This is a genomic window from Streptomyces sp. NPDC003456 (assembly GCF_042878735.1).
Lineage (GTDB): Bacteria > Actinomycetota > Actinomycetes > Streptomycetales > Streptomycetaceae > Streptomyces.
In genome coordinates, this window is record NZ_JBIAOK010000007.1 from 54,413 (window position 1) to 278,760 (window position 224,348).

Here is a 224,348-nt window from a genome sequence, read left to right on the forward strand (position 1 = left end):
GCTCCCTTCCGCCGGTGGACAGGGACCCGCATCCGTAGCGAGCTGTTCGGTTGTGGTGGTCGTGCGGTGGTGCTCTCCGGCCGTCCGGGACTCCCGGCTCCCCTCCGGAAGGGAGCCCCGCGGCGATGTCGCGCCGGCCAACCGTCTCAAGGTCCGACCAGGTCGCGGAAGTTGGCAGCCAACTTCACTGTACTTATCTCCGCCGGGAAGCGGCTCATAACCACCTTTACGCGAACTGCCGCAAGATGGCGGGAAGTTGTAGTGTGCAGCTGTGGACCCGGAACACGACTCCGCCACTGGGCGGAAGAGGTCGCAACGGCCACAGCGGACACACCACGAGGTGGCCGAGGAGCTGCGCGCCCGGATCAGGTCGGGCGCACTGCGGCCGGGTGCGCGCCTGCCCACCCAGGCCCGGCTGGCCCAGGAGTTCGGCGTCGAGCGCGGGGTGGTGCGCGAGGCGCTGCGCGTGCTGCGGTCCGAGCAGCTGCTCACCAACGTCTCCAAGGGCAGCCCGGCGACGGTGGCTCCCGACCCCGTCCGGGCCCTGACCGGCCCGGAAGCCCCGCCGCTGCCCACCACGGTCGCCCTCGCGCCCCGGATCGCGCGGGCCTTCGCCGCCGAGCACGTGGAGATCGACGCCGTCTGCCTGACCTCCGTCTCCCTGACGCTCGCCCTCGGTGAGCCGCTGCGGGAGATCCACGCCGGGCGGCTGAAACCGGCCAGGGTCGACGTCCGGGTGCTGCTGCCGAGCCGGGACATCGACCTCGCCTTCCCGGTCGCGGTCGGGCAGCACGGCGACGACCGGGTGCACGAGCGCTGGCTGGCCATGCGCAACGCCCAGGGCCAGGTCCTGCGGCACAACCTGCTGGCGCTGCGCTCCACCCACGGCATCGACGTCCGCGTCACCTTCCGGGCCCTGCCCTTCACGCCGCCGGTGAAGCTGTACCTGCTCAACGGCGCCGAGGCCCTGTTCGCCCACTACACACTGACGCGCCGGGAGGCCGAGATCGGCCAGGAGCACCTGGAGACGTACGACGCCCAGGGCACCCGGTCGATGCTGTTCCCGTTCCGGCAGGGGGCCGGGCGGCGGGACACGGCGTTCGTGCAGCAGTCCCACCAGTGGTTCGACGCACTGTGGGAGACGATCAGCTCGGAGCTGGTGCTCACGGGCTGACGTCTCCCACAGGGGTGTCGCGGGTCGTGCGCGGGGTGCTGGTTGCTCGGGTGGCTCGGGTCGTTCGGGTGACTCGGGTGGTGCGGGTCGTTCGGGTGGTGCGGTGGCTCACAGGGCGGGTCCCGTCATCAGCAGCGCGAGCACCACGGCTCCCGCGGAGCTGACCGCCGGGCTCTTGGCCTTGATGCCGACGGTGAGCAGGAGCAGGCCGACGATGCCCGCCGGCCCGTACTTCCACTGGACGAGCTGCTCGAAGGCGACGACGAGGACTGCGGAGAGGAGGGCGAGGGCAGGCATGTTCTTTTCCCCCTTCGGGCTTCCGGGGCGGGAGGGTGAGGGGCGAACTTCGGAAGCAAAACTTCCGCCAACTTGCAAAAGTTGGCAACCAACTATGGTGAAGTTGTCCCCACTTGGCGGGCGAGTATAAACAAGTTCCCGACAACTCCCGTCAGATGGATCAGGGTTGTAGCGTTTGGTCGTGACCCAGGAGAACGTCGCAGTGAACGGCAGCAGCAGGCGGGCCTCGTCGCAGGAGATCGCCGGCATCCTGCGGGAGCGCATCCGCGCCGGTGAGCTGAGGGCGGGCGACCGGCTGCCCACCCAGGCCGAACTGGCCGAGGAGTTCGGCGTGGAGCGCGGGACCGTGCGCCAGGCGCTGCGGGCGCTGCAGGAGGACGGGCTGCTCACCAACGTCAGCAAGGGCAGCCCTCCGAGGATCGCCGAACCGGCCCCCGTCCGGGGCGAACCCCAGCCGACCATGGTCGGGCTGGCCCCGCGCCTGACGGAGGCGTTCTCGGCGCGGACCGTCCGCGTCGACGTCGTCTGCCACACCGCGGAGACCCTGATGGTCGCCCTCGGTGAGCCGCTGCGCCTGATCCACGAGGGCCGCATCCGCCCCGAGTCGATCGACGTGCGCATCCTGGTCCCGTCCCGGGACATCGAACTGGCCTTCCCGGTCCCGGTCGACGCCCACGGCGAGGACGACTCCGTCCACCAGCGCTGGCTGGCCATGCGCAACGCCCAGGGGCAGGTCCTCCAGCACAACCTGCTGGCGCTGCGCTCCACCCACGGCATGGACGTCCGGGTCCGCTTCCGGGCCCTGCCCTTCACCCCGCCGGTGAAGCTGTACCTCCTCAACGAGGAGGAGGCCCTGATGGGCTACTACATGCTGACCAGGCGCGAGGAGGAGTGGGGGAGCCGGACACTGGACATGTACGACGCCCTCGGGTCGCGGTCCCTGCTGTTCTCCTTCACCCGGCGGGCCGGCCGGCGGGACGCGGCGTTCGTGGAGGAATCCCAGAAGTGGTTCGACGCCCTCTGGGAAACCATCACCACGGACCTGACACTCTCCTAGTGACTTCTGATACGCAACAGACCGGTTCGGTGACGATCGAGACCGAAAGCGATCCGGATGCACTCAGCGCACTGATCCGACGCGCCCGTGTGGTGCTGTGGGACTTCGACGGCCCCATCTGCCGCCTGTTCGCCGGGCATTCGGCGGAACGGGTCGCCGGTGACCTCGTCTCCTGGCTGGAGGAGCGCGGTCTGCACGGCCTGCTCACGGACGCCGAGCGGGAGTCCCTCGACGCCCAGGTCGTCCTGCGCGCCGTGGACCGCGGGCACCCCGGCAGCGAGCTCGTCGCACGGCTGGAGGAGCGCCTCACGCAGGAGGAACTGCGGGCGGCGGCCTCGGCCATGCCCACCGCGTACGCCGACCCGCTGATCCGGACCTGGACGGCGGTGGGGTCCCGGATGGCGATCACCACCAACAACTCGCCCCTGGCGGCCCGCGCGTACCTGGAGAGCCGCGGCCTGGCCGGCTGCTTCGGCCCGCACGTCTACGGCCGCAGCGGGGAGCTGCGGCACCTGAAGCCGGACCCGCACTGCCTGAACACGGCGCTGCACGCGACGGGGGCGGCCCCGGCGGACGCCCTCATGATCGGCGACACCCCCTCCGACCACCAGGCCGCGGAACGCGCGGGAGTGCCGTTCCTGGGCTACGCCCGCACCGAGGCCAAGGCCAAGCAACTGAGGGCGGCCGGCGCCGGCACGGTCGTCGGCTCCCTGGAGAGGCTGCTGCACCTCCTGCGCCACGAGGGGAGCCTGCGGGTCGGCGAGTGTTCGAACACGCAGAGGTGAAGAAGTCGACCCGGAGGTGACACGCCGTGAGTCGCCCCGGGGGGCGTACTACTCTGTGCGCCCATGTCGTCCCCTCTGCCCCGCAGAGCGTTCCGTGCCCTGGTTCGCCGACTCGCGGAGGCGCGGCGCCGCAGCCCCGACGGGGAGGTGGTTTCCGGCCATCACAACACGAACCTCGTGCTGCCCCTCGGTGCTCCGCTGGCCTTCGTGCTGCGGCAGGGTTCCGGGGACGTCCTCGCCAAGTTCCGGACCCCCCGCCCCGTGGTCCAGGTGGTGCCGCGTGCCTGGGAGAGGGAGTCCGAGCTGCTGCGGGCGCTCGAGGGCCGGGTGGCGCACGTGCCGCGCTGCCTGGCGGACTTCGGGTCCTGGTCCCTGCACGAGTACCTGCCGGGCCCCTCGCTCGCCGAGGTGGCTCCCGCGGGGCGGCCGGTCGGCCCGGGCCGCCTGGCCGCGCTGGCCGGGTTCTTCGCCGAGACGGCCGGAGTGACCGCGCGGGACCTGCCTCCCTTGCCGGCCGGCTGGCCGGAGGACGGTGACAGTGCGGGTTTCCTGCGGTGGCTGGCGCGGTTCGCCGACGAGCAGGTGTACCGGGCCAACCGGGCGCGTTTCGGCATGCTCTTCGACGCGGTGGGTGTGCCGGAGGACGCCGCAGGGCGTTTCCTGCACACCGTCCCGACGCCGGTCCCGCGCCCCTTCTCCCTGCTGCACACCGACGTCCACCGGGGGAACGTGCTCGTCCTGCCCGGGTCGGACGGTGAGCGCCTGGCGGTGATCGACTGGGAACTCGCCCTCTACGGCGATCCGGTGCACGACCTCGCCACGCATCTGGTCCGCATGGACCCGGACAAGGACGAGCGGGAGCTGATGGTCGACCTGTGGAGCGAGGCCATGCGCCGTGCAGGTCACCAGGAGATGACCGCCGGCCTCCACCGGGACCTGGGCACCTACGTCGGCTTCGAGTACGTCCAGTCCCTCTATCCGGACGTGATGCGTGCCGCCCTGAGCCTGCCCGGGCGTCCCGGTGACCGGGAGCTGTCCGAGGCGGCGGGCCGGATCTGCCGGGCCCTGAGCCGGGCCCGGCGGCCGCTGGGGCTGCCGGCCGAGCCTGCGGACGAGAGCGAGGTCCGTGCGGCACTGCGCCGGTGGCACGCCGCCGATCGGGAATGGCGGACCCGGCCGGCCGATCCGCGGGCGGTGGAAGGGAGGCCGGACGCGGACCGGGGCGGCGCGGGCGGGCGCGCACGTTCGCGGCACCCCGCCGGGCCGCCGGTCCGGGACGCAGCGCACGGCGACGACAGGGGTGTGGAGCTGAGACGGTGACGCGCGAGCAGGCGGACGCACAGGACGCGCCGGCCGGTGCCGACGCATTCGCCGAGGTGCGCAGGCGGCTGGCGAGGGCCCGCTGCGTGCTCTTCGACTTCGACGGGCCCATCTGCCGGCTCTTTCCCGACGGGGCGTCCAGGCGGGTCGCCGACGAGCTGCGGGACCTGGTCGACGCCTCCGGCGCCGGTCACCTGCTCGGGGCGGCGGAACGGGCCGGCAAGGACCCGCACCTGGTCCTGCGCGCGGTTCACCGGGCCCGCTGTGCGGAGGGCGGGCCAGGCTCGTCGCGCCTGGCCCGGCTGCTGCGCGTGCTGGAGGAGCGGGTCACGGCCGGGGAACTCGCCGCCGCCGAACGCGCCGCCGCGCACCCGCCGTGGCACACGCCGTCCGTGGACGCCCTCATCCGGACCCTGGCGGACCGCGGGGTCCGCATGGCCGTGGTCACCAACAACTCCCCCCTCGCCGCCGAGGCCCACCTCGGCCGGCGCGGACTGCTGGAGTACTTCGCCACCGTCCAGGGGCGCCGCGCGGACGACCCGGGGCTGATGAAGCCCGATCCGGACGTGCTCGTCCGCGCGCTCGACGCGGTCGGTGTCGTTCCCGAGGACGCGGTGATGATCGGCGACACGGATGCGGACGTGCTGGCGGCGGCGCGGGCGGGCGTGCCCTTCGTCGGCTACGGCCGCGACGCCCGCACGGTCCGCGCCCTGCGCCGGGCGCGGGCGGACCTGGTGGTCACCTCGTACGCACCGCTGGCCGACGGCGCGTGGGACCGGTGACCGCAGGCTCCTTCTCATGAGCGAGCCCGGTCTGCGTAGGCGCAGCAGGCCGCTGCCGTTCTGAGGCCGGCTCAGCCCCGCTGCGCGAACGCCCCTTCCGGCCCGAACACGGCTTCGGCGAAGCGCTCGCCGATGCGCCGGTGGGTGGCCGCGTCGGGGTGGACACGGTCCGGGAGCGGCAGTTCGGCCGCGTCGGACTCGCCGTAGAGGGTGAGGCCGTCGAGGTAGTGCAGACGGGGGTCCTCCGCGGCGCGCCGGGCGGCGATGCGGGACAGCTCCTCGCGGATCACCGTGAGGGTCAGCTTCCCCGTCGCCGTCTCGGCCGGGTCGCCCATGGCGGCGAACACCATGCGCCCCTTGCCCATCTCCGCCACGTCCGGGGCGGTGGGGCCGGGGGTGTCCTCGTGGATCGCGCAGTGGATGGGGGAGACCAGCAGCAGCGGGGTGTCCGGGTGGCCCTCGCGGATCGTGTCGAGGAACCCGTGCACGGCCGGGCCGAAGGCGCGCCGCCGCATCACGTCGTGGTTGACGACGTTGATGCCGATCTTGACGCTGATCAGGTCGGCCGGGGTGTCCCGCAGGGCGCGCGCGGTGAACGGGTCGAGCATCGCGCTGCCGCCCAGGCCGAGGTTGATCAGCTCCACGCCGCCGAGGGAGGCGGCGACCGCCGGCCAGATCGCGGTCGGGCCTGCCGCGTCGGAGCCGTGGCTGATCGAGCTGCCGTGGTGCAGCCACACCCGGCGGCCCCGGTCCGGCAGCGGCACCACGGGCGCGTCGGTGCGCAGGGCGACGAGTTCGGTGGTCTCGTTGTGCGGCAGCCAGATCTCGACGTTCTTGTCGCCCGCGCGCAGTCCGCTGAACCGGACCGTGCCGACCGGGCCGGGCGTGACCTCGCTCGTGAGGGTCTCCATGTCGACCAGGAGGCGGTTGCCGCCGGTGACGGAGGCCTGGCCGGCCGGGCGGCCGTCGACCAGCAGGTCGTAGCGTCCGTCCGGGCGGGTGGGGAAGCCGGTGTAGTCGCGCTTGGTGCGCAGCGTGTCCAGTTCCACGGCGGTCGCGGCCGTGCGGAACGCCAGCCGTACGCCGGAGGGCTGCGACTCGGCCATCGCCAGTTGCGGGTCGGTGTTCTGGGCGCGGGCCCGGGCGGGCAGCCGGTGGGGCAGCAGGCCGTGCTCGGTGCGCTCCAGGTCGAGGGCGCCGCGCAGCAGGGCCGCGGTGATCGGCGTGGTGATCCAGTCGTGCTCGGTGTGCATGGGGGTCAGCCTCGGGGATCGGTAGGGGGAGCGGGCGGCCAGTTGCGCAGCAGCGTGTCGAGGGCGTCGAGGATGCGGGCCCAGGTCGCGTCGGTGTCGGGGGCGCTGTGGCTGAACCCGCCGCCCAGCTCCAGGGTCACGTAGCCGTGGAAGACGCTGCCCAGGAGCCGGACCGCGTGGGTCTGGTCCGGTTCGGTCAGGTCGTAGCCGCGCAGCAGGGCGCGGGTCATCCGGGCGTGCCGGACGCCGGCGCTCGCGGCCGCCGTCTCCGGGTCGAGCCGGAGCTGGGCCGCCGCGTAGCGCCCGGGGTGCTCCCGGGCGTAGTCGCGGTAGACGTTCGCGAGGGCGGCCAGGGCGTCCTTGCCGGCCCGCCCGGCCAGGGCCTCGGCGGCCCGGTCGGCGAGTTCGGTCAGGGCGAGCAGGGCGATCCGGGTCCGGAGGTCCTGGGAGTTGCGCACGTGCGAGTACAGGCTCGCGACCTTCACGTCGAACCGCCGGGCCAGGGCCGAGACGGTGACCTGCTCGAACCCGACCTCGTCGGCCAGTTCGGCGCCCGCCTCGGTCAGCCGCTCGGGCGTCAGCCCCGCACGCACCATGGACACTCCCCTCTCTTCCTAAAGAGAGTGTGCAGCTGCCTAATACCTTTAGGCAAATCCGTGACCCCCTCTCCCCGAGGCCGCTGCGGCCCGCAGTCGCCTTCCCCGCTTGGTCGTCCCCCATGGCTTCAGGACCGAGATCACCGTCATGAAGACGTAGGCGGACAGGGACACGACGGGCCCGAACAGCACGTCCCCGGGGTCGGGCAGCGGCCGGCCCGCGCTGACCGAGGCGACCGCGGCGTCCACGCCCGGCCGCAGGGCGAACGCCGTGGCGGTGACGGTCGCGAGGGTCAGCCAGAACTTCACCCAGACCCACCGGTGCCGCGCCAGACCCCACGGGGTGCCCAGCGACAGCACCAGCCCGCTGAGCAGGGTGAGCAGCGCGGCGGGCAGCAGCAGCCAGTCCGCGAACAGCTTCATGGCCCGGACGGAGCCCTCCACGGTCGCGGCGGACCCGGTGGTGACCGCGGTGGCCCCGAGCGCGAGCAGCCCGAGCGTCAGCCCGAGCCAGCCGGCGGAGGTGACGACATGGACGCAGAGCAGGGCCCGCCGGGCGACCCGGGGCAGGCGCGCGGCCGGTTGCGCGGTCGGCTTCGCCGCTGGTCTCCCCGTCGGCATCGACGGCGGTTGCGGTGCGGGCCGGGGTTCGGGCGGGGGCGCGGACTTCGGGGCGCTATCCATAGGGGCCACGCTGCCCGGCGGTGACGCCGGGGGCGTCTGACGGCGGGAGTAACCGGGCGTACCGGGATCGGCGTACGCGGGGAGCGGGGCTCGGGCCGCCCGGGCTGTGCCGGTGTCGTCGCCTACGGTCGGATCATGACCGAGCCCTCCTACCTCGCCGCCGTCCGGCAGTCCTACGACACGGTCGCCACGGCCTACGCCGAGCGGGTGCCGGATCCGGTGGAACTGGACGCGGTGTCCCGCGCGATGCTGGCCGCGTTCGCCGAGGAGGTGCGCGCCGGTGGCCCGGTCGCCGACGTGGGCTGCGGCCCGGGCAAGGTGACGGCGTATCTGGCCGCCCTCGGCGTACCGGTGTTCGGCGTGGACGTGTCGCCGAGGATGGTCGAGCTGGCGCGGGCGGCCCACCCGGACGTCCGTTTCGAGGTCGGTTCGATGACGGCCCTGGACGTCGGCGACGGCGGGCTCGGCGGCGTCCTGGCGTACTACGCCACCCACCACACCCCGCCCCGGCACCTGCCGGCGGTGTTCGCCGAGTTCCGCCGCGTCCTCGCCCCCGGCGGCAGGCTCATGCTGGCGGGCCACCTCGGTGACGGCGAGCACCTGCGCCCGGCCCGGGCCTACGGCGATCTCCCGGTGACGTACGAGTCCCACCTGCTGCCACCCGACCGCATCGCCGCACTGCTCCAGGACGCGGGGCTGACGGTCACGACCCGGGTGCTCCAGGAACCGCAGGGCCCGTCGACGCGCCGGACGGGCACGTTCCTGGCGCACCGGCCGTAGGAGTACAGGCCGTCGTCCAGGGCCACATCCCCGAGCTGCACCTCGGCTTGCGCCCAACTGCCGGCGATTGACCGGGGCGTTGCCCTGGACCATGCTCCCCGCAGGACCCCGGCGGCAGTCCGCCCGGCGCTCGGCGCACCGGGTCCGGACCCGCAGGCGGACAGCCCGGGCGGGTGCCGAGCGGAACGCCGGGGTGTGCCCGCGCGGATGACCTGGAAGGACGTTGCCGGTGCGGATGCGGCTGAGCGCCATCACCCTGGACTGCCCGGACCCGCTCGCCCTTGCGGCGTTCTACCAGCGGGCCGCGGGTCTCGCGCTGCACCCGGGGTCCGGCCCGGACTTCGCCTCACTGACCGGCGAGCACGGCATCTTCCTCGCCTTCCAGTGTGCGGCGGCCCACCGCCCCCCGACCTGGCCGGACGACGACGTCCCGCAGCAACTCCACTGCGACTTCACGGTCCAGGACCTGGACGAGGCGGAGGCACGACTCCTGCATCTCGGCGCGACCCGCCCGGACCGGCAGCCCGAACCCGCCAGGTGGCGCGTCCTGATCGACCCGGCGGGGCATCCGTTCTGCATCACCGCGCCCACCGTGCAGCCCGGGCGGTGACCGGCGACGCGGTCGGGCCGGCACTGTCCCGGAAGCCTCGCCGGACAGTCGATGCCACGCGTGACCGCAGCCTTGCGGAGGCCCGGGCGTGGTGTGGCGCACTTTTGCAAGCAGGTGCTTGCAATAGTTAGCGTGGTGTTGCACTGTGGGGGCATGGCCTCGCTCAACGTCGGCAATCTCGGTGACTACCTGCGCGAGCAGCGGCGCAACGCGCAGCTCTCGCTGCGGCAGCTCGCCGATGCCGCCGGGGTGTCCAACCCGTACCTGAGCCAGATCGAGCGCGGCCTGCGCAAGCCGAGCGCGGAGGTGCTGCAGCAGGTCGCCAAGGCGCTGCGGATCTCCGCCGAGACGCTGTACGTCCGGGCCGGCATCCTCGACGCCGAGCGCGACCGGGACGAGGTGGAGACGCGTGCCGTCATCCTCGCCGACCCGACGCTGACCGAGCGGCAGAAGCAGGTGCTGCTCCAGATCTACGAGTCCTTCCGCAAGGAGAACGGGTTCACGGTCGGCGAAGGCGGCGACGGTGCCGCCGGCGTCACCGTGCCCGACGGCTCCGCGGTGCTCGGCGTCATGGACGGCGACGGCCCGGCGGAGGCCGCGACGGACAGCGACACGCCCCCCGCCGACGGCGACGGCGGCATACCGGTGGCCGGTGGCGCCCGCGCCACCGGGCGGCGCAGACGCGCCGACGACGGCGGTGCCCCCGCCCGCACGACCGGCGGCGCACGCGCCCGCCGCCCCCGCACGACCGACGGCGGTACGACCGCCGGCAGCGACACCGACCCGCAGCAGACGGCCGGCTGAGCCGGACCAGGGCACCGGCCGCCCGCTGCGGATCACCTCACCCTCAGCCGAACCCTCGAGCGACACAGAATCCGGGAGGACCATCACCATGGCCATCACCGACGACCTGCGCAAGACCTTCAGCGACCCGACCCCGCTCTACTTCGCCGCAGGCACCGCCGACCTCGCCTTCCAGCAGGCCAAGAAGGTGCCGGCCCTGGTGGAGCAGCTGCGCTCCGAGGCCCCCGCGCGGTTCGACGCCGTGCGCAACACCGACACCAAGGCCGTCCAGGAGAAGGCCTCCGCCCGGGCCCGGGAGGCCTCCGCCCGCGTCAAGGAGACGCAGGAGAGCCTGCAGAGCAAGGTCACGGGCTTCATCGGCTCCGTCGACATCAAGAAGCTCGGCAGCAACCTCGACGCCGACCTGAAGAAGCTCGGCGAGTCCGCCCAGGACTTCGCGCTGCGCGGCGTCGGCGTGGCCGCCGAGTACGCCGTCAAGGCCCGCGAGACCTACGAGAAGGTCGCCGAGCACGGCGAGCAGGCCGTGCGCACCTGGCGCGGCGAGGCCGCCGACAGCATCGAGGACGTCGCCGAGGGCGTCGAGGAGCTGGCGATCGCGGTCGAGCCGAAGCGCGAGCCGGTCGAGGTCAAGGAGGAGCCGGCCAAGCCCGCCCAGGTCATCGCCTCCGAGGCCAAGGCCGCAGCGGCCGCGAAGAAGGAGCCCGCCGCCAAGAAGGCCCCGGCGCGCAAGCCCGCCACCGCGAAGAAGACGACGCCGCCGGCGAAGTGAGCGGCGACCGCCGACGCGGGCCGGGCACCCCGGGGGTGTCCGGCCCGTTGTGCGGGTACGGTGACCGCGTAGGGACGAGCCGAGCCGGGTGGTGGATGTTGTGCTGATGCAAGGCTTCGCAGGGTTGATGTGGCTGCTGAGCATGGCCCTGATCGTGTTCAGCGCCTTCGCGCTGATCGACGCGGCGGTGCGCCGGGAGGACGCCTACCGCGCGGCCGACAAGAAGACCAAGCCCTTCTGGCTGATCATCCTCGGGCTCGCCCTCGTGGTGAACCTGCTCTTCCCGATCCTGTCGTTCCTGCCGATCATCGGCCTCATCGCGACGATCGTGTACATGGTCGACGTCCGTCCGGCGATCCGCGCGCTCCCCGGCGGCGGCCGCAGCCAGCGGGGCTCCAGCAGCGACGGCCCGTACGGCCCGTACAACGGCGGCCGGTAGACCCGTACGCCTGCTAGCGGCCCCGTGCGGCCTGCCGGTCCGTGCGGGTCCGTACGACTGCGGCGGCGGCGGGCGCCGCGGCCCGTGGCGAGCGCCCGGCCGTACGCCCTACGGCACCCGGTCCAGCAGGAGCACCGCCACGTCGTCCGTGAGTTCGCCGCCGTTGAGTTCGCGGACCTCGTTCACGGCCGCCTGGAGCAGCCGCTCGCCCCGCAGTCCCTCGGCGAACTGGCGGCGGACCATCTCCGTCATGCCCTCCTGGCCGAGCCGCTCGCGGCCCTCGCCGATGCGGCCCTCGATCAGGCCGTCCGTGTAGAGCATCAGGCTCCACTCGGCACCCAGCTCCACCTGCATGCGCGGCCAGCGGGCCTTCGGCAGCAGCCCGAGGGCCGGGCCGTTGTTGTCGTACGGCAGCAGCCGGGCCGGCCGGCCGGGGCCGGCGAGCAGCGGGGAGGGGTGGCCCGCCAGGCACAGTCCGGCGCGGCGGCCGTCGGGGGCGATGTCCACCGTGCACAGGGTCGCGAAGATCTCGTCGTCGGCCCGCTCGTGCTCCAGCACCTCCTGGAGCGTGCCCAGCAGCTGGTCGCCGCACAGGCCCGCCAGTGTCAGCGCGCGCCAGGCGATCCGCAGCTCGACCCCGAGGGCGGCCTCGTCCGGGCCGTGGCCGCAGACGTCGCCGATCATGGCGTGCACGGTGCCGTCGGGGGTGCGGACGACGTCGTAGAAGTCGCCGCCGAGCAGCGCGCGGGAGCGGCCCGGGCGGTAGCGGGCGGCGAAGCGCAGTGAGGAGCCCTCCAGCAGGGGCGTCGGCAGCAGGCCGCGCTCCAGCCGGCGGTTCTCCTGGGCCCGCAGCCGGCCCTCGGCGAGCCGGCGCTCCGCCGACTCCGAACGCTTGCGCTCCACGGCGTAGCGGATCGCCCGGCTGAGCAGCCTGCTGTCCAGCTCGTCGCGGAAGAGGTAGTCCTGGGCGCCCACCCGTACCGCCTCCGCGCCGCGCTCGGCGTCGCCGGAGGCGGTCAGCGCCAGCACGGCGTGCCGGGGCGCGAGCTCCAGCACGTGCTTGAGCACGGCGAGCTCGTCGTCGGAGTCGCTGCGGCCGGGCGCGGGCAGCGCGAGGTCCAGCAGGATGCAGTGGACGTCGTCGGTCAGCAGCCGCGCGGCCTCGGTGAGGTTGCGGGCCGTGCGGACGCGGATCGGCTTGCCGGTCTCGTCGAGCATGTCGGGCACGATCGGCGAACCGGCCGGATCGTCCTCGATCAGCAGCAGCGTCAGGTTGGTGTGGGCGGTGTGCTCCACCTTTTTCGTGGTGTTCCCGGCGGTGTCCGGCGTGCGGGCCGCGCCCGGGGCGTCCGTGACGGACGCCTCGGCGGATCCGCCGCGCGGGGACGCGGCCTGCGCCTGACCACTCTCCGCGGCCGGGATCGCTCTCTGCCGCGGTATGGGTACGGGCATCGTCTTGGGTTCCTTCCCTCCCCCCGAGGGCATGGTGGGGCGAGGGACCTCGACCCACCGACGGGGACCATAGCGGGTGTCGGCGCCGCATAGGAATGGTGCGAGCCGGGCCGCCGGGTGATCGGCCAGTGTCATATGCCGCGATATGTACCGCAGTTGGACAGCCCGGGGATGCTGCGGCAATGACGAACGTCACGTCGGCGCTTGTCGGGGTGGGGTGTTCGGCGTGCGGTGGGTCACGTGGGCCAGGTCACGGGCGGTGTGCCGGTGTCCGCTATCCGGTGCGCGAGGACCGGTCCGGCCCCTGCCCGGGCGGTGTCAGCCCGCGTCCGGGCGGACCACGCCGAGGATCGGCATGGTCCCGGCCCCCGCGACGGTGATGTCCCGCCCGGGCCGCGGGGCGTGCACGATCGACCCGTCGCCTATGTACATCCCGACGTGGCTCGCGTCACCGAAGTAGATGATGAGGTCGCCGGGGCGCATGTCCTCGATGTCGACGTGCCGCAGCCGCTTCCACTGCTCCTGCGAGGTGCGCGGGATGCCGCGGCCCGCGGAGATCCAGGCCTGGGACGTCAGCCCCGAACAGTCGTAGGCCTTCGGGCCCTCGGCGCCCCACCGGTACGGCTTGCCGATCTGGGCCGTGGCGTAGGCGACGGCCTTCCTGCCCTGCGCGGAGCCCTCGGCGCTCGTCCTGGACAGGACGCCGGAGTCCAGCCAGGCGGTCTGCGCCTTCTTCGCGGCCTCCTTCTCCAATTCCGCGAGGCGCTCCTGCTCCTCCTTCTGCAGCGCGGACTCGAGCTTCTCCGCCTGGGCGATCTGCTTCTCGATCCGCTTCTGCGCCGCGGCCTTCGCCTTGCGGCCCGCCTCCAGCTTCTTCCACTGGGCGGAGGCGTCCTTCGCGTACTGCTCCAGGTCCTGCTGGGTGCGCGCCAGTTCGCCGAGCAGCCCCTTGGTGGCGTGGTGGCCCTGGCGGACCCGGCCGGCACCGTCGAGGAAGTCCTGCGGGTCGTCGCTGAGCACGAGGTGCGCCTCGGGCGGCAGTCCGCCGCCGCGGTACTGGGCGGCGGCCGCCGCTCCGGCACGGGCCTCGAGCTCCCGGAGCCTCTCCTTGCCCTCGACGATCTTCCCGGCCAGTTCGACGACCGCCGCGGACTGCTTGTCGGCCTTCTCCTCGGCGGCGTTGTACTCGTCGGTGGCGCGTGCGGCGGCGCGGTAGAGCCGGTCGAGCTTCTCGCGCACGGCTTCGAGGTCCTGGCCGGGCGGGGGAGCGGGGACCGCGCTCGCGGTGGGCGCGGGGGGTTCCGGTGCGGCGAACGCCGTGCCCGGTGCCGCCAGCACGGTGACCGCGCAGACCACGGCCACGGCCGTCGCGATCAGGCCACGCCTGCCCGTACCCATACTCCAGCCCCCAAACTGATTAACCGTCAGTAACAACGGGTCCGCCTGGGATGCTGCCATGTCCTGGCGCGAAACGACAGAGGCAGTACTTCCCGCCGTCCACGCGCCGGTATGCCCCGGAGCGACGATCCCCCGGCCTGTGTGACGAACGACTCACCGAGTTCGTTCCACCGTCTTTCCGGCGTCGTTCGGCGGCGTGTCCGCCTCCGGTGCGGCCCCGCTCTGCGGTGTGTCCGCTTCCGGTGTGACCCCGCTCTGCCGTGTTTTCGCCGCCGGTGAGGCGGTGCTGAGCCGTGGTCCGCCTGGCCGGATCAGGTGCGCGGGGCCAACGCCTGCCACGCCAGGGTCACTTCGCCCTGCCGCCAGCGCGCCGGGCCGTCCGCCACGGGCCAGTCGGCCGCGAGGTCCCGGACCGTGAGGATCCAGCGCTGGCGGGCCCCGTAGGAGGCGTAGGGCGCGGCGGCGGCCCAGGCGCGGTCGAAGTCGCGCAGGAAGGCGTGCACCGGCTCGCCCGGGACGTTGCGGTGGATGAGCGCCTTCGGCAGGCGTTCCGCGAGGTCGGAGGGGCGTTCCAGCGAGCCGAGCCGGGTGGCGAAGGTGACCGTGCGCGGGCCCTCGGGGCCGAGCGCGACCCACACGTGCCGGCGTCCGATCTCGTCGCAGGTCCCCTCCACCAGCAGTCCGCCGCGCGAACCCGTCGCCGGGTCGGCGGGGGCGAGCCGCCCGCACAGCCGCTCCCACACGCCCGCCACCTCGGCCTCCTCGTACTGGCGCAGCACGTTCGCCGCGCGGACGAGCAGGGGCCGCTGCGGCAGGGGGATCTCGAACCCGCCGTGCCGGAAGACCAGCCCCGGACGCTCGTAGGGCAGGGCCGCGGCGACCCGGGCCGGCTCGATCTCCACGCCCACGACCCGGGTGCGCGGCGCGGCCGCGCGCAGCCGGTGCAGCAGTTCGACGGCCGTCCAGGGGGCGGCCCCGTACCCGAGGTCGACGGCCACCGGGTCGGCGGCACGCCGCAGCTCCGCGCCGTGCACGGCCGCGATCCAGCGGTCCATGCGGCGCAGCCGGTTGGGGTTGGTCGTCCCGCGCGTCACCGTTCCCACGGGGCGGGCGCCCGTACGGGCAGTCATGGCTACGAGGGTATGCGGCCCCCGGCCGGCCCGGCCCGGCCCCCGTCGGCCCGCCCCCTGGCGGCCCGGCCCCCGTCGGCCCGGTCGTCGAGGGCGCGGCCCCGGCGCCCCGGCGGTCCTGTGCGCCCCGCCCCGTCGTCGGTGACGCAGCAGCGGATCGAACGGTTGAGCGATGTCGGTAATGGATCGGCAAAAAGCGGCTCGGCAGGAATGGGAAGCACACGCTCCGGTGTTGCACCGGCTTGGAGGGCAGAGCGCACCCTCCGGCCGGTACGCCCGCAGCCAAGGAGGATCGCCACGTGAGCCAGTACATCGGCAGGCTCGGACGGCGCTCCGCGTCCGCGCCCGTGCGCCTGCGGCTGCACCGCAGGCCCCGCCGGGTCGCCATGCTCTCCGTGCACACCTCCCCGCTCCACCAGCCCGGCACCGGCGACGCCGGCGGCATGAACGTCTACATCGTCGAGCTCGCCCAGCGCCTGGCCGCACTGGGCATCGACGTCGAGATCTTCACGCGCGCCACCGCCGCCGCCCTTCCGCCCGCCGTCGAGCTGGCCCCCGGCGTCCTGGTCCGGCACATCGACGCGGGCCCCTACGAGGGCCTCAACAAGGAGGACCTGCCCGCCCAGCTGTGCGCCTTCACGCACGGCGTGATGCAGGCCTGGGCCGGCCACCGGCCGGGCCACTACGACCTGGTCCACTCCCATTACTGGCTCTCCGGCCACGTCGGCTGGCTCGCCGCCCAGCGCTGGGGCGTCCCGCTCGTGCACGCCATGCACACCATGGCCAAGGTCAAGAACGCCAACCTGGCCGACGGCGACAGCCCCGAGCCCGCCGCCCGCGTCATCGGCGAGACCCAGATCGTCGCGGCCGCCGACCGCCTCATCGCCAACACCGACGAGGAGGCCGGCGAACTCGTCCGGCACTACGACGCCGACCCCGCCAAGGTCGCCGTCGTCCACCCCGGGGTGAACCTCGGCCGCTTCGCCCCCGCCGACGGCCGCGCCGCCGCCCGGGCGCGGCTGGGCCTGCCCCAGGACGCCCTGATCCCGCTCTTCGCGGGCCGCATCCAGCCCCTCAAGGCCCCCGACGTGCTGCTGCGGGCCGTGGCCGTCCTCCTCGACGAGCGCCCCGATCTGCGCTCGCGCATCCTCGTGCCGATCGTCGGCGGCCCCAGCGGCAGCGGCCTCGCCAAGCCCGAGGGCCTGCAGAAGCTGGCCGCGCGCCTCGGCGTCGCGGACGTCGTACGGTTCCGGCCGCCGGTCGGCCAGGAGCAGCTCGCGGACTGGTTCCGGGCCGCGTCCGTGCTGGTCATGCCCTCCTACAGCGAGTCGTTCGGCCTGGTCGCCATAGAGGCCCAGGCGGCGGGCACCCCCGTGCTCGCGGCCGCGGTCGGCGGCCTGCCGGTCGCCGTGCGCGACGGCCACACCGGCTTCCTCGTGCAGGGCCACAACCCGGCCGACTACGCGCGCGTGCTGCGCGCCTTCGCCGACGACCCGCACCTGGCGTCCCGGCTCGGCGACCAGGCGGCCCGGCACGCCCAGTCGTTCGGCTGGGACACCGCGGCCGCCGCAACGGCCGACGTCTACACGGCCGCGATGCAGTCCCATCGCCGTCGCGTACGCTCGCTGCATGGGTGAATCCGATGCGCAACAGCGGGCGGCACAGGTCATCGAGGCAGTGTTCAAGGACGCCGAACTGGAGTGGGAGAGCCCCGAGCCCGGTACCTACGTCGCCCAGCTCCCCGGCAGCCGGAAGCTCAAGACGACGGTCTCCCTGATCGTCGGCCGCCACTCCCTGTCGCTGAACGCCTTCGTCATCCGCCACCCCGACGAGAACGAGCAGGGCGTCCACCGCTGGCTCCTGGAACGCAACCTCAAGCTGTACGGCGTGAGTTACGCCGTCGACCAGCACGGCGACGTCTACGTCACCGGCCGGCTCTCCCTGGCCGCCGTCACCCCCGACGAGATCGACCGCCTGCTCGGCCAGGTGCTGGAGGCCTCCGACGGCAGCTTCAACACCCTGCTGGAGCTGGGCTTCGCCTCGGCGATCCGCAAGGAGTACGCATGGCGGGTGTCCCGGGGCGAGTCCACGCGCAACCTGGACGCCTTCGCGCACCTGACCCAGCGCCCGCAGCGCTAGGTCGCGGACACCGCCTAGGAACTCCGGCGGTAACGACCGGGCGGTACGCCCACCAGCCTGCGGAAGTGCCGGGTGAGGTGCGACTGGTCGTAGAACCCGGCCGCCACCGCCACCTCGCCCGGTGAACGCCCCTCCAGCAGCAGCCGCCGCGCGCGTCCCACCCGCAGCGACGTCAGGTACTGGTGCGGTGCGATGCCGTACGCGGCGCTGAACGCCCGTACGAGATGGGCGGGATGGGCGCCGACCAGCCCGGCGGCTTCGCGCAGCCCGATGCCCTCGACGACCCGCTCGTCCAGCAGTTCCCGCAGCCGGCGGGCGAGAGCGGGGTCGGCCGGGCGCGGCCCCGCGGCCTCGCCCCGCAGGTGCTCCCGCAGCCGCTCCCCGACGAACAACAGCCTGCTCTCGGCCTCCAGTTCCTCACCGGGCCGCAGCAGCGCACCGTGCACCTGTCCCACGCGCCGCCGCAGCAGCGGGTCGCGCACATCGGGCCGGTCGACGGCCGCGCCGATCAACTCGTCGCCCAGGTACGTCCCGTCCAGGTACAGCACCCGCTTGCGGAAGCCCTCCGGGGTGACGGGGGAGCCGTTGTGCGGCACGTGCGGCGGCAGCAGCGACACCGTGTCGTGCGGGGTGCCGTGCTCGTGCCGGTCGAGGTCGTAACGCACGGCACCGGTGTCGACGATCAGCAGCGTCCACGCGTCATGGACGTGCATCGGATACGCGTACTCGGTGAAGCGGGCGTGGAAGACCTCGACGACACCGGTGACGGGTGGCCGCCAGGCGGAGACGATCCTGGAGGACTCGGAGGCCATGCAAAGAACGTACAAGACCGCGGCCGGACCCGCCGGGCACGCTCGGACCATGGACACCGCACCGATCCCGGCACCCGCCGCACCCACCGCGCCCGCCCCCGAGCCGGTCACCGCGCCCGCCCCCGAGCCGCTCACCGCGCCCGCCCCGGGGCCGATCCGCTTCGACACGAAGATCGCCGTGCTGCTGCGCGACGACCTGGAGCCCTGGCAGCGGCTGAACGTCACGTCCTTCCTGGTCAGCGGGCTGGGCACGCATCTGCCGGAAGTGATCGGCGAACCGTACGAGGACGCGGACGGCGTGCCCTACCTGCCCATGTTCCGCCAGCCCGTCCTGGTCTTCGAGGCGGCCGAGGAGACCCTGACCGCCGCCCACGCCCGGGCCCTGACCCGCGCCCTGCCCCGCGCGGTCTTCACCTCCGACCTCTTCGCCACGGGCAACGACCGGGACAACCGCGCGGCCGTCCGGGCGGTCCCCACGGCGGAACTCGACCTCGTCGGACTGGCGGTCCACGGTCCGAAGAACGCGGTCGACAAGGTCCTCAAGGGAGCGCGCATGCACCCGTGACCCGCCGGAGGGCCCGGGACCTACGGCGTGCAGGCCGCGGCGATCGAGACGCTGTTCTCGTAGAGGTGGTGCCGGGTGATCCGCCCGTCCTCCACGGTGAGCCGCAGGGCGAACGGCCCCGAGAACGACTTCCCCGTCGCCCGCACGGTCCCGGCCAGATGCCCTATCAGCACGGCGTCGGCCCCCTCCACGACGATCACGTCGACGGACACCCGGGCGTCCTCGGGCACGGTGTACCGGGCCAGATCCTCGTCCTGCGCGGCACATTCGGCCGCTGTCGACCGGGGCCGGATCCAGGGCACGGCGGGGTTCTCGGCGAGCACCCAGTCCACCTCCTCGGCGAACAGGGCGCTCAGCCCCGCGGTGTCCCCGCTCAGCCGCAGCGCGAGGAAGCGCTGCACGACGGCACGGGTGGCATCTGCGGTCGCGGTGGTGGCGGTGCTGCTCGTCATGCGGACAGCGTGCACCGGCTGGGGGCGAGTGGTCGATGACGCCGCGGGTAATGCCCCTTCCACGCCACACGTAAGGGTGCTTCTCCTGCCCGACAGGGTGTTTCTACTGCCCGACCCGGCCGTCGATGCGTTCGCGCAGGAGGTCGGCGTGGCCGCAGTGGCGGGCGTACTCGGCGATCTGAGCCACCAGGAGATCACGCAGCTGGTGCCGGCCCCCGGGTTCGGGGCCGAGGTCGGAGTGGCCGGCGTTGCAGGCGGAGAGGTCGGTGACACCGGCGAGACAGCGGTCGGTGCGGGCCACCTCCGTACGCCACTGCTCCCACGCGGCGTCGACGGTCCCCTGGTCGGGCGTGGCCCCGTCGAAGTCGGCGTCGCGGTCCTGGTCGGTGCGGTACAGCGGGGGCGCGTCCTCACCCGCCAGGACGCGCCGGAAGTGCCTTTCCCCGTCGGTGAGATGCCGCACCAGCCCGAGCAGGGACATGGTGGACGGCGGCGCGGAACGCCGGGCCATCTGCTCGGCGTCGAGCCCCGCGCACTTCATCTCCAGGGTCAGGCGGTAGCCCCGCAGGTAGTCGAGCAGGATTCCCCGCTCGTCGACCGGTTGCTCACCGCTCTCCCGCGGATCGTCGTCCGGATCGACCCACATGTCGGGGTAGACGGTCGCCCGAGTCCACCGCTCCGCCACCCCCTCACGCCCCTGCTCACCCGAGTCCATCCCGGCATGGTGAACCCCCTGCCGACGCTCCCGCCACCGAATATCGGGGCGGGACCGCCGGGGCTGCCCGACTGGACCGGACGCGGCAGAGCCGGAGGCCGACCGACGTCGACGTGGTGACGGCTGGTGCGCCGAGGGCGAGTTGGGGAGTATGGCCTGGCGACTGCGGACACCGCATGATCGAGGGAGGCGTGCCAGGTGGCATCGAGCGAACACCCGGGCGGTGCCGAGCCCACGGCACAAGAGGCCCGTGAGGCCTGGGCGCGGGAGGCGTACGCCGTTCTCGAGAGCACGGCGCGCAGCTATCACGCCGTCATCACCTACAAGGAACTCGGCACGGAGATCCAGCAGAGAACGGGCATCCACACCAAAGCCCTGCTCCACAACTGGATCGGCTCGGTCCTCGGCAGGGTGGTCCGGGAGGCGCATCGCCGCGGAGACCCGCCACTGACCGCGCTCGTCGTCCGCAGTGACGACGGCATGGTGGGTGACGGCTACCGAGAAGTCCTGGAGGTCGCCGGAGAGCCGCCTCCGAGCGACGTGGTGGAACGCGAACGGCACGCCGCCCGCGCCCGCCTGGACTGCTACCGCCACTTCGGTGCCACTCTGCCGCCGGGAGGCGGAGTACCGGCCCTCGCGCCCCGATACCAGGCAGCACTGGACCGGCGCCGCCAACGCACGGAGAAGCCCACCCGTGTTTGTGGCACCTGCTTCATGCAGCTGCCCGCCACGGGGATCTGCGACGCGTGCGGTTGAAGGGCCGCCGAACACCCGCTCCTTCGACGGTCAACCGGAAACGGCTCTCGGCCATGCACCACAGTGAGGAGCGTGGACATCTGGGTGAACGTCATCACCGCGGCGAGCGGACTGCTGGGTGCCGGTATGGGCATCGGCGGGACACTTCTGGGCGAACGGTGGCGCGTACGATCCTCAGCCGAGCAGGAGCGGCGAGCATCGGATCTGCGCCTCCGGGACGAACGCAAGGAGCTCCTGCTGCGCTTCTTCGCACTTGTCAGAGACCTCGAGAGGGTCGCGGAGCGGCGTCACGCGGGTGAAGAGGTCACAGCCGAGCAGGCGGCGGAACTGACCAGCCGCGCCTGGCTGCTCCACGTGGAGGTGCGCCTGCTCTGCTCGCAGCCCGTGGCCGACGCCGTCTACACCTTGACCGAGTGCATCACCGAGGCGGTCAGGCACCCCACCGACGAGCCCGTGCACCTCCGCCTCTCCGACGCACGTCTCGCCGCCATCTCCAGCGCCCGCACGGAACTCGGAATCCCGGCAGCAACCGGCCCGTGACACCGTCGCCATCCCCGCGCGGGCGCGACCCCGATGACACGCAAAGCCCCCTACCGGCGGACAAACCGCAGGCAGAGGGCTTTCCGGCCCTGCTTACTTCTTCTTGCCCTGGTTCTTGACCGCCTCGATGGCTGCCGCGGCCGCCTCCGGGTCCAGGTATGTGCCGCCCGGGTTGAGCGGCTTGAAGTCCGCGTCGAGTTCGTAGGACAGCGGGATGCCCGTCGGGATGTTCAGGCCCGCGATGTCCGCGTCGGAGATGCCGTCCAGGTGCTTGACCAGGGCCCGCAGCGAGTTGCCGTGGGCGGCGACCAGGACCGTGCGGCCGGTCAGGAGGTCGGGCACGATCGCGTCGAACCAGTACGGCAGCATCCGGACGACGACGTCCTTCAGGCACTCCGTGCGCGGGCGCAGCTCCGGCGGCAGCGTCGCGTAGCGCGGGTCGGCGAACTGGGAGTACTCGGCGTCGATGTCCAGGGGCGGCGGCGGGGTGTCGTACGAGCGGCGCCACAGCATGAACTGCTCCTCGCCGAACTCGGCGAGGGTCTGCGCCTTGTCCTTGCCCTGCAGGGCGCCGTAGTGCCGCTCGTTCAGGCGCCACGAGCGGTGGACCGGGATCCAGTGGCGGTCCGCGGCCTCCAGGGCCAGCTGGGCCGTGCGGATCGCGCGCTTCTGGAGGGACGTGTGGACCACGTCGGGCAGCAGGCCGGCGTCCTTGAGCAGCTCACCGCCGCGGACCGCCTCCTTCTCGCCCTTCTCGTTCAGGTTCACGTCCACCCAGCCGGTGAACAGGTTCTTCGCGTTCCACTCGCTCTCGCCGTGGCGGAGGAGGATCAGCTTGTACGGTGCGTCGGCCATGCCTCAGAGCGTAATCCACGGTTTCCCCCGTTCGCCGGGCTGCCCGGCAGGCGGACGCTTGACGGGATCTGCTAATTCAGTGGCCGCGGGAGATCGGCCGCTTGTAACGTGCCGACACCACGCGCGCCACTTACACCGGGGGAGTCCATGCCGTTCGCCTTGCGTGCCCGACGTGCCGTACGGGAGACGGTCTCGGGACTGCCCCGCGCCTTCTGGTGGCTGTGGACGGCCACGCTCGTCAACCGGCTCGGCGCGTTCGTCGCCACCTTCATGGCGCTGTACCTGACCCTCGACCGCGGCTACTCGGCGACGTACGCCGGTCTGGTCGTCGCCCTGCACGGGCTCGGCGGGGTCGTCTCCTCGCTGGGCGCCGGTGTGATGACCGACCGGCTGGGCCGGCGGCCCACCCTGCTGATCGCCCAGGCGTCGACCGCCCTGTCGGTCGCCCTGCTGGGGTTCGTGCGCGACCCGGCGGCGATCGCGGGCGTGGCGCTCCTGGTCGGCATGGCGAGCAACGCGTCCCGCCCGGCCGTGCAGGCGATGATGGCCGACATCGTCCGGCCCGAGGACCGCATCCGCGCCTTCTCCCTCAACTACTGGGCGGTCAACCTCGGTTTCGCGGTCTCCTCGATGGCCGCCGGGTTCATCGCGGAGGTCAGTTACCTGGCCGGCTTCCTGATCGAGGCGGGCATGACGATGGCCTGCGCGATCCTGGTCTTCCTGCGGCTGCCCGAGTCCCGGCCGGAGGAGACGGCGAAGACGGCCTCGGCCGGTCCCGACTCCTCCGTCAGCCTCGGGACCGTGCTGCGCGACGGGCGCTTCATGAGCGTCGTCGGGCTGTCGTTCCTGGTCGCGCTGGTCTTCCAGCAGGGATCGGTCGGGCTGCCGGTGGCGATGGGCCAGGCGGGCTTCACCCCGGCCGAGTACGGCACGGCCATCGCGGTCAACGGCCTGCTCATCGTCGTGCTGCAGATCCCGGTCACCCGGCTCATCGAGCACCGGGACCCGCGCCGGCTGCTCGTGGTCTCGTCGATCCTCGCCGGGTACGGCTTCGGGCTCACGGCCTTCGCGGGGTCGGTCGGCGTCATCGCGCTGACGGTGTGCGTGTGGACGCTCGCCGAGATCATCAACGCGCCGACCCAGACCGGCCTCGTCGTACGGCTCTCCCCGGCGCACGGCCGCGGGCGCTACCAGGGCATGTACACGATGTCCTGGTCCGTGGCGGCGCTCGTCGCCCCGCTGATGTCGGGCTACGTCATCGACCGCTTCGGGCCGGAGTGGCTGTGGGCGCTGTGCGCCCTGGTCGGCACGGTGGCCGGGGTGGGGTACGGCGTGCTGATGCGCCGTCTGCCGAGGGAGGACACGACGACGGTCGTCGAGCCCGCACCCGGGCTGCGCCCCCAGCCGGAGGTCGGCACCGGCTGAGCCGGGCGTCTCCTGCCCCAGCCTGAGCGTGGCCGGGCGTCCCCCGCCCTCGCCAGGGCCCCGCGAACCGCGAACTGCGAGCCGCGGCGCCGGCCGGTCTCACTCCACCGTCAACGGCACCGGAGGAATCCAGAGGGATCTCGTCCCTCCCGTGTACCGCCCGTCCGGCCCCACCGGTGACCCGCACGGCCGAGGGGCCCCGGCGCGTGTCCGGGGCCCCTCGGCCGGTCCGTCGTACACGCCGGAAGCCGGAAGCCGGGAGCCGGGAGCCGGGATCCGGGAGCCTGGATCCGGGCGCCGGTCCGTCATGAGCGGCGGTCACGCCTCGCGGCTCACCGGCCCCCCGGCGTCAGCCGCACTGGCAGGGGCTGCCCGACTGGCACCCGCAGCCGCAGCCCGAGCCGCAGCCGCACGCGGCGATCAGGGGCAGCTTCCTCAGCTCGGCGGGCTGCTCGGTCTCGCGCTGCTGCGTGGGGTCGGGCGTGGTGCCGGGGGTCTCGGCCATGGGTCCCTCCTCGAGGCTGGTGCCTGTGCCCATTGGATGCCCGCCCGGCTGGGCGCATCAACGGCGCACGGAGGCGCCCGCGCCCCCCGGCCGATCCCCTTCCGGCCCGTTCACGCCCCCCGCCCGGCCGGTCGGGGGAGCGGTACGGAAGCGCCTCAGGCGCTCTCCGCCGGCGGCACCGCCTGGATCTCCGGCTGCACGTCGGTCTGGATCTCGTCCGCGTGCTCACCCGTCACCAGGTACACCACCCGCTTCGCCACCGACACCGCGTGGTCGGCGAACCGCTCGTAGTACCGGCCGAGCAGCGTCACGTCCACGGCCGTCTCGATGCCGTGCTTCCAGCGGTCGTCCATCAGGTGCTGGAAGAGCGTGCGGTGCAGCAGGTCCATCGCGTCGTCGTCCTGCTCCAGCTGCAGCGCCAGGTCGACGTCCTTGGTGATGATGACCTCGGCCGCCTTCGCCATCAGGCGCTGGGCGAGCTGACCCATCTCCAGGATCGTGGCGTGCAGGTCGCTCGGGACCGCGCGGTCCGGGTAGCGCAGGCGTGCCAGCTTCGCCACGTGCTGGGCGAGGTCGCCCGAGCGCTCCAGGTCGGCCGACATGCGCAGCGACGTCACGACGATGCGCAGGTCCGTCGCCACCGGCTGCTGCCGGGCCAGCAGGGCGATGGCCCGGGCCTCGAGCTCGTGCTGGAGCTCGTCGACCCGCTGGTCGGCCTCGATGACGGCTTCGGCGAGCTTCAGGTCGCCGTCGAGCATGGCGGTCGTGGCGCGCCCGATCGCCGACCCGACCAGCCGGGCCATCTCCACCAGACTGTCGCTTATCGAGTCCAGTTCCTCGTGGTACGCGTCCCGCATCAGGTTCCCTCTCGTGCGTCTGTGTCGGGGGTCCAAGGGCCGGGGCCCCACCGGGCGGCCGGCGGTACGACCGTCGTACGACCGACGATCCGAACCCCACGCTCCCACGTTCCGTCCCGTACGCGTCCGTTTCCGTCATCCCGAATGAACCGGTACTGGCTCCAAGGTGAACTCTGGGCGACGAGTGTTCGAGCTCGCAGCCCGACGGCTGTGGAGGGCGCCCGACCCATGCCTAACCTGGGTGCATGGACGTGAACGCGGCGGTCGCCGCAGCGGCAGCGATCGCCGGTGTGCTCACCGGTGTCATCGCCATGCTGGCGTTCCGCTGGAGTGAGCGCGAGCAGAATCGCCCCACCCGTACCTCCCTGCACACGGACGCGGTGCTTCCGCCCGGCGTGGACACGGTCCTGTCGGTCCTCAGGTCCTCCGCCGTGGTGCTCGACGAGGCCGACGCCGTCGTCAAGGCCAGTTCGGCGGCGTACGCCCTCGGTCTGGTCCGCGGCGGCAGGCTCGCGGTGGAGCCGATGCTGCAGATGGCGCGGGACACCCGGCGGGACGGAGAGATACGCCAGGTGGAGCTGGACCTGCCCCGGCGCGGCACCGGCCGCGGAGAGGCCCTGGCCGTCTCCGCCCGGGTCGCGCCGCTCGGCTCCCGGCTGGTGCTGCTGCTCGTGGAGGACCTGACCGAGGCCCGCCGCATCGAGGCGGTCCGGCGCGACTTCGTCGCCAACGTCAGTCACGAGCTGAAGACCCCGGTGGGCGCCCTCTCCCTGCTGTCGGAGGCCGTCATGGACGCCTCCGACGACCCCGAGGCCGTCCAGCGGTTCGCCGGGCGCATGCAGATCGAGGCCACCCGGCTGACCAACCTGGTGCAGGAGCTCATCGACCTGTCCCGCGTGCAGAACGACGACCCGCTGGAGGACGCCGAGCCGGTCCGGGTCGAGGAACTGGTCGCGGAGGCCGTCGACCGCTGCCGGCACCAGGCGGGCACCAAGCAGATCACCATGGCCTCGAACGTCTGGACGTCCGACGGGTCCGCGGCCGACGGCCCCGACCTGCGCGTCTGGGGCAACCGCGGCCAGCTCGCCGCCGCCCTCGGCAACCTCGTCGAGAACGCGGTCAACTACTCGCCCGCCCGCACCCGCGTCGGCATAGCGGCCCGCAGGGTGCACGCGCCCGGCGGGGAGCAGATCGAGATCGCCGTGACCGACCAGGGCATCGGCATCTCCGACAAGGACAAGGAGCGCATCTTCGAGCGCTTCTACCGCGTCGACCCGGCCCGCTCCCGTGCCACCGGCGGCACCGGGCTCGGGCTGGCGATCGTGAAGCACGTGGCCGCCTCGCACGGCGGGGAGGTCACGGTGTGGAGCGCCGAAGGCCAGGGCTCCACCTTCACCCTGCGGCTGCCGGAGGCCGGTGCGGCCCGCGACCGCGCACATCATCAGCCCGCCCGGGACGAACGCGCAGGAAGCGCGGGCCTCTACGAGGAGGCCGGGCGGTCCACCCCCACATCTCCCGAATCAGCCGCGTACGAAACGCTTCCCGCCCCGGAGGTCCTTCCGTGACCCGTGTGCTCGTCGTCGAGGACGAGGAGTCCTTCTCCGACGCCCTGTCGTACATGCTCCGCAAGGAGGGCTTCGAGGTCGCCGTGGCGACCACCGGGCCCGACGGACTGGACGAGTTCGAGCGCAACGGCGCCGACCTCGTCCTGCTCGACCTGATGCTGCCCGGCCTGCCGGGCACCGAGGTCTGCCGCCAGCTGCGCGGCCGCTCCAACGTCCCCGTCATCATGGTGACCGCCAAGGACAGCGAGATCGACAAGGTGGTCGGGCTGGAGATAGGAGCCGACGACTACGTCACCAAGCCGTTCTCCTCGCGCGAGCTGGTCGCCCGTATCCGGGCCGTCCTGCGCCGCCGCGGCGAGCCGGAGGAGGTGACCCCGGCCGCCCTGGAGGCGGGCCCGGTGCGCATGGACGTCGACCGGCACGTGGTCACCGTCGGCGGCACCAAGATCGACCTGCCGCTGAAGGAGTTCGACCTGCTGGAGATGCTGCTGCGCAACGCCGGCCGGGTGCTGACCCGCATGCAGCTCATCGACCGCGTCTGGGGCGCCGACTACGTCGGTGACACCAAGACCCTGGACGTCCACGTCAAGCGGCTGCGCGCCAAGATCGAGCCGGACCCGGGCGCCCCGCGCTACCTGGTGACCGTGCGCGGCCTGGGCTACAAGTTCGAGCCGTAGACCGGCCCCGGCACCGACGCGAAGGGCGGGACCTCTCCTGGGAGAGGTCCCGCCCTTCGCGTGCTGCGGCTGCGCCGCCCTGCTCAGTTCCCGGCGCTGCTCGCGCTCGCGGAGGCCGCGTCGGTCGGGGTGCCGGAGGCGTCCTCGCCGCCCGGCTCGTCGCCGGCGGCCGGGCTCTCGGTGCCGGCCGGCGAGCCCGAGGCGCTCGCGGACGGCGAGTCCGAGGGGGCGGCCGAACCGGCCGGGCCGGCCGGGACCTCGGAGGGGCCCCACTCCTTGAAGTAGTGCTCGGCGGGCACGACGAAGGCGCTCAGGCTGACCTCGCCCGTCTTGCTGAAGGTGAAGGTGATCTTCTGCGCGTTGCCGTCCTGCACGGCCTCGCGGCTGCTCGGGAGGATGGCCGTGGCGTTGTCCTTGCCGCCCACGATCAGCGAGCCGCCCGGCGGGATGCTGAGGCTGCCGCCCTTGGCGGGCTTCAGCTCGGCGGTCTTGCCGGTGCCCGGCAGGGTGATGGACTCCAGCGTCTGGGCGGTGCTGCCCTCGTTGAAGAACGTCGCGGCGATCGCGGCCGGGCCGGTCGACTCGAGGTCGGGCTGCGTGATCACGACCGCGTTCTGGATCTTGATGTCGCCCACGCTCGTGGCCGCGTTGTCCGGCTTGATCTCCAGGGTCTGGGCGTTGTTGCCGGCTCCGCACGCGGCGAGCGAGGCGATCGAGAACGCGATGGCGGCAGCGGCGAGGGCGCCGCGTCGAAGGCTGCTGCTCACGGCGGCGGCAACTCCTTGATCTCGAGCGGAGCGGCCGATAAAGCCGCCCTAAGTGTCTGTCAGCGGGCCTTAGGTTACCGAGCCGTTCCCGTCAGGCCGCACCCGACCCCCCGGCGCCCGTGATCCCACCCGGTTGTCACATCTGTCTCGTGCGTCACAAGTGACTCGGCAGTCACATTGGGGAGGCGCTCGTCCTGCATTCACATAAGAGTCCCCGGGCGGCCGCACGGATTTTCCGTGAAGGAATGCGGAACCGCCCGGGAATTGATCACCCGGGGCCGGCCGGGTGACCCGGTGATCAATTGGGGAATCGGCCGGAACCCCGCGCGGGCCGCCGAACGGAGTAGCGGAAGTCGATCATGCGGAACCGGACATATGCGGATGTTCGGCCGTCTGGAGGGCGCTCCGGATGCGTGTAACGTACGCGTTTCGCTCACCCCGGACAGCGGCTCCCACCTGCGAATACCTTCTTCCGCTCCCTGTCCGAAGCACGTTCGTGTCTGAGTTGTCAAGCCCCGAGATATGCCCTGACCTGCGAAAACGCCATTCAGTAGACGCCGTATCCGTGTTACCCTGGATAGCCACGGAAGGGGTACCTGTCACATGACGTTCAAGGTTGGCGACACCGTGGTCTATCCCCATCACGGGGCCGCGCTGATCGAGGCTATCGAAACTCGCCAGATCAAAGGCGTGGACAAGACCTACTTGGTGCTGAAGGTCGCCCAGGGTGACCTGACGGTACGTGTGCCAGCGGACAATGCGGAGTTCGTCGGCGTGCGTGATGTGGTCGGTCAGGACGGGCTGGACCGGGTCTTCGAGGTGCTGCGCGCGCCGTACGCCGAGGAGCCCACGAACTGGTCCCGTCGCTACAAGGCAAACCTGGAGAAGCTCGCCTCGGGCGATGTCATCAAGGTCGCGGAAGTCGTGCGTGACCTGTGGCGTCGTGAGCGCGAGCGTGGACTGTCCGCCGGTGAGAAGCGCATGCTCGCCAAGGCCCGCCAGATCCTGGTGAGCGAACTCGCTCTCGCGGAGAACACCAACGAGGACAAGGCCGAGGCCCTGCTCGACGAGGTGCTCGCCTCCTGAGGCGAAGCCGTCGCTCAGCACCGAGCTGATCGAGGCTGCACATCGAAATGCCGCGGTGCCCGATGACGAATTTCCTGTCGCCGGGCGCTGCGGCATGTTCGTACCCCGGAGACGGCGATGCGCCGGGAGCCCGGAATGTGTTATCACTCACGCTCCGGCATGCGGTGTGCCGGGCCCGGGCAGCCGGCTCGGCCAGCGTCACGGAAGGGTCCGGTCGAGCGCGTCGCGCCCGGCACTGTTCCAGGCCATACCCACGCCGGGCCGGCACACAAACCTGACAGGAACCGATGTCTGACGATTCGCGACCCGCACCGCCCGCCGCCCCCGCCACGGGCCGCACGGCGGCCGTGATCCCGGCCGCCGGCCGCGGTGTACGGCTCGGCCCGGGCGCCCCCAAGGCGCTGCGCGCGCTGGGCGGAACGCCCATGCTGATCCACGCCGTCCGGGCGATGGCCGCCTCCCGCGCCGTCTCCCTGGTCGTCGTCGTGGCCCCGCCCGACGGCGCCGCCGAGGTCAAGTCGCTGCTCGACGCGCACGCGCTGCCCGAGCGGACGGACTTCCTCGTGGTGCCCGGCGGCGCGACCCGCCAGGAGTCGGTCAAGCTCGGCCTGGACGCCCTTCCCCCGGGCCTCGACATCGTCCTCGTGCACGACGCGGCCCGGCCGCTGGTGCCGGTGGACACCGTCGACGCCGTGATCGAGGCCGTACGCGACGGCGCCCCGGCCGTGGTGCCGGCGCTGCCCCTGGCCGACACCGTCAAGCAGGTCGAACCCGCCGCCGTGCCCGGCGAGCCCGAGCCGGTCGTCGCCACGCCGGAGCGCGCACGGCTGCGGGCGGTGCAGACCCCGCAGGGCTTCGACCGCGACACCCTGCTCCGGGCGCACGAGACGGTGACCGGCGAGGTCACCGACGACGCGGGCATGGTCGAGCAGCTCGGCCTCACCGTCGTCGCCGTGCCCGGGCACGAGGAGGCCTTCAAGGTCACCCGCCCCCTCGACCTGGTCCTCGCCGAGGCGGTCCTGGCCCGCAGGAGGCTCAACGATGGCTTCTGACGGCTTCCCCCTGCCGCAGGTCGGCATCGGCACCGACATCCACGCCTTCGAGGAGGGCCGCGAGCTGTGGTGCGCCGGACTGAGGTGGGAGGGCGAGGGCCCCGGGCTCGCGGGCCACTCCGACGCGGACGTCGTCGCCCACGCCGCCTGCAACGCCCTGTTCTCCGCGGCCGGACTCGGTGACCTCGGGCAGCACTTCGGCACGGGCCGCCCCGAGTGGTCCGGCGCCTCCGGCGTCACGCTGCTGACCGAGGCCGCCCGCATCGTCCGCGAGGCCGGCTTCCGCATCGGCAACATCGCCGTCCAGGTGGTGGGCCCCCGCCCGAAGATCGGCAAGCGCCGGGACGAGGCGCAGAAGCTGCTGTCCGAGGCGGCCGGGGCGCCGGTCTCGGTCTCGGGCGCCACCACGGACGGGCTCGGCTTCCCCGGGCGGGACGAGGGGCTGATGGCGGTGGCGACGGCCCTGGTCGTGCGCTCCGGCTGAGGCGGAGGAACCGGGCCCGGCCGGCCGGACGGTCGGGCCGGCCAGGGCGCGGGGCCGGGCGGGCCGGGCCGTATGGCCGGCGGACGATGCCGAGGGGCCGGGGGCACCCCGTTGCCAATGTCACGAATGCGTGCGCCCGGAGGTGAAGGTCCTGAGGCACACCGCCCGGCCCACTACCCTGGGAGACGTGACTATTCGCCTGTACGACACCAGCGCCCGGCAGATCCGTGACTTCACCCCGCTCACGCCGGGTTGTGTCTCGATCTACCTGTGTGGCGCCACGGTGCAGGCGGCCCCGCACATCGGGCACATCCGCTCCGGCCTGAACTTCGACATCATGCGCCGCTGGTTCGAGTACCGCGGCTACGACGTCACGTTCGTACGGAACGTGACCGACATCGACGACAAGATCATCGCCAAGTCGGCCGACCAGAACCGCCCCTGGTGGGCCATCGGCTACGAAAACGAGCGCGCGTTCAACGACGGCTACCGCGCCCTCGGCTGCCTGCCCCCGACCTACGAGCCGCGCGCCACCGGCCACATCACCGAGATGGTCGAGATGATGCGCGGCCTCATCGAGCGCGGGCACGCCTACGTCGCCGACGGCAGCGTCTACTTCGACGTCCGCTCCTTCCCCGAGTACCTGGCGCTGTCCAACCAGGACATCGACGACCTGCGCCAGCCCGACGAGGGCGTCTCCGGCAAGCGCGACCCGCGCGACTTCGCCATGTGGAAGGCGACCAAGCCGGGCGAGCCCGACTGGGAGACGCCCTGGGGCCGCGGCCGCCCCGGCTGGCACCTGGAGTGCTCGGCGATGGCCCACAAGTACCTGGGCTCCGCCTTCGACATCCACGGCGGCGGCCTCGACCTGGTCTTCCCGCACCACGAGAACGAGATCGCGCAGGCCAAGGCCTACGGCGACGACTTCGCCCAGTACTGGGTGCACAACGCCTGGGTCACCATGAGCGGCGAGAAGATGTCCAAGTCGCTCGGCAACTCGGTCCTGGTCAGCGAGATGGTCAAGCGCTGGCGCCCCATCGTGCTGCGCTACTACCTCGGCACCCCGCACTACCGCTCGATGATCGAGTACAGCGAGGAGGCACTGCGCGAGGCCGAGTCGGCGTTCGCGCGGATCGAGGGCTTCGTGCAGCGCGTGGTGGAGAAGGCCGGCGCCGTCGAGCCGGCGCGCGAGGTGCCGCTCGCCTTCGCCGAGGCCATGGACGACGACCTGGGCGTGCCGCAGGCCCTCGCCGTCGTGCACACCACGGTCCGGCAGGGCAACAGCGCCCTGGCCGCCGACGACAAGGAAGCCGCCGTGGCCCGGCTCGCCGAGGTCCGCGCGATGCTCGGCGTGCTCGGCCTCGACCCGCTGGATCCGCAGTGGGCCGGGGAGGGCGACCGCGGCGAGGACCTGCACGGCGTGGTGGACACGCTCGTGCGCATGGTCCTCGACCAGCGCGAGGCCGCCCGGGCCCGCAAGGACTGGCCGACCGCGGACGCCATCCGCGACCAGCTGGGCCAGTCCGGCCTGGTCATCGAGGACAGCCCGCAGGGCCCGCGCTGGAGCCTCGGCCCGCGCTAGCCCGGCCCCGGCCGGAAGATCGATTGTGCCGTCCGGGACTCCGGGCGGCACACTTCATAGACGTACGCAGTTCACCGCCTCACGGCGACAGCAGAGACAGGTAGGTCATGGCAGCCAACAACCGCCGCATGTCCGGCAAGAAGGGCGCGCAGGTCGGCAGTGGCGGCCAGCGGCGCAAGGGCCTGGAGGGCAAGGGCCCCACCCCGCCCGCCGAGATGCGCAAGGGGCACAAGAAGAACCGCATCGCCAACGCCAAGGCGCGCCAGACCTCGCGCCGCCCCGCGCCCCGCGGCCGCGGCGGCAAGTCGGCCTCCGAGCTGGTCGTCGGCCGCAACCCGGTCTACGAGGCCCTGCGCGAGGGCGTGCCCGCCTCGACGCTGTACGTGCAGCAGTTCATCGACAACGACGAGCGCGTGCGCGAGGCCCTGCAACTGGCCGCCGAGCGCGGCGGGATCAACCTCATGGAGGCCCCCCGCCCCGAGCTCGACCGGATGACCAACGGCCTCAACCACCAGGGCCTGGTGCTCCAGGTCCCGCCGTACGAGTACGCCCACCCCGAGGACCTGCTCGACGCCGCCGCCGACGAGGGCGCGGACCCGCTGATCGTCGCGCTCGACGGGGTGACCGACCCGCGCAACCTGGGCGCCGTCGTGCGGTCCGTCTCCGCGTTCGGCGGGCACGGCGTGGTGGTGCCCGAGCGCCGGGCCGCCGGGATGACGGCCGGTGCCTGGAAGACGTCCGCCGGTACGGCCGCCCGGACGCCCGTGGCCCGCGCCACCAACCTGACGCGCGCGCTGGAGGCGTACAAGAAGGCCGGTGTCGTGGTCGTCGGTCTCGCCGCCGACGGCGAGGTCGAACTGACGGAGCTGGAGGCCCTGGAAGGGCCCGTGGCCATCGTCGTCGGCAGCGAGGGCAAGGGGCTGTCCCGCCTGGTCGGGGAGACCTGCGATTTCCGGGTGCGGATCCCGATGCCGGGCGGCGCCGAGTCGCTCAACGCGGGTGTCGCGGCGGGCATCGTGCTGTACGAGGCGGCCCGCCGCCGCGCCTGAACAGGCGTCCGCCAGCTCACCCGTACGGGGTAATTTCCGGGTCATCGGGGCGACGAGGACAAGCTTGACGGGGTCCGGACAGATCCGGCGGGTCAAAGCAGTGTCCTAACCCGACGTCACTCGGTTAGATGAGTGTGGACACCAGAACACCCCGCACTCCCACGGGGGACCGCTCGTCGGGACTCGACGACGCTCCCGCGCTGAGCATGGTGAAGGTGCCGAGCGACCCGGCGCAGGTCATCGTCAATCACGCGAGTTTCCGCGTGCAGTTGGGCGTATCGACGCGTCGCGTCCAGTCCCCCCGGGTCGCACGGCACCTGAACGCCACCGAGGACATCGCCCGCGTCCCCGTCGCCACCGCCGGGGGCGCGGCGGACGGGGCCACCGCCCGCCGCCGGCCGGTCGTCTGGAGCGGCAGATCCGCGCCCGACGACACGGGCGCGCACCGGCTGCTGCAGGCGGTCCGGCACGGGAGCGTCCCCCACGCCGACGAGTCGGCGGCGGACACCGGGGCCACCCGGGTCATCGACCGCGTCGGCCCCGGCTACGGCACCCCCGGGTACCAGGGCGCCGGATACGCCGGCACCGGCTACCCGGGAGACGGCTACCAGGACGACCTCGTCCAGACCGTCGAGACCCCGGTCGTCGGCCCCCAGCGCACCCACGACCAGGCCGACGGCACACGGCTGCTGCCGGCCATGCGCACCGTCGGCAGCGCCTACGACGAACCGGGCTACGCCCAGCCCGGCTACGACGAGCCCGGCTACGACGAGCGCGGCTACGAACACGGGTACGAGGACGCCGAGTTCGAGGACGCCGCCGACGGCGGCCAGGAGACGGGCCGGCGCGGCAGGCGCCACGGCGACGACCCGGCGCGGCACGCCTACTACCCGGGCCGCCGGATGAACCTCGGCGTCGTCCTGCTCCCGCTGCGCGTCTTCCTCGGCTTCATCTCCATCTACGCCGGCATGGGCAAGCTGTGCGACCCCGTCTACTTCGACGGCGGCAAGCGCGGCTCCATGGTCAAGTGGCTCAACACCCTGCATCCCTGGGAAGTCGCCGAGCCGCTGCGCCAGTTCGCCCTGGAGCACCCGGTCGGCTCCGGCCTGGTGATCGCCTTCGCGCAGGTCATCGTCGGCGTCCTGACGGTGCTGGGCTGCTGGCAGCGCGTCGCCGCCTGCCTGGGCGCCCTGCTCTCCGCCGCGCTGCTGGTCACCGTCAGCTGGAAGAGCGTCCCGGCCTACGAGACGCCCGACATCATCTACCTCGCCGCCTGGTCGCCGCTGATCATCGCCGGCGCCCCCGTCTACTCCGTCGACGGCCGCCTGGCCGGCAGCGCCTGGCGGCGCCTCGGCCCCCGCGCCGACATCTGGGACCTGCGCCGCTACGTGCTGCGCCGCGGCGCCCTCGTCACCGCGGTCGCCACCGGCCTGACGCTGCTCGTCGGCTCGCTGCTCGGCGGTGCCGTCCGCGACGCCGACCGGGTCGTCGTCCCGGGCCCGGGCGAGGCCCCGCGCAACGAGCTGCCCGGCTCCCCGCTGCCCGGTGAGCCCGGCGCCAAGCGGCAGGAGAAGAAGCGGACCCCGTCGGCACCCGCCTCGCCCACGCAGGGCGCCACGACCGGCTCGGCCAGCCCCAGCGCGGGCACCACGACGCGACCGGGCGCCACGCGCGACACCGGCACGGTCACGGGCGGCTCGCCGAGCCAGACCCAGGGCACCGCGGGCCAGGCCCCGCCCCAGCAGTCCTCCCCGCAGAACCAGGCGCCGAGCACGACGTCGGGCCCCACGTCCGGCGGCGGCACGGCCACGGGCGGCTCCGGCTCGACCGGCGGCTCCGGCGACAACGGCGGCGCCTCCACGGGCCGCCCGGGCCTGGTGGGCGGCCTCCTCGGCTGACCCCCGCCCGGAACGGACCGCGCGAGAAGGCCCCGCACCGCAGGGTGCGGGGCCTTCTCGCGTTCAGCAGCCCGTGGGCGGCGGTCGGCGTGCCGGGGTGGAACGGAGTCCGGCGGGGGCAGTGGGGGTGGCAGTGGCAGTGGGCCCGAGTCAGCGGGTCAGCGGGTCAGGGCCGCCAGTTCCTTGGCCGCTTCCGTCAGGTCCTTCGCCGTGTCGATGGCCCGCCAGTACGAGCCCTGGGGGATCGTGAAGCCGGCCAGGCGCCGGTCACGGGCGAGGTGCGGGAACGTGGTCCGCTCGTGGTCCCCCCGGTGCGGCAGCAGCTCGGCGAACTCGGGGGAGAAGACGTAGACACCCGCGTTGATCTCGAAGGTCGACGGCGGTGCCTCGATGAAGTCGGTGATGCGGCCGAACCCGTCCGTCTGCACGGCTCCCCAGGGCAGCCGGGGCCGCGCGAGCGCCAGTGTGGCGACGGCGTCCCGCTCGGTGTGGAAGTCGGCCATGTCCCGCAGCGAGAACCGCGTCCAGATGTCCCCGTTCGTGGCGTACCACGGCTGGTCGGGGTGGGGCAGGTGCGCCGCGGCGTACTTGAGGCCGCCGCCGCGCCCGAGGGGCTCCGGCTCGACGACCGTCGTCACGGAGACGGGCAGCTCGGCCGTCTGCAGCCACTTCTGCAGCACCTCGGCGAGGTGGCCGCAGGAGACCACCACGTCCGTCACGCCCTCCTCGGCGAGCCAGGACAGCTGATGGCCGATGATCGGCGTCCCCGTCCCGGGGATCTCGACCATCGGCTTGGGCCGGTCGTCGGTGTACGGACGCAGCCGGGAGCCCTGGCCGCCGGCCAGAACGACGGCTTGAACGGGGCGGGACGCGGCGTTCGGATCGCTCATGGAACCGAACTGTACGTGGCGTCCCGCCCGGGAAAGCGGCTGACGGCCTTTCCGGTCAGCCGTGAGGGACCTCCCACCCGGTGGCAGGGCGGTGCGCTCAGCGGTGCGCGGCCGCGACGCCGGTGGCGAAGGCGGTGTCGCAGACCGGCCGTGCGTAGGACTGGGCGCGGGTCGGGCCGTAGACCCGCACGGCGGCCTGGCCGAGGGCGCGGGCGATGGAGGCGCAGTGCTTCGCCAGGGACGGGCGGCCGTTGACGGCCTGCTGGAGGTGGGTGAGCGCGACGCCCGGGTTCTCCTCCTGCAGCTCCGTCAGCAGCCGGTCGCGCAGGATGTCCTGCGGGGCGCGCTTGACGGTCCGCGGCGTGCCGACGGAGGTGTCCGCGGCGGTGAGCACCGGGTCGGTGGTGTTCCCCGACCAGTTGACTCGGGTGACCGCGAGGGTCCCGGAGAGAACCAGGACGACGGGCAGGACGAATGCGAGGGTGCGGCCGATCCGGCGGGCGGGGCCCCGGCCGCGTCGCGTCTGAGGGGTGCTGGAGTGCTTCACGCGTGTGAGGGTAGCGCCCGGTAATGGTTTGTAGACATTTAGTCACCGGTTCGGGGGATGAGGAAGTGCCCCTTCGTGGGTAGTGGGTTGACGCACAGCGCTCGAAACGTCCGGTTCGCCGGGGTATTTGTCGACAACGTGAGAGGGCCCCGCAGCGGTCTGCGGGGCCCTCTTCGTCAACCCGGGTGAATCACCCGGAGTCGTGCGTTCGCCAAGGGTCAGTCGGAGAGGCGCTCGCCCGTGGAGGTCGAGAACACGTGGGTCTCGCCCGAGCGCGGGACGATGTGCAGCTGGCTGCCCTTCTCCGGCACCTCACGGCCGCTGACGCGGACGACGAGGTCCTTGGACTCGTCGCCGACGTGGGCGGTGCCGTAGACGTAGGCGTCGGCGCCGAGCTCCTCGACGACGTTGACGGTGACGGCGAGGCCCAGCTCGGCGTCGGGGCCGGCCACGTCGAAGTGCTCCGGGCGGACGCCGACCGTGACGGTCTTGTCGGTGGTGGCGGAGATCGCGTCACGCTGGACCGGCACGACCGACTTGCCGAACTTCACGCCGCCGTCGGTGACCGGCACCTCGACCAGGTTCATCGCCGGGGACCCGATGAAGCCGGCCACGAAGAGGTTGGCGGGCTTGTCGTACATGTTGCGCGGGGTGTCGATCTGCTGGAGCAGACCGTCCTTGAGGACCGCCACGCGGTCGCCCATCGTCATGGCCTCGACCTGGTCGTGGGTGACGTAGACGGTGGTGATGCCCAGGCGGCGCTGGAGGGACGCGATCTGCGTACGGGTGGACACGCGGAGCTTGGCGTCCAGGTTGGACAGCGGCTCGTCCATGAGGAAGACCTGCGGCTCGCGCACGATGGCGCGGCCCATGGCGACACGCTGGCGCTGACCGCCGGAGAGCGCCTTCGGCTTGCGGTCCAGGTACTCGGTGAGGTCGAGGATCTTCGCGGCCTCCTCGACCTTCTGCCGGATCTCCGCCTTGTTGACGCCGGCGATCTTGAGCGCGAAGCCCATGTTGTCGGCGACGGTCATGTGCGGGTACAGCGCGTAGTTCTGGAACACCATGGCGATGTCCCGGTCCTTCGGCGGCAGGTGGGTGACGTCGCGGTCACCGATGCGGATGGCTCCGCCGTTGACGTCCTCGAGGCCCGCGAGCATGCGGAGCGAGGTGGACTTGCCGCAACCGGACGGGCCGACCAGGACGAGGAACTCGCCGTCCTCGATGTCGATGTCGAGCGCGTCGACGGCGGGCTTGGTGGAACCCGGGTAGATCCGGGTCGCCTTGTCGAACTGCACAGTGGCCATGGTGAATGGACCCCTTCTACCGGCAGGAACGTGCCGGACGATCCGAGTAGGAAGGTGGTGCCACGACGGTGTTCCGTTGTGGAGTAGTCCACGCGTGTGAACTGGCTCAGGACGGTACCTGCCGTTCACCTGGTCTGTCAGTACCCCAGGGCCTGTGAACTTCGCGGAAATTTTCGACGGGGGCCCCGACCGACCTGGGTACACTGCTCGGGCACGTACGGGGGCGCACCCCCGCACACGCCTCCTTAGCTCAGCTGGCCAGAGCAACGCACTTGTAATGCGTAGGTCGTCGGTTCGAATCCGACAGGGGGCTCTCGCCCGCCCGGGCCGGATCCGTCCGGCCCGGGCGTTTCGCTGTTCCCGGCCGGGTGCCGTCAGGTTCCATGGGCGCGCAGGCGACGGGCGATCTCCAGCTGGGCGGGGTCCAGGGGGCGGTCGTCCTCGATGTCCCACAGTGCGTTCTGCAGGAGGCGGCACAGGGTCCAGGCGCGGGCCCGGGCGCGGTCCAGGGCCAGGACGTCCGTCATCGCGTCGAAGCGCCAGAGGATCTCAGCGGGGTCGAAGCGATTGTCGAGGGCGGGCCAGAGCTCGAAGCCCGGGTCGCCCGCGAGAGGCTTGGGGTCGATCGCGAGCCAGGGGGCGCGACCGGAGGCCAGGACGTTCTCGTCGTGCAGGTCCCAGTGCAGCAGGCGGTCACCCGGTTCGTCGACGACCTCGCGCACCGCGGCCGCGCAGTCGGCGACAAGGCGGCGCGCCTGCGGTTCGGGGACCCGGGCGAGGGCACCGGGCGTGGCGTCGAGCATCGCGCGGGCGATGTCGCCGAGCCGGCGCATGCCGGGCGGGGCCGGGAAGGACGTCAGGTGGGCCAGCAGTTCGGCGATGGTGAGGACGGCCCGGCGGGTGTCCGGCTCGTGGGAGAGCATCCGGGTCTCGTCCAGGCGTTCCAGCAGCATGGTGCCGGTGGGTGCGTCGTGGCCGAGCAGCCGGACCGCCCCGTCGCCGTCCCAGATGCGCAGGGCGACGGGCTCGCCCTCGCTCTCCTCGTCCAGCAGCTGGAGCTTGAGGACGGCCGGGGTGCCGTCGCCCCGGCGCACCACCGGCAGGACCAGGGCGGAGACGCCGTGCATGGGTGCTCCGTCGGGTTCCAGGTCCCAGCGGGTGAGGAAGCGGGCCGCCAGGTCGGGCAGCGCGGCGATGAAGGCGCGACCGGCCTCGCCGTTGTACTCCGCCTGCGAGGCCGCCAGCCCCCGCGGGATCTCGATCGTCACGCTCGGCACGGTAGTGGGGGTGGGTGGGGTGGGTCATGCGGATATGCCGGAAGGGGAGCCGCCTCGGCTCCCCTTCCGGCCGGCACCGCGCCCTGGCGTCTCCCCTGAGGCGCGCCGTGGCCGCCGATCCCCGCGGCCCCGGCGTCTCGCCCCACGGCTCCGGTCCGCCTCACGGTCCCCGGCGTTCCTGCCCACGTCCCCCGGCGTTTCGACTCACGGCTCCAGGACCACCTTCCCCGTCGTGCCGCGGGTCTCCAGGGCGCGGTGGGCTGCCGCCGCCTCCGCGAGGGGGAAGCGCTGGACCGCCGGGACGAGGTGGCCGTGGGCGGCCTCCGCGAGGGCGCGCAGCTCCAGGGTGCGCAAAGGGTCGGGGCCGCCCGCCCGGGCCAGCATCGCGGGGCCGAGGACCTGCTCGGACACCCCCTCGACCAGGTAGGGACCGCCGCCGAGGATGCCCTCCCCGGACCAGCCGAAGACGATGTGGCGGCCGCCCGGGCCCAGCAGGGCGACGGCCTCGCGGGCGACGTCGCCGCCCACCCCGTCGAAGACGACGGTCGCGGCCCGGCCGCCCAGCTGGGCGCGTGCCTTCGCTGGCCAGTCGGGGTCCTTGTAGTCGACGGCCGCGTCGGCGCCGGCCGCCTGGACGCGGGCCGTCTTCTCCGGCCCGCCCGCGAGCCCGACCACGGTGGCCCCGGCGTTCTTGGCGTACTGCACGAGCAGGGTGCCGATGCCGCCGGCCGCGGCCGGGACGACGACGACCGACGCGGGGCCGAGGTCGGCGAACTGCAGGATGCCCATCGCCGTACGGCCCGTGCCGATCATGGCGACGGCCTCGGCGAAGTCCAGCCGCTCGGGGACCTCGTGCAGCCGTTCCGCCTCGGTGACGGCGAGCTCCGCGTACCCGCCGGGGACGAAGCCGAGGTGGGCGACGACCCGCTTGCCCAGCCACAGGCCGGCGACGCCCTCGCCGAGCGACTCGACGACCCCGGCGACCTCGCGCCCGGGGATCGTGGGCAGGGGCGACGGCTCGCCGGCCGGGCCGCCGCGCATGCCCTGGCGCAGGGCGGTGTCCAGCAGGTGGACCCCGGCCGCCCGTACGGCGATCCGGACCTGGCCGGGGCCGGGCCGGGGGTCCTCGACCTGCTCGTAGGTGAGGTTCTCGGCGGGTCCGAAGGCGTGCAGGCGTACGGCGTGCATAGGAGGCTCCTCGTGTCGTCGCGTGTCCGCGTCCCAGCTTTCGACCTCAAGCTCGCTTCAGGTCAAGCTCCTGGCGCCCGAGGGCCAGGGACACCGCCGTGAGGGCGCTGTTGAAGGAGACCTCCGAGAGCACGCCGGGGGCCGCGACCTGGTCGCCGGCGAGGTAGACACCGTCGCCCCGGTCCACGGCCGGCCGGTCGCGCCAGCTGGTGCCGGGCAGGTCGACCGCGCCCGTCCGGCCGTCGGCCACCGCGGTGCGCCGCCAGGTGACGCGGTCGCGCCAGCCCGGGAAGCCCAGGTCGAGCAGCTGCTCGGCGCGGGCGGTGCCGTCGGCCTTCGACTCGTGCGGGGCGAGCGGGATCTGCCCCTGGATCAGCTGCTCCCCGGCCGGGGCCAGGCTGCGGTCCTGGGCCGTGAAGCGCTCGATCCAGCCGGGGGCGTCGAGGTCGGACACGGCGAACGCGTCGCCGCGCCGCGTGCGTACGGCCAGGTCGACCAGGGCGGTGCGGCCGCTCGGCCAGGTCAGGGAGTCGTCGCCGAGCAGGCGCCGGGCGGCGGGCAGGGAGGTGGCGACCACGACGGGGGTGTCCGTCGGGAGCGTGTCGACGCGGGACAGGGTCTCCATCCGCACGCCCAGGTTCCAGGCGCGGGCGGCCATCCGGTCGATGACGCTCGCCCAGCCGCCGCGCGGATAGTGGGCCTCGGGCGGCAGTCTGGTGGCGCGTTGCAGCCGCTCCTGCACGAACGCCGCCGACAGGGAGCCGGGGTCGTGGTGGAACAGGGCGACCGCGGAGTAGTGGGCGGCGGCCCGGGCGCCCTCCTCGCCCGCGATGCCGGTCGCCCAGGTCCGGAAGTCGGCGTCGACGGGTGCCTCCCGGCCGGTCCGGCGCAGCAGTCTGAGCATCGAGAGGGGCGGGGTGCGGCGCAGTACGCCCCGGTGCCGCAGCCGGAGCCGGGCCGCTTCCAGGGGCGGGAGCGGGGCCAGCGGCCCGATGAGGTCGCGCTGTTCGAGCCAGGCCCAGTGCGGGCCGCCGTTGTACAGGGCGTGCGGCCCCTCGTTCGTGCGGTAGGGGCCCTCGGCGGTGCGGGCCCGGCCGCCGAGGGTGTGGTGGGCCTCGTGGACGGTGACCTCGGCGCCCGCCTCGGCGGCGGTGATGGCCGCGGTCAGTCCGGCGAAGCCGCCGCCGATGACGGTGATGCGGTGCATGGCTGGGGATCTCCCTCGGGTCGGTGCGGCCTTCCGGGCCGGGGTGGCCTCGGGGCCGGGTGGCCTTCGGAGGTACGACGGACCGGAGGCGGCGGGATGTGACACGACCGGGAAACGTGCAGGTCAGGAGGGCAGGGCGGGGCGGTTGTCAGTGGTGGCGTGCAGCATGGGGGCATGGTGAGGAGAGCGGCGGGCGGGGTGAAGGGCGCGCGGCGGCCGGAGGTGCGGCTGCCGTCGCTGGAGCCGTTCGGGGGCGCCGGGCTGGAGCCGGACGGGGACTACGACGGGCTGGAGTTCGACGCGGCGGAGCTCGGCGGGCAGGACGGGGCCGGGGCGCGGTTCATGGACTGTGCGCTGACGGGGTGCGCGCTGGACGAGACGCGGCTGCGGCACGCCCGTTTCCTGGACTCGGTCCTCAGCGTTGTGCGCGGGGTCGGCACGGACCTCGCGGAGGCGACCCTGCGGGACGTGGAGCTGACCGACGCCCGCCTCGGCGGGCCGCAGCTGCACGGGGCGGTGCTGGAGCGGGTGCTGATCCGCGGCGGCAAGATCGACTACCTGAATCTGCGCACGGCCCGGCTGAGGGACGTCGTCTTCGAGGGCTGCGTCCTGGTCGAGCCGGACTTCGGCGGGGCGCGTCTGGAGCGGGTGGAGTTCGTCGACTGCGCGCTGAAGGGGGCCGACCTGCATGCGGCCACCCTGGTCGACGTCGACCTGCGCGGGGCCGCCCCGGTGGAGATCAGCAGGGGCCTGGACCGCCTGTCGGGCGCGGTGATCAGCCCGGCCCAGCTGCTGGACCTGGCTCCGGCGCTGGCCGCCCAGTGGGGGATCAGGGTGGAGGGCTGACGAGGCAGGACCGGCCAGGGGGACGGCCGCCTCGCGCCGCCGTTCTCACGGAACCCGGGGGAAGCGGGACTGCAGGGTCCAGATCGCCGGGTTCTCGGCGAGGTCGTCGTGCAGGTCCGTGAGGTCGGCGATCAGGTCGTGCAGGAAGTCCCGGGCTTCGCGGCGCAGTTCGCGGTGGGAGACGGTGAGCGGGGGCTCCTCCGCGCGCATCCAGTCGGCCTCGATGTCCACCCAGCCGAAGCGCCGCTCGAAGAGCATCCGGTCGGTCGACTCGGTGAAGTCCAGCTCCGCGCGCTGCGGCCGGGCGGCCCGGGACCCGGCCGGGTCCCGGTCGATGCGTTCCACGATGTCGCACAGGGCCCACGCGAAGTCGAGCACCGGCACCCAGCCCCACGACGTGGACACCTCGTGGTCGGTCTTCGTGTCCGCCAGGTAGACGTCACCGCAGAACAGGTCGTGGCGCAGCGCGCGCACGTCCGCGCGGCGGTAGTCGGTCTGCGGCGGGTCGGGGAAGCGGTTGGAGAGGGCGTAGCCGATGTCGAGCACGCAGGTGATGGTGTCACGCCGCCATAGGATCGCGACCGTGGCCCGATCTGCACGTGGTGTCCCCGTCCTGCTCGCCTGCCTCCTCGCCCTCGGCGGATGCGGCGGCGGGGTGCACGGCACCCCGGGCGGCCCGGGCGTGCGCGACCCGTACTTCCCGAAGGCCGGGAACGGCGGCTACGACGTGCGCCACTACGGCCTGCGCCTCGCCTACGAGCCGGCCGCGCAGCGGCTGACCGGCACGGCCACCCTCACCGCCCGCGCCGGCGAGGACCTCTCCGCCTTCAACCTGGACCTGCTCGGCCTGGAGGTCGACGGGGTCACCGTCGGCGGCCGCGCCGCCCGCTTCAACCGGGCGGGCCAGGAACTGACCGTCCGGCCGCGCGAGGACATCCGCCGGGGCGAGACGTTCCGCGTCACCGTCCGCTACGCGGGCGTGCCGCGGACCGTCACCGACCCGGACGGCTCGCAGGAGGGCTGGGTGCGCACCGCCGACGGCGTGCTCGCCCTGGGGGAGCCGACCGGGTCGATGGCCTGGTTCCCCGGCAACCACCACCCCTCCGACAAGGCGGCGTACGACCTGACGGTGACCGTGCCGGAAGGGCTGCGCGCCGTGTCCAACGGGGAGTTGCGCAGCGAGCGCACCGCCCGGGGCCGTACGACGTCGGTGTGGCACATGGGCCGGCCGATGGCGAGCTACCTGGCCACGCTCGCGATCGGCCGCTTCGACGTGGAGCGCTCCCGCACCCCGTCGGGGCTGCCCGTGTACACGGCCGTGGACCCCGCGGAGGCGCGGGAGAGCCGGCCGGTGCTGCGGCGGATCCCGGAGGTGCTGGGCTGGGCGGAGCGGCGGTTCGGGCCCTACCCCTTCTCCTCCACGGGCGCGATCGTCGACCGGGCCCCCGAGCTCGGTTACGCCCTGGAGACGCAGACCCGGCCGGTCTTCCCGGGCGCGCCCGACATGACCCTGCTGGTCCACGAGCTGGCCCACCAGTGGTACGGCGACTCCGTCTCGCCGGAGAGCTGGCGGGACATGTGGCTCAACGAGGGGTTCGCGACGTACGCGGAATGGCTGTGGGAGGAGGAGCACGGCGGGAGGAGCGCGCAGGAGACGTTCGACGCGCTGTACTCCGGCAGCTACTTCGCCACCCCGGAGGAGGCCGAGGCGCTGTGGGCCTTCCCGCCCGCCGAGCCGCCGGACGCCGCGCGGATCTCCGACCCGCCGGTGTACTGGCGGGGCGCGATGGTGCTGCAGCAGGTCCGCCGGACCGTCGGCGACGAGACGTTCCGGCGGATCCTGCGCGGCTGGGCGGCCGCGTACCGCTACGGGAACGCCGGCACGGCCGACTTCACCGCCTACGTGGAGCGGCAGGCGCCCGGGAAGGACCTCGACCCCGTGTGGGAGGAGTGGCTGTACGGCGAGGGGAAGCCCGAGCGGGCCTGAAGCGCCGGGCTACGGGGTGGTGAGGACCTTGCGCAGGACGGCGCAGGGGCGGCCCAGCTGCCGGTCCTCGCGGTGGGCGATCGTCCGGTAGCCGAGGGAGGTCCAGAAGGCGAGCGCCCGGTCGTTGCCGGTGAGGGCGGCGAGGCGCACGGCGGTGCGGCCCGCCGCGCGGAAGCGGTCCTCCACGAGGGACGCCAGGTGACGGCCGTGGCCTTGGCCCTGCCGGGCCGCGTCCACCATGAGCAGGCCGATCCACGGGTCGGGATCGGCCGGGTCCGGGTGGTGGGCGAGGGTGACGGCGATGCCGAGGAGGCTGCCGGGGCCGCGGGCGAGCAGGATCTCGGTGCCGGGCTGTGCCCACTCCCCGGCCAGCGCCGCCTCGACCTGCTCGGGACGGATGTCGTACGGGTCGGGGAAGTCGCCGCTCAGGGCGTGGAAGGCGTGGTGGGAGGCGTACAGAGCCGTCAGCTCGGTGAGCAGACGCCGGTTCAGGGACGCCGGGAGCAGGGGTTCGAGGATCACGGTGCCCGGTGGCTCTCGTGCGGGGCCGGTGGCGGGAGGGTACGCGCGCGGAAGCCCCCGGGCCGGTGACCGGCCCGGGGGCTTCCGCACGTGGACGGGGCGGATCCGTCAGACGTTCACGCCGAAGTCCTGGGCGATGCCGACCAGGCCCGAGGCGTAGCCCTGGCCGACGGCGCGGAACTTCCACTCCGCGCCGTTGCGGTACAGCTCGCCGAAGACCATGGCCGTCTCGGTCGCCGCGTCCTCGGAGAGGTCGTAGCGCGCGATCTCGGCGCCGCCGGCCTGGTTGACGATGCGGATGTACGCGTTGCGGACCTGGCCGAAGTTCTGGCTGCGGTTCTCGGCGTCGTAGATCGAGACCGGGAAGACGATCTTGTCGATGTCGGCCGGGAGGGCGGCGAGGTTGACGTTGATCGCCTCGTCGTCGCCGGCGCCTTCGCCGGTGCGGTTGTCACCGGTGTGGACGATCGAGTTGTCCGGCGTCTGCTTGTTGTTGAAGAAGACGAAGTGGGCGTCCGAGTAGACCTTGCCCTGCGTGTTGACCGCGATCGCGGAGGCGTCGAGGTCGAAGTCCGTGCCGGTGGTGGTGCGGACGTCCCAGCCGAGGCCCACGGTGACGGCGGTCAGGCCCGGAGCCTCCTTGGTGAGCGAGACGTTGCCACCCTTGGACAGGCTTACAGCCATTGTTGGGAGTCCCTTCCCTCGTGTGCGTACGGCAAGAAGCTACAGCTACCTCCTTGAACGACGAGAGGGGTACGCGAGGTTCCAGGTCCTTTACTTTCTTTACCCGGGGTTATTCGGGTGACGTGGACCGGACAGAGGCGGGAACATGGACGGCATGTCCGGTCCCCATGTCATCCGCGGCTCCGTCTCCTTGCCCGAGGCCGAGCTGATGTGGCGTTTCTCGCGGTCGTCGGGGCCGGGCGGCCAGCACGTCAACACCAGCGACTCCCGGGTCGAGCTGAGCTTCGACCTCGCCCGGACCGAGGCGCTGCCGGAGGTGTGGAAGCGGCGGGCGCTGGAGCGGCTGGCCGGCCGCCTGGTCGACGGCGTCGTCACCGTGCGGGCCTCCGAGCACCGCTCGCAGTGGCGCAACCGCGAGGCCGCCGCCGTGCGCCTGGCCGCGCTGCTGGCCGAGGCCACCGCACCGCCGCCCAAGCCCCGCCGGCCGACCCGTGTCCCGCGCGGCATCAACGAACGACGGCTGCGCGAGAAGAAGCAGCGCTCCGACACCAAGCGCGGCCGCTCCGGGCAGAACTGGAGCTAGGGCCTGTCGTTCGGATCATGACGCAGACGCGGCGTTCACAGGTGCTGCCGATGCCCTGCGCCAAGATCCAAACGACAGGCCCCAGGGCCGGACCGGCCGCGGGGAAACGGTCTACCGGCCCAGCTGCCGGTAGCGGCCGCGGAAGTACGCCAGCGGGCCGCCGTCCGCGCTCGGGATCCGGGCCGTCAGGACCCGGCCGATCACCAGGGTGTGGTCGCCGGCTGGCACGCGCTGCTCGGTGCGGCACTCGAGGACCGCCAGGGCCCCGCCCACCAGAGGCGATCCGGTGTGCTCGCCGCGGGTGTACGGGATGTCGGCGAACAGCAGGCGGTCGCTGACCCGGCCCTTCATGGCGAACCGGCCCGCGATGTGCCGCTGGCTCTCGGAGAGGACGGAGACCGCCCACAGGTCCTGCTCCTCCAGCAGCTCGTCCATGCGGGAGCCCTCGCGCAGGCTCACCAGCACCAGGGGCGGGTCCAGGGACACCGACATGAAGGCCGTCGCGGTCATGCCCACGTCCTCGCCGCCCGGGGCCGCGGGGTCGTCCGGGTCCAGCGGCGGCTCCTGGGCGGTCACCAGGACCACGCCCGAGGCCAGCCGGGACATGGCGGCGCGGAACTCGTCGTTGCTCACCCCCTCAGGATGCCCGGCGGCGGGCGACGGCATGATCGGGGACGGGGCGGCGGGAGGGTTCGACACACCCGGAACGCTAATGTCCGTCCCGCGCGCCGCGCATCGGGCTCCCGCCCGATCGCGGTCCTAGGACTCCCGGCGGACGTCGCACCGGGTAAGCAACCCCGTCCGAGCGACGGCTTCATGAACAGATGTGGGCACCCGGACGAACTTTGCGTTCGGTGCCGCGCGTGAAAAACGCAGAAACTCCACTCAATTGTTCAGGTTTGCCTGTGACTTGAGTCACAAGGGGCAGGAATTGTTGACCCTGTGTACCGAGTGAGGAGCGCGCTGTGATTCAGTGGCGGGGAAGCTGCCAGGACCGTACGCCGATGAAGACCCTTGATTCTTGATTCGCTGCGAGGTACTCGGGGGGAGGGCGAGCATGGAGACCGAGTCGGAGCCCTATGTCCGTCTTGCGTCCCTGCGACAACTGCACCAGGTCATGGCCGACATGAACACGGCCCGCAGCCTGGCGGACACGCTGCAGACCGTCGCGGAGGGAGTCGTCGCCGCCCTCGGGTACGAGCTGGCGTGCGTGAACCTCGTCCGGCCCGACGGCGACCTCGTCGTCGCCGCCTTCGCCGGGAACCCGGCCGCCGAGGCCCTCATCACCGGCCGCGTCGGCTCGCGCGACTCCTGGGAGCGCCGCCTCGGCATGGGGGAGCACTGGGGCGACCTGGTGTTCATACCCCACAGCGAGGGCTGGGTCCTCGACGACGACGACGTCCCGCAGTGGTACACCGACGGCCCCGCCCCCCGCTTCGAGGACGAGTGGCACCCGGCCGACCGCCTCTTCGCCCCCATGTACGCGCCCGGCCCGCAGGGCAACGCGGCCTGCGGCGAGCTGATCGGGGTCCTGTCCGTGGACCGCCCGCGCAACGGCCGCCGGCCCGGCGCCTGGGGCCGCGAGGCCCTCCAGATGTACGCCTTCCAGGCCGCCATCGCCATCAGCAACGCGCGTCTACGTGCGAACATGCAGCGCGCCCTGGTCCGGCTGGAGCGCGAGCAGCAGGCGCTGCGGGCGAGCGAGGAGAGCTTCCGGCAGGCCTTCGAGTACGCCCCCTCCGGCATGGCCATCGCCGAGATGGGCGGCGACCAGCACGGCCGGATCCTGCGGACCAACGACGCCCTGTGCCGGCTGCTCGGCCGCCCCGCCTCCGCGATGCGCCGCTACTCCTTCTCCGACCTCGTCCACCCCGAGGACATAGGCACCCTGCTGCGGACCTCCGCGGAGGGCGGCCGCGCCGAGCTCCGCCTCGGCCGCCGGGACGGCACGTACGTCTGGGTCAGCCTGCGCAACAGCGTGGTCGCGGACGCCGCCGACGGGCCGCGCTTCCTGCTCACCCACGTCGAGGACATAGAGGAGCGCAAGCGCCGCGAGCTCCAGCTCGCCCACCGCGCCTCGCACGACTCCCTCACCGGCCTGCCGAACTCGGCCGAACTGCGCTCCCGGCTGTCGGCCCGCCTGTGCCGCCGGGCCACGCCGCCCCACTCCGCCGTCGCCGAGTCCCACGACGCCGCCTACAGCCACCCCGCCTTCGACGCGGTCGGCGCCGGCTTCGACTTCCCGGGGGGCGCCGAGCCGTACGACGCCTTCGACCACCACGTGCACACCGTCGCGCCGGACGGGGGCCACGACGACGGCACCAAGGGACTGGCCGTCCTCTTCTGCGACCTGGACGGCTTCAAGTCGATCAACGACCGGTTCGGGCACAACGCGGGTGACGCGGTCCTCATCGAGGTCGCGCGGCGGCTGAGCAACGGGGTGCGCGACGGGGACACCGTCGCCCGGCTCGGGGGTGACGAATTCGTCATCCTCGCCGACGGACTCGGCCGGGCCGACGCGCAGGACCTCGCGGTGCGGCTGCGCAACGAGATCATCCAACCCATCCGCGCCGAGGGCCGGGCCGTCCGCGTGGGCGCCAGTTTCGGCATCGGATGGGCACACTGTGGAATGACGGCGGACGAAGTGTTGAAATCCGCTGACGAGCGGATGTACGTCGAGAAACGATCTCGTCCCAAACAACACAGACGCGCTGGGTGATCCCCAGGTCAGCGAGTCGGTGCGGTCGGAGTCACCCGTTCGGGCCCCTGGGAGCGGGTAGGCTCGCTGTCTCACGACCGGAACGTACGCACCGCTTTTGACTGAGGAGACCAAGGGATGACGCCCGGCAACAACGGCGCGAGCACGCCCGAGGACGACGACCCGTTCGGCTATCTCTACGCCGACGGGCAGGCCAACGGAGCCCAGCCGCCGTCCGGGGGCTACGGCTACCCGAACTCGGTCAACCGGGTGCGGACGGTCGGCACCCGCCCCTACGGCCAGCAGCAGGCGCCGGCCCAGGCGCCCTACGGGCAGGCCCCGCAGCAGCAGGGCGCCTACGGTCAGCCGAACGCGCACTACGCCGCGCCGGAGACGCTGCCGGGTGGGGCCACCACCACGACGATGCACTCGGACGGTCACGGCGGCCGCGGCGGGCACGGCGGCCGGGGTGGCCGCGGGCCCAACACCAAGGGGCTGCTGATCGGCGCGATCGCGGTGGTCGCCGCGGTCGTCATCGGCATCGGCGTGGCCATGGTGGGCGGCGACGACGACAAGGGCGACGAAGGCAGCCGGGCGAACCCGGCGCCGACGCAGACGGAGGACTCCGAGCCGAGCCCGTCGGCGAGCAAGGGCGGCGACAGCGAGGCGGAACTCCCGACGATCGACGCGAAGGCCCTGCGGCTCGGTCCCGGCCTGTCGACGGCCTCGGAGTTCGAGGGCGCCAAGGCCGACGGCGGCACCTATGTGACGGGCTTCAACCAGGTCGGCGCCAAGGTCACCTGGTCCGTGGACGGCATCAAGAAGGCCGGCAACTACCGGCTGTACGTGCGGTACGGCACTCCGGGCACGGATGCCAACGCCACGCTCGTGGTCAACGGCCAGGCCGAGAGCAGGCCCCTCAACATGGAGAACTTCGGCGGGACGCCGAAGGGCGACTGGGAAAAGGGCTGGAAGGAAACCTGGTCCAACGTCCGCCTGACCAAGGGCACCAACACGATCGAGCTCGCCTGCAACGAGGGCAACCAGTGCGAGGCGGTGCTCGACCAGATGTGGCTCACCGGCGAGCAGGGCGCGTAGTTCAGGCCGCGCTGGCCTCCGTGGTCACCGAGATCGTCGTCAGCAGGGTCTCGTAGGTCCGGTGGTCGTACTCGCCGGCCACCGGTGAGGTGACCGCGGCCGCTGCCAGTGCCGCGGCCCGGGTGAGGCGGTCCGGCCACGGCAAGTGGTCCGTGAGGGCCGACAGCAGGCCCGCCACCGCCGCGTCGCCCGCGCCCGTCGGATTGCCGCGGATCGCGGACGGCGGCGTGGCGCGCCAGCGGCCCTCCGGGGTGACCGCGAGCAGGCCCGCCGGGCCGAGGGAGGCGACCACCGCGCCCGCGCCCCGGCGCCGGGCGTCCTGCGTGGCGCGCAACGGCTCGTGGGAGCCGGTCAGTTCGGCCAGTTCGTCGGCGTTCGGCTTGATGATGTCGGGACGGGCCGCGACCCCCCGCCGCAGCGGTTCACCGCTGGTGTCCAGCAGGACCGGGACTCCGGCGGCCCGGGCCGTGCGGACCAGGCCCGCGTACGCGCCCACCGGCACACCCGGCGGCAGGCTGCCGCACAGCGCCACCGCAGAGGCACCGGGCAGCAGGTCCTCGTAGGCCTCCTGGAAGGCCGACCACTCGGCGGGCAGGACGTGCGGGCCCGGTTCGTTCAGCTGGGTGGTGTCGCCGGTGCGCTCGTCGACCACGGCGATCGTGCGGCGGGTGGCGCCGGAGATCGGGACCAGCGCGTCCACCAGGCCCGGCACCGTCGTGAGCCCCTCCTGCACCACGCGGCCGGCCGGGCCGCCCGCGAAGCCGGTCACCGTCACCTCGTGGCCGAGGGCCGCGAGGACCCGGGCCACGTTGACGCCCTTGCCGCCGGGGCGTTCGGTCACCTCGGTGACACGGTGGGAGGTGTGCGGCCGGAGGGACCGCACGCGATAGGTGATGTCGAGAGCGGTGTTCAGCGTGACCGTGAGGATCACCTCGGCCGACCTCCCCCGGTAAACGCGCTTGTCGCCGTGGACATGGTGAAGCCTGATCATGCCAAAGAGACGGCGGCCGGCCCAGTCCGGGACCCGGCCACCGTCTCCGACTGCGGGACGGATCAGCCCAGTTGGGGACCGACCACCCATTCGCCCCGGCGCATCACGCCCTTGAGGTCGAAGGCGGAGTCCAGCAGCAGCAGGTCGGCGGACTTGCCGGGCTCCAGGGAGCCGATCGTGTCGTCCATGCCGAGCAGCCGGGCCGGGGTGGCCGACAGTGCCGTCACCGCGTCCTCGACGGACAGGCCGTCGACCGTGACGGCCCGCTTGAAGGCGCGGTCCAGGGTGAGGGTCGAACCGGCGATCGTGCCGTCCGCCACCAGCCGGGCCACGCCGTCCGAGACCTCCACCTCCAGCGGGCCGAGCCAGTAGCGGCCGTCGCCGAACCCGGCGGCGTCCATCGCGTCCGTGATGAACGCGACCCGGTCGGCGCCCGCGTGACGGAACGCCAGGCGGAGCGCGGCGGGGTGGAGGTGCGTGCCGTCGTTGATCAGCTCGACGGTGATCCGGTCGTCCTCCAGCAGCGCGGTGATCGGGCCGGGGGCGCGGTGGCCGAGCGGGGGCATGGCGTTGAAGAGGTGCGTGGCGACCGTGGCGCCGGCGTCGATGGCCTGGACGGTCTGCTCGTAGGAGGCGTCGGTGTGGCCGATCGCCGCGATGACGCCGCGCTCGGCCAGCAGGCGCACGGAGTCCAGGCCGCCGGGCAGCTCGGTGGCGAGGGTGACCATCGCGGCCCGGCCCCGGGCCGCGTCGATCAGCTTGCGGACCTCCGCCGGGTCCGGGTCGCGCAGCAGCTCCTCGGAGTGGGCGCCCTTGCGGCAGGGGGAGATGAACGGTCCCTCGAAGTGGATGCCGGCGATCTCGCCCTGCTCGGCGAGTTCGCTCAGCAGGCCCGCGCGCCGGGCGAGGACGTCCAGGTCGCCGGTGACGGTGGACGCGACCAGGGTGGTCGTGCCGTGCAGGCGGTGGGTGTGGATGCCCTTGAGGATGTCGTCGACCGAGCCGGAGGTGAAGGAGGCTCCGCCGCCGCCGTGGTTGTGGAGGTCGACGAAACCGGGGACCACGTAGTGGCCGGTCACGTCGATGACCTCTGCGTTCTCCGGCGGGGTGGCGGCGATGCGGGTGCCGTCGACGGTCAGTCGGCCGTTCTCGACGGTTCCTGTGGGGAGGACCACGGTCGCGCCGGTGAGGACCGTGGGGTGTCCGGCCGTGGCGGGGTGCGGGTGCGTCGTGGCTGGTCGCGCAGTTCCCCGCGCCCCTGGGGCAATGGCCATCAGGGAGTTACCTCCGTGCGGTCGGTTCGGTCGAGGAGATCCCAGGCCAGGAGCCCGGCGCCCAGGCAACCGGCGGCGTCGCCCAGGGCGGCGGGGACGACGGACGGTTCTTTCTGGAAGGTGATGCGGCTGCGGATCGCCTCCCGCAGGGGCGTGAACAGGGTTTTCCCCGCCTCCGCCAGGCCGCCGCCGACGATCAGCACGCGGGGGTCCAGCAGGGTCAGGGCCGTGACCAGTCCGTCGGCCAGGGCGTCCACGGCCTCCTGCCAGACCCTGGACGCCCCGGGGTCACCGGACTCCACCGCCTTCGCGCAGTCCGCCGCGTCCGCACCCGGGGTGCCCGAGGCCGCTGCCCAGGCCTCGCTGACGGCCGCCGCCGAGGCGAACCGCTCCAGGCAGCCGCGCTGGCCGCACGGGCAGGGAGCACCGCCGGGGCGTACGACGACGTGGCCGATCTCGCCCGCGAAGCCGTGCGCGCCCGCCTCGACCCGGCCGTCGACGCCGATGGCGCCCGCGATGCCGGTGCCGAGCGCCACGAACAGGAACCGGTCCGCGCCCAGGCCCGCGCCGACCCGGCCCTCGGCGAGGCCGCCGGTGCGCACGTCGTGGCCGAGGGCGACCGGGACGCCCAGCCGCTCGGTGAGCAGGTCGCGCAGCGGGACGTCGCGCCAGCCGAGGTTCGCCGCGTAGGCGGCGACGCCCCGGGTCTCGTCGACGATGCCGGGGACGGCCACGCCCGCGGCGCGGGCGGGTGTCCCGAACTGCTCGGCGCCGTACGCGAAAAGCTCGGCGGCGAAGTCGAGGATCCCCGCGACGACGGCCTCCGGGCCCTGCGCGCGGGCGGTCGCCCGGCGGGCCCGATGCAGTACCTCGCCCTCGGGTCCGGCCAGGGCGGCCTTCATCCCGGTGCCGCCCACGTCGAGGGCGATGACATGTCTCACGGGAACAGTGTGACCCGGGGACCCGCAAGAGGTCTAGTCCACTCACGTGGTGTAGACCTTATTCCGGATATCGAAAAGTTTTCGGACGGCGGCGACGCCGGGACGGGGGACGACAGCGGTGCTGCGGCGGCGGATGACAGGAGCGATCGCGGTGGCGTCCGCTCTGGGCATGACGGCGGTCCTCGGCGGCTGCGGAGTCACGGGCGGCTCGGCCGACGTCACGCTGGAGCTGGTCGCCGCCGACTACGGCGACAGCGCCGCCAACAGCTCGAAGAAGTACTGGGAGGAGCTGGCGGAGGAGTACGAGGCCGACCACCCCGACGTGGACATCGACGTCAGCGTCTACTCCTGGAAGGACGTCGACCGCGAGGTCAAGGAGAGGGTCGAGGCCGGCGACCCGCCGGACCTGGCGCAGATCGGCGCGTACGCCGACCACGCGGCGCGCGGCCGGCTCTACAAGGCCGACGAACTGCTCTCCATACCCGTGCAGGCCGACTTCCTGGGGCAGTTGGCCACCGCCGGGCAGGTGAACGGCATCCAGTACGGCATGCCGTTCGCCTCCTCCACACGGGTCCTCTTCTACAACAAGTCCCTCTTCGCCAAGGCCGGCATCACCCCGCCCGAGACCTGGGACGAGCTGGCCGGGGACGCGGCGAAGCTCAAGGCGAAGGGCGTGAAGTACCCCTACGCGCTGCCCCTCGGGCCGGAGGAGGCGCAGGCCGAGACCATGCAGTGGATGCTCGGCGGCGGGGGCGGCTACACCGACACCGCCGGCAGCTACGGCATCGACTCCCCGGACAACATCGGCACCTTCACCTGGCTGAAGGACGAGCTGGTCGGCAAGGGCCTGACCGGGCCGGTCCCGCCGGGCAAGCTCAACCGGGCCGCCGCGTTCGCCGCGTTCGCCGAGGGCGAGGTCGGGATGCTGACCGGCCACCCCTCGCTGATGAAGATCGCGGAGAAGAAGGGCGTCGACTACGGGATGGTTCCGCTGCCGGGCAAGGACGGCAGGAGCCGCTCCACGCTCGGCGTCGCCGACTGGATGATGGCCTTCCGCGAGAACGGCCACCGCGACCAGGCCGGGGACTTCCTCAACTTCGTGTACAGCGAGAAGAACGTGCTGAAGTTCTCCCGCGAGTACGACCTGCTTCCGGTGACGAGCTCGGCGTCCGCGACCATGGCCGACGCCGGCCGGGACAAGCACCTCAGGCCGTTCCTGGAGGAGCTGCCCGCCTCCGAGCTCTACCCGGTCGGCAAGACCTCGTGGGCCGAGGTCAGTGCGCAGGTCAAGCAGCAGATCGGCAAGGCCGTGGCCCCCGGCGGCAGCGTCTCGGGCGTCCTGGGCCACCTCCAGGCGTCGGCGAGCCGGGCGGAGAGCGCGGAGTAGCGCCGCTGTCGGTGGCAGGGGTTACGGTGCCGGGCATGGACGAGGAGAGCGGCGGGACGGGGCTCGGGCGCAGGGAGCGGGACATCCTGGCGCTGGAGGGGCGCGGCTTTCCCGGCCCGGGCGCGAAGGAGCGGGCCATACGTGAGGAGCTGGGCCTCGCGCCGGTCCGCTACTACCAGCTCCTCAACGCGCTGCTGGACGACCCCCGGGCCCTGGCCCACGCGCCGGTCACGGTCAACCGGCTGCGGCGGATACGGGAGCGGCGGCGGGGGGAACGCTGACGTCCCGGTCGTCGGCGGTCGGCTTCGGGGCCCGGTGATGTCCGCCGGTTGTCGGGTGCGGGTGGTCGGTGGCTGTTCGCGCAGTTCCCCGCGCCCCTGAGGTTTCGGGGGTGGTCGGTCGTTGTCGGGTGCGGGCCGGTGGTGGGTGTTCGCGCAGTTCCCCGCGCCCCTGGGGTGGCGGCGGTTGTGCGTCGTGCGCCCCGGTGAGGGCTCGGGTCTTCAGGCGATGTGGTGTGCCAAGGCGTGCAGGAGGTGGACCACGCCCTGCGGGCCGTCGACCACCAGGTCCGCGCGGTCGCGCAGTTCCGTCACCTCGTCGCTGCCGCTGCACACCAGCAGGCCCGGGGTGCCCTCCGCGCGCAGGGCGTCCACGGCGGCGTAGGCGGGCAGGTCGCCGAGGTCGTCCCCGGCGTACAGGACGCAGCCCGCGCCGATCTCGCGGGCGAAGGCGGTCAGGGCGACCCCCTTGTCGATGCCGGGCGGGCGCAGCTCCAGGACCATGCGGCCGGGCTCGACGATCAGGCCGTGGCGGGCCGCCAGCCCGGTGAGCGGTTCGCGCAGGGCCTCGAAGACGCCCTGCGGGTCGGCTGCCCGCCGGGTGTGCACGGCCACGGCCCGGCCCTTGTCCTCGACGTAGGTCCCGGTGCCCGCCAGCAGCCCCGGCAGTTCGGCGCGCACGGCGTCGACCCCGGGAGGCGCCGGCGGGGCGGTGACCGCACCGGTGCGGGCGTCCCAGCGCTCGGCGCCGTAGTGCCCGAGGACGACCAGGTGCTCCAGGCCGGGCGCGTCGGCGAAGGCGCCGTTGCGCACGGCGACCTCGGCCGGCCGGCCGGTGACCACCGCGACGGCGGCCACCTTCGGCGCGAGCGCGGCCAGCGCGGACAGCGCCTCCGGGTGGGCCCGGGCCCGGTCGGGGTCGGCCACGATCGGCGCGAGCGTCCCGTCGAAGTCGAGGCCGATCAGCGCCTTGCCGGGCCCGGCGAGCAAGGCGTCCAGGCCCTGGCGCCCGGCCTCGGTGACGGGGGCGGGCAGGGGCTCGGGGGCGGGGGCGGTGCTCATCGGCCGCTCAGCCCCTCAGTGCGTCGAGCTGCTCGACGAACCAGCGCGCGGGCGGCAGGGCCGTGGCCGCGGCAGCCAGGCGCTTGCTGCGCTCGGCCCGCTCCTCCGGACGCATCGACAGGGCCTCGTGCAGGGCCTCGGCCGTGCCCGTGACGTCGTAGGGGTTGACCGTGATCGCGTCCTCGCCCAGCTCCTCGTGCGCCCCGGCCTCCCGGGACAGCACCAGCGCGCAGCCCCTCTCCGAGATGACCGGGACCTCCTTGGCCACCAGGTTCATCCCGTCGCGGATGGGGTTGACCAGGGCCACGTCGGCCAGCCGGTACGCGGCCAGGGAGCGGGCGAAGTCGTCCTTGACGTGCAGCACGACCGGCGTCCAGCCCGGCGTGCCGAACTCGGCGTTGATCTCGTCGGCCAGGCGCTGCACCTCGGCCGTGTAGTCCCGGTAGACCGCGAGGTCCTGCCGCGAGGGGTAGGCGAAGGCGACGTGGCACACGCGCTCGCGCCACTCGCCGTGGGCCTCGAGCAGCCGCCGGTAGGCCAGCAGGCCGCGCACGATGTTCTTCGACAGCTCCGTGCGGTCGACCCGGACGACGGTGCGGCGGCCCTCGCCGATCTCCTCGCGCAGCGCCGCCATGCGCTCCTCGACGTCCTGCTCGTGCGCCCGCTTGCGCAGGAAGTCCGCGTCCGCGCCGAGGCCGTGCACGCCGATCCGCGTGCCGCCGAGCCCGCCCGCGAACCGCTCGGCGCACGCGGTGAACGCGTCCGCCCAGCGCTGGGTGAGGAAGCCGAGCCGGTCCGCGCCGAGCATGCCGCGCAGCACCTGCCCCGCCACGTCGTCCGGCAGCATCCGGAAGTACTCCGGCGGCGCCCACGGCGTGTGCGAGAAGTGGCCGATCCTGAGGTCCGGGCGCAGCTCGCGCAGCATGCCCGGCACCAGCGTCAGGTGGTAGTCCTGCACCACGACCGCCGCGCCCTGCGCCGCCTCCTCGGCCAGCGCCTCGGCGAACGCCCGGTTGTACGTCTCGTACGACGCCCACCGGCGGCGGAACTCCGCGTCGAAGACCGGTTCCAGGGGGGTCTGGTAGAGCATGTGGTGGACGAACCACAGCACCGAGTTGGCGATGCCGTTGTAGGCGTCGGCGTGCACGTCGGCCGGGATGTCGAGCATCCGCACGCCGTCCTCGCCGACCCCCCGCCGGACCGCCTCGCGGTCGCCGTCGGACAGCGCCGAGCAGACCCACAGGGCGTCCGCGTCCGAGCCGATCGCCGAGAGCCCCGAGACCAGACCGCCGCCGCCCCGTTTGGCGTCCAGCGAACCGTCCTCGCCGACCGTGTAGGAGACCGGGCCGCGGTTGGAGGCCACCAATACCCGTGCAGAACCGTACGTCGAACCCATAGGCCTCAACCTAGCCCGGCCTGTAAACGCTCAAACGTACGGACCTGCCGCGCGCGGCCGAAAAACAGCCCGGGTCAGGCGGCCCGCCGCGCCTGGTACTCGGCGATCTCCACCATCGGCGGGCGTTCCTCGGTGTCCACCGAGTACGTGCGCGGTTCGAAGCCGTCCCCGTTCCGCTCGAACTGGGTCAGGGACGGCCGGATCAGGTGCCCCCGGGCCAGCCGCAGCTGGGCCGTGCGGTAGATCTCGGCGGCCATCCGGCCCAGCGCCTGCCCGTCCTGGTGGCGGTGCTTGCGGACGCCGACGTCCACCTGCGCGAGCGCGTCGAGGCCGGCCAGGTGCAGGGCGTCGACGAGCACGCCCAGCTCGACGCCGTACCCGACGGGGAAGGGCAGCTGCTCCAGCAGGGAGCGGCGGGCCGCGTACTCACCGCCCAGCGGCTGCACGAACCCGGCGAGCCGCGGCCAGTGCATGTTGAGCAGCGGGCGCGCCATCAGCTCGGTGACCCGGCCGCCCTGCCCGGCGGCCCCGCCGAGGGGACGGTCGTACATGCCCTTGACCAGCTCGACCTCCGGGTCGGTCAGCAGCGGGCCCACGATGCCGGAGACGAAGTCGGACGAGAAGTCCCGCAGGTCCGCGTCGACGAAGCAGACGATGTCGCCGCGGGTGACCAGCAGCGAGCGCCACAGCACCTCGCCCTTGCCCGGCAGGGCGGGCAGCCGGGGGAGGATCGCGTCCCGGTGCACCACCGTCGCGCCCGCGGCGGCGGCCACCTCGGAGGTGCGGTCGGTCGACCCGGAGTCGATCACCACCAGCTCGTCGACGAGCGGCACCTGCAGCATCAGGTCGTGGCGGATGGCGGCGGAGATGTCGCCGACCGTCTCCTCCTCGTTCAGAGCCGGCAGCACCACGCTCACCGTGCGGCCCGTGCGCTGCTTGGCCGCCAGGATGCTGTGGAGCGGGCGGTCGTACACGGACCAGGAACGGGCGCTCAGCCAGCGCTCGACTTCTTCCAGCACCGTGGCTGCTCCTTGCGTTCTCTCGGCGGGACGGATGTGACGCGTCTCGCGGTGCGGACGGCTATCTCAACTGTCCTGGTCGTCGGTTACAGTCTTGAACAACGCGGATGACCATCGCATGTCCGGGGTCGCCCGCCGCCTACAACCACATACAGCTCATCCAGAGGGGCAGAGGGAAACGGCCCGATGAAGCCCCGGCAACCCTCCAGTCGGTTCTCGTAGGTCACCGCTGACCACTTCGCGAGGCTCCCGGCTAGGGAAGGTGCCAAATCCGTCTCACGGCGAGATGCGTCGTGAGGAAGATGAGGAGAAAGGGCCTCGCCTCACATGGCTGTGCAGACTGTTGCAAGCACCACGAACTCCACCGTAGACCTCGGCCCGGCCGCCGCGCTGAGCTGCCGCGAGTGCGGTCACCGCGTGCCCCTCGGCCCGGTCTTCGCCTGCGAGGAGTGTTTCGGCCCGCTGGAGATCGCTTACGACTTCTCGTCCTACGACGCCGAGGAGCTGCGCAAGCGGATCGAGGCGGGACCCGCGAACATCTGGCGCTACGCCCCGCTGCTGCCGGTCCCGGCCGACGTCGCGGACAAGCCGAACATCAACCCGGGCTGGACCAAGCTCGTCCGGGCCGACAACCTCGCCCGCGAGCTGGGCGTCGACGCCGGCAAGCTGTTCGTCAAGGACGACTCGGGCAACCCGACGCACTCCTTCAAGGACCGGGTCGTCGCGCAGGCCCTGGAGGCCGCCCGCGCCTTCGGCTTCACCACCCTGTCCTGCTCCTCCACCGGCAACCTGGCCGGCGCGGTGGGCGCCGCCGCGGCCCGGGCCGGCTTCCGCTCCTGCGTGTTCATCCCGCACGACCTGGAGCAGGGCAAGGTCGTCATGGCCGCCGTCTACGGCGGCGAGCTGGTCGGCATCGAGGGCAACTACGACGACGTCAACCGCTTCTGCTCCGAGCTCATCGGCGACCCGGCGGGCGAGGGCTGGGGCTTCGTCAACGTCAACCTGCGGCCCTACTACGCGGAGGGCTCCAAGACCCTCGCCTACGAGATCTGCGAACAGCTCGGCTGGCGGCTGCCCGACCAGCTCGTGGTGCCGATCGCCTCCGGCTCGCAGCTCACGAAGATCGACAAGGGCCTGCAGGAGCTGATCAAGCTCGGTCTCGTCGAGGACAAGCCGTACAAGATCTTCGGTGCGCAGGCCGAGGGCTGCTCGCCGGTGTCGACGGCCTTCAAGGCCGGCCACGACGTGGTGCGTCCGCAGAAGCCCGACACGATCGCCAAGTCCCTGGCGATCGGCAACCCGGCGGATGGGCCGTACGTGCTGGACATCGCGCGGCGGACGGGCGGTGCGGTGGAGGACGTGACGGACGAGCAGGTCGTCGACGCGATCAAGGTCCTGGCACGGACCGAGGGCATCTTCGCGGAGACCGCCGGCGGGGTGACCGTGGGTGTGACGCGAAAGTTGATCGAGAACGGGGTTCTCGACCCGGCGAAGACCACCGTGGTGCTCAACACCGGGGACGGTCTGAAGACGCTGGACGCGGTGGCCGGGACCGGGCTGACCGCGACCATCCGGCCCAACCTGGACGCGTTCCGTGAGGCCGGGCTGGTCTGATCGTTGTTCGCTGCGGGCCGGTGGGGGCTGGTCGCGCAGTTCCCCGCGCCCCTGAGGGCGCGCCCCAGCCGTAGCTCAAGAAGAACCGGAGGACATGTCCGATGAGCGTCACCGTTCGCATCCCCACCATCCTGCGCACCTACACCGGCGGGCAGGCCGAGGTCGCCGCCGAGGGCGCGAACCTCGGGGAGGTCATCGCCGACCTGGAGAAGAACCACACCGGGATCGCCGCCCGCGTGCTGGACGACCAGGGCAAGCTGCGGCGGTTCGTCAACGTGTACGTCAACGACGACGACGTGCGGTTCGAGCAGGGGCTGGAGACGGCCACGCCGGACGGTGCCGGAGTGTCGATCATCCCGGCGGTCGCCGGCGGATGAATCCGGCCGACCGGCTTGATTGTTACCTGGAGTAATGCCGGTCACCGAGCGTGCATCGAATTGCCCCCACCGTGAGAGAAGCGGAGGGGGCAATTCTGTGTGATTGAGCGCGGTACAGTTGGGGAACGCGTTCCGGATCCACCGACCGGAACCCTGAATTCCTGCCGCGAGCCCGACAAGATGTAGCCAAAGTGTGCACGTCTTTCGCGGCTTTTGTTCTTTTTGTGCGGCCCGACTTGCCCCGAATTCGGGCGAATTCTCCCTACATTCCGGACCCTGTGCGTCCAGAATTCTCGTCCGATTGACCTGTTGCAGACGGCAGTTGGACAGATACATTCAGCCGCGGTCGACGCGTTCCGGCGCACGCCCCCAACCGTGGGGGGTGAGGTCTGACCCGGATCCGCGAAGTGTGGATCTGTGCAAGGGCCAGTAATAGGGGAGTTAGGCATGGCTCAGGGCACCGTCAAGTGGTTCAACGCGGAGAAGGGGTACGGCTTCATCGCGGTCGACGGTGGTGCGGATGTTTTCGTCCACTACAGCGCGATCCAGATGGACGGCTACCGCACCCTGGAAGAGGGCCAGCGGGTCGAGTTCGAGATCTCGCAGGGCCAGAAGGGGCCGCAGGCCGACATGGTTCGCGTCTCTGCCTGAACGCGCACCACGACCATCAGCTCACGCGACCGGTCTTCGCTGAAGGGTCCGCACCCCCCGGGGTGCGGGCCCTTCCGCTTGTCCGGGTGCCGTGCGCGGCCGTGTTCGCGGGCGGCTGAGCGCCCCGCCTCATCCCCGGAGGCGCTTGCACTCGCAGGGGTCGAGTGCTAATCATTGGCGTTAGCACTCTGAAGGTGAGAGTGACAACGTAAGGACCGGGTCGGTGAGGCCCGCAGGCCGAAGTGGGAAGGAACCACGAGGCCGGCGAGCCGTCCGTCGCGGGCGCGGGCGCGGTCCGGAGTCATCACCCCCAGTCCTGGAGGGACCACTTCACATGGCCAAGATCATCGCGTTCGACGAGGAGGCGCGGCGCGGCCTCGAGCGCGGCATGAACCAGCTCGCGGACGCCGTGAAGGTGACGCTCGGCCCCAAGGGCCGCAACGTCGTCCTCGAGAAGAAGTGGGGCGCGCCCACGATCACCAACGACGGCGTCTCCATCGCCAAGGAGATCGAGCTCGAGGACCCGTACGAGAAGATCGGCGCCGAGCTGGTCAAGGAAGTCGCCAAGAAGACGGACGACGTCGCCGGTGACGGTACGACCACGGCGACCGTCCTCGCCCAGGCCCTGGTGCGCGAGGGTCTGCGCAACGTGGCCGCCGGTGCCAACCCGATGGCGCTCAAGCGCGGTATCGAGAAGGCCGTCGAGGCTGTCTCCGCCGCCCTGCTCGAGCAGGCCAAGGACGTGGAGACCAAGGAGCAGATCGCCTCCACGGCCTCCATCTCCGCCGCCGACACCCAGATCGGCGAGCTCATCGCCGAGGCGATGGACAAGGTCGGCAAGGAAGGCGTCATCACCGTCGAGGAGTCCCAGACCTTCGGTCTGGAGCTGGAGCTCACCGAGGGTATGCGCTTCGACAAGGGCTACATCTCGGCGTACTTCGCCACCGACATGGAGCGTATGGAGGCCGTCCTCGACGACCCGTACATCCTGATCGCCAACTCGAAGATCTCGAACGTCAAGGACCTGCTCCCGCTCCTGGAGAAGGTCATGCAGTCGGGCAAGCCGCTGCTGATCATCGCCGAGGACGTCGAGGGCGAGGCCCTGTCGACCCTGGTCGTCAACAAGATCCGCGGCACCTTCAAGTCCGTCGCCGTCAAGGCCCCGGGCTTCGGCGACCGCCGCAAGGCGATGCTGCAGGACATCGGCATCCTCACCGGCGGCGAGGTGATCTCCGAGGAGGTCGGCCTCAAGCTGGAGAACGCCACGCTCGACCTGCTGGGCCGCGCCCGCAAGGTCGTCATCACCAAGGACGAGACCACCATCGTCGACGGTGCCGGCTCGGCCGACCAGGTCCAGGGCCGCGTGAACCAGATCCGCGCCGAGATCGAGAACAGCGACTCGGACTACGACCGCGAGAAGTTGCAGGAGCGCCTGGCGAAGCTCGCCGGCGGTGTCGCGGTCATCAAGGCCGGTGCCGCCACCGAGGTGGAGCTCAAGGAGCGCAAGCACCGCATCGAGGACGCCGTGCGCAACGCCAAGGCGGCCGTCGAGGAGGGCATCGTCGCCGGTGGTGGCGTGGCCCTGCTGCAGGCCTCCCAGGTCTTCGAGAAGCTGGAGCTCGACGGTGACGAGGCGACCGGCGCCAACGCCGTGAAGCTCGCGCTGGAGGCCCCGCTGAAGCAGATCGCCGTCAACGGTGGTCTCGAGGGCGGCGTCGTCGTGGAGAAGGTCCGCAACCTCACCGTCGGCCACGGCCTGAACGCCGCGACCGGTGAGTACGTCGACATGATCGCCGAGGGCATCATCGACCCGGCGAAGGTGACCCGTTCCGCGCTGCAGAACGCCGCCTCCATCGCCGCGCTGTTCCTCACCACCGAGGCCGTCATCGCCGACAAGCCGGAGAAGGCCGCCGCGCCGGCCGGCGGCGGCATGCCGGGCGGTGACATGGACTTCTGATCGACCCCGTCGATCGACGTCCTTTCCGAGGGCGGCACCTCCTGTTCCGGCAGGGGGTGCCGCCCTCGGGCGTGTGCGGGATCACACCGGGGCGCGGGATGGGGCGCCGGGGCCGGACCGTTGAACCCAACGTCCTATGCGCATGCACATACTGACCGGTATACGCATACTGTCCGGTATCCGAAGGAGCCCCACGTGACCGACGCCGCCACCCGCGCAGCCGACCTCCTGTCCCGGCCCGTCACGCTGAACGGCCTGACCGTCCCGAACCGGATCGCGATGGCCCCGATGACCCGCATGTTCTCCCCGGGCGGCGTGCCCGGCGAGGACGTCGTCTCCTACTACGCGCGCCGCGCCGCCGCCGGGGTCGGCCTGATCGTCACCGAGGGCACCTACGTCGGGCACGAGTCGGCCGGGCAGAGCGACCGCGTCCCGCGCTTCCACGGCGAGGAGCAGCTCGCGGGCTGGGCGAAGGTCGCCGAGGCGGTGCACGCCGCGGGCGGCACGATCGTGCCGCAGCTGTGGCACATCGGCATGGTCCGCAACCAGGGCGAGCCGCCCGTCGCCGACGCCCCCGCCGTCGGCCCCTCCGGGCTGCGCATCGGCGCCGACGAGCCCACCGGCAAGGCCATGACCCAGGCCGACATCGACGCCGTCATCGGGGCCTTCGCCGAGGCCGCCGCGGCCGCCGAGCGCATCGGCTTCGACGGCGTGGAGCTGCACGGCGCCCACGGCTACCTGCTCGACCAGTTCCTGTGGGAGGGCACCAACCGCCGCACCGACGCCTACGGCGGCGACCGGGTCGCGCGCGCCGCGTTCGCCGCGGAGATCGTCGCGGCCGTCCGCGAGAGCGTCTCGGCCGACTTCCCCGTCATCTTCCGCTACTCGCAGTGGAAGCAGGAGGCCTACCGCGCCCGCCTCGCCGAGACGCCCGAGGAGCTGGAGTCGATCCTGACCCCGCTCGCGGCCGCCGGCGTCGACGCCTTCCACGCCTCCACCCGCCGCTACTGGGTCCCCGAGTTCGACGACTCCGACCTGAACCTCGCCGGCTGGACCAAGAAGATCACCGGCAAGCCCGCCATCACCGTCGGCTCGGTCGGCCTGAACGGCGCCGACTTCCTCAAGTCGTTCCAGGGCGAGGGCGCCGAGGTCGGCGACCTCGACAACCTCCTCGATCGCTTGGAGCGCGACGAGTTCGACATGGTCGCCGTCGGCCGCGCGCTGCTCCAGGACCCCGAGTGGGCCCGCAAGGTGCTCTCCGGCCGCTTCGACGCCCTCGCCCCCTACGACCCGTCCGCCCTGAAGACCCTCGGCTGAGGCGGTCGGGCGCAGGGCGCCCGCAGCCCCTCGCGACGGCCCAGGGACACTGAACGCGCGCCTGTCCGACGGCACTTCGTGAGGAGACCCAGATGACGACGTCCGAGCCCCGCCCCACGACGGACCGCCCCGGGCCGGTGGTGCGCACCACCGCCGGCGCGGTCCGCGGCCGCACGGAGGAGGGGCTCGCCGTCTTCCGCGGCGTCCCCTTCGCCGCGCCCCCGGTCGGCGAGGCCCGCTTCCAGGCGCCCCGGCCCGCCCTGCCCTGGGACGGCGTGCGGGAGGCCCGCGCCTTCGGCCCGCCGCCCCCGCAGGACCTCGGCCTGATGGCCGGCCCGGGCCTGATCGACGTGCCCGGGGGCGACGAGTGGCTCACGGTCAACGTCTGGACGCCCGACCCGGACCCGGCCGCCCGCCGCCCGGTCATGGTGTGGATCTACGGCGGCGCCTACAAGCTCGGTCACGCCGGCAGCCCCGGCTACGACGCCCGGCACATCGCGGCCGACGGCGACGTCGTGGTCGTCACCTTCAACTACCGCGTCGGGATGGAGGGTTTCGCCGCCGTCGAGGGTGCTCCCGCCAACCGGGGCCTGCTCGACCAGGTCGCGGCCCTGGAGTGGGTGCGGGACAACATCGGGGCGTTCGGCGGCGATCCGGGGCTGGTCACGCTCTTCGGCGAGTCCGCCGGCGCGGGCTCGATCGCCTCGCTGCTCGCCATGGAGCGGGCCGCCGGACTGTTCCACCGCGCCATCGCGCAGAGCGTGCCGGGCACGTTCTTCTCCGCCGAGCTCGCCGCCGACATGGGCCGCGCCCTCGCCGCGGAGCTGGGCCTGCGCCCCACCGTCGCGGAGCTGTCGGCGGTGGACCCGCGCCGGCTGCCCACGGCGGGCGAGACGCTGAGCACCAAGATGACCCAGTACGTGGACCGCTGGGGCCAGGCGGCGCCCACCGTCACGCCGTTCGCCCCGGTCGTCGACGGCGACATCCTGCCGCAGACCCCCTGGCGGGCCCTGGCCGCCGGAGCCGCCCGGGACGTGGGTCTGGTCGTCGGGCACAACCGCGAGGAGTACCGCCTCTTCCTCGCCATGGCCGGGCACCTGGGCGGGGTGGACGAGGAGCGGGCGGCCTCGGCCCTGCGCCTGTTCGCGCCCGGCGGCGAGCAGTCCTACCGCGCTGCCTTCCCCGGCGCCCGCGCGCGGGAGCTGTACGAACGCGTGCAGACGGAATGGCTGTTCTCCATGCCGTCCCTGCACCTGGCCGAGGCCCAGCACGCGGGCGGCGGCACCGCGCACGTCTACGAACTGACCTGGCCCGCACCCGCCGACGGCGGCGCGCTCGGCGCCTGCCACGCCCTGGACATCCCGCTGCTGTTCGGCACCTACGACGCGGACCTGGGAGCCCTGTTCTTCGCGGGCGCCGAGCCGTCCGCCGAGGCCCTGGCGCTGTCCGCCCGCTTCCGCTCCTCCTGGTCGGCGTTCGCCCGCACGGGCGACCCGGGCTGGCCGGCCTACGACGGGCAGCGGCTGGTGCAGGTGCTGGACGCGCAGCCGGTGGTCGCGCCGTACCCCGAGGAGACCGCCCGGCGCCTGTGGGAGAACCACGAGTTCCGGCCGCTGCCGCTGCTATGAGCGGCCACGACCTCTAAAGGTTGCCCATCGGCTCGATGTCGACGCGTACGGGCGTGCCCCACACGCGCAGCACCTCGTAGTCGGTGAACTCGTGGACCAGGCGGTAGGCCATGGCGGCCCGGGGCGCGCGGCGCTGGGCCGCGATGTACAGCTCGGCCTCGCGGCGGTCCCGGCGCGGGGTGCCGCACAGCTGCCAGGTCTGGCCGTTCCACAGCTCCGGCAGCCAGCGCTGCTGGGGCTGGGGGCGGTCGGCGCGCACCCCGTAGCGGGACTGGGCCGGCTCGGTCTGCGGCTGGTACGGGGCGGGTCCGTTGTACTCCGCCCGGCGGGCGGCCCTGCGCCGGGTCTCGCACAGCAGGCACAGGTCGGGGGCGCCCTCGTCGACCGGCCCGTTCGGGTGCTCCGGGCAGCGGGTGCTGGGAGCGGCGTGGGAGACGCTCTCCTCCAGCAGGTCCAGGGCCCGCCGCAGATCCGCCTTGACCTCGTGCAGCTTGGCGTCCGGGGTGTCGGCGGTCAGGGCCTCCCCGTGCTCCCCGAGCAGGCGGAGGGCACGGCCGAGTGCGGTCAGCTGGGCGTGGTTCATGCGCCCATTGTCCTCCGCCGGCCGGTGCGGCTCCCGGCGGCGCCGGGAGGGGGCGGCACGGATCCCGGCCGCGCCGTCGTGGACGGCCGGTGCGGGCGGAACGCGTGCGCCGCGCGGCAGGTCGACCCGGAGATGTCGTCATGGTGGCCTTGGGGTGGCGTACGAATGATCGACACGTGTACAACCAATCGCCCCTGATCACCGTCTAACAGGCGTATCGCGCATACACCCCGGCGTCCGCCCCACCGCACGCCGCCCCGGAATCCACGTCTGCCTGAGAGAAAGCCTGTCGATGACGTTCCGTTGGCTGTGCGGTGTCCTGCGTGTGCGCGGGAAGACCGACCTTCTGCTTGTGTCCCTGTTCGCCGCCGGTTTCGCCGCACTGCCCGTCTTCGCGCTGCTGCCGTCGCTGTGGGGCTTCGCCGTCGCCTCGCTCGTGACCTACGCGGCCGACGAGGTGCTGCACGCCCGCGCCCCCGCCTTCGTGCGGCGGCTGGCCGCGCTCCAGCTGACCCGCACCCTGCGCTTCGCCGTGCGGACGGTGATGCTGCTCGCGCTGGCCGAGCGCATGGACGCCCCGGACTCCGTCCTGGTCGCCGCGCTGGCCGTGTTCAGCGTGCACTTCACCCTGGTGATCCTCTACTCGGCCGTGCACCACGCGATCCGGCGGCGGCGCTCGCTGCCCGTGGTGGTGCGCAACCTCGACATGAGCGAGGCGGGCATCCCGCAGGCCCCGCCCGCCTTCCTGTACCGCCGCTTCCTGCGCAAGCTGCTGCACCTGGACCTGCCCGCCCACGCGGGGCTGCTCGCCGCGCTCGCGGCGGGCGCGTGGCAGGCCGCCGGGGCCGGTTTCGCGCTGACGGCCGGGCTGACGGCGGCGGCCGTGGTGGCGCTGCTCGGGCAGCTGCGCCGGGCCCGCAGGATGCCCGGCCGGGACGAGGTCATCGGCGAGGTGAACCGGCAACTGGCCGCCTACCGGCCGGAGGTGGCGCTCTACTTCAGCTTCGCGTCCGTCTCCAGGGACTTCATGTACCAGGTCAACATGTGGATCGAGACGCTGGAGCAGCTCGACCGCCGGCCGCTGATCATCCTGCGCGAGCGCGCCTCGTTCCGCTTCCTGAGCCGGACCCGGATCCCCGTCGTGTGCGTGCCGAAGGCGGACGACGTGGCGCTGCTGGAGCTGCCCGAGCTGCGGGTCGTCCTCTACCCGGGCAACGCGGGCAAGAACGTGCACATGCTGCGCGTCGCCGAGGCCAAGCACGTGTTCATCGGGCACGGCGACAGCGACAAGCTCGCCAGCAGCAACCGCGTGAGCAAGGTCTACGACGAGATCTGGGTGGCCGGCCGGGCCGGGCGCGACCGCTACCAGCGGGTGCGGCACGCCATCAGCGACTCCGCGATCGTCGAGGTGGGCCGCCCCCAGCTGTCGTCGATCCGGCTGCACGCCGACCACGTGCCCGGGCCGCTGCCGACCGTGCTGTACGCGCCGACCTGGGAGGGCTGGAGCGACGACGACTGCCACACGTCCCTGATCCCGATGGGCGTGACACTGGTCGAGAAGCTCGTCGCCGAGAACGTCCGGGTCCTCTACAAGCCCCATCCCCTCACCGGCAAGCGCTCGCCCGCGGCGGCCGAGGCGGACCGGGCCGTCCGGGAGCTGCTGCGCGCCGACAACGAGCGGCGGGACGCCGAGCGGGCCCAGGCCGCGATCGCCGGGGCCCGGCCGCGCATGGACGAGATCACGGCCCGGCTCGCCGAACTGTCCGGGCGGCTGCGCGGCGACGACGCCCAGCAGACGCGCGAGGCCCGGGTCCCGGGGCCGGACGGCGAGGCCGAGTGGCACGAGCTGCGCGCCGAGTGGCACCGCCTGTTCTGGGCGAGCCGGGGGCCGGTGAGGCACGAGGTGGTCACCGGTCAGCTGCCGACGCTGTACGAGTGCTTCGACCAGGCCGACATGCTCGTCAGCGACGTGTCGTCCGTCGTCGCGGACTTCGTGGCCAGCCTGAAGCCGTACGTCCTGACCAACGCGCACGACCTGCCCGACGCGGACTTCCGGGCGGCCTACACCACGGCCGGGGGCGCGTACCTCCTGGACCGGGACTGCACCCGGCTGCCGGAGATCCTCCGCTCGGTCCGCGAGCCCCGGCACGACCCGATGGCCTCCGAGCGCCGCGTCCTCAAGGAGTACGTCCTGGGCCCGGACCACCCGACGTCGATGCAGCGGTTCGACGCGGCGGTCGAGGCCCTCGCGGCGAAGGCGGAGGCCGAGCGGGCCCAGCCGCAGCAGGAGGAGGAGCGGCGGGTCGCCGTGGTGGTCTCGGGCCCGACGGTGCTGCTCACGTGAGCTCCCGACGCTGACGGCCCGGCGCGCGGCCGGGCCGTCAGGAGGGCCGGGGCGGCGCCCTCAGAGGCGGCCGTCCTCCGGCCGGCCCGGGGAGTGCGCTCCCAGGGCCGCCCGCAGGTGGCCGTCGGCCTCGCGCAGCAGACGGGCCGCCGTCGGGGCGTCCACACCGGCCAGGATCGTGAGGATCGCGTTCTTCACCTCGCCGTCCGTGGCGGTGAGGGCCTCCTCGATCTCCTTGTCCTCGGCGCCCGTCGCGAGGGCGACGATGCGGTGGGAGCGGGCGCGGAGCTTGTCGTTGGAGGCGCGGACGTCGACCATCAGGTTCCCGTAGGTCTTGCCCAGGCGGATCATCGTGATCGTCGACAGCATGTTCAGGACGAGCTTCTGCGCGGTGCCGGCTTTCAGGCGGGTGGAGCCGGTAAGCAGTTCCGGGCCGACGACGACCTCGATGCCGTGGTCGGCGGCGGCCGCCAGGGGACTGCCCGCGTTGCAGGACAGGCCGACGGTGAGAGCGCCCCGGCGCCGGGCGTGCTCGACCGCGCCGATCGCGTACGGGGTGCGGCCGGAGGCCGAGACGCCGACCACCGTGTCGTCCGCGGTCAGGTTCAGCGGCTCCAGATCGGCCCGGGCCAGTTCCGGTGAGTCCTCCGCGCCCTCGACCGAGGTCACCAGGGCCTGCGGACCGCCCGCGATCAGACCGACCACGCGGGAGGGGTCGGTGTTGAACGTCGGCGGGCACTCCGAGGCGTCCAGGACGCCCAGCCGGCCCGCGGTGCCCGCGCCGGCGTAGACGAGCCGGCCGCCGCGGGCCATGCGCCCGGCGACGGCGTCGATCGCGGCGGCGATCTCGGGCAGCCGCGCCGCGACCGCCGCGGCCACGGTCGCGTCCTCGCCGTTCATCAGGCGCGCGAGGTCGAGTGTGGGCAGCCGGTCGATCCCGGCCAGCTCCGGCCGGAAGGCCTCGGTGGTCAGGTCCGCCAACTCGGCTCGGACGTCACGGGATGCGGAGGCGGAGGTCATGGACGGCTCTTTCCGTGTGCTTCCGGTGCTGGGCGGGGCGGCCGGCTCAGGAACGGTGCCGGTGGGCCAGCGCCTCGTACGACGCCGAGAGCGCCGGCGCCGCCGACTCGTACGTCCGCTGCGCCACCCCCACGAACAGGCAGTCCACCACGAGGAGCTGGCCGGTCCGCGACGACATGGCCGCCGGACGCAGCTCGCTCTCCCGGGCGGTGGAGGTGGTCAGGACGTGATCGGCGTACTGCGTGACGGGGCCGTCGGGGCGGCCGGTGACGGCCACCGTCGTCGCGCCGCGCTCGAAGGCGACCCGCAGCGGCTCGATGACGTCCCCCGTCGACCCGGAGTGCGTGACGGCGATCGCGACGTCGCCCGCGCGCAGTTGGACGGCGTTGGTGACGGCCAGGTGCGGATCGCTGTGCGCGTGCGCCATCAGCCCTATGCGCAGCAGCTTCTGCGTGAGGTCCTGGGCCACCAGGCCGGACGCCCCGACGCCGTAGACGTCGGTGCGCCGGGCCGCGGCGAGCGCGGTGACGGCCGCTTGGAGCTGGACCGTGTCGAGGCCGGCCGCGGTGTCGGCGAGGGTCTGCTGCTCGTCGTAGGCGAGCTTGGCGACGACGTCGGCGATCGGGTCGTCGACGGCGATGTCCGTGGTGATGGCCGGGGCCCGGCCCGACTGCTGCTGCGCGGCGAGCCCCGCCAGGGCCAGCCGCAGGTCCCGGTAACCCGGATAGCCCAGCAGCCGGGCGGTGCGTACGACGGTCGCCTCGCTGGTGCCCGTGAGCTCGGCGAGGCCGGTGACCGTGAGCGCCGCGCAGCCGGCGGGATCACCCGCGACGGCCTCGGCGACGCGCTGCATGGAGCGCGTCATCGACGGGCCCAGCGTGCGGACCTTGGCCGCCAGGGCCGCGGGGGCGGGCGGGGCACCGGCCGTGCCGCCGGGGCCGCCGCGGTCCCGGGCGAAAATTTCCTTCACGTCACGGGTCACCCCTGAAAGATATTTTCGGCGCGGCGTCCCGGTCAAGAGTGCGCACAATGGGTGCATGGAACCCATCAGCCCCCTGGAGCAGGCGCTGCACGCCGCGCGCGCCCTCGTGCTGGCCGACCTCGTCGCGGGACGCGTCGCCGAGGCCGACGTCGTGTCGCTGGTCGAGGAGTCCGTCGTGCAACGGCGCTGGTGGGTCGAGCAGTGGCCGGAGGGCGCGCGGTACGTGGCCGGGCTGGTCGCGCAGGACGTGCAGGACGCCCTGCTGGAGCGGTACGGGCGCTGGCCCCTGTGCCCGGTGTGCGGCACCGGCCAGCCCCACGCGCTGGACGTGGAGCCGGAGTTGGGGCCCGACCCGCACTGGGTGTGCAGCGAGGCCGGGGTGAAGGTCGCCGCCGTCGGGTCGCTGGGCGAGGCCCTCGGCGGTCCGGCGTCCTCGTGAGGTCCGGGTGACGATCTACATCGACCCGCCGGCCTGGCCGGGCCACGGCCGCCTGTGGTCCCACCTGATCAGCGACGTCTCCTACGACGAACTCCACGCCTTCGCCGAGCGCCTGGGCGTGCCCCGCCGCGCCTTCGAGCGCGACCACTACGACATCCCCGCCCAGCGGTACGCGGACGCGGTGGCCGCCGGTGCGGTGGAGGTGCGCAGCCGCGAGGTGGTGCGGCTGCTGCACGCGGCGGGGCTGCGCCGGCCCAAGGGCCGCTACCCGTCGCCGGGTTCGCGCAGCTCGTAGGCCAGGTGCTCGGGGTCCTCGGCGACCTGGGTGAAGCCGGCGCGCGCGAGCACGTTCTGCGACGGCGTGTTGCCCCGCTCGACGTTCGCGACGACGGTCCGCACCTCCGGCCGGCCCAGTGCCCACCGCGACAGCGCGCGCAGCGCCTCGGTCGCGTAGCCGTGGCCGCGGGCGGCCCCGGCCAGGTCGTAGCCGACCTCGACCCGGCCCGACCCGTCCGGCACGCCGTGGAATCCCATGGCGCCCAGCGCCCGGCCGTCCGCCCGGCGGACCAGCACGTACATGCCCCACTCGGGCAGGTGGAGCCCCTCCTCGTACTGCTTGTGCACCAGCCCGGCGCCCACCCGGGTGCCGTCCATCGGGCCGCCCTCGATCCACGCGAAACCGCCGTCGCCCACCGCGGCCAGGTCGGCGGCCGCCGCCGGGGTGACGCCCTCGAGGGTGAGGCGCTCGGTGCCGATGACCGCGTTGTTGCTCCAGCGCCAGCCGGTGACCGGAGCCCGGCCGGGCAGCTCCCCGCGTCCCGTGGCCCACAGCAGCGTCCGCCAGGGTGTCTCGCCCGGCCCGACGTGCGGGAAGATCCGGGTGAGCACGAACGCGCACAGCTCCGGGGCCGGTTCGTACGCCAGCTCCAGGCCCTCGGCGATGTCGTGCGTGTGCAGCAGCACCTCGGCCACGCCCATGGCGGCGAAGCCCTCGCGGTTCGCGCTGCGGAACGGGTAGGGGTGGAAGGCCCGCACCTCGCGCGGCGCGGTGCGGATCGCGGCGGCCAGCAGCGCCCCCGTCGTGCCGATCACCCGCAGGGCGTCCGCGTTCCCGGCGCCCTCCTCCAGCACGAGGTCGAACGGCGTGTACGACTCCTGCTCCCGCCCGGCCAACTGCCCGGCGTACGCGATGAGGTCCTCCGCGATGTGCACCGCGGTCCGCCGGCAGCTCCACTCCAGCCGCCCGGCCCGCACGCCCTCCCAGTCCCGGCCGGTGACCGTCCCCAGCAGCGCCACGCACTCGGCGACGGCCTGCTCCACCTGTTCCGCACCCGTTGTCCACATGGCGGGCAGGCTACGAGGGATCCACGTCCGGCAGCGACAGCATTTCCAGCTCGGAGGCCAGGTTGTACCGGGCCGTGGCCTCCCACTCGGCCGCGCCGTGCGGGGTGCGGAACAGCCTGGGCAGGTCCAGGAGTTGACCCAGGATCGCGGCGCGGCCCGCGCGGAAGGCCGCGTTCGGCACGAAGTGGTACTCCTCGCGGACGGCGGCGGTGTACGCGGCGTACGCCGAGGGCGGCGAGGCGAGGACGGCCAGGTCGGCGTCGCACAGCACCTGCCCGTCGGGGTCGTCGCCGGCCGGGTCGTGGGTGACGGTGAGCCGGACCAGGCGGGCCACCTCGGCCACCTTGCGGTCCGGGACACCCGCCTCTCGCAGGGCCCGCTCGGCCAGCCGGGCCGAACGCTCCTCGTTCTCGGAGCGGTCGGGCAGGTACACCGCGTCGTGGAACCAGGCGGCCAGCCGCACCACGTCCGGGTCCCGGGCGTACCGCTCCAGCTCGTCGACGCGGTCCAGGACCGCCGTCAGGTGTTCCGCCGTGTGGTAGCGGCGCGCGGGCTCCTGCCAGCGGGCGAGCAGGTTGTCGGCGTAGGGCGCCGGGTCCGGCCCGCCCGCCGGGCCCCGGGCCGCCTCCAGGGCACGGACGAAGCGGACGCGCAGGATCTCGGGATCGGCCATGGGGGCATTCTCCCGCCCGGGCGGCCCGGGCACCTACCGCCCCCTCCGCCTTGCAGCTGCACGCACCAGGCCCCGCTCACCGGCGTTCACAGGTGCCGCCGATGCCCTGCGCCAAGATTCATACGACAGGCCCTGGCGTGGGGTTCATGACGACTCCTGCCGATGTGCACGACGTACGGGACCCCGAGCAGCCCGGGCGGCTGCTCGCCACGGAACGCGACGCGCTGATCCCGCTGCTGCGGGGCCGGGCCGCCGAGGACTTCGCCCGGCCGGTCGCCGCGTGCCCGGGCTGGACGGTGCGGGACGTACTGGCCCACTGCTCGGCCGCGTTGACCCGGGCGGCGGAGGGCCGGCTGGAAACGGGCGTGTTCTCGCCCGAGTCCAACGACCGGGACATCGCCGCCCGGTCCGGCTGGAGCGACGCCGAGGTCGTGGACGAACTGGAGCGCGGGATGACCGCGGCCGGGCCGGTGATCGCCCGGGCCGGCGGGAAGCTGGACGGCCTCGCGCTGGGGGAGTGGGTGCACGCCGGGGACGTGCGCGAGGCGCTGGGCGAACCGGGGGCGTACGGCGGGCCCGGGCTGACCGACGCGCTGGAACTGCTCGCCCGCCTCACCCGCGAGCGCGGCCATGTGCCGCTGCACGCCGACCTCGACGACCTGGACGAGCCGCTGCGGCTGGGCGGGAGCGGCGGGGAGCGGCCCCCGGGCCGGTTCATCGGCGACGGGCCGGCCCTCGTCAGGCTGTACACGGGACGGCCGGCCGGCGGCGCGGGGTTCGAACTCGCCGGGGTGGAGGCCGAGGAGCTGAACCTCTACGGGTGAGGCGGGCCCCGGGGCGTGGGAGGCGGCGGGAGTGGGCAGCGTAGTCTTTGATTGGACTAGACCTGTCATCGAACGCCGACGCCATGCCGACGAAGGGGCCCCATGAGCAAGCGTGCAGTCCTGGAGGTGATCGCCCTCGGGGTCGAGGACGCGGTCGCCGCCCAGGAGGGAGGCGCGGACCGCCTCGAGCTGGTCACCGACATGGCGGCCGACGGACTCACCCCGTCGCCCGCCACCGTCGCCGCGATCCGGCGTGCGGTCGACATCTCCCTGCGGGTGATGGTCCGTCTCGCGGACGGGTTCGCCGCGGGGGACGTCGACCGGCTGGCCGGGACCGCCGCGGAGCTGCGGCAGGCCGGGGCGCAGGAGTTCGTTCTGGGCTTCCTCGACGCGGGGGGCGCGGTGGACCTGCCGGCCGTGGAGCGGGTGGTCGCCGCGCTGGACGGTTGCCCCTGGACCTTCCACCGGGCCATCGACCGGGCCGCCGACCGGGACGCCCTGCGCAAGCAGCTGGACGGGCTGCCCGGTCTGGACACCTATCTGACGGCCGGGTCGGCGGACGGCGTCGACGGCGGGCTGCCCGTGCTGCTGGCGGAGGCCGGACGGGCCGGTGAGCCTGGCTACGAGCAGCAGTTGCTGGTGGGCGGCGGGCTGCGGCTCGACCACGTGCCGGTGCTGCGCGAGGCCGGGGTCGACGGCTTCCACATCGGTGGCGCGGCCCGCCCGGGCGGCTGGGACGAGCCGGTGTCGGCGCGGGCGGTGGCCGCGTGGCGGGCCGCGGTGGACGGCACCCGTCAGGCGGCCCCCGCCCCACCCGCGGCCCCCGCCCCACCCGCGGCCCCCGCCCCGCCCGCGGCCCCCGCTCCGCTGGCGGCGCCCGCGCCCTAGGCCAGCTGCGGGGGCAGGGGTGCCGTGTGCGTGACCGTCAGGCCCGACACCGCTCGGGTGAGGGCCACGTACAGCCGGCGCAGGCCCGTCCGCTCGTCCGGTTCGCCGTCGATCACCGCGCGCGGCTCGTCCAGGACGACGTGGTCGTACTCCAGGCCCTTGGCGAGGGACGCCGGGACCAGGGTGAGGCGGGTCTCCCGGGTGGTCTCCTCGCCGGGGCCGAGGCAGGCGATCCCGGCCTGCTCCAGGGCCTCGGCGAGTTCCGGGATCCGGGCGTCCGCCGCGATCAGGCCCGTCGAGCCCTCGTGCCGCAGCGCGTCCCGGCAGGCGTCGACCACGTCCGCCGCGCCGGACACCGGCCGGATCTCGAAGTGGCCGGGGTTCTCACGGATCGACACCACCGGGGTGAGGCCGGGGGCGATGTCCGGCAGCAGCCGGGAGGCGTAGGTGATGACGTCCGTCGGCACGCGGAAACCGGCCGTCAGCTCCTCGATCACCGCGTCGGGCTTGCCGAGGTGGGCCAGCGCCTCCTGCCAGCTGCGGGTCGCCCAGGGCGTGGTGCCCTGCGCCAGGTCCCCGAGGACGGTGGCGCTGCCGGTGGTGCAGCGGCGGCCGACCGCCCGGTACTGCATGGGGGAGAGATCCTGCGCCTCGTCCAGGACGACGTGCCCGAGGGAGTGCGTGCGCTGGATCAGGTCGGTCGCCTCGTCGACCAGGACGGCGTCGGCGGCCGACCACCGGGCCGACTTCACACCGCGCGCGGGCCGGGCCCACAGGACCGCCTTCTGCTCGTCCCCGTCCAGGACGCCCTGCGCGTGCGCGGCGAGGAACTCCGCGTCCGACAGCAGCCGCAGCACCAGTTTCGCCGGGTCGACGGCCGGCCAGATCGCCTTCACGGCCGCCTTCACCGCGCTGTTGCGGGCCACCGCGTCCTGCACCCGGTCGTCCGGGGCCTCGCCCGCGCGCTCCATCTGCACCAGCACGGCGTGCGCGATGCGCTGCGGCAGGGCCTCCCGGGCGGCGCCGTACCGGATGTCCCGGGCGAGCAACTCGCCGACGGTCTCCTGCAGTTCGTACGCCGGTACCCGCCAGCGGCGGGAGCCGCGCACCACCACGACCGGCTCGGTGGGCATCGTGACGTGGGAGTACAGGGCCCGGCGCAGCACCTCGGCCATACGGGCGTCGCCCTTGACGAGCGCGGCCGCCGCCTCGTCCGTGCCCGTGATCTCGACGTGGGCCACCAGGTCCTCGACCGTGGCCTGCCGCACGGTCAGCTCGCCGAGGGCGGGCAGCACCTGCTCGATGTAGTGCAGGAAGGACCGGTTGGGCCCGATGACCAGCGTGCCGGTGCGGGCCAGGCGCTCGCGGTGCGCGTACAGCAGGTAGGCGACCCGGTGCAGGCCCACGGCGGTCTTCCCGGTGCCCGGGCCGCCCTGCACGCACACCGAGCCGGCGAGCCCGGACCGGACGATCTCGTCCTGCTCGGGCTGGATCGTCGCGACGATGTCCCGCATCGGGCCGACGCGCGGCCGCTCGATCTCCTGCTGGAGCAGCTTGCTGGTCCGGGCCGCCTCGGCCGGGTCGGAGAGGTGCTCGTCCTCGTACGCCGTGATGTCGCCGCGGGTGTAGCCGAAGCGGCGGCGCAGCGCGACGTCCATCGGGTCCTTCTTGGACGCCCGGTAGAACGGCTGCGAGACGGGTGCGCGCCAGTCGATGACCATGGGGTCGCCGTCGTGGTCGTGCACGTGCCGCCGCCCGATGTAGAAGCGCTCGCCCTCGGCCCCCTCGGCCCGGTCGCCGCCCGGGGCGTGCAGGTAGTCGAGCCGGCCGAAGAACAGCGGGGTGTCGCTGAGGTCGGCCAGGGACTTGATGCGCTCCTCGATCTGGCGGGCCAGCACCTCGGCGTTGACCCAGTTCGCGGTGACGTCGGTGATGTCGAGGGCCTCGACGTCCTCGCGCATGGCGCGCAGGGCGGAACGGGACGCGGCGAGGTGCGAGCGCTCGCGGGAGAGCGGGTCGTCGACGGGCGTGGACAAGGGGGTGCCTCCGGAGGGACCTGCGGGGAGAAGGGCGGTGAGATGCCGGCCGGTTTCCGTCCGGGCGGCGGCGCTCCGTGGGGGAGGCGGGCAAGAGCGGAGATCCTAGAGGAGCGGGCCTGCCGTCCGCGAACGGTTTTCTCCGTCCCCTAGGGGACGGGCCCGGGGTGGGCCCCTCCTCCTCGGGGGACGGGTCGGTCCACGGGTGGACGCGGACGGCCGGGAGGTTCCGTCCCGAGACCGACGCGGGCCTTATGGGTCGAAACGCACCATGGAGACATGAGCGCAGCAACCATCCACCCCGCCCCGGCACCGGGCCGTCCGCCCGGCGCCACCGCCGTGACGGGCAGCCACCGCCACCGTCTCGGCGACGCCCTGCGCGCCGTGAAGGTCTTCGCGGGCGCCGCCTTCGACGTGATCGTCCTCGGCCAGTACGGAGAGGAGGTCGGCGTGGTCCGCCGCCACCGGTGAGCGGACCCGGGCCTCAGCTCTCCGTCAGCAGCTCGTCCGCGTCCATGATCCGGTACGCGTAGCCCTGCTCCGCCAGGAAGCGCTGGCGGTGGGCCGCGAAGTCCTGGTCGATGGTGTCGCGGGCGACCACGGAGTAGAAGTGCGCCTGGTGGCCGTCCGACTTGGGCCGCAGCACCCGGCCGAGGCGCTGGGCCTCCTCCTGCCGGGAGCCGAAGGTGCCCGACACCTGGATCGCGACCGTCGCCTCCGGCAGGTCGATCGAGAAGTTCGCGACCTTGGACACCACGAGCACGCTGATCTCGCCCTCACGGAAGGCGTCGAAGAGCTTCTCCCGCTGCGCGTTGGACGTCTCGCCCTTGATCACGGGCGCCCCGAGGTGCTCGCCCAGTTCGTCGAGCTGGTCGATGTACTGTCCGATGACCAGGATCTGCTGCCCGGCGAAGCGGCGGACGATCGCCTCCGTGACCTTCCGCTTGGTCGCGGTCGTCGCACAGAAGCGGTACTTCTCCTCGGCCTCGGCCGTGGCGTACGCGAGCCGCTCGGAGTCGGTGAGATTGACGCGGACCTCGACGCAGTCGGCGGGCGCGATGTAGCCCTGCGCCTCGATCTCCTTCCACGGCGCGTCGAACCGCTTGGGACCGATCAGGGAGAACACGTCCGACTCCCGGCCGTCCTCGCGGACCAGGGTCGCGGTCAGCCCGAGCCGGCGGCGGGCCTGGAGGTCGGCGGTGAACTTGAAGACCGGCGCGGGCAGCAGGTGCACCTCGTCGTAGACGATCAGCCCCCAGTCCCGGGAGTCGAACAGCTCCAGGTGCGGGTAGACGCCCTTCCGCCGGGTCGTCAGCACCTGGTAGGTGGCGATCGTGACGGGCCGGATCTCCTTCCGGGTCCCGCTGTACTCGCCGATCTCCTCCTCGGTCAGCGAGGTCCGCTTCACCAGCTCGTGCTTCCACTGCCGCGCGGAGACGGTGTTGGTGACGAGGATCAGCGTGGTCGACTTCGCCTCGGCCATGGCACCCGCGCCGACCAGCGTCTTCCCGGCGCCGCAGGGCAGGACGACGACGCCCGAACCGCCGTGCCAGAAGTTCTCCACGGCCTGCTTCTGGTAGGGGCGCAGCGCCCAGCCGTCCTCGGCCAGCCCGATCGGGTGCGCCTCGCCGTCGACGTACCCGGCGAGGTCCTCCGCCGGCCAGCCCAGCTTCAGCAGCGTCTGCTTGATCTGCCCGCGCTCGGAGGGGTGCACCGCGACCGTGTCCGGGTCGATCCGGGCCCCGACCAGCGGGGTGATCCGCTTGGACTTCAGGACCTCCTCCAGCACCGGACGGTCGGTGGTCGTCAGGACCAGTCCGTGCGCCGGGTGCTTGGAGAGGGTGAGGCGGCCGTAGCGGTCCATCGTCTCGGCGATGTCCACCAGCAGCGCGTGCGGCACCGGGTAGCGGCTGTACTGCACCAGCGCGTCCACGACCTGCTCGGCGTCGTGGCCGGCCGCGCGCGCGTTCCACAGACCCAGCGGGGTCACCCGGTAGGTGTGGATGTGCTCGGGCGCCCGTTCCAGTTCGGCGAACGGGGCGATGGCCCGACGGCAGTCGTCGGCCTGCTCGTGGTCGACTTCCAGGAGCAGGGTCTTGTCGGACTGGACGATCAGCGGACCATTCACGCGCGGCACCCTTTCTGCGGCCGGAGGACTCGGACGGCTCGACAGCTCGACGCCTCGGCCAAACGTCCAGTGTGCCTGATCCACCGCGTCACGTGCTGTGATCCGTGCGACCGGTCGTACAGGATGCCTTTTCATCCCGACGTGTGATGTGAATTCAGTTTTTCCTCCCCGGCCCCCAAGAATGCGGACCGTGCAGAATCCGCCGACCACCACGCTCGGATACGCCCTGTTCGCCACGCGCTGGCTCCAGGCCCCGCTCTACTTCGGGCTCGTGGCGGCCCAGGGCGTCTACGTCTACAAGTTCTTCAAGGAGCTGTGGACCTTGATCCGCATGTGCCTGGGCGGGCACGCGTCGGAGACGTTCGTCATGCTGGCCGTGCTCAAGCTGGTCGACGTGGTCATGATCGCCAACCTGCTGATCATGGTGATCGTCGGCGGCTACGAGACGTTCGTCTCGCGCATCGGCCTGCAGGGCCACCGCGACCAGCCGGAATGGCTCTCGCACGTCAACTCCAACGTCCTCAAGGTCAAGCTCGCCACGGCGATCGTCGGGATCTCCTCGGTCCACCTCCTGCAGATGTTCGTGGACGTCCACCACACCTCCCGCCACGCCCTGCTGTGGGGCACGGTGATCCACATGGCGTTCATCGTCTCGGCGGCGATCCTCGCGTACATGTCGGGACCGATGGCCGCGCACGCCGACCGCGCCCACCCCGCCCGCCCCCACGGCGAACCGGCCGGGGCGCCCGGACCCACACCGGCGGAGCGGCCCGCCGGGCACCGCCCGCAGCAGCGGGCCGACGACCTCGCGGCGCACGCCGGGCAGCGGACGCCCGGCGGTCCGGCCGCCCCGCTGCCGGCCCCACGCCGGGCCGGACCGGTGGAGTACGCGCACGACGGTCCCGGCTTCGACGCCGAGGAGCTGGTCCGGGCCGCCGGGTTCCCCGCCCGGAAACTGCTGGAGGACTTCGACGAACGGCACCCCCGCGGCCTGGACCGGGACACCCTCGCCCGGCTCGGCAAGGCCGACTTCGTCGCCGCCCGGCGCAACGTGGTCTTCGTCGGGCCACCCGGCACGGGCAAGACCCACCTCGCCATCGCCCTCGGCGTGCGGGCCTGCCGGGCCGGGCACTCCGTGCGGTTCGCGACCGCCGCCGACTGGGCCGCCCGGCTGGCGGCGGCCCGGGCCGCCGGCCGGCTCGACGCGGAGCTGACCGCCCTCGACGATCACCCCCTCCTGATCGTCGACGAGGTCGGCTACGCACCGCTCGACGCGGCGGCCGCGGCCCTGCTGTTCCGGCTGGTCGCCCACCGCTACGAACGCGCCTCGCTGATCGTCACCGGCGACCGCCCCCTCGGCCGCTGGGACGAGGTCCTCGGCCCGTGCGCCCCGGCGCTGGCCGACCGGCTCGCCCACCACGCCGAGATCGTGCGCCTCGACGGCGACAGCTACCGGACGCGGGGCGCTACTTCAGCGTGGGCAGACTGACGTTGTTCACCAGCGGGCCCTCGACACTCACCCCCTCGGTGATCAGGGACTCCACCCCGGCGACCGGCAGGGGCAGCGGCAGCCCGGGCCCCGCGGCGGCGGCGGGCCCGGCAGCGCCCAGCAGGGCGGCGCCGGACAGGACGACGGCGGCGAACTTCCCGCACAAGGCGAACTTCCCACACAGGGCGAACTTCTCGCGCAGGGCGAACTTCTCACGCATGGCGACGACGGGACCTTTCCCTGCCGGTGGTCGGGAACGGCGCGCCCGCGGCCCGGCCCGGGGACACCGCGGCCGGCCCGGCGGTGCGCCGGGACGGATCAGATCTGCGGCGTCTCCAGGACGAGGCCGGCGATGTCGATGCTCACCGCGGCGGCCGGAGTGGCCAGCGAGCCGAACGTCATCAGCACGGCGGTGGCCAGGACGGCGGCGATCCGGCGGGCAGCACGCATGGGGACTTCCTTTCGAGTGGCACCGGTCCGGACCCCTCCGGGGACCGGACCGCATCAGGACACCCGGTGGCTGCCCCCGGGCCCGGCGCCTGATGCGGCACGCCCGGCAAGGTCGCCCGAGGGTGGGACACCCCCGGCGTGGCGTGCATGGACGCCGGTGTGCACCCGAAGGGGTGAAGAAGGGGGCGGCGCCTCAGCCGGCGTCGTCGGCGAGCTCCGCGACCCCGGTGATCCGGTGCAGCGGATAGGTGCGGACCTCGTCGGCGGTGTGGTCGTAGGCCGTGACGAAACCGCCCTCCACCCGGATCGGGGCGATCAGGCGCTGGCTGGCGGCCCCCTCGGCGTTGACGTAACCGATCCACAGCGCCTCACCGGTGAGGACGGCGGCCTGCATGGTGGCCAGGGTCTCGGCGGAGTCGGTGCGCGGCAGCGCGCCGTCGGCCGCCGGGGCCGTGCCCGGCTTGCGCGGAGCGGTGGAGGCGAGGTCACCGGCCCGGATCGCGCGCAACGCGGCCGACAGGAGGGTGTCGTCGGGCACCGGCGGACCGTCGGGGACCGGGTCCGGGGCGCTGCGGGGCGGGGTGCGGTGGGCGAGCGCGCGGGTGATCAGCACATCGCCCTCGGCGGACTCCGCGGCCGGCGCGAAGCCCATCGACCGCAGCCCCTCCAGCAGCCCCGCCGGGTCGGCCTGCGCGGCCAGCACGGTCGGGGCGAGCCGGCGCAGTCCGAGAGCGGTCGCCCGCTTGTCGGCCAGGATCTCGTTGAGCACCGCCTCGTCGTCGCAGCGCACGTACGACGACGCCGCGCCGACGCGCAGGTGCCCGTGTCTGCGGGCCACGTCGTCGATCAGGTAGGCGAGCGGCTGCGGCACCGGCGTGCGCGCGTGCGCGGCGAGGAAGGCGTGCAGGTCGGAGGCGCTCTGCCCGGCGTCCAGGGCCCGGCGCACCGAGCCGGGGGTGAACCGGTAGACGGTGGCCCCGCCCTTGGACTCGACGTCCGCGAGCACCCCGAGCATGTCGGCCAGCGGCCGTTCCAGGGGCCCGGGCGCGACCGCCGTCAGGTCCGCCTGCAGCAGGACGTGGTCCAGCGGCTCCGGCAGCAGCGGGGCCAGCAGCCGGGCCGCGGCGGCGGAGGCGACGGCCTGCTCGGCCGGGGGCAAGGGGGTGGGCGGAGCGGGCCGGTGGTGATGGTGGACGGGCAGCTTGTCGCCGGGTCCGGAGGGCTCCGCCCCGGTCTGCCGCGCCGGGGCGGGCGGCAGGCCGAGCAGGGCCCGGCCGTGTCCCGACAGGGCGCCCCGGCCCGTGACACCCAGCAGCTCCGCCTCGGACAGCGTCCACTCGGCGAGCCGCCCGCGCAGATCGCCCTCGTGCCGGTCGCCGCGCAGGGGCCGCTCCCAGCGCAGCCGGGCGAGCACCGACGCGGCGGCCGACGCGGCCCCCTCGGGCAGCCCGGCCAGCAGCGCCAGCACCCGGTGCCGCACCTCGGGCGCGGCCGAACGGTCCAGCCCCGGCCCGAGCGCGGACAGCGTCCGGTCCTTGGCGTCGCGCCCGCCCACCAGCCCCGGCGTGCGGGTCGCCGCGAGCCAGGCCGTGACCAGCCGCGCCCAGCGCTCGGCGGCGGGCTGCTCGCGCCACTCGTCCCAGGCGGGGGTCGCCGCGTACCGCTCGTCGGCCTCCCCGTCGGAGGCGATCAGGCCCGCGGCGTACGCCAGTTCCACCCAGAACGCGGCGACCGGCTCGGGCACGTCCAGCGCGACCGCGGTCCGCTTCAGGTCGCGCACGCTCAGGCCGCCGGCCCGCAGCACCGCGGGGCCGCCCTCGTCCCAGTCCTTCAGCAGCTCCTCGACGGTGGCGAGAGCGGTGTACGCCTGCCCGGCCGCGGTGCTGTCCACAACCTGTGGACGGTGCGCGGCGGCGGCCTCGACGGGCGGCGGCACCGGCTCGGGCGTGCGGTGCGCGCGCCCGCGCCGCAGGTGCAGGGCGACCTCGCGCGGCAGGACGACCGTGCCGGGCGCGGTCGGCAGCAGCAGCCCGCGGTCCAGCAGCCAGCGCAGCCGCGGCGCCGGATCAGCCGTGACCTGCCCGTACGGCGGCCCCCACACCAGCCGCTCCAGCACCTCCAGCGACTCGGCCGGGGCCCCGTCGAGCAGCGCGGCCATCCGCTCGCGGTCCCCGAACAACGCCGCCAGCGCGGTCACGGCGGAGACCGCGTCGTGGGTGGAGGGCAGTCCGGCGGCCGTGACGATCTCCTGGATCCGCCCGGGGGACATCCCGGAGGTGGCCTCCCGCACCGTCGGGCCCAGTCCGGTCGGCGAGGGGTGCTGCGGCGAGGGCGACAGCAGTTCACGCGCGGTGCGGACCAGCCGCAGCCGGTCGTCGCCGCCCCACACCAGGGCCTGCTCGCGCAGTACGTCCAGGGCGTGCGGCAGGGCCGCGACGACGGCCGGGTCGGCGTCGTCCCCGGCCATGAGCCCGAGCAGTTCTCCGTACTCCGCCGGGTCCGCCGCCACCGCCAGCGCCTCCGCCGTCTGCAGCGCGAACCGGTCCAGCCGCTCCAGGGCCCGTACGACCGAGGCGCGCGTGCCCGCCCGCGTCACGAGCTGCGTCAGGTCGGTGGGGACGGGCGTGATGAGGTCCGGGCGGCTGCGCAGGAGCGCGCCGAGCGAAGCGTCGTCCCGCGCGCGGAGCGCTTCGGCGAGGGAGCGGGGGGCCGAAGGCGTGTCCTCGGTGCTCATCCGGTCCACGGTAGCGGGTCGCCCGCGGCGCCCGGGCCGACCGTGCGCGGCCCCGCTCCCGGACGGCGGACGGGCTTTTGGCCGCCCCGCCGCCCCGCGCGGTACCGTCGTCCGACGGCGTCAGGCAACGGATGCGCCCCGGAGGGGACTTCGTGGGGATTGAGAGCGACCAGGTCGTTTACGAGTATCTGAGCCGCGTCGGCGACGTGGCCCAGCAGCAGCAGTTGTCCTCGGCCACCCGGATGCGCCTGGTCGCGGATCTGCGCAACGAGATCGACCGGCGCCGCGCGAAGGCCACCGTCGACTCACCCGCCGCCGTGCGCCGGATCCTGACCCGGCTGGGCAGCCCCGACGAGGTCGTGGCGGCGGCGTCCGACGGCAGCGGCGCCGGACCGGCCGGGGCCGCGCCGGACACCGCACCCGCCGCCGTGCCTGTGCAGCGCGAACGCGAGCCGCAGGGGCGGGGCGAGCGGCCCAGGGGGGTCCGGCGCGTCGTGCCGCGTCCCCGCCAGGCCCGGGCCGGCGAGGAGGACCGCCCGGCCGCCGCCGAGGGAGCGGCCCCGCCGCACCTGGCCGCGGCGCACGAACTCGGCGACACCGCGGTCGAGCCGGACTGGTGGCGCGTGGACGGCAGCCCCTTCGGCGTCGGCGACGAGGTGCCGGGGTTCGTGGGTGGGGTGGAACTGCCCGACCTGCTCAAGCCGCCGCCGCCGCGCAAGCCGGAGAAGCCGGAGAAGCCGGAGCAGGGGGCGCCGGGCGGGCCGGCGGGCGCGGAGGCCGCCCCGGCGGTCGAGACGGCTCCGGCGGCCGGGGAGACCGGCGGCCGCCGCCGCTTCCCGAGCCTGCCCTCCGCAGGGTGGAACAACCCGTTCCTGCTGGTCGCGGCCGGACTGCTGGTGGCGGGCGCGGTGCTCGGCAACTGGTTCGTCCTGCTGCTCGGCTGGCTCCTGGCGTACGCCTCGCGCCGGCTCACCCCGGCGGAGACCAAGTGGACGGTCGCCGTCCTGCCGGGCCTGTGCGTGGCCGGCGGACTGGTCTGGCTCTGGGGCCGGATGAACGGCCGCTGGGGCGACCCCGTCGCCGAGGGACACCTGAACGACGCGGTGGCCGAGACCTGGCCGTGGGTGGTCCGGGCGGCGGCCGTCACCTCGGCCCTGTTCCTGGTCTGGCGCTCGCAGCGCCGCCGATGACGGACCGCGGCGCACCCGCCGCCCGTTTCCGGACGTTCGGCCCCGGCCCCAGGGTGGCGGCCGGTGTCCACAGGGTGGCGGTCGGTGTCCACAGGGCGGCGGCCGGTGTCCGCAGCGCCCGGGCACAATGGCCCATATGGCTTCCTCCACCGCGCCCGCACTCACCGTCGGCTTCGACCTCGACATGACCCTCATCGACTCCCGCCCCGGCATCCGCGCCTGCTACCTGGCGCTGTCGGAGCGGACGGGCGTGCACATCGACGCCGACCTGGCGGTCACCCGGCTCGGACCGCCCCTGGCCGAGGAGCTGATCAACTGGTTCCCGGCCGAGGAGGTGCCGGCGGTGGCGGACCTGTACCGGGAGATGTACCCGGCGTACGCCGTCGAGGCGACCCCCGCGCTGCCCGGCGCCCGCGAGGCCATGGCCGCCGTGCGCGAGGCCGGGGGACGGGCGATCGTCGTGACCGCCAAGTACGAGCCCAACGCCAAGCTGCACCTCGCCCACCTGGGCATCGAGCCCGACGCGGTCATCGGCGACCTGTGGGCCGAGCAGAAGGCGCTGGCCCTGCGCGAGCACGGGGCGGGTGTCTACGTCGGCGACCACGTCGGGGACGTCCGCGGGGCCCGCACGGCCGGCGCGCTCTCGGTCGCGGTGGCCACCGGCCCCTGCTCCCCGGAGGAACTGCGCGCCGCGGGCGCGGACGTGGTGCTCGGCGACCTGACCGCGTTCCCGCGGTGGATCTCGGACTACCGCCCCGAACGCGCCTGACGCCGTCCGGCCGCCACGGAACGCAGCACTCCCGCCCCGGCCAGCAGGAAACCGACGGCCATGAGCATGCTCAATCCGAACATGTACGTCGGAAAGGGCGTCGTCCCGAGGAACAACGGGGCGACGGTGACCAGAGTGGCCAGGGCACCGAGGAAGAAGACGACGGCTCCGGCACGGACCAGGCGGTCACCGGGAGCGGCGGAATTCGTTTGGGTTTTGTCACGCACCCGACCAGGGTAGTTCCCAGCGCGAGGGAACAGCCGGGTGACGTCTTGTCACCGGCTGCAAGAGCATTAGCCTTGGTACCGGCGGGTCGTACGACCCGCCCGAGTGCTATCCAGAGCCGTTTCAGAAGCAGTTTTCCGACGAGTACGAGGACGAGGACAGACGTGCCCACCGGCAAGGTCAAGTGGTTCAACAGTGAGAAGGGCTTCGGCTTTCTCTCCCGCGACGACGGCGGTGACGTCTTCGTCCATTCCTCGGTCCTCCCCGCCGGAGTCGAGACGCTCAAGCCGGGCCAGCGCGTGGAGTTCGGCGTCGTGGCCGGACAGCGCGGCGACCAGGCGCTGTCGCTGACGATCCTGGACCCGACCCCGTCCGTCGCGGCGGCGACCCGCAAGAAGCCCGACGAGCTGGCCTCCATCGTCCAGGACCTGACCACGCTCCTGGAGAACATCACCCCCATGCTGGAGCGGGGCCGCTACCCCGAGAAGACCGCCGGCAAGAAGATCGCCGGCCTGCTGCGGGCGGTCGCCGACCAGCTGGACGTCTGAGCCCCGCCTGACCGGAGCCGGAGAGCCGGGCCCGGCAGCCCGGGCTCAGGGAAACCGCAGCGCGTCCGGGCCGAGGGGCGGGACGAGCCCCTCGGCCGCCGCGCGGGTCAGCAGCCCGCGCACGGCCGCGTAGCCGTCCTCGCCGAGGTCGGCGGTGAACTCGTTGACGTACAGCCCGATGTGCTGGTCGGCCACGGCCGGGTCCATCTCCTGGGCGTGCTCCATGACGTACGGCCGGGACGCCTCGGGGTCGTCCCAGGCGGCCCGCACGGACGCCCGGACCGCGTCCGCGAGCCGGCGCAGCCTCTCCTCGCCCAGCGACCGCCTGGCGATGATCGCGCCGAGCGGGATCGGCAGCCCGGTGGTCCGCTCCCAGTGCTCGCCCATGTCGGCGAGCTTGTGCAGCCCGTAGGTGCGGTAGGTGAAGCGCGCCTCGTGGATCACGAGCCCCGCGTCGACCTTCCCGTCCCGCACGGCCGGCATGATCTCGTGGAACGGCATGACGACGATCTCGCCGACCCCGCCCTCCAGCGTCTCCGCCGCCCACAGCCGGAACAGCAGGTACGCGGTGGACGTCTCACTCGGCACGGCGACGGTCCGCCCGGTGAGGTCGACGTCCGCCTCCCGCGTCAGCACCAGCGGCCCGCAGCCCCGTCCCAGCGCGCCCCCGCAGGGCAGCAGGGCGTAGTCGTCCAGCACGTAGGGCAGCACGGCGTACGACACCTTCAGCACGTCGTACTCGCCGCGCTCGGCCATGCCGTTGGTGAGGTCGATGTCGGCGAAGGTCACGTCCAGGGCGGGGGCGCCGGGGACGCGGCCGTGGGCCAGGGCGTCGAAGACGAAGGTGTCGTTCGGGCAGGGGGAGTACGCGATGTGCAGCTGCTCAGCGGTCATGCCGGTTCCAACTCTCCAGTACGGGCGCGAGCTTCCCGAACGCCTCGGTGAGGGCCGCCAGGGCGTCGGGGATCCGCCAGGCGGCGCGGTCGCGCGGTCCGACGGGATTGGAGACCGCCCGGACCTCCAGCACGGCCACGTCCTGCGTGGCGGCGGCCTCGGCGACGCCGAAGCCCTCCATCGCCTCGGCGAGGGCGGTGGGGTGCCGCTCCTTCAGAGCGGCGGCCCGGGCGGCGGTGCCGGTCACGGTCGACACGGTCAGTACGGCCCCGGCCGGGGCGCCGGTGGCCTCGGCGGCCCGGCGCACGAGAGGGGCGGGCGGCTCGTGCCGGACGGTGCCGAAGCCGAGCTCGGTGACCGACAGGAACCCGTCCTCGGTCTGCGCCCCCAGGTCGGCCGCGACGATCTCGTCGGCGATCACGAGCGAGCCGACCGGTGCCGCGGGCAGGAAGCCACCGCCGATCCCGGCGGAGACGACCAGGCCGTAGGGCGTGCCGCGCAGGGCGGCCGCGGTGAGGGCCGAGGCGGTGGAGGCCGCGGCGAGCGCGGGCCCGACCCCGGCGGCGATCACGTCCGTGCCGGTGGCGCCGCGAAGGCCCGCGGCCACCGCGTCCCGCTCCACGGGGACGGCGGTGGCGACCAGCACCCGGCGGGGCTCACCGGCAGCGATCAGGCGTCCTTCTTGAGCTTGAAGTTCCAGAGGCCCTGGGTGTCCTTCTCGCCGGCCTTGATGGACACGAGCGTCGAGTTGCCCTGCGCGCCGTACTGGGCGTTGAAGAACACGCTGCCCGGGATCGTGCGGTAGGTCTTCTTGCTGGCCTCGGTCAGCGGCTGACCGTTCATCAGGATCGTCCAGCCCTCGTCGGCGATCTCCGGGTCGACGCCGAAGCGGACCGTCTCGTCCGGGTCGACGGAGATGCTCTTGATGCCCTTGTCCTTCAGGCACTGGGTGAGCGCGGAGGTCTTCAGGGCCTCGCCCTCACCGCCGCAGGTGGCCTCGGAGCTCACCGAGTCGCTGCCCACGGTCAGCGTGGCCATCGACGTCGGCTTGTCACAGGCCGACAGGACGAGCAGTCCGGCGGATACGACGCCGGCGGCGGCGACGGCGCGGCGGCGTCGCACAGCGGATTGCAACGTGTTCATGGGCGAAGGCTATCGGGCCCGCCGCCCGCACCACCCACGCGGGGTCCGGCGCGCCCGGCACCGCGCCGTCCGGGACCGGCCGGGTCACCCGCGCCGCACGTACGGACCGCGCGCCCACCGGATCGGCTGCTAGGCCACCCGGGCCCGGCCCGTGCCGCCGCGTCGGGCCGAGTCGATCAGGCCCCGGACGGTCGCCAGCCAGCCGATGCCGACGATCGCGGCGCCCACCGCCAGGCCCGCCGTGCCGTTGAGCGGCATGACGATGCCGATCGCCCCGCCCAGCACCCAGGACATCTGCAGCAGCGTCTCGGAGCGGGCGAAGGCCGAGGTGCGGACCAGTTCGGGGACGTCCCGCTGGATCAGCGCGTCCAGCGACAGCTTGGCCAGCGCCTGAGCGAACCCCGCGATCGCGGCCAGCACGGCGACGAGGATCGCCCCGAAGAACACCGCGGCCGTGATCACCGCGCCCAGCACGCACGCCACGACCGTCACGATGATGATCTCCGGCGCCCGGGAGCGCAGCCACGCCCCGACGGCCGTGCCGAGCGCGTTCCCCACGCCCGCGGCGACGCCCACGGTCGCCAGGGACACCGCGGCGCTCTGGCCGGAGATCGGGTGCTCGCGCAGCAGGAACGCGAGGAAGAAGATCAGGAACCCGGTGAGGCAGCGGATGGAGGCGTTCATGGCCAGGGCGTGGGTGACGGCCGGGCCGACCGTGCGCAGTCCGGGACGCTTGACCGGCCGGCGGTGCGGCCCGTGCAGGTGCTCTTCGTCCGCCGCCAGCAGGGCGCGGTCCTCGCCCTTGGCGGAGTCGACCTTCGACGGCAGCGTGAACGACAGGAACGTTCCGGCGATGAAGATCAGGAAGGCGCCGTACAGGGGCCAGCGCGGGCCGATCTGCTGGAGCCCCGCGCCGATGGGGGCGGCGATGCCGGTGGCGAGCAGGCCGCCCAGGGTGACCCGCGAGTTCGCCTTCACCAGGGAGAAGCGCGGCGGCAGCAGCCGGGGCACCACGGCGCTTCTGACCACGCCGTACGCCTTCGAGGCGACGAGGACGCCGAGCGCCGCCGGGTACAGCTCCAGGCTGCCGCTGACCACGGCGCCGGACAGCACGATCGCCAGCAGCGCCCGGGCGAACATCGCACCGGCCATCGCGGCGCGGCGGCCGTGCGGGATGCGGTCCAGGAGGGGGCCGATGACCGGGGCGAGCAGCGTGAAGGGCGCCATGGTGATGGCGAGGTAGAGCGCGACGCGCCCGCGGGCCTCGTCGGTCGGCACCGAGAAGAACACGGTCGAGGCGAGCGCGACGGTGATCATGACGTCGCCGGCGCCGTTCACCCCGTGCAGCTCGATCAGCTTGCCGAGGCCGGACTCGCCGGCGCCGTGCGCGTGGGTGGCCTTGCGGATACCGCGGGCGGTCCCGGTCACGGGGAAGCGCAAGGCGCGCCCGAACGCGCGGAAGGGGCCGCCCCGACGGCCCGGTGCGTACGGTCGGCTGGTTCCCTTGACCCCTTTCGACCCACCGGTCCCGGTGGCGCCCTGGGGCGTCTTCGCGGCTGCCACGTCGTCATAGTGCCCCGATAAGGCTGTGGCTAGTGCCATTACCGCTTGTATAGGGCCTCTGGGGTGACTGTCCGGGGGCGATCGCCGATGACCGGTCCGACGGGGAACAGGACCGTCGGTGTACGCGAAGTGGGGCGGAAGGGTAGCGTGCGTATCTCAGCCATCCCGCAAAATGGATGAAGGACGTCGACGCGGTCCCCCGGTCCGCTCCGTCCGTCCCCGCGCCGGGAGTGGCGCACTCGTGAGACGGCGTATGGAGAGAAGCGATACCTGTGAGCGCAGCGACAACGCGAAGCCGCACCCCTGACCGTCTGTGCGCCGAGGCCGTCGACCTCGCCCGCGCCGCCGCCGAGGAGGCCGCCGCGCCGGGCGTCGTCGGCGAACACGCGGGGACGGTCTCCGAGGGGGACCGCGTTGTCACGCACTTCTTCGAGTGCCGTGAACTGGGCTACCGGGGCTGGCGCTGGGCCGTGACGGTGGCCCGGGCCTCCCGCGCCAAGATCGTCACCGTGGACGAGGCGGTCCTGCTGCCCGGACCGGACGCGGTGCTGGCCCCCGAGTGGGTGCCGTGGAGCGAGCGGCTCAGGCCGGGCGACATGGGCCCGGGCGACCTGCTCCCCACGGACGCCGACGACCTGCGCCTGGAGCCCGGCTACTCGGGCGAGGACGAGCCGCCGCCCAACTCCGCGGTCTCCCACGAGATGGCCGACCTGGTGGAGGCGGAGGACGCCGACGTCACCGGGGACGCACCCGCCCGCCTCCCGCTCACCCCCTCGCGCGGTTCCATCGCGGCCGTCGCGGAGGAACTGGGCATGCGACGCGCCCGGGTGCTGTCCCGCTACGGGCTGCACACCGCGGCCGACCGCTGGGAGGAGGCGTTCGGCGCCAAGACCCCCATGGCCCAGTCGGCCCCGGCCTCCTGTGTCAGCTGCGGCTTCCTGGTGCCGATCGGCGGCTCCCTCGGCCAGGCCTTCGGCGTCTGCGCCAACGAGTTCTCCCCGGCCGACGGGCGGCTGGTCTCCCTCGCCTACGGCTGCGGCGGCCACTCCGAGGCCGCCGTCATGCCGCGTCCGCCGCAGCCGGCCGCGCCGGTCGTCGACGAGACCCGCGTCGACCCCTTCCCGCTCCGCCCGGCCCCGGACTCCGGTTCGGTGCCGGTCACGGAGGACGAGACCTCGGCCGACCTCGGACACTCCTAGCGAGCCCGGGAGGCCGGCGGTGGTGCCGCCGGCCTCCTCACGTGGGTGCGTGCGTCCGGCAGTCGCGGCAGTGGCTCTCGGTCGCCGGGGCGCGGAAGGCGCGGTCGCAGCTCTCGCAGCAGCGCAGCGGGTGACGCGGCGCGGGCGGGGAGACCGGGACGCCGTACGGGGGCGGGGCGGGCAGCCCGGCCGTGAGGCGGTGCGCGAGGAGGGCCGCGGGGCGGCGCAGCGGACCGTCGGGGAGACCGGTGGTCAGGGCGTGGCGTACGGCCGCGGGTGCGACGTCGCGCTCCAGCCAGGCGGCGACGCCGGGGGCCAGATGGGCGGTGTCCGTCGCGGAGAGCAGGAGGCGCGGGTCGTACCGGCGCAGGCCGGTGAGGAGCTCGGCGGCCTGCTGGTGGAGCGCGGTGGCCGCGGCTCGGGTCGGCCGGGGGACGCCGGGCAGGGCCTTGCGGGGGCGGGGCCCGCGCGCCGGTTCCGGCCGGGGGCGCGGGTCGGGGCAGTCCGAGTCGGCCGGCTCCCGCCGGTGGCCCGGCTGGTTGCAGGAGACGGTGCGGGTGACGATGCGGCCGGTGGGGGTGCGGACGCGTTCGCGGCGGAGGTAGCCGTGGGCTTCCAGTTCGCGCAGGGCCGCGGCGATCCGGGTGGTGCCCTCCGTGAACCGGGCGGCCAGGCTCTTGATGTCCACGGGCGTGCCGGCGGGCAGCGACTGGATGTGGCAGCCCAGCCCGATCGCCAGGAGCGACAACTCCTCGTGCTGGGTGAGGTGGTTGCCGATCACCACGAAGCGGGTGGTGTGGCGGGTGTTCTCGTGGACGACGCCGCCCGTGCGGTGACGCGAACGGGTCGAATTGCGGTCGGCGGCTGACCGGGCGCGCGAGGGCGCGCTAGGGTTTTGGGTATCCATCGGGAAGGGTCTTTCTTCCTTGGTGGTCAGGCCCTCGCACTGGGATTGCCGTCCCGGCGGGGGCCGAAGTCTTTTTCGGTTGTGTGCGCTGAGCGTAGAGGTGCCGGGGGACCGAAAATCCAGCTCAGCCGGTGATGTTCACCCGCCCGAGTGAGCGTGCGCCCCGGGAGGGAAAGGGCGGGGCTCGGTGGGGTGCTTTCTCCCCGCGTTCTTTCCCTGGAAGGCGCCGACGGCACCGGAGCCCTGGAACGCGGGTTCCGGAGAGGGGTGATCCGCGAACCGCGCGAGGTCACCCCGCGTGCCTCTATGGTCACTGTCCGGTGTTCGTCCGAGGGAGAGGTGCGGCATGACGGCGGTCGAGGCGGGGGCGGGTCGGCTCAAGAGCGAGGCGGACGAGCCGGGTTGGGAGGTGGACCCGGACGACGAGTGGGGCGTCGCGGTCATCACCACCGTCGGGCGGCAGCTGAAGCTGCGGCGTGAGGCGGCGGGGATGCGGGCCGCCGAGTTCGGCCGGGTGGTCGGCTACGGCGAGGACATGGTCTACAAGATCGAGGGCGGCAAGCGGATCCCCCGCCAGGAGTTCCTGGACAAGGCGGACGAGATCCTGGGCGCGGGCGGACTCATCGCGGCGGCCTGGGAGGACGTGAAGAAGGTTCGGTATCCCAAGAAGGTGCGCGAGCTGGGGAAGTTGGAGGCGCTTGCGGTCGAGATCGGGTTGTACGAGTGCAACATCGTCGCCGGGTTGCTGCAGACACCGGAGCACGCGCGAGCGGTGATCGGAGCCGCACAGCCTCCGTACTCGCCGGACGACGTGGAACGCATGGTGGCCGCCCGCCTGGCGCGGCAGGCGGTGTTCGAGCGTGACCCGGCCCCCGCCCTCAGCTTCGTCCTGGAAGAGGGGGTTCTGCGCCGCCCCATCGGGGGGAGGATGGCCTGGCGTCGGCAGCTCGAACGCTTGTTGGAGGTGGGGCGGTTGCACAACGCCGTGCTTCAAGTGATGCCGATGAACTGTGACACCCACTCCGGGCTGGACGGCAGGATCGAACTGATGAAGTTCGCGGACGGCACGGCGGTGGGGCGCTCCGACGGAGCCTTCAACGGGCGGCCCACCTCCGATCCGAGGCAGCTGCGCATCCTGGAACTGAGGTATGGCACGATCCGGGCTCAGGCACTCTCTCCACGCGAGTCAACGGCCTTCATCGAAGAACTGCTGGGAGAAACATGATGCGCAAGACCATCGCCGGGGACGCTTCCGAGCTGGCATGGTTCAAGAGCAGTCACAGCGGTGGCAACGACGGCAACTCCTGCGTCGAACTCGCCCTCACCCCCGGCACCGTCCACGTCCGCGACTCCAAGAACACCGAGGGCCCCCGCATCACCGTCGCCCCGGACACGTGGGCGGCGTTCGTGCCGTACGCCTCCGGGTCCTGACCACCCGACGCACCGGGCCCGCCCCGCTCACCGCCGTCTCGCCGCCCCCTCGGGGAGCGGTACCTTCGACCTCACGCCGATCAGGGCCGATGAGGAGAGTCAACGTGAGCAGCAAGTTCGTGCGCCCCGCCGCCGAGGGTGCCGACCCCTTCGGCACGGCCCGGCTGCGTCGCGGGGTCCTCGACGCCTGGGCCACCAGCCCGGCCCGGTTCCGCGAGGACGCCAACGCCGAGGAGGACCTGGTCCTGGGCGGCTACCGGGACCGGCTCGTCGTCGAACTCGCCCAGAACGCCGCCGACGCCGCGGCCCGTTCGGGAGCCGCCGGGCGGCTGCGGCTGACGCTGCGCGACGGGGTGCTCGTCGCCGCCAACACCGGCGCTCCGCTGGACGCGGCCGGTGTGGAGTCGCTGTCCACGCTGCGGGCGTCCGCCAAGCGCGACACGCCCTCGGTCGGACGCTTCGGCGTGGGGTTCGCGGCCGTGCTGTCCGTCACCGACGAGCCCGCCGTCGTCGGCCGGCACGGCGGGGTGCGCTGGTCGCTCGCCGAGGCCAGGGACCTGGCCGCCGACACCGCCCGGCACAGCCCCGGCCTGGGGGACGAGGTCCGCCGGCGTGACGGCCACGTCCCGCTGCTGCGGCTGCCGTTCGCCGCCGAGGGCACCGCCCCCGCCCCGTACGACACGGCCGTCATCCTGCCGCTGCGCGACGCGGCCGCCGCCGATCTCGCCGAGCGGCTGCTGCGGTCCGTCGACGACGCGCTGCTCCTCGCCCTGCCCGGGCTCGAGGAGGTCGTCGTCGAGATCGGCGACGAGGCCCCGCGCACCCTCGTCCGCCGCACCGACGGGCCCTTCACCGTCGTCGACGACTCCCGCGACGGCGTCACCCACTGGCGCATCGCCGCCGCCCACGGCCCCCTCGACCCGGGCCTGCTCGCCGACCGGCCCGTGGAAGAACGGCTGCGCCCGCACTGGTCGGTCACCTGGGCCGTGCCCGTCGACCGCGAGGGCGGCCCCGCCCGGCCGCGCACCAGCCCCGTGGTGCACGCCCCCACGCCCAGCGACGAGCCGCTCGGGGTCCCGGCCCTGCTCATCGCCTCGTTCCCGCTGGACTCCACGCGCCGCCACGCAGCCCCCGGCCCGCTGACCGACTTCCTGGTCGAGCGCGCCGCCGACGCCTACGCCGAGCTCCTCGCCGCCTGGCGGCCGGTCACCACCGGCATCATCGACCTGGTGCCCGGCCCGCTCGGCAAGGGGGAACTGGACGGCGCCCTGCGCCACGCCGTGCTCCGGCGGCTGCCGCGCACCGCGTTCCTCCCGCCCGCGCTGCCTCCCCGGGAGGGCGACGACCTGCCGGAGTCGCTGCGGCCGCGGGACGCCGAGGTCGTCGAGGGGGCGGGCGCCGAGGCCGTACGCGTCCTCGCCGAGGTGCTGCCCACCCTGCTGCCCGCCGGGCTCGAACGCCGGGCCGAGCTGCGCACCCTCGGTGTCGCCCGGATCCCGCTGACCGACGCGATCGACCGGCTGGCCGGGCTGGAGAAGGAGCCGGGCTGGTGGCGGCGGCTGTACGACAGCCTCGCCGGGGTCGACCCGGACCGGTTGTCCGGGCTGCCGGTGCCGCTGGCCGGGGGCGACCCCGAGGCGTCCGGTGCCCGGGCGGGGCGGACGACGATCGGGCCGCGGCAGGTGCTGCTGCCCGGGCCGGAGACCGCCCGGATCGACCCGGAGGTCCTGGCCCGGCTGGGGCTGAAGGTCGCCCACCCGGACGCCGTCCATCCGATCCTGGAGAAGCTGGGCGCCCTGCCCGCCACCCCGCGGGCCGTGCTCACCACCCCGCAGGTGAGGGCCGCCGTCGCCGCCTCCCTGGACGACGAGGGCGGGATGAACTGGGAGGACGACGCCCTCGACGCCGAGGAACTGGCCGACACCGTGCTCGGCCTGGTCCGGGACGCCGGCCTGGAGCCCGGGGAGGAGCCCTGGCTCGGCGCGCTCGCCCTGCCCGACGAGGACGGCGAACCGGCCCCGGCCTGCGAGCTGGTCCACCCCGGCGGGCCGTTCGCCCAGGTCATGCGGGCGGGGGAACTGGCCTTCGTGGACGCGGAGCTGGCGTCCCGCTGGGGCGAGCAGCCGCTGGCCGCGTGCGGGGTGCTGGTGGACTTCGCGCTGGTACGGGCCACCGACGTCGTCCTGGACCCGGACGAACTGGAACCCCGCGAGGGCGACTACGCGGAGCCGGACGACCCGGGACTGCTGGACGCCGTCGACGTGTGGTGCGAGGACGTCCTCGACCGGTTCCCCGACAGCCCCGTGCCGCCGGTCGCGACCGAGATCGTCGCCGTACGGGACCTGGACCTGGTCGACGAGGACAAGTGGCCGCAGGCGCTGGCCCTGCTGTCCCGGCCGCCGCTGCGGGACGCCCTCGTGCAGCCGGTGCGGATCCTGCTGCACGACGGGACGCACGAGGTCGTCCGGCCGTACACCGCCTGGTGGCTGCGCGGGAACCCGGTGCTGGACGGCCGGCGCCCGGCCGGCCTGCGCTCCGCCGGCGGCGACCCGCTGCTGCGCGGCCTGTACGACGAGGCCGACGCCACCGGTTTTGAAGACGAGCAGGTGCTGCGGGCGCTGGGCGTGCGGACGTCCGTCGCCGCGCTGCTGGACGAGCCCGGCGGCGCCGCCGAACTGCTCGACCGGCTGGCCGACCCCGACCGGGAGGTGACGGCCGCGCAACTGCACGCCCTGTACGGCGCGCTGGCCGACCTGGATCCGGACCAGGTGACCCTCCCGGACGATCTGCGCGCGGTCGTCGACGGCCGGGTGGAGGTCGTGGACGCGGCCGACGCGGTGGTGTGCGACTCGCCCGACCTGCTGCCGTTCACCGAGGGCGTGCCCCTGCTGCCCGTGCGTCCGGCCCGGGCCGCGGAGCTGGCGGAACTGTTCCAGGTGCGCAGGCTCAGCGAGTCCGTCACCGGGGAGATCACCTCCGAGGGCACCGGGCACGAGGTGCCCGAGCCGGTGCGGACGCTGCTCGGGGCGCGGACCCCGGGCTCCTACGTCGAGCACGAGGAGCTCGTCGTGGACGGTGTGGAGATCGACTGGCGGCTGACCGACGACGGTGTGCTGCACGCGGCCACGTTGGAGGGCGTCGCCGCGGGCCTCGCCTGGGCGGCGGGCCAGTGGCCGCGCCGCTTCGAGGTGGCGGCCCTCCTGGAGGACCCGTCCCGCACCCGGGAACTGGCCCGTGACCGGTGGTTCGACTGAGGCGGACCGGCCGGTGAAAACTCCCGCACAAATTTTTCACCAGCCGTACAACCAAGCGCGCTGCTGGCGAATCTGATCACGTGAGTCAACAGACTCCATGATCACTTGGGCCCCGAGAGCCGACGACGAGCACCGGGGCCCCTCTCCACCTGGAGAACGCATGCGCATCCGAGCCACCGTGGCCGCCGTCACCGGCGCCCTGGCCCTCTCCGCCCTCGCCGTCCCGGCCGCCCAGGCCGACGACCAGATCCCGAACCTGGCTTCGCTGGTCCCGTCGACGTCGAAGGCCACGCCGTTCACCGCTGCCGCCCCGGCCGACGAGGTCTACGGCGACACCAAGATCACCAGCGTCACCGTCAACGGCGGCAAGAACATCGTGGTCGGCACGACCGTCCAGAAGGCGTTCACCGTCTCGGTGACGGCCACCGACCCCGAGGGCATCTACGACGCCTACCCGGTCCTGTGGCACGGTGCCGACGTCGACAACCCGGACGGGGTCATCCTCCCGGAGAGCCTGGAGGACGAGCAGGTCGGTTCCTGCACGCACTCCAGCGCCACCACCGCGACCTGCAAGGTGACGCTGATCGCCGACCCGCAGACCAACATCTACGGCAACATCCTCGCCGGCACCTGGAAGGTGTGGGTCGGCGCCATCGGCAACGACGGTGACTACATCATCCGCGACGCCTACAAGACCACCAAGGTGCAGCGCTACTCGAAGCTGACCGTCAACGCCTCGCCCGAGCCGGTGCAGAAGGGGAAGACGATCACCGTCACCGGCAAGCTCTCCCGGGCCAACTGGGACGACAACCAGTACCACGGCTACACCAACCAGTCCGTGAAGCTGCAGTTCCGGAAGGCGGGGTCCAGCACGTACACCACGCTGAAGACCATCACCTCGAACAGCACCGGTGAGCTGAAGACCACCGTCACGGCCTCCACCGACGGCTACTTCCGGTACTCGTTCGCCGGCACGACGACCACCCCGGCCGTCAACGCCACGGGCGACTTCGTCGACGTGCAGTAGCACCGGCTACGCGGGGAAGCGGCGGTCCACCCACCTCCACAGGAGTTCCAGGGCGGCCGCCGCCACCGCCGCGATGCCGACGGCGGTCCACGGCATCGTCATCCCCACCAGCTTCAGCGCGAAGAAGTCCTGCAGCCACGGCACCACCAGCACCAGCAGGAACGCCCCGCCCATCGCGGCGACCAGCGCGACCCGCCACCAGGTGTAGGGCCGGGCGATGATCGCCAGCACCCACATCGAGACGAGGAACAGCGTCAGCGTCGCCGCGCTGGTCTCCGCGTCCAGCGCCCCCGGCCCCGCGTAGTGCCCCCGGGCGAGGAGGTACGTGGCGAAGGTGGCCACCGCCGCGACGACCCCGCCGGGGATCGCGTACCGCATGACCCGCCGGACGAAGTTCGGCTTCGCGCGCTCCTTGTTGGGCGCGAGCGCCAGGAAGAACGCCGGGACGCCGATCGTCAGCGTCGACAGCAGGGTCAGGTGCCGGGGCAGGAACGGGTACTCCACCTGCCAGCACACCACCAGGACGGCCAGCAGCACCGAGTAGACCGTCTTGACGAGGAACAGCGTCGCCACGCGCGTGATGTTGCCGATCACCCGACGGCCCTCGGCGACCACCGACGGCAGGGTCGCGAAGCTGTTGTTCAGCAGCACGATCTGCGCGACCGCCCGGGTCGCCTCCGACCCGGAGCCCATCGCCACGCCGATGTCGGCGTCCTTGAGGGCGAGCACGTCGTTGACGCCGTCGCCGGTCATCGCGACCGTGTGCCCGCGCGCCTGCAGCGCCCCGACCATGTTCCGCTTCTGCTGCGGGGTGACCCGGCCGAACACCGTGCCCTCGTCCAGCGCGTCCGCCATGCCGTCCTGGTCGGCGGGCAGCCGCCGCGCGTCCACCGTGGTCCCGGACAGCCCCAGCTTGGCGGCGACCGCGCCGACCGAGACCGCGTTGTCGCCCGAGATGACCTTGGCCCGCACGTTCTGGTCGGCGAAGTAGCGCAGGGTGTCGGCCGCGTCCGGCCGCAGCCGCTGCTCCAGCACCACCAGGGCGGCCGGCTCGGCGCCCTCGGTCACCCGGGCGTCGTCGAAGGCCCGGCCGACCCGGACGAGCAGCAGCACCCGCAGGCCCTGCTCGTTGAGCCGGCCGGTCTCCGCGAGCGCCGGGTCGTCGTCCGCCAGCAGCACGTCCGGCGCGCCCAGCAGCCACCGCCCGGTGCGTCCGCCGCCCTCCTCGAAGGCGGCGCCGCTGTACTTGCGGGCCGAGGAGAACGGCAGCGCCTCGGTGCAGTGCCAGTCCTCCACGGCCGGGTAGGCGTCGATGATCGCCTTCAGGGAGGCGTTGGGCCGCGGGTCCGACGCGCCGAGGGCGCCGAGCACCTTGCGTACGTAGCTCTCGTCCGCGCCCTGGAGCACGCGCAGTTCGGTGACGTCCATGCCGCCCTCGGTGAGGGTGCCGGTCTTGTCCAGGCAGACGGTGTCGACCCGGGCCAGGCCCTCGATCGCGGGCAGTTCCTGGACCAGGCACTGCTTGCGGCCCAGCCGGACCACGCCGATGGCGAAGGCGACCGAGGTGAGCAGGACCAGGCCCTCGGGGACCATCGGGACGATGCCGCCGACGGTGCGGGCGACGGAGTCGTCGAAGGCGTTCTCCTTCACCACCAGCTGGCTGACGATCAGGCCGATCGCGGTCGGGACCATCATCCAGGTCACGTACTTGAGGATCGTGGAGATGCCCGACCGCAGCTCGGACTGGACGAGCGTGAACCGGGAGGCCTCCTCGGCGAGCTGCGCCGCGTACGCCTCCCGGCCCACCTTGGTGGCCTGGAACGCCCCGCCGCCCGCGACGACGAAGCTGCCGGACATCACCGTGTCGCCGGGGTGCTTGACGACCGGGTCGGCCTCGCCGGTGAGCAGCGACTCGTCGATCTCCAGCCCGTCGGCCTCGACGCACACCCCGTCCACCACGACCTTGTCGCCCGGGCCGATCTCGATCAGGTCGTCCAGGACGATCCCGGAGGTGTGGACCTGGACGGCGGCCCCGTCCCGGCGCACCGTCGGGCGCACCTCGCCGATCAGCGCGAGCGAGTCCAGGGTCTTCTTCGCCCGCCATTCCTGGACGATGCCGATGCCGGTGTTGGCGAGGATCACGAACCCGAACAGGCTGTCCTGGATCGGCGCGACGACCAGCATGATCAGCCACAGCACGCCGATGATCGCGTTGAAGCGGGTGAAGACGTTCGCCCGGACGATGTCCGCGACCGACCGGCTGGAGCGCACCGGCACGTCGTTGACCTGCCCGCGCCGCACGCGTTCGGCGACCTGGGCCGCGGTCAGCCCCGTCTCGCGTGAGGTGATCGTCCCCGGCCGTGCGGAGTCGGCCCGGGCACCCGCGTCGAGATGCGTCATGACTTCGACGGTACGTGCGGTCGTGCCGGTCCACCCGCCGAATGCGGCGAAGATCCGACCTGGGAAGGACCGGCTTCGTACCGTGGTCGTACGGCAGTTGCCCGCCGCCCGCCGGTCCTTCCGCCGCCCGGTCTCAGCCCTGCCGGCGGGCGGTGAACAGCAGGTACTCCCACTCCAGCACCGTCCCGTCCCGCCCGGCCGCCAGGTCGCCGTCGCGGGCCAGGGCCACCAGGTCCCGGTCGAGGGCGGCGGCGCGGTCGGGCTCGCCGGCGATGTTCTTGTAGACGGAGATGGTCGGGCCGTAGCGCTCCTTGAAGTAGTCGCGGAACGCCTCGGGCGTGGGGAAGCGGTCCACCCGGACCGTCCGGCGCTCGGCGCGCACGTCGGTGACCCGGTCGCCGAGCAGCGCGCGCACGTGGTCCTCGTCGCCCCACAGCGGGGGCGGCTGGGCGCCCGGCGGGGGCGGCGGGGCGTAGGGCTTCATCGCGGCGAACATCCGCCCGATGAACCCCTGGGGCGTCCAGCTCAGCAGGCCGAGGGTGCCGCCGGGGCGGCAGACCCGGACCAGTTCGCCGGCGGCCCGCTCGTGGTGCGGGGCGAACATCACGCCGACGCAGGACAGCACGGTGTCGAACTCGGCGTCGCCGAACGGCAGGGCCTCGGCGTCGGCCTCCTGCCAGGTGAGCCGCGCGCCCTGCTTCTCCGCCGCGAGCCGTCCGGCCTCGAACAGCTCGGGGGTCAGGTCGGAGGCGACGACGTCCGCGCCGGCCAGGGCCGCCGGGATCGCGGCGTTGCCGGCTCCGGCCCCGACGTCCAGGACCCTGTGGCCGGGGCCCACCCCGCACGCCTCGACGAGGATCGCCCCCAGCTCGGGGATGACCTCGGCGGCCAGGGACGGGTAGTCGCCCTGGGCCCACATGGCGCGGTGCTTGGCCTTCAGCGCACGGTCGACGTCGGCCGCGCTGTTCTGCGTCGTCATGACTGCGCTCCTCACCGGTCGGGGCGGCGGTGTCGCACCGACGGTCCCCGGCACGCCCGCCGCCTTCCCTCGAGCCTAGGGACGAGCCCGGGGGGTGTCTTCCCGGCGGGCCGAGCAAGAGGGCCTGTTCGGCCGGGAGGCGGCAGGGGCGCGTATCCGGCCGGGGACTGAAGGTGCCTGTTCGGCCGGAGGAGCAGGGGAGTGAAGGTGCCTATTCGGCCGGGGGCGCCGGGGCTGCCGTCCCGTCGGTCGCCGACCGCTTGAGGGCGGCGTCGCGCCTGCGGACGTACCAGATGCCGATGAGGCCCAGCCCGCCGCCGGCCAGGCAGGTCCACACCCACCAGGTGTGGCCGTGGTCGTCGAACCAGCCGTAGAAGGGCAGCTGGACGAGGAAGAGGACGAACCACAGGATCGTGCCGCCGGTGATGGTGGCGACCACGGGGCCCTCCAGGGGCTCCGGCGCCTCGTGTCGGGGGGTCCACTTCGCCATGGGGGACAGCTTACGAGGCGATCACATCTACGCGCGGAGATGGCCGACCCGGGCCTCATATGTTCATACTGAAACGGTTTGTGTCTGACCACTTCTCTTCGTAGGAAAATCCAAACTGATGTCCTCCTCGGCCCCCGCCAAGGTCCCCGCCCCTGATCAGCCGGGAGCCGGGCCCACGTACGGCGCACTCGACCGCTTCTTCCGGATCTCCGAGCGGGGCAGCACCCTGTCCCGCGAGGTCCGCGGCGGTCTCGCCACCTTCTTCGCGATGGCCTACATCATCGTGCTGAACCCGATCATCCTCGGCAGCGCGAAGGACATGTACGGCCACCAGCTCGACAACGGGCAGCTGGTCACCGCCACGGCCCTGACCGCGGCGTTCACCACGCTGCTCATGGGCGTGATCGGCAACGTCCCGATCGCGCTCGCCGCCGGTCTCGGGGTCAACTCGGTCGTCGCCCTGCAGCTCGCCCCGCGCATGTCCTGGCCGGACGCGATGGGCATGGTGGTGCTGGCCGGCTTCGTCGTGATGCTGCTGGTCGCCACGGGTCTGCGCGAGCGCGTGATGAACGCCGTCCCCTACAGCCTGCGCAAGGCGATCTCCATCGGCATCGGCCTGTTCATCATGCTCATCGGCCTGGTGGACGCCGGTTTCGTCTCCCGGATCCCGGACGCCGCGCAGACCACCGTCCCGCTGCAGCTCGGCGCCGTCGGGCACCTCGACGGCTGGCCCGTGCTGGTCTTCGTCCTGGGCGTCCTGCTGACCCTGGCGCTGATCGTCCGCAAGGTCGCGGGCGCGATCCTCATCTCGATCGTCGCCATGACGGTCGTCGCGGTGGTCATCAACGCGGTGGCGAAGGTGCCGAGCTGGGGCCTGACCACGCCCAAGTGGCCCGGCAACCCGGTCGCCAGCCCCGACTTCGGGCTGATCGGCGAGGTCAGCCTGTTCGGCGGGTTCGGCAAGGTCGGTGTGCTGACCGGGGTGCTGTTCGTCTTCACCGTGCTGCTGTCGTGCTTCTTCGACGCGATGGGCACGATCATGGGCGTCTCCGACGAGGCGAAGCTGACCGACGGCGAGGGGCAGATGCCCGGTATCAACAAGGTGCTGTTCGTCGACGGCCTGGCGGTCGCCGCGGGCGGTGCCAGCTCCTCCTCGGCGACGACCGCCTTCGTCGAGTCCACGGCCGGGGTCGGCGAGGGCGCCCGGACGGGCCTGGCCAACGTCGTCACCGGCTCTCTGTTCGCCGTCGCGCTGTTCCTCACGCCGGTCGCCACGATGGTCCCGTCCCAGGCGGCCACCCCCGCCCTGGTCGCGGTGGGCTTCCTGATCCTCGCCGGATCGGTGAAGGAGATCGACTGGGCGGACTACACGATCGCCGTGCCGGCCTTCGTGACGATGCTGATGATGCCGTTCACCTACTCGATCACCAACGGCATCGGCATGGGCTTCATCACCTTCGCGGTGCTGCGGCTCGCGGCGGGCCGGGGCCGCGAGGTGCCGCCCGCCATGTACGTGGTGGCGGCGGTGTTCGCCTTCTACTACCTGATGCCGGCGCTGGGTCTGACCTGATCGCCGTCCTCGGAGCCGGGTGAACCGTAGAACCGCTCCGTCTCCTCGACCGCGGTCCGGAACCGCTGGTCGAAGTCATCCCGAATGAGCGTCCGGACGACATAGTCCTGGACGCTCATTCCTCTTTTCGCGGCATGGTGCCGCAGCCGTTCGAGCAGGTCGCCGTCTATTCGCAGGCTGAGCACGCTGGTCCCCATGCCCATGAGGGTCGCGGCACCGTTCGGGGCGGTGTGTGGCGTTCCGCCACTGGATCACCCGAATGAGTGATCTCGGGGCGTAGTGGCGGGGGTCACGGCCGGAGGGGTGTGTTACCGGTGGTCCTTAGCGAGAGTAATGAGTTAGGCTAAGGAACATGCCGGACCTCAGCCATGGCGACGACGTGGCCGCCGTGAACGCCCTCCGCTCCGCCGTGATGCGGCTCTCCCGCCGTCTCAAGCACCAGCGGGTCGACGAGTCGCTCAGCCCCACCGAGATGTCGGTGCTGGGCACCCTGTCGCTGTGCGGCCGGGCCACCCCGGGCGAGCTCGCCCGCAAGGAACACGTCCAGCCGCCGTCGATGACCCGCATCGTGGCGCTGCTGGAGGCCAAGGGCCTGGTCCGGCTGGAGCCGCACCCCGAGGACCGGCGCCAGAAGGTCGTCACCCGCACCGAGCAGGCCGAGGCGATGCTCCAGGAGAGCCGCGCCAAGCGCAACGCGTTCCTGGCCTCGCTCGCGGAGAACCTCGACGAGGACGAGTGGGCCAGACTGCGCGCCGCCGCCCCCGTGCTGGAGAAGCTCGCGCACCTGTAAGCCGTATGCACCAAGGAGGCGAACCCTTTGAGTTCGGGACCCGGAACAGCTTCCGCCCCCGCACCTGAACCCCACGACTCCCCGCCCGCACCCGAAGCCCCCGTCTCCCGGCCCGCCCGCACGTCCTCGATGTTCTCCTCCCTCAAGGTGCGCAACTACCGCCTGTTCTTCCTGGGGCAGGTCGTCTCCAACATCGGCACCTGGATGCAGCGCATCGCCCAGGACTGGCTGGTGCTCAGCCTCACCGGCTCCTCCGCCGCGGTCGGCATCACGACCGCCCTGCAGTTCCTGCCGATGCTGCTCTTCGGCCTGTACGGCGGTGTCCTCGTCGACCGGCTGCGCAAGCGGCCCACCCTGCTCGTCACCCAGACGGCGATGGGACTCACGGCGATCGTCCTGGCCGTCCTCACGCTCAGCGGCCACGTCCAGGTGTGGCACGTGTACGTCGCCGCCTTCGCGGTCGGCCTCGCCACGGTCGTCGACAACCCCGCCCGGCAGTCCTTCGTCTCCGAGCTGGTCGGCCCCGGCCAGCTGCAGAACGCCGTCAGCCTGAACTCGGCGAACTTCCAGTCCGCCCGCCTGGTCGGCCCGGCCGTCGCGGGCCTGCTGATCACCGGCGTCGGCACCGGGTACGCCTTCCTCTTCAACGGCCTGTCCTTCGTCGCGCCCCTCGCCGGACTGCTGCTGATGCGCGCCCGCGACCTGCACGTCGTCGAGCGCGCCCCGCGCGGCAAGGGGCAGCTGCGGGAGGGCGTCCGCTACGTCACCGCCCGCCCGGAGCTGATCTGGCCGATCGTCCTGGTCGGGTTCGTCGGGACGTTCGCCTTCAACTTCCCCGTGTACCTCTCCGCCTTCGCGGACGACGTCTTCCACGCCGGTGCGGGCGCCTACAGCATGTTCAACACGCTGATGGCCGTCGGCTCCGTCGCCGGCGCGCTGCTCGCGGCGCGGCGGGGCACCGCCCGGCTGCGGCTGCTGATCGTGGCGGCGATGGCCTTCGGCGCCCTGGAGATGCTCGCGGCGACGACCCCCGCGCTGTGGATGTTCGCCCTGCTCATGATCCCGCTGGGGCTGTTCGGCATGACGGTCAACGTCACGACGAACACCGCCATCCAGATGTCCACCGACCCGGCCATGCGCGGCCGGGTCATGGCCCTCTACATGATGATCTTCCTCGGCGGCTCCCCGGTCGGCGCCCCGATCGTCGGCTGGGTCACCGACACCTACGGCGCGCGGGTCGGCCTGGCCGCGGGCGGCGCGGTGGCGGTCCTCGCCGCGGCCGTCATCGGGCTGATCCTGGCCCGCGTCGGCAACCTCCGCCTGTCCGTCGGCTGGCAGCGCGGCCACCCGACGGTCCGCTTCGTCCCCCGGGAGCGCCGGGAGGAGCTGGCCCCGGCGGCGTAGACCCGGTCGGTCCCGGGGGAACGCGCGGGTCTCCCGTACCGGCCCGAGCGCGGTGTGCGCCAGGTCGAGCTCGTCGCCGAAGCCGAGACCCGGCTCGCCCCGGTACGCGCCGCTCTTGACCGGAAGCGCTGGGGCGCGGTGGGCCCGTGGTGCCAGGGTGGGATCATGAGACTCTTCGCGGCCGTGCTGCCCCCCGATGACGTGGTGCGTGAACTCGGTGCCGTGGTCGACGCGTTGCGGCGGCTTCCCGGTGCCGACCGGATGCGCTGGACCGGCCGCCCCGGCTGGCACTTCACCCTCGCCTTCTACGGCGAGGTCGACGACGCCCTCGTGCCGGAGCTGTCGGCGCGGCTGGAGCGGGCCGCGCACCGGACCGCCCCCTTTCCGCTGGCCGTGCGGGGCGGCGGGCAGTTCGGGCACGGCAGGGCCCTGTGGGCCGGGGCCGGGGAGGACGTGGCCGCCCTGCGGCTGCTGGCCGAGCGGGCCGAGGCGGCGGCGCGCAAGGCGGGGGTGCCGATGGGGGAGCACCGGCGGTACAAGGCCCACCTGACCGTGGCGCGCAGCCGTGAGGCGAGGGACGTGCGGCCGTACGTGGACGCCCTCGGGGAGTTCAGCGGCCGGTCCTGGACCGTGGGCGAGCTGGCGCTGGTGCGCAGCCGGCTGCCCGTGTCCGGGGTGCCGGGGGAGCAGCCCCGCTACGAGGCGGTCGGGCGCTGGGCGCTCGGCGGCGCCGGTTAGGCTCGGTGGCGTGGACCCGAAGACCCGCAACCGGATCATGGCCGGTGTGCTCGTGCTGATGTTCCTCGTCGTCGCCCTGACCTCGCTGCTCGGGAGGTAGGCCGGCGGGGAACCGCGGACGCCTGCCCACCGGCGCCGGACCGGTGGACGGCGTCCCGCACGGTTCCCCCGGCGTCCTGCCCCGCGGTCCTGCCGCGCGCCCTGCCGGGCGGCGTCGCCCGGTACCCCGCCCGGTACCCCGCCCGGGGGAGGGACCGCGTGGCCTGCCGGGTGGGGAGGGGCCGCTCGGCTGCCGGGCCGGCTACCAGGCGAAGGCCTCCGGGGAGGGACCCGGACCCGGGAAGATCTCGTCCAGCCCGGCCAGCAGCTCCTCCGACAGCTCCAGCTCGACCGCGCGGACGGCGGACGCGAGCTGCTCGGCGGTGCGCGGGCCGACGATCGGGCCGGTCATGCCGGGACGCGTGAGCAGCCAGGCCAGGGCGGCCTCGCCGGGCTCCACGCCGTGCTTGTCGAGCAGGTCCTCGTAGGCCTGGATCCGGGCGCGCTGCGCGGGGTCGGCGAGCGCGTCGGCCGCCCGGCCGGAGGCCCGGCGCCCGCCCTCGACCTCCTTCTTGAGGACACCCCCGAGCAGGCCGCCGTGCAGCGGTGACCAGGGGATGACCCCGAGACTGTAGTCCCGCGCGGCCGGAACGACCTCCATCTCGGCACGCCGCTCGGCCAGGTTGTACAGGCACTGCTCGCTGACCAGGCCGATGGTCCCGCCGCGCCGGGCGGCGATCTCGTTGGCCTGGGCGATCTTGTAGCCCGGGAAGTTGGACGAACCGGCGTAGAGGTACGGCCCTTGTTCTCGCCCCAGCCGTACACGTTTGCGGTGTTCGAAGATCGATTTCCAAGCCATGATCCGAACCGCATACCGTCACCCCGTGTGCGCGTTGCGTGACGCAGGGGAGAGGGAGAACGAGCATGGCGAGAGTTCTGGGTGTGATCCGTCTGTCGAGGGCGTCGGACGAGACCACATCGCCGGAGCGTCAGCGTCGGTCCATCCAGCGATGGGCCGATCAGGAGGGGCACGTCGTTGTGGGATGGGTCGAGGACATCCACGTGTCCGGCGGGGTAGAGCCGTGGAAGCGTCCGGAGTTCAGCAAGTGGCTTCCCTCGACCATCGGGAAGGAGGTCAGCGCGATCGAGCACCGGATCGCGGTGGAGGAGTCGCGCGTCGACGAGTACGACATCATCTGCGCGCTGAAAATCGACCGTCTCTCGCGACGCGTGCTCCACGTGCACGCCCTCCTGGAGTGGTGCGAGAAGAACGGCAAGAAGGTCGCCACCGTCGAGGACGGGATCGACCTCAACACGCAGATGGGGAAGCTCCTCCTCAGCCTGATCGCGTCCTTCGCGGAAGGGGAGCTCGAAGCCATCAAGGCGCGGGCCAAGTCCTCGTACAACCACCTGGTGAAGGAGGGGCGCTGGCGCGGCGGCCGCACTCCGTACGGATACCGGGAGGCGAAACAGGGGACCGGCGATGGATGGAAGCTCGTGCCGGACGACTACGGGACCGACACGGCCGGGACGCTCCGTGAGATCGTCCGCCGTCTCATCGCGGGCGAGTCGGCGAACAGCATCGCGCAGTGGCTCAACGAGGACGTGTCGAAGACCCCGACGTCACTCGACGCCCAGATGATCCGTAACGGTAAGACCCCGAAGGGAAGCCGCTGGACCGCCGCGAACACGGCCAAGGTCGTACGATCCCGCTGCATCTTGGGGCAGATGGAGGTGTCCGAGGAGGTGATGGTCGACGGGGCGAAGACGACACGACGCCGGGTCGTCCGGGACGTGGACGGCCAGCCCCTCCAGCGCGCGGAGCCTCTGATCACGCACGAGGAGTGGGAGCTGGCCAACAAGAAGCTGGACGAGAACACCAGCAAGCGCAACGGCAACCGCAAAGGTGGGTCGCCCTTGCTCCAGGTCGCGTTCTGCACATGTGGCGAGCCGGCGTATCTCGCCCCCGGCCGTAACTGGCCGTACTACCGCTGCGCCTCCCGTACCACGCACAAGCCGTGTCGCACCGGAAGTAGGGGCATCGCGGCGCACACGCTGGAGGACGCCGTGGGAAAGGCGTTCCTCCTCGCTGCCGGGGACGTCGAGATCGTCCGGAAGGTCTTCCGGCCAGGCGTGGACTACACGCGCGACATCGAGGAGGTGAACCGCGCCCTGTCGGACCTGAGGGAGGACCGCGAGGCGGGCCTCTACTCCAGTGAGCTGGGCAAGCAGGAGTACCGGGAGGCGTACAAGCGGTTGGACGCGCGACGTGAACAGCTCATCGCGCAGCCCACGCGCCCGGACACCTGGGAGGAGATCCCGACAGGGGAGACCTACCGGGAACGGTGGAGCACGCTGTCGACCCAGCACGAAAAGGGCAGGGAGCTACGCGCCGCAGGGGTCAAGGCCGTCATTCATGCCGAGCCGATTCCCGGGATGACTGCCGCGCAGCTCATGGCTCCCGATGGCCATGACGGGATGTGGCATCACCCAGTCGGGAGGGTTCGGGTTCTGATCCCCATGCACTTCAAGCAGCGGCTGCGTAATTTGGCGGCGGTCCACAGCGAAGGCTGACCGACAACCGCATGCGACGAGGAGGACCCTCTGGCCCTCCTGCGCATATGGAGGATGCCCGGCAGGTTGCCGCCGTCGCTCCCGACCGCAAGAGACCGAGTCCACGCCCGGTGCCTTGGGCGACACCAACCTGTGAAGCGCCGTGCCTTCCGCACGGCACCTCCGCGAAGAAGGGAGACACATGTCCCGCCGTCCGGCGGGGTCGCCGGCACACCCTCCTGCGCCTCACAGGGAGGAGCCGCGAACCAGTGGCCATCGGCTTCGATCATGGCCTCCTTGGGGCGGAGTCTCACAGCGCGAACACCAGCGCAAGGCGCCTTGAACACCCGCTGGCCTGAGGTGTGGTTGGCTCTCGACTTGTTCTTGGTTCTCACCTTTTCCAGAAGGGGAAGGGCGCTCTGGTGCCGTGCCGTGCCGTGCCGTGTCCTCAAGACCGTCAACCAGACACCGCTCGTGCAGCTCTGGGCGTCTCCCGGGCCACGCTGTACCGGCACCTCGGAGACGTGCCCTTGCCTGGAGAGGACTCGAAGCAGTTGGCTTGTGGTCCATGAAGTACACCCAGCTCGGACGCACCGGACTCAAGGTCAGCCGACTCGTTCTCGGCACGATGAACTTCGGTCCGCAGACAGACGAATCAACCAGCCACGACATCATGGACGCCGCTCTCGACGCGGGTCTGAACTTTCTGGACACGGCCAACGTCTATGGGTGGGGCGAGAACAAGGGCCGCACCGAGGAGATCATCGGTACCTGGTTCGCCCAGGGTGGCGGGCGGCGCGACAAGGTCGTCCTCGCCACCAAGGTGTACGGGAACATGGCGGGCGACGGGGACGTCTGGCCCAACCACGACAAGCTCTCCGCGGTGAACATCCGACGGGCCGTCGACGCCTCCCTCAGGCGGCTGCAGACCGACTACATCGACCTCTACCAGTTCCACCACATCGACCGGTCGACGCCGTTCGAGGAGATCTGGCAGGCGATCGACGTCCTGGTCCAGCAGGGCAAGATCCTCTACGCGGGGTCGTCCAACTTCCCGGGCTACAAGATCGCCCAAGCCAACGAGACCGCCGCCCGGCACGGCCGCATGGGCCTGGTCAGCGAGCAGTGCCTCTACAACCTTGCTGAGCGCCGCGCCGAGATGGAGGTCATCCCGGCCGCGCAGGACTATGGCCTCGGGGTCATCCCCTGGTCTCCGCTGCACGGAGGACTGCTCGGCGGCGTCCTCAAGAAGGAGGCGACACAGGGGCGCCGGGCGAGCGGCCGTGCTGCTGACGCGCTCAAGGACACCAAGACACGCGAGCAGATCCAGGCGTACGAGAACCTCCTCGACAAGCACGGCCTGGAGCCCGGTGAAGCGGCGCTCGCCTGGCTGCTGACTCGCCCCGGCGTCACCGGCCCGATCGTCGGCCCTCGCACGCAGGAGCAGCTGGAGTCGGCGCTGCGCGCCCTCCAGCTGGAGCTGGGCGAGGAACTGCTGACGTCTCTGGACGAGATCTTCCCCGGTCCCGGACCGTCTCCCGAAGCCTTCGCGTGGTGAGGTAGCGGGTCGGTGTCGGAGCCGTTGCCTTCTGCTTGCGTTCGGGGTGAGTCGGAGGCGGCGGCTTCGTCGTGTCCACTCGGGGTCCGCAGGAACGGTGAGCGTCAGCGATGCGCTGCTGTGGAACCCGGCGTCCACATGCACAGTTGGCGCGGACCGAAGTTCATGGTGCCGAGGACGAGTCGGCTGACCTTGAGTCCCGTGCGTCCGAGCTGCGTGTACTCCATGGTGCCCCAGCCAACGTCCTGGAGTGCGCTCCAGGCAAGCACGCGCCCGGGGGCGGGGCCGGACGCGCCGGCCCCGGGTCGGCCGCGAGGCGCTACGGCGCGTAGGGCCCGCCCAGGTCCCAGCCCTGGTGCATGGCCTCCGCGAAGGCCGCCGCGATCTTGTGCTCGCCGCTCGCGTTGGGGTGGGTGCCGTCGTAGGTGTCGGCGGAGACGTCGTACGAGGGCGGGGAGGAGGCCAGCAGGACGGGGGAGCCGGGCTCGTCGAGGTCGGCCGCCGTCTTGGCGAGCAGTTCGTTGAAGCGGGCGACCTCGGTGGCGAAGGCCGCGTCCGTCCGGGCCCGGACGTTCGGCGTGACCGGCAGCCACACCATCCGCACCCGGCGGTTGGCGGCCCGTGCCGCGCGGGCGAAGGCCCGGACGTTCTCGGTGGTCTGCTCGGCGTTGGTGTAGAAGCCCAGGTCGATGAGGCCGAGGGAGACCAGCAGGACGTCCGCGCGGCCGGCCCGCACCGCCTCGCCGATCAAGGGCGCCATGTGCAGCCAGCCCTCGCCCCAGCCGGCCAGGTGGGCGCGCGGGAAACCGGGGTCGGCGTAGGCGTGCGAGGTCGGGGCGTCGGCGAGCTTGTCGTAGAGCGTCTCGCGGGGGCCGACGAGGGTGAAGGGGCCGTCGTGGGTGCGGCACAGGTGCTGCCACATCCGGTAGCGCCACGTGTGTTCGCCCGCGCTCCCGATCGTCATGGAGTCACCGACGGGCATGAACCTGAGCATCCGCTCATCATGGACGATCACCGCGCCCCGCGGGATGTGAGTCGGGCCACGCACCGGCCCGCCCCCACCCCGCGCGGCCCCGGCTTGCCGTCCCGGGCCGCTGAACGGGCGGGCGGGATGGCAGGCTTGGGGCATGCGCAGATCCTTCGCCCTCGTCGCCGCGGCCCTCGTCACGGGCGCGCTCGCCGTGCCCGCCTCCGCCGCCGACGGGGACGGGAAGTTCACGATCAAGGACCCGCGCATCACCGAGTCCAGCGGCCTGGCGGCCTCCCGGCAGCACCCGGGCGTCTACTGGACGCACAACGACAGCGACGACGGCGCCTACCTGTACGCCGTGGACGGTTCCACCGGCGAGACGGTGGCGACGATCACGATGTCCGGCGTGGGCAGCCCGCGGGACGTGGAGGCCGTCTCCATCGGACCGGACGACCAGCTCTACGTGGGCGACATCGGCGACAACCTCGGCGGCAGCTGGCCGTACGTCTGGATCTACCGGCTGCCCGAGCCGAAGGAGCTGAAGGACCGGACGATCCGGGCCACGCAGTACGTCGTGAAGTACTCCGACGGTCCCCGCGACGCCGAGTCCCTGGTCGTGCACCCGAAGACCGGGCGGGTCTACCTCGTCGACAAGAACGAGAAGGGTGGCCACCTCTACGAGGGCCCGGCACGGCTCTCCGCGTCCGGGTCCAACACCTTCCGCCCGGTCGCGGCCGTGCCCGACCTGGAGGCCACCGACGCCACGCTCTCCCCGGACGGCGAACACCTCGTCGTGCGCAGCTACTTCGGGTCGATCGCGTACGACTGGAACGGCGGGCGGATCAAGCGCGCGGAGCGGCTGGGGGTGCCGTTCCTCGGGCAGGGCGAGTCGGTCACCTACACCGCCGACGGAACGAAGCTGATGTACGGGGCGGAGGGCGCCGACAGCCCGGTGGAACCGCAGGACGCGCCGGGCGGCGGGGGCTCCGACTCGCCCTCGGGCAAGGGAGGTTCGGCCGCGTCCGACGGCGGCGAGGGGCTGGACGGCAAGCTGAGGACGGGGGCGATCGCCGCGGGTGCGGCCCTGGTCGTGCTCTTCGCCCTGCGGAAGCTGAGGCGCCGCTCCTAGGGCCGGCCGTTCGCATCATGACGCAGACGCGGGGCTCACCGGCGTTCACAGGTGCTGCCGATGCCCTGCGCCATGATCCGAACGACAGACCCTAGGAGTTGTGCCGGGCGGCTGCCGCCTCGCGGGTCGCCACCAGGACCTCCAGGCCGTCCAGGATGCGCTGGAGGCCGAACTCGAAGTGGTCGAAGCCGGTGCCGAACGCGTCCTCCGAGAGGGACGCCATGACCGGGTAGCGGCCCGAGGACATCACCTTCTCCAGGACCGGTACCTGCGCCTGCCAGAACTCGGCGTCGGTCAGGCCCGTGCGGTGCTCGGCCTCCTGCTGGTACAGCTGGGTGCGGGCCGCCCCGACGACGTATCCGTCGATCATGATGACGGCGGAGACCAGCTCCGGGTCGCTGAGGCGCATGGGGCGGATCCGGGTGAGGATCTTCTCCATGCCGTCCATGGCGCTCGGGCCGAGGATGGGGCGGGTCTGGTTGACCCTGAGCAGCCAGGGGTGGCGGCGGTAGAGGGCCAGGGTCGCCCGGGCCAGGGCCTCCAGGGCCGCTCGCCAGCCGCCGTCCGTGTCGGGCAGGTCGGCGGGGCGCTGGACGCGGTCCAGCATGAGGTCGAGCAGTTCGCCCTTGCCGGGCACGTACCGGTAGAGGGACATCGTGCCCGTGCCCAGATCGGCGGCGACCCGTCGCATCGACAGCCCGTCGAGCCCCTCGGCGTCCGCGACCCGGACGGCCGCCTCCACGATGCGGTCCAGGGTCAGGGCTGGTTTGGGGCCGCGGCTGGGGCGCCGCCCGGTGTCCCACAGCAGTTCCAGGGTGCGGGCGATGTCGCCGCTGCCGCTGGTGTCCGCGCTGCCCGCGCCGCTCGTCCCGCTCGTCCCGCTCGTCATGGGGCCCAGCTTAGGACCCGGCCAGAAAACTGGGTACGGCGTACGCGTAATCGGGTACGGTGTACTCAGTTCGCGTCGGCGGGACGCGGACGCCGACGGGAGGGGGACGCATGGACGGCTGTGCGGTGCGGGCCGAGGCGCTGGAGAAGCGGTACGGCGAGAAGCGCGCGCTCGACGGCTTCGACCTGGCGGTCCGCGAGGGCACGGTGCACGGCCTGCTCGGGCCGAACGGCGCGGGCAAGACCACCGCCGTGCGCATCCTCTCCACGCTGGTCGGGCTGGACGGGGGACGCGCCACGGTCGCCGGGCTGGACGTGGCGCGCCGGCCGCGCGAGGTCCGGGCCCGCATCGGCCTCACCGGGCAGTACGCGGCGGTCGACGAGGTGCTCACCGGCCGGCAGAACCTGGAGATGTTCGGCCGGCTCTTCCACCTCGGCGGCAGGCGGGCCGCACTCCGGGCGGCCGCACTGCTGGAGCAGTTCGACCTGAGCGACGCGGCCGACCGCGGCGTCGGCAAGTACAGCGGCGGCATGCGGCGCCGCCTCGACCTGGCCGCGTCGATGATCCTCGCCCCGGCCGTCCTCTTCCTGGACGAGCCGACGACCGGTCTGGACCCGCGCAGTCGCGGCGAAGTGTGGGACTCCGTGCGGGCGTTGGTCGCGGGCGGCACGACCGTGCTGCTGACCACGCAGTACCTGGAGGAGGCCGACCGGCTCGCCTCGCACATCACCGTCATCGATCAGGGGCGGGCCATCGCCGACGACACCCCGGACGGGCTGAAGAACCGGGTCGGCGGCGACCGCATCGAGGTCGTGGTCGCGGAACGGTCCGACATCCCCCGGGTGGTGAAGGTGGTCGCCCGGGTCGCCGACGGCGAACCCGAGACGGACGAGCCCGGGTCGCGGGTGCACGCCCCGGTCGCCGACCGCGTCGCGGCCCTCACCGACGTGGCGCGCACCCTCCAGGACGAGGGCGTGCGCGTCGAGGACATCGGGCTGCGCAGGCCCAGCCTCGACGACGTGTTCCTGCGCCTGACCGGACACCGGACCGAGAAGGAGGCCGCAGCGTGAGCGCCGTCGACCTGAGCGCACCGAGCACGCACGGCGGTGTCCGCCGGCTGCTCGCCGACTGCTGGAACATCGTGCGCCGCGGACTGACCCACTACCGGCGCCAGCCGGTCAACATCGCCTGGCAGCTCGGCTTCCCGATCCTGTCCGTGCTGCTGTACGGCTATGTCTTCGGAAGCGCGATGAAGGTGCCGGGCGGCGGCGACTACCAGGACTTCCTGATGCCGGGCATGTTCGTGATGACCATGGCGTTCGGCTTCATCAACACGGCCACCGTCATGGTCTACGACTCCACCAAGGGGGTCATCGACCGGTTCCGGTCCATGCCGATGGCCTCCTCGGCCGTGGTGGCCGGGCGGGGGGTCACCGATCTGATCGTGGCCTGCGCCGAGTTGGCCATCATGATGCTCACCGGGCTGGCGATGGGCTGGCGCCCGGACGGCGGCCTCGCCTTCCTGGCCGCGTTCGGACTGCTGCTGTGGCTGAGGTTCGCGCTGATCTGGATCGGGGTGTGGCTCGGTCTGCTGGTGCCCGACCCGGAGGCGGCGGGCGGGCTGTTCGCGGTCGCGTTTCCGCTGACGATGATCTCCAGCATCTTCGTCGCACCGCAGTTGATGCCCGACTGGCTGGGCTGGGTGGCGGCCTGGAACCCGATCTCGTCCACGGCGGCGGCGACCCGTGAGCTGTTCGGCGTCCCGGTCGGCGGCGGCGACTCGTGGGTGGAGCAGCACGCGCTGCTGATGGCCGGGGTGTGGCCGGTGATCCTCACGGCCGTCTTCCTGCCGCTGGCGGTCCGGCGGTTCCGGAGGCTGAGCCGGTGACGCACGAGGGCGCCCCGCACGAGCGGGGCGCCCTCGTCGACGCACGCTGGGCGCGTGTGTCAGAGCTTGTCGATCACGTAGTCGACGCACTGGGTGAGCGCCTCGACGTCCGCCGGGTCGATCGCCGGGAACATCGCGACCCGCAGCTGGTTGCGGCCGAGCTTGCGGTACGGCTCGGTGTCGACGATGCCGTTGGCGCGCAGCACCTTGGCGACGGCGGCGGCGTCGACCTCGTCCGTGAAGTCGATCGTGCCGATGACCTGCGAGCGCTTGGCCGGATCGGTGACGAACGGGTTGGCGAACTTCACGTCCTCGGCCCAGCCGTACAGCGTCCGCGCGGAGGTGGCCGTGCGGCGCACCGCCCAGTCCAGGCCGCCCTGGCCGTTGATCCACTCCAGCTGCTGGTTCAGCAGGAAGAGGGTGGCCAGCGCCGGGGTGTTGTACGTCTGGTTCTTGCGGGAGTTGTCGATCGCCGTGGGGAGGCTGAAGAACTCCGGGACGTGCCGGCCCGAGGCGTGGACGCGCTCGGCGCGCTCGATGGCGGCCGGGGAGAACACGCCGATCCACAGGCCGCCGTCGGAGGCGAAGGACTTCTGCGGGGCGAAGTAGTAGACGTCCGTCTCGCTGATGTCGACGGGCAGGCCGCCGGCGCCGGAGGTGGCGTCCACGAGGACCAGGGCGCCCTCGTCGGCGCCCGCCACGCGCTTGATCGGCATGGCGACACCGGTGGAGGTCTCGTTGTGGGTGAACGCGTAGACGTCCACGCCCGCCGCGGCGACCGCCTCGGGGTGCGTGCCCGGGTCGGCGGAGATGACGTCCGGCTCGGCCAGCCAGGGGGCGAGCTTGGCGGCCTTGGCGAACTTGGAGGAGAACTCGCCGAAGCTGAGGTGCTGCGACTTGTTCTCGATCAGGCCGTGCGTCGCGATGTCCCAGAACGCGGTGGAGCCGCCGTTGCCGAGGACCACCTCGTAGCCGTCGGGGAGCTGGAAGAGCTCGCGGATGCCCTCGCGGACCTGGCCGACCAGGTTCTTGACGGGGGCTTGGCGGTGGGAGGTGCCCAGCAGGGAGGTGCCGGTGGCGGCGAGGGCGTCCAGCGCCTCCGTCCGCACCTTGGAGGGTCCCGCGCCGAAACGTCCGTCCGCGGGCTTGATGTCAGAGGGAATCCGGATCTCAGCCACGGAGGGGAGCGTAGCCGTTTCACCAAACGCGGGCGAAACATCGTCCGTCGGATGAGACGGCGGGCGGACGGCGTCTTCCCGACCGCTGCCGCCCACCCGGCACCTCCGGCGCCGTCCCGCCACGCGCCGGACGGGGACGCGTGCATGCTGGAGGGATGACGGATCTTCTGCGCGGCGCGGATCCGGCGGCCGTGGAGGGCGCGTTGCGGGCGGCCGTCCGGGGCGAGGTCGCCTTCGGGGCCGGGGCCCGGGCGCTGGTGACCATGGACGCGTCCAACTACCGGCGGGTGCCGCTGGGGGTCGTGGCCCCGGTGGACGCCGGCGACGTGGCCGCCGTGCTGGCGGTGTGCCGGGAGCACGGGGTGCCGGTCGTCGCCCGGGGCGGGGGGACGTCCATCGCCGGGCAAGCCACCGGGACCGGTGTCGTCCTGGACTTCACCCGGCACATGAACCGGCTGGTCGCCCTGGACCCCGGGGAGCGCACGGCCGTCGTGCAGCCGGGGCTGGTCCTGGACCGGCTCCAGGAGGCCGCCGCCCCGCACGGACTGCGCTTCGGCCCCGACCCCTCCACCCACAGCCGCTGCACCCTCGGCGGCATGATCGGCAACAACTCGTGCGGCTCCCACTCGGTGGCGTGGGGGACGACCGCCGACAGCGTCCGGCAGTTGGACGTCCTCACCGCGCGCGGCGAGCGGCTGCGGCTCGGGCGGGAGTGGGCCGGGGCGCCGGACGGTCTGCGGGCGCTGGTGGAGGCGGACCTGGCCCGGCTGCGCACGGGCTTCCCGGACCTGCCCCGCCGCATCTCCGGATACGCGCTGGACGCCCTGCTGCCCGAGAAGGGAGCCGACGTGGCCCGCTCCTTCTGCGGCAGCGAGGGCACCCTCGGCGTCCTCACCAAGGCGGTCGTGAGCCTGGTCGAGGCGCCCCGCGCGCATGCGCTGGCCGTGCTGGCGTACGCCGACGAGGGCGCGGCGGCCGAGGCCGCCGCGGGGCTGCTGCCCTACCGCCCGCTGACGGTGGAGGGCATGGCGGCGGACCTGGTGCCGTCGGCCGTCGAGCTGCCGCGGGGCGGGGCCTGGCTGTTCGTGGAGACCGGCGGGCCGACGCAGGCAGAGGCACGCGCGCGTGCGGAGAGGATCGTGCGGGCGGCGGACGTCCTGGACGCGCTGATCGTCACGGACCCGGCCGGGCAGCGGGCCCTGTGGCGGATCCGGGAGGACGCCAGCGGCACGGCGACCCGGATGCCGGACGGCACCGAGGCCTGGCCGGGCTGGGAGGACTGCGCGGTGCCGCCGGAACGGCTGGGCGCCTACCTGCGGGACTTCCGGGCGCTGCTCGCCTCGCACAGCCTGCGCGGCGCGCCCTACGGGCACTTCGGGGACGGCTGCATCCACGTCCGCATCGACTTCGACCTGCTCACCGGGCCCGGCGTCGCCCGCTTCCGCCGCTTCTCCGAGGAACTCGCGGACCTGGTGGTCGCGCACGGCGGCTCGCTGTCCGGGGAGCACGGCGACGGGCAGGCCCGCGCCGAGCTGCTGCCGAGGATGTACGGGCCCGGCCTGGTCGGCCTGTTCGAGCGGGTGAAGGGCGTCTGGGACCCGGACGACCTGCTCAACCCCGGCATGCTGGTCCGGCCCGCGCCCCTGGACTCCGGCCTGCGCTTCGCCGTCCTGCCCCGCGAGCCCGTCGACGTCGCCTTCGGCTACCCGGCCGACGGCGGTGACTTCACGGCCGCGGTCCGCCGCTGCGTGGGCGTCGCCAAGTGCCGTACGGAATCGGTGTCCGGCCCGGCCGTGATGTGCCCGTCCTTCCGGGTGACCGGCGCGGAGGAGCACTCCACGCGCGGGCGGGCCCGGCTGCTGCACGAGATGCTCGCGGGCGAGGTGGTCACCGGCGGCTGGCGCTCGCCCGAGGTGCGGGACGCGCTGGACCTGTGCCTGTCCTGCAAGGGCTGCCGCTCCGACTGCCCGGTCGGCGTCGACATGGCCATGTACAAGGCGGAGTTCCTGCACCACCACTACGCCGGGCGCCGGCGCCCCGCCGCCCACCACGCGCTGGGCCGGCTGCCGCTGTGGCTGCGGGCGGTCTCGCGCACCCGCACCGCCCGCCTGGTCAACGCGCTGTCCGGGATCCGCCCGCTCGCGTGGGCGGCCCGGCGGCTGGGCGGCATCGCACCCGAGCGGCCGCTCCCGCGGCTGGCGCGGCGGACGTTCACCGGCTGGTGGGAGCGGCGGCGCCCGCACCGCCCCGCCACCGGCGGGGACCTCGTGGTGCTGTGGCCCGACACCTTCACCGAGCACCTCTCGCCCGCCGTCGGGCAGGCCGCCGTGCGGGTGCTGGAGGCGGCCGGGCTGCGGGTGGCGCTGCCGCCGACCGTGCACCTGGCCGGGCCGCCGGTGGGCGACGGCCGGACGGTCGCCCTGGACCCGCTGTCGCTGCTGCGCGGGCGGGGCCGGGTGTGCTGCGGACTGACGTACGTCTCGACGGGGCAGCTCGACCGCGCCCGTACTGTCATGCGGCGCACGCTCGACCTGATGGAACCGGTCCTGGAGACCGCGGCGCCGGTCGTGGTGCTGGAACCGAGCTGCGCCGCCGCCCTGCGCACCGACCTGCCCGAACTGCTGCACGACGACCCGCGGGCGGCCCGCCTCGCCGCCAGGGTCCTCACCTTCGCGGAGACACTGCAACGGCACGCGCCCGGCTGGACGCCGCCGCGCGTGGACCGGCCCGTCGCGGGCCAGACCCACTGCCACCAGCACGCGGTCCTGGGTGACGCCGCCGACCGGCGGCTGCGCCGGGCGGCCGGGCTCACCGGCGACCTGAGCGGCGGCTGCTGCGGGCTCGCGGGCGACTTCGGCTTCACACGCGGGCACTACGAGATCTCCGCGGCCGTCGCGGAGGAACAGCTCCTGCCCGCGGTGCGCGGCGCCCCGGACGGCGCGGTGGTCCTGGCGGACGGCTTCTCCTGCCGCACCCAGCTGGAGCACCTGGCCGGCGTGCGGGGCAGGCACCTGGCGGAGGTGCTGGCCCAGGCGCTGGACGAGGCCGGGCCGCGCGCCGGGGAGGACGACGGCAAAGGCGCGGAGTGACTCGGCAGGCCGGAAGTGAGGCTGCCGGAGCCGGCGCGTGCGGCGCCGGTGGTGCCGGGTGGGGCAGCCGCGGCAGGGAGCGAGGCGGCCGCGGCAGTGAGCGAGCCGGCGGGGGCGGGGGTGAGGCAGCGGGGAGGGGGTTGAGGCAGCGGGTGAGGCAGCGGGGAGGGGGTTGAGGCAGCGGGTGGGGAACGGGGCCGGTTCCGGGCCTGTGGGGCGTTCGGGCCACTGGTGGGCGGAGTCGAGTGTCTGAGCCGGGGGAGCGCCCGGGCCGCTCCTACGCTCGCGGGACCAGTCACTGCCCGTCGAGGGCCGCTGCTCGAAGGAGCCCGCGCATGAGCGTCCGCGTCCAGCCGATCACCCGCGAAGAGCACCTCGCGTTCGTCGCGGCCCGTCCCTCCGCCAGTCACACCCAGGTGCCGGCCTGGGGCGAGGTGAAGCCCGACTGGCAGGCCGAGAGCCTCGGCTGGTTCGACCGGTCCGGACAGCTCGTCGGCGCGGGCCTGGTGCTGCTGCGCCCCCTGCCCGGACCGCGGCTGCCCGGCCTGCCGCGCCACTTCGCCTACCTCCCCGAGGGCCCCCTCCTCGACTGGCACGAACCGGGCCTCGAACGCCTGCTGCAGCCGATGCTCACGTACCTGAAGCAGCGGGGCGCCTTCGCCGTGCGCATGGGCCCGCCCGTCGTGGTGCGCCGCTGGAGCGCCGAGACGGTCAAGGCGGCCATCGCCGACCCGGCCGCCCGGCGGCTGCGCGACGTGCGGGCCACCTCGTACGAGACCCGGGCCGGGCGGGTCGCGGACGTCCTGCGGCACATGGGCTGGCGGCAGACCCCGTCCGGCGAGAACGGCTTCGCCGCCGGCCAGCCCCGCCACGTCTTCCAGGTGCCGCTGGCCGGACGGTCGCTGCTGGAGATCCACGACGGCCTCAACCAGCAGTGGCGGCGCAACATCAAGAAGGCCGACAACGCCGGGGTGAAGGTCGTCCGCGGCGACCTGGCCGACCTGCCGGTGTTCCACGGGCTGTACACCGAGACCGCCGAACGGGACGGGTTCCTGCCGCGCCCGCTGCCCTACTTCCAGCGCATGTGGAACGCGCTGACCGCCGAGCACCCCGACCGCATGCGGCTCTACCTCGCCCACCACGACGGGGAGGTGCTCGCCGCCGCCACCATGCTGACGGTCGGCGACCACGTCTGGTACTCCTACGGCGCCTCCACCGCCCGCCGCCGCGAGGTCCAGCCCAGCAGCGCGGTCCAGTGGCGCATGCTGTCCGACGCGCACGAACTCGGCGCCTCCGTCTACGACCTGCGGGGCATCACCGACACCCTGGAGGAGTCCAGCCCCCTGCTGGGCCTGCTCCGGTTCAAGGTGGGCACGGGCGGCGAGGCCGTCGAGTACCTCGGCGAGTGGGACCACCCCCTCAACTCCCTGCTCTACAAGGCGTTCAGCCTGTACCTCGCCCGCCGCTGACGTCTCACAGCCCGAGACAGAGGCAAAAGGGGTTCACGCACCTGACGAAGTCCATTACCCTGGACTGTGCAGTGCACCTGGTTGCACGTTGAGTGCATCAGGGTGTACGCACCGCACACGCGCACCTCCCGGACCCCGACCCTCGAGCACAGGACCCGCCCGTGACCACGCCGGAGACCACCGCCCCACCCCAGTCCGCGACCGGTGCCGCCGGCTCCCCGCCGGCCGGCCCCGGCCGCTTCGGCTCGCTCGGGCCCGTGGGCCTGGTGCTGGCGGGCGGGGTCTCCGTGCAGTTCGGCGCCGCGGTCGCGGTGACGCTGATGCCGAGGGCCGGAGCCCTCGGGGTCGTGGCGCTGCGCCTGCTGGTGGCGGCGGTCGTCCTGCTGCTGGTCTGCCGGCCGCGGCTGCGGGGCCACTCCCGTGCCGACTGGGGCACCGTGGTCGCCTTCGGCGTCACCATGGCCGCCATGAACGGCCTCTTCTACCAGGCCGTCGCGCGCATCCCGCTGGGCCCCGCCGTCACCCTGGAGGTCCTCGGCCCCCTCGCCCTGTCGGTCGTGGCCTCCCGGCGGGCGATCAACGTCGTCTGGGCGGCCCTCGCGCTCGCCGGTGTCTTCCTCCTCGGCGGCGGCGGCTTCAGCGGCCTCGACCCCACGGGAGCGGCCTTCGCCCTGGGGGCCGGAGCCATGTGGGCCGCCTACATCGTCTTCAGCGCCCGTACGGGCCGCCGTTTCCCCCAGGCCGACGGTCTCGCCCTGGCGATGGCGGTCGGGGCGGTGCTCTTCCTGCCCCTGGGCCTCGCCGAGTCCGGTGCGAAGCTGTTCGACCCGGTGACCCTGGGCCTGGGCGCGGCCGTCGCCCTGCTCTCCTCCGTCCTGCCGTACACCCTCGAACTGCTCGCCCTGCGCCGCCTGCCCGCCTCGACCTTCGCGATCCTGATGAGCCTCGAACCGGCGCTCGCCGCGGCGGCGGGCTTCCTCGTCCTCGACCAGGCCCTCAGTGCGCCCGAGGCCGCCGCGATCGCCCTCGTCATCGCGGCGAGCATGGGCGCGGTCCGCACCCAGGTGGGCCGCGGCCGCAAGAAGAGGGCGGCGCTGGAGAGCACGGCGCTGGAGGGCTAGGACCCGCCCCCCCTCCGACGCCCCGCCCGGCCGCCGCCGTGCCGCCGGGCGTCGCGGCCGTGGGGCGTTCGGGCCCTGGGGCGCTCGGGCCGTGGGGCCTGCGGGCCGCCTCGCCGTCCGGGCCGGTTTTGGGTCGGTGACCAGGACGTGGTGCGGCGTGATCCGGCACCGCTCGGGCGGCCACCAGGGACGCGTCCGGGGGCGTCCAGTGGCAGGTCCGCGATCGTGGCGTCGGCGTGCTCCCGGGCCCGGCGGTGGAGCGCGAGCCCGGGAAGAATTTCATGCAAGCACGCTTGATTGTTTCTCGGGCCGCTGCCATGCTCCTCAGCACGCCGCACCACCCCGCACACCGCCGTGTCCCGAGGGAGCGCCCGTGTCCGATCCGACGTCGGTGATCGACGACCTGCGCGAGGAGAGCGAGGAACTGGACGCGCTCGTCGCCGGGCTGACCCCGCTGCGCTGGGCGCTCGCGACGCCCGCCCCCGGCTGGACCGTGGCCCACCAGATCGCCCACCTCGCCTGGACCGACCACTCGGCCCTGCTCGCCGTCACGGACCCCGGCGCCTTCCACGCCCTGGTCGAGAAGGCGCTCGCGGCCCCCGGCTCCTTCGTCGACGAGGGCGCCGAGCAGGGCGCCGCGCTCCCGCCGGCCGAGCTGCTCACCCGCTGGCGCGAGGGGCGCACGGACCTGGAACGGGCCCTGCGGGCCGCCCCGGCCAAGGCGCGCTTCCCCTGGTACGGGCCGCCCATGTCGGCCGCCTCCATGGCGACGGCCCGGCTCATGGAGACCTGGGCCCACGGGCAGGACGTGGCCGACGCCCTGGGTGTGGCGCGCCCACCCACCGACCGGCTGCGGCATGTGGCCTGGCTCGGGGTGCGGACCCGCGACTTCGCCTACGGCGCCCACGGACTGACCCCGCCCGCCGCACCCTTCCGCGTCGAACTCCTCGCGCCCTCCGGCGACCTGTGGGCGTACGGCCCCGAGGACGCCCCGCAGCGCGTCACCGGGCCCGCCGTCGACTTCTGCCTGCTGGTCACCCAGCGCGCCCACCGCGGCGACCTGGCCCTGCGGGCCGACGGCCCGGACGCCGACCGCTGGCTGGACATCGCGCAGGCGTTCGCGGGACCACCGGGCGGCGGGCGCCCGCCGAAGGGGGCCGGATCGTGACGGGCCGGGAGCCTGGAACCGCCCCGGGCGCCGGTGAGGGGGCCGCACCGTGACGGTCCTGCGCATCGGCAACGCCTCCGGCTTCTATGGCGACCGCTTCGACGCCATGCGCGAGATGCTCACCGGCGGCGAACTGGACGTCCTCACCGGCGACTACCTCGCCGAGCTGACCATGCTGATCCTCGGCCGCGACCGGCTGAAGGACCCGGCCGCGGGATACGCCCGCACCTTCCTGCGGCAGCTGGAGGAGTGCCTGGGGCTCGCCCACGAGCGGGGCGTGCGGATCGTTGCCAACGCGGGCGGCCTCAACCCGGCCGGACTCGCCGACGCCGTACGGACGCTGGCCGCGCGGCTGGGACTGCCCGTGCGGGTCGCCCATGTCGAGGGCGACGACCTGACCGCGGCCCACCCGAGGAGCCTCGCCGCCCACGCCTACCTCGGCGGCTTCGGCATCGCGGCCTGCCTGCGGGAGGGCGCCGACGTCGTCGTCACCGGGCGGGTCACGGACGCGGCCCTGGTCACCGGGCCCGCCGCCGCCCACTTCGGCTGGCAGCCCGGCCAGTACGACCGGCTGGCCGGGGCCGTGGTCGCCGGGCACGTGCTGGAGTGCGGCACCCAGGCCACCGGCGGCAACTACGCCTTCTTCCGCGACGGCGACGTCCGCCGCCCCGGCTTCCCGCTCGCCGAGCTGCACGAGGACGGCGGCTGCGTCGTCACCAAGCACCCCGGCACCGGCGGCTTCGTCGACGTCGGCACGGTCACGGCCCAGCTGCTGTACGAGACGGCGGGCGCCCGGTACGCGGGGCCCGACGTCACCGCCCGGCTGGACACGGTCCGGCTCAGCCCCGACGGGCCCGACCGGGTGCGGATCGAGGGCGTGCGCGGGGAGGCACCGCCGCCCACCCTCAAGGTCGGGCGCAACCGGCTCGGCGGCTTCCGCAACGAGGTCGTCTTCGTGCTCACCGGGCTGGACGTCGAGGCCAAGGCGGCCCTGGTCCGGGAGCAGCTGGAACCCGCCCTGGGCAAGGTCGCCGAGGCCCGCTGGGAACTCGCGCGCACCGACCATCCCGACGCCGGCACGGAGGAGACCGCCAGCGCCCTGCTGCGGCTCGTCGTCCGGGACCCCGACCAGCAGGCCGTGGGGCGGGCCCTGAGCGGGGCCGCGGTGGAGCTGGCCCTGGCGAGCTACCCCGGCTTCCATGTGCTGGCGCCCCCCTCGAAGGGGTCGCCCTATGGGGTGTTCGAGGATGTGTACGTCCCCCATGGGGCCGTCGACCATGTGGGCGTCCTCCATGACGGGCGCCGGATCAGCGTGCCGCCCCCGCAGGACACCCGGGCCCTCGAACCCGTACCGGAGCCCGCGCTGCCCGAGCCGCTGCCGCCCGGGCCGTGCCGCCGGGCCCCGCTGGGGCTGGTCGCCGGGGCCCGCAGCGGCGACAAAGGGGGCGACGCCAACGTCGGCGTGTGGGTCCGCAGCGACGAGGCGTGGCGCTGGCTCGCCCACGAACTGACCGCCGACCGCTTCCGGGAGCTGATCCCCGAGAGCCGCGCACTGACCGTCCGACGGCACGTGCTGCCGGCCCTGCGCGCCGTGAACTTCGTCGTCGAGGGGATCCTCGGCGCCGGCGTCGCCGCGCAGCACCGCTTCGACCCGCAGGCCAAGGCCCTCGGCGAATGGCTGCGCTCCCGCCACCTGGAGATACCGGAGGCCCTGCTGTGACCGTCCTGACCTCCGCGCTCGACCCCGGCAGCCCCGAGTTCAAAGCCGCCCGCGAGGCGATGCTCGACAAGCTCGCCGCGCTCGACGCCGAACACGCCAAGGCCCTCGCGGGCGGCGGCGAGAAGTACGTCGCACGGCACCGCGGGCGCGGCAAACTCCTCGCCCGCGAACGCGTCGAACTGCTCCTCGACCCCGACACGCCCTTCCTGGAACTGTCCCCGCTGGCCGCCTGGGGCAGCGACCACACCGTCGGCGCGTCCCTCGTCACCGGCATCGGCGTCGTCGAGGGCGTCGAGTGCCTGATCACCGCCAACGACCCGACCGTGCGCGGCGGTGCGAGCAACCCCTGGTCGCTGAAGAAGGCCCTGCGCGCCAACGACATCGCCCTCGCCAACCGGCTGCCCGTGATCAGCCTGGTGGAGTCCGGCGGCGCCGACCTGCCGTCCCAGAAGGAGATCTTCATCCCCGGCGGCGCCATCTTCCGCGACCTGACCCGGCTGTCCGCCGCCGGCATCCCCACCGTCGCGGTCGTCTTCGGCAACTCCACCGCGGGCGGCGCCTACGTCCCCGGCATGTCCGACCACGTCATCATGGTCGAGAAGCGCGCGAAGGTGTTCCTCGGCGGCCCGCCGCTGGTGAAGATGGCGACCGGCGAGGAGAGCGACGACGAGTCCCTCGGCGGCGCCGCCATGCACGCGCGCGTGTCGGGCCTGGCCGACTACTTCGCCGTCGACGAGCCCGACGCCCTGCGGCAGGCCCGGCGCGTGGTCGCCCGCCTCAACCACCGCAAGGCGTACGGGGATCCGGGCCCGGCCGAACCGCCCGCCCACGACGCCGAGGAACTCCTCGGCATCGTCCCCGGCGACCTGAAGACCCCCTTCGACCCGCGCGAGGTCATCGCCCGCATCGTCGACGCCTCCGACTTCGACGAGTTCAAGCCGCTGTACGGCACCAGCCTGACCACCGGCTGGGCCGCCCTGCACGGCTATCCGGTCGGCATCCTCGCCAACGCCCGAGGCGTGCTGTTCAGCGAGGAGTCGCAGAAGGCCGCCCAGTTCATCCAGCTCGCCAACCAGCGCGACATCCCGCTGCTCTTCCTGCACAACACCACCGGCTACATGGTCGGCAAGGAGTACGAGCAGGGCGGCATCATCAAGCACGGCGCCATGATGATCAACGCCGTCAGCAACTCGAAGGTCCCCCACCTGTCGGTCCTGATGGGCGCCTCCTACGGCGCCGGGCACTACGGCATGTGCGGCCGCGCCTACGACCCGCGCTTCCTGTTCGCCTGGCCCAGCGCCAAGTCGGCCGTCATGGGCCCGCAGCAGCTCGCGGGCGTCCTGTCGATCGTCGCCCGCCAGTCGGCCGCCGCCAAGGGCCGGCCCTACGACGAGGAGGCCGACGCGGCGCTGCGCGCCATGGTGGAGCAGCAGATCGAGTCCGAGTCGCTGCCGATGTTCCTGTCGGGGCGGCTCTACGACGACGGCGTCATCGACCCCCGCGACACCCGCACCGTCCTCGGCCTGTGCCTGTCCGCGATCCACACCGCCCCCTACGAGGGCGCGCGCGGCGGCTTCGGCGTCTTCCGGATGTGAGGAACCCCCAGTGATCACTTCTGTGCTCGTCGCCAACCGGGGCGAGATCGCCTGCCGCGTCTTCCGCACCTGCCGCGACCTGGGCATCCGCACCGTCGCCGTGCACTCGGACGCCGACGCGCGGGCCCTGCACACGCGCACGGCCGACACGAGCGTACGGCTGCCGGGGGACACGCCCGCCGACACCTATCTGCGCGGCGAGCTGATCGTGAAGGCCGCCCTCGCGGCCGGCGCCGACGCCGTGCACCCCGGCTACGGCTTCCTCTCCGAGAACGCCGCCTTCGCCCGGGCCGTGCGGGAGGCGGGCCTGGTGTGGATCGGGCCGCCCCCCGAGGCCATCGAGGCCATGGCGTCCAAGACCCGCGCCAAGCAGCTCATGGGCATCGCGCCCCTCACCGAGGTCACCGAGGCCGACCTGCCGGTGCTGGTGAAGGCCGCCGCGGGCGGCGGAGGCCGCGGCATGCGCGTCGTGCGGCACCTCGCGGACCTGGACGCCGAACTCGCCGCCGCCCGCGCCGAAGCGGCCGCCGCCTTCGGCGACGGCGAGGTGTTCGTGGAGCCGTACCTGGAGAACGGCCGCCACGTCGAGGTGCAGATCCTCGCCGACACCCACGGCACCGTCCACGCGCTCGGCACCCGCGACTGCTCCCTGCAGCGCCGCCACCAGAAGGTCGTCGAGGAGGCCCCCGCGCCCGGCCTGACCGGCGAACTGCGCCGGGAACTCGCCGACCTCGCCGTACGGGCCGCCCGTGCCGTCGACTACGTGGGCGCCGGCACCGTCGAGTTCCTCGTCGCCGGCACACGCGCCCACTTCCTGGAGATGAACACCCGCCTCCAGGTCGAACACCCTGTCACCGAGGCGGTGTTCGGCATCGACCTGGTCGCCGAGCAGATCCGCGTCGCCGAGGGCCACCGTCTGGCGGCCGAACCGCCCACCGCCCGCGGCCACGCCGTCGAGGCCCGCCTGTACGCCGAGGACCCCGCCCGCGACTGGTCCCCGCAGACGGGCCGCCTGCACCGCCTCGCCGTCCCGCAGGGCGTCCGCCTGGACACGGGCTACACCGACGGCGACGACATCGGCGTCCACTACGACCCCATGATCGCCAAGGTCGTGGCGCACGCCCCCAGCCGACCCGAGGCCCTGCGCCGGCTCGCCTCCGCTCTGGAACGCGCCGTGATCCACGGCCCCGCCACCAACCGCGACCTCCTGGTCCGCTCCCTGCGCCACCCGGAGTTCACCGCCGCCCGCATGGACACCGGCTTCTACGACCGCCACCTCGCGGCCCTGGCCGAACCGTCCCCGGACCCGCTCGCCCCCCTGGCCGCCGCCCTCGCCGACGCCCACGGCCGCTCCCGCTTCGGCGGCTGGCGCAACGTCCCCTCCCAGCCGCAGACCAAGCGCTACCTGATGGCCGGCGAGGAGCACGAGGCGCACTACCGGCACGGCAGGCACGGCATGGAGGCCGACGGCGTGCGGGTCGTGCACGCCGACGCCCACGTCGTCGTCCTCGACGTGGACGGCGTGCAGCGCACCTACGACGTCGCCCGCCACGGCGACCAGGTCTACGTCAACACCACCACCCTCACCGCCCTGCCCCGCTTCCCCGACCCCACCGCCCGCCACGCCCCCGGCTCCCTCCTGGCGCCCATGCCGGGCACGGTCGTCCGCGTCGCCGACGGCCTCACGGCAGGAACACCGGTGAAGGCCGGCGAGCCCCTGCTCTGGCTGGAGGCGATGAAGATGCAGCACAAGATCACCGCCCCGGTGACAGGGACACTGACCGACCTGTGCGTCGCACCGGGGCAACAGGTCGAGCCGGGCGCGCTGCTGGCCGTGGTGAAGGAAGCCCCTTAGAGCTCGGGGAACTGCGCGACAAGCCCGTCCGGCCCGCACCGAAAGGACCCCCATGGACACCGAAGACCGCAAGGCGCTCCGAGAAGCCGTCGCCGCCCTCGGCAAGCGCCACGGCCCCGGAAGCGACCCCACCCACCTCTGGTCGGAGGCAGGCAAACTCGGCTACCTGGGCGTCAACCTGCCCGAGGCGCACGGCGGTGGCGGCGGCGGCATCTCCGAACTCTCCATCGTCCTCGAAGAACTCGGCGCCGCCGGCTGCCCCCTGCTCATGCTGGTGGTCTCACCGGCCATCTGCGGCACGGTCATCGCCCGCTTCGGCACCGACGCCCAGCGGCAGGAGTGGCTCCCCGGCCTGTCCGACGGCACCCGCCGCATGGCCTTCGGCATCACCGAACCCGACGCCGGTTCCAACAGCCACCGCATCACCACCACCGCCCGCCGCGACCGGGACACCGGCGGCTGGATCCTCACCGGCCGCAAGGTCTACATCTCCGGCGTCGACATCGCCGACGCCACCCTGATCGTCGGCCGCACCGAGGACGCCCGCACCGGACGCCTCAAGCCCTGCCTGTTCATCGTCCCGCGCGACACCCCCGGCTTCACCCGCCGCCCCATCGACATGGAACTCCACGCCGCGGAGAAGCAGTTCGAACTCGTCCTGGACGACGTGCGCCTGCCCGCCGACGCCCTCGTCGGCGACGAGGACGCCGGCCTGCTCCAGCTGTTCGCCGGCCTCAACCCCGAACGCATCATGACCGCCGCCTTCGCCATCGGCATGGGCCGCCACGCCCTCGCCAAGGCCGTCGACTACGCCCGCGACCGCACCGTCTGGAACGCCCCCATCGGCGCCCACCAGGCCATCGCCCACCCCCTCGCCCAGGCGCACATCGACCTCGAACTGGCCCGCCTGATGATGCAGAAGGCCGCCCACCTCTACGACACCGGCGACGACGCCGGCGCCGGAGAAGCCGCCAACATGGCCAAGTACGCCGCCGCGGAAGCCTGCGTCAAAGCCGTCGACCAGGCCGTCCACACCCTCGGCGGCGCCGGCCTCACCCGCGAGTACGGACTGGCGCGGCTGATCACGGCCGCGCGCGTGGCCCGTATCGCCCCGGTCAGCCGGGAGATGATCCTCAACTACGTCTCCCACCAGACCCTCGGCCTGCCCAAGTCGTACTGAGACGGTTCGCGCCGCCAGGAGGAACCCGCCATGTTCCGCAGCGAGTACGCAGACGTCCCACCCGTCGACCTGCCCATCCACGACGCCGTCCTGGCCCGGGCCGCCGAGTTCGGCGCCACCCCCGCCCTCATCGACGGCACCGACGGCACCACCCTCACGTACGAGCAGGTCGACCGCTTCCACCGGCGCGTCGCCGCCGCCCTCGCCGAGGCCGGCGTCCGCAAGGGCGACGTCCTCGCCCTGCACAGCCCCAACACCGTCGCCTTCCCGACCGCCTTCTACGCCGCCACCCGCGCGGGCGCCACCGTCACCACCGCGCACCCGCTCGCCACCGCCGAGGAGTTCGCCACACAGCTCACGGACTGCGCGGCCCGCTGGATCATCACCGTCTCACCACTGCTCGGCACCGCCCGGCGCGCCGCCGAACTCGCGGGCGGCGTACGGGAGATCTTCGTCTGCGACAGCGCCACCGGCCACCGCTCCCTGATCGACATGCTGGCCTCCACGGCCCCCGAGCCCCTGGTCGCCATCGACCCCGCCGAGGACGTCGCCGCCCTGCCCTACTCCTCCGGCACCACCGGCACGCCCAAGGGCGTCATGCTCACCCACCGCCAGATCGCCACCAACCTCGCCCAGCTCCACCCCGCGATCCCCGCCGGCCCCGGCGAACGCGTCCTCGCGGTCCTGCCGTTCTTCCACATCTACGGCCTCACCGCCCTGATGAACGCCCCCCTGCGGCAAGGCGCCACGGTCGTCGTCCTGCCCCGCTTCGACCTCGAGCAGTTCCTCGCGGCCATCCAGAACCACCGCATCACCGCGCTCTACGTCGCCCCGCCCATCGTCCTCGCCCTGGCCAAGCACCCGGCCGTCGCGCAGTACGACCTGTCGTCGCTGCGCTACCTCATCAGCGCCGCCGCGCCCCTGGACGCCCGTCTCGCCGCCGCCTGCTCCGCCCGCCTCGGCCTGCCGCCCGTCGGCCAGGCCTACGGCATGACCGAACTCTCGCCCGGCACGCACGTCGTCCCCCTCGACGCCATGCGCGACGCCCCGCCCGGCACCGTCGGCAAGCTCATCGCCGGCACCGAGATGCGCATCGTCTCCCTCGACGACCCCGCCGAGGACCTCCCCGCCGGCGCGTCCGGCGAGATCCTCATCCGCGGACCGCAGATCATGAAGGGCTACCTCGGCCGCCCCGACGCCACCGCCGCCATGATCGACCCCGACGGCTGGCTGCACACCGGCGACGTCGGCCACGTCGACGAGGAGGGCTGGCTGTTCGTCGTCGACCGCGTCAAGGAACTCATCAAGTACAAGGGCTTCCAGGTGGCCCCCGCCGAACTCGAAGCCCTCCTCCTCACCCACCCCGGCATCGCCGACGCCGCCGTCATCGGCACCTACGACGACGACGGCAACGAGACCCCGCACGCCCACGTCGTCCGCCAGCCGTCCGCCGCCCTCACCGAAGCGGACGTCATGATGTACGTCGCCGAACGCGTCGCCCCCTACAAACGGATACGCCGCGTCACCTTCACCGCCGGCATCCCCCGCGCCGCCTCCGGCAAGATCCTGCGACGCCGCCTCAGGGAGCGCACATGACCCTCGTGACCCGCACCCGCACCCGCGCCGTGGACACCCTGACCCTCGACTCACCGGCCAACCGCAACGCCCTGTCCGCGGCCCTCGTCACCGAACTCGCCGACGCCCTCACCGCCGCCGGAAAGGACAGCGCCGTCCGCGCGGTCGTCCTCACCCACACCGGCAACACCTTCAGCGCCGGCGCCGACCTCAAGGACCCCCCGCGCCCGGAGACCCTCGTCGCCCTCCTGCGCCAGATCGTCGCACTGCCCAAACCCGTCGTCGCCCGCGTCACCGGACACGTCCGCGCGGGCGGCCTCGGCCTCCTGGCCGCCTGCGACATCGCCGTCGCCGCCACCACCGCCACCTTCGCCTTCACCGAGGTCCGCATCGGCGTCGCCCCCGCCGTCATCTCCCTGCCGCTCCTGCCCCGCGCCGACCCGCGCGCCCTGTCCCGCCACTACCTCACCGGCGAACGCTTCGACGCCGCCCAAGCGACCGCGGCCGGCCTGCTCACCACCCACGCCGACGACGTCGACACGGCCCTCACCCCCCTGCTCGACGGCCTGCGCAAGGCCGCCCCCGACGCCCTGGCCGAGACGAAACGGCTGCTCACGGCTAGGGTGCTGGAAGCCTTCGACCGGGACGCGGAACACCTCACCGCGCTCTCGGCCCGGCTGTTCTCCTCCGCACAGGCACGCGAGGGGATGACGGCCTTCCTCGAACGACGGGATCCGGCATGGGTGGTGTGAGCGCGGTCGACCGTGCGGAGAGAGTCCCCAAGCAGGACCGCAGCCGGGCCACCCGGCAGCGGCTCCTGGAGGCCGCCGTGGCCTGCCTCGCCGAACACGGCTGGGCGGGCTCCACCGTCTCCGTGGTCGCCGAACGCGCCGGCGTCTCCCGCGGCGCCGCCCAGCACCACTTCCCGACCCGCGAGGACCTCTTCACCGCAGCCGTCGAGTACGTCGCCGAGGAACGCTCCACCGCCCTGCGCGCCCTCTTCCCCGAGGGCGCCGCCGGCGACCGCCGCGCCGTCGTCGCCGCCCTGGTCGACCTCTACACCGGGCCCCTCTTCCGCGCGGCGCTCCACCTGTGGGTCGCCGCCTCCGACGAGGACCAGCTGCGCCCCCGCGTCACCGAACTCGAATCCCGCGTCGGCCGCGAGACCCACCGCATAGCCGTCGAACTCCTCGCCGCGGACGAGTCCGCCCCCGGCGTCCGCGAAACGGTCCAGGGCTTGCTGGACATGGCCCGGGGCCTGGGCCTCGCCAACCTCCTCACGGACGACACGGCCCGCCGCGAACGGGTGGTCACCCAATGGGCCGCCCTCCTGGACCGCGCCCTGAGCTGAGAGCCCGACCACCGGCCTGAAAGCCTCTACCACCGGCCGCGGACACCCGGGCCTGCCGCCGGGCCCCGCCGCCGGACGCGATGGCCACCGCCCTCAGGGGCTCAGGCGCTCCACCCGCCAGCTGCCGTCCGGCTGCTCCACGTACCGCAGGCGGTCGTGCAGGCGGTTCTCCCGCCCCTGCCAGAACTCCACCGACTGCGGCGCCACCCGGAAACCGCCCCAGTGCGGCGGCACCGGCACCTGCTCGCCCTCCGGATAGCGCGCCGCCAGCTCCGCGTACGCCGCGTCGATGTCCGCCCGGGTCGACACCACCGACGACTGGGCACTCGCCCACGCCCCCAGCTGGGAACCGTGCGGCCGGCTCCGGAAGTACGCCGCCGTCTCGTCCCGCCCGGTCCGCCGCGCCACCCCGGACACGATCACCTGCCGCGCCATCGGATGCCAGGGGAACAGCAGCGAGACGTACGGGTTCCCCGCCAGGTCACGCGCCTTGCGGGAGTCGTAGTTCGTGTAGAAGACGAACCCCTGCTCGTCGAAGTGCTTCAGCAGCACCGTCCGGGAACTGGGCCGCCCCTGCGCATCGGCCGTCGAGACCACCATCGCGTTCGGCTCGAACAGCCCGCCGTCGGTCGCGGCCTGCTGGAACCACCGCGCGAACTGCTCCACGGGGCTCGCGGCCAGCTCGCTCTCGGCAAGCCCGTCGGCCCGGTAGTGCTTGCGCATCGAGGCCAGATCGAAGGGGACGGCATCGCGGTCGGTCACCCGGTCATCTTGCCGTACGGACGGTGTCCTTCGTCACTGCATGGCACTCAGTGCCGCGACCCCTCCCCAATCGTGACACCCGGGGATATCGTTTCCGTGCCGTTGCTGTGGGATGACCGCCGACCGCACGGGGCATCACAGAAAAACCAACCGGCCAGGACCGCGAGTCGCCGCAGACGACCGCGGATCCGTCGGACGGCCAGCCGCTCGCCGGCCGACCGACACGATGCGTTCGGCCCACCCCGCAACGCACCAGCTGTCACTCACACCACGAGGAGCCGCCTGATGTCCGACTTCGTACCCGGACTCGAAGGAGTCGTCGCGTTCGAGACGGAGATCGCCGAGCCGGACAAGGAGGGCGGCGCCCTCCGCTACCGGGGCGTCGACATCGAGGACCTCGTCGGCCACGTCTCCTTCGGCAACGTCTGGGGCCTGCTCGTCGACGGCGCCTTCAACCCCGGCCTGCCGCCCGCCGAACCCTTCCCCATCCCCGTCCACTCCGGCGACATCCGCGTCGACGTCCAGTCCGCGCTGGCCATGCTCGCGCCCGTCTGGGGCCTCAAACCCCTCCTCGACATCGACGCCGAACAGGCCCGCGAGGACCTCGCCCGCGCCGCCGTCATGGCCCTGTCCTACGTCGCCCAGTCCGCCCGCGGCCAGGGCCTGCCCATGGTCCCGCAGAGCGAGATCGACAAGGCCCAGTCCGTCGTCGAACGCTTCATGATCCGCTGGCGCGGCGAGCCCGACCCCAAGCACGTCGCGGCCGTCGACGCCTACTGGACCAGCGCCGCCGAGCACGGCATGAACGCCTCCACCTTCACCGCCCGCGTCATCGCCTCCACCGGCGCCGACGTGGCGGCCGCCCTGTCCGGCGCCGTGGGCGCCATGTCCGGCCCCCTCCACGGCGGCGCCCCCTCCCGCGTCCTCGGCATGATCGAGGAGATCGAACGCACCGGCGACGCCGAGGCCTACGTGAAGAACGCGCTCGACAAGGGCGAACGCCTCATGGGCTTCGGCCACCGCGTCTACCGCGCCGAGGACCCCCGCGCCCGCGTCCTGCGCCGCACCGCCCGCGAACTGGGCGCCCCCCGCTTCGAGGTCGCCGAAGCCCTGGAGAAAGCGGCCCTGGCCGAACTCCACGCCCGCCGCCCCGACCGCGTCCTCGCCACCAACGTCGAGTTCTGGGCCGCCATCGTCCTGGACTTCGCCGAGGTCCCCGCGCACATGTTCACCTCCATGTTCACCTGCGCCCGCACGGCCGGCTGGTCCGCCCACATCCTGGAGCAGAAGCGCACCGGCCGCCTGGTCCGCCCCTCGGCCCGGTACGTCGGCCCCGGCAGCCGCAACCCGCGCGAGATCGAGGGCTACGGCGACATCGCCCACTGACCCCGGCCCCGCTCCCCCCTCACGGCCCCATCCGCTCCCCGGGTGGGGCCGCACCCCTGCCCCGCCCCGACAGCACGTCCAGCTCCTCACCGACAGCGGCCCGCAGCGCCCCGTGCCGCTCCCCGAGCGCGTAACCCTCCTCGCGCCACATCCGCCGCGGATACAGCCACACGGGCCGCCGTACCAGATCCGCCGGCTCCCAGTCGTAGCGCGGCCACACATGCGCGTGCAGGAACGGGTCGGTGTTCCCCAGGATCTCCAGATTGACCCGCCGGAACCCCGGCTCCAGCCGCCGGCAGGCCCGCTCGACGGCCTCCCCGAGCCGGTCCATGCCCTCCAGGAACTCCAGACGCCTGCCGCGCGGCAGCTCCGACAGCCGCTGCACCGCCGGATCGTCGGTCAGCAGCACCGAGTAGCCCGGCAGGAACTGCACGTCCCCGATCACCGCGAACCCGGCCTCCAGCCTGCGCAGCACCGTGGGATTCTCCCCCCGCAGCGCACTGCCGACCCGATCGGAACGCCACGCACCGGTCACGATCACCCCCCCGCGAACCCCGCGAACACCTAGAACTCTGCGCACACCGCCGACTGCGAGAACGCAGACGACCCGCGAGTCTGGTTCCTCCAGTGGAGGAGCCGGCCGGACGTACCGGCGACTCGCGGGTCGGGTGACTGCCTGAGATTGGGCCGGCTGCGCGCTTCGCTCACGCGCTGGTCCGGCACCGCACTGAGTGTGGTGACGAGCCGCTAGCCCGCAGCCACCTCACGCGTCCGGGATTCATACATTCTCCGGATCACCTCCTTTCGGTGTGAGCCACACATTAGGAACCGCTCGGCGACCGATCAACCCATTTTCCGAGAGATTGACCCGACGGCTTCGCACCGCAGTCCCCAGGCGTATCCGTCACCCCGCTGAAGCAGGAGAAGGTGCAGGTGGGAGACGTCGACCGGTCCCGTGGGCGTACTGACCCTGTGCTGTCCCCTGGCCCGGACCGAGACCCGCCCGGTCCAGGTCCCGGCCCGGGCGCCGGCTGGCAGGACGGCCCGCACGAGGTCACCGGTGACGTATCCGAAGTGCTGTTTGGTGCGGGTCCGCAGCAGACGCGGGAAGCCGTACCTGTCCGGTGTCGTCCGGGCGTAGGAGCCGCGGCCGGTCGACGAAGCCGTCAGCACCTGCCGGGGGAACCTCACGACCCGCTCCCCGGAAGCGGGATCCAGAGGCCCCACGCACAGCGCGTCCCACGTGTGCGTCTTGTCCAGCCCCATGGCGACGCGGTTGCGGCTGGTGAGCCTGCCGGTCCACGTCTTCACGGGTCTGCCCAGGGAGGACAGGGCCGCGACGAGCTGTCGCTGCGTGGCGTTCATGACGGCGGCATGCTCGGTCGGTGCACCGGGCCGGAGCGGGAGCAGCGCGAGACGCTCGGGACGGTGCGCCAGGAAGCGCCGCACCGGTGAAGCGCCCTTGGCCTTGTTGCACGGAACGCAGGCGAGGACGAGGTTGGACCGCCGGTGGGAACCCCCTCGGCTGCGGGGCCGGACGTGCTCGACGTTGAGGGGGACCCCTGTCCTGCCGCAGTAGGCGCATGCACCGTCCCACGCTGCCCGCAGCCGGGTCCGCACCGTGGTTCCGGTCGGGGCTCCGTGCTCGGGCTCCGGGCCGATCGGCTCTCCGCCCGCACCGGGCGAACGGGTGTCGAATACGGCGCGCTCCATGTGGATCTCCGTGACGGGCGCCCATGCGCACAGCCGGTGGGCCAGCGAGAAGGTCGTCTCCACCCGGTGGCGCAGGGAGGGCGGCAAGAGGCCCGCCCGCCGAACGCGGTTGTGCGGCCGCGGCGCGCGGTACCGGAGGTTCGCCCTGCGTCTGCGACGCCGGTAGGCCGCGCGTTGCCTCATCGCTGCGCGGATGCGGTCGCCCCGATGCCGCAACTCGACGGCCACCAGTCCCCGCCGGACCGTGACCGTGCCGCCGTGATCTCCCCGCTCGCTCTTCCCGTCGGTGAGCACGAGACCCGTGCCCTTCGAGCCGGGGTCGATGCGCAACTGCACTCCCTCGACCACCGAGCCGGCGTGACGGCGGTCCGTCAGCCGGATCACAAAGGGGACATGACGCACCACGACGGCCCGTCCCCTGCGCAGCAGTTCCCGCGCGCGGGCGGGATGGCAGGGCATGAGCGGCAGGCCCTCCCGGGACAGGACGAGGACCCTGCCCGCACCGGCGCCGCCCGAGTACGGCCGCGTGCCGAGGTCCGAAGGGGGAGCGTCACCGCTCCCGGTCTCTGCCGTACGCGCCGTGGGAACGGCGCTTCCGGCGTGACGCCGACGGGCTGCGGTGCCGCGCCCGCCGGTCTCCCCTCGCCCAGGTTCCCTGCCGGTGCCCCGCACACCGGCGGGGTGTCCGTGAGCCGTTTCGTCCCTGCTCCCAGGGGTGTCTGCTCTCACGGATTCCAGAGCAGGCTGCTGAGGAAGCACAGCCTGGTGGGTCGGCTCGCCCACAGGAAACGTAGTCATCGGTTGCACCTGCCTGATCCACCGGATCGTGATGACCGGGGCTGGTCACCCGTCGGCCTCACGGCCGGGGAGCGAGTGACCTCCCTTCTCGAGTACGCCGCCGAAACTAGCCCCCTGCCCGCCCGATCGGGCCCGTGAGGCTCCGAGAACACCCGTTCGTGCGAAGTGAACCCCTGTCGTCGAACCTTCGCTCGGTCGTCTGTCACCCGTACGTGCTGGAACCCGGCGGCTTCACCGGGCTGCCGTGCCCCGTGGACGCCCTGACGATCGCCGCCTTAGCGTTCGGGCATGACGCAGCGGTGGGCGATCAGCAGTGGGTCCTTGTTCGAGGAGCGGATCGGGTATGCCCGGGCCGTGGTGGACGGGGACTGGGTGCACGTGTCCGGGACGACCGGGTTCGACTACGCGACCATGACCATCCCGGACGGCGTCGTCGAGCAGGCGGAGCAGTGCCTGCGGAACATCGGGGCGGCTCTGGAGGAGGCCGGGGCCTGCTTCGCGGACGTCGTGCGGGTGCGGTACATGCTGCCCGTGCGGGAGGACTTCGAGCCCTGCTGGCCGGTGCTGCGCGCCTGCTTCGGCGAGGTGCGGCCGGCCGCGACGATGCTCGTGTGCGGGCTCGCCGATCCGCGGATGCGGATCGAGATCGAGGTGTACGCCCGGCGCGGCAGCGGTGGCGGTGCCGCGCCGTTGATCGACTGACGGCGGCGGGCGGCCGGGAACGCCCGGCGCCGGGGCCGTCACCGGGGCGTTGACGTGGGGATTGCCGCCGTACAACGATTCCCTCAATGTTGTGGGAACTCGGTGTGCGCCCGGTCACGTTCCAGTTGAATGATTGCAAGGAGCGAACCGACGTGCCGTGCGTGCGGACGCAGCCTGCAGGGGGTCCAGGTGAGTGCTTCCCGGCGTAGTGGGACCACCGACGAGCTGGGGCCCGACGAGCCCGGGCGGGACGGTTCGGACGGTGCCGGTTCCGATCTGCTCGCCGCGCTGCTGGACGGGATGGACGCGGCGCTGTGCGCGTTCGACGCCGACGGGGTCGTGACGCACTGGAACCGCGAGGCCGAACGGATCCTCGGCTGGAGCGCGGAGGAGGCCGTCGGGCGGCGAGGGCTGGCCGGCTGGGCGGTGCGCAGCGCGGACGCCGAGGAGGTCGAGAGCCGGCTGCTGTCGGCGATGCACGCCCCGGGGCGGCAGGTGCACGAGTTCGCGCTGCTGACGAAGGACGGCGGCCGGGTGCTGGTGCGGACGCAGTCGGCGGCGGTGCGGGGGCCGGACGGGAAGCCGGCGGGGGTGTACTGCGCGTTCAGCGAGGTGCACACCCAGATCGACCTGGAGCGGTCGATCGCGTTGAGCGAGGCGCTGTTCGAGGACGCGGGCTGGGGCGTCGTCCTGGTCGACGCCGATCTGCGGCCCGCCGTGGTGAACGCGCACGCGGCCCGGGCGCTGGGCACGGGCCGTACGTCGGTGCTGGGGCGGCCGCTGGGGGAGCTGCTCGCGCAGGGCGTGGAGGAGCTGGAGAGCGCGCTGCAGCACGTGCTGGCCCAGGGTGCGCCGCCGGAGCCGGCCGAGGTGTGGGTGAGTGTGCGGTCGCCGGAGGGCGAGCGGCGGCGGTGCTGGCGCAGCGGTTTCCTGCGGCTGGCGTCGCCGTTGGCGGAGGAGCCGGTGCCGTTGGGGGTGGGCTGGCTGTTCCAGGACGTGACGGAATCCAAGCAGGCGGAGCAGGAGGCCTCGCTGCTGCGGTTCCGTGCGCAGCAGCTGCACCGGGCGTCGCGGGCGGCGGCGGAGTGCGAGGACCCGGGGGAGGCGGCCACGGTGCACCTGGACTTCGCGCTGGCCGGGTTCGCCGATCACGCCCTGATCGACCGGGTCGCGGAGGGGTCGCCGGCCGGTGCGGACGACGAGGGGCCGGTGCGGCTGGTGCGGGTGGCGGCCACGCCGTCCGGGGCGCCCGGCCCGAGCAGGCTGTCCGGCCGCGCGGGTCTGCCCGTGCGGTACGCCGAGGGGCATCCGGCGCTGCAGTGCGTGGAGCGGTCGGGTGCGCTGCGGGCGACTGCGGGGTCGGCGTCGCCGGAGGAGGCGCGGGCCTGGGCGGTGTCCCGGCAGTGGCCGCCGGACGCGGTGCACGCGCTGTGCGCGGTGCTGCGCAGCCGGGGGCGGACGCTGGGCGTGGTGACGTTCCTGCGGGGCGCGGGCCGCAGCGCCTTCGAGCGCGCGGACGCGATGTACGCGGAGGATGTGGCGGTCCGCATCGCCACGGCCCTGGACCTGGCGGAACTGACGGGCCGGGCCTGAGCCGTCCCGCCGGCCTCCGTTCCGCCCGACCCCGTCCCGACCGACTCCGTCCCGCCCGACTCCGTACGCCGCCGGCCCTCGGCTCGGGCTCCGGCCCGCTTCGCGGGAGGGCTCAGTGGCGGTAGAAGATGCGGTCGGCGTACTGCTCCATGACCCGGGTGTTCCAGTCGTGGCCGCCGTCGACGTTGCCGGAGCGGAGCAGCGGGGGTTCGATGCCGCGGTCGGCGAGCGCCGTGGCGGTGGTGGCCATGACGGCCTGGAGGAGGGCCGAGGTGACGACCGTGGAGGCGGGGGCGAAGGGGGCGGGGATGGCGTCGTGGGTGAGTTCGGCGTCCCCGACCGCGATCCGGGAGTCGAGCACGAGGTCGCAGTGGTCCTTGAGGAACGTGCCCGAGCTGTGCCGGGACGTGGTCTGGGAGGCGTAGGCCACCGAGGTCACACCGATGACCTTCACGCCGAGGGCGCGGGCGTGCAGGGCCATCTCGACGGGGAGGGCGTTGCGCCCGGACAGGGAGATGATCAGCAGCGCGTCGCCCGCGCGGAGCGGAGAGCTGTCGAGGACGGCGGAGGCCAGGCCGTCGACGCGTTCCAGGGCGGAGCCGAGGGGCGCGGGCATGACGTCGACGCCGACGACACCCGGAACGACCAGCAGGTTCATCAGGGCGAGGCCGCCGGCGCGGTAGACGAGGTCCTGCGCGGCGAGGGAGGAGTGCCCGGCGCCGAAGGCGAAGAGCTGGCCGCCGCCCGCGACGGTGTCGGCGAGGAGGTTCCCGGCGGCGGTGATGCTGTCGGCCTCCTCGTCGCGGATCGTGCGCAGCAGGTCGATCGCGGCGTCGAGGAACTGATCGGCCGGCGCGCGGTCGCTCATGGAGGGTCCCTTCATGCTGGCCTCGTCGTTGTGTCGCGCATCACGGTGCGGTCTGGACCAGTGCGGTGTCAATACGGCCGGGGGCCGGGGCGCGGGCCGGGTCGTGGCGGGCTGTCGAGCGGCGTGAATCGGGGCCGTACCCTCCCACGAGGGTGTGTAACCCCCTGCTTTCCCGCCCGCGACACGGTTGTCGGTGGTATCCGGCAGAATTGATGGCAGGGCCAGCGCACACGCCGGTGAGCTGTCCAGCCTCCGGCAGATCTCATTCGAGGGGCACGTATGTCCGGACTGATCGACACCACGGAGATGTATCTCCGCACCATCCTCGAGCTGGAGGAAGAGGGTGTGGTCCCCATGCGCGCCCGTATCGCCGAGCGGCTCGACCAGAGCGGGCCTACGGTGAGCCAGACGGTGGCGCGGATGGAGCGGGACGGTCTGGTCTCCGTGGCGAGCGACCGGCATCTGGAGCTGACGGACGAGGGACGCCGGCTGGCCACGCGCGTGATGCGCAAGCACCGCCTGGCCGAGTGTCTGCTCGTGGACGTGATCGGCCTGGAGTGGGAGCAGGTCCACGCGGAGGCGTGCCGCTGGGAGCACGTCATGAGCGAGGCGGTGGAGCGCCGCGTGCTGGAGCTGCTGCGGCACCCGACGGAGTCGCCGTACGGCAACCCGATCCCGGGGCTGGAGGAGCTGGGCGAGAAGGACGGCGCGGACCCGTTCCTGGACGAGGGCATGGTGTCGCTGGCCAGCCTGGACCCGGGTGCGGAGGGCAAGACGGTCGTGGTGCGCCGGATCGGTGAGCCGATCCAGACGGACGCGCAGCTGATGTACACGCTGCGGCGTGCGGGGGTGCAGCCCGGCTCGGTGGTGAGTGTGACGGAGTCGGCGGGCGGGGTGCTGGTCGGCAGCGGCGGTGAGGCGGCCGAGCTGGAGTCGGACGTGGCCTCGCACGTGTTCGTGGCGAAGCCCTGAGCTGTCGCGGGTCCGGCCGCGGCGGCCCGGCCGGGCCGGTGCCGCCGGAGCGGGGCCGCCGGGCTCGGCCGCGGCGGCGGGCCGTTGGTGGCGGTGTCGCCGGTTCGGCTTCCGGCGGACGGTGAGGTGGCTCCCGCGCACGACGCCCCGGCTTCCCGGGCAGGGCAGGCACTGGTGCGGCCCGCCGCGCAGGAGCCTCGCTCTGCGTCCGAGCGGTGCCTCGGCTTGCGATGCCGGTCGTGGTGCCGTCGCGTTGGCGCGATCTTTGTGGGTTCTCGCGCGCAGTACGCCGAAGGGCAGCGCTCGTCCGCTTCCCGTGCGACGCTGGGGCGCGAGGCATATGACCTGAGGGGCTCTGGGCCGTGGCCTGACAGCGATGTCGCCCGGTCGGGGAGGGGGCGGGAGGATGTGCCGTCGGAACGTGGAGAGCCCCGGCGCCGTGCGGCGCCGGGGCTTGTCCTCCCCTGGACCGACCCGGAGCCCCGAGCTCTCAGGGTCGTGCCCTCGGACCGTTTTTCCCCGAGCGGTCCGCCCCCCGCTGGAAATCTCCCCTCGCAGACAGCGATCAATCCCCGGGGCCGGTCACTCGATTGAGGGGTGTTGGCCGCCGGACGGCCATCCTCGAAAGCGCATTCGATAGTCTGCGGACGGCGCACGGCCGGTCGCACCGGCGGCGGGGTGCCGCGACTCGCAGGGCAGAAGGCACAGCAGGCAGAACACGGTTCACAGGACCGGACCGGCCGATCGGGCCGCGGTCCGCGCGAAGCTTGGGGGGTGCCAGGACATGGCGCGACGCATCGACGTGATCGGGACGGGCGGCGTACGCCTGGCGGCCTGGGAGTTCGGCGACCCGCCCAAGCCGGATCCGGCCGCCGCGGCCCCGGACGCGGAGGGCGCGCATCCCGCCTCCGGCGGGACTCCGGGCGTGCTGTTACTGCACGGCCTGATGGGCCGGGCCTCGCACTGGGCGCCCACCGCCCGCTGGCTCTCCGAGCGCCACCGCGCGGTCGCCCTCGACCAGCGCGGCCACGGCCGCAGCGACAAACCGCCGCAGGGGTCGTTCGCCCGTGACGCCTACGTCGACGACGCCGAGGCCGCCCTGGAGCAGCTCGGGCTCGCCCGCGTCGTCCTGATCGGCCACGCCATGGGCGCGCTGACCGCCTGGCAGCTGGCCGCCCGGCGCCCCGACCTGGTCCGCGGCCTGATCATCTGCGACATGCGGGCCTCCGCGCTCGGTGCCGCCTCCCAGCGCGAGTGGGACCAGTGGTTCAAGTCCTGGCCGCTGCCGTTCGCCACCCTCGCCGACGTGCGCAAGTGGTTCGGTGAGGACGACCCCTGGGTGGAGCGGCCCAATCCGGCCCGGGGCGAGTTCTACGCCGAGGTGATGGCCGAGTCCCCGGACGGCTGGCGCCCGGTCTTCGAGCCCGAGCAGATGCTCCGCTCCCGGGAGACGTGGGTGTACGACGCGCACTGGGAGGAGCTGGCGCAGGTGCGGTGCCCGGCGCTGGTGGTACGCGGTCTGGACGGCGAGCTGGGCCGCGCGGAGGCCCAGGAGATGGTCCGGGTCCTGCCCCGCGGCCAGTACGCGGAGGTCGCCGACGCCGGCCACCTGGTCCACTACGACCAGCCGGAGGCCTGGCGCGCGGCGATCGAGCCGTTCCTGGACGCGCTGGGCGACCACTGACGCACCCTCTCCCCGGCCCCGGTCGGTCCGGGGGGCCTCACCCCTTGCTGACCGCCGTGAGGATCTCCGGCAGGCGCCGGGCCGTGCGCGGTGCGGCCAGGCGCAGGCCCGCCACCGCGAGCGCGGCGCCGTAGGCGGTGCCGGCCGGCAGCAGCAGCCACGTCCAGTCGTCGCCGTCGGCGCTGACGTTCAGCCAGATCGTCAGCGCGATGACGGGGGCGCACAGCAGGGCGGCGGCCATCATCCCGCCGAAGATGGAGATCCAGGCGAGCCCGGTCTGTCCGGGGGCGACGTTCTTGTGGCCCTCCTGCGGGATGGAGTAGGGGAAGCGGGCGGAGGTCCACGCCCCGGTCGCGAGCATCGCGCCGAGCAGGGCGAAGGACAGCCCGAGCGCCTCGGGCAGCCGCCGCCAGTCGCCCAGCACGGCCGTGGTCAGGACCGTCACCAGCGTCGCGTACGGCAGGGTGATCAGCAGCAGGGCGCAGGCGCGGGCGCGCAGTTCGACGTAGGCGTCGCGGGTCGTGGAGATCGTCATGGCGACGATCCAGAACGCGGAGGTGTCCTGCCCGAACTGGTTGTACATCTGGATGCCGAGCATCCCGGCGGCGAAGCACGCGAAGTACACCGAGCCGGTGCCCTGCCAGGCGTTGAACACCGGCACGATCAGGCCGATGGCCAGCGAGGTCACCCAGGCCGCCTTGGTCTTCGGGTCGCGCCACACGTACCGCAGGCTGCGCTCCATGACCGTGCCGGTACGGCCCGGGGGCAGCAGCCGGGCGAGGCCGGTGGAGGTCCGCTCCCGGGCGGCGGAGTCGGCGGCCGGCAGGGTCGATCCGTCCGGTGAGGTCATCAGCCGTGTCAGGTGCCGCGACCAGACGGCGAGCAGTGCGGCCAGCGCGCCGGCGGTCAGCACCAGTTGTGCGCCGGCGCGCCCGTACGCCCCCTCGCTCACGGCGTGCACGGCGCCGATCGCCGAGGCGGGTGGCACCCACTCCAGCACGTCCGCCGCCGGGGCGAGTTCGCCCAGCCCGGAGGCGCCGATGCGCTGCGCGCCGAAGTTGACCACCTGCGCGCCGACGGCGATGACGAGGCCGCTGAGCACCGCCAGGTCGCGTCCCTTGCGGCTGGTCAGCAGCCGGACGTTGGCGGCGGCGACGGCCCGGGCCAGCGCCACGCACAGCAGCAGCGCCAGGGCGACGGCCACCGCACCGGTCACGAACGCCGCCGCGCCCCGGGCCACCGCGACCACGGAGCCGATCAGCAGGCACAGGGTGAACAGCGGGCCGATGCCCACCAGCGAGGAGGTGAGCAGGGCCCCCATCAGGGGCCGGGGCCGCAGCGGCAGCATCACCAGCCGGGTCGGGTCGAGGGTCTCGTCACCGCTGGGGAAGAACAGCGGCATCACCGCCCAGCCGAGTCCCAGCACCGCCACCGCCAGCACGACCACGGCGTCGGCGTGCGCGTGGCCGCGCAGCGCGATCAGGCCGATCAACTGCAGGGCGGCGAAAACCAGCGCGACGACGGCCGAGGTGATGTAGGCGGCCTTGCGCCCGCCGGACCGGCGCAGTCCGTTGCGCAGCAGGGACAGCTTCAGCCGGACGAAGACGGGCGTGATCGCGGGCGTGCTCACCGGGACCCGCCGCCCAGCCAGTCGAGGTCGGAGCCGGCGTCCCGGCCCCCGGCGCCGACGAGTTCGAGGAAGGCCCGCTGCAACGACGGTGCCTCGCCGCGCACCTCGGAGAGTGTGCCGGTGGCGCGGATCCGCCCGGCGGCCATCACCGCGACCCAGTCGCACAGCGACTCGACGAGCTCCATGACGTGGGAGGAGAACACCACGGTGGCGCCGGAGGCCGTGTAGCGCTCCAGGACGCCGCGGATGGTCTGGGCGGAGACGGGGTCGACGCCCTCGAACGGCTCGTCCAGGAACAGCACTTCGGGGTTGTGGAGGAGAGCGCCGGCGAGCCCGATCTTCTTGCGCATGCCGGTCGAGTAGTCGACGACCAGCTTGTGCTGCGCCCCGGCCAGGTCGAGGACGTCCAGGAGCTGGGTGGCCCGCTTGTCGACCTCCGCCCCGGGCAGGCCCCGCAACCGCCCGGTGTAGGCGAGCAGTTCCCGTCCGGACAGCCGCTCGAAGAGCCGCAGGCCCTCCGGCAGCACCCCGATGCGGGCCTTGACCTCGACGGGGTCGCGCCACACGTCGTGCCCGACGACCTCGACGGTCCCCTGGTCGGGCCGGAGCAGCCCGGTGACCATCGACAACGTGGTGGTCTTCCCGGCCCCGTTCGGCCCGACGAGCCCGATGAACTTGCCCGCGGGCAGCTCCAGATCGATCCCGGCGACAGCGATCTGCTGCCCGAACCGCTTCCACAGCCCCCGCACACGCACAGCGCTGGATGCCACCGCGCCTCCCTCCGTCACCGTGCACCCTACGGCGGGGCAACGCCCTTCTCTCCGGGGCGCGGGGAACTGCCCGATCGACCACGACGAGGCCGCAGCCGCCGAGGAAACCGGACCAGGCGGGACAGAAGGCGCCCTCAGCGATCCCTGCCGCACGCATAGGCCAACGGCGAGATCAACTCCTCGGCATCGGGCAGCCACCGGTTCGCGGGCGTCGGCCGGCAGGCCCACTGCACGGCCCCCCGCGACCCGAACCGGGTGGGCGGGGCGGCCACGTACGCGCCCTCGCCCAGCACGGTCAGATCCAGCGACGACACCGACCACCCGAGCGTGCGCACCAGGTCGGGCACCTTCGCGGCGGCCCCCGGAAGGACGAAGAACTCCATGCGCCGGTCCGGCGTGAGCGTCACCGGCCCCAGCGTCAGCTCCATCCGCTCCATCCGCGCCAGCGCCAGGAACCCGGCCGTCTCCGGCACGGAGATCGCGTCGAACGTCCGGCCCGTCGGCAGCAGGATCGACGCGGCCGGCTGCTTCTGCCACATCCGCCGCGCCACGGTCGCGCTGCCCGTCGCCTGCGTCGCCCAGTCGGGGCGCGCCGGGTGCGACCCGGGTGCCGGGCACGCCGCGTCACCGCAGGAGCAGCGCTGGCTTCCCTCGACCGCTTCCAGCCAGGTGCCGGGGAACACGTCCCAGTGGCGCTCCTCGGCGTAGCGGACAGCGGTCTCCAGCAGCGATTCCCCGCGCTGCTTCGGGATCTGGGCGGCTTCGGTGCCGGCGATCGTCTCTTCCACGATGAACACAACTCCGGTTGTCACCGGGGGTTACGCCCGCCCGCGTGCGCGGGGAGGGGCATCGCGCCCGTGGCCGGGGCGCATGGGTGCATGTCCGGGGGCGCGCATGAGGATCGGCGGCCCGAGGTGGGTAGCCACGTGTGGGGCCGGCGCCAGCCGTAACCCCGGCAATCCTCACATGCCTCGCATTTTCGCCTGGTCGGCGGGGCATTGATCTTCACGGCCGGATCCCTCTCGCCGGGACGCGAGGGGGTCCGGCCGGGGAAGACACGTCAACTCGGTGCGAGGGCAGGGCACCGCAGCCAAGGGGGTACGCCATGGCCGCAAGGCCGCTCGTCGCCCGGCAGCCGAACGAACGGCTCCAGGCGCTCATCCAGGAAGCCGGCTGCTCCAACGCCGGCCTCGCCCGCCGGGTCAACATGTGCGGCGCCGAGCACGGTCTCGACCTGCGCTACGACAAGACGTCGGTGGCGCGCTGGCTGCGCGGGCAGCAACCGCGGGGCCGGGCACCGGCGATCATCGCCGAGGCGCTGGGCCGCAAACTCGGCCGTACGGTCACGATCGACGAGATCGGCATGGCCAACGGCAAGAACCTCGCCTCGGGGGTGGGCCTGCAGTTCTCACCGACCGTGCTGGGGGCCGTGGAGCAGGTCTGCGAGCTGTGGCGCAGCGACGTGGGGCGGCGGGACTTCCTGGCCGGTTCCTCCGTCGCCGCGTCCGCGCTGGTCGAGCCCAGCCGCGACTGGCTGATCTCGGCGCCGGACGCGCAGGTGTCGCGTGCGGCGGGGCCGCGCGTGGGGCAGTCCGACGTGCAGGCCGTCCGCGCGATGACGCAGGCGCTGGTGGACCTCGACCACCAGTACGGCAGCGGACACGTGCGGCCGGTCGTCGTGCACTACCTCAACAGCGTGGTCTCCGGGCTGCTCGCCGGGTCGTACCGGGAGGCCGTGGGCCGCGAGTTGTTCGCCGCGGTGGCCCGGCTGACCGAACTCGCCGGGTACATGGCCGTCGACACGGGCCAGCCGGGCCTGGCCCAGCGCTACTACATCCAGGCGCTGCGGCTCGCGCAGGCCGCCGGGGACCGCGGTTACGGCGGTTACGTCCTGGCCGCCTCCATGAGCCACCTCGCCGCGCAGCTCGGGAACCCGCGGGAGATCGCGCAGTTGGCGCGGGCGGCGCAGGAGGGGGCGCGGGGGCGCGTGACCCCGCGGGCGGAGTCGATGTTCCACGCCGCGGAGGCGCGCGGGCACGCCCTCATGGGCGACGCGCGCGCCGCCCACTCCTGCGCGGGGCGCGCGGTGAGCGCCCTGGAGGCGGCCGACCCCGGAACCGGCGACGACCCGGTGTGGATCGCGCACTTCGACGAGGCGTACCTCGCCGACGAGTTGGCGCACTGCCACCGGGACCTGGGCCAGGCGGAGGCGGCGGCCCGCTGCGCGCAGGAGTCGCTGGCCGGGCATCCGCAGACGCGCGCCCGCCGCCGGGCCATCGGCTACGTGCTGCTCGCCACGGCGCAGGTGCAGCAGCGCGAGATCGAGGAGGCGTGCAGCACGGGCACGAAGGCCGTGGAACTGCTGGAGGACCTGCGGTCCAACCGGGGCGCCGAATACCTGGAGGACTTCCAGCAGCGGCTGGAGCCGTACCGGGACGAGGCGGTGGTACGGGAGTTCGGGGCGCGGCTCGATCTGCAGGCGGCCGCGTGAACACACGCTCCACCGGAGCGTGAACGTACGGGGAACGGCCGCTTGACGCGGGGGAGGTGGGATGCAAGGCGTGCCGTGACCCGTGCTGTCACCGTGCTCACAGGGCGGGAGGCCGTGTCCTGTGCTGCGTGGCACGGGGCTCAGGGGACCCGGTAGCGTGACCCGACGATTCACAAGGTCCCCCATTGGTAGGAGTCCCGGTGACGCAGAGTGGACAGGGCGAGGAGCCCTCGGCGCGCCCCGCGCGCGAAGGCATCGTGCTGCCCTCGGACGGTGGCGAACCACTGCTGCCGGGCATGACGGGTGGACCGGCCGGCTCCCCGTCCGGCCACTCCGACGCCTCGTCGGGCGCCCCGGCGGGCGGACAGATGTGGGGACAGCCCTGGGGCCCCGGCGAGCAGGCGCCGCCGGACCAGGGCTGGCAGTCCCCGCACCCGGCTCAGGGCGGGCAGTGGACGGACCCGGAGCAGCAGCAGGCGTGGAACGGCGGGCAGCCGTCCGGCGCGCAGGGGCCGGGAGCGCTCCCGCCGGAGAACGCACCGCACCCGTACGGCGCCGGACAGCCCGGCGGCCCGTACGGCACCGACCCGTACGGGATGCCCGGCGGCGGTGCCCCGCTGCCCGCGCAGGACACCGGCCACGCCGAGGGGTACGGCCCGCTGCCCCCCGCCGCCGACGCCTACGGCAACCCGGCGGGGGCCGGCGGTCAGGCGTACGGGTCCGCGGGCGGTTACGGCGGCGCCGGGGCGCCGCTGCCGCCCGCCGGCGCGGGCGGCCACCAGGGCCCGGTGCCCGACGAGGGCGCGACGCAGTACCTGCCGCCCGTCCCGGCCGACGGGTCCGCCGCGGCGACGCAGTACCTGCCGCCCGTGCCTCCGGCCGCCGGCGAGGCCGCGACCCAGTACATACCCCCGGTCACCTCGGGGGCGCTGCCGCCCGAGCGGCCCGGGGCGCAGGACCCCGAGGCGACCCGCTACCTGGGCACCGGGCCGCAGGCCGCGGGGATGCCGCCGGCTCCCGGCCCGGACGCCGAGGCCACGCAGTACATCCCGCCGGTGCCCGGCGGCGGGGAGAAGCAGCCGCCCGCCGACTTCGGCCACCTCTTCCGCGGGGACGGCGGCCAGGAGCCGTCCGGGGCCACGCAGCAGATGCCCCGGATCGAGGCGTCCACGCCGCCGCCCCCGCGCGGCGGGCAGCCCTCCCGCGCGGCGGCGGCCCCCGGCCGCTCCCGCAGCGGCCGCACCGGTTCGCGCGTGCCCCTCATCGCCGCCGTCGGCGTCGGCATCGCCGTCCTCGGCATCGGCGCGGGCGCGCTGCTCGCCGGCGGCGGGGGCGGTGACGACGACGGCAGCGACGGCAAGACCGTGGCCGCCTCCGCGCCCGCCGAGGACAAGGAGTCCGCCTCGCCGTCCGCCGACCCGGCCCGGGCGCAGGCGGTCGAGCTGGACAAGCTGCTCGCCGACAGCGGTGACAGCCGCAGCACCGTGATCAACGCGGTCGCCGACGTCAAGCGCTGCGACAACCTGGCGCAGGCCGCCAGGGACCTGCGCGAGGCCGCCAAGCAGCGCAACCAGCTCGTCACCCGGCTCGGCGGCATCGAGGTCGGCCGGCTGCCCGAGCACGCCGCGCTGACCGACGCCCTGACCAAGGCCTGGCGGGCCTCCGCCTCGGCCGACGACCACTACGCGGCCTGGGCCGACCAGACCGCCGGCAAGAAGGGCTGCAAGAAGGGCCAGGCCAGGGTGACCGGCCAGACCGCGGCCGGGAACCGGGCCAGCGGCGTCGCGAGCGCCCAGAAGACCAAGGCGGCCGAGCTGTGGAACGCCATCGCCCGCGAGTACGGCCTGACCCAGCGCGGTCCGACCCAGCTGTGAGCGGCGCCGCTCAGTAGGCCACGTCGGCGTCCTGCAGGGTCCGCGTGGTGTCGACGAAGCCCTTGCGCGCCGACACCAGCCGCCCCTCCCGCACGACCTGGAGGGTCACGTTCGCGTTGACCAGGCGGGGGAAGCCGACACCGGCGAGCTCGTCCTGGAACTGCCACCGCAGCGTGGGCGTGAGCCCGCCCGTGTCGATCTTCAGCCCGTCGTCGAGGGCCTCGCTGAGGGTGTCGGCGCTGACCTGGCCGCCGCCCAGCGACTCGACCGCCTTCCGGAACACGGTGTAGGCGATGTAGGTGGTCTGCACCCCGGCGTCCGCCGGGTCGACGCGGTTGTCGCCGAAGGCCTCCTCCCGGATCACCCGCTTCATCCCGTCCCAGCGGGCGTCGGTCACCACCGGGTACCAGCCCGTGATGTACGACCCCTCGTAGGGGCCGGACGCCCCGCCGGTCGCGTCGATCACGGTCTGGTCCACGCTGCCGAGCACCGTGGCCGTGCGGACGTCCGGATAGTCCTCGCGGGCGCGGCGGAAGGAGTCCATGAAGGTGCCGTTGCGGTCCCCGAGCGCCGGGACGACGCACCCCCGCTCCTCCGGGTCGGCGGTCGTGGTGCGCAGCGCCTGCGCTGCCTGGCCGTCGTACTCGGTGGCGTCCTCCGGGGCCCGCTGGTCCCGCAGGCCCTTGTGGCCGCCGGTCTTCAGGCCGGAGTCGAGCAGCGGGGGCAGCTGGTCGCCCGCGATCGTGTCGGGCCGGACCAGCGCGACCGGCCCGCAGTCGGCGAGCTCCCGGCCGAGACCGGCGAGCAGCGTGGGCTGGCCGCCGTTGACGGGGTAGGACAGGGGGCTGGTGAACTCGGCGTTGGTGATGCCGTAGCCGCCGATGTAGGGGATGCCGGCGCCCTCCAGGGACGGGAAGAAGGAGTCGGCGTACTGGCTGTAGGATCCGACGACCGCGACCGCGCTCTCCTTGACGGCTCGGCGCGCGCACTTGGCGGCGGCCACGCTGTCGTTGTGGTCGTTGCAGGTCAGGACGTTGAGCTTGCGGCCGTTGATCCCGCCCCGGGCGTTGACCCAGCGGGCGTAGGCCTGGGCGAAGGCGGGCATGCCGGGCTTGTTGGTGGCCTCGGTGTCCTGCGGCGCCCAGGTCATGACGGTGATGGTGTCGTCCCCGGCTCCCCCCGTGGTGCCGGGGACGACACCGCAGCCGGCGAGGAGCGACGCGCACACGGCCGCCGTTCCCGCGGTGACGAGGCCTTTTCTGGCGTGACGGGAGAGGAGGCCGGGGAGGAATGTGCTGCGGGTGCGTCGCCTGCCGGTCATGAGTCCGCACGATTCCGTCACACGGATAACCCGTGAGTGATCCGCGGTCAACGGATGGTGACGCAGAGGTGAATTACGGGGGTTGATGTGACCGATGTGGAGGGGAACGTACGATCGATGACCGTGCAAGCTTCGGAGAACTCTTCCCGTCGTGGCCGCCGCTCCTCCACCATGGGCGGCATGCCTGTCAACGACATGCCGTGGTGGCGCTGGCGCAGCAACGTGCGCTCGGCGCTCCACATGCTCTCCGATCCCGCCTTCCAGCGGGACGTCTGGCTGGCCGGCGTGGAGGGCTACGGCGACGTGACCGACGCGGTGTACCGGCTGGTGGAGGACACCTGGCTGGACCACTGGTCGGCGGAGAAATACGTCGGCACGATCTTCCGGGACCCGCAGGAGGCGGCGCTCGTCGACACGGCCGTCCTTCGGGTGCTGCGGATCATGCACCAGGTCGGGCCGGACGCCCCGGTCGCCGCGTACCTGGAGCACGAGGCGTGGCCGGAGGCGGTCCGGGCGGCCCGGGAGGCCCATGTGCGGCTCGCCGCGAGTGACGGCGAGGAGCCCGACTTCCCGCCGCGCAGCCTGGAGGTGCTGCACCTCATGACGCGGGCCGCCTAGCCCGGCCGGGCGGGGGCGGGCCGGGCTGGGCGTCGCGCTTGCCGTCGTCGCTGGTCCGAGGATCGGGACGATTGCCGGTGCCGCCATCGCTTGTGGGAACCTGTTCCGCATGAGCGAGCAGTCCTCCAGCGCCCCGGTCCCGCCCGACCAGTACGTCCTCACCCTCTCCTGCCCGGACAGGAAGGGCATCGTGCACGCCGTGTCGAGCTACCTGTTCATGACCGGGTGCAACATCGAGGACAGCCAGCAGTTCGGCGACCACGACACGGGACTGTTCTTCATGCGCGTCCACTTCTCGGCGGACGCGCCCGTCACCGTGGACAAGCTGCGCGCCAGCTTCGCCGCGATCGGCGACTCCTTCCAGATGGACTGGCAGATCCACCGGGCCGAGGACCGGATGCGGGTCGTGCTGATGGTCAGCAAGTTCGGGCACTGCCTGAACGACCTGCTGTTCCGGGCGCGGATCGGGGCGCTGCCCGTCGACATCGCGGGCGTGGTGTCCAACCACACCGACTTCGCCGAGCTGGTGGCCTCGTACAACGTCCCCTTCCACCACATCCCGGTGACCAGGGACACCAAGTCCGAGGCCGAGGCGCGGTTGCTGGAGATCGTGCGCGCGGAGGGCGTGGAGCTGGTCGTGCTGGCCCGCTACATGCAGGTCCTCTCGGACGACCTGTGCAAGCAGCTCAGCGGCCGGATCATCAACATCCACCACTCGTTCCTGCCGAGCTTCAAGGGCGCGAAGCCGTACCACCAGGCGCACGCCCGGGGCGTGAAGCTGATCGGGGCGACGGCGCACTACGTGACGGCCGACCTCGACGAGGGGCCGATCATCGAGCAGGAGGTCGAGCGGGTCGGGCACGACGTCACGCCGGACCAGCTCGTGGCGATCGGGCGGGACGTGGAGTGCCAGGCGCTGGCGCGGGCCGTGAAGTGGCACGCCGAGCGCAGGATCCTGCTCAACGGGCGCCGGACCGTCGTCTTCGCCTAGCGGTCCCGGACGCTCCGGCGCACGGGCCGGAACGCGTCCGGACGCCCGGCCGGGGTCTACATCCTGCTGAGGGACGCCGCCGCGAACAGGACGTCCCTGATCGCCTCCCGGTCCCCGACCTGGCCGGCTGCCGCCTCCTGCGGCGGGACGTGGCCCGCGGCCAGGCGGCAGAACTCGACGCCGTCCAGGGCCACGTGGGCCACCTCGTGCTCCGCCGAGCCCTTGGCCGCCGGGGAGTCCAGGGGGATCAGCCACTCACCGCCCCCCGAACCCTCGATCTCCAGGCGGAGACTGCGGCCCGGCTCGCCCGCCGCGACCAGGTGCCGGTGCGCGGCCGGCGCGGCCAGACCGGTACGGCGGCGCTGCGCGAGGGCCGTCGGCAGCATGCGCGCCGCCAGGTCGATCATGCGGTGCAGATGGCGTGGCGAGGGCGGGTCGTAGGGGTAGTCCACCGCGTCCGCGATGTCCTCGGCGTGCACCCAGCACTCGAAGGCCCGGTCCAGCATGGCGTCGTGCAGGGGCAGCTCGAACTCCCCGTAGGAGATCGGCATGCGGCCGGTGCCGCCGCCCGTGAAGGACACCGTGCGGACCAGGTTGTGGCTCTGCTCGCGCCAGGGGCCGCGCACCGCCCGCGTGGGCGGGAAGTGGGAGGCGCGCCAGTACGCCTCGGTGCGGGCCGACGGGGTGGGGTCCTGCGCGGGGACCTCGCCCAGCGGGTCGTCCAGGCCGAGCGCGGCCGCCACCATGCCGTCGACGGTGAGCAGGTGCGCGATCACCCCGGCGACGGTGGTGCGGCGGCTGGTCGACTCGTCGGAACGGAACCAGCGCAGCCGCACCGGGGCGTGCCACTCGGCGTCGCCGAAGTCCTGCAGCAGGGCGTCCAGGCGCGCGGTCTCGGCGTCGTACGCGGCGGCCCAGTCGGGCACCGGGATGCGCGGCGGGCGGCGCTCCAGGCAGGTCTCCAGGACGCGGGTGCGCAGGCCCGGGTCGAGGTCGAGACTGTCGGGGCGCTGCAGCAGCCCGACCGCCTCGCGCAGCCGCCGGGCCTCGTCGGCGCACCCGCCGCAGGTGCCGAGGTGCTCCTCGACGGCCGTCGCCTCCTCGGCCGAGCACGCGGCCAGCGCCCACGCGCCCAGCAGGGACTTCAGCACGGCGTGCGCCGGCACGGGCCCGGGCGGCGGCGGTACGTCCCCGCCGGGGTCCGCCGGTGCGGGCAGGGGCTGACCGCCGTCCTCGACGGAGGCCCGGGGCAGCGGTATCCGCGGCTGCCGCGCCGGGTCCTGCTCGTCCCCGGGTCCGTCAGCCCTTTGTCCAGGGGCCGTCGCGCCGGTTCCGGCAGCCCCATTCCCGGGGTCCGTCCCGCCGGGTCCGTCCTCCGCGCGGTCCCCGTGGCCGTCCTCGCCGTCATGGCCGTCGTACGCCTCGAATCGGTCCGGGCCGTTCACACCCCACCCCCGTATCCGGGCGGTGCGCCCGGCGCCTGTGTGTCGTGGGCCGTGGACAGCAGTTGCAGGCCCAGGCGCAGGCGGCGGCGGGCCTCGTCCTCGGTGATGCCGAGGTCGGCCGCGGTCTGGCGGTAGTCCCGGCGCTGGAAGTAGGCCCGTTCCAGGGCCGAGCGCAGCGGGACCGGCATGGACTGGACGATGTAGTCGGCGCGGGCGGCGACCGAGGCGCTGCGCACCCTGAGCTCCAGCTCCTCCGTACTGCCGGCGCCGTCCCGCGCCAGGGCCGCGGTCTCGGTGGCGCGCAGCCGCTGCAGCGCGAGCCGGTGGGCCAGGGTCGCGACCCAGGTGCGCAGCGGGCCCTTGCGGGGGTCGTAGGTGTCCGGGTGCTCCCAGACGTGGACGAAGACCTCGCGGGTGATGCCGTCGGCTGCGTGTTCGTCGCCGAGGACGCGGTGGGCCAGCCCGTGCACGAGGGAGGCGAACCGGTCGTAGAGCTCACCCAGGGCGGCGGCCTCCCCGCGGGCCAGCCGCTGCTGCATCTTGCGGTCCCAACGGGGCGGTACGTCTTTTCCGGCCATGCGGCTCCGTCACCCCCTGCTCGTCCTTCGCACCGGTTCGCCGTCCAGCCTGTGCCCGGCGCCTCCTCGAATGTAGTCGGCACGGCCGGTGGTGCACGCCCCTTTGTGCCAATGTGCGCCCCCCGGTGAGCCGCAGGTGGTAGAGGACCACCGGCGTGCGCACCGCGTGCTGCCCGGTTCGCGCCTACCCTCCGCCTTCCGATCAGACCTGTCCGAAGGGGATCGAACAGGATCGAAGTCGACTAAAACCAGCCGCTTCTTTCAGAGTTCAGTTTTACGGCGCGCGTTTCAGGGAACGGCCGCTGGGCAGCCGCGCAGCAAGGAAGCGTAGGGACTGCTTCCGTTCGGGCGAGCGAGGGGCGTGGTGGTGACCTTCAAAGTGACCGACGGCGAGCAGGGCGACTGGTCCGTGCTCCGGGTGTCGGGCGAACTGGACCTGGTGACGTCACCGGTGCTGCGCCAGCGCGTGCACGACGTGGTGGCCGAAGGGCACCACTGTCTCGTCCTCGACCTGTCCCAGGTGTTCTTCTGCGACTCCAGCGGTGTCGGCGTGCTGATCGCCGCCCGCCGGCTGATCCGCTCCTGCCAGGGCCAGCTGCGCCTCGTGCTGCCCGCCCGCGGCGCGGCGGACGGCTCCCACGTCAACCGCGTCCTCGGGGCACTGGGCGTGCGCAGGCTCTTCGACGTCTACGGCGACCTGGACGCGGCCCTCGGCGACGAGGGCGAACCCCTCTCCGCGTGAGGACGCGGTGACACGCGGTGGACCGTGTGTCGCCGTTCGGCCACGCCGCCGTCCCGGAATCCCCCCGGTCCCGGCACAAGTGCCGCTTTCCCGCGCCCGGACGGTCCCCTCCGTCGTACGCTCCGACCCAGACGCACCCCACCCGACGTAAGGCGGCCAGGAACAGACATGGTCAGCAGCGAGTACGAGCGCAGGATCGCCGACCGGTTCGCCGGCTTCGACCAGGACGGCAACGGCTACATCGACCGCGAGGACTTCTACGGGGCGGCCAAGGCGCTCCTCGGGGAGTTCACCGTGGCGGCCCGCTCCGACAAGGGGCAGGCGCTGTACGGCGGTGCCGAGGCCTTCTGGCAGGGCATGGCCGGGATCGCGGACCGCGACGGCGACCAGCGCATCACGCGCGAGGAGTTCGTCAACGGCGCGGTCAAGCGCCTGCGCGACAACCCCGACCGGTTCGCCGAGATCGCCCGGCCGTTCCTGCACGCGGCCCTGGCCGTCGCCGACACCGACGGCGATGGCGCGGCGACGGTCGAGGAGGCCGCCCGCGTCCTGAAGTGTTTCGGCGTTCCCGGGGACCTGGCCGGCCGCGCGGCCGGTGCGCTGGACACGGACGGCGACGGCAAGGTCGGCGAGGCCGAGGTCGTGCCCGCCTTCGCCCGCTACTTCACCGTGCCCGAATAGGCCGGTACCAGGTCCCGGCGCCCCCCGCGGAGGTACGTCCCGCGGGGGTCCGCCCCGTGGGAGGTGCCCCCGCGGGCAAGACGCCCTCGCGTCCTCCAACAGGCCGGGCCGGACGCCCGGCAGACGGCGGTCACCGCCCCGCCCGCCAGAACTGGCGGTGTGTGAAGCCCTGTTCGAGGCCGCCCGCGCAACACGCCCGGCCGCGCGAGCAGTTCGGCCGTCCCGTCGACGCCCTCCCCGCCCCGGCGCACTCCTGCGCCGTTCCGCCCGCGCCGTTCCGTGACGCCTCGTGCCACGGCCGCGACATCCGCCGCGGCCGCCGTCACGGCCGGTCCGGCGAGCCGCACCGCCGCCCGCCTCCTCGCCGGCGCACCCGCGCCGCGCGGCACGGACCGCCCGCGCCGGTCGCCCGGCGGCAGGGTCCTCACCTGGCAGTCCGAGCCGCGGGACCCGCACCGGCGGACACCGGTCCGAACGTCCCGCACCGGCATGGTGACGCACAGTGAGGGCGTGTGCGCGATCGTCTCCTTCGGCGCGCCGGCGCCGCAGGGCGTCCTGCTGCACCGTCGCCGCGCGGACCTGTGCACGTGTCGCGGATCGTGGCACTGAGTGATCACGGAGCGTTGATACCGCTCTGTGTCAGCCGCCTTGTTCCGTCACCCCCCGGAGTCGGCGGACCCTCCGGTACCTTGGGTGAGATGCGAGTGGCTCAGAGCGCGGTGGGACCCGGTGGCGCCGCATGTTCGACTGCCCCTGGGGAGCGTCGCACAGTATGCCGCAGGGGTACTCCTTCGCGCTGGAATATGCCCGAAGCGCTTGTTGGGGTGACTGTACGTCAACCATGCTGTCCCACAACGGATTCACATTCCGTGATCCATGTCCCGGCCGTTGTTCTGGCCATGCAGAAAATGGCTACGATCGTGGCCCTCGTGAGGCGCGAGCCTAAGTGTCCGCCGGTTCGGATGGTGTGAGCGGTGCAGGTGCTTCAAGTGCAGCTGGAGATCCGGCCCGACCCCGCAGAAGTGGGGCGGGCGCGGCGATGGGCCCGCTCACGCCTGGCCGGGTCGGGCATACAGGCCGATGAACCGCTCGCCGAGACGCTCATCCTGCTGGTCTCCGAACTCGTCACCAACGCCGTGGTCCACACCGGCCGTCCCGCCCTGCTGCGGCTGTGCCTGCCGCCGGCGGTGACGGACGAGGCCACCGTCCGGCTCGAGGTGGCCGACCGCAGCGGCCGGGCCCCCGTGCCCCGGTGCGCCGGCGACGAGGCGACCGGCGGCCGGGGTCTCGCCCTCGTCGACGGGCTCGCGGACCGGTGGGGCTGGAGCGTCGAGGCCGGCGGCAAGCGCATCTGGTGCGAGATCGACCGGTGTGCCGCCGCCCGCGACGTGGCGAGGTCGTGTCCGGCCGGCGCGGTGGTGTACGGCGCCCCGGACGAGTCCGCCCTCGAAGGGCTGGCGGCGTACGAAGCCGTGTAGCGCGCGGTTCACGGCCCCCCGTCCTCCGGCGGAGCAGGGGCACGGGTGCATGGTGAGTCGGCCGGTTTCCCCTGGGTGCGGGGCGGTGCGCCGGGCCGTGCTTCCGTGCGCGCCTGCGGTGAATGCCGCACAACGGGACATATCGCGGATCGGCTGTTGACTGGTGGTGACGGGCTGATCACGCTGGTGGCAGCGATTCGCCGTGAGGGGACGGCGAGGGCCCCCGTGGTGGCGGTCCTCGGCGAGTGCGGGTCGTGCATTCGGCGTCGGCTTGCCGGCAGTGCCCGGAAGCCAGGGGGTGGAGCGCCGGAGTCGGGGGTGGCGCGCGCTGCCGTGCTCGGGGCGAGCAGCGCGGCGCCGCCGCCGTCCGCTGGTGCGGCAGTCGGCCCGCATGGTTGTCCACAGGCTGTGGACAGCGAAGGGGGAACTGTCCGCGACGGCGGCGAGGCCCCCGTGCTTCCGGCGCCGAGCCGGTCGACCGCCCCCGCTGCTCATCCGCCCTGTTGCTCACCCGCCCCCGTTGCTCATCCGCCCTGTTGCTCACCCGCCCCCGTTGCTCATCCGCCTGAGGCGGTCGGTGCCGGGTTCTGGGCGCGGAAGGTGCGGCGGTAGGCGATCGGGGTGACGCCGAGCGCCGCCTGGAGGTGCTGGCGCATCGACTGGGCCGTGCCGAAACCGGCGTCCCGGGCCACCCGGTCCATGGAGCGGTCGGTGGACTCCAGCAGGTGGCGGGCCCGTTCCACCCGCTGCTGGGTGAGCCACTGGCCGGGGCTGACGCCGGTCTCCTCGCGGAAGCGCCGGGTGAAGGTCCGCACCGACATGGACTCCTGCGCGGCCATGTCGCGCAGCTGGATCGGCTCGTGGAGACGGCCCAGGGCCCAGGCGCGGGCGGTGGTGGTGGACGCCTGCTGCAGATCGGGCACCGGCCGCTCGATGTACTGCGCCTGCCCGCCGTCGCGGTGCGGCGGCACCACCGTACGGCGGGCCACCTCGTTGGCGACGGCGGCGCCGTGGTCGCGGCGCACCATGTGCAGGCACAGGTCGATGCCGGCCGCGACGCCCGCCGAGGTCAGCACGTCGCCGTCGTCGATGAACAGCACGTCCGGATCCACCTCCACCCGCGGGAACAGCCGCTGGAGGTGGTCGGCGTCGGCCCAGTGGGTGGTGGCACGGCGCCCGTCCAGGTAGCCGGCGGCGGCCAGCACGTGGGCGCCGTTGCAGATCGAGGCCAGCCGGGTGCCCGGCCGGATCCGGGCCAGCGCGGCCGCGAGTTCCCCGGTCAGCACGCCCTCGTCGTAGACCGGGCCCAGCGCGTACGACGCCGGCACGATCACCGTGTCGGCCGTGGCCAGGGCCTCCGGGCCGTGCGGGACGTGGACGGCGAAGTCGGCGTCCGTCTCGACCGGGCCGGGCGGCCGGACCGAGCAGGTCACGACCTCGTACAGGTGCCGTCCGCGGTCGTCCCGGGGGCGGCCGAAGATGCGGTGCGGGATGCCCAGTTCGAAGGGGAGCAGCCCGTCGAGCGCGAGGACGACGACGCGGTGCGGGCGGAAACCGGTGTCCGCCCCGGGCCCGGGTGCTTCACTGGCCGGAGTCATGGCCCGATCCTAACGAATGCTGTCCTTCGGGCCACTCGCTGCGCGGGCGGTCCGGACCCGAAGCTCTATGACGTGAGCCAGACAACCGAAGCAGCGGCCGTCGAGCAGCCGCCGAAGCCCCGCCGTCGTCCCCGCGTGCACCGCGCCTGGTTCGTCGCCGCCGTCACCTTCGTGACGATCATCGGCGCCGCCGCCTTCCGTTCCGTGCCGGGGCTGCTGATCGACCCGCTGCACGCGGAGTTCGACTGGTCGCGCGGCACGATCGGCGCCGCCGTCTCCGTCAACCTCGCGCTCTACGGCCTGACGGCCCCGTTCGCCGCCGCCCTGATGGACCGCTTCGGCATCCGCCGGGTCGTCGCGGTCGCCCTGACCCTGATCGCGCTCGGCTCCGGTCTGACGGTGTGGATGACGGCGGCCTGGCAGCTGATGCTGTGCTGGGGGCTGCTGGTCGGCCTGGGGTCCGGCTCCATGGCGCTGGCCTTCGCGGCGACCGTCACCAACCGCTGGTTCACCACGCGGCGCGGTCTGGTCAGCGGCATCCTCACCGCCGCGTCCGCCTCCGGGCAGCTGATCTTCCTGCCGCTGCTGTCCTGGATCATCGAGCGGTACGACTGGCGGCCGGCGGCCGTGACGGTCGCCCTGGCCGCACTCGCGGTCGTCCCGTTCGTCTGGCTCCTGCTGCACGACCACCCGGCCGACGTGGACCACAAGCCGTACGGGGCGACGGAGTTCGTCCCCAAGCCGGCGCCCGTGACCGGTGCGGCCCGGCGGGCCGTCACCGTGCTGTTCTCGGCCGCGCGCACCGGCCCGTTCTGGCTGCTCGCCGGCACCTTCGCGATCTGCGGGGCCTCCACGAACGGCCTGATCCAGACGCACTTCATCCCCGCCGCCCACGACCACCACATGCCCGTGACGGCCGCCGCCTCCCTGCTCGCGGTCATCGGCGTCTTCGACGTCGTCGGCACGATCGCCTCCGGCTGGTTCACGGACCGCTTCGAGCCGCGCCGCCTGCTGGCCGTCTACTACGCCCTGCGCGGCGTGTCGCTGCTCTTCCTGCCGATCCTGCTGGGCCCGAGCGTCCACCCGCCGATGATCTTCTTCATCGTCTTCTACGGCCTCGACTGGGTCGCCACCGTCCCGCCCACCCTGGCCCTGTGCCGCGAGCAGTACGGCGAGGACAGCGCCATCGTCTTCGGCTGGGTCCTCGCCTCCCACCAGGTCGGTGCGGCCCTGGTCGCCTTCCTGGGCGGGGTCGCCCGCGACACGTTCGGCTCGTACGACGTGGTCTGGTACGCCTCGGGAGCCCTGTGCGCGGCGGCGGCACTGATGGCCCTGGTGATCCGCCGCCGCACCACGCCGACACCCGCCCTGGCGACCCCCTGAGAACCCCGCGGTCCGCTCCACGGAGCCCCGGTCCGGGGTGACGGCTCACCCCCGGACCACCACCTCACCGCCGGACCACCTCACCGCCCGGACCGGCTCGACCGCGCGCAGTGCGGCTGCCGGTGGCGCGGATCCTCTTCGTCCGGCCGTGCGCGGCGAGGACGCGGCACGCCCCGACGCTGCCGGACTCGGCCGCGGTCCTGAGCTGGAGCCGGTCCAAGGAGGCGAGCAGCCGGTCCGCCTCCCCGGGCAGCCAGGTTCCCGGCGGCGGGTCAGGACGGGAGGCGGGCTGCGGCGCGGGCCTCGTTCTTCGCGACGGCCTTCGCGATGCGGACCGCGTCGATCGCCAGCTCGCGCAGGTTGCCGCTGATCGGGTTGGTGAAGCCGGTGAAGTACAGGCCGGGGGCGGTCCTCGGGGTGCGGGGGCCGTGGGTGACGGGCCTGCCGCGGGCGTCCAGGACGTCGAGGTGCCCGACCAGGGGCTCCAGGGAGCGGACGTACCCGGTGGCGGCGATGACCGTGTCCGGGGAGATCCGGGAGCCGTCGGCCAGCAGCACCGAGCCGTCCTCCTCGAAGCCCTCCACCGCGGCGACGACCTCGACGCTGCCCTTGCGCACCGCGTCGATCAGCCCGACGTCCTGCACCGGGATGGCTCCCTGCTGCACGCGGCTGTACAGGCCGGTGTCGGGGCGCGGCAGGCCGTGGGCCGACAGGTCGGGCACGGCCACCTTCGCCTGCACCCGGCTGATGCGGTCGACGAGGCCCACCGGCAGGCGGCGGACCAGGACGCCGCTGTACTGGGCGGCCCACCCGGCGGTCGACCGCCGCACGATGTGCGGGACGGTGCGCACGGCCAGCCGGACCCGGGCGGCACCGCTCTCCACCAGGTCCACGGCGATCTCGGCGCCGGTGTTGCCGACGCCGACCACGAGGACGTCCCGGCCGGCGTACGGCGTGCCGTTGCGGTACTCGGCGGCGTGCAGGAACTCCCCGGGCCAGGACGCGCGGCCGGGCCACGAGGGCACCCGCGGGGTGTGGTTGAAGCCGGTCGCGACGACCACCGCGGCACCGGTCAGCTCACGGCCGCCGGTGGCGTGCAGCAGCCAGCCCGCGCCGTCGGGGGCGCGTTCGATGCGGGAGACCTCGACACCCGTGACGATCTCCAGCCGGTGGTGCTCGGCGTACTTCTCCAGGTAGCGCACCACGTCGTCGCGGGACACCCAGCGCCCGAACCGGCGGGGCATCGGCAGACCGGGCAGGGCGGACAGCCGGCGGGTGGTGTGCAGGTGCAGCCGGTCGTAGTGGCGGCGCCAGGACGCTCCGACCCGGTCGGACTTCTCCAGGACGACGGCCCGTACGCCCCGGGCCCGCAGCGCGTACGCGGCGGCGAGCCCGCCGGGGCCGCCTCCGACGACGTAGACGGGGCGGTCGGGAGCGGGCTGCGCGGAGGAGGGGGTGGGGGGTGTGGAGTCGGCCATGAGCGCGAGCGTAATCACGGACCAGCTTGATGGGTCTCGGTCAAGACCGGAATTGGTTTCGGATTGATCACGCCTGTGGCGGGAGCGGATGGGGGCCGTGGCACATCCGGCCCGGTTGTGGCGGCCGGGTGACGGATCCGGGGCCGCGGGCGAGCCGACGGGGCGGCGGGCCCCGGTGCTCCGCGCCGCGGTCGGCCGGTGCGCGCGGGACCGCACGCGCTTGAATGGCCCCATGGCCCCCACACGTGACCACTCACTCCCCGAACTGAACGGACACGGCCTGCAGTTGCGCCCCTGGAACCCGGGTCTGGGCTCCGACGTGGACACCTGGCTGCGCGGCCTGCGGGACCCGGAGTTCCGCAGGTGGAACACCCCCCTGCGGCCGGTCACGGACCGCAGGAGCGCCCGTGAGTCGCTGCTGGCGCGCGAGCACAGCGCGACGGAGGGCACCTCGCTGTCGTTCCGCATCGCGGACGCGCGCAGCGGCACCGTGCTGGGCCACATCGGCGTCAACGAGATCAAGTACCACCTCAGGGTGGCCCGGGTCGGCTACTGGGTCCTGCCCGAGGCCCGCGGCCGGGGCGTCGCCACCCGCGCCCTGCTGCTCGCGGCACGCTGGGCCTTCACGGAGATGCGCCTGCACCGGCTGGAGCTGGACCACGCGGTCGGCCACGCGGTGTCGTGCCGGATCGCCGAGCGCTGCGGCTTCGCCTACGAGGGAACCCTGCGCGGGGCCGTCTTCGAGGAGGACCGGCACGACACCTTCCGGGACGCCCACCTGCACGCCCGGCTGGCCACGGACCCGGAGCCGGCCGGTGTCCGGGTGCCGGGGGACGAGCCGTGACAGGTGACGCGGGTCACCGGCGGCGGGCCGATGAGTCCCGGGCGTCGCGAAGGTCGTATCCGGTGACCACGCAGAAGGGACACCCGAGATGACCGCACCCGTGAAGGGCCCGGCGAGCTACTTCCCCGCCATCGAGAAGAAGTACGGTCGGCCGATCGCCGCATGGCAGCAGCTCATCCGCGCCTCGCCGCTGACCCGGCACATGGAGCTGGTCGCCTGGCTCAAGACCGAGCACGGCCTGGGGCACGGCCACGCCAACGCGCTCGTGGCGCACACCCTCGCCGAGGACAAGGACAAGGACAAGAACACCGGCAAGCAGGGCTGAGCCGTGCGGAATTGAGGAGCGCCGCGAACCGGCGGGGCGGCACCATGGGGCATGGACACCCACACGGACACCGACACCGCCGCCACCGGGGCCGGCACCTGGCACCTCACCCCGGACCCGGAGGACTTCCTCGCCCGCGCCGGGGCGTTCCTGCGCTCCGAACCCGCTCTGCACACCGTCCCGCTGACGGTCACGGAGACGCTGCGCACGCAGGGACCGCACGCGTACGGGGAGGGCGCCCCGGAGTTCGGGATGCTGGAGCGCGGCGGGCAGGTCCGGGCGGCCTTCTTCCGCACCCCACCGCACTGGCTGAACGTCACCGGCCTCACTCCCGAGGACAGCGAGGCCCTCGCCGCCCGGCTGGCCCGCCTCGGGCAGCGCCTGCCCGGAGTGAACGCCGACCGCGACACCGCCGAGGCCTTCGCCGCGGCGTGGCAGCGCCACACGGGCGCCGCCGTCCGGCTGCGCCAGCGGCAGCGGCTCTACCGCCTGGGCACCCTGGCCGTGCCGGAGCCCGCGCCGCCCGGTGCGCCCCGGGTCGCCGGCGAGGCCGACCGCGCGCTGCTGATGCGCTGGCACGACGAGTTCGGCGCGGCCGTCGGGCTGGGCACCGTCCGGGGAGCCGCCGAGTGGGCGGACGCCCGGATCCGCAGCGGCGGCGTCACCTTCTGGGAGACCCCGGACGGCACGCCCGTCGCGATGGCCGGCGTCACGCCCCGGGTCGCCGGGCAGGTGCGCGTCGCCTCCGTCTACACCCCCGCCCCCCGGCGCGGCCGGGGCTACGCCGGTGCGGTGACCGCCGAGGTCAGCCGGGCCGCCCTGGCCTCGGGCGCGGACGAGGTGGTGCTCTTCACGGACCTGGCCAACCCGACCAGCAACGGGCTGTACCAGCGCATCGGCTACCGGGCGGTCGCGGACTTCGCGGTGTACGACTTCGCGTGAGGCGGGGCGGCCCGGCCTTTCCGGGGGACACTCGGGGCCCGCGTCCGTCGTGCCGACGGCCCGCGCGTCAGGGCCAGAGCAGCTCGCGTGCCCAGGACTCCTGCCGCCCGCCGGGGTCCTCGCGCCGGTAGCGGAGGCGGACGTGCCGCCGCCGCTCGTCGCCCTGGAAGAACTCGACCTCCTCGGGGCGCAGCCGGTACAGGGTCCAGGACGGGACGGGGGCCGCCGGGTCCTCGGCGGCCCGCTCCCACGCCGACTCCGAGGCCCTCGCCAGCTCGTCGAGCGAGGGCAGGACCTCGCTCTGGTGCCCGGTCAGCGCCGCCGCCAGCGCACCGGTGGACCGGGCGTGGAGGTCGCCCTGGGACTCCTCGGACGGGGCGGCCGTCACCGGCCCGCGCACCCGGACCTGGCGGCCCAGCACCGGCCAGTAGAAGCCGAGCGCGGCGTACGGCCGGGCGGCGAGCTGGCGGCCCTTGCGGCTGCCGTCGTGCGAGGCGAAGGACCAGCCGTCGGCGTCCGCGCCGTGCAGCACCACGATCCGCACGTCGGGCAGGCCCGAGGCGTCCGAGGTGGCCAGGGACACGGTGTGCGGCTCGGTCTGCCCGGCCGACACCGCCGCCGCGAACCACTCGGCGAACAGCGGCAGCGGGGCGGCGGGCGCGGTGGCGGGGTCGAAGGGCGGGAGCGCGGTGAGCTGCGGGTCCCAGATCCGCAGGGACCGCAGCAGCTCGTGGAGATCGGATGCCATGCCCCGATTCTCGCCCCGCGGACACCGACGGACCCGCCGGGACGCGGCGGCCGCTCCCGGAGCCGGTGTCAGACCTGGCCGAGGTCCGAGGAGACCCACCGCTGCGGGCGCATCCGCAGGACCACCTGCTCGCCGTGGTTCTCCCAGGCGAAGTCCACGTAGCCGTCGACCTTGTCGGCCGGCAGGTAGCGCGCCGTGATCTCCCGGAGCTGTTCGCGGGTCGCCGGGGCCGTGCCGACCACCGGCCCCTCCACCGACACGTACCGGATCGTCGGCTCCAGCCGGTCCACCATCAGCGTGAACCGGCCCGCCGCGCCGATCAGTTCGTTCTTGCGGGAGTCCAGGCCGGTCATGACCCAGACCTCTCCGCCGGGCTCGTACTGGTACCAGATCGGCACCGTGAGCGGGGCCCGGCCCGGGCCCGCGTCGACCGCCAGCGCGGCGACGTGGGGCTCGGCCAGGAACTGTTCGCGCTCTTCGCGGGTCAGGGCCATCGCGGTCTCCTTCGGCCTTGGGCCTTCGGCGGGAAGCTCGGTACCGGGGCAACACGCGTACGTGCGGCGGCTGTTCCCCCGGCGCCACCCGGACCGGGCCGGGCGGGAAAGGCGACGGGCGGCGGTCCACCGGAGTGAACCGCCGCCCGCCAGACAGGACTTGGTAAGCAGTGCGAGCCGCCGCCGGCTACTTCGTCGGCTTGCGGCCCGTGACCCCCAGGTGGACCAGCAGCGCCAGGTTCGGCTTGAGGTCGGCCTGCTTCACGCCGGGGGAGAAGCCCTTCTGGTGGGAGGCCACGGCCGCGAGCATCGCGACCAGCGAACCCGCGACGGCCGCCGGGTTCACGTCCTTGTCGACCCGCCCCTTCGCCTGCAGCTCCGCGACGGCGTCCGCGAGGGAGCTGTTGACCGAGTTCAGGATCTTCGCGCGGAGTTTGGCGAAGCGCTTGTCGCCCTCGGCGGCACCCAGGTCCACCACCCGCAGGATCGCGTCGTTCTGCCGCCAGAACTCGAGGAAGCCGTCGACGAGTTCCTGCGCCGTCTGCCAGCCGGCCTTCCCGGCCCAGGAGCGGCCCTCCAGCAGCTCGGTCAACGAGGCGCCCTCGGTGGCCATTTGCTCGGCGATCTCCAGGACAGCGCCCTCGACGTCCGGGAAGTACTGGTAGAACGTCGCGGGCGAAGTGCCCGCCTTCCGTGCGACATCGATGACTTTGACGTCCCGGTAGGGGGAGGAGCTGAGCATCTCGCCGAGGCAGTCGAGCAGCTTCTGCCGGGTCGCCTGCCCACGTCGACCGGCCACGCGGCCGTCGACGGTACGCACTTGTCCTGTCATGCCGTCAGCTTACCGAGGCGCGATCGGGGCGCTATTCGGCCGACTGCAAATGGGGTGCGCGGGGGTGCGGAGGCTGCTGTGCCTGGTCTGCGGGCTGCGGCCGACGCGGTTACGTTGGCGACATGGCCGAAAACAGTGCATCGGTGTACGCGGAGGGCGTCCCCTGCTGGGTGGACGCGCAGCTCCCCGACGTCGAGGCGGGCAAGCGGTTCTACGGGGACCTCTTCGGGTGGACCTTCGAGGACTGGTTCGGCCCGTTCACGCGGGCGCTGAAGGGCGGCGAGCCGGTGGCCGGGCTGGTCCGCAAGATGGACGGCAGGCTGCCCTCCGTCTGGACGGTGTACTTCGCCACCCCCGACGCGGCCGCCCTGGCCCGGCGCGTGCGGGACGCGGGCGGGCAGGTCGTCTCGGCGCCGGTGCCGGCCGGCGGACTCGGCGTCGCGGCGCTGGTCACCGACCCCGAGGGTGCCGTCTTCGCCCTGTGGCAGCCCGGGGAGCACCCCGGCTTCGGCACGCGGCACGAGCCGGGCACCTTCGCCTGGACCGAGCTGTACACCCGGGACACCGAGGCGGCCAACACCTTCTACGGCGACCTCTTCCACGAGGCCCTGTTCGGGCCGGACGCCGAACCGGACTTCGGCCGCGCGCCCGTCTCCGACGTCTTCCCGGCGGAGATGCCGCCCCACTTCCTCGTCCACTTCGCCGTCGAGGACGTACCGGCCGCGCTGGAGGACGTGACGCGGCTCGGCGGACGCGTCCAGGCCCCGCCCTTCCGCACCTCCTACGGCACCGTGGCCGTCGTCACCGACGACCAGGGGGCGTCGTTCGCGCTGCTGGACCGCTGACCGGGCAGAATTTGGTCTGTTTTTGGTGGCCTGTGTGCGGACACATCCGAATTGTCACCGGGTTCGCCACCACGGCTCGGGCCAGGAAGAATCAGGGTGCGTGCCGCCATGGCGGTGCGGTGGTGAGACGCTGCACGGGGTCGCGTGGAAGATGTGGCTTGGCGCGGCTCGTACGGGGAGGTGGCAGGCAGAGTGGTGGATCAGCTGACGCAGCACGATCCGCGGCGGATCGGGCCGTTCGAGGTGCTGGGACGGCTGGGTGCCGGCGGCATGGGGCTGGTCTATCTCGCGCGCTCGGCGTCCGGCCGGCGCGTGGCGATCAAGACCGTCCGGACGGAGCTGGCCGAGGACCAGCTGTTCCGGGTCCGCTTCACGCGCGAGGTGGAGGCGGCCCGGGCCGTCTCCGGCTTCTACACGGCCGCCGTCGTGGACGCCGACCCGCGTGCGGCCGTGCCCTGGCTGGCCACCGCCTACGTCCCGGCGCCCTCCCTCGAGGAAATAGTGAACGACTGCGGGCCGCTGCCGGCCCAGGCCGTGCGCTGGCTGGCCGCGGGGGTGGCCGAGGCGCTGCAGTCGATCCACGGGGCCGGGCTGGTGCACCGCGACCTCAAGCCCTCGAACGTCCTCGTCGTCGAGGACGGACCCCGCGTGATCGACTTCGGTATCGCCTCCGGTGTGTCGAACACCCGGCTGACGATGACGAACGTCGCCGTCGGCACCCCGGCCTACATGTCACCCGAGCAGGCCAAGGACTCCCGCAGCGTCACCGGCGCCAGCGACGTGTTCTCGCTCGGCTCGATGCTGGTCTTCGCCGCCACCGGGCACCCGCCCTTCCACGGGGCCAACCCGGTCGAGACGGTCTTCATGCTGCTGCGCGAGGGGCCGGACCTCGAAGGGCTCCCCGACGAGCTGCGTCCGCTCATCGAGTCCTGCATGCAGATGGACCCCACGGCCCGCCCCAACCCCGCCGACCTCCAGGCCCAGCTCGCGCCGCACCTGTTCGGCTCCGGCTCCGACGACAGCGGCACGGCCTCCGCGTGGCTGCCCGAGCGGGCCGTCGGCCTGATCGAGTCCCGCCGCAACGGCCGCCCGGCCGGCAAGCCCGCCGGTGCCGGACGGGGCCCGCGCCCCGCCCCCGGCCCCGCGCCCATCCCGCCCCCGCCCGCGCACGACCCGGTCGTCCCGGCCCCCGCGCCGGTGCCCGCCCCGGTCGGCGCACCGGACACCGGCCCCGTCCGGCTCGCCGGCGCCCAGGTGCCCATCGGTCCGGGCCCGCGCGTCGCCGACGTCCGCGCCGCCGCCGTCAAGGCGCCGCCTCCGGAGGCCGCGCTCGCCGCCTCCTGGTCCAAGCCCCGCCCCGGTGTCAACGGCACGGACCCCGCCGTGGGCCCCGCCGTCGCCGCGCCCCCGGCCCCGGCGGCACCGCCCGAGCAGGCCGGCGGCTGGCGTCCCTGGCGCTTCCGCATGTCCAACGACGTCTGGGGCACCCCGGCCGTCGCCGGCGACCTCGTCTACGTCACCTCCTTCGAGGTGCACGCCCTGGACGTGGCCACCGGCCGCCGCCGCTTCAAGACCCGCGACGTCGCCTGGTCCATGGCGGTCGCCGACCAGCGCATCCACGCCTCGGACGGGCCCACCCTGTTCGCCCTCGACGCCCGCGAGGGCGCCGACCTGTGGCGCCTGCAGACCGACGCGTGGGTCTACTCCCTCAAGGCGGAGCGCGGCACGGTCGTCACCGGCACCCGCGGCGGCGGCGTCCAGGGCTGGGAGGCGTCCACCGGGCAGAAGCTGTGGGAGATCACCGGCTGCCAGAGCGACTTCGAGTCCCCCGAGGCCGGACCCGCCCTGCACGACGGCACGGTCTACGTGTGGCAGGACGCCCGCCTGCGCGCCCTGGACGCCCGCACCGGCGACGAGCGCTGGTCCTACCCGATCGGCGACGCGGCCTCCTGCGGCGGCGTCCCGGTCCGGATCGCCCCCGGGACCGACGGGTACGTGTACGTCAGCGCCGGGACCCGCGTCCTCGCCCTCGACGTGGCGGCCGGGCGCGTGAAGTGGCACTTCGAGGCACCGGCCGTCTTCCTCTGCCCGCCCGCCTTCGTCCCCGGCCCGGCCGTCACCGGCGGCGGTGTCTACCTGGCCGACTACCTCGGCACGGTCTACGCCCTCGACGCCACCGACGGCCGCGACCGCTGGCGCATCGCCACCGAGTCCCGTGCCTCGGTCGAGCCGGTCCTGGTCGCCGCGGGCCACGTCCACGTGGGCAGCGGCAAGGGCCTGTACACCCTCGACGCGGTCACCGGGACGCCCAAGTGGCGCTTCCAGGCGGGCGGCGACATCGTCGGCGCCCCCTCGGTCGCCGAGGGCCGCATCCACTTCGGCTCCACCGACCACCTGCTCTACACGCTCAAGGCCGACGACGGCCGGCTGCGCTGGAAGCTCGCCACCGGCGGCGAGATCACCGGCTCCCCGGTGGTGCGGGACGGGGTGGTGTACGCGTGCAGCAAGGACCGCTGCGTGTACGCGCTGGACGCGGAGAAGGGCACCGGGACCGCCCGGACGGCCTGACCCGGGCGCGTGCACCGGCCGTACGCCCGGCGCCACGCCGGGTACGCACCGGTCGACCTACGGTGACATGACCGTGACAGACGATCACTAGGCTGTCCGGCATGCGAATTCGGGGGCGTGCGCTCAGGTACACGGCGGTCTCGGCTCTGGTGGTGCTGGCACTGACCGGCTTCTCCACGGGCCGGGGCGGAGGCGGTGGTCACGGCGGTGACGGAGGCGGGGGCGGATGCAGCAGCTCCAGCCAGGACCACGACAGTTCGAGCTCGTCCGGCTCGGGCGGAGCCTACGGCTCCGACGACACCTACGACGATGACGACGACCAGGGCACCGGCGGCGCCACGTACACCCGCCGGCCGGACCACGGCTCCGCGCCGACCTCCTCGCCCGGCTCGGGCAGCGGCAGGGCCCTGGAGGACGGCACGGCGCGGCTGGTGAGCTGCGCGACCCCGTCCGCCCCGTACGCGACCGTCGAGGTGAGCAACCCCAACGGCCGCACGGCCACGTTCTCCGTCTCGGTCACCTTCGTCGACGGCAGCGGCATCACCGTCGTGGACCGGCGCGCGGACGTCACGGTCCCCGGCCAGGACAAGGCGCTCGTCCGGGTCGAGGTGGGGGCGGGCCTGGTGGACTCCGTCGACGACTGCCGGGCCGACCGCCAGGCCCTCGTCGAGGGCTGAGCGCCCACGGCCCACCGGGGTGAACACCCGGGACCGGGACGGGAGTCGGCACCGCGGCGGCGGGCCCGGTCCGCCGCTGCCACCGGCCGGTTCCCGCCGCACCGGCGCGAACCGCGCGCCGACCGCGCCGCCGCGTGCGGAGAGAGGGTGCAGACCTCGTGGACTCCCGTACGCCGCCCTGTGATCGGTGTCTCCCACGGCTGACGTATCCACCGCGCACAAGGCAAACTGGCGTGGTTGCTCAGGAAGTCGAGGGGGACTGCATGGACGGTGTACCGGTCGGTGTGCCGCGCGTACCGGAGCAGCGGCGTTCCGACTCCTGGCCGGAGTCACCACGGCCGGTGGAGCCGGTACCGCCCGCCCCGCCCGGGGAACCTGCCCGGCCCGAGGGGCCCGCGGCGCTGCGCTTCAGCGTGCTCGGCCCCGTGCGCGCCTGGCGCGGCGAGGAGCCGATCACCACCGGGTCGCCCCAGCAACGCGCCCTGCTCGCCGCCCTCCTGCTGCGCGAGGGCCGTACGGCCACGGCCGCCGAGCTGATCGACGCCCTGTGGGGCGAGGAGCCGCCCTCGCAGGCCCTGGCCGCGCTGCGGACCTACGCCTCCCGGCTGCGCAAGGTCCTCGACCCGGGCGTCCTGGTCAGCGAGTCGGGCGGCTACGCGGTACGGGACCTCGGCGAGGGCGCCCTGGACCTGGCCGCCGCCCAGGACCTGGCGACCGAGGCCGACAAGGCCCGCTCCGCCGGCGACCTGTGCCACGCGCGCGCCACCCTGCGCCGCGCCCTGGCCCTGTGGGACGGGGAGACCCTGGCCGGCGTGCCGGGCCCGTACGCCGAGGCGCAGCGGGTGCGCCTGGAGGAGTGGCGGCTCCAACTCCTGGAGGCGCGGCTCGACATGGACCTGGAGCAGGGCTGCCACGCCGAGGCCGTCTCCGAGCTGACCGCCCTCACCGCCGCCCACCCGCTGCGCGAGCGGCTGCGCGAACTGCTGATGCTGGCGCTGTACCGCAGCGGCCGCCAGGCCGAGGCCCTGGCCGTGTACGCCGACACCCGGCGCCTGCTCGCCGACGAACTGGGCGTGGACCCCCGCCCCGGCCTGAGCGAGCTCCAGCAGCGGATCCTGCGCGCCGACCCGGGTCTCGCGGAGCCGTCCTCACCGGCCCCGGAACCGGCCGCCGTCCCCCTCCGGCCCGCCCAACTGCCCGCCACGGTCCCCGACTTCACCGGCCGCACGGCCTTCGTGCGGGAACTGGGCGACATCCTCGCCTCCGCCGACGGCCGCGTCATGGCGGTGTCGGCCCTGGCGGGCATCGGAGGCGTCGGCAAGACGACCCTCGCCGTGCACGTGGCCCACCAGGCGCGCTCGGCGTTCCCCGACGGGCAGCTGTACGTCGACCTCCAGGGCGCCGGCGCCCGGGCCGCGGAACCGGAGACGGTCCTGGCCTCCTTCCTGCGGGCCCTCGGCACGGCCGGCTCGGCGATCCCCGACTCCCTGGAGGAGCGCGCGGCGCTGTACCGCTCGATGCTGGCCGGCCGCCGCGTCCTGGTCCTGCTGGACAACGCCCGCGACGCCGCGCAGGTGCGCCCGCTGCTGCCCGGCACGGACGGCTGCGCCGCGCTGGTCACCTCCCGGGTGCGGATGGTGGACCTGGCGGGCGCCCACCTGGTCGACCTGGACGTGATGGCCCCGGACGAGGCGCTGGCGCTGTTCACCAGGATCGTGGGCGAGGAGCGGGTCGCCTCCGAGCGCAAGGCCGCCCTGGACGTGGTCGCCGCCTGCGGATTCCTGCCGCTGGCCATCCGCATCGCGGCGTCCCGGCTGGCGGCGCGCCGCACCTGGACCGTCTCCGTCCTCGCGGCGAAACTCGCCGACGAGCGGCGCCGCCTGGACGAGCTGCAGGCCGGGGACCTGGCGGTCAAGGCCACGTTCGAGCTGGGCTACGGCCAGCTGGAGCCCGCCCAGGCCCGCGCCTTCCGCCTGCTGGGCCTGGCCGACGGGCCCGACATCTCCCTCGCCGCGGCGGCCGCCGTCCTGGACCTGCCGGTGGAGGACACCGAGGACCTGCTGGAGTCGCTGGTCGACACGTCCCTCCTCGAGTCGGCGGCCCCCGGCCGCTACCGCTTCCACGACCTGGTCCGGCTCTACGCGCGTGCGTGCGCCGAGCGCGACGAGCAGCCCCCGAGCGAACGCGAGGCGGCCCTGTCCCGGCTGCTGGACTTCTACCTGGCGTCGGCGGCCGGCGTCTACGCGATCGAACGCCCGGGGGACCGCCTCGTCGACCACCTGGAGACCGCGTCGTACCCGGGCCTGCGCTTCGCGGACCGGCACGCCGCGCAGGACTGGCTGTACGCCGAGGCCATCTGCCTCCTGGCGCACGTACGGCAGTCGGCGGGCCTGCCGCGGACCCTCCCGCGCGCCATCGACCTGCTGTGGGCCGCGCACGACCTGTCCGAGTCGGGGGCCAACTCCAAGGAGTACGAGGCGACGGCCACGGCGCTGCTCGGCGCGGCCCGCGCGCACGGACTGAAGAGGGCGGAGGCGCGGGCGCTGATGACGCTCGTCAACGTCCACCATGTGAGCGGCCGTTTCGAACGGGCCGACGAGGAGGCGGAGCGGGCCATCCAGCTCGCCCGGGAGGCCGACGACCTGCTGCCCGTGTGCTGGGCGCGCAACGCGCGCGGCATCATCGCGCTCTACCAGAACCGCCACGAGGACGGCGAGGAGCACCTGTCCCGGGCCATCGAGCACTTCCGGGCCCTCGGCGACCGCCCCGGCGAGGCCGCCGCCCTGTGCAACCTCTCCCGGATCCGCCTGGCGACCGGGCGGACCCAGAGCGCGGTGGCGCTGGCCCAGGAGGGCATCGGCATCTACGACGCCATGGGCAACTCCATGCGCGGCGCCAACGCCCGCTACGCCCTCGGACTTGCCCTCACCCAGAGCGGGGAGCTGGGCGACGCGGCCGGACGGCTCCAGGAGGCGCTGGAGGTGTTCCGCGACAGCAGGCAGCGCCTGTGGGAGGGCATGAGCCTGTTCCGGCTGGCCGAGGTGGACCTGGCCGCCCGGCGCCCCGCCCAGGCGGCGGCCAACGCCGAGATGGCCCTGACCGTGCTGCGCGGGATCGGCGGCGAGTGGCGGCGGGGCAACGTGCTCACCGTCCTCGGCCGCGCCCTCAGCGGCATCAACCAGACGGGACGGGCCCAGGTCTGCTGGCAGGAGGCGGCCGGCATCTACGAGGAGCTGGGCTCACCGGAGGCCGCCGAGGTGAGGGCGCTGCTGACGCCGGTGCGGGCGGCCTGAGGCCCGATCCGGGGCGTTCATCGTTCGTTTATCGCCCTCCGTCATGATTCATCTCAGTCGATCCGTCGCGTCGGGGGGCAGACGGGTCGACGCACCGGGCCTCGCACCGCATCCGGGCGAGCCGCCCGGGCGGGCCCGTCCGGTCGTCCTCGGGGGAGTGACCGGCCGGGCCCGCCGACCCACTGCCCCATCCACGCCGAAGGGAAGTCGACGACCATGGGCGACGAACTCAAGCCGCAGGACCTGCACGCGACCGGCGAGCCGCTGGAGACCAAGGACCTGCACGCCACGAACGAACCGCTGAAGCCGCAGGACCTGCACGCGACCGGCGAGCCGCTGGAGACCAAGGACCTGCACGCCACGTCGGAGCCGTTCAAGCCGACGAAGTAGGCCACCGCACGGGGGAATCGGGGGAATCGGGGAACACGGGGGAGACCGGTCGCGACGGCGCGGAGGGGAGGCCGTCGCGGCCGGTCCGTGTGTGCGCCACCCTCACCGGCCGCCGGACACCGCGGAGTTGCCGTGCGGTCACCCGCTCCGGCGGCCCAGGAAGACGGGGTTGGTGAACGCCGCCAGCGGACCGGGCAGCGGCCCCGCCGCCGCCTCGTGCCGCAACTCCGCCCGCACGTACGCCGCGTACGACGGCGTCGTGCGCCACTCGACCGTGCCCGCGCCGGACACCGGCAGCGGGTCACTGGTGTGCAGCACCCCCTGGTCGGTGACGAACCGGACCGTGCAGCGCGGGGCGCCGGTGACCTCCAGCCGGACGGTGACGGGGGTGTCGCGGCCGACGCCGAGCCGCTCGCCGATGCCCGCGTGCTCGCCCCGCCCGCCGGACACCCGGAACGACAGGGAGACCCGGGCCGACTCCGCCACGTAGGACCGGCCCGCGCGGATGCCCTCCTGGACGGCCTCCCGGGTCAGGTCGTCGGCTAGCACCACCGTCTGGGGACTGCCCACGGAGTCGGGGGCGCGGTGGGCGTCGCTGCTGCCCATGGCCGGGATCCAGTCGCGCCCGTCCCGCACGGACGCCACCAGCATGCTGTCCCAGTCGGCCAGGGCGACCTCGTCGTCGGGCGTCCAGGGGCCGTTCCACACCTCGATGGCGTCGGCCTCGGCGAAGCCGAACTTCCAGTTGCAGCCGATGCAGGTGGCGTGCGGATGCGCCGGGACGACCAGGCCGCCCGCCCGCCTCACCTGGCGCGCGAACCGGCCGAAGCGGTTGTCGCGGGCCCGGTAGCGCCAGTCGACGAAGGTCCCGGGGTCCGTGCCGAGCGCGACGACGTGCCCGTTGCGGGTGGTGATCTCCTCGCCCAGCATCACCAGCAGGTCGTCCCCGGCCACGTCGGCCCAGTGGGCGTGCGCGCTGTGGGTGTTGTGCTCCGAGGAGTTGATGAAGTCGAGACCGGCCGCGCGGGCCAGCTCCCCGATCTCGGCCGGGGTGCGGCGGCCGTCGGAGTGCCAGGAGTGCAGGTGGCAGTCGCCCCGGTACCAGGCCCGGCCCCGCCCCGCGGCCCGCTCGGGCGGATACACGGGTTCGACGCTCTCCCCAGGCTCCCCGTACGCCAGCGTGACCGTGATCTCGTAGGACAGTCCCTGCGGGGCGATGGTGTAGGGGCCGAGCGCGATGTGCCAGGTGCCCTCGCGCACCGGGCCCGGCAGGTAGCCCGGCGTGGCCTCGTCCGCCCGGATGAAGAACTCGGTGCGCGCCCCGCCCGACCAGCCGCGGAAGCCCCGGCCGCCGAGCTCGGTGCCGCGCTCGTCGAAGACGCCGATGTCCAGGGCGTTGCCCGGGGTGCCGGCCGGGACGGAGGGCCGGTCGTAGGTGTAGGCGACCCTCAGCTCCCGCACCCCGGCCGGGACCTCGACCGGCACGTACACGAAGTCCGGGGAGCCGGGCGGCAGCGTGCCGCGCACCGTCCTGCTCTCCGGCCGCCCACCGGCCCCTGACGCGAAGCTCACGCCTCCCAAACTAAGCGCGGCGGCCGCTCCCGTCACGAACAGGGCCCGCCGGCCGAGTCCGCCGTGCTGGTCCTCGCACATGCTGCTGCTCCCGGGTGTCGTCGGCGACAAGGGCGTGGAGGGTGCGGGGGTGGCGCGTGGAACCTCGTGCCCAGCCTTGCAGCGGGCCGTGAACCCCGGTGCACGGCAGGGGGACGCGCGGATTTCGGCCGCAGGGCGGGCGGTGAATGCCGACCGGTCGGTATGGACAGGTCCCCCTCCCTCGGGTACAGATGGGTCATGCGCATCGCCGTGACGATCTTCCTCACCGACGAGACGATCACTCCGACCCGGCTGGCCCGGGAGCTGGAGGAGCGCGGTTTCGCCGGTCTGTATCTGCCCGAGCACACGCACATCCCCGTCGAGCGGGCCACGCCCTACCCGGTGGGCGGTGAGCTGCCGCGGGAGTACGGGCGCACCCTCGACGCGTTCGTGGCGCTCGGCCAGGCCGCCGCCGTCACCGAGCGGCTCGGGCTCGGCACGGGCATCACGCTCGTCGCCCAGCACGACCCGATCGACCTGGCCAAGCGGATCGCGACCCTGGACCACCTGTCCGGGGGCCGGTTCACCCTCGGGCTCGGCTTCGGCTGGAACGTCGAGGAGGCCGCCGACCACGGCGTGCGGTGGAGCACCCGGCGGGCGCTGGTCCGGGACCGGATGGCCCTGATGCGGGCCCTGTGGTCCGAGGAACCGACGGGTCACGACGGGGAGTTCGGCAGTGTCCGGCCGAGCTTCGCCCACCCCAAGCCCGTGCAGCGGCCGCGCGGCCCGGTCGTCGGCCCGCGCACCCTCGTCGGCGGCGGCGCCGGGCCCAAGCTGTTCGCCCACATCTGCGAGTACGCCGACGGCTGGCTGCCCATCGGCGGACGCGGCCTGTCCGAGTCGCTGCCCCTGCTGCGCGCGGCCTGGGCCGAGGCGGGCCGCGACCCCGACGCCCTCCAGGTCGTCCCCTACGCCGTCCGTCCCGCCCCCGGCAAGCTCGCCCACTACGCCGACCTCGGTATCGGGGAGACCGTGGTCCAGCTGCCCCCGGGCGGGGAGGCGGAGGTGCTGAAGGCGCTGGACGGGCTCGCGGAGTACCTCTGACGGCCGCCGCCGGCCGGCCGGCCCGCCCTCCTAGAATGCGGTGGTCTTCAGCCGGGCGCGCACCTCGGCGCGGCCGACCACCGCGCGGCAGGGGGTGCGGGACCGGCGCACGGTCACGACGGGGGAGTGCGCGGTGAGATTCGCCTGGTTTTCCTGGCTGGTGCGGCATTTCGGCGAGTACGGCTACAGCCAGGGCCTGCTGCGCGGCGCGATCGGCACGCTCGCGGTGCTGGTGACCGCCGCGCTGCTGTGGTTCGCCCTGCACCGCAACCGGCCGGCCGCCGCGGCCGCCGCCGGGGCGGTGTCCGCCCTGGGCATCGGATGGCTGGCCTTCCACTGACCGTCCCCCGGTCCTGATCAGCACACTCGTATGCTCGGAGGATGACGACTGCCGCGAGCTCCGGAACCGGACCCACCGAGAACTCCCTGCGTCGCGCCCTGAAACGGGCCAGGGACGGCGTCTCGCTCGACGTCGCCGAGGCGGCGGTCCTGCTCCAGGCGCGCGGTGAGCACCTGCGGGACCTGTCCGCCTCGGCGGCCCGGGTGCGCGACGCGGGTCTGGAGGCGGCCGGCCGGCCCGGCGTCATCACGTACTCCAAGAGCGTCTTCATCCCCCTGACGCGGCTGTGCCGGGACAAGTGCCACTACTGCACGTTCGTCACCGTCCCCGGCAAGCTGCGCCGCGCCGGGCACGGGATGTTCATGTCCCCGGACGAGGTGCTGGACATCGCCCGCAAGGGCGCCGCCCTCGGCTGCAAGGAAGCGCTCATCACCCTCGGCGACAAGCCCGAGGACCGCTGGCCGGAGGCGCGCGAGTGGCTCGACGCGCACGGCTACGACGACACCCTCGCCTACGTCCGCGCCGTCTCCGTCCGGATCCTGGAGGAGACGGGCCTGCTGCCGCACCTCAACCCGGGCGTGATGAGCTGGTCCGACTTCCAGCGGCTCAAGCCCGTCGCGCCCAGCATGGGCATGATGCTGGAGACCACCGCGACCCGCCTGTGGTCGGAGCCGGGCGGCCCCCACCACGGCTCGCCCGACAAGGAGCCCGCCGTCCGCCTGCGCGTCCTGGAGGACGCGGGGCGTTCCTCCGTCCCCTTCACCTCCGGGCTGCTCATAGGCATCGGCGAGACCTTCGAGGAGCGCGCCGAGTCGCTGTTCGCGCTGCGCAAGGTCTCCCGGGCCTACCACGGGATCCAGGAGCTGATCATCCAGAACTTCCGCGCCAAGCCGGACACCGCGATGCGCGGCATGCCCGACGCGGAACTCGACGAACTGGTCGCCACGGTGGCCGTCGCCCGGCTCCTCATGGGGCCGAGCGGCAACATCCAGGCCCCGCCCAACCTCGTCGACGGCGAGTACGAGCGGCTGATCGCCGCCGGCATCGACGACTGGGGCGGCGTCTCCCCGCTCACCATCGACCACGTCAACCCCGAGCGGCCCTGGCCGCAGATCGAGCAGCTCGCCGAGAAGTCCCGCGCGGCCGGGTTCGAACTGCGCGAACGGCTGTGCGTGTACCCGGAGTTCGTCCGGCGCGGCGAGCCCTGGCTGGACCCGCGGCTGCGCCCGCACGTGGCGGCCCTGGCCGACCCGGAGACCGGCCTCGCCCGCCCGGAGGCCCTGCCGCGGGGCCTGCCCTGGCAGGAGCCGGAGGAGGTCTTCACCGCCTCGGGCCGCACGGACCTGCACTCCTCGATCGACACCGAGGGCCGCACGTCGGACCGCCGGGACGACTTCGACGAGGTGTACGGCGACTGGGGCGCCCTGCGCGAGGCCGCCGCCCCGGGCATGGCACCCGAGCGCATCGACACCGACGTACGGCAGGCCCTGCGCACGGCCGCCGACGATCCGACGAAGCTCACCGACGACGAGGCGCTGGCCCTGCTGCACGCGGACGGCCCGGCGCTGGACGCGCTCGCCCGGGTCGCCGACGACGTGCGCAAGTCGGCCGTGGGCGACGACGTCACCTACATCGTCACGCGCAACATCAACTTCACCAACGTCTGCTACACCGGCTGCCGCTTCTGCGCCTTCGCCCAGCGCCGCACCGACGCCGACGCCTACACCCTCTCCCTGGACCAGGTCGCCGACCGGGCCCGGCAGGCGTGGGACGTGGGCGCGGTGGAGGTCTGCATGCAGGGCGGCATCCACCCGGACCTGCCCGGCACGGCCTACTTCGACATCGCCCGGGCCGTGAAGGAACGCGTCCCCGGGATGCACGTCCACGCGTTCTCGCCGATGGAGGTCGTCAACGGCGCTACCCGCACGGGGATGTCGGTCCGCGAGTGGCTGACCGCCGCCCAGGAGGCGGGCCTGGACACCATCCCGGGCACGGCCGCCGAGATCCTCGACGACGAGGTCCGCTGGATCCTCACCAAGGGCAAACTGCCCGCGGCCGACTGGATCGACGTCGTGACGACGGCCCACGAGCTGGGCATCCGCTCGTCCTCGACGATGATGTACGGGCACGTCGACCAGCCGCGCCACTGGCTCGGGCACCTGCGCACCCTGGCGGGCATCCAGCAGCGCACGGGCGGCTTCACCGAGTTCGTGACGCTGCCGTTCGTGCACACCAACGCGCCGGTCTACCTCGCGGGCATCGCCCGCCCGGGGCCGACCGTGCGGGACAACCGCGCGGTCACGGCCATGGCCCGGCTCCTGCTGCACCCGTGGATTCCGAACATCCAGACGAGCTGGGTCAAGCTCGGGACCGAGGGGGCGGCCGAGATGCTGCGCTCCGGCGCGAACGACCTCGGCGGGACCCTCATGGAGGAGACCATCTCCCGCATGGCCGGCTCCTCGTACGGCTCGTACAAGTCGGTCAAGGACCTGATCGCGGTGGCGGACGCGGCCGGGCGCCCCGCGCGACCCCGCACGACCCTGTACGGGGAGGTGCCCGAGGAGCGGCAGCGGGCGGCGGCGGCGTCCGACGGGCATCTGCCGGAGCTGCTCCCGGTGCTGGACTGAGGGGCGGGGCCGGCGACGGCCCTACTGGCCTGCGGCGTCCGCCGGCTGGTGCTCCGTCACGGGGCGGCCGGTCGCGGCGCCGCGTGCCGCCGGGCGCGGGGGCGGGGCGCCCCGGCCCGCCCACAGCAGCAGCAGGCCGAGGGTGCCGGCGACGGCGGGCCAGTAGACGTAGCGGTAGTCCGTCGCGGGCATGATCGGCAGGTAGCCGAGGATGTAGGCCGCGGCGCTGACGCCCAGGGCCCGGACCGGTGCGGCGAAGGCGCCCCGGCCGGGCCGGACGGCCAGGACGAGCGCGACGGCCAGCCAGAACCAGCCGCGGAACAGCCAGGGCAGGTCGGCGACCATGCCCTTGACGTACGAGCCGAGCATGTCCTCCAGGCGGGGGTGCGCCACCTCGATGCCCAGGTCGTTGCGGGTGATGCCCGCCTTGTAGGGGTAGCCGGTCTCGAACAGCAGCGTCGCGAACAGCCGCAGCCGGTACTGGACGTACTGCGGCAGGTGTCCGCCCATCTCCCGCAGCCACAGGGAGGTGATCTCGCCCGCGTCGCCGCGCAGCCCGTCCGCCGGCCGTGCGTAGCAGGCCCAGTAGGCGTCCGACAGGGCTCCGATGCGCTCGCACTCGCGCGCGGAGGCCACGAGCCGGTCCCGCAGGGCGGGGGAGACGTCCGCCGAGCGCAGTTCGTCCACCCGCAGCACGTGCACGAGGTCGTCGAGCATGATCTGGGCGCCCTGCTCGGTCTGCAGCGGCCGGGCGAACAGGGAGATGGCGGCGGCCGGCACGACCAGCGCGGCGGCGAGCGCGGCGCTGCACCGCACCCACGTGCCGCGGCCGGGGCCGCGCCACAGCGTGAGGACGAGCAGGACGAAGACGGGCAGCGCGGCGACGAAGGCGTTCTTGCGCACGAGCATGGCGTAGGCGAGGAACAGCACGCCCAGCCAGAGCAGCCCCCACCGCACGGCGGGGCGGACGTCCCGGTCCCGGATCCGCAGGCCCGTGAGGGCGACGGCGCACGCGGCGAGCAGCGCCTGGGCGGCGTGGACGTCCTTCCAGACCACTCCGGCGAACGTGAGCACGTACGGGGCCAGGCCGATGCCGAGCACGGCGAGCGAGGCGCCGCGCCGGCCGGTCAGGTCCGCCACGCACCGGGCCAGCACCCACAACGCGCCCCACAGCACGAGCGCCTGCACGACGAGCATCGCGGTGAGGGTGCCGGTCACCGCGATCAGGGCCCGCCACACCAGGCTCAGCACGGGCGGATGCCAGTCCGTCAGCGGCTTCTTCCCCTCGGCCTGCCGGAGCTGGTCGAGGCTGTCGGGACTGAGGAAGCCGGGGGCGAAGACGAGGATCGTGGCCAGGCAGCACACGGCGGCGGCGCCGGCCAGGACCCGGTTCCAGTGCCGCGTCCGAGACATCCATCCCATTTGTCCCATGTGCCGGATGCTAACGGCTCAGGGTGCGACGAAGACGTAGCGCCGGTAGGCGTAGAAGCGGAACAGGGTCGCGAGCGCCCAGCCGAGGATGCGGGCCGTGTTGTCGCTGAGCGCGGAGTCGAGGCCGAGCAGGTGCCGGGAGGCGAAGACGGTCCCGGCGGTGATGGCGAGCCCCACGCCGTTGGCGACGAGGAACAGGACGAGTTCGCGGGTCACCTGGTCGCGGTGCCGGTCGCGGTAGGTCCAGTAGCGGTTCCCGGCCCAGCTGAACAGCGCGGCGGCGCAGGTCGCCACGACCGACGCCTGGACCGGGGAGGCGCTCATCGGCCCGCCGCGCGCACCGCCGGGCAGCCCGAAGACGAGCAGGTTGTAGCCGCCGTTGTCGACGACGAACGCCAGCGCGCCCACGACGCCGAACTTGGCGGCTTCGCGCCAGATGCCCCGCACGGCGTGGCGCACGGAGCTGGTCACAGAGGGAGGAACCGGCACGAAAGGGAGGGTAGCCACCCGGCGTGGCCTCACTCCGAGGGCACGCGCATATCGCATCATTTCCTACTATCCGACAGCGCTGCGGGCGAGGAGTGGCGAGGAGTGGGAGTGGCAGTGGAACCGACGATCGCGTGTGTCGTGCCGTGTCACAACGAGGAGGCGGCCGTCGCCAAGGTGGTCCGCGACCTGCGCGCCGCCCTGCCCGAGGCCGTGGTCTACGTGTACGACAACGCCTCCACCGACCGCACGGTCGAGGTCGCCCGGGCGGCGGGCGCGGTCGTCCGCGAGGAGCCCCGCAAGGGCAAGGGCAACGTCATCCGCCGCGCCTTCGCCGACGTCGACGCGGACGCGCTGCTCCTCATCGACGGCGACGACACCTACGACGCCTCCCGCGCCCGGGACCTGGTCGACCTGCTCTTCGAGGGCCCCTACGACCAGGTCGTCGGCGCCCGCCGGGTGACGGTGGACGGGGCGTACCGGGCCGGGCACGCCGTGGGCAACAAGGTGCTCACCGGGGCCGTGCGCTCGCTGTTCGGCAACGACGTGACCGACATGCTCAGCGGCTACCGGGTGTTCTCGCGGCGGTTCGTGAAGTCCTTCCCGGCGCTGGCCCGGGAGTTCGAGACCGAGACCGAGATGACCATCCACGCGCTGCACCTGCGGCTGCCCACCGCCGAGGTGTCCGTGGACTACCGGGTCCGGCCCGCCGGCGGCGAGAGCAAGCTGCGCACCTACCGCGACGGCTGGCGCATCCTGCGGGTCATCCTCGACCTCGCGCGCCGCGAACGCCCCTCGCTGGTCCACACCCTCATCGCGGGCGTGCTGGCCCTGGTCTCGCTGATCCTGGGCATCCCGGTCATCGCCGACTTCGTCGAGACGGGCACCGTGCCCCGGGTCCCGACCGCGATCCTCGCCGCCGCGATCATGACGATCGCGGCGCTGGTGCTGCTGTCCGGCTACATCCTCGAGTCGCTCACGCACATGCGCCAGGAGCAGACCCGGCTGGTGCACCTCGCCTACCCGGCCCCCGTCCGCGCCCCGCGCTACACGGCCCGGGGCGCCGGCACCGGCCCGGTCCCGGTGCGCAAGACGGCCGACGGCCCCTGAGGCCGCAGGGGAGCCACCCGCGCGCAGTACGATGATCGGAACCCCGATGCTGTGCGGGGTCCCGTGACTGAGGAGATGCGTGCCGGTGCCTGCCCGAATCCCTTCGTGGGCCTGGGTGACCGGGCTGACCGTGGGAGCGATAGCCGCGGTGACGGTCCTGGGCGTGCAGGCGGACCGCGGCCCGCACCCCACCGCCTCCGCGGCGAAGCCGAGCACCCCGGCGACCGCGCGGCCCACGCCCACGCCCACCGCGAAGGAACCGGCGAAGGTGCCCGACGGCTCCGGTACCGGCCGCCGCATCGTGTACTCCCTCGGCGACAAGCGGGTCTGGCTGGTCGACGCGAGCGACGCCACCCGGCGCACGTTCACCGTCTGGCCGGGGACGGTCGACCCCGACCCCGGCACCTACACGATCTCCTCCCGCAACCGCGCGACGACCGGCTCGGACGGCGTGGAGATCGAGCACATCCTGTACTTCACGGCCAAGTCCGGCGTGTCCCTCGCCTTCTCCAACGCGGTCGACGGGGCGTCGCCGCCGCCGCCCGCCTCCGGCACGCAGACGGGCGGCGTGCGGATGAGGAAGGCGGACGGCACGGCGCTGTGGGCGTTCGGCACGGTCGGCACGACCGTGGCCGTGGTCAGGTAGCGGACGGCTCCGCCCGCGGGGCCGACAGCTGGTTGACGATCAGCGCGACCCCGCTGAAGAGGAAGATCCGGGTCGCGGCGTCCAGCCCGTTCCAGGTCTTCGACTGCCACATCGAGAACCACTCACCGCCGATGGCGATGAACCCGACCCCGAACAGCAGCATCACCATCAGCAGCCCGTACGTCGACATCCGCCGGGCCGCCGCGGCGTCCCGCCGGGCCCACAGCCACGTGCCGTACACGAGCACGAGCGCGGCGACGGTCTCCCAGGCGATGATCAGCACGTAGGCCGTGTCCTGCAGCGCGGTGCTGGTGACGGCCCGCCACATCAGGTCCTCGTCCTTGAACGTGGTGTCCATGGCCAGCACATGACGGACGAACTGCTGGTTGGTCCCGAAGTCGGTGATGTTCCCGAAGGCGACGAGAGCCATGTAGAGGGCGACGGTGGCGGTGAGCAGCATGGCGGCAAGTGACAGTCCGCTGCGGTGAGTTGATGAGGTGGCCATGACGATCATTCTCCCCGCACCCGTCCCGCCGCAGTCTCCGTGGGTTCAGTGTCCGGAGGCGAACGTGAGGAAGGCGGACCAGGCGTCGTCCGTGAACGCCAGCCGGGCGCCGTCCACGTCCTTGGAGTCCCGCACGTGCACGGCCGCGTGGGCCAGGGCTATCTCCACGCAGTCGGGGCCGTCGTTGCTGCTGTAGCTGCTCTTGAACCAGTGCAGTTCGGTGGTCACGTCGCATCTCCCAGAACTTTTCCGATGAAGGCCAGGGACTCCTGAGGCGAGAGGGCCTGGGCCCGGATCATTCCATAGCGCATGTCGAGGATCTGGGCGTCCTTCGGATCGCTGATCACGCGATGGTGCAGCTGGGCCTCGAAGTGACCCAGCGTCTTGCCCTCCGGAAGCTTCAGCACCCGGAACGGGCCCGCCATGCCCGCGTGGTCCTCCTGATCCGTCCGCATGACCTGGATCGACACATGCCGCAACGCGGCGACCTCCAACAGGTGTTCGAGCTGCCGCCGAAGCACCATTCTGCCGCCGACGGGCCGCCGCAACGTCGTCTCTTCCTGGACAAAGGTGATGAGGGGGCGCGGGACGCGGTCGAACACCACCTTGCGTGCCATGCGCGCCGCGACGTGCCGCTCGATCTCGTCCTCCGTCAAGGCCGGTCGGCGCATGGCGTACAGGGCCTGCGCGTACTCGGGGGTCTGGAGAAGTCCGTGAATCTGGTGGTTGTCGTACGCACCCAGCTCGACCGCCTCGTCCTCCAGCTTCGCCAGGTCGCGGACCTTCTTGGGATACCGGGCCCTCTCGACGTCCTCCTTCATCGCCGAGAGCTTGCCGCCCGCGGCGAGGACCTCGTCCGCCTTGTCGAGGAAATCCGGCTTCGGCACGCGCCGGGCCCGCTCGACGGACGAGACCATCTCCTCGCCGTAGCCGATGGCCGCGCCCAGCTCCGCCTGCTTCAGCCCGGCGGTCTCGCGCCACATCCTGATCTGCCGCCCGACCGCCCTGAGCACGGCCGCCGCCTCCTCGTCCTCCATGCCTTCCCTTCCTGACGTACGAGCCGTACGACCCCGGGAAGCGCCCGGACAGTCACGCTCCGTACCGACGTCGTAGCTGTTCAGCGTAGGGACCGTGCGACCACTCTGGGTGACATGAGCGAGAGATTCACCGTGGAAGTTCCCACCCCCACCCGGCAGTTCGCGGTGCGGCTGTCCGCCACCCGCAGGGGCGCGCGCCTGGCCCGCCTGCTCACCGAACGCCGACTCGGCGACTGGGGTGAGCCGTACGAGGCCGCGGCCCAGGTGGTGGCGGAACTGGCGTCGAACGCCGTGCTGCACGGGCGCGTGCCGGGCAGGGACTTCCAGCTGCTGCTGGAACTGCGGCCCGGCCGCACCCTCCGCATCGAGGTCACCGACGCCCGGGGCGACCGGATCCCGCGCCTCCCCGAGCCGGTGGAGGAGGACGCGGAAGGGGGACGCGGCATGGCCATCGTGCAGGCGTACGCGGACCGTTGGGGTGTGAGCGGGGCGCCGGCCGGAGCGAAGACCGTGTGGGCCGAACTCGCGCTCCGAGGTGCTTAGGGTGTTCGCATGGACGTGGGGGCGGTTCTGATAGCCGTGGCCGGTGTGGCCGGGACGCTCGGGGGAGCGCTGCTCACCCAGCGGGGTGCCGACAGGGCCAAGCGGCGCGAGCTGGAGATGAGCCAGGCACTGCAGGAGGAGCGCGAGGAACGGGAGCTGCGGCGCCGCTGCTACACGGAACTGCACCGTGACGCACGGCAGTTCTGCACGGCGATCAGCCGGCACCTGTACGTCATGCGGGACCGTGAGGTCGGCGGCGAGGACGTCCAGGCCCTGGAGGCCGCCAAGGACACCTACCGCGACCGCTGGTCCGAGGCGCTGATGATCGCGCCGGACGCGGTGATCGACCCGGCGCGTGCGGTGAACGGAGCGCTGAACGGGGTCTACGGGCAGGTCAAACGGCTGGAGCAGGGCAACCCGCGGCCCGGCGAGACGCTGCGGTCGGCCGCCGAGGCGCAGCACGCCGTGTGGACGCTGATCGCCGCGGCACGGGAGGCGATGCGCCGCGACCTGGGCATCACGACCGAGTCGGACGATCCACCGCCCTACTCCACCGACGCCAACACCTTCTTCCACGACTTCTCGAACCCGGGTCGCGGCCCGGCGTGACCCGGCCGTGCGCGACACCAAAGACCAAGAAACGAGGGAAAGAACCAACCCGCCCCCACCGCCCCCGCGGCTCACTCGCAGGGGTGAACATCACCAACTCGGCTGGCGCGGCGGGGAGTCGATGGTGCAGCGTCGGCGCAGACACCTTCGAAAACGAATACGGCCCTCGCCGGGACGGGCAATCCCGATGCGAGGGCCTGATCACCAAGGAAGCAGAGACCTTCCCGATGACTGAACAGCACCCTAGCGCGCCCGTGCGCGCGCAGTCCGGCACTTCCGGTGTCCAGCACGTGACGGAACGCCACGACGACCACTTCACCGTCGTCGGCAACCATCTCGCCCAGCACCCGGACCTGTCCCTGACCGCCATCGGCCTGGCGGTGCACATCCAGTCGCTGCCCGCCGGGACGCCGGTCGGGATCAAGGCGCTGGCGGCGAAGTTCCCCGAGGGCGAGATCCGTGTCGCGGCGGCCCTGCGGGAGCTGGAGGCGCACGGCTACCTCGCCCGCCCCAAGGAGCGTCTTCCATCGGGGCGAGTCGTGACCCGCACGGTGTCGTACAACAAGCCCCACCGGCGCCCCACCGCCCCGCCGCCCCGGGTGACCGCCGAGCCCGCCCGACCACGCCGCTCCGCCGCCGACCTGCTGACCGCGCTGCGGGCGGTCGACTCCCGCCTGCTGCTCAGCGAACGCGACGTCGACCGGCTGGCCCCCGCGGTGTCGGCCTGGCTGGAGCGCGGCATTCCCGCCGCGGCCGTGACGCGGACCCTGACCACCGGCCTGCCCCAGGAGCCGATCAAGCACCCGGCTGCGTTCCTCTCCCACCGCCTGACCGCCCTGCTGCCCCCACCCCTCCCGGTGGCGCCACCCGGCCCGCCCCCCGCCGCCCGCCCGGCGCCGCTCCAGACCTGCGACGGCTGCGAGCGCGCCTTCCGCGCCCCCACCCCGGGCCACTGTCGTGACTGCCGCCCCACGGCCGGGAAGGCGGCCTGACCGAAACCCGGCCACACCGGTCCCTCCCGGCACTTCTCCCATACCGCTGCGGGCCCCGGCCCGCCGTCGCCGTTCGATTACAGTGCTCAGCGTCGTACGTGTGGACGGTGCCCGGGGAGGTCGAGGTGGGTGCGACTGCCGGTGCCGTCTGGGGCCGTACGGAGCAGCAGGACTTCCGCAGCAGGGTGCGCGGCACCCTGCTCGGCGTGGCCGTCGGGGACGCCCTCGGGGCACCGGTCGACGCCCTGGGCATCGAGCAGATCCGGCAGGCGCACGGCGCGGAAGGGCTGCTGGACCTCGCCCCCGCCTACGGCAGACGCGGAGCCGTCACGCACCTGACGCAGCTCACCCTGTTCTCCGTCGACGGCCTGATCCGCGCCCAGGTGCGGCGGGACACCGGTGCCTGGCACCCGCCGACCGACGTGCACCGGGCGTACCTGCGCTGGGCCGCCACCCAGCGGGACTGGGGCCCCGACGAGCGCCGCAAGGACGACGGGTGGCTGGCCCGCGAGGAGTGGCTGTACGCCCGGCGCAACCCCGGGCGGGCCCTGCTGCTGGGACTCGCGGACGCGACGATGGGCACCCTGGAGGCGCCCAAGAACCCCGGGGAGGCCGGGCCGGAGGCAGCCGCGCGGTCCGCCCCCTTCGGGCTGCTCGTCGGCTGGGAGCCGCAGCTCGTCGCCCAGCTCGCCCTGGAGTGCGCCGTGCAGACCCACGGCGCCCCGGCGGCCTGCCTGGCGGCGGGCGCGTACGCCCTGCTCGTGCACGCGCTCGCCCGCGGCGAGAGCCTCGACGCGGCGGTGCAGCGCACCTTCGCCCTGCTGGCCGCACGCCCCGGGCACGAGCCGGTGTCCGGCGCGCTGCAGCTGGCGCTCGGCGCCGTCCGCCAGGGCATGCCCGGGCCGGAACGCGTGGCCGAACTGAGCACGCCCGGGACGGCGGAGGGGCTCGTCGGCGCCGCCGTGTACTGCGCGCTCGTCGCCGCCGACGTCCGGCACGGGCTGTGCCTGGCCGTGAACCACGACGGCCCGTCCGCCGCCACCGCCGCCCTGACCGGCGGCCTGCTCGGCGCCCTGCACGGGGAGACGGCCCTCCCCCCGGCCTGGCTGGCCGAACTGGAGGGCCGCCCCACGATCCTGGAACTGGCCGACGACTTCGCCATGGAGATGACCCAGGGGCCGGCACTGCACGGACCCGCGGGCTCCTCCCCGGGGTGGCTCGCCCGCTATCCGCGGGCCTGAGCGGCCCCCGGCGGCGGGTGACGGCCCTCGCCCGTCAGCGCCACGTGCCAGCCCCCCGCCCGGTCGTCCGCGAACCGTCAGTCGCGGGCCGTCGTGCGCACCGCCTCGTCCGCCGGCCCGGCCGGGGCCGGCACCGCTGCCGCCGCCGCTCCGTCCCCGTCCGTGTTGATCCTCTCGATGAGGGCGAGGCGCTCGGGGGTGTCCTCCGGCTTGATGTAGCCGACCAGGACGTACAGCACCAGGGAGACCGCCAGCGGGATCGACACCTGGTACTGGAGCGGCACACCGCCTTCGACGTTCCAGCTGATCGGGTAGTTCACCAGCCAGAAGGCGAACAGGCCCGTCGACCAGCTGACCAGCGCCGCGGTGGGGCCGGAGCGGCGGAACGCGCGCAGCAGGCCCAGCATCATCGGGATCGCCATCGGGCCCATCAGGCCGGCCACCCACTTGATGACGACGGTGATGATGTCCTGGAACGCGGGGGAGTCGACCTGGGTGGCCGCCGCCATCGACAGGCCGAGGAAGACGACCGTGGCGACCCGGGCGACCCGCAGCCCCTGGCTCCGGTTCCACGCCCGGGCCCGGGCCCAGATCACCGGCGCGCAGTCCCGGGTGAACACGGCCGCGATGGCGTTGGCGTCCGAGGAGCACATGGCCATCGTGTGGGAGAAGAACCCGACGACGACCAGGCCCAGCAGGCCGTGCGGCAGGAGCTGTCCGGTCATCAGCGCGTAGGAGTCGGAGCCGTCCGCCTTCTGCGACTCGACCAGCAGCGGGGACATCCACATGGGGAAGAACAGCACCAGCGGCCAGACCAGCCACAGGATCGCCGACAGCCGGGCCGACCGCTCGGCCTCCTCGGCGTTCGGGGTGGCCATGTAGCGCTGGGCCTGGTTGAGCATGCCGCCGTTGTACTCGAACAGCTTGATGAAGAGGAACGCCAGCAGGAACACCGTGCCGTACGGGCCGACCAGCGGCTTCCCGTGGCCCTGGAGCTCAGGGGAGTCCCAGACGCCGAAGAAGCCGCCGTGGTCGTCGAGCCGGACGAACACCGCGACGAACATCGCCACGCCGGCCAGCAGCTGGATGACGAACTGGCCGAGCTCGGTCAGCGCGTCCGCCCACAGGCCGCCGATCGTGCAGTAGATCGCGGTGATGCCGCCGGTGATGAGGATGCCCTGGTTGAGCGAGATGCCGGTGAAGACGGACAGCAGCGTCGCGATGGCCGCCCACTTCGCGCCCACGTCCACGATCTTCAGCAGCATGCCGGACCAGGCCAGCGCCTGCTGCGTCCTCAGGTCGTAGCGGTTCTTCAGGTACTCCAGCGGGGAGGCCACGTGGAGCCGGGAGCGCAGCCGGTTGATGCGCGGCGCGAACAGCTTCGAGCCGATGGCGATGCCGAGCGCGATCGGAAAGGACCAGGTGACGAACGACGTGACGCCGTAGGTGTAGGCGATGCCCGCGTACCCGGTGAACATCACCGCGCTGTAGCCCGACATGTGGTGCGAGATGCCGGACAGCCACCACGGCATCTTGCCGCCGGCCGTGAAGAAGTCGCCGACGTCGTCCACGCGCCGGTGCGACCATCACGGCGAAGTAGCCGATGAGCACGGCCCAGTCGAGACCGTTCATGAGTCCCCTTCCACGGTGCTGGAGCCACAGTCAGGCATGTGAACTCTGGGTTCGGTGACGTGTGCACGGCAAGCAAGGGGAAGGTCAAGAGCAGGCAAAGATGTTCGTCAAGATGATTCGCGTTCACTTACATGAACGCCAGGCCGATGTCAGGGCCCCCCTGCACAACACCCCCGGCCTGCGTCGGGCAGGCCGGGGGTGCCGGTGGTCGAACGGGATCAGCAGCGGTCAGCGCAGTTCCTCCGGGCAGGGCGTCCCGCGCGGGAACTGGTACGGCGCCGCCAGCCGGTAGGTACCCGCCTTCGGCGCGAGCAGCTCCGTCCACTTGTCGCCCTGCGCGTCCTCCTCCGTCTCCGCCAGGCAGCCGTTGACGTTGACGTACGACTTCGGCTCGCCCTCGGGGCGCTCCTTGGAGGCCTCCGTCTCCTGCGGCGGCTTCAGGCTCTTGCCCTCCGCGTCGACGATGCTCAGCCACGGGGAGTACGGCACGCGCACCAGGATGCGGCCCGGCTTCTTCACCTGGAGCACCATCTCGCCCTGCTCCGCCCGGTCGACCACCGCGTTCGGCTCGGCCAGCGGCGTGGGCGCCGTCACCTTGAACAGCTGCCAGTTGGCGTCGCCCCAGATCTGGTTCAGATAGGGCAGGCCGCGCTGCACCAGGGCGCGCTCGCGCTCCCCGCCGTCGCCGTCCGGCTCGTCCTTCGGCAGCACCACGTAGTGGACCGCCCAGCGCTTGAGCCACTCGTGGTAGTTCGCCGAGTTGAGGGTGTCGTCGTAGAAGAGGGGGTTGCGCTCCATGTCGGCCTGGCGGTTCCAGCCGCGGGCCAGGTTGACGTACGGGGCCAGGGCGGAGGCCTCGCGGTGGGAACGGGCGGGCACGACCTCGACCCGGCCCTTCTCCGCACCGACCTCCTGCAACTCGTTCACCAGCGGCGCCAGCTCACGCGACCAGGAGGCCGCCGGGGCCGTGTGCACGATGTCGTCGACCGTCTTGAAGCCGATCCACACGCCGAAGCCGACGAGGGCGACCACCGCCGCGTACCACCTGCGGCTGCGCGGCACCGTGAACGGCAGCGCGGCCACCAGCGCCACCCCGGCGAACAGCATGGCCAGCCGCGTGATGTTGGAGCCGATCTGGGAGCTGATCAGCCACACGAGCACGACCCCCAGGCCGTACACCGCCGCCGTCAGCCGGACCGTCTTCCAGTCGCGCGGCACCAGCACGACGACCAGGACGGAGAACGCCAGCGGCAGCACCACGGAGCCGAAGATCATCGGCTGCGTCCCCGAGAACGGGAACAGCCACGCGGACAGCGCCACCACCACGCTGGGCGCCAGCCCCAGCGCCCAGGCCCCGGGCCGCCGCTTCTGCAGGAACAGCGCCACCGCCACCAGACCCACGAACAGGCCCGCCACCGGGGACGCCATCGTCGCCAGCGCCGCCAGGGGCGCCGCGCACAGGGCCTTCGCCCAGCGCTTGTACCGCCACCGGTACGGCCAGCAGAACACCACCGCGACCGCGGCCAGCGCGAACATCATGCCCAGGCCGAAGGTCACCCGGCCCGACACGGCGTTGCAGAACAGCCCGAACACACCCGCGAGCGACGCCCACAGCGGATTGCGGACCGCACGGGAACGCAGCAGCAGCAGCGTCAGCAGACCGGCCGACACCGTCCCCGCGATCATCATCGTCGTCCGGACGCCGAGCACCGACATCAGGTACGGCGACACCACGCTGTACGAGACCGGGTGCATGCCGCCGTACCAGGCGAGGTTGTACGCCGAGTCCGGGTGCCGGCCGACGAACTCCGCCCAGGCGTCCTGCGCGGCCAGATCGCCACCGCTGTTCGCGAAGCTGAAGAACCAGACGACGTGGAGCACCGCGGCCAGGCCCGTGATCGACAGGACCGGGTGGCGCAGCATGCGCGCGCGCACGGTCCGCACCGCGGGGTGCAGGCCGTCACCGCCGTCACCGCCGTCCGCGGTCGTGTCACCGTCGCCGGGGCTCGCGGTCTCCCGCGGCGCGCCCTCCGGTTCTGCGGGCAGGCCTATTCGCGGGCCTGATACCGGGCCCGGATCGGCGTCGTCTGCGCGTGTCGGCTCCGCAGTGGCCACTCGAAGGCACTCCCCGTGTCCCGTCTTCTGTTCTCGCCCGTGTTCCCCGGCCGTGAACCGTTCGTCCCCCCGGTCCCCCGGCGCGCCGCCGCGCACGGCGACCTGCCCCGTTTCGTGACGCTAGCACGCACCCCGCCGGGCAGGGCCCGGACGGGCCGTCCACCGACGGGGTGCGGGTGCGCGGGCCGCGGCCCGCGCTCAGCCGATGCGCGTCAGCTTGTCCGCGAAGCCCGGCTCCACCAGGTCCTCCTTGAGGGCCACCGGGACCTTCACGGCACCGCTGGACCCGTCGCCGACGGTGAGCGTGCCCACCTTCGTGCCGGCCTTCGCCTGGTGCGGCAGCTCGTCCGCGGCGAACGTCAGCTCGACCGACAGCCCCGCCCAGCCGACGGCCGTGACGTCCTTCGTGACGACGACCGGCGTACGCCCGCCGAGACCGTCGTCGGCGTACCCGACGACCGCGCCCTTCTTCAGGATCGTCGCCGACTCCAGCGCGCCCTGCGCGGCCCGGATCAGCTTGTCGCCCTCGTGCAGGGCGGCTCCGAGGATGGTGTTGTCCGGGCCGCCGGCCGGCTGGCGCACGACCGCGCCGATGATCCGCCGCGTCTCGCCGTTCACGTCCTTCTTGGCGGAGAAGACGAGGTTGCCGAGCGCGGAGGTGGTGGTGCCGGTCTTGATGCCGGTGACGTCGTTGTAGCCGACCAGGCGGTTCCAGTTGTCGTGCTTGACGCCCTTGTAGTCGACGTACGACATCATCGCCGCGACCTCGCGGAACGCGGGCTGCTGCATGGCCGCCTTGGCGAGCTTCACCTGGTCCACGGCCGTGGAGACGGTGGTGTTGTTCAGCCCCGACGGGTCGGTGTACGTCGAGTTCTTCATGCCGAGGTCCTCGGCGGCGTCGTTCATCTTCTGCACGAACGCCTTCTCCGACCCCGCGTCCCAGCGGGCCAGCAGGCGCGCCACGTTGTTCGCGGACGCGATCAGGATGCCCTCCAGGGCCTCCCGCTGACTGATCTTGTCGCCCTTGGTGACGTCGACGGTGGACTCCTGGCCGGCGTCGGACTGGTCCTCGGCGGCCTGGTCGATACCGATCTTCGGACCGTCCTCGCCGCTCTTGAGCGGGTGGTCGCGCAGGATCACGTAGGCGGTCATGACCTTGGCGACACTGGCGATCGGCACGGGCCGCTGTTCGCCGGAGGAGCCGAAGGTGCCGATGCCCTGGACGTCCAGTGCGGCCTGGCCGTCGGCCGGCCAGGGGATGTCGGCCTTGCCGCCCTCGAACGTGTAGCTGTCCTTCGCGGTGAGGTCCAGAGTGGGCGCCGGAAGCGGGCGCAGGCTCTGCGCGACCGCGAAGACGATCAGCAGGAGCAGCGCGATCGGCGTCCAGATCTTCACCCGGCGCACGGCGGTGCGCAGCGGGGTCTCCGGGGGCGGCGGTGTGTTCGTCAGCTCGGCCAGCAGGTCCAGCGGCGGCTTCGGCGGCAGCGGCTGCTGCGTGGTCCGCTCCGGCCCGACCACGGGGACGGCGGCGGTGGCTTCGGCAGGCGACGCCTTGCGCCCGGCCGCGTCCTTCGCCGGCCCGGCCGGCGCCTTCCGCTCCGGGGTGGCCGGTGCCTTCTGACCGGGAGCGGTCGTCGCGCCCGCGGCTGCCGCCGCGCCCGCCTTCGGCGCCGACGGGGGCTTCCGCGTCGCCGGGTCGTCCAGCGGCTTGAGCGCGACGAACGTGCTGGTGCGCTCGGCGTCCTTCTCGGGCGCGGTGCCGGCCGCACCCTCGGGGGCGTCCTCGGGGGCGTCCTTCCGGTTGTCCTCGGGGGTGGCGTCGGCGGTGTCCTTCCGGGCGTCCCCGGGGCCGGCCTTGCGGTCGCTCCTCGGGGCGTCCTTGGCCGCGTCGCCGAGCTTCAGCATCGTGGTGGCCTGGTCGACCGGCGGCCGTACGGCCTTGAACACGGCGGTGGGCTGATCGACGTACGGCGCGGCGGACTTGCCGTCGCCACCGCTCTTGCCGGGTCCGCCCGCGTCCTCGCCGGTGTCCTCGCGGGCCGCCTTGCCGGGGCCCTCGGCGGAGCGCTTGGCGTCGGTCCGGAAGACGGCGGTGGGCTGGTCGGTGTAGCGGGCGGCGGGCTTGCCGGCGTCGCCTGGGGCGGTGTCACGAGCGTCGGCGGCGTCCGTACCCGGGGTCGCGTCGGTCTCGGCGGCGGGACCTGAGGGCCCGTCGGCGGTGTCTTCCTCGGCGTCGGCGGCGTCGGTGGCGTCCGTGCCCGGCGCTTCGTCCGTCTTGGCGGCGGGTCCCTCGGACGGGCCGGCGGCGACCGCGGGGCCGGGTGCGCCGGAACGGTCCGCCTCCGGCGCACCGTCCTCGTCCCGAGCCGCTGCGGCGTCGCTGCCGGCCTTGGTGGACTCGTCCGCGTCCCCGTCGCCCCGGGAGGCCGCGGAACGCGTGGCGGCGGCACCGCCCTCGGTGGCCTCGCCCTCGGCGGGCTTCTTGTCCTGGTCGGCCGTGGCGACCCACGCGGCGACGGCGTCCCGGAGCCGCCCCTCACCGGTGGACGCGGCCGCGCCCCGCCCACGGGACCGGGCGTCGTCGTCCGGCTCGCCGGAGCCCTCGGCGTCGGCCGCCTCGTCGTCGCTCGCGGCCTCCGTGCGCGTGCCCGAGTCAGGCTCGGCGTCGCGCGCACCGGAGTCGCCCTCGGCCCGCTCGGCGTCCCCCGCGGCGTCGGACGCCTCGGCCCCGTCGGCCGGATCGGTCACGTCGGTCGCGGCGCTGGTGTCCGTCGCAGCAGTCGCGTCGGACCCGCCCGAGTCGGCCTCCGCACGCTCCGCACGCTCCGCACGCTCCGCACGCTCCGCTCCGGCCGGTGCGGCCTTCGCGTCCGTGTCAGCGTCCGCGTCCGTGTGAGCGTCCGCGTCCGCGTCCGGGGCAGCGTCCGCGTCCGCCCGGACGGACAGCACGCGCGTCGCCGTGTCGACGCCGCCGCCCCGGGCCGCGGAGGAAGTCCTCGCACTCTTCGTGTCCCGGGCCACCGCGAGCCGCGGATCGGCGGACTCGCTCCTGGCCCCGGGAACCGGACCCGCGCTCCCCGACGTCGGTTCTGCCGACGACTCGCGCTGCTTCGACCTGTCGGGGGACTCGCCCGCCACCGATGCCTCCTCCTCGCGCCGCACCACCCGCGTACGCGTACCGAACCGTCTACCGCCGCCCTGCCACCGCACACCGGGCGCTGTCCGAAACCATGTACCAGTGTCCTGTGCGCGGACCAGATCCATCCGGTAGACGAGAACGACATACCTACTGGTTCCACTACGAACCGGTCACGCACTCTCGACAGACCAATGTGAGAGGGGTCACCCTGTCATTCATCCACGCGGGGAGGCATGGATGGGCAGGAGCCGCAGAACACTTCCGGAGGAGCTTCTGCTGCTGGCGTTGGACCCGGCCACGGGTACCACTGCACAGCCGCAGTCGCTCGACCTGGGTCTGGCCGGAGCACAGCTAGTGGAGCTGGCGCTGGCCGGACGGATAGCCCCGGACGGGGATCGTATCGCCGTGGTCGTACCACGGCCGACCGGAGATCCGACTCTGGACTGCGCGTTGGAGTTGCTGCGAAGGCGCGGCGCTCCGGTACGGGCCGTCCACTGGATCGGCGGACCCCGACTGGGGCTCCGTCAGACCTACCTCTCGCACCTGGAGCGGTGCGGCATGGTGCATGCCGTGGCGGGCCAGATGTGCGGGGTGCTGCCGACGACGCGCTACCAGGCGACGGACACCGAGATCAGCCGGGAGATCAGGGCCCGGCTGGACTCCGCGATCCGCACCGGCGTACCGCCGGACCCGCGGACCGCGGCGCTCGCCGCCCTGGCCCACGCGGTCGGCCTCGGCAAGCACCTGTACCCGGGCAACGAGGGACGTTCCTCGCGCTCCCGGCTCAGGGACCTGATCAGGCACGACCCCATGGGCGGCCTCGTCGCGCACGCCGTGATGGACGTCCAGAACGGCGTCGGTGCTCAGCCGCGCCGCAACCCCGCCCCGCCGGGCCGCCAGGCCGCGGGCGGACCCAGGCCCGTGCCCGAACCGGCCCGGGGCGTTCCGATGCAGCCGCGCCACGGAAGCATGGCGCGCGCCGCGGTCCACTGACGGACCGCACCGACCGCACCACCCACGACCGGTACGCCTCACGGGACCCCACGAGCCCGGTCACGGGAGCCGCTGTCCGAGCGGGGCGGCGAGAGCACCGGCTCTCGCCGCCCCGCTCGGGCGTGTCGCCGAACTGGCGTGTACCCGTCGGATATCCACCGTTTCCCAGCGGTAGGAAGCACCTTGGTGGCAGTCTGCTCAACAGCAGATACGCAAAGTAGAGGCACGCAGCCGGAGGTGCACGTCCCGTGGCGTCCAATGTCAATCCCACCGTCCGGAGGCGCCGGCTCGGCCAGGAGCTCCGCAGGCTCCGGGAGCTCAAGGGCATGACGGCCGAAGAGGTCGCCGAGCGGCTGCTGGTGTCCCAGTCGAAGATCAGCCGGCTGGAGAACGGGCGGCGCAGCATCAGCCAGCGCGACGTGCGCGACCTGTGCGGGGTCTACGAGGTCGAGGACCAGCGGATCGTCGAGTCGCTGATGCAGATGGCCAAGGACTCGCGCCAGCAGGGCTGGTGGCACGCGTTCGGCGACATCCCGTACAGCGTCTACATCGGCCTGGAGACGGACGCCGAGTCGCTGCGCGTCTACGAACCCCAGATCATCACGGGCCTGTTGCAGACCCGCGCCTACGCCGAGGCCATCATCAGGGGCGGTTCGCCCGAGGCGTCGGAGGCGGACAACGACAAGCGCGTCGAGGTCCGGCTGCGCCGGCAGGGACGCATCACCGCCGAGACGGAGCCGCTGCGGCTGTGGGTGGTGCTGGACGAGGCGTCCCTGCACCGGGTCGTGGGCAGCCGCCCGGTGATGCGCGAACAGCTGGAGCACCTCATCGAGATGTCGCAGCTGCCCCACATCACCGTGCAGGTCCTGCCGTTCGAGGTCGGCGCGCACGCGGGCATCAACGGCCAGTACTCCATCCTGGAGTTCGCCGACGCGGCCGACTCCAGCGTCGTCTACATCGAGGGCGTCACCAGCGACCTGTACCTGGAGAAGCCGCTCGACGTGCAGAAGTACACGGTGATGTACGAGCACCTGCGCGCCCAGGCGCTGAACGTGGACCAGTCCCGGCAGCTCATCGAGCGTCTGGCCAAGGACTACGCACGCTGACGGGCACCGGAGGATGACCTTCCGACTGGCGAGTCGCGGGATGCTACACCTCTGACAGGGCCGACTGGAAGTCTCCTCTGGAATATGCCATCCGGTCGAGTGAATGACTGCTCCGAACGATGAGGCGGGCGAGTAGCGTCGATCACGCCAACCACCAGCACGGGTTGGCGTAAACGCAACTGGCTACGGAGCGATCATGGCTATTCGTCTGGGCGCCACGGAAACGTGGACGACGTCCTCCTACACCAACAACAACGGCGCCTGTGTGATGGTCAGGTCGACCGTCGAAGAGGCCCTGGAGCTCGGGGACACCAAGATCCCCGAGGGCCCCAAGCTGGCGTTCCCCGCCGACGCGTGGAGCGCCTTCGTGGCCTCGGTCAAGGTCTGAGCCGCGGCACCACGACAGCACAAGCACCAACCGACCGAGCCCTCTCGACCAGCATCGCCGTCCTAGCCGAGGGGGCTCCGCTTGTGCAGGGGGGGCGGCGAGGGGCTTCCGGACACCGGATGCTTCAGCACACCGGGAACGCCACGTCGCACACCGGGTCCTCGGGCCGCGCCGCCGCCCAGTCCGCGAAGTACACCTCCCGGCAGGGACCGGCCGGGGTGAGTCCCCGTGCGGCGATCCACTCCTCCACCGCCTCGAACGCGGCCAGGATCTGCGGGTGCGCCACCTGCGCCTTGGTGATCCTGGTGTACGCCAGCCGTCCGGCCGGCTCCACCCGTACCGCCGTCTCCCACGTCCGCCCGTGCCGCTCCGCCCACCGGCGGGCGGCCGCCTCGTCGGCGACCGGCACGCACGCCTCGGCCGGGCCGTCGCTCTCCATGGACACCTCGGCGTGGTAGGCGACGTAGGGCACACCGGCCACGCCCCCGCACTCCCGGGCCGCCTCCTCCAGGCGGCCCAGCGCCGCGCCGATCCACGCCGGCAGCTCGTCCGCCAGCGTGTGCCGCTTCTCGGTGACCACCACCTGAGCCGGCACGTCCACCGTCTCCACCGCGAACTTCCCGTACATCTCGGAGCTCCTCCCCGACAGCCGTCCACGGAGGTAGGCGGCGAGCGTGCGCCGGCCGGCCAGCGCCGCCTCGACGTCCGCCCAGTACGCGCCGATCAGGTCCGCCGCCGCGGGGCCGTCGCCCGCCGCCAGTACCTCGGCGATCCGGGCGAGCGGCATGTCCAGCTGCCGCAGCAGCGCCACGAGCCGGGCCCGTTCGATCTGCCCGGCCCGGTAGTAGCGGTAGCCGGTGGCCTCGTCCACGCGCGCCGGGGCCAGCAGGCCCAGCCGGTCGTACAGCCGCAGGGCCTTGGGCGACAGCCGGGCCCGCGCGGCGAACGCGCCGATGGTCAGCAGCTCCCCGTCCGGTACGTCCACAGCCGCATCCTCCGTCATCGGGCGGCCGTTCCGCCCGACGAGGAGAACGCTGCGGCCTGCCCCAGGGGCAAGGTCAAGCCACCCCGCAGGGGCGGGGCCGGCCCCGAGGGCGAGGCGCAGCCACGAGGAAGAGCCCGGCGGCAGGGGCCGGTGCGGGCGTCAGGCCAGCTGGGCCTCGATCGCCGCGACGACCTCCGGCGACTCCGGCTCGGTCTGCGGGGAGAAGCGGGCCACGATGTGCCCGTCCCGGCCGACGAGGAACTTCTCGAAGTTCCAGCGGATGTCCCCGCTGTGCCCCTCGGCGTCGGCGAACCCGGTCAGGCGCTCGTACAGCGGGTGCCGGCCCTCGCCGTTCACGTCGACCTTCTCGGTCATCGGGAAGGTCACGCCGTACGTGGCCGAGCAGAACTCGGCGATCTCCTCGGAGCTGCCGGGCTCCTGCCCGAGGAACTGGTTGCAGGGCACGCCGAGGACGGTGAAGCCGCGCCCGGCGTACTGCTCCTGCAGCCGCTCCAGTCCCGCGTACTGCGGGGTCAGGCCGCACTTGGAGGCCACGTTCACCACGAGCACCGCACGGCCCGCGTACTGGGACAGGTCGGCGGAACCGCCCTGGAGGGCGCCGATCTCGACGTCGAGGGGAGAGGACACGTTGGAAGTCGTCATGGGCAGACCCTAGCTCCGGCCGGTGCCGGGCCGGTGCTGGGCCTCCACCAGGGCCTGCCCGGCCGCCGTCCGCGCGTACAGCACCGAACGGCCCGCCCGCGTCCGCGCCACCAGCCCCGCGTCGAGCAGCACCCGCAGATGCCGGCCCACCGAGCCGAGCCCCTGCCCCGTCACCGCCACCAGCTGGCTCGTGCTCAGGGGCGAGGCCAGCCGGACCAGCACCCCGGCGCGGGCCGTGCCCAGCAGCGCGCCGAGACTCGCGGGCACCGGTGCGCCGCCCGGATCGGCGAGCGCCCCGGCGCACGGGTAGACCAGCGCGTAGCGGTCCCTGCCCTCCCACGACACCCAGCCGATGCGCTGGGTGGTGATCGGCACGAACACCAGCTCCGCGCCCGAGAGCTCACGCGGCGGGTACTCGTGCGCGTTGACCTGCAACCGGTTCTCCCCCAGCCAGCGCGTCCCCGGCCGCAGGGTGTCCAGCGCGGACGCCCACCCGCCCCTGCTGACCTGGGCGGTCCGGGCGACCACATCGGCCTGGAGGATCCGCCGGCGGTGCGGCCAGTACGGCCGTACCGCCGCCTCCCAGACGAACGTCAGCAGGTCCGCGGCCCGCTCGGGCAGGTCGTCCCGCCGCAGGATCGCGGGGACCGGACCGCGCAGGGAGACGGTCAGATCGGCCCGGGCCTGCCGCGGGCAGGCCGCCCGCACCCGGGCCACCCCCTGCTCGAAGGTCTCGCCGTCGCAGGGCGCGGGGGCGAGGAAGTCGGCCGTCCACTCCGTCCCGATCCCGGCCTCCACGAGCCGTGCGGTCACCGGGTCCCGCGCCAGGCGCGCCCGGTAGGCGGGGAGGTGGGCATCGAGCCAGCTCCGCTCGCCGGGGTGCGCGGCCCGGGCCCCCTTCAGCAGGCGCAGGCACCCGAAGACCTCGGCGAACGGCGAGATCACGAACCGGCTCCCGGCCAGGGTGTCGGCGTTGATCTGCCACCAGCCCACGGGCACCCTCCCGGCCGTGTCCTCGTCGTTTCGCGTGTGCGCGAAACATTAACCCCGCCCCGCGGGCCGCCCGGAGACTCCGGGCATGCGCAGTTACCGCGAACTGTTCCGCACGCCCGAGTTCACCCCCTTCTTCGTCGCCGCGTCCGCGCAGACCGTCGCGCAGACCATGGGCGGGCTCGCCCTGGGCACCCTGGTGTACCGGGCGACCGGCTCGCCGCTGCTGTCCGCGGTGAGCATGTTCGGCTCGTCGCTGGTGCAGGTGCTGGGCGCCTCGCTCCTGCTCTCCGCCGCCGACCGCCTGCCCCCGCGCGCCGCCCTGACCGCCCTGGCCCTGCTGTTCGCCGCGGCCACGGCGGCCCTGGCCCTGCCGGGCCTGTCCGTCGGGGCGCTGTTCGCGATCGTCCTGGCCCGAGGGCTGGTGGAGTCCGTCGGCGGGGGAGTGCGCTGGGGCCTGCTGAACGAGATCCTCACCAAGGACGGCTACCTGCTCGGCCGGTCCGTGTTCAACATGATGAGCGGCCTCATGCAGATCGCCGGGTACGCCACCGGCGGCGCCCTCGTCGCCCTGCTCTCCCCGCGGACGTCCCTGCTGGTGGCCGCCGCCCTGTACCTCGCGGCGGCGGTGATCCTCCGCCTCGGCCTGACCGTCCGGCCGCCCCGGGCCACGGGCCGCCCCTCGGTACGGGCGACCTGGCACGCCAACGCCCTGCTCTGGTCGTCCCCGCCCCGCCGCCAGGTCTATCTGGCCGTGTGGATCCCCAACGGCCTGGTCGTCGGCTGCGAATCCCTGTACGTCTCCTACGCCCCGGAGTCCGCCGGCACGCTGTTCGCCTGCGCCGCGCTGGGCATGCTGGCCGGTGACGTCCTGGTGGGCCGGCTGCTGCCGCCGGGCCTGCGCAGGCGCCTCGGCTTCCCGCTCCTGCTGCTCCTGGCCCTCCCGTACGTGCCGTTCCTGCTGCTGCCGCCCCTGCCGCTGGCGGCCGCCGCAGTGACGCTGGCCTCGGTCGGCTTCGGCGCGAGCCTGGTCCAGCAGGAACGCCTGGTGGAACTGACCCCCGACACCCTGACGGGCCACGCGCTCGGGCTGCACTCGGCCGGCATGCTCACCATGCAGGGCGTGGCGGCGGCCCTGGCCGGCTCGATCGCCCAACTGACCTCCCCGGCAGCGGCGATGACGGCGATGGCCGCGGCCTCGGCGGTCGTGACGCTGCTGCTGATGACGGCGGACGGACGGACCCTCAGGCGGCCGGCGACGGTGCCGGGCTGAGGGAGGAGGGGGCACCCTCAACCCCGGTCCGCGGAACCTCCGCCGGAAGGACGGTCCTCTTCGACGCCGTCTCGTGGAGGGCTGTCGCGTGCAGCACCGTTCTCTGCGGCACCGTCTCCTCCTGCCCCGTCGGTCAGGGAACCGTCCTGCTCGGCGCCGTCCTCGGGGGCCTCGCCCTCGATGAGGCGCTCGGCGATGTCGTCGGCCCACTCCTGGGCCCAGCGGCGCAGCCCGGCGACGGCCTCGGGCTCGGCACCCTCCGCGACGAAGGCCCGGTCGTCGAGCCAGTCGGTGCCGGTGAGCCGGGCCTGGAGGTCGGTCAGATCAAACGTGTCCGGGGCGTGCCGGCGGGCGAGTTCCTCCAGTTCCGGACGGCTCCAGCGGGAGGACACGGCGTGGACGTGCACCACGTCCCGGGCGAGGCCCTGATCGGCCAGGTCGCGCACCCGGATGCCGGCGAGGTCCTCCAGCGACAGCGCAGGTCCGAGCCCGGTCCGCACCGGCGGACGCCACAGCACTTCCTTGCGGAGGGAGACCCCGCACGCGTGCCCGGTCGCCGCGTCCGTCACGAGGAAACCGGCGGACAGCGGATCGCTCTCCAGCGTCCGCACCAGCCAGCCGCGCGCCACGAGCCCGGTCCGTACGGCACCGGCGATGTCGTCCATCGCGGCGGGATGCTCGGTGGCGACGTCCACCTGCCCGCCCCCGCGCGCGGCGAGCCCATGAGCCACCATCCCGTACCCCCCGGCCAGGACGAGCCCGTACGCCTCCCCGACCGCGACGAGATCACCGACGAGCCGAAGACAGGGCTCGGGGGAGCCGGCGGGGAGGGACATGCCCTGATTATCCAACGGCGTATCAGTCAGACTCCGCCGGACCACCCCGGACGGGTGACGCCTGTAGGGACAGGGGGAGGTTGAGCGCCGTGGAGGGGGCCGATGGAAGGGACGCGGGGACCTGCGCACGGCTCCGGCCCGCCGGGGAGGTTGGATGCCGTGGAGGACGCGGACGGAAGGGGCGTGGGGACCTGGGCACCGCGACGAGCAACCGGGAAGGTTGAGCGCCGTGGAGGAGGCCGACGGAAGGGGCGCGGAGACCTGCGCAACCGGCCCTCACCCGCCCTGCGCTACACCCCGTGGGAGGCGACGCGCCCCCTCCCGCCGCCACGCCCACGCCGCCCGGCGACAAGCCACACGCTCCGTGCCAGGGCCCACACCACCAGCGCAGCGGCAACCGGCGCACCCAGGATGATGACCAGCCCGGCCCCGATGTTCGCCCCGACGACCCCCGCCGTCAGGATCCGCCACCCCGCGCCGGCCATGAGCCCGACCACCACCAGCGGCCCGACGACACTCCACCACCGCGGATCCATCGCACCCCTTCGGGCACCCCGCGCCAGCACCACGGCGCCGGCCACCGCGACCAGCAACCCGATGCCCCCGACGACCGCGGCCACCCCGTCCCCCACGTCCCACGGCTGGAACGCGTAGTCCAACTCGTCGGCAGGCAGCCCGTCGTAGTCCTGCCGCCCCATCAACCCCCAGGCGGCGACAGGCACTCCACCCACGACCGCAGCTCCGGCGGCACCGAGCATTCCCCGTGTCTTCATGCCCCCAGCATCGACGCCGCACCGGCCGCGGTCATGAGCACGCGTACTCACGTACACACCCGGAAGACACCCGTCGCTCACGCGCTGCCGGTTGCTGAGTAGCGCGTGGGTCAGATCTGGCCGAGGTCGATCTCCACCGGGAAGGGGGCCACCACCTTGAGGACGCCGGTGAACACGTCTCCGTCCCGGTAGGTCTTCGTCGCGGGGTCGAGAACGTAGGTGTACACGAGCGGAACGCCTGTCGCGGCCTGCTCGATCCGCCAGTAGAAGGCGATGCCTGCCTTGGCGTACTGGTCGACCTTCACGATCCGGTCGGTGGTCTCCGAGCCGGGCGACACCACCTCCGCGACGAGCAGCACGTGCTCGGGGCGAGTGGGGGTGATGTCGATCGTGTCTGCGCGGTACACGACGACGTCCGGGCGGGGATTGGTGAGCGGGACGTCCTGAAGCCGGACGTCGAAGTCCGTGTCGGCGTTCCACTGCGGGCCCGCGGCGGCATCCAGGGCGTTCGCCAGAATCCGAGCGAGCCGGTTGGGCCGCTTGGACGCGCTCGGACTCACGACGACCATCCCGTCCACGATCTCGATACCGGCGCACTGCTCCTCGGACCAGGAGTCGTACTGCTCCGCCGTGATCTGCTCATGCATCCATGCCGGGGCCACCATCTCGGCCGTCATGAGGCACCTCCCGGACACTGTGCTGCGGGCCCGATCCCGCGGGATTCAGCGTACGGTCTGCCGTCCTTCCGGCACGCTGATCTCCCATGTGCTCTCTCCCGTCGGCCGCCATCCGATCAGCAAACCCACGACCAAGTGGGAGACCGGCGCGGTGGATCCGTCGCCAGAGGATCGGTACACGGTCGGCGGCACCATTGACCTGCTGATCACACCGGTGAGCGCTGAACTACCCGGCGACGTGACCGTCGGGAACCCTCGGGGGCAGAGCCGCAGGCGGACACGGCGAGCAGACAGAAGCGCGACTCTTCCGTCCCCGCTCATGACCTCCTTGGACGCCCCGACCGCTCACGCAAACGGCCCCGGACGAGGAGTCCGAGGCCGAGCAGGAGCCCTGCCCAGGGAAAAGTCCCAGGTCGGAGCCGTAATGCGCGGTGCCCCCGGCAGGATTCGAACCTGCGACACCCGCTTTAGGAGAGAGGCGGGGGGACCATACCACTGAGCTGGGGATTCGATACCTGACGCAGTGGCATACAACTCGACCGCGCTCAACCGCTGTTGACCATGGCTGACCCCTAGATCTGGCACGGTTGTGGCACGAACCTCAGCCGACGACAGTCAGCCACGGCGGCGGGTGCGCCGACCGATCACGCACGCGTGTGCCTCGCTGCACCCCACCGGCCTCAGCCACGCTGCCATGCCGTCGTCCAGAGCAAGCCGCGCCGGCGGAAGCGTGGTGGTGAGATCTTGGGTGGTGACCTCTTCGTCCCGAAGCAACTTACGCGGGGGTGCTGTCTTGGGCTGGCGTACCTCTCGCCTGCAGCGACGCTCGCCAGACGTCCGCGCTCGTCCGCCGCTATTCGTCAGCGTTGTCACGCAGTTAGACACTCACCTGCTACGGCCTCCGCTGCGCTGAGGCACCGTGGAGCGGCCTAGGACGGCCTAGGGATGAGCGCTCGACGGCTGCCCGTCAGCCAACGAGGTGGGCCCTCACGCGTCATCGCTCGGACCACGGAGAGGCATGATGGCCGATGGTGTACTGACGGACCTTGCAATACACCGACAAGTGCCATTTGAAGACTCCGCCGTTTGACCAGCAGCGTCGCGATGACAAGAACATGTGCGCGAAGCGAGTGTCTTGACTGATCGCTCTCGGGTACGCACAGTTAGCCCATGTGTGTCGGGGGGTGACATTGGAGTCGCTAGTGGAGGTGGAGAGCGCACGGCAGGCTTTTCTATCCCTGCCTCAGCTCGATGACTCGGGTGCCGACACCCTCGACCGGTATAACTGGCAGGCCTCCATGGCAGCTGCGGATGGGCTCCGCTTGTACCTCGACGCGCTCGACGGCGACGGGCGCCCGTCTCAGGACAGGGACAGCCGAATCGTCTGTGAGTACCACGAGGACTGGGCGGCGATCGACGGAGATGCAGTTGAACTGGTCTCCGCCAAGCACCGAGACGTGACCACTGGGCCCTTCACGACCATCAACAGCCTCGCGGATGCGGGCGGCGTGGCTCACCTCTTCGGCCGCTGGCACGCTCTCGGCGAAACTCCCAGTTGCCGCGTTGTCACTACCTTTGGCCTGTCCCCTGAGGTACAGAAGCTAGAGAAAGCATGGGAAAAGCTAAGAGAGCTTCGACTCGCTCATCAGCCTCTGACCGTGCCTGATGAGCACCTCAAACCCGTTACCGATCTTTGTCAGGCGCTTCGCTCCTATTGCAAAGAATTACCCCTGGGATGGGCGCCGGCTGCGAGACCCATGCCATCTCCGACTGGTGCGGAAATCGCACAAGTGGTCCGCTTCATGGCTGTGCTGGATGTTGAGGCCGGAAATCTCCTCCGCGATCACCTTGCCTATGGTGCAGCGAACATGTACGCACGCCCCTTATGTGACCACTTGCGGCTCACCATCGACCCAGAGTCAGTTTGGACCGCAGTGCACGCCATCTTCTACGCGCGCATGCGCAAGGCAGGGCGCGTGCCGACTGGAAAGTTGCCCGCGGTGCTGGCGTACAGGATCGGTGCGACTTCACCCAGCGTCGGTCAGCTGGAGCGGGCACTCGTCAATCGAATCGTCACACTGCAGGACATAGACTTGGCGGTCAGGACCGCCATCTCTCAGCCCCACGGCTACCGGCCGCTCCCTCGCCTTCAGCGCACCACGAAGCTCGCTGTGAAAATGTCAGTAGGTCAGTGCCCTGACAACAGCATCGAGCGGGCTGAGCATCTGGCACAGGAGTACAGAGACTTCTGGCGCGAGGAGCGCAGCGGTAACCCAACCGCTCGAGTGGCTCAAGCGTGTCTGGAGCGCTACCTGCTCCGCATAAGTGATGAAGCGACCCAAAGGAGCCTCTCTGAGGCACCGCGAGGGCCAGCCTTCTGGGGGGAAGTTCAGCGACTTATTGCAGCATCGCCACCGGCTGACTTGCCGAGCGGCATGGACTCTGAGCTCCTGCTCGGAGGACTCTGTGAACTGACCAGCCAGTGCAAGGTGTGGTTCAGTGACCGTTTCGACGTAGACCAGGCTATCGAGGCTATCCGACGAGGACAGGGGCAAACCTCATGAGCGACGCCCTTGACCGTGCCCTGTTGCGTGAGGACCTCGCTTACCACCAAGCGCGTGTCCTGCTGCTGGTGACGGCTGTGGCCGGCGCTGCTGGCCACAACGGCAAGCTCGACGGTCTCACTAAGTTGGCTAAGCTCGACTTCCTTTTGCGCTATCCAGCCTTGGCCTCGACGGTCCTCGACCCTCTTAGTCCTCGCGATGAACGGCTGGCACTGGCTCCTGAGGAATTGGCAGCACCTACCGAAGTCGAGGCGCCGATGACTCGATATAAATATGGACCATGGGACGACCGCTATTACGCCATCATTGGTGCACTCGTGGGACGTGGTCTACTTCGCTATGCCAAGGGCCGTAGAGGAAGCGTGGCTTTGATCCCGACGCCGCAAGGAAAAAGGCTGGCTGCGGATCTGGCCAATACAGAAGCGTGGGAATCCGTCACAGAACGGTGCGAGGCAGTGGCAGAAGCCTCGGCAAATATGACCGGGAACATGCTGAAAGACCTCATCTATGAGCGGCTGGCAGATCTAATGGACCGCCCCCACAGGGAGGTAATTCAGTGACCACAAAGTTCCGCCTTGAAAGGGTGACCATCCACTCTATCGAGGGTCCGGTGGAGTATCACTTTCCATCTGACATCACCGTCTTGGCCGGCCCCACCGGGGTTGGCAAGACAACACTCCTTGAGTTGATCAAGTGGGGTCTTGGAGGCGATGGGCAGCTCGCCCCAGTGGTCACAGATAACGTTCAAGATCTTTCGCTGCAACTCTCTATCGGCAACAAACGGTTCCGTCTCTCCCGCAACGTCGACCCGCAAAAACGGAACAATGTGCGCATCACAGATCTAGTGACCGGCGATCGACTTCCAGACCATCAAGTGAAGTCAGGTGAACCCAGCCTCAACACACTTCTCATGACGAGTTTGGGACTTCCTAGCGATATGCGCGCTGCTGCGCAGACAGGCCGCAGCACAAAAGCAGGGGCCCGTATTACGTTCGCGGACATCTTCACCTACATGTACATTCCGCAATCTGAAATAAACCGGGACATCGCGAGAAGTCAGGATTCCTACCTAGAACCGAAACGCAAGGCAGTGTTCAAGCTTCTCTTCGGGCTCGCCGACCCAGAGCTATTCGAAAGTCGCTCTCAAGCAAATATACTCAAAGGATCAGTCGACGAAGCAGAGGACCATCACCGCAAAATTCTTCAGTTCTTGCGTGACAGCAACACTCAAAGTCGTGAAGAGGCACAGCAAGAGCTTGAGAGGGCCCTCACCGCACAGCGAGAGGCCGAAGAGCAGAGGGCGCAACTTCGCGACGATATCGACCCTGTCACTGACCGCGAGACGCAGGCTCTGCGAGACCTGCTCAATGAAGCCGAGCGAAGCTTGGCGGATGCTCGCAGTGCCGAAGTCGATCTCAGCAGGCAGAAAAAGGAATTGTCCAACGAGCGCCATCGAGTCAACTCCGACCTCGCACGCCTTAACCGCATGCGCGACGCGGGGGAGCGGCTAGCGCAAATCGAGTTCACCACCTGCCCTCGATGCATGCAGGCAATCAAGAACCGCGAAGTGCCACAGGGGCATTGCAGGCTCTGCCTCCTACCGGATGAGGCTGCGTCCACGGACGAACTCGACCATTACGAGACAGTGCAACTAAAAGACCAACTGGAAGAAATGGAGAAGCAGCTAGCGTTTGTTGAGCAGCAAACGCATAATGCGCGACAGTTGATTCTCGACCGACAGAAACTTGTGCGTCATCTTGAAGCCGCGATCGATGCACGGACGGCTAATCGTGTCAGCCCGCGACTGCAGGCGTATACAGACATGTCGGAGAAGATTGCGGCGGCGCGCACTGCGCAAGAGCATTTCGAGAATGTCTTGCAGCAATGGGATCGGGTCTCCGATCTCGCCCGAACAGAGGAGGAACTAAGAAAGGAATACGAACGACTTGTTCGTGCGATCGAGCAGAGAGAGGCGCACCTGAAGACTCGGCGCGCATACATCGTTCGCGAGATTTCCCGAGAATTTAACAGAGTTGTCTATGATCTGCAGATTCCGGGAGTCGAAGAAGCTAGCATCCACGAAACGAACTACCTCCCTCTTCTAAATGGCAAGCCATTCCGGCAGTTTTCCAGAGGTGGTGGCATCGTGACTGCCACTCAAGTTGCCTATTGGACGGCTCTCATCGCGGTGGCCCTGCGAGAGGGCGACGTTCCATACCCCACCTTCCTGCTCATCGACAGTCCTCGTCTAGCCCTGAATGAGGAACAAGACCTCACCTCTGGGCTTTATCGGCGACTGGTGACGCTGGCGCAGGCGAACGAAGGGCGTGTTCAGATAATCATTGCTGACCATGCCCTCCCCGCGGCATACCGAAAGGACTATGCCGAGATCGACTTTAGCTACAAAAAGCCAACAATCAGCTCAATTAAGCATCCAGGGAAGGGAAGCGTTAAGCCGTTGGTGTCTGCTTAGTCGACTCGCACAGGGTGCACGCCCAAGCGCTTAGAAGATGCGGGTAAGCATTGCTGGGCTGGGTTGGCGACACAACGCCAGTATCGTGCTGGGCCGTCGGTACTGCTGCTGTCCGCCCGTCCGTTGCTGTTAGCGCTCCCCTCTCTACCGCCGGCCGCAGGGCTCGGTAAGCACCGATGTCAGTGGTCGCCTCTAGAGTGAGCCGCTACTGAGACCGGTCAGCGCACCATCACGGTCCGCGGTCTACGGGGCGCGGGATCTGAAAGGTCCGGGTTCGCCTCGGGACTGTAGTCCATGTCAGGGCATCTCCCCTTGCGTGCCTTGCTGACGAGCCCCGATGATTCAACCTTGCTCTGGTGCGCCAGCCATCCGTTGTGATAATGCACAGGTGTCCGCCCTCGTCCGCTGTTGCGAAGGTCCTCAAGGCATGCCGGGCTGCGCCGCAGCCTGGGGGAAATAAGCGCCCTTTCCTGCTTGACCGTCACCCCTGGATGGAAACCCGTGGCCGAGAGGATCAGGCCAGGGGTTTTGTTGTTGGCGGGTGCGGCTCGACGACTCACGGCATAGTGCCAGCTCAGGTCTTTCTAGAGCCCTGAGGGGCGAACTCGTCAAAACTAATAGGTCGTACATCATTAACGCAGCCCCTTAGAGCCCGGAGGGGCCTACGACAGGTTAGAGTTACAGGGCCTTCCCCTGGGCAATTACGATTTGCTCCGCAGTGAATCGCATCAGAGGAATCTCGCGCGCTAGTTCATCATCGTGCGCAAATGGAGCATATTTTGGCAACTCTCCCTCTTTGGCGTGCACCAAAGCATTGCGCACCTTGTAGATTCTCTTGGCGATGGCGTTACGTGCCGCCTCTTCGTCGGCCCCGCGAATCGTGGCCTTGCTTGCTCCCGCGAATGGTGCGTCACTTGTGGCATAATAGTCGACCAGACTGGCGTCGTATGCATCAAGATCAGTCGCCAGTCGATCCAGGTTCACGAATCTATCAAGGACCAGTCTAAGTGAGCGTTGCTCATTCACTCCACCTTCGTCCTTGACCTGACGCTGCGCCTTGTTGACGATTCGAATAATCGACTGAATGTCTTTGTCGCGGCGAGTTGAGAAGGATGGGTCGGTGATGCTGGACCGAACTTGATTCACCAAATCTTCGTTAAATACCTCCACGAAGTAGTGCTCGGCGATGTGGTAGTAGGCCAAGTATTCCAGTAGAGGGATTTCTGCCGCGACGCCCATAAGGTAGTGATGAACCAGATCGGTCTCGTAGGTCTTCCTGGGGGCTTCGAGGGCATCGAATTGTGTTCTTCTAACCCTTTGGATGGCCTGCGCCCGAAACACCGGATCGAGCCCAATTCGGGCTGCCATATCAGTATTGTAGGCCGCATGAAAGAGGAAGGAATTGGCCAATTTTTCGAAATCTGATCGGGCCTTGGTGGAGCTGATGCGCAAAGTGGTGACGCGCAGCGATTCACCTATGGCGTCGAATAGTGATTCGACCTCGAATGGGCGGCGATTATTTCTGGAGATACCCAAATGTGCGCGTTCGTTTCCGATTGATCTGATTCGATTGAGTAGCATCCGATGGCGGGGTGCCCTGAGGAGGAGCGGGTTTTTTGCAAATATGCAGAGAAGGTAAGCCGAAAACTCTCGCGAGGGCTTCCCGACCTTGAAAGTCACGGGATTATCCCCTTGCCCGGTGAATTCCTTGTCATCGAAGTATCGGTCAAAGGTCCCTATTGAGTCGAGTGAAACGAGTGCGAATTCAGCCTCGGTGTCCCATTGGAAATAGCTTTCACTCCTGAGCTTAGCGGAATTTAGGCGATCGGCAATCTCGGAGATTTCAGATTGGGTGACCCCGTTGATCGTTTTTTCGTCGTCCAGTCGGATGGGGTCCCGGAGAGTGAAATCGCCGTTCTCCTCTTCGTTCAATCGGAATACTCTGCGAAGTCCTACTCTTATGAGCTCTTCGCTTACTGCAGGCTCTTCGCTCACTCTTGTTCCTCCAGGTCTTGTAAGGGCGTCATCGATATCTGGCCGTATCGAGAACGGTAACTACTTATGGCCTCTCCCGTGCAGCTTTCACGAATCGGACCCACCACGCCGTGCCACCTGCCCAGCTCCCATCCCGTCTGCCGTCGACCCACACGCCGTGGAGCAGGCCCGGTGCCGTGTCTGCCCGGCTTTGCCTGGAGCGGCGGCAGACGTGGTGGGAGCCCCCGCCTTCACACCCCACCGGCCGGCACCCGCGTGCGGGTCCCTCCCATCCCGGAGCCCGAGCGCCCCCGCCGGAGGCATCGTCTTGAGCCGCACTCGCGTACCGCCTCGGCCGCGTCGTGGTTCGTCGCCCATCAACCCAAGCTGTCAGGCGTGCGGCCGACGGCCGGGCTGGAGCGGGGCGCAGACAGGAGCGCAGGCCCGGGCGACGGCCGCACGCGCCGCGCCGTGCGCGGCGGGTGCCTTGACGCGGTCACGTACCACCTGGAGCACTTCGCCGCTCCCTGCCGCGACGGGCACGTCTTCGTCGGGCCGCAGGGCGGGCAACTGCGGCGGAGCAACTTCCGGGACGACTGGGTCAAGGCCCGGAAGGCCGCGGGTGTCACGGCCGAGCTGCACTTCCACGATCTTCGGCACACGGGCAACACGCTGGCCTCGACGGCCGGGGCCAGCACGCGAGAGCTGATGACGCGCATGGGACACAGCAGCTCCCGGGCCGCGCTGATCTACCAGCACATGACCAGTGACCGCGACCGGGCCATCGCCGACCGGCTCGGGGCCATGATCCGCGACGGTGGGGGAGGGGCCTCCGGTTAGGGGAAGTGGCATCCGCGTGGCATTAGTGGCACGCGTGTGGCACGACCTCGAACACGACGAAGGGCCAGCCCGGGAAAAAACCCCTCCTGAGCTGGCCCTTATCTCTGTGCCCCCGGCAGGATTCGAACCTGCGACACCCGCTTTAGGAGAGCGGTGCTCTATCCCCTGAGCTACGAAGGCAGTGGTGTGGTCCAGAAGACCACAGGCGTCAGCGTACCGGATGCGGGTCGGGGCGGTGGGGGGTCGGGGCGGGGGAGGGGAGGGCGCTCGGGTCTGCGACCGTACCCGGGGGGCTTCCCGTGCCCGTGTGTCCGCTACGCGTCACCCGGATCCGGTAACCCCCCTCCGGCGCCTCCCCGATGACCTCCACCTCCACCCCGCCCCGTGTGTCGCGGAACGTCTCGCCGGGGGTGTACGGGGCGTCGGACAGTTCCGCGTGGACGTTCGGGGAGCGGGTGCAGCCGCCGCTGTCGCGGCGGGCGTCGTGGACCGTGACCGGGCCCATGCCCGTGTCGACCTCCGCGTCGACCTCGTAGATCAGGACGCCCGGGCGGCACACCGCCTCGTCGTTGCCGGCCCGCGTGCGCACCTCCACCGCGTAGCCCGTTCTGCCGTTCACGGGGAGGAAGATCAGCTTGGGGCCGCGCGCCTCGGCGAGGGGCGTCAGGGTGTACTCCGCCGTGCCGGCGGAGGCCGCGCAGTGCACCTGGGCCGCGTCCAGCCACCCCAGTTTCCACTTGTGCCAGCCCAGGAAGTCGTTGTTGGCGCCCCAGTCCTCGCTCATGATGTCCCAGTGGCCGACCGCGCCCCCGCCCTCGGCGGTGTACAGGTCGGGCAGGCCGAAGACGTGGCCGTTCTCGTGCGGCAGTACGCGGTAGCCGGTGCGCTCGTAGGAGCCCGATCCGTCGTCCTGGCGCGAGTAGACGAACGAGGCGTTGGCGACGGGGACGCCGTCCGCCTGGGGGGCCTCGGCGTTGCCTGCGAACGTGACGGACAGGACGGTGTCCAGGGCGGAGGGGCCCGCGTTCGGGGTGACCAGGACGTTCAAGAGGTCATAGCGGCCGAAGTCCACCTCCGGGTCGGCCGCGGCGACGAGGTCCTGGACCAGCGCGCGGTAGCCCGGCTCGAAGGGGGCCCCGCGCTCTATGCCGTAGTCGTGGAAGGACTTCGGCATCCGGAGCCAGTCGGATATAGGGGTCTCCGGGCGGTAGTCGAGGCGGCCGTAGGAGCTGGTGCGAAACCACTCGGTCGTCTGCGGGAAGAACTCCCGGTAGCGGTCCATGGCCCGGCCCTCGCCGGGGGCGTCCGAGAAGTCGATCATCAGCGTGAGTGCGCGTACGGTGCCGGTGGAACGGGCGTAGCCTGCCGCCGTGGGGATGCCCTCGGACATCTGGACCTCGCGGGCCGGACGGATCAGGCAGGGCGCGTGCGCGGGGGTGCGGGACAGGGTGGTCGGAGCTGCTCCCGCCGTCATGGTGTCGGGCGCCAGGTGTCCCGACCCCGCCGAGGTGCTGACCGTGAAGGTCAGGGCGGTCACGCACGCCAGCGCGGCGAGACGGCGCCGGGGTATCGGGTGGCGGGGGAGCCCTTCGCCGCCGACCGGTTCGCCCCCCGTCGGTCCTTCACCCATCGGTCCGTCACCGACCGGCTCGCCCCCCACCGGCCCTCCACCCACCCCCTCGCCGTCGTCCGGCCCGCTGCTTCGGCGTATGCGGTGGCCGAGCGGCCCCGCGTTGCTCGTGCGGGGGCGCCGGGGCCGCGGCTGCGGCTGTGGCTGCGTGCCAGGGACCTGCAAGGGACCTCCCGCGCCACGGCAGCCTCCCGTGTCCGGCTGCACCCTTGCGCTCACCCTGCGGCGCGGTGTGCGGGGTCGCGCGTTGGAAGAGACCGATCGTGGGTTTCCCGCGAGTAGCCCGGAATGTCGGCTTGCGGAGTTGGGGTCCGGGGCACTCGCCCCTGTCGGTATCCGGCGATGCCGTCGTTCCTGTCGGCATGCGGTCGTGCCGGCCTGCCGCGTCGCTGCCCACTCCTCGTAGATGTGACCCAGGTCACACAAAAAGTTCCCGCTCGCGGGAAATACCGGGGATCCACTCCCCGTTTAGTCAGGTGTCCGACTGAAACGGGGACCCGCTCCCCGGATCATCAGCCCACACGCCACACACGCCACAGGAGTGCACCGTGCAGACCGCGACCCCCGCACAGCGCAAGGCGCCCCGGCCCCGTGCCGACGCCCTGCGCAACCGGGAGCGGATCGTCACCGCCGCCCGGGAGATGTTCGTCGAGCACGGCCCCGAGGTGCCGCTCGACGAGATCGCCCGCCGGGCCGGCGTCGGCAACGCCACGGTGTACCGCCACTTCCCCGACCGTGACGCCCTCGTCCGCGAGGTCGTCTGCTCCGTCATGGACCGTACGATCGCGGCGGCCGAGTCCGCGCTCGCCGAGACCGGCGACGCGTTCGAGGCGCTGGAGCGCTTCGTGCACGCCGCCGCGGACGAGCGGATCAGCGCGCTCTGCCCGATGGTCTCCAGCACGTTCGACCAGCACCACCCGGACCTGGAGGCCGCGCGGGAGCGCGTCGAGCGGAAGATCGAGGAAGTCATGAACCGGGCCAGGGGGGCCGGTCAGCTCCGCTCCGACGTGGATGTCGGAGACATCATGATCGGCGTGGCCCAGCTCAGCAGGCCCCCGGCCGGCACGGACTGCTTCCGCGCCGACCGTTTCGTCCACCGTCATCTCCAACTGTTCCTGGACGGGCTGCGGGCTCCCGCCCGTTCCGTCCTGCCGGGAACGGCCGCCACCCTGGAGGATCTGCGCCGCCCCTGACCGATTAGTTCCGCTCCGTCCACGCGTCTGAAGACCACACGACAGACCAGGCGACAGTCCCAGCGGCCGCCGCGACAGGCGGGCCGTCACCTTTCGTCACTCTTTTTCCGTCACGAAGTCCCGAAGTGGGTACCCCCATGTCTGAAACAGCCTCCAAGGCTCGCGTCACCCCGGCCGTACCGGACGAACCGGATCCCGGCCGCTGGAAGGCGCTCGTCTTCATCGCGCTCGCCCAGCTGATGGTCGTCCTGGACGCCACCATCGTGAACATCGCCCTGCCCTCCGCCCAGCAGGACCTCGGCATCTCCGACGGCAACCGGCAGTGGGTCGTCACGGCCTACGCCCTCGCCTTCGGCGGCCTGCTGCTGTTCGGCGGACGGATCGCCGACCTGTGGGGCCGCAAGAAGGCCTTCGTCGTGGGCCTGGGCGGGTTCGCCGCGGCCTCCGCGCTCGGCGGCGCGGCCACCAACGAGGTGATGATGTTCGGTGCCCGCGCCCTCCAGGGCGTCTTCGGCGCCCTGCTCGCGCCCGCCGCGCTCTCCCTGCTCGCCGTGATGTTCACCGACGCCAAGGAGCGCGCGAAGGCGTTCGGCATCTACGGCGCGATCGCCGGCGGTGGCGGTGCGGTCGGTCTGATCCTCGGCGGCTTCCTCACCGAGTACCTGGACTGGCGCTGGACGTTCTTCGTCAACATCCCGTTCGCCGTCGTCGCCGCGGCCGGTGCCTACTTCGTCATCCGTGAGCCCAAGGGCGGCCGCAACCGCTCGCCGCTCGACATCCCCGGCGTGATCCTGTCCACCTTCGGCCTGGTCGCGCTGGTCTACGGCTTCACCCGCGCCGAGTCGGACGGCTGGAGCGACGCCGTGACCGTGGGCATGTTCGTCGCCTCGGCCGTGCTGCTGCTGGCCTTCGTGGTCGTCGAGTCCCGGGTCAAGGCCCCGCTGCTGCCGCTGCGCGTGGTCACCGAGCGCAACCGCGGGGGCATCTACCTCTCCCTCGGTCTCGCGATCATCGCGATGTTCGGCCTGTTCCTCTTCCTGACCTACTACCTGCAGATCGTGAAGGGCTACTCGCCGGTCAAGACCGGCTTCGCGTTCCTGCCGATGATCGCGGGCATGATCACGGGCTCCACCCAGATCGGCACCCGCCTGATGACCCGCGTCGCCCCGCGCCTGCTGATGGGCCCCGGCTTCCTGGTCGCCGCGCTCGGCATGCTGCTGCTGACCCAGATGGAGATCGGCTCGTCGTACGCGGCCCTGCTGCTGCCGGCGATGCTGCTGCTCGGCCTGGGCATGGGTACGGCGTTCATGCCGGCCATGTCCCTGTCCACCCAGGGCGTCGAGCCGCGCGACGCCGGTGTCGCCTCCGCGATGGTCAACACCTCGCAGCAGGTGGGCGGCGCGATCGGCACGGCCCTGCTGAACACCATCGCCGCCTCGGCGACCACCTCGTACATCGCCGACCACATCGCGGGGGCGACCAGCCGGTCCCAGCAGCAGCTGGTCCAGCTCCAGGGTCAGGTGCAGGGCTACACCAGCGCCATCTGGTTCGCCGTCGGCATCCTCGTGGTGGCTGCCGCGATCGCCCTGACCCTCGTCAACGCCGGCCGTCCGAACATGAACCCGGCGACCGGCGCCGAGGAGGGCGCGGCGGACGAGGTGCCGATCCCGGTCGTCGCCCACTGACGGCGGCGCCCACCCCTTCGGGCCATCCGCGGGTACGGGGAAGGGGACGCCCCGGCTCGCGGAATCCAGGACCTGCCCCGGCTCAGCGGAGCCAGGGCAGGTCCGCACCCGCTTCGGCCGGCTGGAGTCCCTCGGCGATGATCCGCATGATCTCGCCGAGGGACTTCTGCTGTTGCGGGGAGAGCCGGTCGAAGACCGCCTGGCGTACGGCCTCGACATGGCCCGGGGCGGTCCGCTGCAGCACCGCGTGGCCCTCCTCGGTGAGGACGGCGAACTGGCCGCGCTTGTCGTCGGGGCAGTCCTCGCGGCGCACCCAGCCGCTCTTCTCCAGGCGCGCGACCGCGTGCGAGAGGCGGGAGCGGGTGATCTTCGCGAGCATCGCCAGCTCGGTCATCCGCAGCCGCCGCCGCGGCGCCTCGGCGAGCTTGACCAGCAGTCCGTAGTAGATGTGCGGCATGCCCGCGTCGCGCTGGAGCTGACGGTCGAGATGGTCGTCGAGGAGGGTGACGCCCTCCATGAACGAACGCCACACGCGCTGCTCCTCGTCGGTCAGCCAGCGCGGTTCCCCGGGCTCCGCGGTGGAGCCCGGTGACGGTGCGGATGCGGGTGCCTTCATGTGCTCCACTTTACGCCGACGCTCCTTGAATCTTAAACAAGTGGGTCTTACAGTTTTCAAGTAACAAGTCCCCGGAAGGAGCCGCAGCATGTCCGCCGCCGTCCACGAGCGCATGCCCGCTCTGTACCTCAGCCACGGTGCCCCGCCCCTGGCCGACGACCCCGTCTGGCCCGGCGAACTGGCCGCCTGGTCCGCCGGTCTGCCGCGCCCCCGGGCGATCCTGATCGTCTCCGCCCACTGGGAGGAGGCCCCGCTCGCCCTCGGCGCGACCGACACCGTCCCGCTCGTCCACGACTTCTGGGGCTTCCCGCAGCACTACTACGAGGTCACCTACGCCGCCCCCGGCGCGCCGCGGCTCGCCGAGTCCGTGCGCAAGCTGCTGCGCGCCCCCGGCACGCCCGTCCAGGACGTCCCCGACCGCGGTCTTGACCACGGCGCCTACGTCCCGCTGGTCGAGATGTACCCGGAGGCCGACATCCCGGTGCTCCAGGTGTCCATGCCGACGCTGGACCCGGTCCGGCTCATGGAGATCGGCCGCCGCCTCGCCCCGCTGCGGGACGAGGGCGTGCTGATCGTGGGTTCCGGCTTCTTCACCCACAACCTCGCGGCGCTGCGCCAGGGCGGCATCCCCGCCTGGTCGGCGGAGTTCGACGACTGGGGCCGGCGGGCCCTGGAGGGCGGGGACGTGGACGCCCTGCTGGACTTCACCCGCAAGTCGCCGGCGGGGCGGCTGGCCCACCCGCGCACCGAGCACTTCGCCCCGCTGTTCGTGACCATGGGCGCGGCCGACGCGGCCGGTGAGCTGGACGCGCACAAGTCGGTGATCGACGGCTTCTGGATGGGCCTGGCGAAGCGGTCGGTGCAGTTCGGCTGACCGCCCCGGGCTGCCGCCGCAGTGGCCTTCGCGGGCCCCGGTGGCCGCCAGGCCGCCGCTACAGCGGCTTCTCGTACCAGGCCACGTCCCAGTAGCGGTCGAACTTGCGACCCACCTCGCGGTACGTGCCGACGTGCTGGAAGCCGAAGCGCTCGTGCAGCCGGACGGACGCCTCGTTCGGCAGCGCGACACCGGCGTAGGCCCGGTGCAGGTCCTCGGCGGACAGGGCGGCGAAGAGCGCCTCGTAGAGCAGGGTGCCGATACCGCGCCGCCCGGCGTCGGGGGCGACGTACACGGTCGTCTCCACCGAGGTCGCGTACGCGGGCTTCGCCCGGAACGGGCTGGACGTGGCGTAGCCCAGGATCCGCCCGGTACCCGGCTCCGTGGCAACCATCAGGCGGTGCGGCCCGTCTTCAGGGTGGGAGAGCAGCCAGGGGCGGCGCTCCAGGGGAGTGAAGATCGTCGTGTCGAATGTGATCGGGGTCTCACGTACGTAGTGGTTGTAGAGGGCTGTGAGGGCCTCGAGGTCCCCCTCGACTCCCGGCCTGACCTGCACCTCTGCACGCTCGGTGAACAACGCTCCTCCTCGTGTGGCCGGGCAGGATACTGCATGATCAGAAAAATCGAGTGCCGGGTTGGGAATTCTGTCCTGATTCCAGTCGTTGTTTCCATCGGATGCAGGGCACCCGAGGAGAGTCCGGAAAGGGTCCCGCAGACGGAGTCCAGCGTCCGAAGGACCACCCGCTGACCTCAATTCGCAAGGGAGCACGCATGGCAACCCGTGCCGTCGCCCGTCGTCAGTCCGCCACCGGCGAGACGGCCGACGCGGCAAGCAGTGTTCGCGCCCATGGCGGCGAGATCGCCGATCGCGACCTGGTCGGCATGTACCTCGACGAGATCGCGCGCACACCGCTGCTCGACGCCGCCAAGGAAGTCGAGCTGTCCCAGGTCATCGAAGCGGGTGTGTTCGCACGGCAGGTCCTCGACGGATACGAGGAGACCAAGACGGATGCCAGCCGCGAGGAGCTCGAAGCTCTGGTCGCGGACGCGGAGCGGGCCAAGGACGTCTTCATCCGCTCCAACCTTCGCCTGGTCGTCGCCGTCGCCCGCCGCTACCCCCGCAGCGGTCTTCCGCTGCTGGATCTGATCCAGGAGGGCAACGCCGGCCTGGTCCGCGCGGTCGAGAAGTTCGACTACCGCAAGGGCTTCAAGTTCTCCACGTACGCCACGTGGTGGATCCGCCAGGCGATCACCCGCTCGATAGCCGACCAGTCCCGCACGATCCGCCTGCCCGTCCACCTGGTGGAGGAGCTCGGCCGGATCCGCCGTGTGCAGCGCGAGTTCAACCGCGAGCACGGCCGGGACCCGGAGCCCGCGGAGATCGCCGCCGAGCTCGGCTCCACGCCCGAGCGCGTCACCGACGTGCTCGACTGGGCCCGCGACCCGGTCTCGCTGAACATGTCGGTGGACGACGAGGGCGAGACCCAGTTCGGCGACCTCCTGGAGGACACCTCGGCGGTGTCGCCCGAGCAGTCGGTGCTCACGCTGCTGCGCAGCGAGGAGCTCGACGACCTCATCGGCCGTCTCGACCAGCGCACGGCGTCCATCATCAAGATGCGCTACGGCATCGAGGACGGCCGGGAGCGCACGCTGACCGAGGTCGGCAAGGAGCACGGCCTGACGCGCGAGCGCATCCGCCAGATCGAGAAGCACGCGCTGCTGGAGCTGAAGAAGCTGGCCCGCAGCACCGGCTTCGACGCGGCGGCCTGACCCCGCCGTACGGTGAGCGTCCGGGCGCCCGGCTCGTCCCCACGGCTCGTGGGTGACGCACCGGAGGCGCCCGGAGGGCACCGCGTACGCCGGGTGGCGAAAGACCGCGCAAACATGGCCTTGGAACGCCGCTTCAATCGGTGGACGCAGGGAACAAGACTTCTGGGTCCACCAGTTCGGATCGGGGGCGCGGCTCCTGATCCCCGCACACCACGTCCCGCCGCACTCCCCCCGGCGCCGGGACTTTCCCCAGCCGGGCTTCGGCGTCCCTCCCCCCGGACGCCGGGGCCCGGCTCGCTCTGTGCGGCCCGCCCCCGCCCGGCCCGGCCGCGGCCCGGACGGGCCCTCGCGGGGATGTGGGGGGCGGGGCACCCCGTACCTGAACCACGGGGTGGCCCGCCAGATGGCAGATTGTGTCACATGGGCATAGCCTGCCGGGCGTGAGCAGCACCACCCCCACCCCGCCTCCGCACTCGCTGACCGAGCGGCGGAAAGCCGAGACACGCATGGAGATCGCCCGGGCGGCGGCCGGCCTCTTCGTACGGCACGGACTGCGCGCCACCCGCGCCGAGGACATCGCCCAGGCCGCGGGCGTCGCACCGCGCACCTTCTACCGGTACTTCGCCACCAAGGAGGAGGCCGTCGCCCCGCTGTACGCGGCCGGGTCCCGGCGCTGGATCGAGGCGGTGCGCGCCGTCCCCGCCGACGTCGGCCTGCTCCGGGCCCTGGAGGAGGGCGCGCGCCACACCCTCACTCCGGGGGCCGGTGTCTCCGTGTCCTCCTGGGAGTGGGTGCGCACACTGCTGCGCCTGGCCGACGCCCACCCCTCGCTGCGCCGGGTGTGGGCGGAGGTCTGCCAGGCGTCGGAACGGCTGCTGGCCGAGGTGCTGGCGGAACGGCTGACACGTGTCGCCGGGGCCGACGACACCGAGAAGCCGTGCGACAACGTTGCCCCCGGCCCTGACCTGCGGTTCGCCGCCGCCGTCGCCAGTGCGGCCGTGCGCACCGCGATGGAGGGCTGGGCCGAGGGGGAGGGGCCGGTGGAGGGCCCGAACGGCCCGGCGGACCTCGCCCTGCGCAACCTCGCGGCGCTGCGCGACTTTCCCTGGGCGGGGTGAGACCCGGCCGCCGGGGGCGCGCCGACCGCGGGGGCGCGCCGACCCATGGGGCCGCGCCGGCCACCGGGGGCCAAACCGCCCGCCGGGGGCCGCAACGCCCGCCGGGGGCCGCAACGCCCGCCGGGGCCGCACCGGCTGGTCCGGGCCGCACCGGGCGGTCCGGGCCGTGCGCGGCTCCGGCCCTTCTCGCCTTCGGCTCCGCTCCTCAGGGCTGCCCTCCCCGGGCTCCCTCCGCCGGGCCGCCGTCGTCTGTCGCGACGCCGCCTTCTGCCGAGCCGCTGCCTTCTGCCGCGGCGGCCTCCTTCGCCGATCCGCCGTCGTCCGCCGGTCCGCCGTCGTGCGCGGCCCCGCCGCCTTCCGCCAGGCCGCCGCCTTCCGCCGGGCCGCTGCCGTCGGCCGGGCGGCCGCCCTCCCGCGCGCCGCCGTCCTCCCGCGCGCCGCCGTCCTCCCCTGCGGCTCCGCCCTCCGCCGCCCTGCTCAGTCGCGCTCCCAGCTCCCGCACCGCCGTGACCAGTTCCGCCGGGCGGTGCACCACGAAGTCGCAGTCCAGCATCGCCAGCCGGAACGCCATCCACTGCACCGCTTCCCCGACGGACCCCCGCAATCGGCACCTGCCCTCGTCCAGCGGCTCGGGCGTGCCCAGCCAGTGGGGCACCCGGGCGGCGACGTACTCGGCCGGGGCGGCGAAGTCGACCTGGAAGTCGTAGGTCGTCTGCCGGCGTTGCATCGACTGCCGCAGGAACTCCGCCGCGTCGCCCGTCGGCAGCTCGCGGGGCACGAACCGCGCGCCCGTGGCGAACGGCTCGCTCACCCGGTCCACGCGGAACGTGCGCCAGTCGTCCCGGTCGATGTCGTAGCCCACCAGGTACCAGCGGCGGCCGGTGGACACCAGCCGGTGCGGCTCCGTCAGCCGGCGCGACTCGGTGCCGTCCGCCGCCCGGTAGGCGAACCGCAGCCGCTCGTGCCCGGCCACCGTCGAGGCCATGACGGTCAGGGTCTCGGGCGCGATGCTCGGGCCGTCCCCACTGGTCAGCGGCGTGGTCGCGGCCTGCAGGGTCGTCACCCGGTGCCGCAGCCGGCCCGGCAGGACCTGCTCCAGTTTCGCCAGCGCCCGTACCGACGCCTCGTCCAGGCCCTCCACCGCGTGCCCCGCCCCGGCGCGCAGCCCGACCGCGATGGCGACGGCCTCCTCGTCGTCCAGGACCAGGGGCGGCATGGCCTTGCCCGCGACCAGCCGGTAGCCGCCGTCGGAGCCCTTCGTCGCCTGCACGGGGTAGCCGAGCTCGCGCAGCCGGTCGATGTCGCGCCGGACCGTGCGCCGGGAGACCCGCAGCCGCTCGGCGAGTTCGCCGCCGGGCCATTCGCGGGGCGTCTGGAGGAGGGAGAGGAGCGTGAGCAGCCGGGCCGGGGTGTCCGTCGTCATGTCCCCGAGGATGCCGCACCACTAGGACACGACCTGACCTAGTGGCCCTCTACCTTCGACGCATGACCTCCACCGACACCACCCTCGGCAGTACGCCCGGCCAGGCGGACGCGGCCGACCGCCGCCGCTGGTTCGCGCTCGCCATCGTGATGACCGCGGCCTTCATGGACCTCGTCGACGTCACGATCGTCAACATCGCCATCCCGTCCATCCAGCGGGAGGAGGGCGCGTCCTTCAGCCAGATCCAGTGGATCACCGCCGGGTACGCCCTCGCCTTCGCCGCCGGGCTGATCACCGGCGGGCGGCTCGGAGACATCCACGGGCGCAAGCGGATCTTCCTGATCGGCATCGGCGGCTTCACCCTCGCCTCCGCGCTGTGCGGTCTCGCGGTGAACCCGGAGATGCTGGTGGCCTCCCGCTTCCTGCAGGGCGCCATGGCGGCGCTGATGGTGCCGCAGGTGCTGTCGATCGTGCACGCGACCTTCCCGGCGCACGAACGCGGCAAGGTGTTCGGCCTGTTCGGCGCGGTCGTCGGGCTCGGTGCCGTGTCCGGGCCGCTGCTCGGCGCGCTGCTGACCGAGTGGGACCTGTTCGGCTGGGGCTGGCGCTCCATCTTCCTGATCAACCTGCCCGTGGGCGTCGCCGCCCTGATCCTCGGCCGCCGTTTCATCACCGAGTCCAAGGCGCCGCGCGCTCTGAAGCTGGACCTGGGGGGCGTCGCGCTGGTGACGCTGGGCCTGCTCATGCTGCTCTACCCGCTCATCCGGGGCCGCGAGCTGGGCTGGCCGCTGTGGGGGTACGTCTCGATGGCCGGCTCGGTCGTCGTCCTGGCCGCGCTGGTGGCGTACGAGAGGCGGAAGACCGCGCGGGACGGCTCGCCGCTGGTGGAGCTGTCGCTGTTCAAGGTCAAGAGCTTCGCCGCCGGCATCGCCGTGCAGACCGTCTTCGGAGTCGCGCTCGGCGTGTTCTTCCTCGTCTGGACCCTCTACATGCAGTTCGGACTGGGCTGGAGCGCGCTGAAGGCGGGGCTGACCGGAGTGCCGTTCTCGATCGCGGTGTCGGTCGCCGCGGGTGTCTCGGTGCAGAAGCTGGTGCCGGTGTTCGGACGCAAGGTGCTGCAGGCGGGCGCCCTGGTGATGGCCGCCGGAGTGCTCCTCTACATGTGGGAGTCCGGGCACTACGGGCTCGCTCTCACGCCCTGGCAGATGGCCCTCCCGCTGGTCGTCATGGGCGCCGGCATGGGCCTGATCGTCGCGCCGCTGACCGACGCGACCCTCTCCGAGGTCCCGCGCGAGCACGCCGGTTCGGCGTCGGGGCTGATCAGCACCGTGCAGCAGATGGGCAACGCGCTCGGCCTGGGACTGGTCTCGGTGGTCTTCTTCGGCACCATCGCCGACCAGTTGCGTCCCGAGCAGGTGGGGCCGGCCTTCGTCGACGCCTTCCAGCACTCACTGGGCTGGGTCGCCGGGGTGCTGGGTGCCATCTTCCTGCTGATGTTCGCCCTGCCGAAGCGGCCCGTCCAGCACGTCGAGGGCTCGCCGGTTCCCGGGGACGACCAAGGGATGAAGACGGACACCGGGACGGCGGACACCGGGACGGCGGACCGGGAGGGCGAGAAGGCCACGCTGGTCTGAGCGGCCGCCACTGCTCCGGGCAGGCAGGACGAACGGACCCGGCACCCTCGGTGCCGGGTCCGTCCGCGTCTCCTTACCGCGCCGCCCCTGCCGACCAGTCCCCGCGCCGCCCGTGCAGGCCAAGCTCCCGCGCCCCCGTGCCGGTCGACGCCCGCTCATGCCCGATTGCGTCCGAACCGCATCCGGACCTGTTTACTTGGCGGACATCCAGGCGTAGCCTCCCAGTGAAACCACACGTTCGGGCATGAGGCGGAGGCGAACGGACATGTACGCACCGGAGCGGCAGCAGGAGATCCTCCGGCTCGCACGCGACGGCGGCCGGGTGGACGTCGTGTCGCTGGCCGAGGAGTTCCAGGTGACGGCGGAGACCATCCGGCGTGACCTCAAGGCCCTCGACCGCGCCGGGCTGGTCCGCCGCGTGCACGGCGGGGCCATCCCGGCCGGACGGCTGGACTTCGAACCGGACCTCGCCGAGCGGGAGACCACGGCCGCCGACGAGAAGGACCGCATCGCCAAGGCGGCCCTCGCGGAACTGCCCGCCGAGGGCACGGTGATCCTCGACGCCGGCACGACCGTGGCCCGCATGG

Annotated in this window: 202 protein-coding genes, 3 tRNA genes, 5 pseudogenes and 1 riboswitch (1 of these 211 cut by a window edge); of the genes and pseudogenes, 118 read left to right on the forward strand and 92 right to left on the reverse strand. The window is 72.8% G+C overall.

Annotated elements, in window-relative coordinates; all coding sequences use genetic code 11:
* Window positions 1–271: 271 nt before the first annotated feature.
* Window positions 272–1,174, forward strand: a complete 903-nt coding sequence (locus ACFYWG_RS27635) for a FadR/GntR family transcriptional regulator (protein ID WP_389204018.1) — start codon at window positions 272–274, stop codon at window positions 1,172–1,174.
* A 108-nt stretch (window positions 1,175–1,282) separates the two neighbouring features.
* Here ACFYWG_RS27635 and ACFYWG_RS27640 read toward each other — a convergent pair whose 3' ends face one another.
* Window positions 1,283–1,471: a hypothetical protein gene (locus ACFYWG_RS27640; protein ID WP_376330657.1), complete on the reverse strand. Its 189-nt coding sequence runs from the start codon at window positions 1,469–1,471 to the stop codon at window positions 1,283–1,285.
* 175 nt (window positions 1,472–1,646) lie between these two features.
* Between ACFYWG_RS27640 and ACFYWG_RS27645 the strand changes: the two genes are divergently transcribed.
* The 4 genes from ACFYWG_RS27645 (at window position 1,647) to ACFYWG_RS27660 (ending at window position 5,415) form a co-directional block, all read left to right on the forward strand.
* A complete protein-coding gene (locus tag ACFYWG_RS27645) occupies window positions 1,647–2,528 on the forward strand; it encodes a GntR family transcriptional regulator (RefSeq protein WP_376330659.1) in 882 nt (293 codons plus the stop codon).
* Window positions 2,528–3,313 (forward strand): HAD family hydrolase, encoded by a 786-nt coding sequence (locus ACFYWG_RS27650; RefSeq protein ID WP_389204019.1) that lies wholly within the window; start codon window positions 2,528–2,530, stop codon window positions 3,311–3,313. The genes ACFYWG_RS27645 and ACFYWG_RS27650 overlap by 1 nt, the downstream gene beginning before the upstream one ends.
* A 63-nt stretch (window positions 3,314–3,376) precedes the next feature.
* A complete protein-coding gene (locus tag ACFYWG_RS27655) occupies window positions 3,377–4,633 on the forward strand; it encodes a phosphotransferase family protein (RefSeq protein ID WP_389204020.1) in 1,257 nt (418 codons plus the stop codon).
* Complete coding sequence (locus ACFYWG_RS27660) at window positions 4,630–5,415, forward strand: HAD family hydrolase (protein ID WP_389204021.1); 786 nt, start codon at window positions 4,630–4,632, stop codon at window positions 5,413–5,415. Before ACFYWG_RS27655 ends, ACFYWG_RS27660 begins: the two co-directional genes overlap by 4 nt.
* Window positions 5,416–5,486: 71 nt before the next feature.
* Here the strand turns inward: ACFYWG_RS27660 and ACFYWG_RS27665 are convergent, their stop codons facing one another.
* From ACFYWG_RS27665 to ACFYWG_RS27675, 3 genes are read right to left on the reverse strand one after another with little or no spacing between them, the layout of a single operon-like run.
* Window positions 5,487–6,668, reverse strand: coding sequence for a GDSL-type esterase/lipase family protein (locus ACFYWG_RS27665; RefSeq protein ID WP_389204022.1), 1,182 nt, complete (start codon window positions 6,666–6,668; stop codon window positions 5,487–5,489).
* A gap of 5 nt (window positions 6,669–6,673) precedes the next feature.
* Entirely contained in the window at window positions 6,674–7,264 is a 591-nt protein-coding gene (locus tag ACFYWG_RS27670) for a TetR/AcrR family transcriptional regulator (protein WP_376330666.1), read from the reverse strand.
* A gap of 48 nt (window positions 7,265–7,312) precedes the next feature.
* On the reverse strand, window positions 7,313–7,885 hold the full coding sequence (locus ACFYWG_RS27675) for a DUF2269 family protein (protein ID WP_389204182.1): 573 nt from the start codon (window positions 7,883–7,885) through the stop codon (window positions 7,313–7,315).
* A 198-nt stretch (window positions 7,886–8,083) separates the two neighbouring features.
* Between ACFYWG_RS27675 and ACFYWG_RS27680 the strand changes: the two genes are divergently transcribed.
* The 5 genes from ACFYWG_RS27680 (at window position 8,084) to ACFYWG_RS27700 (ending at window position 11,350) form a co-directional block, all read left to right on the forward strand.
* Window positions 8,084–8,728 carry a class I SAM-dependent methyltransferase gene (locus ACFYWG_RS27680; protein WP_389204023.1) on the forward strand — a complete coding sequence of 215 codons (645 nt, stop codon included), beginning with the start codon at window positions 8,084–8,086 and terminating at the stop codon, window positions 8,726–8,728.
* A 223-nt stretch (window positions 8,729–8,951) separates the two neighbouring features.
* Window positions 8,952–9,338 (forward strand): VOC family protein, encoded by a 387-nt coding sequence (locus ACFYWG_RS27685; protein WP_389204024.1) that lies wholly within the window; start codon window positions 8,952–8,954, stop codon window positions 9,336–9,338.
* A gap of 153 nt (window positions 9,339–9,491) precedes the next feature.
* Window positions 9,492–10,142 carry a helix-turn-helix domain-containing protein gene (locus ACFYWG_RS27690; RefSeq protein ID WP_389204025.1) on the forward strand — a complete coding sequence of 217 codons (651 nt, stop codon included), beginning with the start codon at window positions 9,492–9,494 and terminating at the stop codon, window positions 10,140–10,142.
* A gap of 88 nt (window positions 10,143–10,230) precedes the next feature.
* Window positions 10,231–10,911: a hypothetical protein gene (locus ACFYWG_RS27695; RefSeq protein ID WP_376330673.1), complete on the forward strand. Its 681-nt coding sequence runs from the start codon at window positions 10,231–10,233 to the stop codon at window positions 10,909–10,911.
* A gap of 106 nt (window positions 10,912–11,017) precedes the next feature.
* Window positions 11,018–11,350 (forward strand): DUF2516 family protein, encoded by a 333-nt coding sequence (locus ACFYWG_RS27700; RefSeq protein ID WP_376330675.1) that lies wholly within the window; start codon window positions 11,018–11,020, stop codon window positions 11,348–11,350.
* Window positions 11,351–11,458: 108 nt separating this feature from the next.
* Here the strand turns inward: ACFYWG_RS27700 and ACFYWG_RS27705 are convergent, their stop codons facing one another.
* The 3 genes from ACFYWG_RS27705 to ACFYWG_RS27715 all read right to left on the reverse strand — a co-directional run bounded on the left by ACFYWG_RS27705 (window position 11,459) and on the right by ACFYWG_RS27715 (window position 15,330).
* On the reverse strand, window positions 11,459–12,802 hold the full coding sequence (locus ACFYWG_RS27705) for a PP2C family protein-serine/threonine phosphatase (protein ID WP_383501482.1): 1,344 nt from the start codon (window positions 12,800–12,802) through the stop codon (window positions 11,459–11,461).
* Window positions 12,803–13,120: 318 nt separating this feature from the next.
* Window positions 13,121–14,200 carry an NlpC/P60 family protein gene (locus ACFYWG_RS27710; protein WP_389204026.1) on the reverse strand — a complete coding sequence of 360 codons (1,080 nt, stop codon included), beginning with the start codon at window positions 14,198–14,200 and terminating at the stop codon, window positions 13,121–13,123.
* A 311-nt stretch (window positions 14,201–14,511) separates the two neighbouring features.
* Window positions 14,512–15,330 (reverse strand): class I SAM-dependent methyltransferase, encoded by an 819-nt coding sequence (locus ACFYWG_RS27715; protein ID WP_389204027.1) that lies wholly within the window; start codon window positions 15,328–15,330, stop codon window positions 14,512–14,514.
* 299 nt (window positions 15,331–15,629) lie between these two features.
* On the opposite strand from ACFYWG_RS27715, the gene mshA reads away from it, so the two are divergent.
* Both mshA and ACFYWG_RS27725 read left to right on the forward strand, forming a co-directional pair.
* Window positions 15,630–16,967, forward strand: coding sequence for a D-inositol-3-phosphate glycosyltransferase (mshA, locus tag ACFYWG_RS27720; RefSeq protein ID WP_376330681.1), 1,338 nt, complete (start codon window positions 15,630–15,632; stop codon window positions 16,965–16,967).
* On the forward strand, window positions 16,960–17,469 hold the full coding sequence (locus tag ACFYWG_RS27725) for a YbjN domain-containing protein (protein ID WP_383501490.1): 510 nt from the start codon (window positions 16,960–16,962) through the stop codon (window positions 17,467–17,469). The genes mshA and ACFYWG_RS27725 overlap by 8 nt, the downstream gene beginning before the upstream one ends.
* Before the next feature lie 14 nt (window positions 17,470–17,483).
* Here the strand turns inward: ACFYWG_RS27725 and ACFYWG_RS27730 are convergent, their stop codons facing one another.
* Window positions 17,484–18,281 (reverse strand): helix-turn-helix domain-containing protein, encoded by a 798-nt coding sequence (locus tag ACFYWG_RS27730; protein ID WP_389204028.1) that lies wholly within the window; start codon window positions 18,279–18,281, stop codon window positions 17,484–17,486.
* A gap of 49 nt (window positions 18,282–18,330) precedes the next feature.
* Here ACFYWG_RS27730 and ACFYWG_RS27735 point away from each other — a divergent pair, with 49 nt between their 5' ends.
* Complete coding sequence (locus ACFYWG_RS27735) at window positions 18,331–18,846, forward strand: DUF2000 family protein (RefSeq protein WP_389204029.1); 516 nt, start codon at window positions 18,331–18,333, stop codon at window positions 18,844–18,846.
* Between the two features lie 20 nt (window positions 18,847–18,866).
* On the opposite strand, the gene ACFYWG_RS27740 is transcribed toward ACFYWG_RS27735, so the two are convergent.
* Both ACFYWG_RS27740 and ACFYWG_RS27745 read right to left on the reverse strand, forming a co-directional pair.
* On the reverse strand, window positions 18,867–19,298 hold the full coding sequence (locus ACFYWG_RS27740) for a nuclear transport factor 2 family protein (RefSeq protein WP_376330688.1): 432 nt from the start codon (window positions 19,296–19,298) through the stop codon (window positions 18,867–18,869).
* Window positions 19,299–19,401: 103 nt separating this feature from the next.
* On the reverse strand, window positions 19,402–20,013 hold the full coding sequence (locus ACFYWG_RS27745; RefSeq protein WP_383501499.1) for a DinB family protein: 612 nt from the start codon (window positions 20,011–20,013) through the stop codon (window positions 19,402–19,404).
* A 198-nt stretch (window positions 20,014–20,211) separates the two neighbouring features.
* On the opposite strand from ACFYWG_RS27745, the gene ACFYWG_RS27750 reads away from it, so the two are divergent.
* Together ACFYWG_RS27750 and ACFYWG_RS27755 are read left to right on the forward strand one after the other, a co-directional pair.
* The gene (locus ACFYWG_RS27750; RefSeq protein ID WP_389204030.1) at window positions 20,212–20,769 is read left to right on the forward strand and encodes a hypothetical protein; all 558 of its coding nucleotides are present in this window, start codon (window positions 20,212–20,214) and stop codon (window positions 20,767–20,769) included.
* Between the two features lie 72 nt (window positions 20,770–20,841).
* Entirely contained in the window at window positions 20,842–21,309 is a 468-nt protein-coding gene (locus ACFYWG_RS27755; protein WP_389204032.1) for a hypothetical protein, read from the forward strand.
* 93 nt (window positions 21,310–21,402) lie between these two features.
* Here the strand turns inward: ACFYWG_RS27755 and ACFYWG_RS27760 are convergent, their stop codons facing one another.
* Window positions 21,403–22,164 carry a phosphoglyceromutase gene (locus ACFYWG_RS27760; protein ID WP_383501514.1) on the reverse strand — a complete coding sequence of 254 codons (762 nt, stop codon included), beginning with the start codon at window positions 22,162–22,164 and terminating at the stop codon, window positions 21,403–21,405.
* Window positions 22,165–22,311: 147 nt separating this feature from the next.
* On the opposite strand from ACFYWG_RS27760, the gene ACFYWG_RS27765 reads away from it, so the two are divergent.
* The gene (locus ACFYWG_RS27765; protein ID WP_389204033.1) at window positions 22,312–23,589 is read left to right on the forward strand and encodes an MDR family MFS transporter; all 1,278 of its coding nucleotides are present in this window, start codon (window positions 22,312–22,314) and stop codon (window positions 23,587–23,589) included.
* 349 nt (window positions 23,590–23,938) lie between these two features.
* On the opposite strand, the gene ACFYWG_RS27770 is transcribed toward ACFYWG_RS27765, so the two are convergent.
* Together ACFYWG_RS27770 and phoU are read right to left on the reverse strand one after the other, a co-directional pair.
* The gene (locus ACFYWG_RS27770) at window positions 23,939–24,094 is read right to left on the reverse strand and encodes a hypothetical protein (protein WP_333935246.1); all 156 of its coding nucleotides are present in this window, start codon (window positions 24,092–24,094) and stop codon (window positions 23,939–23,941) included.
* A 155-nt stretch (window positions 24,095–24,249) separates the two neighbouring features.
* Window positions 24,250–24,951 (reverse strand): phosphate signaling complex protein PhoU, encoded by a 702-nt coding sequence (phoU, locus tag ACFYWG_RS27775; RefSeq protein ID WP_376330699.1) that lies wholly within the window; start codon window positions 24,949–24,951, stop codon window positions 24,250–24,252.
* Between the two features lie 245 nt (window positions 24,952–25,196).
* On the opposite strand from phoU, the gene ACFYWG_RS27780 reads away from it, so the two are divergent.
* Together ACFYWG_RS27780 and ACFYWG_RS27785 are read left to right on the forward strand one after the other, a co-directional pair.
* Entirely contained in the window at window positions 25,197–26,516 is a 1,320-nt protein-coding gene (locus ACFYWG_RS27780) for a sensor histidine kinase (protein ID WP_376330701.1), read from the forward strand.
* Window positions 26,513–27,193 (forward strand): response regulator transcription factor, encoded by a 681-nt coding sequence (locus ACFYWG_RS27785; RefSeq protein WP_030243122.1) that lies wholly within the window; start codon window positions 26,513–26,515, stop codon window positions 27,191–27,193. The genes ACFYWG_RS27780 and ACFYWG_RS27785 overlap by 4 nt, the downstream gene beginning before the upstream one ends.
* An 83-nt stretch (window positions 27,194–27,276) precedes the next feature.
* Here the strand turns inward: ACFYWG_RS27785 and ACFYWG_RS27790 are convergent, their stop codons facing one another.
* Entirely contained in the window at window positions 27,277–27,960 is a 684-nt protein-coding gene (locus ACFYWG_RS27790) for a DUF461 domain-containing protein (RefSeq protein WP_376330702.1), read from the reverse strand.
* Between the two features lie 603 nt (window positions 27,961–28,563).
* Here ACFYWG_RS27790 and ACFYWG_RS27795 point away from each other — a divergent pair.
* The 6 genes from ACFYWG_RS27795 (at window position 28,564) to ACFYWG_RS27820 (ending at window position 35,111) form a co-directional block, all read left to right on the forward strand.
* Window positions 28,564–29,046 carry a CarD family transcriptional regulator gene (locus tag ACFYWG_RS27795; protein ID WP_003953493.1) on the forward strand — a complete coding sequence of 161 codons (483 nt, stop codon included), beginning with the start codon at window positions 28,564–28,566 and terminating at the stop codon, window positions 29,044–29,046.
* 287 nt (window positions 29,047–29,333) lie between these two features.
* On the forward strand, window positions 29,334–30,098 hold the full coding sequence (gene ispD, locus ACFYWG_RS27800; protein ID WP_383510287.1) for a 2-C-methyl-D-erythritol 4-phosphate cytidylyltransferase: 765 nt from the start codon (window positions 29,334–29,336) through the stop codon (window positions 30,096–30,098).
* The gene (ispF, locus tag ACFYWG_RS27805; protein WP_389204034.1) at window positions 30,088–30,582 is read left to right on the forward strand and encodes a 2-C-methyl-D-erythritol 2,4-cyclodiphosphate synthase; all 495 of its coding nucleotides are present in this window, start codon (window positions 30,088–30,090) and stop codon (window positions 30,580–30,582) included. Before ispD ends, ispF begins: the two co-directional genes overlap by 11 nt.
* 187 nt (window positions 30,583–30,769) lie before the next feature.
* Window positions 30,770–32,164, forward strand: coding sequence for a cysteine--tRNA ligase (cysS, locus tag ACFYWG_RS27810; RefSeq protein ID WP_376330707.1), 1,395 nt, complete (start codon window positions 30,770–30,772; stop codon window positions 32,162–32,164).
* A gap of 107 nt (window positions 32,165–32,271) precedes the next feature.
* On the forward strand, window positions 32,272–33,213 hold the full coding sequence (gene rlmB, locus ACFYWG_RS27815) for a 23S rRNA (guanosine(2251)-2'-O)-methyltransferase RlmB (RefSeq protein WP_376330709.1): 942 nt from the start codon (window positions 32,272–32,274) through the stop codon (window positions 33,211–33,213).
* 128 nt (window positions 33,214–33,341) lie between these two features.
* Complete coding sequence (locus ACFYWG_RS27820) at window positions 33,342–35,111, forward strand: DoxX family membrane protein (protein ID WP_383510282.1); 1,770 nt, start codon at window positions 33,342–33,344, stop codon at window positions 35,109–35,111.
* Window positions 35,112–35,269: 158 nt separating this feature from the next.
* Here the strand turns inward: ACFYWG_RS27820 and ACFYWG_RS27825 are convergent, their stop codons facing one another.
* The 3 genes from ACFYWG_RS27825 to ACFYWG_RS27835 all read right to left on the reverse strand — a co-directional run bounded on the left by ACFYWG_RS27825 (window position 35,270) and on the right by ACFYWG_RS27835 (window position 37,855).
* Window positions 35,270–36,001 carry an NDP-sugar synthase gene (locus tag ACFYWG_RS27825; RefSeq protein WP_376330712.1) on the reverse strand — a complete coding sequence of 244 codons (732 nt, stop codon included), beginning with the start codon at window positions 35,999–36,001 and terminating at the stop codon, window positions 35,270–35,272.
* A gap of 97 nt (window positions 36,002–36,098) precedes the next feature.
* A complete protein-coding gene (locus ACFYWG_RS27830) occupies window positions 36,099–36,548 on the reverse strand; it encodes a hypothetical protein (RefSeq protein ID WP_383510278.1) in 450 nt (149 codons plus the stop codon).
* 218 nt (window positions 36,549–36,766) lie between these two features.
* A complete protein-coding gene (locus ACFYWG_RS27835; protein ID WP_376330715.1) occupies window positions 36,767–37,855 on the reverse strand; it encodes an ABC transporter ATP-binding protein in 1,089 nt (362 codons plus the stop codon).
* A 239-nt stretch (window positions 37,856–38,094) separates the two neighbouring features.
* Between ACFYWG_RS27835 and ACFYWG_RS27840 the strand changes: the two genes are divergently transcribed.
* A tRNA-Thr gene (locus tag ACFYWG_RS27840) sits at window positions 38,095–38,168 on the forward strand.
* 61 nt (window positions 38,169–38,229) lie between these two features.
* Here ACFYWG_RS27840 and ACFYWG_RS27845 read toward each other — a convergent pair.
* From ACFYWG_RS27845 to ACFYWG_RS27855, 3 genes are all read right to left on the reverse strand, one after another.
* Window positions 38,230–39,132, reverse strand: coding sequence for an aminoglycoside phosphotransferase family protein (locus tag ACFYWG_RS27845; protein ID WP_389204035.1), 903 nt, complete (start codon window positions 39,130–39,132; stop codon window positions 38,230–38,232).
* Window positions 39,133–39,336: 204 nt separating this feature from the next.
* Window positions 39,337–40,320 (reverse strand): zinc-binding dehydrogenase, encoded by a 984-nt coding sequence (locus tag ACFYWG_RS27850; protein ID WP_389204036.1) that lies wholly within the window; start codon window positions 40,318–40,320, stop codon window positions 39,337–39,339.
* A 46-nt stretch (window positions 40,321–40,366) separates the two neighbouring features.
* Complete coding sequence (locus tag ACFYWG_RS27855; protein WP_389204037.1) at window positions 40,367–41,527, reverse strand: FAD-dependent oxidoreductase; 1,161 nt, start codon at window positions 41,525–41,527, stop codon at window positions 40,367–40,369.
* Window positions 41,528–41,701: 174 nt separating this feature from the next.
* Here ACFYWG_RS27855 and ACFYWG_RS27860 point away from each other — a divergent pair, with 174 nt between their 5' ends.
* A complete protein-coding gene (locus tag ACFYWG_RS27860) occupies window positions 41,702–42,373 on the forward strand; it encodes a pentapeptide repeat-containing protein (RefSeq protein ID WP_389204038.1) in 672 nt (223 codons plus the stop codon).
* A gap of 45 nt (window positions 42,374–42,418) precedes the next feature.
* Here ACFYWG_RS27860 and ACFYWG_RS27865 read toward each other — a convergent pair whose 3' ends face one another.
* Entirely contained in the window at window positions 42,419–42,919 is a 501-nt protein-coding gene (locus ACFYWG_RS27865; protein ID WP_376327046.1) for a hypothetical protein, read from the reverse strand.
* A 7-nt stretch (window positions 42,920–42,926) separates the two neighbouring features.
* On the opposite strand from ACFYWG_RS27865, the gene ACFYWG_RS27870 reads away from it, so the two are divergent.
* A complete protein-coding gene (locus ACFYWG_RS27870) occupies window positions 42,927–44,360 on the forward strand; it encodes a M1 family metallopeptidase (protein WP_389204184.1) in 1,434 nt (477 codons plus the stop codon).
* Window positions 44,361–44,369: 9 nt separating this feature from the next.
* On the opposite strand, the gene ACFYWG_RS27875 is transcribed toward ACFYWG_RS27870, so the two are convergent.
* On the reverse strand, window positions 44,370–44,882 hold the full coding sequence (locus tag ACFYWG_RS27875) for a GNAT family N-acetyltransferase (protein ID WP_389204039.1): 513 nt from the start codon (window positions 44,880–44,882) through the stop codon (window positions 44,370–44,372).
* Window positions 44,883–44,990: 108 nt separating this feature from the next.
* Window positions 44,991–45,566, reverse strand: coding sequence for a TerD family protein (locus ACFYWG_RS27880; protein WP_010035999.1), 576 nt, complete (start codon window positions 45,564–45,566; stop codon window positions 44,991–44,993).
* A gap of 145 nt (window positions 45,567–45,711) precedes the next feature.
* Here ACFYWG_RS27880 and arfB point away from each other — a divergent pair, with 145 nt between their 5' ends.
* Window positions 45,712–46,149, forward strand: a complete 438-nt coding sequence (gene arfB, locus ACFYWG_RS27885) for an alternative ribosome rescue aminoacyl-tRNA hydrolase ArfB (RefSeq protein ID WP_376327042.1) — start codon at window positions 45,712–45,714, stop codon at window positions 46,147–46,149.
* Between the two features lie 111 nt (window positions 46,150–46,260).
* On the opposite strand, the gene ACFYWG_RS27890 is transcribed toward arfB, so the two are convergent.
* A complete protein-coding gene (locus tag ACFYWG_RS27890) occupies window positions 46,261–46,848 on the reverse strand; it encodes a flavin reductase family protein (protein WP_385412634.1) in 588 nt (195 codons plus the stop codon).
* A gap of 358 nt (window positions 46,849–47,206) precedes the next feature.
* Here ACFYWG_RS27890 and cdgB point away from each other — a divergent pair, with 358 nt between their 5' ends.
* Together cdgB and ACFYWG_RS27900 are read left to right on the forward strand one after the other, a co-directional pair.
* Window positions 47,207–48,868, forward strand: a complete 1,662-nt coding sequence (gene cdgB / locus ACFYWG_RS27895; RefSeq protein ID WP_389204041.1) for a diguanylate cyclase CdgB — start codon at window positions 47,207–47,209, stop codon at window positions 48,866–48,868.
* 117 nt (window positions 48,869–48,985) lie between these two features.
* Window positions 48,986–49,945, forward strand: coding sequence for a CBM35 domain-containing protein (locus ACFYWG_RS27900; RefSeq protein ID WP_385412631.1), 960 nt, complete (start codon window positions 48,986–48,988; stop codon window positions 49,943–49,945).
* Between the two features lies 1 nt (window position 49,946).
* Here the strand turns inward: ACFYWG_RS27900 and ACFYWG_RS27905 are convergent, their stop codons facing one another.
* From ACFYWG_RS27905 to ACFYWG_RS27915, 3 genes are all read right to left on the reverse strand, one after another.
* Complete coding sequence (locus ACFYWG_RS27905) at window positions 49,947–50,876, reverse strand: 1-phosphofructokinase family hexose kinase (protein ID WP_389204185.1); 930 nt, start codon at window positions 50,874–50,876, stop codon at window positions 49,947–49,949.
* A 122-nt stretch (window positions 50,877–50,998) separates the two neighbouring features.
* On the reverse strand, window positions 50,999–52,210 hold the full coding sequence (nagA, locus tag ACFYWG_RS27910) for an N-acetylglucosamine-6-phosphate deacetylase (RefSeq protein WP_383503195.1): 1,212 nt from the start codon (window positions 52,208–52,210) through the stop codon (window positions 50,999–51,001).
* Window positions 52,210–53,151: an ROK family protein gene (locus ACFYWG_RS27915; RefSeq protein ID WP_389204042.1), complete on the reverse strand. Its 942-nt coding sequence runs from the start codon at window positions 53,149–53,151 to the stop codon at window positions 52,210–52,212. Before ACFYWG_RS27915 ends, nagA begins: the two co-directional genes overlap by 1 nt.
* A 133-nt stretch (window positions 53,152–53,284) precedes the next feature.
* Between ACFYWG_RS27915 and ACFYWG_RS27920 the strand changes: the two genes are divergently transcribed.
* Together ACFYWG_RS27920 and ACFYWG_RS27925 are read left to right on the forward strand one after the other, a co-directional pair.
* Window positions 53,285–54,538, forward strand: coding sequence for an ABC transporter substrate-binding protein (locus ACFYWG_RS27920; protein ID WP_389204043.1), 1,254 nt, complete (start codon window positions 53,285–53,287; stop codon window positions 54,536–54,538).
* A gap of 35 nt (window positions 54,539–54,573) precedes the next feature.
* Window positions 54,574–54,819, forward strand: coding sequence for a DUF3263 domain-containing protein (locus tag ACFYWG_RS27925; protein WP_383503202.1), 246 nt, complete (start codon window positions 54,574–54,576; stop codon window positions 54,817–54,819).
* A 219-nt stretch (window positions 54,820–55,038) separates the two neighbouring features.
* Here the strand turns inward: ACFYWG_RS27925 and otsB are convergent, their stop codons facing one another.
* The 3 genes from otsB to ACFYWG_RS27940 all read right to left on the reverse strand — a co-directional run bounded on the left by otsB (window position 55,039) and on the right by ACFYWG_RS27940 (window position 58,293).
* A complete protein-coding gene (otsB, locus tag ACFYWG_RS27930; protein ID WP_389204044.1) occupies window positions 55,039–55,878 on the reverse strand; it encodes a trehalose-phosphatase in 840 nt (279 codons plus the stop codon).
* A gap of 7 nt (window positions 55,879–55,885) precedes the next feature.
* The gene (locus ACFYWG_RS27935) at window positions 55,886–57,274 is read right to left on the reverse strand and encodes a trehalose-6-phosphate synthase (RefSeq protein ID WP_383503206.1); all 1,389 of its coding nucleotides are present in this window, start codon (window positions 57,272–57,274) and stop codon (window positions 55,886–55,888) included.
* A gap of 74 nt (window positions 57,275–57,348) precedes the next feature.
* Window positions 57,349–58,293, reverse strand: coding sequence for a glucosyl-3-phosphoglycerate synthase (locus tag ACFYWG_RS27940; protein ID WP_389204045.1), 945 nt, complete (start codon window positions 58,291–58,293; stop codon window positions 57,349–57,351).
* A 153-nt stretch (window positions 58,294–58,446) separates the two neighbouring features.
* Window positions 58,447–58,602, forward strand: a riboswitch (SAM riboswitch).
* Between the two features lie 18 nt (window positions 58,603–58,620).
* On the opposite strand from ACFYWG_RS27940, the gene thrC reads away from it, so the two are divergent.
* The 6 genes from thrC to ACFYWG_RS27970 all read left to right on the forward strand — a co-directional run bounded on the left by thrC (window position 58,621) and on the right by ACFYWG_RS27970 (window position 65,837).
* A complete protein-coding gene (gene thrC / locus ACFYWG_RS27945) occupies window positions 58,621–59,907 on the forward strand; it encodes a threonine synthase (RefSeq protein WP_389204046.1) in 1,287 nt (428 codons plus the stop codon).
* 101 nt (window positions 59,908–60,008) lie between these two features.
* On the forward strand, window positions 60,009–60,284 hold the full coding sequence (locus ACFYWG_RS27950; RefSeq protein ID WP_003991133.1) for a MoaD/ThiS family protein: 276 nt from the start codon (window positions 60,009–60,011) through the stop codon (window positions 60,282–60,284).
* A 447-nt stretch (window positions 60,285–60,731) separates the two neighbouring features.
* The gene (locus ACFYWG_RS27955; protein ID WP_010035953.1) at window positions 60,732–60,935 is read left to right on the forward strand and encodes a cold-shock protein; all 204 of its coding nucleotides are present in this window, start codon (window positions 60,732–60,734) and stop codon (window positions 60,933–60,935) included.
* Window positions 60,936–61,269: 334 nt separating this feature from the next.
* Complete coding sequence (gene groL / locus ACFYWG_RS27960; RefSeq protein WP_376327023.1) at window positions 61,270–62,892, forward strand: chaperonin GroEL; 1,623 nt, start codon at window positions 61,270–61,272, stop codon at window positions 62,890–62,892.
* A 195-nt stretch (window positions 62,893–63,087) separates the two neighbouring features.
* The gene (locus ACFYWG_RS27965; RefSeq protein ID WP_383503214.1) at window positions 63,088–64,209 is read left to right on the forward strand and encodes an NADH:flavin oxidoreductase; all 1,122 of its coding nucleotides are present in this window, start codon (window positions 63,088–63,090) and stop codon (window positions 64,207–64,209) included.
* Between the two features lie 92 nt (window positions 64,210–64,301).
* Window positions 64,302–65,837, forward strand: coding sequence for a carboxylesterase/lipase family protein (locus tag ACFYWG_RS27970; protein ID WP_389204047.1), 1,536 nt, complete (start codon window positions 64,302–64,304; stop codon window positions 65,835–65,837).
* 13 nt (window positions 65,838–65,850) lie between these two features.
* Here the strand turns inward: ACFYWG_RS27970 and ACFYWG_RS27975 are convergent, their stop codons facing one another.
* Window positions 65,851–66,420 (reverse strand): hypothetical protein, encoded by a 570-nt coding sequence (locus ACFYWG_RS27975; protein ID WP_383503218.1) that lies wholly within the window; start codon window positions 66,418–66,420, stop codon window positions 65,851–65,853.
* 292 nt (window positions 66,421–66,712) lie between these two features.
* Here ACFYWG_RS27975 and ACFYWG_RS27980 point away from each other — a divergent pair, with 292 nt between their 5' ends.
* Window positions 66,713–68,764, forward strand: a complete 2,052-nt coding sequence (locus ACFYWG_RS27980; protein ID WP_389204048.1) for a hypothetical protein — start codon at window positions 66,713–66,715, stop codon at window positions 68,762–68,764.
* A 60-nt stretch (window positions 68,765–68,824) separates the two neighbouring features.
* Here ACFYWG_RS27980 and murQ read toward each other — a convergent pair whose 3' ends face one another.
* Both murQ and ACFYWG_RS27990 read right to left on the reverse strand, forming a co-directional pair.
* A complete protein-coding gene (gene murQ / locus ACFYWG_RS27985; RefSeq protein ID WP_389204049.1) occupies window positions 68,825–69,784 on the reverse strand; it encodes an N-acetylmuramic acid 6-phosphate etherase in 960 nt (319 codons plus the stop codon).
* A gap of 46 nt (window positions 69,785–69,830) precedes the next feature.
* Complete coding sequence (locus ACFYWG_RS27990; RefSeq protein ID WP_383503224.1) at window positions 69,831–70,766, reverse strand: MurR/RpiR family transcriptional regulator; 936 nt, start codon at window positions 70,764–70,766, stop codon at window positions 69,831–69,833.
* 55 nt (window positions 70,767–70,821) lie between these two features.
* Between ACFYWG_RS27990 and ACFYWG_RS27995 the strand changes: the two genes are divergently transcribed.
* Both ACFYWG_RS27995 and ACFYWG_RS28000 read left to right on the forward strand, forming a co-directional pair.
* Window positions 70,822–71,205, forward strand: a complete 384-nt coding sequence (locus ACFYWG_RS27995; protein WP_376327012.1) for a hypothetical protein — start codon at window positions 70,822–70,824, stop codon at window positions 71,203–71,205.
* A gap of 7 nt (window positions 71,206–71,212) precedes the next feature.
* A complete protein-coding gene (locus ACFYWG_RS28000) occupies window positions 71,213–71,500 on the forward strand; it encodes a DUF4031 domain-containing protein (protein WP_376327010.1) in 288 nt (95 codons plus the stop codon).
* On the opposite strand, the gene ACFYWG_RS28005 is transcribed toward ACFYWG_RS28000, so the two are convergent.
* Together ACFYWG_RS28005 and ACFYWG_RS28010 are read right to left on the reverse strand one after the other, a co-directional pair.
* A complete protein-coding gene (locus ACFYWG_RS28005) occupies window positions 71,470–72,549 on the reverse strand; it encodes a GNAT family N-acetyltransferase (protein WP_389204050.1) in 1,080 nt (359 codons plus the stop codon). The two genes, ACFYWG_RS28000 and ACFYWG_RS28005, sit on opposite strands and share 31 nt — an antisense overlap.
* 10 nt (window positions 72,550–72,559) lie before the next feature.
* Window positions 72,560–73,222 carry a hypothetical protein gene (locus ACFYWG_RS28010; protein WP_389204051.1) on the reverse strand — a complete coding sequence of 221 codons (663 nt, stop codon included), beginning with the start codon at window positions 73,220–73,222 and terminating at the stop codon, window positions 72,560–72,562.
* A gap of 146 nt (window positions 73,223–73,368) precedes the next feature.
* Here ACFYWG_RS28010 and ACFYWG_RS28015 point away from each other — a divergent pair, with 146 nt between their 5' ends.
* On the forward strand, window positions 73,369–74,046 hold the full coding sequence (locus ACFYWG_RS28015) for a maleylpyruvate isomerase family mycothiol-dependent enzyme (RefSeq protein ID WP_389204052.1): 678 nt from the start codon (window positions 73,369–73,371) through the stop codon (window positions 74,044–74,046).
* Between the two features lie 102 nt (window positions 74,047–74,148).
* On the forward strand, window positions 74,149–74,934 hold the full coding sequence (locus ACFYWG_RS28020; protein WP_389204053.1) for a copper homeostasis protein CutC: 786 nt from the start codon (window positions 74,149–74,151) through the stop codon (window positions 74,932–74,934).
* Here ACFYWG_RS28020 and ACFYWG_RS28025 read toward each other — a convergent pair.
* Complete coding sequence (locus ACFYWG_RS28025) at window positions 74,931–76,970, reverse strand: HelD family protein (protein WP_383503233.1); 2,040 nt, start codon at window positions 76,968–76,970, stop codon at window positions 74,931–74,933. The two genes, ACFYWG_RS28020 and ACFYWG_RS28025, sit on opposite strands and share 4 nt — an antisense overlap.
* Before the next feature lie 279 nt (window positions 76,971–77,249).
* Here ACFYWG_RS28025 and ACFYWG_RS28030 point away from each other — a divergent pair, with 279 nt between their 5' ends.
* The gene (locus tag ACFYWG_RS28030) at window positions 77,250–77,441 is read left to right on the forward strand and encodes a hypothetical protein (protein WP_376327001.1); all 192 of its coding nucleotides are present in this window, start codon (window positions 77,250–77,252) and stop codon (window positions 77,439–77,441) included.
* 13 nt (window positions 77,442–77,454) lie between these two features.
* Here ACFYWG_RS28030 and ACFYWG_RS28035 read toward each other — a convergent pair whose 3' ends face one another.
* A complete protein-coding gene (locus ACFYWG_RS28035; RefSeq protein ID WP_376327000.1) occupies window positions 77,455–79,098 on the reverse strand; it encodes a DNA repair helicase XPB in 1,644 nt (547 codons plus the stop codon).
* 181 nt (window positions 79,099–79,279) lie between these two features.
* On the opposite strand from ACFYWG_RS28035, the gene istB reads away from it, so the two are divergent.
* Window positions 79,280–80,587, forward strand: a complete 1,308-nt coding sequence (gene istB / locus ACFYWG_RS28040) for an IS21-like element helper ATPase IstB (RefSeq protein ID WP_389204055.1) — start codon at window positions 79,280–79,282, stop codon at window positions 80,585–80,587.
* Here the strand turns inward: istB and ACFYWG_RS28045 are convergent.
* The 3 genes from ACFYWG_RS28045 to ACFYWG_RS28055 all read right to left on the reverse strand — a co-directional run bounded on the left by ACFYWG_RS28045 (window position 80,565) and on the right by ACFYWG_RS28055 (window position 83,771).
* Complete coding sequence (locus ACFYWG_RS28045) at window positions 80,565–80,807, reverse strand: hypothetical protein (protein WP_389204056.1); 243 nt, start codon at window positions 80,805–80,807, stop codon at window positions 80,565–80,567. The genes istB and ACFYWG_RS28045 overlap by 23 nt on opposite strands.
* Before the next feature lie 98 nt (window positions 80,808–80,905).
* Complete coding sequence (locus ACFYWG_RS28050; RefSeq protein WP_333935328.1) at window positions 80,906–81,037, reverse strand: hypothetical protein; 132 nt, start codon at window positions 81,035–81,037, stop codon at window positions 80,906–80,908.
* 193 nt (window positions 81,038–81,230) lie between these two features.
* The gene (locus tag ACFYWG_RS28055) at window positions 81,231–83,771 is read right to left on the reverse strand and encodes a helicase-associated domain-containing protein (RefSeq protein ID WP_389204057.1); all 2,541 of its coding nucleotides are present in this window, start codon (window positions 83,769–83,771) and stop codon (window positions 81,231–81,233) included.
* Window positions 83,772–83,923: 152 nt separating this feature from the next.
* On the opposite strand from ACFYWG_RS28055, the gene ACFYWG_RS28060 reads away from it, so the two are divergent.
* Both ACFYWG_RS28060 and ACFYWG_RS28065 read left to right on the forward strand, forming a co-directional pair.
* Window positions 83,924–84,961, forward strand: a complete 1,038-nt coding sequence (locus tag ACFYWG_RS28060; protein ID WP_389204058.1) for a hypothetical protein — start codon at window positions 83,924–83,926, stop codon at window positions 84,959–84,961.
* Window positions 84,962–85,097: 136 nt separating this feature from the next.
* Window positions 85,098–85,730 (forward strand): HAD family hydrolase, encoded by a 633-nt coding sequence (locus ACFYWG_RS28065; RefSeq protein WP_389204059.1) that lies wholly within the window; start codon window positions 85,098–85,100, stop codon window positions 85,728–85,730.
* Here ACFYWG_RS28065 and ACFYWG_RS28070 read toward each other — a convergent pair.
* Window positions 85,709–85,957 carry a hypothetical protein gene (locus ACFYWG_RS28070; RefSeq protein WP_376326991.1) on the reverse strand — a complete coding sequence of 83 codons (249 nt, stop codon included), beginning with the start codon at window positions 85,955–85,957 and terminating at the stop codon, window positions 85,709–85,711. The genes ACFYWG_RS28065 and ACFYWG_RS28070 overlap by 22 nt on opposite strands.
* A 162-nt stretch (window positions 85,958–86,119) precedes the next feature.
* Between ACFYWG_RS28070 and ACFYWG_RS28075 the strand changes: the two genes are divergently transcribed.
* Window positions 86,120–86,503 carry a cold-shock protein gene (locus ACFYWG_RS28075; protein ID WP_010035896.1) on the forward strand — a complete coding sequence of 128 codons (384 nt, stop codon included), beginning with the start codon at window positions 86,120–86,122 and terminating at the stop codon, window positions 86,501–86,503.
* A 45-nt stretch (window positions 86,504–86,548) separates the two neighbouring features.
* Here ACFYWG_RS28075 and ACFYWG_RS28080 read toward each other — a convergent pair whose 3' ends face one another.
* From ACFYWG_RS28080 to ACFYWG_RS28095, 4 genes are all read right to left on the reverse strand, one after another.
* Complete coding sequence (locus ACFYWG_RS28080) at window positions 86,549–87,397, reverse strand: 1,4-dihydroxy-6-naphthoate synthase (RefSeq protein ID WP_389204060.1); 849 nt, start codon at window positions 87,395–87,397, stop codon at window positions 86,549–86,551.
* On the reverse strand, window positions 87,387–88,043 hold the full coding sequence (locus ACFYWG_RS28085; protein WP_389204061.1) for a futalosine hydrolase: 657 nt from the start codon (window positions 88,041–88,043) through the stop codon (window positions 87,387–87,389). Before ACFYWG_RS28085 ends, ACFYWG_RS28080 begins: the two co-directional genes overlap by 11 nt.
* A gap of 23 nt (window positions 88,044–88,066) precedes the next feature.
* On the reverse strand, window positions 88,067–88,540 hold the full coding sequence (locus tag ACFYWG_RS28090) for a DUF2771 domain-containing protein (protein WP_376326986.1): 474 nt from the start codon (window positions 88,538–88,540) through the stop codon (window positions 88,067–88,069).
* 129 nt (window positions 88,541–88,669) lie between these two features.
* On the reverse strand, window positions 88,670–90,103 hold the full coding sequence (locus tag ACFYWG_RS28095) for an MFS transporter (protein WP_376326984.1): 1,434 nt from the start codon (window positions 90,101–90,103) through the stop codon (window positions 88,670–88,672).
* Between the two features lie 272 nt (window positions 90,104–90,375).
* Between ACFYWG_RS28095 and ACFYWG_RS28100 the strand changes: the two genes are divergently transcribed.
* Window positions 90,376–91,302, forward strand: a complete 927-nt coding sequence (locus ACFYWG_RS28100; protein ID WP_376326982.1) for a DUF3027 domain-containing protein — start codon at window positions 90,376–90,378, stop codon at window positions 91,300–91,302.
* 37 nt (window positions 91,303–91,339) lie between these two features.
* Here ACFYWG_RS28100 and ACFYWG_RS28105 read toward each other — a convergent pair whose 3' ends face one another.
* A complete protein-coding gene (locus ACFYWG_RS28105) occupies window positions 91,340–92,209 on the reverse strand; it encodes a helix-turn-helix domain-containing protein (RefSeq protein ID WP_389204062.1) in 870 nt (289 codons plus the stop codon).
* Window positions 92,210–92,555: 346 nt separating this feature from the next.
* Here ACFYWG_RS28105 and ACFYWG_RS28110 point away from each other — a divergent pair, with 346 nt between their 5' ends.
* The 4 genes from ACFYWG_RS28110 to ACFYWG_RS28125 all read left to right on the forward strand — a co-directional run bounded on the left by ACFYWG_RS28110 (window position 92,556) and on the right by ACFYWG_RS28125 (window position 97,921).
* Window positions 92,556–93,434 carry a helix-turn-helix domain-containing protein gene (locus ACFYWG_RS28110; protein WP_383503256.1) on the forward strand — a complete coding sequence of 293 codons (879 nt, stop codon included), beginning with the start codon at window positions 92,556–92,558 and terminating at the stop codon, window positions 93,432–93,434.
* Window positions 93,431–93,640, forward strand: a complete 210-nt coding sequence (locus ACFYWG_RS28115; RefSeq protein ID WP_383503258.1) for a DUF397 domain-containing protein — start codon at window positions 93,431–93,433, stop codon at window positions 93,638–93,640. Before ACFYWG_RS28110 ends, ACFYWG_RS28115 begins: the two co-directional genes overlap by 4 nt.
* 89 nt (window positions 93,641–93,729) lie before the next feature.
* On the forward strand, window positions 93,730–96,894 hold the full coding sequence (locus ACFYWG_RS28120) for a sacsin N-terminal ATP-binding-like domain-containing protein (protein ID WP_389204063.1): 3,165 nt from the start codon (window positions 93,730–93,732) through the stop codon (window positions 96,892–96,894).
* A gap of 160 nt (window positions 96,895–97,054) precedes the next feature.
* On the forward strand, window positions 97,055–97,921 hold the full coding sequence (locus ACFYWG_RS28125) for a calcium-binding protein (protein ID WP_389204064.1): 867 nt from the start codon (window positions 97,055–97,057) through the stop codon (window positions 97,919–97,921).
* Window positions 97,922–97,927: 6 nt separating this feature from the next.
* On the opposite strand, the gene ACFYWG_RS28130 is transcribed toward ACFYWG_RS28125, so the two are convergent.
* From ACFYWG_RS28130 to ACFYWG_RS28140, 3 genes are all read right to left on the reverse strand, one after another.
* Window positions 97,928–100,321 carry an HAD-IC family P-type ATPase gene (locus ACFYWG_RS28130; protein ID WP_389204065.1) on the reverse strand — a complete coding sequence of 798 codons (2,394 nt, stop codon included), beginning with the start codon at window positions 100,319–100,321 and terminating at the stop codon, window positions 97,928–97,930.
* A gap of 133 nt (window positions 100,322–100,454) precedes the next feature.
* Complete coding sequence (locus ACFYWG_RS28135) at window positions 100,455–101,300, reverse strand: class I SAM-dependent methyltransferase (RefSeq protein WP_385412559.1); 846 nt, start codon at window positions 101,298–101,300, stop codon at window positions 100,455–100,457.
* Between the two features lie 211 nt (window positions 101,301–101,511).
* Window positions 101,512–101,790: a DUF2530 domain-containing protein gene (locus ACFYWG_RS28140; RefSeq protein ID WP_383503268.1), complete on the reverse strand. Its 279-nt coding sequence runs from the start codon at window positions 101,788–101,790 to the stop codon at window positions 101,512–101,514.
* Window positions 101,791–101,908: 118 nt separating this feature from the next.
* On the opposite strand from ACFYWG_RS28140, the gene ACFYWG_RS28145 reads away from it, so the two are divergent.
* The gene (locus ACFYWG_RS28145; RefSeq protein ID WP_389204066.1) at window positions 101,909–103,360 is read left to right on the forward strand and encodes an NCS2 family permease; all 1,452 of its coding nucleotides are present in this window, start codon (window positions 101,909–101,911) and stop codon (window positions 103,358–103,360) included.
* Here the strand turns inward: ACFYWG_RS28145 and ACFYWG_RS28150 are convergent.
* On the reverse strand, window positions 103,330–103,557 hold the full coding sequence (locus ACFYWG_RS28150; RefSeq protein WP_376326965.1) for a ribbon-helix-helix protein, CopG family: 228 nt from the start codon (window positions 103,555–103,557) through the stop codon (window positions 103,330–103,332). The genes ACFYWG_RS28145 and ACFYWG_RS28150 overlap by 31 nt on opposite strands.
* Window positions 103,558–103,712: 155 nt before the next feature.
* On the opposite strand from ACFYWG_RS28150, the gene ACFYWG_RS28155 reads away from it, so the two are divergent.
* The 3 genes from ACFYWG_RS28155 to thpR all read left to right on the forward strand — a co-directional run bounded on the left by ACFYWG_RS28155 (window position 103,713) and on the right by thpR (window position 106,292).
* Window positions 103,713–104,150, forward strand: coding sequence for a MarR family winged helix-turn-helix transcriptional regulator (locus ACFYWG_RS28155; RefSeq protein WP_376326963.1), 438 nt, complete (start codon window positions 103,713–103,715; stop codon window positions 104,148–104,150).
* A 27-nt stretch (window positions 104,151–104,177) separates the two neighbouring features.
* Window positions 104,178–105,554: an MFS transporter gene (locus tag ACFYWG_RS28160; protein WP_383503273.1), complete on the forward strand. Its 1,377-nt coding sequence runs from the start codon at window positions 104,178–104,180 to the stop codon at window positions 105,552–105,554.
* 165 nt (window positions 105,555–105,719) lie between these two features.
* The gene (gene thpR / locus ACFYWG_RS28165; protein ID WP_383503275.1) at window positions 105,720–106,292 is read left to right on the forward strand and encodes an RNA 2',3'-cyclic phosphodiesterase; all 573 of its coding nucleotides are present in this window, start codon (window positions 105,720–105,722) and stop codon (window positions 106,290–106,292) included.
* A 301-nt stretch (window positions 106,293–106,593) separates the two neighbouring features.
* Here thpR and ACFYWG_RS28170 read toward each other — a convergent pair.
* A pseudogene (locus ACFYWG_RS28170) lies at window positions 106,594–107,139 on the reverse strand (aldo/keto reductase); the annotation flags it as partial.
* 116 nt (window positions 107,140–107,255) lie between these two features.
* On the opposite strand from ACFYWG_RS28170, the gene ACFYWG_RS28175 reads away from it, so the two are divergent.
* Both ACFYWG_RS28175 and ACFYWG_RS28180 read left to right on the forward strand, forming a co-directional pair.
* A complete protein-coding gene (locus tag ACFYWG_RS28175) occupies window positions 107,256–108,905 on the forward strand; it encodes a recombinase family protein (RefSeq protein ID WP_389204067.1) in 1,650 nt (549 codons plus the stop codon).
* A 547-nt stretch (window positions 108,906–109,452) separates the two neighbouring features.
* Complete coding sequence (locus ACFYWG_RS28180; protein ID WP_389204068.1) at window positions 109,453–110,442, forward strand: aldo/keto reductase; 990 nt, start codon at window positions 109,453–109,455, stop codon at window positions 110,440–110,442.
* A 149-nt stretch (window positions 110,443–110,591) separates the two neighbouring features.
* On the opposite strand, the pseudogene ACFYWG_RS28185 reads toward ACFYWG_RS28180, so the two are convergent.
* Window positions 110,592–110,711, reverse strand: a pseudogene (locus ACFYWG_RS28185) (aldo/keto reductase); the annotation flags it as partial.
* A 50-nt stretch (window positions 110,712–110,761) separates the two neighbouring features.
* Entirely contained in the window at window positions 110,762–111,436 is a 675-nt protein-coding gene (locus tag ACFYWG_RS28190) for a GDSL-type esterase/lipase family protein (RefSeq protein WP_376326959.1), read from the reverse strand.
* Between the two features lie 133 nt (window positions 111,437–111,569).
* Between ACFYWG_RS28190 and ACFYWG_RS28195 the strand changes: the two genes are divergently transcribed.
* Window positions 111,570–112,541 carry a WD40 repeat domain-containing protein gene (locus ACFYWG_RS28195; protein WP_389204069.1) on the forward strand — a complete coding sequence of 324 codons (972 nt, stop codon included), beginning with the start codon at window positions 111,570–111,572 and terminating at the stop codon, window positions 112,539–112,541.
* A gap of 91 nt (window positions 112,542–112,632) precedes the next feature.
* On the opposite strand, the gene ACFYWG_RS28200 is transcribed toward ACFYWG_RS28195, so the two are convergent.
* Window positions 112,633–113,430 carry a TetR/AcrR family transcriptional regulator gene (locus ACFYWG_RS28200; protein WP_389204070.1) on the reverse strand — a complete coding sequence of 266 codons (798 nt, stop codon included), beginning with the start codon at window positions 113,428–113,430 and terminating at the stop codon, window positions 112,633–112,635.
* Between the two features lie 110 nt (window positions 113,431–113,540).
* Between ACFYWG_RS28200 and ACFYWG_RS28205 the strand changes: the two genes are divergently transcribed.
* Both ACFYWG_RS28205 and ACFYWG_RS28210 read left to right on the forward strand, forming a co-directional pair.
* Window positions 113,541–114,500, forward strand: coding sequence for an ATP-binding cassette domain-containing protein (locus tag ACFYWG_RS28205; RefSeq protein ID WP_376326953.1), 960 nt, complete (start codon window positions 113,541–113,543; stop codon window positions 114,498–114,500).
* A complete protein-coding gene (locus ACFYWG_RS28210; protein WP_383503285.1) occupies window positions 114,497–115,318 on the forward strand; it encodes an ABC transporter permease in 822 nt (273 codons plus the stop codon). The genes ACFYWG_RS28205 and ACFYWG_RS28210 overlap by 4 nt, the downstream gene beginning before the upstream one ends.
* Before the next feature lie 59 nt (window positions 115,319–115,377).
* On the opposite strand, the gene serC is transcribed toward ACFYWG_RS28210, so the two are convergent.
* Complete coding sequence (gene serC / locus ACFYWG_RS28215; protein ID WP_385412544.1) at window positions 115,378–116,496, reverse strand: phosphoserine transaminase; 1,119 nt, start codon at window positions 116,494–116,496, stop codon at window positions 115,378–115,380.
* A gap of 155 nt (window positions 116,497–116,651) precedes the next feature.
* On the opposite strand from serC, the gene ACFYWG_RS28220 reads away from it, so the two are divergent.
* The 11 genes from ACFYWG_RS28220 to ACFYWG_RS28270 all read left to right on the forward strand — a co-directional run bounded on the left by ACFYWG_RS28220 (window position 116,652) and on the right by ACFYWG_RS28270 (window position 132,619).
* A complete protein-coding gene (locus ACFYWG_RS28220) occupies window positions 116,652–119,585 on the forward strand; it encodes an FAD-binding and (Fe-S)-binding domain-containing protein (RefSeq protein WP_389204071.1) in 2,934 nt (977 codons plus the stop codon).
* Window positions 119,586–119,920: 335 nt separating this feature from the next.
* Complete coding sequence (locus tag ACFYWG_RS28225) at window positions 119,921–121,054, forward strand: lipid II:glycine glycyltransferase FemX (RefSeq protein ID WP_389204072.1); 1,134 nt, start codon at window positions 119,921–119,923, stop codon at window positions 121,052–121,054.
* A 161-nt stretch (window positions 121,055–121,215) separates the two neighbouring features.
* On the forward strand, window positions 121,216–122,175 hold the full coding sequence (locus ACFYWG_RS28230; protein ID WP_376326945.1) for a DMT family transporter: 960 nt from the start codon (window positions 121,216–121,218) through the stop codon (window positions 122,173–122,175).
* A 373-nt stretch (window positions 122,176–122,548) separates the two neighbouring features.
* Window positions 122,549–123,343 carry a TIGR03084 family metal-binding protein gene (locus tag ACFYWG_RS28235; protein WP_389204073.1) on the forward strand — a complete coding sequence of 265 codons (795 nt, stop codon included), beginning with the start codon at window positions 122,549–122,551 and terminating at the stop codon, window positions 123,341–123,343.
* A 49-nt stretch (window positions 123,344–123,392) separates the two neighbouring features.
* Complete coding sequence (locus tag ACFYWG_RS28240; protein ID WP_389204074.1) at window positions 123,393–125,063, forward strand: acyclic terpene utilization AtuA family protein; 1,671 nt, start codon at window positions 123,393–123,395, stop codon at window positions 125,061–125,063.
* Window positions 125,060–126,658, forward strand: coding sequence for an acyl-CoA carboxylase subunit beta (locus tag ACFYWG_RS28245; protein WP_383501970.1), 1,599 nt, complete (start codon window positions 125,060–125,062; stop codon window positions 126,656–126,658). The genes ACFYWG_RS28240 and ACFYWG_RS28245 overlap by 4 nt, the downstream gene beginning before the upstream one ends.
* Window positions 126,659–126,668: 10 nt before the next feature.
* Entirely contained in the window at window positions 126,669–128,513 is a 1,845-nt protein-coding gene (locus ACFYWG_RS28250) for an acetyl/propionyl/methylcrotonyl-CoA carboxylase subunit alpha (RefSeq protein WP_389204075.1), read from the forward strand.
* Between the two features lie 52 nt (window positions 128,514–128,565).
* A complete protein-coding gene (locus ACFYWG_RS28255; RefSeq protein WP_385412526.1) occupies window positions 128,566–129,693 on the forward strand; it encodes an acyl-CoA dehydrogenase family protein in 1,128 nt (375 codons plus the stop codon).
* 30 nt (window positions 129,694–129,723) lie between these two features.
* Entirely contained in the window at window positions 129,724–131,289 is a 1,566-nt protein-coding gene (locus ACFYWG_RS28260; RefSeq protein WP_385412523.1) for a 4-coumarate--CoA ligase family protein, read from the forward strand.
* Window positions 131,286–132,020 (forward strand): enoyl-CoA hydratase family protein, encoded by a 735-nt coding sequence (locus ACFYWG_RS28265; protein ID WP_385412521.1) that lies wholly within the window; start codon window positions 131,286–131,288, stop codon window positions 132,018–132,020. Before ACFYWG_RS28260 ends, ACFYWG_RS28265 begins: the two co-directional genes overlap by 4 nt.
* Window positions 132,008–132,619 (forward strand): TetR/AcrR family transcriptional regulator, encoded by a 612-nt coding sequence (locus ACFYWG_RS28270; protein WP_376326931.1) that lies wholly within the window; start codon window positions 132,008–132,010, stop codon window positions 132,617–132,619. Before ACFYWG_RS28265 ends, ACFYWG_RS28270 begins: the two co-directional genes overlap by 13 nt.
* Before the next feature lie 93 nt (window positions 132,620–132,712).
* Here ACFYWG_RS28270 and pdxH read toward each other — a convergent pair whose 3' ends face one another.
* Window positions 132,713–133,381: a pyridoxamine 5'-phosphate oxidase gene (gene pdxH / locus ACFYWG_RS28275; RefSeq protein ID WP_383501955.1), complete on the reverse strand. Its 669-nt coding sequence runs from the start codon at window positions 133,379–133,381 to the stop codon at window positions 132,713–132,715.
* A 285-nt stretch (window positions 133,382–133,666) separates the two neighbouring features.
* On the opposite strand from pdxH, the gene ACFYWG_RS28280 reads away from it, so the two are divergent.
* Window positions 133,667–134,767, forward strand: a complete 1,101-nt coding sequence (locus ACFYWG_RS28280; protein ID WP_383501952.1) for a citrate synthase 2 — start codon at window positions 133,667–133,669, stop codon at window positions 134,765–134,767.
* A gap of 19 nt (window positions 134,768–134,786) precedes the next feature.
* Here ACFYWG_RS28280 and ACFYWG_RS28285 read toward each other — a convergent pair whose 3' ends face one another.
* Both ACFYWG_RS28285 and iscB read right to left on the reverse strand, forming a co-directional pair.
* Window positions 134,787–135,302: an HIT family protein gene (locus ACFYWG_RS28285; RefSeq protein ID WP_389204076.1), complete on the reverse strand. Its 516-nt coding sequence runs from the start codon at window positions 135,300–135,302 to the stop codon at window positions 134,787–134,789.
* 308 nt (window positions 135,303–135,610) lie between these two features.
* The gene (gene iscB, locus ACFYWG_RS28290; protein ID WP_389204186.1) at window positions 135,611–136,963 is read right to left on the reverse strand and encodes an RNA-guided endonuclease IscB; all 1,353 of its coding nucleotides are present in this window, start codon (window positions 136,961–136,963) and stop codon (window positions 135,611–135,613) included.
* A 603-nt stretch (window positions 136,964–137,566) separates the two neighbouring features.
* On the opposite strand from iscB, the gene ACFYWG_RS28295 reads away from it, so the two are divergent.
* Together ACFYWG_RS28295 and ACFYWG_RS28300 are read left to right on the forward strand one after the other, a co-directional pair.
* Window positions 137,567–137,980: a RidA family protein gene (locus tag ACFYWG_RS28295; protein ID WP_376326924.1), complete on the forward strand. Its 414-nt coding sequence runs from the start codon at window positions 137,567–137,569 to the stop codon at window positions 137,978–137,980.
* 189 nt (window positions 137,981–138,169) lie between these two features.
* Complete coding sequence (locus ACFYWG_RS28300) at window positions 138,170–139,573, forward strand: PAS domain-containing protein (protein ID WP_385412513.1); 1,404 nt, start codon at window positions 138,170–138,172, stop codon at window positions 139,571–139,573.
* Between the two features lie 112 nt (window positions 139,574–139,685).
* On the opposite strand, the gene ACFYWG_RS28305 is transcribed toward ACFYWG_RS28300, so the two are convergent.
* Window positions 139,686–140,441 (reverse strand): SIS domain-containing protein, encoded by a 756-nt coding sequence (locus ACFYWG_RS28305; RefSeq protein WP_389204077.1) that lies wholly within the window; start codon window positions 140,439–140,441, stop codon window positions 139,686–139,688.
* Window positions 140,442–140,720: 279 nt separating this feature from the next.
* Between ACFYWG_RS28305 and ACFYWG_RS28310 the strand changes: the two genes are divergently transcribed.
* The gene (locus tag ACFYWG_RS28310; protein ID WP_010035781.1) at window positions 140,721–141,413 is read left to right on the forward strand and encodes a metal-dependent transcriptional regulator; all 693 of its coding nucleotides are present in this window, start codon (window positions 140,721–140,723) and stop codon (window positions 141,411–141,413) included.
* Between the two features lie 784 nt (window positions 141,414–142,197).
* Window positions 142,198–143,097, forward strand: a complete 900-nt coding sequence (locus ACFYWG_RS28315; protein WP_389204078.1) for an alpha/beta fold hydrolase — start codon at window positions 142,198–142,200, stop codon at window positions 143,095–143,097.
* A gap of 37 nt (window positions 143,098–143,134) precedes the next feature.
* Here ACFYWG_RS28315 and ACFYWG_RS28320 read toward each other — a convergent pair whose 3' ends face one another.
* From ACFYWG_RS28320 to ACFYWG_RS28330, 3 genes are all read right to left on the reverse strand, one after another.
* Complete coding sequence (locus ACFYWG_RS28320) at window positions 143,135–144,727, reverse strand: transporter (RefSeq protein ID WP_389204079.1); 1,593 nt, start codon at window positions 144,725–144,727, stop codon at window positions 143,135–143,137.
* Complete coding sequence (locus ACFYWG_RS28325) at window positions 144,724–145,515, reverse strand: ABC transporter ATP-binding protein (RefSeq protein ID WP_389204080.1); 792 nt, start codon at window positions 145,513–145,515, stop codon at window positions 144,724–144,726. The genes ACFYWG_RS28320 and ACFYWG_RS28325 overlap by 4 nt, the downstream gene beginning before the upstream one ends.
* A 116-nt stretch (window positions 145,516–145,631) precedes the next feature.
* Window positions 145,632–146,294, reverse strand: a complete 663-nt coding sequence (locus tag ACFYWG_RS28330) for a bifunctional DNA primase/polymerase (RefSeq protein WP_376326912.1) — start codon at window positions 146,292–146,294, stop codon at window positions 145,632–145,634.
* 308 nt (window positions 146,295–146,602) lie between these two features.
* Between ACFYWG_RS28330 and ACFYWG_RS28335 the strand changes: the two genes are divergently transcribed.
* Both ACFYWG_RS28335 and ACFYWG_RS28340 read left to right on the forward strand, forming a co-directional pair.
* Window positions 146,603–147,988: a transcriptional regulator gene (locus ACFYWG_RS28335; RefSeq protein ID WP_383501926.1), complete on the forward strand. Its 1,386-nt coding sequence runs from the start codon at window positions 146,603–146,605 to the stop codon at window positions 147,986–147,988.
* A gap of 200 nt (window positions 147,989–148,188) precedes the next feature.
* A complete protein-coding gene (locus ACFYWG_RS28340; protein ID WP_389204081.1) occupies window positions 148,189–149,862 on the forward strand; it encodes a hypothetical protein in 1,674 nt (557 codons plus the stop codon).
* Window positions 149,863–149,872: 10 nt separating this feature from the next.
* Here the strand turns inward: ACFYWG_RS28340 and ACFYWG_RS28345 are convergent, their stop codons facing one another.
* Window positions 149,873–151,183: an ABC transporter substrate-binding protein gene (locus ACFYWG_RS28345; RefSeq protein ID WP_385412498.1), complete on the reverse strand. Its 1,311-nt coding sequence runs from the start codon at window positions 151,181–151,183 to the stop codon at window positions 149,873–149,875.
* A gap of 117 nt (window positions 151,184–151,300) precedes the next feature.
* On the opposite strand from ACFYWG_RS28345, the gene ACFYWG_RS28350 reads away from it, so the two are divergent.
* Complete coding sequence (locus ACFYWG_RS28350) at window positions 151,301–151,801, forward strand: hypothetical protein (RefSeq protein ID WP_376326906.1); 501 nt, start codon at window positions 151,301–151,303, stop codon at window positions 151,799–151,801.
* A 109-nt stretch (window positions 151,802–151,910) separates the two neighbouring features.
* The gene (gene purU, locus ACFYWG_RS28355) at window positions 151,911–152,792 is read left to right on the forward strand and encodes a formyltetrahydrofolate deformylase (protein WP_376326904.1); all 882 of its coding nucleotides are present in this window, start codon (window positions 151,911–151,913) and stop codon (window positions 152,790–152,792) included.
* 56 nt (window positions 152,793–152,848) lie between these two features.
* Here the strand turns inward: purU and ACFYWG_RS28360 are convergent, their stop codons facing one another.
* Together ACFYWG_RS28360 and ACFYWG_RS28365 are read right to left on the reverse strand one after the other, a co-directional pair.
* On the reverse strand, window positions 152,849–154,237 hold the full coding sequence (locus ACFYWG_RS28360) for a zf-HC2 domain-containing protein (protein ID WP_389204082.1): 1,389 nt from the start codon (window positions 154,235–154,237) through the stop codon (window positions 152,849–152,851).
* On the reverse strand, window positions 154,234–154,815 hold the full coding sequence (locus ACFYWG_RS28365) for a sigma-70 family RNA polymerase sigma factor (RefSeq protein ID WP_376326900.1): 582 nt from the start codon (window positions 154,813–154,815) through the stop codon (window positions 154,234–154,236). The genes ACFYWG_RS28360 and ACFYWG_RS28365 overlap by 4 nt, the downstream gene beginning before the upstream one ends.
* A 361-nt stretch (window positions 154,816–155,176) precedes the next feature.
* Between ACFYWG_RS28365 and ACFYWG_RS28370 the strand changes: the two genes are divergently transcribed.
* From ACFYWG_RS28370 to ACFYWG_RS28380, 3 genes are all read left to right on the forward strand, one after another.
* Entirely contained in the window at window positions 155,177–155,557 is a 381-nt protein-coding gene (locus ACFYWG_RS28370; RefSeq protein ID WP_389204083.1) for an STAS domain-containing protein, read from the forward strand.
* A 168-nt stretch (window positions 155,558–155,725) separates the two neighbouring features.
* On the forward strand, window positions 155,726–156,238 hold the full coding sequence (locus ACFYWG_RS28375) for an EF-hand domain-containing protein (protein ID WP_389204084.1): 513 nt from the start codon (window positions 155,726–155,728) through the stop codon (window positions 156,236–156,238).
* 989 nt (window positions 156,239–157,227) lie between these two features.
* Complete coding sequence (locus ACFYWG_RS28380) at window positions 157,228–157,716, forward strand: ATP-binding protein (RefSeq protein ID WP_383501990.1); 489 nt, start codon at window positions 157,228–157,230, stop codon at window positions 157,714–157,716.
* Between the two features lie 557 nt (window positions 157,717–158,273).
* Here the strand turns inward: ACFYWG_RS28380 and ACFYWG_RS28385 are convergent.
* Window positions 158,274–159,314: a GlxA family transcriptional regulator gene (locus tag ACFYWG_RS28385; protein WP_389204085.1), complete on the reverse strand. Its 1,041-nt coding sequence runs from the start codon at window positions 159,312–159,314 to the stop codon at window positions 158,274–158,276.
* Between the two features lie 72 nt (window positions 159,315–159,386).
* On the opposite strand from ACFYWG_RS28385, the gene ACFYWG_RS28390 reads away from it, so the two are divergent.
* Window positions 159,387–160,697: an MFS transporter gene (locus tag ACFYWG_RS28390; RefSeq protein WP_389204086.1), complete on the forward strand. Its 1,311-nt coding sequence runs from the start codon at window positions 159,387–159,389 to the stop codon at window positions 160,695–160,697.
* A gap of 272 nt (window positions 160,698–160,969) precedes the next feature.
* Here the strand turns inward: ACFYWG_RS28390 and ACFYWG_RS28395 are convergent, their stop codons facing one another.
* The gene (locus tag ACFYWG_RS28395) at window positions 160,970–162,175 is read right to left on the reverse strand and encodes a flavin-containing monooxygenase (RefSeq protein WP_389204087.1); all 1,206 of its coding nucleotides are present in this window, start codon (window positions 162,173–162,175) and stop codon (window positions 160,970–160,972) included.
* A gap of 232 nt (window positions 162,176–162,407) precedes the next feature.
* Here ACFYWG_RS28395 and ACFYWG_RS28400 point away from each other — a divergent pair, with 232 nt between their 5' ends.
* From ACFYWG_RS28400 to ACFYWG_RS28410, 3 genes are all read left to right on the forward strand, one after another.
* A complete protein-coding gene (locus ACFYWG_RS28400; RefSeq protein WP_376326893.1) occupies window positions 162,408–163,019 on the forward strand; it encodes a GNAT family N-acetyltransferase in 612 nt (203 codons plus the stop codon).
* Window positions 163,020–163,107: 88 nt separating this feature from the next.
* Window positions 163,108–163,344 (forward strand): DUF4287 domain-containing protein, encoded by a 237-nt coding sequence (locus ACFYWG_RS28405; RefSeq protein WP_389204088.1) that lies wholly within the window; start codon window positions 163,108–163,110, stop codon window positions 163,342–163,344.
* 51 nt (window positions 163,345–163,395) lie between these two features.
* Window positions 163,396–164,286: a GNAT family N-acetyltransferase gene (locus ACFYWG_RS28410; RefSeq protein ID WP_389204089.1), complete on the forward strand. Its 891-nt coding sequence runs from the start codon at window positions 163,396–163,398 to the stop codon at window positions 164,284–164,286.
* 67 nt (window positions 164,287–164,353) lie between these two features.
* On the opposite strand, the gene ACFYWG_RS28415 is transcribed toward ACFYWG_RS28410, so the two are convergent.
* From ACFYWG_RS28415 to ACFYWG_RS28425, 3 genes are all read right to left on the reverse strand, one after another.
* A complete protein-coding gene (locus tag ACFYWG_RS28415) occupies window positions 164,354–165,034 on the reverse strand; it encodes a pyridoxal 5'-phosphate synthase (RefSeq protein WP_383501895.1) in 681 nt (226 codons plus the stop codon).
* Window positions 165,035–165,102: 68 nt separating this feature from the next.
* The gene (locus ACFYWG_RS28420) at window positions 165,103–165,528 is read right to left on the reverse strand and encodes a pyridoxamine 5'-phosphate oxidase family protein (RefSeq protein WP_376326886.1); all 426 of its coding nucleotides are present in this window, start codon (window positions 165,526–165,528) and stop codon (window positions 165,103–165,105) included.
* Window positions 165,529–165,715: 187 nt separating this feature from the next.
* The gene (locus ACFYWG_RS28425; RefSeq protein ID WP_376327056.1) at window positions 165,716–166,348 is read right to left on the reverse strand and encodes a TetR family transcriptional regulator; all 633 of its coding nucleotides are present in this window, start codon (window positions 166,346–166,348) and stop codon (window positions 165,716–165,718) included.
* Between the two features lie 134 nt (window positions 166,349–166,482).
* Here ACFYWG_RS28425 and ACFYWG_RS28430 point away from each other — a divergent pair, with 134 nt between their 5' ends.
* From ACFYWG_RS28430 to ACFYWG_RS28450, 5 genes are all read left to right on the forward strand, one after another.
* Window positions 166,483–167,205, forward strand: coding sequence for a VOC family protein (locus tag ACFYWG_RS28430; RefSeq protein WP_385412472.1), 723 nt, complete (start codon window positions 166,483–166,485; stop codon window positions 167,203–167,205).
* A 192-nt stretch (window positions 167,206–167,397) separates the two neighbouring features.
* On the forward strand, window positions 167,398–169,773 hold the full coding sequence (locus tag ACFYWG_RS28435; protein WP_389204090.1) for a PQQ-binding-like beta-propeller repeat protein: 2,376 nt from the start codon (window positions 167,398–167,400) through the stop codon (window positions 169,771–169,773).
* Between the two features lie 101 nt (window positions 169,774–169,874).
* Window positions 169,875–170,450: a hypothetical protein gene (locus ACFYWG_RS28440; RefSeq protein WP_376326880.1), complete on the forward strand. Its 576-nt coding sequence runs from the start codon at window positions 169,875–169,877 to the stop codon at window positions 170,448–170,450.
* A gap of 263 nt (window positions 170,451–170,713) precedes the next feature.
* The gene (locus ACFYWG_RS28445) at window positions 170,714–173,743 is read left to right on the forward strand and encodes a BTAD domain-containing putative transcriptional regulator (RefSeq protein ID WP_376326879.1); all 3,030 of its coding nucleotides are present in this window, start codon (window positions 170,714–170,716) and stop codon (window positions 173,741–173,743) included.
* Window positions 173,744–173,959: 216 nt separating this feature from the next.
* Window positions 173,960–174,133: a hypothetical protein gene (locus tag ACFYWG_RS28450; protein WP_376326878.1), complete on the forward strand. Its 174-nt coding sequence runs from the start codon at window positions 173,960–173,962 to the stop codon at window positions 174,131–174,133.
* A gap of 138 nt (window positions 174,134–174,271) precedes the next feature.
* Here the strand turns inward: ACFYWG_RS28450 and ACFYWG_RS28455 are convergent, their stop codons facing one another.
* Complete coding sequence (locus ACFYWG_RS28455) at window positions 174,272–175,786, reverse strand: CehA/McbA family metallohydrolase (RefSeq protein ID WP_389204091.1); 1,515 nt, start codon at window positions 175,784–175,786, stop codon at window positions 174,272–174,274.
* Between the two features lie 198 nt (window positions 175,787–175,984).
* Here ACFYWG_RS28455 and ACFYWG_RS28460 point away from each other — a divergent pair, with 198 nt between their 5' ends.
* The 3 genes from ACFYWG_RS28460 (at window position 175,985) to ACFYWG_RS28470 (ending at window position 179,797) form a co-directional block, all read left to right on the forward strand.
* A complete protein-coding gene (locus ACFYWG_RS28460; protein ID WP_389204092.1) occupies window positions 175,985–176,830 on the forward strand; it encodes an LLM class F420-dependent oxidoreductase in 846 nt (281 codons plus the stop codon).
* A 133-nt stretch (window positions 176,831–176,963) separates the two neighbouring features.
* A complete protein-coding gene (locus tag ACFYWG_RS28465; RefSeq protein ID WP_383501880.1) occupies window positions 176,964–177,170 on the forward strand; it encodes a hypothetical protein in 207 nt (68 codons plus the stop codon).
* 41 nt (window positions 177,171–177,211) lie between these two features.
* On the forward strand, window positions 177,212–179,797 hold the full coding sequence (locus ACFYWG_RS28470) for a bifunctional FO biosynthesis protein CofGH (RefSeq protein ID WP_389204094.1): 2,586 nt from the start codon (window positions 177,212–177,214) through the stop codon (window positions 179,795–179,797).
* Window positions 179,798–179,818: 21 nt separating this feature from the next.
* Here ACFYWG_RS28470 and ACFYWG_RS28475 read toward each other — a convergent pair whose 3' ends face one another.
* On the reverse strand, window positions 179,819–181,228 hold the full coding sequence (locus tag ACFYWG_RS28475) for a hypothetical protein (RefSeq protein ID WP_389204095.1): 1,410 nt from the start codon (window positions 181,226–181,228) through the stop codon (window positions 179,819–179,821).
* 18 nt (window positions 181,229–181,246) lie between these two features.
* Window positions 181,247–181,699 (reverse strand): GtrA family protein, encoded by a 453-nt coding sequence (locus ACFYWG_RS28480; protein ID WP_383501871.1) that lies wholly within the window; start codon window positions 181,697–181,699, stop codon window positions 181,247–181,249.
* Window positions 181,700–181,825: 126 nt separating this feature from the next.
* On the opposite strand from ACFYWG_RS28480, the gene ACFYWG_RS28485 reads away from it, so the two are divergent.
* Window positions 181,826–182,824 carry a glycosyltransferase family 2 protein gene (locus ACFYWG_RS28485; protein WP_389204096.1) on the forward strand — a complete coding sequence of 333 codons (999 nt, stop codon included), beginning with the start codon at window positions 181,826–181,828 and terminating at the stop codon, window positions 182,822–182,824.
* Between the two features lie 85 nt (window positions 182,825–182,909).
* Complete coding sequence (locus ACFYWG_RS28490; RefSeq protein ID WP_389204097.1) at window positions 182,910–183,470, forward strand: hypothetical protein; 561 nt, start codon at window positions 182,910–182,912, stop codon at window positions 183,468–183,470.
* Here the strand turns inward: ACFYWG_RS28490 and ACFYWG_RS28495 are convergent.
* From ACFYWG_RS28495 to ACFYWG_RS28505, 3 genes are read right to left on the reverse strand one after another with little or no spacing between them, the layout of a single operon-like run.
* Window positions 183,463–183,975: a DUF2165 domain-containing protein gene (locus ACFYWG_RS28495; RefSeq protein ID WP_376326863.1), complete on the reverse strand. Its 513-nt coding sequence runs from the start codon at window positions 183,973–183,975 to the stop codon at window positions 183,463–183,465. The two genes, ACFYWG_RS28490 and ACFYWG_RS28495, sit on opposite strands and share 8 nt — an antisense overlap.
* Before the next feature lie 45 nt (window positions 183,976–184,020).
* Window positions 184,021–184,203, reverse strand: coding sequence for a DUF397 domain-containing protein (locus tag ACFYWG_RS28500; protein WP_383501863.1), 183 nt, complete (start codon window positions 184,201–184,203; stop codon window positions 184,021–184,023).
* Window positions 184,200–185,012 (reverse strand): helix-turn-helix domain-containing protein, encoded by an 813-nt coding sequence (locus tag ACFYWG_RS28505; protein ID WP_389204098.1) that lies wholly within the window; start codon window positions 185,010–185,012, stop codon window positions 184,200–184,202. Before ACFYWG_RS28505 ends, ACFYWG_RS28500 begins: the two co-directional genes overlap by 4 nt.
* A 114-nt stretch (window positions 185,013–185,126) precedes the next feature.
* On the opposite strand from ACFYWG_RS28505, the gene ACFYWG_RS28510 reads away from it, so the two are divergent.
* The 4 genes from ACFYWG_RS28510 to ACFYWG_RS28525 all read left to right on the forward strand — a co-directional run bounded on the left by ACFYWG_RS28510 (window position 185,127) and on the right by ACFYWG_RS28525 (window position 188,397).
* Window positions 185,127–185,555: an ATP-binding protein gene (locus tag ACFYWG_RS28510; protein WP_389204099.1), complete on the forward strand. Its 429-nt coding sequence runs from the start codon at window positions 185,127–185,129 to the stop codon at window positions 185,553–185,555.
* A 9-nt stretch (window positions 185,556–185,564) separates the two neighbouring features.
* Window positions 185,565–186,164: a hypothetical protein gene (locus ACFYWG_RS28515; protein WP_389204100.1), complete on the forward strand. Its 600-nt coding sequence runs from the start codon at window positions 185,565–185,567 to the stop codon at window positions 186,162–186,164.
* A gap of 227 nt (window positions 186,165–186,391) precedes the next feature.
* Window positions 186,392–187,156, forward strand: a complete 765-nt coding sequence (locus ACFYWG_RS28520) for a helix-turn-helix domain-containing protein (RefSeq protein WP_389204101.1) — start codon at window positions 186,392–186,394, stop codon at window positions 187,154–187,156.
* Between the two features lie 125 nt (window positions 187,157–187,281).
* Window positions 187,282–188,397, forward strand: a complete 1,116-nt coding sequence (locus ACFYWG_RS28525) for an ADP-ribosylglycohydrolase family protein (protein ID WP_389204102.1) — start codon at window positions 187,282–187,284, stop codon at window positions 188,395–188,397.
* A 77-nt stretch (window positions 188,398–188,474) separates the two neighbouring features.
* Here ACFYWG_RS28525 and ACFYWG_RS28530 read toward each other — a convergent pair.
* The 3 genes and pseudogenes from ACFYWG_RS28530 to ACFYWG_RS28540 all read right to left on the reverse strand — a co-directional run bounded on the left by ACFYWG_RS28530 (window position 188,475) and on the right by ACFYWG_RS28540 (window position 195,282).
* Window positions 188,475–190,029, reverse strand: a pseudogene (locus ACFYWG_RS28530) (sodium:solute symporter family protein).
* 228 nt (window positions 190,030–190,257) lie between these two features.
* Window positions 190,258–192,144 (reverse strand): MFS transporter, encoded by a 1,887-nt coding sequence (locus tag ACFYWG_RS28535; protein WP_389204103.1) that lies wholly within the window; start codon window positions 192,142–192,144, stop codon window positions 190,258–190,260.
* Between the two features lie 198 nt (window positions 192,145–192,342).
* A complete protein-coding gene (locus ACFYWG_RS28540; protein ID WP_389204104.1) occupies window positions 192,343–195,282 on the reverse strand; it encodes a D-alanyl-D-alanine carboxypeptidase in 2,940 nt (979 codons plus the stop codon).
* 238 nt (window positions 195,283–195,520) lie between these two features.
* Between ACFYWG_RS28540 and ACFYWG_RS28545 the strand changes: the two genes are divergently transcribed.
* The 3 genes from ACFYWG_RS28545 to ACFYWG_RS28555 all read left to right on the forward strand — a co-directional run bounded on the left by ACFYWG_RS28545 (window position 195,521) and on the right by ACFYWG_RS28555 (window position 197,770).
* Window positions 195,521–196,276 (forward strand): GPP34 family phosphoprotein, encoded by a 756-nt coding sequence (locus ACFYWG_RS28545; RefSeq protein WP_376326844.1) that lies wholly within the window; start codon window positions 195,521–195,523, stop codon window positions 196,274–196,276.
* A gap of 248 nt (window positions 196,277–196,524) precedes the next feature.
* Window positions 196,525–197,382, forward strand: coding sequence for a helix-turn-helix domain-containing protein (locus ACFYWG_RS28550; protein WP_376326842.1), 858 nt, complete (start codon window positions 196,525–196,527; stop codon window positions 197,380–197,382).
* Between the two features lie 196 nt (window positions 197,383–197,578).
* Window positions 197,579–197,770, forward strand: a complete 192-nt coding sequence (locus tag ACFYWG_RS28555) for a DUF397 domain-containing protein (RefSeq protein WP_369194543.1) — start codon at window positions 197,579–197,581, stop codon at window positions 197,768–197,770.
* A gap of 124 nt (window positions 197,771–197,894) precedes the next feature.
* On the opposite strand, the gene ACFYWG_RS28560 is transcribed toward ACFYWG_RS28555, so the two are convergent.
* The 3 genes from ACFYWG_RS28560 to ACFYWG_RS28570 form a co-directional block, all read right to left on the reverse strand.
* Window positions 197,895–198,773, reverse strand: coding sequence for a MerR family transcriptional regulator (locus tag ACFYWG_RS28560; protein ID WP_385412429.1), 879 nt, complete (start codon window positions 198,771–198,773; stop codon window positions 197,895–197,897).
* A gap of 141 nt (window positions 198,774–198,914) precedes the next feature.
* Window positions 198,915–199,418 (reverse strand): glutathione peroxidase, encoded by a 504-nt coding sequence (locus ACFYWG_RS28565; protein ID WP_389204105.1) that lies wholly within the window; start codon window positions 199,416–199,418, stop codon window positions 198,915–198,917.
* 9 nt (window positions 199,419–199,427) lie between these two features.
* Window positions 199,428–200,411 (reverse strand): ArsR/SmtB family transcription factor, encoded by a 984-nt coding sequence (locus ACFYWG_RS28570; RefSeq protein ID WP_389204106.1) that lies wholly within the window; start codon window positions 200,409–200,411, stop codon window positions 199,428–199,430.
* 85 nt (window positions 200,412–200,496) lie between these two features.
* Here ACFYWG_RS28570 and ACFYWG_RS28575 point away from each other — a divergent pair, with 85 nt between their 5' ends.
* Window positions 200,497–201,681: an MFS transporter gene (locus ACFYWG_RS28575; protein WP_389204107.1), complete on the forward strand. Its 1,185-nt coding sequence runs from the start codon at window positions 200,497–200,499 to the stop codon at window positions 201,679–201,681.
* 158 nt (window positions 201,682–201,839) lie between these two features.
* On the opposite strand, the pseudogene ACFYWG_RS28580 reads toward ACFYWG_RS28575, so the two are convergent.
* From ACFYWG_RS28580 to ACFYWG_RS28595, 4 genes and pseudogenes are all read right to left on the reverse strand, one after another.
* Window positions 201,840–202,517, reverse strand: a pseudogene (locus tag ACFYWG_RS28580) (hypothetical protein); the annotation flags it as partial.
* 290 nt (window positions 202,518–202,807) lie between these two features.
* Complete coding sequence (locus tag ACFYWG_RS28585; protein ID WP_389204108.1) at window positions 202,808–203,290, reverse strand: hypothetical protein; 483 nt, start codon at window positions 203,288–203,290, stop codon at window positions 202,808–202,810.
* Between the two features lie 110 nt (window positions 203,291–203,400).
* Window positions 203,401–203,967: a Uma2 family endonuclease gene (locus tag ACFYWG_RS28590; protein WP_389204109.1), complete on the reverse strand. Its 567-nt coding sequence runs from the start codon at window positions 203,965–203,967 to the stop codon at window positions 203,401–203,403.
* Between the two features lie 435 nt (window positions 203,968–204,402).
* Window positions 204,403–204,469 (reverse strand) — tRNA-Arg (locus ACFYWG_RS28595).
* Window positions 204,470–205,169: 700 nt separating this feature from the next.
* Between ACFYWG_RS28595 and ACFYWG_RS28600 the strand changes: the two genes are divergently transcribed.
* From ACFYWG_RS28600 to ACFYWG_RS28610, 3 genes are read left to right on the forward strand one after another with little or no spacing between them, the layout of a single operon-like run.
* Entirely contained in the window at window positions 205,170–206,531 is a 1,362-nt protein-coding gene (locus tag ACFYWG_RS28600; RefSeq protein WP_389204110.1) for a hypothetical protein, read from the forward strand.
* On the forward strand, window positions 206,528–207,091 hold the full coding sequence (locus ACFYWG_RS28605) for a hypothetical protein (protein WP_389204111.1): 564 nt from the start codon (window positions 206,528–206,530) through the stop codon (window positions 207,089–207,091). The genes ACFYWG_RS28600 and ACFYWG_RS28605 overlap by 4 nt, the downstream gene beginning before the upstream one ends.
* A complete protein-coding gene (locus tag ACFYWG_RS28610; protein WP_389204112.1) occupies window positions 207,088–209,004 on the forward strand; it encodes an AAA family ATPase in 1,917 nt (638 codons plus the stop codon). Before ACFYWG_RS28605 ends, ACFYWG_RS28610 begins: the two co-directional genes overlap by 4 nt.
* Before the next feature lie 678 nt (window positions 209,005–209,682).
* Here the strand turns inward: ACFYWG_RS28610 and ACFYWG_RS28615 are convergent.
* Complete coding sequence (locus ACFYWG_RS28615; RefSeq protein WP_389204113.1) at window positions 209,683–210,936, reverse strand: hypothetical protein; 1,254 nt, start codon at window positions 210,934–210,936, stop codon at window positions 209,683–209,685.
* 528 nt (window positions 210,937–211,464) lie between these two features.
* Between ACFYWG_RS28615 and ACFYWG_RS28620 the strand changes: the two are divergent.
* Window positions 211,465–211,818, forward strand: a pseudogene (locus ACFYWG_RS28620) (tyrosine-type recombinase/integrase); the annotation flags it as partial.
* Window positions 211,819–211,925: 107 nt separating this feature from the next.
* Here the strand turns inward: ACFYWG_RS28620 and ACFYWG_RS28625 are convergent.
* A tRNA-Arg gene (locus ACFYWG_RS28625) sits at window positions 211,926–211,998 on the reverse strand.
* A gap of 28 nt (window positions 211,999–212,026) precedes the next feature.
* Window positions 212,027–213,448, reverse strand: a complete 1,422-nt coding sequence (locus ACFYWG_RS28630) for a M6 family metalloprotease domain-containing protein (protein WP_389204114.1) — start codon at window positions 213,446–213,448, stop codon at window positions 212,027–212,029.
* Between the two features lie 548 nt (window positions 213,449–213,996).
* On the opposite strand from ACFYWG_RS28630, the gene ACFYWG_RS28635 reads away from it, so the two are divergent.
* Both ACFYWG_RS28635 and ACFYWG_RS28640 read left to right on the forward strand, forming a co-directional pair.
* Window positions 213,997–214,641: a TetR/AcrR family transcriptional regulator gene (locus ACFYWG_RS28635; RefSeq protein WP_376326823.1), complete on the forward strand. Its 645-nt coding sequence runs from the start codon at window positions 213,997–213,999 to the stop codon at window positions 214,639–214,641.
* A gap of 137 nt (window positions 214,642–214,778) precedes the next feature.
* Window positions 214,779–216,326: an MFS transporter gene (locus tag ACFYWG_RS28640; RefSeq protein WP_389204115.1), complete on the forward strand. Its 1,548-nt coding sequence runs from the start codon at window positions 214,779–214,781 to the stop codon at window positions 216,324–216,326.
* An 82-nt stretch (window positions 216,327–216,408) separates the two neighbouring features.
* Here the strand turns inward: ACFYWG_RS28640 and ACFYWG_RS28645 are convergent, their stop codons facing one another.
* Window positions 216,409–216,942, reverse strand: a complete 534-nt coding sequence (locus ACFYWG_RS28645) for a MarR family winged helix-turn-helix transcriptional regulator (RefSeq protein WP_376326819.1) — start codon at window positions 216,940–216,942, stop codon at window positions 216,409–216,411.
* Window positions 216,943–217,054: 112 nt separating this feature from the next.
* On the opposite strand from ACFYWG_RS28645, the gene ACFYWG_RS28650 reads away from it, so the two are divergent.
* Window positions 217,055–217,816: a dioxygenase gene (locus ACFYWG_RS28650; protein WP_389204187.1), complete on the forward strand. Its 762-nt coding sequence runs from the start codon at window positions 217,055–217,057 to the stop codon at window positions 217,814–217,816.
* Window positions 217,817–217,874: 58 nt separating this feature from the next.
* On the opposite strand, the gene ACFYWG_RS28655 is transcribed toward ACFYWG_RS28650, so the two are convergent.
* The gene (locus tag ACFYWG_RS28655) at window positions 217,875–218,393 is read right to left on the reverse strand and encodes a GNAT family N-acetyltransferase (RefSeq protein WP_389204116.1); all 519 of its coding nucleotides are present in this window, start codon (window positions 218,391–218,393) and stop codon (window positions 217,875–217,877) included.
* 194 nt (window positions 218,394–218,587) lie between these two features.
* Here ACFYWG_RS28655 and ACFYWG_RS28660 point away from each other — a divergent pair, with 194 nt between their 5' ends.
* Entirely contained in the window at window positions 218,588–219,586 is a 999-nt protein-coding gene (locus ACFYWG_RS28660) for an RNA polymerase sigma factor RpoD/SigA (protein ID WP_383502909.1), read from the forward strand.
* Between the two features lie 440 nt (window positions 219,587–220,026).
* Complete coding sequence (locus ACFYWG_RS28665; RefSeq protein WP_389204117.1) at window positions 220,027–220,704, forward strand: TetR/AcrR family transcriptional regulator; 678 nt, start codon at window positions 220,027–220,029, stop codon at window positions 220,702–220,704.
* A gap of 205 nt (window positions 220,705–220,909) precedes the next feature.
* Here the strand turns inward: ACFYWG_RS28665 and ACFYWG_RS28670 are convergent, their stop codons facing one another.
* A complete protein-coding gene (locus ACFYWG_RS28670; protein WP_389204118.1) occupies window positions 220,910–222,127 on the reverse strand; it encodes a helix-turn-helix transcriptional regulator in 1,218 nt (405 codons plus the stop codon).
* 62 nt (window positions 222,128–222,189) lie between these two features.
* On the opposite strand from ACFYWG_RS28670, the gene ACFYWG_RS28675 reads away from it, so the two are divergent.
* Window positions 222,190–223,761, forward strand: coding sequence for an MFS transporter (locus ACFYWG_RS28675; protein ID WP_389204119.1), 1,572 nt, complete (start codon window positions 222,190–222,192; stop codon window positions 223,759–223,761).
* A gap of 265 nt (window positions 223,762–224,026) precedes the next feature.
* Window positions 224,027–224,348: the beginning of a DeoR/GlpR family DNA-binding transcription regulator gene (locus ACFYWG_RS28680; protein ID WP_383502918.1), read on the forward strand. Its footprint extends 440 nt past the window's final position; 322 of the gene's 762 nt are visible here — the first part of the coding sequence; its start codon is at window positions 224,027–224,029; its stop codon lies off the right edge, out of view.

What these genes read in the sequence shown, in the direction of transcription:
- ACFYWG_RS27640 (WP_376330657.1), bottom strand. Translation starts at nt 1,471, where the DNA reads ATGCCTGCCCTCGCCCTCCTCTCCGCAGTCCTCGTCGTCGCCTTCGAG.
- ACFYWG_RS27655 (WP_389204020.1), top strand. Translation starts at nt 3,377, where the DNA reads ATGTCGTCCCCTCTGCCCCGCAGAGCGTTCCGTGCCCTGGTTCGCCGA.
- ACFYWG_RS27665 (WP_389204022.1), bottom strand. Translation starts at nt 6,668, where the DNA reads ATGCACACCGAGCACGACTGGATCACCACGCCGATCACCGCGGCCCTG.
- ACFYWG_RS27670 (WP_376330666.1), bottom strand. Translation starts at nt 7,264, where the DNA reads ATGGTGCGTGCGGGGCTGACGCCCGAGCGGCTGACCGAGGCGGGCGCC.
- ACFYWG_RS27675 (WP_389204182.1), bottom strand. Translation starts at nt 7,885, where the DNA reads ATGCCGACGGGGAGACCAGCGGCGAAGCCGACCGCGCAACCGGCCGCG.
- ACFYWG_RS27680 (WP_389204023.1), top strand. Translation starts at nt 8,084, where the DNA reads ATGACCGAGCCCTCCTACCTCGCCGCCGTCCGGCAGTCCTACGACACG.
- ACFYWG_RS27690 (WP_389204025.1), top strand. Translation starts at nt 9,492, where the DNA reads ATGGCCTCGCTCAACGTCGGCAATCTCGGTGACTACCTGCGCGAGCAG.
- ACFYWG_RS27695 (WP_376330673.1), top strand. Translation starts at nt 10,231, where the DNA reads ATGGCCATCACCGACGACCTGCGCAAGACCTTCAGCGACCCGACCCCG.
- ACFYWG_RS27700 (WP_376330675.1), top strand. Translation starts at nt 11,018, where the DNA reads ATGCAAGGCTTCGCAGGGTTGATGTGGCTGCTGAGCATGGCCCTGATC.
- ACFYWG_RS27705 (WP_383501482.1), bottom strand. Translation starts at nt 12,802, where the DNA reads ATGCCCGTACCCATACCGCGGCAGAGAGCGATCCCGGCCGCGGAGAGT.
- ACFYWG_RS27710 (WP_389204026.1), bottom strand. Translation starts at nt 14,200, where the DNA reads ATGGGTACGGGCAGGCGTGGCCTGATCGCGACGGCCGTGGCCGTGGTC.
- ACFYWG_RS27715 (WP_389204027.1), bottom strand. Translation starts at nt 15,330, where the DNA reads ATGACTGCCCGTACGGGCGCCCGCCCCGTGGGAACGGTGACGCGCGGG.
- ACFYWG_RS27725 (WP_383501490.1), top strand. Translation starts at nt 16,960, where the DNA reads ATGGGTGAATCCGATGCGCAACAGCGGGCGGCACAGGTCATCGAGGCA.
- ACFYWG_RS27730 (WP_389204028.1), bottom strand. Translation starts at nt 18,281, where the DNA reads ATGGCCTCCGAGTCCTCCAGGATCGTCTCCGCCTGGCGGCCACCCGTC.
- ACFYWG_RS27735 (WP_389204029.1), top strand. Translation starts at nt 18,331, where the DNA reads ATGGACACCGCACCGATCCCGGCACCCGCCGCACCCACCGCGCCCGCC.
- ACFYWG_RS27740 (WP_376330688.1), bottom strand. Translation starts at nt 19,298, where the DNA reads ATGACGAGCAGCACCGCCACCACCGCGACCGCAGATGCCACCCGTGCC.
- ACFYWG_RS27745 (WP_383501499.1), bottom strand. Translation starts at nt 20,013, where the DNA reads ATGGACTCGGGTGAGCAGGGGCGTGAGGGGGTGGCGGAGCGGTGGACT.
- ACFYWG_RS27760 (WP_383501514.1), bottom strand. Translation starts at nt 22,164, where the DNA reads ATGGCCGACGCACCGTACAAGCTGATCCTCCTCCGCCACGGCGAGAGC.
- ACFYWG_RS27765 (WP_389204033.1), top strand. Translation starts at nt 22,312, where the DNA reads ATGCCGTTCGCCTTGCGTGCCCGACGTGCCGTACGGGAGACGGTCTCG.
- ACFYWG_RS27770 (WP_333935246.1), bottom strand. Translation starts at nt 24,094, where the DNA reads ATGGCCGAGACCCCCGGCACCACGCCCGACCCCACGCAGCAGCGCGAG.
- phoU (WP_376330699.1), bottom strand. Translation starts at nt 24,951, where the DNA reads ATGCGGGACGCGTACCACGAGGAACTGGACTCGATAAGCGACAGTCTG.
- ACFYWG_RS27780 (WP_376330701.1), top strand. Translation starts at nt 25,197, where the DNA reads ATGGACGTGAACGCGGCGGTCGCCGCAGCGGCAGCGATCGCCGGTGTG.
- ACFYWG_RS27795 (WP_003953493.1), top strand. Translation starts at nt 28,564, where the DNA reads ATGACGTTCAAGGTTGGCGACACCGTGGTCTATCCCCATCACGGGGCC.
- ispD (WP_383510287.1), top strand. Translation starts at nt 29,334, where the DNA reads ATGTCTGACGATTCGCGACCCGCACCGCCCGCCGCCCCCGCCACGGGC.
- ispF (WP_389204034.1), top strand. Translation starts at nt 30,088, where the DNA reads ATGGCTTCTGACGGCTTCCCCCTGCCGCAGGTCGGCATCGGCACCGAC.
- rlmB (WP_376330709.1), top strand. Translation starts at nt 32,272, where the DNA reads ATGGCAGCCAACAACCGCCGCATGTCCGGCAAGAAGGGCGCGCAGGTC.
- ACFYWG_RS27820 (WP_383510282.1), top strand. Translation starts at nt 33,342, where the DNA reads ATGAGTGTGGACACCAGAACACCCCGCACTCCCACGGGGGACCGCTCG.
- ACFYWG_RS27825 (WP_376330712.1), bottom strand. Translation starts at nt 36,001, where the DNA reads ATGAGCGATCCGAACGCCGCGTCCCGCCCCGTTCAAGCCGTCGTTCTG.
- ACFYWG_RS27835 (WP_376330715.1), bottom strand. Translation starts at nt 37,855, where the DNA reads ATGGCCACTGTGCAGTTCGACAAGGCGACCCGGATCTACCCGGGTTCC.
- ACFYWG_RS27850 (WP_389204036.1), bottom strand. Translation starts at nt 40,320, where the DNA reads ATGCACGCCGTACGCCTGCACGCCTTCGGACCCGCCGAGAACCTCACC.
- ACFYWG_RS27855 (WP_389204037.1), bottom strand. Translation starts at nt 41,527, where the DNA reads ATGCACCGCATCACCGTCATCGGCGGCGGCTTCGCCGGACTGACCGCG.
- ACFYWG_RS27860 (WP_389204038.1), top strand. Translation starts at nt 41,702, where the DNA reads ATGGTGAGGAGAGCGGCGGGCGGGGTGAAGGGCGCGCGGCGGCCGGAG.
- ACFYWG_RS27870 (WP_389204184.1), top strand. Translation starts at nt 42,927, where the DNA reads ATGGTGTCACGCCGCCATAGGATCGCGACCGTGGCCCGATCTGCACGT.
- ACFYWG_RS27880 (WP_010035999.1), bottom strand. Translation starts at nt 45,566, where the DNA reads ATGGCTGTAAGCCTGTCCAAGGGTGGCAACGTCTCGCTCACCAAGGAG.
- arfB (WP_376327042.1), top strand. Translation starts at nt 45,712, where the DNA reads ATGGACGGCATGTCCGGTCCCCATGTCATCCGCGGCTCCGTCTCCTTG.
- cdgB (WP_389204041.1), top strand. Translation starts at nt 47,207, where the DNA reads ATGGAGACCGAGTCGGAGCCCTATGTCCGTCTTGCGTCCCTGCGACAA.
- ACFYWG_RS27900 (WP_385412631.1), top strand. Translation starts at nt 48,986, where the DNA reads ATGACGCCCGGCAACAACGGCGCGAGCACGCCCGAGGACGACGACCCG.
- nagA (WP_383503195.1), bottom strand. Translation starts at nt 52,210, where the DNA reads ATGGCCATTGCCCCAGGGGCGCGGGGAACTGCGCGACCAGCCACGACG.
- ACFYWG_RS27920 (WP_389204043.1), top strand. Translation starts at nt 53,285, where the DNA reads ATGACAGGAGCGATCGCGGTGGCGTCCGCTCTGGGCATGACGGCGGTC.
- ACFYWG_RS27925 (WP_383503202.1), top strand. Translation starts at nt 54,574, where the DNA reads ATGGACGAGGAGAGCGGCGGGACGGGGCTCGGGCGCAGGGAGCGGGAC.
- otsB (WP_389204044.1), bottom strand. Translation starts at nt 55,878, where the DNA reads ATGAGCACCGCCCCCGCCCCCGAGCCCCTGCCCGCCCCCGTCACCGAG.
- ACFYWG_RS27935 (WP_383503206.1), bottom strand. Translation starts at nt 57,274, where the DNA reads ATGGGTTCGACGTACGGTTCTGCACGGGTATTGGTGGCCTCCAACCGC.
- thrC (WP_389204046.1), top strand. Translation starts at nt 58,621, where the DNA reads ATGGCTGTGCAGACTGTTGCAAGCACCACGAACTCCACCGTAGACCTC.
- ACFYWG_RS27950 (WP_003991133.1), top strand. Translation starts at nt 60,009, where the DNA reads ATGAGCGTCACCGTTCGCATCCCCACCATCCTGCGCACCTACACCGGC.
- ACFYWG_RS27955 (WP_010035953.1), top strand. Translation starts at nt 60,732, where the DNA reads ATGGCTCAGGGCACCGTCAAGTGGTTCAACGCGGAGAAGGGGTACGGC.
- groL (WP_376327023.1), top strand. Translation starts at nt 61,270, where the DNA reads ATGGCCAAGATCATCGCGTTCGACGAGGAGGCGCGGCGCGGCCTCGAG.
- ACFYWG_RS27970 (WP_389204047.1), top strand. Translation starts at nt 64,302, where the DNA reads ATGACGACGTCCGAGCCCCGCCCCACGACGGACCGCCCCGGGCCGGTG.
- ACFYWG_RS27975 (WP_383503218.1), bottom strand. Translation starts at nt 66,420, where the DNA reads ATGAACCACGCCCAGCTGACCGCACTCGGCCGTGCCCTCCGCCTGCTC.
- ACFYWG_RS27980 (WP_389204048.1), top strand. Translation starts at nt 66,713, where the DNA reads ATGACGTTCCGTTGGCTGTGCGGTGTCCTGCGTGTGCGCGGGAAGACC.
- murQ (WP_389204049.1), bottom strand. Translation starts at nt 69,784, where the DNA reads ATGACCTCCGCCTCCGCATCCCGTGACGTCCGAGCCGAGTTGGCGGAC.
- ACFYWG_RS27995 (WP_376327012.1), top strand. Translation starts at nt 70,822, where the DNA reads ATGGAACCCATCAGCCCCCTGGAGCAGGCGCTGCACGCCGCGCGCGCC.
- ACFYWG_RS28005 (WP_389204050.1), bottom strand. Translation starts at nt 72,549, where the DNA reads ATGTGGACAACGGGTGCGGAACAGGTGGAGCAGGCCGTCGCCGAGTGC.
- ACFYWG_RS28010 (WP_389204051.1), bottom strand. Translation starts at nt 73,222, where the DNA reads ATGGCCGATCCCGAGATCCTGCGCGTCCGCTTCGTCCGTGCCCTGGAG.
- ACFYWG_RS28015 (WP_389204052.1), top strand. Translation starts at nt 73,369, where the DNA reads ATGACGACTCCTGCCGATGTGCACGACGTACGGGACCCCGAGCAGCCC.
- ACFYWG_RS28020 (WP_389204053.1), top strand. Translation starts at nt 74,149, where the DNA reads ATGAGCAAGCGTGCAGTCCTGGAGGTGATCGCCCTCGGGGTCGAGGAC.
- ACFYWG_RS28030 (WP_376327001.1), top strand. Translation starts at nt 77,250, where the DNA reads ATGAGCGCAGCAACCATCCACCCCGCCCCGGCACCGGGCCGTCCGCCC.
- istB (WP_389204055.1), top strand. Translation starts at nt 79,280, where the DNA reads ATGCGGACCGTGCAGAATCCGCCGACCACCACGCTCGGATACGCCCTG.
- ACFYWG_RS28045 (WP_389204056.1), bottom strand. Translation starts at nt 80,807, where the DNA reads ATGCGTGAGAAGTTCGCCCTGCGCGAGAAGTTCGCCCTGTGTGGGAAG.
- ACFYWG_RS28050 (WP_333935328.1), bottom strand. Translation starts at nt 81,037, where the DNA reads ATGCGTGCTGCCCGCCGGATCGCCGCCGTCCTGGCCACCGCCGTGCTG.
- ACFYWG_RS28055 (WP_389204057.1), bottom strand. Translation starts at nt 83,771, where the DNA reads ATGAGCACCGAGGACACGCCTTCGGCCCCCCGCTCCCTCGCCGAAGCG.
- ACFYWG_RS28065 (WP_389204059.1), top strand. Translation starts at nt 85,098, where the DNA reads ATGGCTTCCTCCACCGCGCCCGCACTCACCGTCGGCTTCGACCTCGAC.
- ACFYWG_RS28080 (WP_389204060.1), bottom strand. Translation starts at nt 87,397, where the DNA reads ATGACCGCTGAGCAGCTGCACATCGCGTACTCCCCCTGCCCGAACGAC.
- ACFYWG_RS28090 (WP_376326986.1), bottom strand. Translation starts at nt 88,540, where the DNA reads ATGAACACGTTGCAATCCGCTGTGCGACGCCGCCGCGCCGTCGCCGCC.
- ACFYWG_RS28105 (WP_389204062.1), bottom strand. Translation starts at nt 92,209, where the DNA reads ATGGATACCCAAAACCCTAGCGCGCCCTCGCGCGCCCGGTCAGCCGCC.
- ACFYWG_RS28110 (WP_383503256.1), top strand. Translation starts at nt 92,556, where the DNA reads ATGACGGCGGTCGAGGCGGGGGCGGGTCGGCTCAAGAGCGAGGCGGAC.
- ACFYWG_RS28115 (WP_383503258.1), top strand. Translation starts at nt 93,431, where the DNA reads ATGATGCGCAAGACCATCGCCGGGGACGCTTCCGAGCTGGCATGGTTC.
- ACFYWG_RS28120 (WP_389204063.1), top strand. Translation starts at nt 93,730, where the DNA reads ATGAGGAGAGTCAACGTGAGCAGCAAGTTCGTGCGCCCCGCCGCCGAG.
- ACFYWG_RS28125 (WP_389204064.1), top strand. Translation starts at nt 97,055, where the DNA reads ATGCGCATCCGAGCCACCGTGGCCGCCGTCACCGGCGCCCTGGCCCTC.
- ACFYWG_RS28130 (WP_389204065.1), bottom strand. Translation starts at nt 100,321, where the DNA reads ATGACGCATCTCGACGCGGGTGCCCGGGCCGACTCCGCACGGCCGGGG.
- ACFYWG_RS28135 (WP_385412559.1), bottom strand. Translation starts at nt 101,300, where the DNA reads ATGACGACGCAGAACAGCGCGGCCGACGTCGACCGTGCGCTGAAGGCC.
- ACFYWG_RS28140 (WP_383503268.1), bottom strand. Translation starts at nt 101,790, where the DNA reads ATGGCGAAGTGGACCCCCCGACACGAGGCGCCGGAGCCCCTGGAGGGC.
- ACFYWG_RS28145 (WP_389204066.1), top strand. Translation starts at nt 101,909, where the DNA reads ATGTCCTCCTCGGCCCCCGCCAAGGTCCCCGCCCCTGATCAGCCGGGA.
- ACFYWG_RS28150 (WP_376326965.1), bottom strand. Translation starts at nt 103,557, where the DNA reads ATGGGGACCAGCGTGCTCAGCCTGCGAATAGACGGCGACCTGCTCGAA.
- ACFYWG_RS28155 (WP_376326963.1), top strand. Translation starts at nt 103,713, where the DNA reads ATGCCGGACCTCAGCCATGGCGACGACGTGGCCGCCGTGAACGCCCTC.
- thpR (WP_383503275.1), top strand. Translation starts at nt 105,720, where the DNA reads ATGAGACTCTTCGCGGCCGTGCTGCCCCCCGATGACGTGGTGCGTGAA.
- ACFYWG_RS28175 (WP_389204067.1), top strand. Translation starts at nt 107,256, where the DNA reads ATGGCGAGAGTTCTGGGTGTGATCCGTCTGTCGAGGGCGTCGGACGAG.
- ACFYWG_RS28180 (WP_389204068.1), top strand. Translation starts at nt 109,453, where the DNA reads ATGAAGTACACCCAGCTCGGACGCACCGGACTCAAGGTCAGCCGACTC.
- ACFYWG_RS28190 (WP_376326959.1), bottom strand. Translation starts at nt 111,436, where the DNA reads ATGCTCAGGTTCATGCCCGTCGGTGACTCCATGACGATCGGGAGCGCG.
- ACFYWG_RS28195 (WP_389204069.1), top strand. Translation starts at nt 111,570, where the DNA reads ATGCGCAGATCCTTCGCCCTCGTCGCCGCGGCCCTCGTCACGGGCGCG.
- ACFYWG_RS28200 (WP_389204070.1), bottom strand. Translation starts at nt 113,430, where the DNA reads ATGACGAGCGGGACGAGCGGGACGAGCGGCGCGGGCAGCGCGGACACC.
- ACFYWG_RS28205 (WP_376326953.1), top strand. Translation starts at nt 113,541, where the DNA reads ATGGACGGCTGTGCGGTGCGGGCCGAGGCGCTGGAGAAGCGGTACGGC.
- ACFYWG_RS28220 (WP_389204071.1), top strand. Translation starts at nt 116,652, where the DNA reads ATGACGGATCTTCTGCGCGGCGCGGATCCGGCGGCCGTGGAGGGCGCG.
- ACFYWG_RS28225 (WP_389204072.1), top strand. Translation starts at nt 119,921, where the DNA reads ATGAGCGTCCGCGTCCAGCCGATCACCCGCGAAGAGCACCTCGCGTTC.
- ACFYWG_RS28255 (WP_385412526.1), top strand. Translation starts at nt 128,566, where the DNA reads ATGGACACCGAAGACCGCAAGGCGCTCCGAGAAGCCGTCGCCGCCCTC.
- ACFYWG_RS28260 (WP_385412523.1), top strand. Translation starts at nt 129,724, where the DNA reads ATGTTCCGCAGCGAGTACGCAGACGTCCCACCCGTCGACCTGCCCATC.
- ACFYWG_RS28265 (WP_385412521.1), top strand. Translation starts at nt 131,286, where the DNA reads ATGACCCTCGTGACCCGCACCCGCACCCGCGCCGTGGACACCCTGACC.
- ACFYWG_RS28270 (WP_376326931.1), top strand. Translation starts at nt 132,008, where the DNA reads ATGGGTGGTGTGAGCGCGGTCGACCGTGCGGAGAGAGTCCCCAAGCAG.
- ACFYWG_RS28280 (WP_383501952.1), top strand. Translation starts at nt 133,667, where the DNA reads ATGTCCGACTTCGTACCCGGACTCGAAGGAGTCGTCGCGTTCGAGACG.
- ACFYWG_RS28295 (WP_376326924.1), top strand. Translation starts at nt 137,567, where the DNA reads ATGACGCAGCGGTGGGCGATCAGCAGTGGGTCCTTGTTCGAGGAGCGG.
- ACFYWG_RS28305 (WP_389204077.1), bottom strand. Translation starts at nt 140,441, where the DNA reads ATGAGCGACCGCGCGCCGGCCGATCAGTTCCTCGACGCCGCGATCGAC.
- ACFYWG_RS28310 (WP_010035781.1), top strand. Translation starts at nt 140,721, where the DNA reads ATGTCCGGACTGATCGACACCACGGAGATGTATCTCCGCACCATCCTC.
- ACFYWG_RS28315 (WP_389204078.1), top strand. Translation starts at nt 142,198, where the DNA reads ATGGCGCGACGCATCGACGTGATCGGGACGGGCGGCGTACGCCTGGCG.
- ACFYWG_RS28335 (WP_383501926.1), top strand. Translation starts at nt 146,603, where the DNA reads ATGGCCGCAAGGCCGCTCGTCGCCCGGCAGCCGAACGAACGGCTCCAG.
- ACFYWG_RS28345 (WP_385412498.1), bottom strand. Translation starts at nt 151,183, where the DNA reads ATGACCGGCAGGCGACGCACCCGCAGCACATTCCTCCCCGGCCTCCTC.
- ACFYWG_RS28350 (WP_376326906.1), top strand. Translation starts at nt 151,301, where the DNA reads ATGACCGTGCAAGCTTCGGAGAACTCTTCCCGTCGTGGCCGCCGCTCC.
- purU (WP_376326904.1), top strand. Translation starts at nt 151,911, where the DNA reads ATGAGCGAGCAGTCCTCCAGCGCCCCGGTCCCGCCCGACCAGTACGTC.
- ACFYWG_RS28365 (WP_376326900.1), bottom strand. Translation starts at nt 154,815, where the DNA reads ATGGCCGGAAAAGACGTACCGCCCCGTTGGGACCGCAAGATGCAGCAG.
- ACFYWG_RS28375 (WP_389204084.1), top strand. Translation starts at nt 155,726, where the DNA reads ATGGTCAGCAGCGAGTACGAGCGCAGGATCGCCGACCGGTTCGCCGGC.
- ACFYWG_RS28385 (WP_389204085.1), bottom strand. Translation starts at nt 159,314, where the DNA reads ATGACTCCGGCCAGTGAAGCACCCGGGCCCGGGGCGGACACCGGTTTC.
- ACFYWG_RS28395 (WP_389204087.1), bottom strand. Translation starts at nt 162,175, where the DNA reads ATGGCCGACTCCACACCCCCCACCCCCTCCTCCGCGCAGCCCGCTCCC.
- ACFYWG_RS28400 (WP_376326893.1), top strand. Translation starts at nt 162,408, where the DNA reads ATGGCCCCCACACGTGACCACTCACTCCCCGAACTGAACGGACACGGC.
- ACFYWG_RS28405 (WP_389204088.1), top strand. Translation starts at nt 163,108, where the DNA reads ATGACCGCACCCGTGAAGGGCCCGGCGAGCTACTTCCCCGCCATCGAG.
- ACFYWG_RS28410 (WP_389204089.1), top strand. Translation starts at nt 163,396, where the DNA reads ATGGACACCCACACGGACACCGACACCGCCGCCACCGGGGCCGGCACC.
- ACFYWG_RS28415 (WP_383501895.1), bottom strand. Translation starts at nt 165,034, where the DNA reads ATGGCATCCGATCTCCACGAGCTGCTGCGGTCCCTGCGGATCTGGGAC.
- ACFYWG_RS28420 (WP_376326886.1), bottom strand. Translation starts at nt 165,528, where the DNA reads ATGGCCCTGACCCGCGAAGAGCGCGAACAGTTCCTGGCCGAGCCCCAC.
- ACFYWG_RS28430 (WP_385412472.1), top strand. Translation starts at nt 166,483, where the DNA reads ATGGCCGAAAACAGTGCATCGGTGTACGCGGAGGGCGTCCCCTGCTGG.
- ACFYWG_RS28440 (WP_376326880.1), top strand. Translation starts at nt 169,875, where the DNA reads ATGCGAATTCGGGGGCGTGCGCTCAGGTACACGGCGGTCTCGGCTCTG.
- ACFYWG_RS28445 (WP_376326879.1), top strand. Translation starts at nt 170,714, where the DNA reads ATGGACGGTGTACCGGTCGGTGTGCCGCGCGTACCGGAGCAGCGGCGT.
- ACFYWG_RS28450 (WP_376326878.1), top strand. Translation starts at nt 173,960, where the DNA reads ATGGGCGACGAACTCAAGCCGCAGGACCTGCACGCGACCGGCGAGCCG.
- ACFYWG_RS28455 (WP_389204091.1), bottom strand. Translation starts at nt 175,786, where the DNA reads ATGTGCGAGGACCAGCACGGCGGACTCGGCCGGCGGGCCCTGTTCGTG.
- ACFYWG_RS28460 (WP_389204092.1), top strand. Translation starts at nt 175,985, where the DNA reads ATGCGCATCGCCGTGACGATCTTCCTCACCGACGAGACGATCACTCCG.
- ACFYWG_RS28470 (WP_389204094.1), top strand. Translation starts at nt 177,212, where the DNA reads ATGACGACTGCCGCGAGCTCCGGAACCGGACCCACCGAGAACTCCCTG.
- ACFYWG_RS28475 (WP_389204095.1), bottom strand. Translation starts at nt 181,228, where the DNA reads ATGGGACAAATGGGATGGATGTCTCGGACGCGGCACTGGAACCGGGTC.
- ACFYWG_RS28495 (WP_376326863.1), bottom strand. Translation starts at nt 183,975, where the DNA reads ATGGCCACCTCATCAACTCACCGCAGCGGACTGTCACTTGCCGCCATG.
- ACFYWG_RS28505 (WP_389204098.1), bottom strand. Translation starts at nt 185,012, where the DNA reads ATGGAGGACGAGGAGGCGGCGGCCGTGCTCAGGGCGGTCGGGCGGCAG.
- ACFYWG_RS28510 (WP_389204099.1), top strand. Translation starts at nt 185,127, where the DNA reads ATGAGCGAGAGATTCACCGTGGAAGTTCCCACCCCCACCCGGCAGTTC.
- ACFYWG_RS28515 (WP_389204100.1), top strand. Translation starts at nt 185,565, where the DNA reads ATGGACGTGGGGGCGGTTCTGATAGCCGTGGCCGGTGTGGCCGGGACG.
- ACFYWG_RS28520 (WP_389204101.1), top strand. Translation starts at nt 186,392, where the DNA reads ATGACTGAACAGCACCCTAGCGCGCCCGTGCGCGCGCAGTCCGGCACT.
- ACFYWG_RS28545 (WP_376326844.1), top strand. Translation starts at nt 195,521, where the DNA reads ATGGGCAGGAGCCGCAGAACACTTCCGGAGGAGCTTCTGCTGCTGGCG.
- ACFYWG_RS28555 (WP_369194543.1), top strand. Translation starts at nt 197,579, where the DNA reads ATGGCTATTCGTCTGGGCGCCACGGAAACGTGGACGACGTCCTCCTAC.
- ACFYWG_RS28560 (WP_385412429.1), bottom strand. Translation starts at nt 198,773, where the DNA reads ATGACGGAGGATGCGGCTGTGGACGTACCGGACGGGGAGCTGCTGACC.
- ACFYWG_RS28565 (WP_389204105.1), bottom strand. Translation starts at nt 199,418, where the DNA reads ATGACGACTTCCAACGTGTCCTCTCCCCTCGACGTCGAGATCGGCGCC.
- ACFYWG_RS28575 (WP_389204107.1), top strand. Translation starts at nt 200,497, where the DNA reads ATGCGCAGTTACCGCGAACTGTTCCGCACGCCCGAGTTCACCCCCTTC.
- ACFYWG_RS28585 (WP_389204108.1), bottom strand. Translation starts at nt 203,290, where the DNA reads ATGAAGACACGGGGAATGCTCGGTGCCGCCGGAGCTGCGGTCGTGGGT.
- ACFYWG_RS28590 (WP_389204109.1), bottom strand. Translation starts at nt 203,967, where the DNA reads ATGACGGCCGAGATGGTGGCCCCGGCATGGATGCATGAGCAGATCACG.
- ACFYWG_RS28605 (WP_389204111.1), top strand. Translation starts at nt 206,528, where the DNA reads ATGAGCGACGCCCTTGACCGTGCCCTGTTGCGTGAGGACCTCGCTTAC.
- ACFYWG_RS28630 (WP_389204114.1), bottom strand. Translation starts at nt 213,448, where the DNA reads ATGGGTGAAGGACCGACGGGGGGCGAACCGGTCGGCGGCGAAGGGCTC.
- ACFYWG_RS28640 (WP_389204115.1), top strand. Translation starts at nt 214,779, where the DNA reads ATGTCTGAAACAGCCTCCAAGGCTCGCGTCACCCCGGCCGTACCGGAC.
- ACFYWG_RS28645 (WP_376326819.1), bottom strand. Translation starts at nt 216,942, where the DNA reads ATGAAGGCACCCGCATCCGCACCGTCACCGGGCTCCACCGCGGAGCCC.
- ACFYWG_RS28650 (WP_389204187.1), top strand. Translation starts at nt 217,055, where the DNA reads ATGCCCGCTCTGTACCTCAGCCACGGTGCCCCGCCCCTGGCCGACGAC.
- ACFYWG_RS28660 (WP_383502909.1), top strand. Translation starts at nt 218,588, where the DNA reads ATGGCAACCCGTGCCGTCGCCCGTCGTCAGTCCGCCACCGGCGAGACG.
- ACFYWG_RS28670 (WP_389204118.1), bottom strand. Translation starts at nt 222,127, where the DNA reads ATGACGACGGACACCCCGGCCCGGCTGCTCACGCTCCTCTCCCTCCTC.
- ACFYWG_RS28675 (WP_389204119.1), top strand. Translation starts at nt 222,190, where the DNA reads ATGACCTCCACCGACACCACCCTCGGCAGTACGCCCGGCCAGGCGGAC.